Origin of the sequence: Ruminococcus sp. NK3A76, from assembly GCF_000686125.1 — a bacterium.
Classification (GTDB): domain Bacteria; phylum Bacillota; class Clostridia; order Oscillospirales; family Ruminococcaceae; genus NK3A76.
Map to the genome: position 1 here is coordinate 230686 of NZ_JMMA01000002.1, position 230686 is coordinate 461371.

The following is a 230686-nucleotide window of genomic DNA, read 5'->3' on the forward strand; positions in this document are numbered from 1 at the left end:
CGTGCGGCCTTTTTTGATATTTCCAACGTGATAGAACAGATATCGATTTTATAACGTTTTATAAAATCAAATAACACCTCTTGCTTTTCAATGTTTTCTGTTCTGTATGGCATTACAAGATATTCCATACAGCTTATAGTAGAAAAGATAATTTCCTTTTTATCTGATATAAGTTCTTCAAAAATATGAAGTGTCTTTTCTCCGAAATTTTCGTCATTATCAAAAAAGTATATGAGCGGTGCTGTATCCATAAATACTTTTTTAAATTCTGTCATTATCTCTTAACTCCATTACATATTTATCTATTGCCGTCGTATCGTCAAACAGTTTTTTCCCTCTTCCCATAAAGCTTTTTATATCGCCTTTATCAGCACGAACATCACTTTGAAAAGGGTCAAGAACAGTAATTATGACTCTCTGCCCGTTTTTGAGCGTTATTTGCTCATCCATCACAATATGGTCTCCATTAAAGTAACCGCCTGTCGCTGTCATCATATAAATACACTCCTTCCTAATATAATATTCGCTCTTATTGACAACATTATACTACAAACCAACCTGATTGTCAATGCCGCTGCGTTTTTGTTATTCTGCTACATAGTCGTCTTCTACGAGACCGCCGTAATAATATATGTCCCTTTCCTGACCCTCAGGAATGAGTGAGACAAGGTCTGCCTCGTCGATAGTCTCAAATGTCTTTGAGTTTACCGATACAACGCCGTTGTCGTGGAAGAGGTAGTAAACATCGCCGATGTAGATAGCTCTTTCAAAGTCGATGTAGGGGTTCTTGCCCTCGTTTGCCCTGTCGTTCCAGAACTTGGTTACGTCTACTTCGTACTTGTACTCACCAACGAGCTCAAAGCCCTTGCCCTCGGTGTATCTGTAGAACTTGTAGCCTGCCATGTAGATGTCGGAGTCTTCCTTGGCTGTCGTGTCGTCTTCTTCTGTGTCTACAGCATATTCATAGCCGTCCTCATCAATGAAGGTGCTGTATGTTTGCTTTTCAGCGTAGTAGGGGAATGCTATGATGTTTCTCTCAGCATCTATGAGCAGAGCCTTCTCGTCGTATGTTGCAATGCTGCCGACGTAGGAATCCACGTCATCGCCGAACATACTCTTAAGCTCTACCTTGTCAAGCTCCTTGACATTGTTCGGGTCAGAGTTGTCGTATATCGAGAGCTTAAGGCCTGTTACACGGCCTGTATCCTCGTTTGCTGTGTTGCCGAAGCCTACTAATCTGCCTTCTGTGAATGCTCTCATGTGAGTCGAGAAGCCGGGCATCTTGAGCTCGCTTATTATAGTGGGCTTTGCAGGGTCTGATACGTCTATAGCGAATAACGGGTCAGTCTGCATGAATGTTACGATGTATGCGAGCTTGTCCTGGAAGGTAACGCTCTTTATCACCTCGCCGTCGCCGAAGCTCTCGCTCTGACCTAACTGTTCGAGCTTGTCGCTGAATGTGTAGAGATAGTTGTTGTAGATCGTCTTGTAGTTTACGTTGTCATACTTGCGGTCGTTTACAACAACGCTGAGCACGCTGTCTCTGTAGCTGAGCGAATACTTGTCCTTTACCTCGCCCTCTATCGATGTGCTTGCCATAGGTGCGAGTGTGCCGTTTGATGTGTCAAACATTGTCAGGCGTGTGAAGCTCTTCCAGGTGCCGTCTGCCTCGTCAGAGTAGCTGCCTAAGAGTATGAGCCTGTCGGCTGACTGGTATATCTCGTGAGTGCAGCCGAGTGATGACTTGATGCTCACGGGGTGGCACATATCCTTGGTGTCGATAAGCGATACTGTGGTGTAGCCGAGGTTTTCTTTTACATCTTCTGTGGGCACGAATATATCGCCCGAGCTTACATAGTGCTTCTCGCCGTTTACCTTGTATACGGGGGCAAATTCGGGCACGCCTGTTTTCTCGTAGCTATCACTTTCGCAGTACTGAATATTCTGTATTACTGTGAGGTAAAGCTTGCCGTCTACCATTCTTGAATTTGAGTATGTGCCCTGTATCGAATACTTGCCTGTTATCTTAATGTCGTCAATGTTGCTTACATCAAGGTCAACAGCATAGCAGGTAGGCTCGTAAATGGGGCGTATTTCCCTTGACTTGTTTTCCTCGTCCTCGTCATAATGCCACGAGTAGTAATAGCCTGCTGTGCTTTGCAGAACAACTGTCAGCGTGCCGCCGTCAAGATACATCTCACGGGCTGTGTAGCCGCCGAGATCCTCGCTGCAAAGCTTTGTAAAGTCTATCAGCTGACCTTTCATGCTGCCGTTGTCGCAGTCTATGGCGAACACACAGCTGCCTGCGAGGTAGAATATGTCCTCGCCGTTGGTCTTTACTATGTCGGCCTCATCGATGCCTGCTTCCTGATTGTAGGTCTGCGAATAATCGTGGCTGCCGCTGCTGCCTGTTACTGCTGCATCGCTGCTCTTGCCCGTTGTGGCTTCGGGCACTGCCTCGTCTTCGGCAACTGCGTCATTTGTTTCAAGCCCGCCGAAATCGTCTCTGAAGTAGTAGCTGCGGTCTTTGAAGTTTTCCTTTATATACTCGTTAAGTTCATCATAGTTCATCGACTTGAGGCCTGTAAGCTCTACAGACTTGCTGTCTTCATACTCAACGCCTGCATCAGAGGTCTTGATAGTACCTGTCTGGCTGTCATCGTCGTTACTGCTGCTGTCAGCCTTGCTGCTCGATGATGAAGAAGATGTCTGTATGCCGCCGTTTTTCTTGTCAAAGAAGCCTGTGCCGTAAAGATAGCCTGCTGTGCCGCCGCACACGATAGCCAGAGCAGCTGCTGCGCTTATCATTCTCTTTCTTAAGGATATCTTGCTGCGCTTTTGCTCGTATATCTTCTTTTCGATGTTCTCGGGGCTTATCCTCTCGGGAACGGGGGTAGTCTCTTTCATTTTCTCTGTAAACTGATTGTTCTGCATAACTATTCCTCCTCGTCTGACATATCACCAAGCAGTGACCGCAGCTTCTGCTTTGCTCTTGCGATGTGTGAACGGACAGTCGCATGACTTATGCCCGTCAGTTTTGTTATCTCCTCACCTTTGTACCCGCCGATGTATTTGAGCGCTATACATTCTCGCTCGGCATCACTCAGCAGCCCGAGTGCGTCCATTATCTCAACGCCTTCAAATTCACTGCTGTATGCCGCTATATCGACTTCATCGGTGCTCTGCATCTGCCTTGAAGCTATGTATTCTTTTTGTCTGAGCTTTATCTTGGTGATGAGTATCTTCATTATCCAGCCCTTAAAGGCTCCCTCGTCACGGAGCTTTTTTATCCCCGTGAAGGCATCGAGCGCTGCGTCCTGTACACAGTCAGCTGCGTCGTCCTCGTTGCCTAAGTTTGCAAGAGCGTAATAGAATATCTCCTCATACACCTGTTTGTAAAGCAAGGCAAAAGCCTTTGTGTCACCCTTGGCCGCCCGGCTCACGAGTGATATGTCAGTTTGTGTTTTCATAGTTTTTTCTCTCCCGGGATTCTATATTAAAACGCCGTTTTCATATAATAGGTAAGCAGAAATCGCCATAATGTTGCACGTTCATAATTCTTTTACAATTCAATCTAAAATTAAGAGGAATACATATTTTACGACGACAAAGACGAAGACGACAATGACGACGACAGGACAGTATATATCTTCTTCTGTGTCTTCTTCTGTGTCTGTGTTTCTTTCTTTTTCTTTTTCTGTCTCTCTTTCTTCTTCTATGTCTGTATCTGTATCTATGTCTTTATCTATATCTATATCTATATCGGCTTTTTTTGCTTTTGTTTGGTTTCGTTTGGTTTTTAGAATAACCATTTGGTTTTTTATGCATACAATATTTAAAAAAGCCGCCCCATAAAGGACGGCTCTTGATTATTCTTCTATGTATATCTTCTTTATTATCTGCGGCTCAACAGGTCTGTCGGTAAAGTCAGTCTTTACTGCGGCTATCCTGTCAACAGCCTCGATGCCCTCTACCACCTTGCCGAATGCAGCATACTGCCCGTCGAGGTGAGGGGAGTCCTGATGCATGATAAAGAACTGCGAGCTTGCCGAGTTAGGCAGCTGAGAGCGTGCCATTGATATTACGCCCCTGACGTGCTTTATGGGGTTGTTGACACCGTTTGCCAAAAACTCGCCCTTTATCTTTTCCTTGGCACCGCCCATGCCTGTGCCCTGCGGGTCACCGCCCTGAATCATAAAGCCGGATATAACCCTGTGGAAAATGAGCCCGTCATAAAAGCCCTGCTTAACGAGCTTTACAAAATTCTCAACTGTTATCGGTGCGGCCTCGGGATAAAGCTCGAGCTTCATCACGTCGCCGTTTTTCATTTCTATAACTACCATATATTTATTATCCTTCCTTGGTCTTGGGCAGGAAATCAGCGTCATACTGGTTCTTCAGGTCGCTGAAATACTTGGCAACGGGAGTATATTCTCCGTTTCTCTTGCCGAATAAGCCCTTGCTCTTTGGCTCAGTGTACATGATAAAGTCATGCTCGCCGCCTTCCTTTATTATGCAGTAGAGCCTGTTTGTGCGCTTGAAGTGGTCGCCGTCATCGAGATTGCGGTCAAAGCAGCAGAAAATATCCTTTGCGACAAGCTCAGCAAGATTCTGTGTCTTGTTGTACTGGTCAAGATTTGCCCAGTTATCGAGGTCTTCCTTGAAGAATTCGAGCACCGGCACGCCGTTTACATACATCTTCTTGAATATCCTTGCAAGACACCTTGCAGCGTCCTCAGGGGTCAGCTTGTCGAGTCTGACATTCTTGAATTCGAGTATATAGCTCTCCAAAGTCTCGTTGAACAGCTTCACGTAAGGGAAAGGCTTTCCCTTGTCAGAATACTTGATAATAGGATTATCAGTGTTAATGTTCATGGTCGCTTATTCTCCTTGCTATTGCTTTTTTATCTTTATAATTCTAAATTGTATTACCTTCTGGGTGCCTGCGGCAGCGTTGCCATGCTCTTTGCAAGCTCCTCATCGCTTACCTGAGATACCTCGTATACCTTGGCAGCCTCCTCAGCCCTGTGAGCGTTGACCTCATTCATCATGCTGTCTACCATGCTCGAAAGAGCGTCCTGATCGCTTACCTCGGTTATCGACTGATAGAGCTCGTCCTTAGTCTCGTCCTTGGGAGCCTGCTGGAGCTCGCTCATGCCCTTTGCAACTTCCTCGTCGCTTACCTGAGATACCTCGTATACCTTTGCAGCCTCCTCGGCTCTGTGAGCGTTGACCTCATTCATCATGCTGTCTACCTTGCTTGAAAGGTCGTCGGTATTTGCAGAGGATATATCCTGAACGTGAGACTTAAGATATCTCTCGTGCTCCTCCTTGTAGATAGCCTCGTACTTCTCCTGAGCATCAGCCACCTCGCTGTCGTCAACAAGGCCGTACTGCGAGTAGTCTATCTTGGGCTGTGCGCTCTTTTCAGCAAGCTCCTGCTCAAGCTCCTGCATCTTCTTCTTGATATCATCAGGATTGATGGAAGCAGGGCCGTCGAGCGGCTCGGAAACGGCAGCAGCCTTTCTCGGTGAAGGTGTACCGAATATATCATCAGCGTTCACAGTCTTCGGCTTGGCCGCAGGTGTGCCGAAAATATCATCAGCATTCACCGTCTTTGGCTTTACGGAAGGCGTTCCGAAAATATCATCGGCATTGACTGTCTTGGCAGGTGCCGAAGGCTTTATCGGCTCGGGTGTTTTCTTACGGTTGAACAGACCCATTGTTTTTCCCCCTTTAGTATATGATTTGATCTATATGTTTAGTATCAAAGCAGTACCGGAATAATATGTTTATTATAAAAACAATTATATCCCATAATATATAATTCTATTATACACTATTTTTTTGCAAATTGCAAATACTTTTTTATATTTTTTCAGAATTTTTTGGGGTAATTTTATTACAAATCAGTGATGTTAAATTTTAGTTAATGATTAGTTCATCGAATGTTGATAAATGAAGCCCGTTTTTTTGTTATAATATTTTATAGGTATAGATTTATGGACGAATATTATTTACTATTTATATTTATATATCAGAAGGGATTGATCTGAAAAATGGCAAACGTAACAATCGGCGTTACCGCAAAGGAGCTTTTTGCGTGCAACCCTTTCCGTGTGCTCGGCGTACCGGTAAATGCGCATTCAAGTGAGATAGAGGCAGCCTACAACAGGCTCTCGTCGCTTGCAGCAGCCGGCCAGCAGGGTTCATACACTACGGGCTTTGACTTTGATTCACTGCCCAAGCTCTCCAGAACTGCTGCTGATGTAAACACAGCTTACGGCAAGCTCTCAAGCAACGGCTACCGCTGCTTTGCTTACAGCGATCCGCAGTTCACAGTGGCTCTGACCATCGACGATGTAGCGCTCAATCTTCAGGATATAAGCTGCTATGACTGCTTCCTGCGCTGCTATATGTGGCTCGTTATCAACGATAAGGACTTTGAATATCCCGAGATGTGGACAGCGCTCGCTAAATACATAGACAAGCTGATAGATTCGACACCGGCTGAGTGGCCGCAGCTTTTTGACAACCGTTTCCCTGACGAGATGATAGGCCAGGGCGGCCAGGCATTTGCTTCCTTCCACCAGACCTTCTGCGAGATAATCCTTCTCCCTATCAAGGAAATGGTAAGAGGCTCGATGAGATGCCAGAAGGCTATTGATATCTTAAGAGTCGCAAAGCTCGATGTCGATACAGTATATCCGCCGATAGAGATCCCCCAGAGGAACAAGCCTGCTCCCGGCCAGCCGCAGCCTAAGCTCAAGCTCGCCGTTATCGAGGAGGAAATGATAGGCGGCTTCTCCGAGAACAATGACTTCGGTGCTGCATCAGGAAGCTCTATCTCGATAGGCGACCTTGCTGCTCCCGCTGCACCTGCTCCGGCTCCTGCACCTGCTCCGGCACCGGTACAGCAGACACCTGTGAGCTTTACTCAGCCTGCAGCTCCTGTTGCTCCGCCACCGGCACCTGTAAGGCCTGCAGCTCCTGTTGCTCCGCCTCCGGCACCTGTAAGGCCTGCAGCTCCTGCACCTGCCCCGGCTCCTGTAAGCCCGGCACCCTCGCTGCAGCCTACCACAGTTCAGCCTGTGAGCCTTTCGTCAGCACCTGCACAGCCTGCTCCTGCACCCGTGCAGCCGTCACCTGTGACACTTAACAGACCTGTTGCCCCTGCTCCGGCTCCTGCTCCAGCACCTGCTCCTGCACCGGCTCCGGCACCCGTGCCGCACTTTGACCCGATACAGAAGCTCGATAACAGCGGCCCGTCTCAGGCAGTATCGCTCGGCGGTTCTGCATCTGTAAGACCCGGCAACGTTATGCAGGCATCGACCCTCATGAGCGAGGCGGACATAGCGGCCGAGAAAGCAGAGCAGAGTATGTATACAGATACTCTTATCCAGCTGCTGCGTTCGAGCAACAACACCTCTATGAAGGCTGTTGATACAAAGCACGCATTCAACAACGGCGACGTTTCAGAGCTCGGCGACGGCCATACAAAGCAGGAGCTTTATATGGACGAGCTGAAGATAAACTCCAAGCTCTACGATGAGAGCAACCTCACAACAGGCAACGAGATGCCCAAGACCTTTGAGCAGAAGTACAAGAAGATAAACATCGACGATATGCTCAATCCCAAGCTCGTGGGCGCTGAAAGATCTCAGACTGTTGACCCGATAGCTGATTACTACAACAAGGAAAAGAACTTCAAGAAGGCAAGCAGCAGATGGCTAAAGCTCTCGCTTATCTTAGGCCTTGTAGTAGGTCTTATAGTTATCCTTTATATCCTTGATATATTCTAAATCATAAATCGTGAGCCCGGAAGCGCTTATCCGGGCTCTGTTTTTTTGTTGACAACTGATGTATTCTGCCGTGTTCAGGGGCGGATTTTGGCTTTTTTTAATAATTGACATTGTATGTGAGATATGGTATAATTCAAGTGGCCTGACAGGATAAACAGATCAAAAAGCATTACAGGCCATAACAGATACCTGTGCCCTTTGCGGCTCAGGCAGTAAATGAAAAGGAGAATCAACTATGAAAAAATTACTGGCGATCGCATTATCATTCGTAATGTCAGCTGCTATGCTCACAGCCTGCGGCGATGACGATTCCTCGTCCTCCAAGAAGAGCAAGGACAGCTCCTCTACATCAAGCTCTGCAGCAGCAGACAGCAGCAGTAAGTCTGATGACGACGCTTCCGACAGCGATGCAGACGCAGACGCAAGCTCTGACGATGCAGGCGATGCAGACGCAAGCTCCGATGATGCAGCAGGCGACGATGCAAGCTCTGACGGCGGCGATGTAAGTGTAGTTGCTGAGGGTGACGGCGCTCTCACAAAGGCTTTCTCTGAGAAGATGAAGGGCGGCAACTATACAATGGGCATGAAGATGAACCTTAAGGGTCTGGATATGAACGCTCTGATGAAGGTTGACGGTGAGGATCTCTACATGACATATGACCTTCTCGGTGATGCTGAGATAATCAAGTCCGGCGACAGAATGGTAGTTCTTTCACAGAGCCGGAAGATGTATTCTGAGGTAGGTGCTGACGAGGTAAATGAGTACAAGAGCCAGCTCGGTTCCTATACACTTGATGATGCTGCACAGTTTGTAAGCACAACAGAGGAAGACGGCATGACAGTTGAGACATTCAACGTTCCGTTAAGCATGAAGCTCGGCGAGGGCGTAACTCTTGATTCCGGCGCTGATTCCATGACAGAGGCAAAGTACTTCTACGATGCTGACGGCAATCTTAAGAAGATCATCACAGACGCTCCCATATTAGGTGAGACAACTATCGAGATCACTATCGAGATCACACAGCTCTCCTTCGGCGATGCTAAGATCGAGATCCCCGATCTCTCCGGCTTCACTCAGGTAGACGAAGAAGGCAAACCGGTTAAGTAACAGCTGACCGTTTCAAAAAAACACAAAGATATGAACAGACCCGGTGCTTTCATAGCGCCGGGTCTTTTGTGTGCGGTCTGGTATTATGTGAATAGTGAATAGTACTCCATAAACGCCCCTTAGGACACTCTTCACTCTTCACTCTTCACTATTCACTATTAACTGAGCCCTTGCTGCCGATGCAGCAAGGGCGTTTCTGGAGCAGATAACGGGAGTCGAACCCGCATCACCAGTTTGGGAAACTGGAGTAATGACCGCTATACTATATCTGCATATTTATGTACATTACTTAAGGCAACACCGCACGAAGATTGTGCGCAAATTGCGTACAAAGCCTTCAGGCGGTCTTTGTGCGGTGTTGCCTTAAATATTATATCATGTATGGCCGCCTTTGTCAAGCGAAAAATGTCGATAGGTAAATATCAGGTGCGCTATTGCCAATATCCTCCGGGTGTGGTATAATTGTCTTGATAAGATGATCTTTTTCGGGGAGGAAAGTGTTATGGTAGATATACTTTTAGTCGAGGATAATAAGGAGCTCAGCTCGCTTCTGTGTGACTTTTTAAGGGCTGAGGGGTATACAGTCAGTGTCAGCCCGGACGGGGAGAACGCTCTGTCGCTCTATGATAAATACGGCGCAAGACTTGTGCTGCTCGATATCAATCTCCCGGGAATGGACGGCTTTGCGGTGTGCAGGAGGATAAGGGAAAAGGAAAACACCCCCATAATCATCCTCACGGCAAGGCTTGATAAGGAGGATAAGCTAAACGGCATAATCTCCGGCGCTGATGACTATATAGAAAAGCCGTATGACATAGACATACTTATCGCAAAGATAAAGGGCATTTTCAAGCGCCGCCTTGCAATAGACACTCTGACCGACGGCGACCTGACGCTTGATATCGCAAACGAGTCGGTGACAAAAAACGGCGAGAGGCTTAATGTGACTGCCAAGGAATTCGAGCTGTTGAAAATGCTTATTGAAAACAAGGGGCAGACACTTTCAAAGGAGCTGCTCTTTGACAGGATATGGGGCGCAGACAGCGAGAGCGAGCCGCAGACGCTCACCGTGCATATAAAATGGCTTCGCCAGAAGATTGAGCGTGACCCTAAAGACCCCGAGCGCATACTCACAGTCTGGGGCAAGGGCTACCGCTATGAGAGCGCAGGAGGGCAGAAGGATTGAAAGGCTTTGATAAGTTCGCAGCGGCGGTCACAGCACTATTTCTGCTGACTGCGGCTGTGGTGAACATAGCTATCCTCAGTGCCGACACAGGCAGCGCTGATATGGCAAGGGTGGATACCGAGCGTGTAAAGTATCAGATACAAAACGGCACCGTGCCTGATGCGGACGATTACGAGCATATCATTGGCATATATAAATACGACGGCAGCGGGGACTTCTACGAGAGCCGCAACAGCTACGTCATATGCGCCCGGGGCGATGAGCTCTACCGCATTGAATACAAAGCAGCCGGCGAGGACGACGAAAAGCGCCGCACGCTGATAACGGTGAACACGGTCATGGGGCTGTCACTTGTAATGCTGGCAGGCGTGTTTGTATATATCAGAAGAAAGATAATCACCCCCTTCAACGAGCTCAGCGAGATGCCGATAGAGCTTGCAAAGGGCAACCTCACCACACCGCTGAAGGAGAGCAGGAGCAGGTTCTTCGGCAGATTTGTGTGGGGCACGAATATGCTCAGGGAGACTATGGAAAAGCAGCGTGAGCGTGAGCTTGTGTCGCAAAAGGACAAGCAGACGCTTATCCTTTCGCTGTCGCACGATATCAAGACACCTCTCTCCGCCATAAAGCTATATGCAAAGGCACTTGAAAAGGGACTGTATGACGACCCCGAAAAGCTCGCCGAGGTATACTCAGGCCTTGAAGAAAGAGCAGATGAGATAGAGGGGTATCTTTCAAAGCTGTCAAGCGCTGCGAGGGAGGATTTCTTAGGGCTTGAAGTACACATGAATGAAGCCTATCTGTCAGAGCTTATGACGGATATAAAGAAGCTGTACACATACAAGCTCGAAAACACCGGCACAAAGTTTATAACAGGCGAGTATTCCGACTGCCTGCTCAAGTGCGATGCCGAGCGTGCTGTCGAGGTGCTGCAAAACCTTATGGAAAACGCCATAAAATACGGCGACGGCGGAGAGATAGCCATTACCTTTTCTGACGAGGAGGACTGTCGCCTTGTCACAGTCTCAAACACCGGCTGCACGCTCTCTGAGGACGAGACTTTGCATATTTTCGAGAGCTTTTACCGTGGCTCGAATGTCGGCAGCAAGCCCGGCAGCGGTCTGGGGCTCTACATCGCAAGGCAGCTGATGCTCAAAATGGGCGGCGATATCTTCGCAGACATAAAAGACGGCAGAATGAACATAACGCTTGTCTTTGCCCGGGCTTAATGAGCGCTTATGCCCGGTTAGTTCGCTTTCTTTTTGTAAAAAATATGTTAAACCTGCATAATATGACAAAATATTCTTGAATTATTTTGGAGAATATGTTATAATATAATGTGACATAGAATAGAATATTACAACCAGAAGCAGGTGAATAATATGAAAATGATGTTTATTGGCGCAAACCATGAGGTAACAGGCAGCTGTACCTATATCGAGGCGTGCGGCAAGAGGTTCCTTGTTGATTTCGGTATGGAGCAGGGGTTTGATGAATTTGAGAATGTAGCTATCCCCTGCAACCCCTCACAGATAGATTTCGTGCTGCTGACCCATGCGCATATCGACCATTCGGGTCTGCTGCCGCTGCTGTTTGCAGGCGGCTTCAAGGGCGAGATACACGCTACCAAGCCCACAGCTCACCTTTGCGATATAATGCTGCGTGATTCGGCGCATATTCAGGAATTTGAAGCCGAGTGGAAAAACAGGCGTGGTATGCGTGAGGGCAAGGAGGAGTATATTCCGCTGTATACTATGGAAGATGCCCTCGGTGCGATACTATTATTCGTTGAGCACGAATACGGTGTCTACAAGGAGATATGCGACGGCATACAGATACGCTTTACCGATGCCGGGCATCTGCTTGGCTCGGCAAGCATCGAGATAAAGCTGTATGAGAACGGTGTCAAGAGAAAGCTCGTCTTCTCGGGCGATATCGGCAACAAGGCACAGCCGCTGATAAAAGACCCGACATATATCGAGAACGCAGATTTTGTCGTAATGGAGTCAACCTACGGCGACAGGCTGCATCACCGCCCGACCGATTATGTCGCAGCGCTCGCACAGGTTCTGAGGGAGACATTTGAAAAGGGCGGCAACGTCGTTATCCCGTCGTTCGCTGTCGGCAGAACGCAGGAGCTTTTATACTTTATCAGGCAGATAAAGGAGAGGGCACTTATCCCTGAGTATGCCGATTTCCCGGTGTTTGTAGATTCGCCGCTCGCAATAGAGGCTACCAACATCTTCATTAAAAACTACGCCTCCTGCTTTGATGACGAGGCTATGGAGTATATCGCAAAGGGCATAAACCCGATAAAGTTCGAGGGGCTCAACATCGCTGTCTCGCCTGATGAATCGAGGGCGATAAACTTTGACTCACGCCCCAAGGTCATCATATCATCAAGCGGTATGTGCGAGGCAGGCAGAATAAAGCACCACTTAAAGCATAACCTCTGGCGGCCTGAGTGTACGGTAATGTTTGTCGGCTATCAGGCGGTGAACACCTTGGGCAGAAAGCTCGCAGACGGTGCAAAGAGCGCCAAGCTGTTCGGTGAGGAGATAGCTGTAAAGGCAAGAGTGCTCACACTTCCGGGTATCAGCGGCCATGCTGACAAGAACGGCCTTGATGAATGGATAAAGGCTATCGACCACCCGAAGAAGGTGTTCGTAAACCACGGCGATGACAGGACATCGACACTGTATGCCGAGCATCTGCAAAACGACTTCGGGCTCGATGCGGTAGCGCCCTACAGCGGTGCTTCATTCGACCTTGTGACCGAGATATACGAAAACGGCTCACCTGTACGCAACGAGCGCAGGTTCAAGGCAGAGCCCAGCACTGTATACGGCAGGCTCGTGGCAGCTGTTGACAACCTCACAGCCCTTGTGCGTGAGAGCTCCGGCAGGACGAACAAGGATCTTGCCAAGCTGACCGACAGCATAAACAACCTTATACTGAAATTCAAATGACCAAGGAGCATCAAAACAATGTTTTTCTCAAATAAAAAGCAGATAGACCTGATAGACTGTATAATAATCGAGGTGTCGGGAATGCGCTTCCGCCATGAGTATTCGATACTTCAGAAGGAAGACACCGCAGAGGTGACACGCTACGAAATAAAGATAAGAGACGGCAGAGATGTAAAGGAGCGTGACGGCAGCGCCGAGGTGAGTGCAGCCGAGATACTGGAGCTTTGCAAAAACTGCGACATAGTCAAGTGGGACGGCTTCCACGGCGCACACCCCAAAAACGTGAGCGACGGCATAATGTTCAGATTCAAAGCCTCCGTCAATAACGGCGAGTTTCAGATACACGCTGACGGCTCTGAGAATTTCCCAAAGCACTACAAGGAGTTTATGAGTGCGCTTGATGAATACATCAGAGGGCAGCAGGCCTGAGCTGTGAACGGGCAAATACTGAGAATTAGGAGAACCGTAAATGAAAAAACTGAGTATAGCATCAATAAACGACCGCTGCAAGAACGATATGGGCGAGTTTATAGATGAGAGCGAGAAGAAATATTCAAGAAGGATACAAAAGGCAGCAGAGATACTTGCGCAGACGCATCAGGATAAGCCTATAATACTGCTTTCGGGGCCTTCGGGTGCCGGCAAGACAACAAGTGCAAAGCGCATAGAGGAGCTGCTCGACAAGCAGGATATCGAGACATACACGATATCTATGGATAACTATTTCCTGCCGGAGTCGGAGACACCCGATGCGGTGGACGAGAACGGCAAGGTAGACTACGAGTCGCCCTACAGAATGGATATCAAGCTGCTTAACGAGCACATGATGAAGATAGCAAACTGCGAGCCTGTCGAGATACCCACATTCAACTTCGCAGAGCAAAAGCGTGAGCCGGGCATAGTTTACAAGAGAAAGCCGGGCGAGCTGGTGCTCTTTGAGGGCATACACGCACTCAACCCCGAGGTGACAGGCATTTCCGATGACATAGCAAACTGCATCTATGTGTCTATCCGTACAAGACTGGAGCTTGACAACGGCGCATTGCTGCACCCGTCGCACATAAGGCTCATGAGGAGGCTTCTGCGTGACAAGCAGTACCGTGGCAGGGGCTTTGAGGCGACTATGGATATGTTTGACAGCGTAGAGCGTGGCGAGAGCCTTTACATAATGCCCTACAAGGACAGAGCAAAGATACACATCGACACATTCATCATGTATGAAGCATCGGTGTATAAGCCTTTCCTGTCAGACGAGCTGCACCAGGTCTTTGAGAAGAACGAGGATCACAAGAACCACGAGCAGATGGAGACATTTTTAAATGCCCTTGATGCGATACCTGCCGAGAGAGTGCCGGATTATTCGCTTGTCAGGGAATTTATCGGCGGCAGCAGATTTGAATAATAACACTCCGCCCCCTGCGCATTACACACAGGGGGCGGAGCTTATTATTTTATAGGGGAGTAAATGTGATGGCGTTTACTGTATCTCAAGCCTTCTTGCGGTCGGCACCTCGGGCTGCTTCTTGGGCAAGGTGAGAGTGAGTATGCCGTTTGTGTATTCGGCGGCTATCTTCTCTGCATCAACGCCTGTGAGGTCAAAGCTGCGCTTGTACGAGCCGTATGTCCTCTCACGCCTGATGTATTTGCCCTTATCGTCTTTGTCCTCGGTCTTTGCCTCGTGCTTTGCTGAGAGGGTGAGCACATCGCCGTTTATGTCGATGTTTATATCCTTCTTTTCAAAGCCCGGCAGCTCTGTTTCCATAACGAACCTGTCGCCCTCGTCCTTGATGTCTGTCCTTGCAGGTGCAAAGCCGCCTCTGCGGAAGTCCTCATCAAACCCTGCGAACGGGTCGAATATATCAAAGCCTCTGTTATCAAACGGTGTAAGTCCAAACATAATGATTCCTCCTTTAATTTGTATCTGTTGTTTTTATCTGTCAGAGCTCTCTTTATGTTCCATTGGTACCAGCCTCTTTCCTTTGGGGTATCGCCCTTGTCATTGTCTATATGATAGACCTGCAATATGATAATTGTGTGAACATTTAGTGGCTGTTTTCTGAAAATTAGCACTCGTGACAAGAGAGTGCTAAAAATGACAAATTACGGCAGATTGTCAGAAAAACTGCCGCCGGCATAGTATATATCAAAACGCAAAAGGAACATGATACTATGCTTGAAGTAGTTTTGATATGTATAGCCGTGTGCGCCGATGCCTTTGCCGCAGCCTACGCCTACGGGTTAAAGGGCGTGCAGATAGGGCTTCTCAGCTCGGCGGTGATAGGGTTTACGGGGGCGCTGTTTTTAGGGGTGTCGCTGTCGGCGGCAAGTGCTGTGAGCGCTTTGCTGTCGCCCTCGGTCTGCACGACGTTCTCAGCGGCGGTGCTGATACTCATCGCCATGAAAAACCTTGCCGATGTGCAGCCTGCCTCTCGGCCTGAGGGGGAGAGCACGCCTGACGATATATCCGCAAAGGGGTCGTTTGTGCTTGCGGCAGCACTGTCTGTTGACTCGCTCGGTGTAGGCTTCGGCGCAGGGGTGACTATGACCACGGCGCACAAGCTCTCTGCCGTGCTGCTCTGCCTGCTGCTCGGTGTTATCGGTGTCAGGCTCGGGCATTTCTTAGGCAGCATATTCTCCTGCAGGGCGAGCAGATACAAAACAGCCCTGCTCTCATCAGCGATACTGTTTCTTATCGCTGTAATGAAACTGGTTTAGCGCAGGCGCAAAAAAAGACCGCTCTTTTTACGGAGCGGTCTATCTGTCTGAGCGTTATCAGAGCTTTGAATAGCCGAAGCTGTTTACAAGCGCATCTACCTTCTTGCCTGCTTTGCACATCGGGCAATCAGCAGGAGCGTAGTTCTTGTAATCAGGCATATCCTTCTCACTGAAGAGAGCGTGTACTTCGATGCCGTTTATATCCTTGATAGCCGAGAATATAGCAGCCACAGCAGCGAGGTTGCCGCTGTAATACTTTAAGCACTCAACTGCTCTGTTGATAGTCTTGCCTGTTGATGCAGAGGATATGAGCAGCAGCACCTGCTTGCCCCAAATAGCCTTCTGCGTGTTGTCTCTGAATATCATCTGATTAACTGCGTTGAGCTCGGGCGTTACAACGCATATGTCCTCGCCCTTGTTGATGCCGCTCGCAGAGAGCTCCTGAGCGAGGAATGCGCCGAGTATCTCAGTGCCTTCCATGCAGATGATAGTCTCGATATGTGTGTTTGCGTATGTGAGTGCGAGCTCGCTTGCGGCTTCCTTAGCCATTTTGAAGCTCGACTTTATCTCGGTCATAGCAACGTAGTAGTTGATGTGTGAGTGGTTTGTTGCATAGTGGCCGGGTATAACACCTATCTTGACCTTTTTATTCTTTGCGGATTCAATGGTCTGCATACGTTCTTCCATTATCTTAGCCTCCCTGATAATAATTTCTTACCCTATTATTATAACACATAATATATGATTTTGCAAGAGGGAAAATGTGCAATATGACCTAAGAACCCAAAAAATCACACAAATACACACAAAAAACCGGCGCCGCCCTGACTGACGGTGCCGGTATATGCTTTACTTTTTGAAAAGGCTCTTTTTCTTTGCCTTTTTGTTCTGCTTGATGATCTCGAGCGGGTCGCCGAAGCGTGCCTTGTTGTCAAGCACAGGTGCCGGAGCCTGCTGAGTCATAAGGTTTGACATTTCCTTCATGAGCAGCTGCTGCTCGTAGATAGCCACAGCGTCTTCTATAGTCTCAGCCTCGCCGCTTTCAAGGTAGCCCTTTATCTGTGCGGCATTAGCCATATACTCAAGCGGTATAGCGCAAAGCTGTTTTTCCTGAAGACCCTTGTAGTATTCGTCCTTCTGCTTGATGAGCAGCTCTTCACGGGACTTAAGAGCGTCTATCTGCTCCTTGATGCCCTCGTTGACCTCTACCTGATTTTTCTCAGCCTCGGTGAGCTTGAACTTATTGAGCGATATAAGGAAAGCTGCCATAGCCACGAAAATGACAACAAAAGCGATAGCCGGAATGAACCACAGCGAAAAGCCGCAGAGCCCGAGCAGCATAAGCCCCATAATAACAGCACAGCCGCCTGATATCAGCAGCGAGCGCCTTATCTTATAGCCCATGTTGAAGTTTTCGACTACATAGTTGTTATCGTGTATATATGTTTTAAGATATTCTATATTCTCCTTGTTGACTGTTACAGCGTCTTCAAACTCAAAGTAACGCTCACAGTAGGTGACAGTCTGTTGCATTCTTTCAAGCTCTGTCAAAGAAGATCATCCCTTTTCTCTAAAAATGCTTTCGGCAGATATTGGTACGCCTTATATATTATAGCACGTTATAACAGTCTTGTCAATAATTAATTCATTATTATAATAAAGTTAGGCATTATTGACATATTGCAAATATCGTAGATAAGCACTTTAACGATGTTGTTACAATTCGGTGACAAGCGCAGGCGAGTTGTCTGCACATTTTGTGCTGATGTACTGTACTTTTGCGCTGAGGTTGAAAAAAGGAATGATATGTGGTATAATAGTAGGCGGTTAGATAACAGGTAACAGGTAACAGGTAACAGGTAACAGGTAAGGTGTCCTGCTTCGCAGGACGTATCAAAAAAGCTGTTATCCCATATTGCCCGAATGGGCATAAGCGGCTTTTCCGCACCTCAATTATGCATTATGCATTCTTAATTCTGCATTATAATCGTGCATTGATATGGTGATACTATGGAAAAAATAGACGGCATATGGTATATGAGCGGCCTGTCACGCAATGACAGCAGCCGTATAAAGAATACTGACGAGCTCACGGCGTTTGTTGATGCTATGGGCTTTGTTCCGCTTTTTAAAAACGACATCGAGGGCTTTTCGGTCGAGGAGCACACCGCAGCGCAGAGCTGGTGGACGGGGGCAGCTGATGACCCGTGGGAGATGCGTGAGCAGGCAGCGCCGCAGCATAAGATAGCCTACGGCAAGTTTTTCGGCGGCAAGGCAGGCTTTATCTCGCTGTCGCTGCTGCCCGACTTTGTAAACTACAGGCGTGACGGGTATGACTTTGACTCGCTGTGGGAGGAAGGCAAGGGCAAGCTACGGCAGAAAAAGCTCATGGATCTTTTTGAGCTTAAAAACGAGTGGTTCTCGTATGAAATGAAAAAGGCCGCAGGCTTCGGCAAGGGCGGAGAAAAGAACTTTGACGGCACTATAAACCTGCTGATGCAGCAGATGTATGTCGTGATAGGCGACTTTAAAAAGAAGGTAAACAAGCGCGGCGAGGAATACGGCCTTATGAAGTGCTCAAAATACTGCACCCCCGAGAGCATATGGGGGTATGACACAGTGTGCTCGGCATACAGCCGTGAGCCGGAGGAGAGCAGGCAGCTGATATACGAGCAGCTCTACAGGCTTTTCCCGGGTGCTGATGAAAAAGCAGCGAATAAGCTGATAGGATAGAAAGGAAGAATAAAAATGACAAAAAAGCTGTTTGACAACGGTGAGCTTTATGAATTCGAGGCAACAGTCCTCTCCTGCGAGCAGGGCAAGAAGTGCTGTGAGGTAACGCTTGATGAGACAGCGTTTTTCCCCGAGGGCGGCGGCCAGCCGGGCGATGTGGGAACCTTAGGCGGCGTTAAGGTGCTCGACACTCAGGAAAAGGACGGAGTCGTTATCCACAAGATAGACAAGCCCCTTGAAGTGGGTGCAAAGGTAACAGGCATCATTGACAAGTCAGTGCGCCTGCGCCGTATGCAGAACCACTCGGGCGAGCATCTTATCATGGGCTTTATACATAAGCGCTTTGGCTATGAAAATGTAGGCTTTCATCTTGGCAGGGACGAGGTGACGCTTGACCTGAATGGCCCTATCACCTACGAGGAACTTCTTGAATGCGAGCGCCGGGCAAACGAAGCGATAGCAGAAGATGTGAAGATAACCATATCCTACCCCGATGACAAGACGCTTGAAACGCTCCAGTACAGAAGCAAGCTCGAAAACATGGAGAATGTGAGGATAGTGACTATCGAGGGGATAGATGTCTGCGCCTGCTGTGCGCCGCACCTCTCATCTACCGGCAAGATAGGCATTGTAAAGGTGCTCACATCTGAAAGCTACAAGGGCGGTACGAGAGTGCATATCCTCTGCGGCCTTGATGCAGTCGAGGAGCTTGAAAAGAAGCAGGCATCAGTCAGGGAGATATCAAAGCTGCTCTCTGCCAAGCCTGACAAGACGGCTGATGCTGTAAAGCGCCTGCTCGATGAGAATATGGAGCTCAAGAAAAAGCTCACAGACATAGCAAACGCACAGGCCGACAGCATTATCGCATCGCTTTCAAATGACGGCAGGGGAGACTTCTGCGTGTTCACAGACGGCCTTGATGCAAACGCCATGCGCCGCATAGCAAACGAGGGCGTGAAGCTCACAGACGGAATGTTCGGAGTTTTCAGCAAGAACGCCGGCGGCTACAGCTATATCATCGCCTCCGAAAAGGTCGCTTTGCGTGCCAAGTCTAAAGAGATAAACGCAGCGCTTTCCGGCAAGGGCGGCGGCAGTGATGCCATGATACAGGGCAGCATCACAGCAGACGAGCAGACGGTGAGGGATTATTTCAGTTAACAGTTAACAGGTAACAGGTAACAGTTAAGGAGTCCGCCTTTGGCGGACGGATGCCCATTCGGGCGATATGGGGCAAACCGAAGGGGCTTGGGGGCGCATAAGCCGACACGGTCGGCTCGAAAGCCCCCAACCTGTAGCGCAGGAAAGCGAGAGCGTACCCTTGAAGGTGAAGCATTTGCTAAAAGAATAAAAGAGGTATCGTCTTCGGCGATGATTTAAAATATCATCGACCGTAGGTCGATACCTCTATTTTTATTTACTCAACTATTCACTATTCACTGAGCGTAAGCGCTTCACCATCCCATCTCCATGAGCCAGTTACTGAGGCTACGCTCACGGTCACGCAGGGGAGCTGAGCGGTCGAGTGTGAATTCGCCCTTGATGTTGCCGTCGTCTATGAAAAGCACCCTTGTACACCTTGCGGCGACCTTTGAATCGTGGGTCACGCACATTATCGTCGTGCCCTCGGAGTTTAGCTTGCACAGCTCGTCCATGACTTCCTCTGACGAGGTGCGGTTGAGAGCGCCGGTGGGCTCGTCTGCAAATATCATGTCGGGGTCGTTTATCATGCTGCGGCATATGCAGGCTCTTTGCAGCTGGCCGCCGGAGACTTCGTTGATGTCGTTGTCGGCTATATCAGCTATGCCGAGCTTTTTCATGAGCTCTCTTGCACGCTTGGCTGTCTGTGAGCGGCTCTCGGTGTTCTTTTTGCTCTTTACTGCCGGGAGGATAATGTTATCAAGCACTGAAAGGTTCTTCATCATGTACATCTGCTGGAATATAAATCCCATATCATCAAGCCTCATCTTTGCAAGCTCGTTTTCACTAAGGCCTTCCATGTCCCTGCCGCAGAATTTCACATTTCCGGCGGTCATTCTGTCCATTCCCGAAACGGTGTAGAGAAGCGTTGACTTGCCTGAGCCCGAAGGCCCCATAACAGCCACCATTTCCCCCTTGTCTATCCTGAAGCTGATGTTTTTGAGCACGTTGTTCTGCCTTTTGTTTACTATGTATGTCTTGCAGAGGTCATTTACTTCGAGTATTTTTTCCATGTTCAGTCTCTCCTTTTTTATTCTATGTTTGCCGTGTCAGATGCCTTTATCTTCCCTGTGTAAAGTGATGTGAAGAATACACCTGCGACTGTTGCGGCTATCACTGTGAGAGGTATTATTATAAATGCCTCGGGAATGTTCATTACATAAGGCACCTTTGTTATGCCGAATACGCCTTTGTATATAGGTGTCATCGTTATCCCGGTAAGAGGAACGCTGAGAGCTATTGCAAGTGCTGCCGAAAGCAGCCCTACTATTATAAAGCGTAATGTGTGGGTGAGTATTATCGTCCTGCCGGAGATGCCTAACGCCTTTTGCAGAGCTATCTCGCTTGTTTCCTTTGATATGAACGAACGCTCCATGAGCACGCTTATCATTATGATAACTATTATCGAGATTATCAGCATGAGGTTTTTTACATCGCCGAGAACTGATGACACGCCTGTGCAGTCATTTAAAAAGCCTACCGAGTCAAATGCCTGACATTCAAATATGTCTGCGAGCTTGTCGATGCGGCGTGCTGTCTCCTCATCGTCGGGGTGGTCGTCAAAGTCTATCTGGAAGGCGTAAGCTCCGCCGAACTGCTGGTATGGCACCGGGACGTCCTGGTGCAGCCTGCCGCTCTCGCCGCCCTGTGTAAAGCTGCCGTAAAGAGCTGTCAGCAGGTATTCTTCCTTTTTGCCGTTTATATCGAGCATCACCTTGTCGCCTATCTTAACGCCTAACTTTTCTGCTGCGACCTCGGTGAGGGCTATCTCGTGTGCATTCTGCGGTGCTGTGCCTTCGGTGTAGTCATAGTCTGTCGTCTTTGTCTTTTCACAATACTGGAAGGTGAGGCTTTTTACCTTGTCGCCGACTGAGATGTTTACCATGCACATAAGCTCTATGCGCACATCGCCGGGCATATCGTTTTCTCTGAGCACCTGTGCTATCTCGTCCTCTGCCTGCTGCACGGTCTTTCTGCCGTTAAGCAGATCAAACTGTGCCGTTGTGTATGCAAGGTATGCGTCGCTTTTCTTTACGCCGAGAAGCGTTACCATTTCCTCGCTGTTCATTGAGTTCGCCGTCGTCGAGAGTATCATGACGAGCAGCATACAGAGTGTGAATATCACGGTGATAATGCTGTATCTTCTTGGCGCTGAGAGAATGTCATTCGTTGCTAAGAAGGGTGCTGTGCCGAGCCTGCTCTTTGAAAGGCTCATGATGCCTCTTTTTCTGAAACGCTCGCCTGTCTGGCCGTTTCTTACAGCGTCTATGGGAGAGAGCTTCTTTATCTTTCTTGTGCATCTCCAGCCAAAGAGCATTATTATCACTACGACTGTCATCGAGTAGATAAAGCTCATGACCGTGCGGTTTTGGGTTTCAAGCACCATGTTGTCGCTTACCGACTTTATGAGCATATCGCCAAAGGGTGCGCTCAGTACAAAGCCTATCATTGCACCGATGAACGCTATGCCGAAATACTTTACAAGATAGAGTGCCCTGATAGAGCCGTTCTTGATGCCTATAGCCTTCATAACGCCTATCTCACGGAATTCCTCAGCTATCGTGAAGCCGATAGTGAACCTGAGCACCACGAATGATATGACAAGAAGGAAAATGCTCAGTACAAGTATCATCGCAGCGACCGATAAGTCCATAAAGTATGTCATCTTAAGCAGATCCTTGTCGCCCTTGAAGTAGATGCCGTCGACTTCTGCCGTTTCCTTTTCGAGAGCGTCTGCGTCTGTGGTGTCTATGTAGTAAAGCGAGCCCATGTTCTTTGAGGTTATCTGCTCGTTTGAGAGGAGCGTCTTGTAATCCTCCTCATTTATCAGAAAGCGCTTGACAGCCATCATGTCAGAGCCTAAGGGTGCGTCCTTGAAGCTGCCTGCGACTTCAAGCTCAAGCACTGTGCCGTCCATTTCCACGTTTATCCTCTGGCCGACGCTGAGTCCTGCCTTTTTGAAAAATCCGACGTTTGTGAGCACCTTGCCTCTTTCGACGCTCTCTATGACGTTGTTGTCGCTGTCAAAGTAATTGAGCTTTATCCTGTCGATGCTGTTGATGTCTGATGCGTTGCTGTATTCGAGCACCTTTTTGCCGTCGGGGTATCTTATGTTCGAGTCGTTGACGTAGATGCATTCCTCACGCTCTACATCTGTCACGACGCTGCTGTTTTTGAGTATCGTGTACAGCTTGCTGTCCTGGCCGGGGGTCTCGCCTCTTGCTATGATGAAGTAATCCTTCACCCCTGCCTTGTCAAAGTAGCTGTCACGCCCTGTGAGCACTGCCATGATGTTGTTTACACTCGATGCTGCGAACATCGCCGAGAGTATAACGAACAAAAGCAGTATGCAGTTCATTGTCTTTTTGCGTTTTAAGTCTTTCTTTAGTATCTGAAAAAACATCTTGCTGTCTCCTTTCCGTTGTCCTTTCCTTTGCTGTGTCTAAAGTATAACACGGCATTTATTAAATAATCCTTAAATGCCTTTTTGCGCTTGTTTTTGCCGGTGTTGTCAAAAAGAGAGGTGTGAGTTTGTGCAGATTTTACGAATCACAAAGCCCCTGCATTAATTTCGCACCCGTATCTTCTTAATAAAGGTATTATAAGTGAAGGGGCCGCAAAAGGCCGCCCAAAATACTAATACCGGGAGGTAAATATTATGGCAAATGAATTACTTGAAAAGGACACAGAACTGACCGAAGAAGCACTCGAAGCAGTATCAGGCGGCAGAGAGATGTATCCCGAGGAAAAGGAGCGCTTTGATAAGCTGGTCGAGAATTTTGACAGGCGTATGCGCTCAAGAGATGATAAAAAAGGTATGTCAAGGGTAGCGGACTTTGACAGAATGGTGGAAAAGTACAAAAGACGCATATGCTCATTGAGGGACGGCTCAGACCCGGTCATGTTTGATGATTTTCTCAGGGAGTACGGCTTTGATGAGCTGATATTCAGAAGCTGATGTTAATGATAAGAATTAAAGCCTGCGCTTTGGCGTGGGCTTTTCTTATGCCTTTATTCGTCAAAGTTCATAGTATGTTAACAGACTGTCTAATATATATAGATATATATAGATTATAATTGTTAACATATGGAATATGACAGGAGGAATAATAATGAAAGTCTTGGCAAAGATAAAGGTGCTGTTTCTGATATTCGCAATACTGTTTATACTCTTTGGCATAGCCTGTGTCGGCTCAAAGGGCTATATCGAGGATTTCAGAGACGATGTAAAGAAAAAGGGTGTGAGCGGTTTCACAAGGGTCGAGTATCTCGGCCAGAAGCTCAGCTATGATGAGTTTATGGACAAGTCTGAAAAGGACATCGACACTATGGCAGGCGCTATACCTGTATGCTTTGTAATGGGCGGCGTGAATGTTGTGCTTTTCGTGCTTGGCGAAGTAAAGGCAAAGCAGCTAAAAAAGAACGGATAATACACTTGTGCGGTGTTACCCTTGACTATAATAAGGAGAAATAGATATGAAAAAAATGTTAGCTTGCGCTCTTGCTATCTGCATGGCTGTGTCTATGGCTTCGTGCAGTGACAGCGACAGCAGCAGTAAAAAGGATAAGAATGAGAGCAGCAGCTCATCGTCAGCTGCCGACAAGCAGGATAAGACAGATGCGGCAGACGCTGAGGCGGCCGGCAACACCACCTCAGCCCCCGAGGAGAGCACTCCTGAGGAGACAACTACCACAGCCGAGCCTGAGCCTGAGGAGGACGGCACAAAGTATGCCTACTACGACGACCTTGCAGCTGAGTATGAAAAGTCAGGCAACACCACCTGCTATGGCGCAAAGCAGAGCTATTCGGGAACTGCCTATGGCAACGACCTGAAGACCCCCGTCGTGTCAAACGGCGAGGTATACGGCTTTAACGTCCGCAAGCAGATACTCTGGCATATCGACAAAAACGGCAATAGCAACGTTGTTGCAGCAGAGGTCAGCCGTGATAATACACCCGTTTTCTGCGCGGGGTATTTCTACTACAAAAAGGACGAGACTATCCACAAGGTAGGCGCAGACGGCAAGGAAGCCGGCTCGCTTAAGATAGACACCGACAAATATGGCTGGGGCTTGGAGATACAGTATGTAACACCTGCCGGACAGGTCATCGTCGGCGACTATTCAGGCCACTACTATGTGGCAGACAGCTCGCTCAAAGGCCTTAAGGAGATGCCCCTGCCTGACGGTGTGTCTGACTATTCCGGATTAGGCTTCGGCCCTGCATACGGCAGCAAGGTATTCATGGAAAAGGTAAACTACGCCTTTGACTGCGACAGCCTGACCTATACAGAATCAAGCTACAACACAAACGTCGGCGACAACGGCTACAGAGTCGTAGGCAAGTATATGCTCGGCAGAAACAATAAGGGCACAGCGCTCGGCGACTATATCTACGACCTTGAAGCTGACAGCGTGGTCATCCAGGGCATAAAGATAGAGGTCAATACGCCCTTCTGGCGTTCCTACTTCGGCGGTAACTATAACATAGACCAGTCAACAAGCTGGAGAGTTATCAGATACTCGACCACCCAGGGCGACGAGGAGCTTGTGAACACCTACGCCACAGTTGACAGCGAGATAGCAACGCCCATTGACGACAAGAGCTATGTGATAGTCAAGGACGACGGCGTTTACATCAAGCCCTTTGAAGGCGGCGAAGAAAAGCAGGCGTTAAAGTTTTAAATAGCTAAGGATACCTCCGGGATCTCCGGGGGTATTATTTGTAAACGTTGACAAATGCTTAAAAACGTGATATTATAGTTATGATACATATAGGCAACACCGCACGACCCCTGTGCATCAGATGCGCCGTCCAGATTTTCGTCAGATTGCCTATATTCGACGCAGGCTTGCTGACGCAAGTCAAGGAGAATTTGGGTAATATGACGGAAAGCTGGCAAGCAGATGATGTGCAGAGGCGTTAGCTGCGGGTTGTGCGGTGTTGCCTATAATAAAATAAGGAGATAAAACCTATGAGCGTAACTATAAAGGACGTAGCCCGTGAGGCCGGCGTGTCGGTCGCAACTGTGTCAAGGGTATTAAACGGCAGCGCAAATGTCAGCGAGGCATCGTCAAAGCTCGTCCATGAGACGGTGCAGAGACTTGGCTATTCGCCGAACTTCCTCGGCCGTAACCTCAGAAAGCGTGAGACAAATGTCATACTCGTGATAATGCCCACCTCAGAGCACTCGCTCTACGGCAGCATAATCTCGGGTATGCAGGAGTATGCTTCTACGCTTGGCTATGATATAATATCCTCGGCATATAATAATGTGTCGGCTAACGAGATAAGGCAGATGAATATGCTCTTTAACAGAACGGTTGACGGCGCAGTGCTGCTCGGAACATCGCTCTCTGCCGAAAAGCTCAATGAGATAGCAAGGAATTACGATATAGCTCTCTGCTGCGAGGGCGTTGAGGGCGCAGATGTGCTCACCGTCGCAGTCGATGACGAGCAGGCAGGCTATGACGCTGCAAAGGTGCTCGTAGGCCTTGGCCATAAGAGGATAGGGCTTATCTGCGTTGACTCGGCAAGCGTCTCCTCCCGCAAGCGTGAGAACGGCTATCTGCGTGCGCTCGCCGATTCGGGGATAGAGGTAAAGAACGAGTATATCTGGCGTGGCACATACGAAGCCCACAACGGCGCAGATGCTATGGAGCATTTTATGAGCCTTGACGAAAAGCCTACAGCCTTGTTCGCCGTTTCCGACCTGCTTGCTGTGGCTGCCTGCAAAAAGGCACAGAATATGGGGCTCACAGTCGGTAAGGATATCTCTGTCATGGGCTTTGATAATATCTCGATGTGCGAGATGTTCACCCCCACCCTTTCGACAGTCTCTCAGCCCTGCCGTAAAATGGGCGAGTTCGTTGCAAGAAAGCTCATCGAGAATTTCGGCACAGCCAATAAGGACAAGAAATTCTACCACCTGGGGCATGATGTCATCATCAGGGAATCGACAGGGAAGATATAACACCAGCGTTGCACGCTAAAAGAATAAAGAAGAAAGAATAAATAAGAAATAATAAAAGAGGTATCGACCTATGGACGATGATCCAAAAAATCATCGGCGCAGGAAATGTTTTGCAAAGCAAAACTTTCTTCTTATCGACTTTCGCCGATAAGATACGATACCTTTATTATTCGTTATTCTTTCTTCTTTTTTATTTCTTATTTTAGCAGTGGCGGCGAAGACGTTGTATTGTAAAACACATTTACCGCCACTGCGCCTCCGGGCGGCTCGCTTTTTTATGCTCATATTTAGTAAGAATATGAAAAATACCGAAAATATGAAACTGACGAGGGCGTATCATAATGTGCAGCTCTTGTATTTTTGTGTAACGGCGGCACTTGCTGCCGATGTGCCGCCATGCCGGCTGCCGGTGCTATTTCAGGGCAATTTCAGAAAACGTTTGCGTAATGATATGACACCTCTCAGGTGAATTTTTGTGCAAGGCGATTAACAAACGGTAACGGCGGGGTGTGCTATATTCACAAAACGAAACCTTCAAAATTGTGCAACCCACCAAATCTTATGACAAATAATATACATAGGCAGTAGATTTCTTGACAGGGGATTTATTATTTGCTATACTTAAATTCGGGTAAGAGGGTATTGCGCCCATTTTCCCGAAAATATGAAAGCTCTATTTTCAGATACACTGATTTCAAGTGAAACGGAGGAAATGCATTATGAAGAATATCAAAAAGATCCTTGCGGGCTCTATGGCTCTTCTTATGGCATTCGGCGTTGTCGGCTGCGGCAAGAGCGACGGCAGCAGCGAGGAAAGCTACGAGCAGAAGGTCGAAGTTGATACTGAGGCTGTAAAGGATACTATCGAGGCTATCCCTGACGGCGCAGAGAAGGAGATCACATGGATGTCCTACTTCGATATCAACCCCGGCAAGGCAGTAAAGGAAAAGAGAACTGACCTTACACTTTTCGAGTCTCTCGGCGGTTCTATCAAGTATTCAAGAACGACATCACTCAACAAGTTTGAAAAGCTCGCTACAGCAGTTATGTCAGACCAGGTGCCTGATATATTCTGGTATGAGCAGGGCATGACATTCCCTTACAGCGTTATCGCAGGAATGTTCCAGCCTGTCGACGAGATAGTTGACTTTGACAAGCCGCTGTGGAAGGACGTTAAGTCCACTGCTGACCAGTTCGTTCTCAACGGCCAGCACTTCGTTGCACCTATCAATATGCTCCCGCTGTCTGTTATGACATACGACAAGCATATCCTTGAGGCTGCAAACCTTGACGATCCCTATGAGTACTACCAGAACGGTGAGTGGACATGGGATAAGTGGTATGAGATGATGGAAGAATACTGCGCTCAGTCTACTGAGGAAGAGCCGCTTTACGGTGTAAACGGCTGGTTCGCACCTTTCTTCTACCACTCCACAGGCTCTACTCTCGTTAAGTATGATGCTGACAAGAATGAGTATGTAAACAACCTCAACGACGGCAACCTTGAAAGAGCTGCAAACTTCCTTTCTGAGGTAAAGAAGAACGGCTTCTATAACCCCGAGTGGATAGGCGGCGCTCCCGAGGCATTCCAGAAGAAGACTCTGTTCTACGCTATGGGCCCGTGGGCATCGTTTGATGACCATACACCGGCTGACGGCGAAGAGTGGGGCATGGTTCCGATCCCGAGAGATCCTGACACAGACACACTTTACCAGTCGATAGACGTTAACGCTTATATGTGGGTAAAGGGCTCCAAGAAGAAGGAAGCTGTTAAGTGCTGGCAGGAGTGCGCAAGAATAGTATACGTTGACGATCAGTACAAGCAGACTGAGAAGGAGAAGTTCGACGCAGTTAACCCCAACTGGTCTGATGAGATGTATAACCTCGTTTATGAAGAGCTTATCGACGAATCCAAGTATACTCAGGTATTCGACCCCGGCTACGGTATCTCCACCAAGCTGTCTGATAACGATGCAGCTACAAACGAAACCAAGGAAGCAGTTGTTGCTCTCGTTTACAGAGGCGTTATGACCGATGACGAAAACGGCAACCAGCTCACATGGACACAGCTCAAGGAGACATATACAAACGTATTCGACTCCGAGCTTGCAGAGTTCAACAAGAAGCTCCACGAGTACACAGGCAAGTAATTGCATATCACAAGCGGCAGGTGACCCCTGCCGCTTTTTTTGTGTCGTACTGCTGTGCTTGCTATTTGTCATCAGGTGTGGTAAAATAGAAAAGTGGTTTTACCTTAAGAAATATTTAAGAAAAATCTCCGCACCTTCTTAAGAAAAGTGTGCTATTATATATTCAAAGGAGAAGTGAAGCAAATGGATAAGCAAACGGTTCTTGTAGTGGACGATGACAGGGATATAGTGTCGGCGATAGCCAGGCTGCTCAATGATGAGGGCATATCGGTGCTCAAAGCATACGACGGGCTCGAAGCACTCGATGTCATAGCCACCCGACAGGTTGACCTGCTGGTGATAGATGTTATGATGCCCAGGCTCGACGGCCTTTCGGCTCTTATGCGCATAAGGCAGAACAACAATATCCCGGTCATAGTGCTCTCTGCAAAGAGCGAGGACACCGACAAGATACTCGGGCTTTCCATGGGGGCTGACGATTACATAACCAAACCCTATAACCCCCTTGAGCTGATAGCGAGAGTAAAGGCCAATTTGAGAAGATATCTCACTCTCGGTTCGGCGGCTGCATCTTCTCCTGCGAAAAGCGTCATAACCGTCGGCGGCCTGGAGCTTGACAAGGAGACAAAGAGCATCACCGCAGACGGCAGAAAAAGCACGCTGACCGCTACTGAGTATAAGATACTCGAACTGCTCATGGAAAACGCAGGCAGGGTGTTCTCGGCAGAGGAGATATATCAGCGTGTATGGCGTGAAGATGCATATGCGGTGGAAAACACCGTAATGGTACACATTCGGCACATAAGGGAGAAAATAGAGATAGACCCTAAGGAGCCGAGATACTTGAAGGTGGTGTGGGGCGTTGGATACAAAATTGAAAAAAGATGAAGACAACAAAACGGATGAGATGATCTCAGACAGCCTGGAGGTGACAGCTCCGCCTGATGATAAAGAGGGCTTTTTACCTCCTCCTGCAAAGGGGACGGTCGCCTATAAGCTGCGTGCAAGGTGGATAAGGATGCTGATGTTTATACTGTCGGCGTTTTTGGTGGCATACGGGCTCACGGCGGTAATGGCGCTTTCCTGTATCGAATATGCGTGGGATATCGAAGCGGCCGTCATGGGCGACAAGCAGATAAACGAGACCTACAGCGATAAGGCAGAGCACCGTGTGGGTGCAGACGAGATAGAAAACCTCTACAGCAGCCTGTGTATAGTGTCGTCGCAGGTGCTCAGATATGACGATATGCCGTTTGATTACCTGAGCTCTGTGAGCAATGAGATACGGGCGGTAACGGACAAGGTGTTTCTTGACGAAGGCGAGGGCTTTACAAGGCTTGCGGGCGTTGATGACAGGTTTGAATACTTTGTGTCATACGGCGGCAGATATATGACAAATATCGAAGGCCTGTCGGCAAATTCCGGCTATGACGAGATAGTAAAAAAGCTCGGCAGCGATGATGCTTACTATCTAAGGCTCGGCGACAAGACCTACTCGGGCGGTGTCAACAAGCAGCGTGTAGGCCGCACCGACTATGAGAGCGGCGACTTAAAGGCAGCAGAGCCTTATCTTCCTCTTGGTTCGGCCTATTATGATGAGGATTACAAGGCGCATATTTTCAGCTACTATAAATACGCATATGACACGACAGTGTTTGAAAACGAGGAGCTGCCGTCAGCAGACAGCAGCGGTGACTACCCTTATTACAAGGGCGGTGTGAGATATAAGTATAACGAAAAGCTCGACGAGCTGATAGCTGACAAGACGCTGAAAAAGCTCGATGACAGCGGCATAAAGGTGGCATTAGGCCTTAAGCCATACACCGACAAGGCAGCAGGTGCGCTTGATAAGGACGAGCAGGTGTCGCTCTCAAAGGGGCTTGTTATAAGCCTTATGCCTGTGGGGGCAGTGCTGTTTGTGATAGTCATTCTTCTTATGGTGCGCTGCGGCTATGACCGTGACACGGGCAGGTTTGTGGCATCATACTGGCTTGATAAGAGGTTCTCGGCCGAGGTTTTCCTGTTCTCGGCAATAGCAGCGCTTGCCGGCGAGGGTGCGCTTTTTGACTCGCTCAGCGGTGAGATAAAGTTGGCGCTCGACCGCAAGGATATCGTGTTTTTCAGCTCGTTTGCGCTCGGTACACTGCTGCTTTGGATAATAGGCTTCGGCAGCGTGCTCGTGATGCTCAGAAAGCTCAAAACAAGGACGTTTTTCTCGACCTCGCTGCTCGTTAAGCTGATAGGCTTCGTTTCTAAGGGCTTATCTGATGTGTATGAGAGGAGCAGCCGCAGACTTATGCGCACCTCCTACCACAAGCTCAGCGTCAGCAAGCGGGTCTTTGTCAGGAGCATCATCTTCGCAGTGCTCACGGGCTTTGCGATACTGCTGCCTGCTGTGATATATCTTGACGGCGGCTGGTCGCCTGATGATATGTCGGTGGTGTTTGTGTTCTTAACTGTGTATGCAGTGTACTTTGTATGGTATGTGCTCACAAGCCTTGACTATTTCCACAATTCCGAGCTGCTTTGCAAAAAGCTTGAAACTATCAGCAGCGGCGAAAAGTACGAGGGCGATAAACCGCAGCCCACCTCGCCTTTCTATGAGCCGTTCATGGGGCTTGACAAGCTCGATGAGAGGATAAAGTTCCAGGCTCAGGAAATGGTAAGGAGCGAGCGCACAAAGGTCGAGCTGGTTACTAATGTCTCGCACGACCTGAAAACTCCGCTCACGTCGATAATCAGCTATACCTACCTTCTCTCAAAGGAGGAGATGAGCGACGAAGCAAGAGACTATGTGAAGATACTCTCTCAGAAATCCGAAAAGCTCAAAGCTATAGTGAATGACGTGTTCACTCTTGCAAAGGCAGCAAGCGGTGCAGAGATAAAGCACGAGCGCCTTGACCTTGCGATGCTCATAAACCAGACAATAGCCAGCAATCAGGATATCATCGAGCAGAGCGGCTTTGCAGTCAAGACGACTGTGCCGGACGAGGCTGTGTTTATCATGGGTGACGGCGACAAGCTGTCAAGGGTGCTGCAAAACCTTCTTGACAATGCGCTGAAATACTCGCTCAGAGGGACAAGGGTGTATATCGAGCTTAGTGTATCAGAGCGCAGGGCACAGGCAATATTCAAGAACACCGCCGCTGAGGAGATGCAGTTTACCGCCGAGGAGATAACCGAGCGCTTTACAAGGGGCGATAAATCCCGTACTGACGGCGGCAGCGGTCTTGGGCTGTCTATTGCCAAGACCTTCACCGAAGCCTGCGGAGGAGCTTTCCGCATAGAGCTTGACGGCGATGTGTTCAAGGCGATAGCTGAGTTTGATACGCTTTACGACCAGTGATGAAGTTCTCGTATTTAAGGCAACACCGCACAAAGACCGCCTGAAGGCTTTGTACGCAACTTACTTGCATCTTTTCCGTCATATTACACATTTTTTCCTTGAAATACGGTAGTATTCCTTCGGAAAATCTGTGCGATCTGACGAAAAAGCTGACTGCGCAATTTGCGCACAATCTTCGTGCGGTGTTGCCTTAGCAGGATAACGCAGTATAGTTAAAGGCACTTGGGTCAGTCGGTATTCTGACAAAGGTGCCTTTTTGCTGTCAGAAGACGACGAAGACAAGGACGAAGAAGACAGTATGTCCTTTTCCTTGTCCTTTTCTTTTTCATTATCCTTGTCTTCTTCCTTAACATTATCATTATCTTTATCATTATCTTTATCCTTATCCTTATCAGCATAGGTTTGCATTGCAAATAAATGCATTTGCATACATTTGTAAGCATATGCATAGTATAGCACAGGCTTTGGGATATTTGCCTTTTGAAAATCATTACAAATTGAAAACATTTGCAGATAAACTATTGAAAAATAAAATAAAGCATTGTATAATAGTTATGATTGGATAATTATGCAAGGGAGATAGTAAGTATGAAAGCAACAGTAAAAACAGCTTCACTTGAAATATCTGCAAACACCTCGGGCGCTGAGCTTTGCTCGGTGAAAAAGGACGGTGTGGAGTATATCTGGCAGGCAGGCGATGCCTGGAAAAGATATGCACCGATACTGTTCCCGTTCATCTGCTCGCCCAAGGGCAAGAAATATAAGGCAAACGGTGTCGAATACACCATGCCCACAAACCACGGCTTTGCAAGGGATAAGGAGTTTGCGCTCAAAGAGCAGACTGATAACAGCCTGAGCTTTGTCCTCACATCAGATGAGGAAACGCTTAAGGTATACCCCTATGATTTCGAGCTGACTGTCAGCTTTACTGTAGACGGCGACAGCGTCGAGGTGCTTAATTCTGTAAAGAATACCGGCAAGGGAGATATGTATTTCTACCTCGGCGGCCACCCGGCTTTCAACTGTCCGCTTGAAGAAGGGCTTTCGTTTGATGATTATGAGATAAGATATGAAAAGACTGAAACGATAATCCAGCCGCTGCTCACCGGCGGTGAGAGGACTGTTATTGATAACGCCCAGGGCTATAAGCTCACCCGTGCGCTCTTTGACCACGATGTTATCATGAAGGATAAGCCGAATTCCAAGAGCATAACCCTTATGTCAGACAAGGGCAGCAGGAGCGTGACTCTGCGCTTCCCGGAGAGCGAGTGCATAGCTGTGTGGTCGTCTACCGGCAACGATGAGGCGAGATTTGTCTGCCTTGAGCCCTGGACGAGCGTGCCTGTATATGCTGACGACGAGTTTGAGGACATCGAGAAAAAGCCCCACGCTGTAAAGCTCGCAGCAGGCGGTAAGTTTGACTACCGCTACTATATAGAGGTGAAGTGATGAAGGCCGTCATACAGCGTGTAAACTATGCGGATGTAAAGGTCGGCGGTGAGACGGTCGGCGAGACAGGCAAGGGCTATCTCATACTTTTCGGCGCCGCTGTGGGCGATACCGAGGAGGACGCTGACAGGCTCGCTGCAAAGATATCCACCCTGCGTATCTTTTCTGATGAGAACGATAAGATAAACCTCTCGATAAAAGATGTGGGAGGAGATATACTCTGCGTGTCGCAGTTCACCCTGTGTGCTGACTGCCGCAAGGGCAACAGGCCGAGCTTTACTGATGCAATGCCGCCCGAAGAAGCAAACAGGCTTTATGAGTATTTCTGCGATAAGTGCGCAGAGCTTGCAGAATGTAAGGTCGGCAGGGGAGTTTTCGGGGCTGATATGAAAGTCACCCTGCAAAACGACGGCCCGTTCACTGTTATGCTCGAATGTAAGGAAGGTAAGATCATCTGATGAATATACAGTTATTCGGAAAGAATAAATGCTTCGACACCAAGAAGGCACAGCGCTTTTTCAAGGAGAGGGGCATTAAGTTCCAGTATATAGACCTTAAGCAGAAGCCTATGAGCCGCGGCGAGCTTGAAAGCGTTATAAAGGCTGTCGGCGGCCTTGACAAGGTCATTGATGAAAACAACAAGTCGCAGACTGCCACGCTTATAAAGTATCTCGCAGACGATGAGGCGAAAAAGGAAAAGCTGCTCGAAGACGGCACGCTTATGAAAACGCCTGTCGTGCGAAACGGCAAAGAGGCGGCTGTGGGATTTGCCCCCGATGTGTGGGAAAAATGGATAAAGGGATAGATTGGAGAATAAAATGAAAAGACCGATTTGTTTTCTGATTGCGGCAGTGATGAGCTCAGCACTGCTTGCAGCGTGCGGCGAGAGCGATTCAAGCTCAAAGCACCCCTCGCTGCTCGATGAGATAAATAATTCCTCGCAGACGGAGGACACGGGCGGCGGAACGAGCGGGCGCTCGACAAGCTATGAGTGGGTGCTCTCACCGACCATAGAGGCCGAGAATATCATAGCCCCCGACGGCGCACAGGTCAACACCGAGGGCATCGAGAACAATGCCTATATGCGTGTTGCTATACTTAAGCGTGACGGTATGTACGGCTTTATCGACTACAACGGCGTTATAATGGTAAAGCCTGAGTATTCCGGCTACTATATCGACTATGACGGCAAAATGACCCTTTCCCGTGTGACATCTGAGGGTACTGAATACTGCGCTATCGACGAGTCGGGCTATATCACCCACGTCGGCACTGACAGAGCGATAAAGGACAGGTTCTTCTTCTACGACGACGCAAAGCATCAGTGCTACTACCAGAACTACAAGGATAAGTTCGCAAAGCCCTATAACGGCAAGAAAATGGTCGCTGTTCAGAGCATAAACGCCACCGACAAGGGCAACGATAAGTTTGAAGTCGAGATAACAGATGAGAGGTTCGCTCTCTGCCAGAACAATGAGCTGCTGACCGAATATGAATATGACGATGCGTATCTTCCTATATATAAAGGAACAGGCTCGACCTGTATCGCACTTTGCAAGGACGGCAAGTGGGGCTATGTAAACGGCAAGGGCGAGCAGATAATAGACTTCATCTGCGATGCCATACCCCAGTCGTCACTTGCGAGCGACCTTCAGGTATCAGAGGGCTTACACCCGTATCTTTTCGCAGGAAAGTATATCGCAGTATCGGTAAACAGCCGCTTCGGCTACTATAATAAGAAGGGCGAGGTCATCGTTACCCCCGGCGAGTTCGAGCAGGCAAGACCTGTGCTCAACGGCCTTGCGTGGGTAAGAAAGGACGGCAAGTGGGGCGTTGTGCAGATAGGCGAGATAGACGAGTCGCTCGTTATCACCACGACGACCACGACGACCACCAAGAAGGTCGAGACTACCAAGTACACCGGCACATGGGCGACGACGACTACAACGGCCGCCGAAACGACCACAGAGACCGAGAAGACCAAGAAGACCAAAAAGACCAAAAAGACCAAGGAAACAGAGCCCCCGGCTCCTACCGAGACCGAGACGCCTGCACCTACAGAGACTGAGCCCCCGGCACCCACCGAGACCGAGCCTCCGCAGACCGAGGCACCTGCGACAGACCCTCCTGCCACTGACCCTCCTGCGACCGACCCTCCGGCCGAGCAGCCGGCAGAGCAGGGTGCGGAACAGTAAATAACAAAACCGCTGCTTACACATAGCAGCGGTTTTTATACTTGACATTTTTATAATAATGTGCTATAATTATAGCAGTAAATGAGAACTAAGCCCCCGAGGGACGCTGGTAACGCCCTCAGGTTGATCGGCAGTTCTCCTTTGTGATTTAGTGATTAGAAAACACCGCCATCATTTCAGGAGTTGGCGGTGCTTTCCTTTTTTTGTTGCCTTTTTCAGGTCTACATTAAGTACTTGCTTATCTCTTCTTGTTTATCTTGAAGAGGACGATCAGAACTGCTATCACATTTATAATACCTATGATAGTGTTAACAAACAGAAAAAGATCTGAATATGTCACATAGCTCATCACGCACACCTCCCTTTCGGGAGAACCGCCGTTTCTGCTTTGCTTAGCCCCTCGCCTTCCGGCTCAGTCTGCCTTTTGGCATTGAATGTATTATAGCACATAAATTCACACTTGTCAAACTGAAGATCATTGCGTTTTCACACATCTGTCACATTCCGCAAAAGCCACGAAAACACCTGCGAAAACCGCTGTGATTGTATACATACAATACAGCATTTATATCAGAAATATGACATAAAAGAAACACCGCTGAGAACTTCAATGTTTTAACAAATAATTTATTAGCTAAACCGCATATACTTGTAAATGCCCGATTTTAAACGATTTCGTAATAATAGACAGGCTATCATCTATTAATATGATGTTCATTTTCACTAAACACACACATTCAAACTGAGCACATTGTACAAAATTATAAAACTTGCGAAAAACCTATTGACAAACCTGATGAAAGGTGCTATACTGTCTATAGTGAAAGGGAAAGCAAAGGGCTTTACCCGAGATCACAAAAGCAAGCATGTGCCCCTATACACAGGCTGCTTAAAAAATAATTTATATTATGGAGGGATTTCTTATGAAGAAGTCAAACAAAGGTTTTACACTCGTTGAGCTGATCGTTGTTATCGCAATCATCGGCGTACTCGCTGCAATCCTCGTACCTTCCCTTATGGGTTATGTAAAGGATTCCAAGATCTCTACAGCTAACGCTAACGCTAAGCAGGTTTACACATCTGCAGCTACAGTAGCTACAAAGCAGGAGACAGCTGGTTATCCTATCGATGATTCTGCCAAGTCTGGTACTTGCTTCCTCGGCACAAAGAGCGGTGTTACAACAGCTACAGTTGCTGGTGGCCCTTACTCTGCAGACCTTGAGCAGGGTGTTAAGGACAACCTCGGTTCCGGTGATGACATTTCTTGGATCGTAAAATTTGTTGACGGTGCTCCCGAGTGCTGCTATGCTGGTAAGACAGGTGCTGATAAGTATGTAGGTTCTTATCCTGCAGAGGCTGATGACAAGTGCTCTAACGGTGTTGACAGCGCTACAGGTGCTAACATGAGCAAGACAACAAAGGCTAACGATGACGCTAATCTTAAGTAATCAGTAAAACCTTTAGTCAACCAAATCAAATCTTTAAAAGGACTGCTTCGGCAGTCCTTTTTCTTTTGCGTATTTTCAGACCGCCGGGATATAATAATATTAACTTTTCGTAAACCCCCTTGACAAATACTTGTTTGTACTGTATAATATAAATATAGATTTGATAAAACATAATCTCATAAAATAGAAAGGAATGGTAACTATGGCAGCAACAGTTGTAACAAAGGCAAATTTCGAGGCAGAGGTATTAAAGTCTGACAAGCCGGTCATCGTTGATTTCTGGGCTTCGTGGTGCGGCCCCTGCAGAATGCTCTCGCCCGTTATCGAGGAAATATCTGAAACTGAGCCCGGCATCAAGGTCTGCTCGGTCAATGTCGATGAGCAAATGGAGCTGGCTGCACAGTTCCAGATAAGCTCTATACCCACGCTCCTCGCATTCAAGGGAGGGCAGCTTGTCAATCAGTCGCTCGGCGTTATACCAAAAGCGCAGATCCTCGGCCTTGTTAAGTGAGGTGAGCTATGTTTGATATCATAATCGTTGGTGCAGGGCCGGCAGGGCTCACGGCGGCTATCTATGCGCAGCGTGCCGGCAGAAAGGCGCTTGTCTTTGAGGCAGGCAGCTACGGCGGCCAGATAATCAAGGCGGCAAAGGTTGAGAATTATCCGGGGCTTAAGTCTGTTTCGGGATTTGAGTTTGCGCAGACGCTCTATGACCAGGCGACGGCTCTCGGTGCTGAGATAAGGCTTGAGCGTGTCATCCGTGTTGCCGACGGCGGAAGTGTCAAGACGGTGACGACCGACAGCGGTGAATATCAGGCAAAGGCCGTTATCCTTGCTACCGGTGCTAAAAACCGTCCCCTCGGCCTTGAAAATGAAAAAGCCCTTACAGGCAAGGGCGTTTCCTACTGTGCGACCTGCGACGGAATGTTTTTCCGGGGCAAGAGCGTCGTTGTGGCAGGCGGCGAGAGAACAGCCGTGCTCGATGCGCTGTTTTTGGCCGACATCTGCGAGAAGGTGTATGTTGTCTACAAGGGCAGCGAGCTTGGCGTGCAGGGCGTTGATGCTGACAGGCTCTCGCAGAAGTCAAATGTCGAGCTGATGCTTGGCAGCCGTGTCACTAAGCTCATTGACGAGGGAGGCAGGCTCTCGGGTATTGAAGTCACATCACAGGACGGTGTCAGGACTCTCGATGTGCAGGGGCTTTTCGTGGCAGTGGGCAATGCGCCTGACAATTCAGGCTACGCCGATGTCGCAAAGCTCGATGATAAGGGGTATTTTTGCTCTGATGAGAGCTGCCTGACCGTTACACCCGGAATATTTGTAGCAGGTGACTGCCGTGCAAAGAAGATACGCCAGCTCACCACAGCAGCCGCCGACGGCACCACAGCCGCCCTCGCAGCTTGCAGCTATCTGAGAACTATAGAATGAAAAAAGGACTGCGTCATGCAGTCCTTTTTAGTATGCCGTTATTCAAGTGCGATGTACTTTTCCTCAAACTCGCTTACCGGGATAGCCTTGTCAAAAAGCCAGCCCTGAGCCATTTTGTAGCCTATGTCGCTGAGGAAATTCGCCTGCTCCTCAGTCTCAACGCCCTCGAACAAGACCTCCTTGTGGGTCGTGGCGATGAGCCTGCATATCTGCTTGACGTATTCACGTTCGAGCAGGTTGGTGGCGATGTTGTCGATGAACACCTTGTCTACCTTGACGATGTCAACAGGCGCATTGAGCAGCACGCTCAGCGATGAATAGCCAATGCCGAAGTCGTCAATGTCTATCTTGAAGCCGTATTCACGCAGCTTGCTCATGTATCTTATCATGATGTTCACGTCTTCGACAAAGGCGCTCTCAGTTATCTCGACCTCGATAAGGCTCTTGTCAACGCCGTATTTGTCGGCAAGGTCGTTTACCCTGTTTACGAAATTCTCCTTGCTCGAATGTACCCGTGAGAAGTTGACGCTTATCGGAACAAGCCTCCTGCCCTCGTTTTTCCACTTGACATATGCTTTGAGCACCTGCTCGTACATATAGAAATCGAACTCGATTATAAGCCCGACCCTTTCAAGCACGGGTATGAACTCATACGGCATCTTGTAGCTGCCGTCTTGGTTTCTCCAGCGTGCCAGAGCCTCGGCACCGATTATCTGCCTTGTCACAAGGTCAAATTTCGGCTGTAGGAAAAGCTCTATCATGCCCTGATCCATAGCGTTCTTTACCTCGCTCGCTATCGACTGGTCACGCAGACGTTCCTTTCTCATACGCTCGCTGTATATTCCGCAAAGCACATCGTCCGAGCCCTTGACACTTCGCCTTGCAAGGTTTGCATTGTCCATTGCTATGGTTATGTCTATGCTCTTGTCGGTGATGAAATACATTCCGCTTGAAATGTTTATGTCGCTTGCCGGGTAGTGTATCTTCTGGAGCTCGGCAAACGCCTGGTTTCGGGCATTTATCTCTTTTATCAGCTTGTCTCTCGACTCAGCAACATAAAGCCCTGTATAAAAGTCTGAGTAGATACGGCAGGCAAATACCGTTGCCTCGCTGCCGGTTATCACGTTTGCAAAGTCGTTGAGCATACTGTTTCCGGCGTCGTATCCGAAGTTCTCGTTGACATAGGAAAAGTCGTTTATATCCGAGTAAACTATCGCATAGCAGCGCTTGTCGTTTATGTTTTCGATATATTTCTGCGCCTTCTCCTTGAAGGTGTGCCTGTTGTAAAGGCCGGTTATGTAGTCACGCTCGGTGAGCCTCTCGATGAGCTTTTTATCAGAGTCGATGCGGCGCTTGAGCATCTGCTCTGTCTCGATAGATGATATACGGCCGTACACATTGGTGATCTTGCCGTCTTTATCTGCGACGGTGGTGTAGCTCATCTTATACCATGTGTAGTCATCATCGAACGCTATCGTTCTGTATTCGACAGAGCCTGACATGAGCGTCGTTCTTGCCTGCTCTATCTTCTGCTCGATTTCGGGGATATCCTCCTCCTTCAAAAAGCGCGAGAATTTCTTTTGTGAAAAGAAGTTTTCCACCACATTGTCATATCTGCTGATATAGTTGTCGTTGTTCGGCAGATAGAATGTGTCGTGTATTATGTCATAGTCGTAGTATATATCGTTGGTGGACTGAGCGATTATCTCAAAACGCCTGTTCTGGCGCTTTATCTCCTCCTCCTGCTCCTTCGACTTTGTGATGTCTGTCATTATAACGAAGAAATACTGCTTGTTGTCCTTCTGTGTAAAGGGCTTCATTCTTGCGTCGAACCAGCGCTTTACGCCGTCAGGGCAGGGAACACAGAATTCCCCCGAAACTGTCTTGTTCTCAGACACGCATTCATCCATTTTGCCGAACATTCCCTTGTATGCGTCCTTTGAGAAGCTGTTGCCCAGTATCTTGTTGTACTCGTCCACGTCCTTGTATCCGAGCTTCTTGTAGTAGTTGTCTGATGCCTTGAATACCTTTACGGTCTCTCCGTCTGATTCGTATATGGCAACAGCCCCCGGTATACCGGAGATAATAGTATCAAACACCTTGAGCGAGGTTATCTCATATATATCAAGATTTCTGATAAGCGCACCCTTCGGCTTGTTGACATAGAGGATAGCTTTTCTGCTTTCACCCTCTCTGTTTACACATACAAAATCAGTCACAGCAACACTCTCGCCGTTTTTGGGGCTCATGTAATGCTCAAAGCACATGACATCGCTTCCGCTGTTTCCCTGAGCCGCAAGAGCCTTGACAGCCGCTGCTGTATCGCTGTCGCACAAAGCATCAACAGGCAGACCGCCCTCGATCTCCTCAGATGAATACCCCGAAAGGGCGCAAAAACCCTCGTCGCACTTGATAGTCCTGAAATTTTCAAGGTCTATATGAAGCACGCCGTATTCAATACTGTACAGGCTTTCTGTTCTTTTCTCTGCTTCCATATCTTGCACCGCCAAATCCTTTTATTGCTGCAAACGGGTACAAATACCCAAATATATTATACCACATTAAATAATTATTGGCAATGTAATAGATTAATTTTCGTCATTTTGGATAGTGGTATTGTGTAAAATTCACAAAAAAGCAAAAAAGTCAAATGTTCAATGATTTATCTTATCTCAGCAGACTTTTTGACGGTTTTTTTAAGGATAATAAGCAGTGCCGCCATAACTGCCGACGCCACAGGCAGCACGAATATCGCTTTGCCGTAGCCGACACCCTCGACCAGCGAGCCGAAAAATGCGTTGAAGCCTATGTCAAAAAGCGTTGCTATGCTGAGAATGAAGCCTGTTGCAGTGCCGGCGCAGGAGGGGTCAAAAAAGCTGCCGATGAGCATTACGAGCAGCGGATATAGCACCGAGTAAGCCGCACCCGATATGCCGAGCAGAATAAGCCCCTGCCTGCCGAGAATGATGCCTGCCGTGTAGAGCACAGCGCCGACTGACGATGTGATGATAAGGCAGCGGAAAATGCCTATCTTCTCGATAAAGGGGGCAAGTATCAGCCTGCCGACGGTCATGCAGCCGTAGAACATCGAAAGATACATAGCCGATTTGCTGACCGTTAGCCCAAGATGCTCGCCGCCGTAAGAGGTAAGCCAGTTCTGCAAGCCGTGCTCGGATATGAAATACCCGCCGCATATGAGTATGAGCAGCACGCTCTGAGGTGTTTTGAGTATCGCTGCAGGGTCGGGCTTTTGCTGCTTTTGCTCGGGGTCGGGGAGCTTAAGGGTCATAAGCAGTGCAAAGCTGATAACTGCAAGAGCGACTATGATAGCATTAGCGCCGTGCCAGCCCTTTAAGCTGTCAGCGAACCGACCGCCGATATTCTGCGAAGCCGTGATGCCGATGCCCTGAAGGAAGTTGAATATGCTCACATACATAGCAGGGGAAGCAAACATCAGCGGTGTTACGACATTGACAGAGGTGGATATCATAGTTGAGCCGCCCATTGAGAATATCATGCAGACAAGCAGCACATAGTAATTCTCGGTGAGCACATACATAGTCAGCGCCGCAGTCCATATACACAGCACGCCGCCGATAAAGCGCTTTCTCGGCATTCTGTCAGAGAGCGTGCCGCCGACTGAGAGGAAAAGCAGGTTGCCTATGTAGCTTATCATGATTATGCGCCCTGCCTGCGGCTCGGAAAGCGAGAAGCTGCTGCGAAACTGCGGCAAAAACACCCCTCGCAGAGCGTCCGACCCGGCTGTTATCAGCATTACAAGACAGCAAAACAAAATTGCAGTCAGCTTTTTGCTATTTTTTCGAGTATTATTGATATTTTCCATTATATCACCATATTAAAAAAGCTCTTTCACACAAATACCGAGCTGTTGCGAATTTCGCAACAACCCGGTACTGGATACATTGTTCTGTTTCTAAGGCAACACCGCACAAAGACCGCCTGAAGGCTTTGTACGCAACTTACTTGCATCTTTTCCGTCATATTACACATTTTTTCCTTGAAATACGGTAGTATTCCTTCGGAAAATCTGTGCAATCTGACGAAAAAGCTGACTGCGCAATTTGCGCACAATCTTCGTGCGGTGTTGCCTTAAAGAAATTACTTAAGGATAACTCTGCCGTCGAGAACGTAAGCTACATTTTCCTCAGCATCGTCATCGTCGTCATCTTCATCGTCTTCATCTTCGTCATCGTCTTCATCGTCGTCAGACTTTGAGGACTTGCTGCTGCTGCTTTCATCATCATCGTCCTTCGAGCCGAATATCTTGTCGGGGAAAAGCACGAATATATCCACAGCGATAACTGCAAGAATAAGTATTATAAGGATTATCGGGGCTACCATGCTGCCCTTCTTCTCAGCACCCTGTATCGGCACACCGTTAGGTATGGGGTTCTGGTCATATGCTGCCTGGGGAACGGGGTTGGGGTTGAACGCAGGCTGCTGTATCGGAGGCTCTGTGAATGCAGGCTTAGGCTGCTCAAACACAGGCTGAGTCTGCTCTATTACAGGCTCGGGAGCAGGCATCGGAACAGGTGCCGGTGCAGGAGCCGGTGCTGCTGCAACTCTTGTGCCGCAGCCGTTGCAGAATTTAGCAGTAGGTGAGAGCTCTTTTCCGCAGCTCGGGCAGAAAACAGGTGCTGCCGCAGCAGGAGCTTCTTCTACCTTAGCGCCGCAGCCGCCGCAGAATTTTGTTCCGTCCTGGAGCTCTGCGCCGCAGTTTTTACAAATAATAGCCATAACTATCTGTCCTTTCTTAAACTATTAGTCACTTTCATTTTTGCCTGATGCAGTTCTGACTATCTCAGAGAAAATGCCCTCTTCCGAGATAAAGTCGAAATCGTCCAGCACGCTGCCGTAGATATACCATGTGTTGTTGACTCTTACAACGATCAGCTCCTTGGTGTCTGAGCGTTTGAGGTTTTTCTGATACAGCTTGAAGTGAACTTCCAGCCTTTCGGCCTTGGTTATCTTTATCCTGCGTGAGAAGTTCTTCACATAGTCCTTTTCAAGCGCCTCTATCTCCTTGCTGTCAAGCTCCTTATGGCTCACTATTGATACGGTGAGCTTCTGGCCGCTTGAAGATTCGGGGTAAAGAAGCTGGATAAAATCCTCATTATAATCCTTCCGGCTTTGAAATTCCTGTTTTGCTGCCGCCGTGAAGCAATCAAGATATCCTCTTTCGTCATATGCCTGCATGGTCTGTGCAAGTGTTCTTACGGGCTGCTCATAGTTTACCGACTGCTCTTTTTCCTTGCCGCAGCCCGACAGCATCATCACAAGTGCCAATGCAGCCGATAAGCAGATCGCTCTGTTTTGCTTTTTCATAATACTCTTGTTATTCAAAAACAGACGGGAATCACACCCGTCCGTTTTATCCTTTTAAACTATTTGGTCTTTAAGATCAGATCTCAGTGTCAACTATGCACCACTGACCGTCTACCTTAGCGCAAGTAAATGTGAGAGTCTTTGTATCCTCATCATCATCGCCCTTGATCTTAGCCTTGATCTTAACTTCGTAAGCAGCTGTTACGCTTACGCCCTTAGCATCGTATCTGTCCTTAAGGTCGTCCTCGATATCGTCGACCTTCTTGTCAGAGAGCTTCTTTTCCTTCTTGATGTCATAAGTGATCTTAGCACCGTCGCCGTAATCGTCTTCAAGAGAATCCTGCATATCCTCTGCGAGATCGCTGAAGTAATCATCAGCATCGAAATCATCATCGTTATCCTCAAGATACTCGATCCTGCACTCAGGAACAGTCTTCTTGTAAAGATCACCGTCGCCCTTTGTGATAGCCTTGAAGTAGTTGTCGATAGCGCCCTTGTAGGGGTGAGCGAAGATGAGGTTGAAAAGAACGATTATAACTATTATAGCCACGATAACAATACCGCCGAGAACTATAAGAGTAGTCTTGTTGGGGTTAGTCTTAAGGTTCTTGATGTTCTCCATCGAAAGGGATTCCTTAGCCTTGTTGAAGCCTTCCTTTACAGCACCGCCTGCCTGAGCAGCAGCGTTCTGGAAAGAAGCGCCTGCGTTGCCCTGAGGAGCAGCACCGCCCTGAGGAGCAGCCGAAGGAGCAGAACCTAACTGTGCGCCGCAGGATGTGCAGAATGTAGCGTTATCATCGAGCTGTGCGCCGCATGATGTACAGAATTTAGCCATATTGTTTTCCTCCATATAATCAATAGTATTCAAAGCTTTGCTTTGTTATAAATATTACTACATTTATAATAATATAATATAAAAATGCTTTTGTCAATAGGTTTTACGTTTTTTGGCTATGCCCAAATCAAATTTTAGCGATTTTAAGCAAATAAGTCTCTCAGAACACTGCAATTTCAGCATTATTGCTCATAATCACTCTCGGCACTCTTGACGATATGCCGCACACTATCTCGTAGCCGATAGTCCCCGTCATATCGGCGATATCATCGGCTGTTATCTGCTCGCTGCCGCTTTTGCCGATAAGTATCGCATAGCCGCCCACCTGAGCGTCTTCTATATCTGTCACATCGCACATGAACTGGTCCATGCACACCCTGCCGGTTATGGGGGCTTTTTTGCCGTTTATGAGCACATAGCCCTTGTTTGACAGAGCTCTCGGATAGCCGTCTGCATAGCCGCAGGTTATCGTTGCAAGGCGTGTAGGCTTGTCTGCCGTGTATGTCCTGCCGTAGCTGACCTGAGTTCCGGGCTCGACTGTCTTTATCATGGATATCGTTGCTCTGAGCGTCATTACAGGTGCAAGCTCAAACGGCACCGGCTTTGCGGTGTTAGGCATCAGCCCGTAGAGGATGATACCGAGCCTTGCGAGACTGCTGCGTGGGTCGTTTCTGTATACGCCTGCCGCCGAGTTCATAAAGTGCGAGTGCTTAAGTGTCAGCCCACGCTTTTTAAGCTCCTCGGTGACATCGAGTATCTTCTGCTGCTGCATATCAGAGTATGCATAGTTGTCCTCACCGTCCGAGTCGGCAACGGCGAAGTGTGTGAACACGCCCTCCAAGGCTATATTCTCAAGCCCACTTATCTTTTCTATCTCGTCAGCACATTCGCTCACACTGCCACGAACGCCTATCCTTGTCATGCCGGTGTCTATGGCACAGTGGCACCTTATCTTTTTGCCGCCGGACTTTTCATCAAGTGCCCTGGCGTAGGAGTATTCGGTGAGCGCCTGTATTATATCGTACTTTGCAAGGTTCTTGGCTTCGTCGGGGCAGGTGTAGCCGAGAATGAGTATATCACCCTTTATGCCGCAGTCACGCAGCCTTATCGCCTCGGTGATGTTTGACACGGCAAAGTATCTTATCCCGTGCTTTTGCTGTAGGTAGGGAACTATCGCCCTGTCACAGTGGCCGTAGCATGAAGCCTTCACGACACACATCAGCTCTGTGCCTTCTTTTAAGTATGTCCGGTAGTTTTCTAAGTTGCGGCTCACAGCATCAAGGTCGATGACTGCTTCGCAGCGTTTTAAATAATCCATTTTGCTTTCACTCTTTTCGATTTATTTTAGGCAATACCGCACAAAGACCGCCTGAAGGCTTTGTACGCAACTTACTTGCATCTTTTCCGTCATATTACACATTTTTTCCTTGAAATACGGTAGTATTCCTTCGGAAAATCTGTGCAATCTGACGAAAAAGCTGACTGCGCAATTTGCGCACAATCTTCGTGCGGTGTTGCCTTTATTGCCGCAAATATCTGCGGCAAAAAAGTGCTTTTTTGGGAGATTTGCTATTGAAATGAATAAAAAAATGTGATATAATAACATTGTATGCAGTTTTTGTGCTTGTCGCTGGAGGTGTATCTAAGATGAATGATGTTTTTCCGACACTCACTCTTTCAGACCTCGATATCAGCAGGACCTGCTGCTTTTCCGGACACCGCAGCATCAAGCTGCCCGGCGAGGGCGACAGGGACAATGCAGGCATGAAGCGCCTTGAAAGCACCCTTGAAATGGAGATATACAAGCTCATTCAGGAAAAGGGCATCAGGTATTTCATATCCGGCATGGCGAACGGTGTTGACCTTATCTGCGCCGAAGCCGTGGTAAGGCTCGCAAGCACCTCCTGCCCGGGGGCAAAGCTCATCTGCGCTATACCTTATCTCGGCCAGATGTCTGAGATGCGCAGCCCGAGAGATAAATATATCTATTCCATGATAGAGCAGAGCAGCTACAGGTCGGTCATCCTTGCCGAAGGCTATCACAAGGAATGCTACAAGGAACGCAACAGGTTCATGGTGGATAACTCCTCCTGCCTGCTCGCAGTATATAAGCCCTCATTAAAGGGCTCAGGCACTTTTCAGACTATGAATTATGCAAAGACTCAGGGGCTCGATATCCGGGCCATAGACCTTGACAAGAACCCGCAGTTTTATTCATGATTATATTTTACAACTTTTTTCATAAAATTTCAAGCCTTGAACGGTCTGTTTGAAATTTTTTTTACTGATACCGCCAGAAAGGGGAATACTATATAAAATGTCCAAAAAAACAACCAAGAAGAAAAAGAAAAGATCTCAGGCGCCGATAGCGCTGGTATACTTTGCAGCACTTTGTGCCTGCCTTGTAGTTGTGGGCGCACTGGTGATATCCGTCTTCCAGAAGTTTGATATTCTCTCTTTCGGAAAGAATGACTCCGAGACGTATGAGGGCTATACCTCAGACGACTGCACGACGATACTCTTTGCAAGGATAAATTCAAAGAACGTGCTGCACGATATGCTCGTCTACAGGCTCGACCCCACAAAGGATAAGATCTATATCGTGCCTGTTACGCCGTATATGCTCGATGAGACTACCGGCAAGACGCTCAAGCAGACGCTTGACGGCGGCGATATGCACCAGCTCGCAGCGGCAGTCGGCAGATGCTTAGGTGTTGAGATACCTTACTATATGACAGTGAGCAACGGCTCGTTTGACAGCATATGCGACCAGTTCGGCGGATATACCTACACAGCACAGGAGGATCTGTATTACCTCTCGGGCGACAAGGACACCGAAAAGAACGATGTCACCATAAAGAAGGGCAGCACGCTCAACCTTATGGGCAGGCAGATAAGGCTCGTTATGACCTACCCTGTGTTCTCAGAGGGCAGGCAGGGCAATGTCAGGTTCATGGCATCTGCTTTCGAGACTATGATAGCAAGTGCATTCGCACTGCCGGATTCGACAAAGGGCGATATAGACATCATCTATAACTTCGCCAAGAAGAAATCCGACACAAACTATACGGACGATGATTTCAGAAAGATGAAGACAGTGCTCATAGAGATGCTCGGCAGGGGCGTATCGCCTGCAATGAGCTTAACACCTACAGGCACATGGAATGATGACGAATCGCAGTTCGTTGTCGATCAGTCCTTCAAGGATGAGCTGGAAAAGCAGTTCACCCCTGAGGTAATGGCAAAGAAGAAAGACGACAGCAGCGAAAAGCGCTGATAAGAATACTCGCCCTACAGGAGGCACGTTATGAAGCTGATGGTAATAATCCTTAACAGAATAGATGCGCTCGAATCACTGCTCGAGGGGCTCTCCTCGGTCGGTGTCGGCGGTGCTACCATAATCGAATCCTCCGGTATGGCAATGACACTGTCAAGGCTTGAGAGCAGCGTGCTCTCGGCATCTATCAGGAGCCTTTTCAGCGGCGACGAGGATAACCGCACGATATTCTCGGTAATAAGAGACGACCAGCTCGACACAGTCAGAAAAGTCGTCTATAAGACGGTCGGCGACCTTTCAAAGCCGAACACCGGTATCCTCTTTACCATACCTCTCGATTTCGTAGAGGGCACCAAGAAGGGCAGGAAAAAGCCGGGGGACAAGCCCGAGGCCGAGGCAAAGCCCGAGCCTGACAAGCAGGCAGGCGAGGCAGATAAGGCGGAGGAAAAACCGGAAAAAACAAGCTGATATAAGAATGTTTACTTTGCGTTAAATAAAAATTCAAAAACCAGCTTGAAAAATACGATTATTCGCTTGCAAATGCCGGGCAGTTGTGGTATAATATTTATGATATCTTTAGTAGAAAGGCTGGAACTTGACTTCCGGTCTTTTGATTTTGTATGGGTTATTTTTGCGGTGCTTAAGTCATGTGCCGCCGGAGAGAAATGGGGAATTCAATGGAAAAGAAGAATACGGCAGCTCTTGTCAGAGAGCTCGCACAGCCGATATGCGACGAGCTGGGGCTGTTTTTGTGGGACGTAAGGTATGAAAAGGAAGGCTCGAGCTTTTACCTTCGTGTGTTTATCGACAGCGACGACGGCATCTCGATAGAAGACTGCGAGAATGTCACAAGGCCGCTGAGCAAGGCGCTCGATGAGGCTGACCCGATAAAGGAGCAGTATGTGCTCGAAGTCGGCTCGCCGGGGCTCGGCAGAGAACTCAGGCGCCCTGAGCATTTTGAAGCCTGCATAGGCGATGCGCTCAAAGTCAAGCTCATACGCCCTGCGGCGGACGGAAGAAAGGAATTCATAGTCGGGCTTGATTCGTATGACAAGGAAAAGATATACGGCCATGAGACTGACGATGACGGCAATGTGCTCGACCCTATAGAGATAAAGATAAGCGACTGCGCTTATATAAAACTGTATGACGACAATGACCTGTTCTGACGGGTGATAAAGATATAATCAATTAGGAGGAATTTGGAAAAATGAACAACGATTTTTTTGACGCTCTGTCAACACTCGAAACGGATAACCACATTGATGCCGAGGTGCTTATCGAAAAGATACAGGCCGGTATTATAATGGCAATAAAGAAGGATTATCCCGGCAGTGAGAATATCAATGTGACTATCGACCCGGCAGCAGGCAAGTTTGAGATGAAGATACTTAAGGAAGTGGTCGAGGGTGAGCCTGAGGATCCTGCAAACCAGATATCTCTTGACGAGGCGCTGACGATAAGCAAGCGTGCAAGAGTGGGCGGCACGGTCGAGATAAAGCTCAACTCCGCTAAATTCGGCAGAGTTGCTGCTATGGCTGCAAAGCAGTCGATAAGAAACGACATCAAGAGAATTGAAAAGGAAAGACTGATAGCTCAGTATTCCGACAAGGCCAAGGAGTGTATCTCGGCAACAGTCGAGAAGGTCGAGCCTGAGACACTCAATGCTATACTCGTTATCGACAAGAACGATGCAAACAACAGAAATGAGATATTCCTCTCACGCAGAGAGCAGATACCCGGCGAGGTGCTTCGCCCGGGCGATATCATAAAGGTATATGTAGTCGGCGTTTCCGACCCTGACAAGAGATTTACCGTAAAGATATCAAGAACACACAAGGACCTTGTAAAGAGACTTTTCGAGCTTGAGGTTCCTGAGATATATGACGGAACAGTTGAGATAAAGGCTATATCAAGAGTAGCCGGCTCACGCTCGAAGATGGCAGTATGGAGCAATGACCCGAACGTAGATGCAGTAGGTGCCTGCATAGGCCCGAGACGTTCGAGGATACAGAATGTAGTAAACGAGCTCAAGGGCGAGAAGATAGACATCATCGGCTACAGCGAGAACGATGAGGAATTCATCGCAATGGCACTTGCCCCCGCAGAGGTCACAAAGGTAGAGATACTTGATGATGACCCCGAGGTAAAGGCTTGCAGAGTAACAGTCCCCAACAGGCAGCTCTCGCTTGCTATAGGCAATAAGGGACAGAATGCTAAGCTTGCTAACCTTCTTACGGGCTATAAGATAGATATAGTTCCCGAGGAGCCTGACCTTGCGGATATGAAGCCCCGTGAGGAAAAGGTGACTGACGAGGAGCCGGAGGAGGACGAGGAGTAAGCCCGTATCTGAATCTGAGGAGTGACCGCTATGAAAGTTAAAAAGATACCTATGAGAATGTGCCTCGGCTGCGGTGAGATGAAGCCGAAAAGAGAGCTTATAAGGATAGTAAAGCCGGCCGAGGGCGAGATAAGCCTTGACCTGACAGGCAAGAAAAACGGCAGAGGCGCATATATATGCAGGAGTGCAGATTGCTTAAGGCTCGCAAGGAAAGCAAGGAAGCTCGAAAAGAGCTTTCAGTGCAGGATAGACGATGCGGTGTACGACAGCATGGAAAGTGAGCTGACGGAGAATGAGTAAAAACATTATGGGGCTCGTGACCATGTGCCGCAGGGCAGGAAAGCTGAGCCTCGGCCTTGATATGGCAAAGGAGGCCTGCAAAAACGGCACGGCCTTCGGGTGCGCCGCAGCAAGCGACCTGTCGCCAAAGTCGCTTAAGGAGCTGAAATACGTCTGCTATAAGAATGAAGTTCCCCTTTATTCACTGGGGCTCACGATGGACGAGGTCTGGCAGGAGCTCGGAAAGCGTGCAGGTATCATGGCGGTAAACGACAAGGGCTTCTGGAAGGCGCTCACAAAGAGCCTTCAGCCCATAGAAATAGATGAAAATGAATTCTACAGCATATAAGATTTGAGGAGGACACAGTGCCTATGAAAAATTCAGCGATAAAGTTAAACCAGCTTGCAAAGGATATGAAGCTGACGAACAATGACCTTTTTGAGTGCCTTGCACAGCTCGGCGGCGAGCCGAAGAAGGCTATGAGCGCTCTTACACCTGAGGAGGTCAGCTTTGTATTCGAGTATTTCACACAGAAGACCGCAGTGACGGATCTGAGCGCATATTTTGCTAATAATGTAGCGCCCGAGAAGCCCAGGAAGGAAACCAAGAAGGCTGCGGACAAGACAGAGAAGCCTGCAAAGGCTGCAAAGGCAGAAAAGCCCGAAAAGGCAGAAAAGGCTGCCGAGAAGCCTGCAAAGGCAGAAAAGCCGGCTGCAAAGGCAGAGAAAAAGGCTGAGCCTGCAAAGGAAGAAGCTGCCCCCAAGGCAGAGAAGAAGCCTGAGCCCGAAAAGTCCAAGGCTGACAAGTTCGACACTGCAAAGGCAATGGGCGGCTCTAAGAAAAAGGAAGAAAAGAAAAAGGAAAAGAAGCACGACCACGGCAAGCAGACTATACTCGGCGGCGGCTCGTCTTCGCAGAGCAGCACAGGATATACCGTATCTGAGGAGCAGAGCAGCAGCGGCAGACGTATAGTTGATACAAGAGGCAGCTATACCGAGCTTGACAAGTACAACGAGAAGTATGACAACATGGCAAGCTCCAAGCAGGGCGGCAAGGACAACTACTCGAAGAAGCAGAAGCTCACTCAGAAGTCCCAGCAGTATAAAAAGCAGAAGGGCAACCACGGCAAGAGAGAGAACGAGTCTGAGAAGGATAAGCTGCGCAGGCTTGAGCTTGAGCGTGCAAGAAAGCAGCAGCTCAAGGTGCTTATCCCTGATGAGATAGTTGTTTCCGAGCTCGCATCACGCCTTAAGGTAACAGCTACCGAGGTAATAAAGAAGCTCATGGGTCTTGGCGTTATGGCATCAATAAACGAAGTGATAGACTTTGATACGGCATCGCTCGTTGCTGATGAGCTGGGCGCTAAGGTAGAGAAGGAAGTTATCGTAACTATCGAGGAAAGACTTATCGAGGACGAGGCTGACAAGGAAGAAGACCTCGTTGAGAGATGCCCTGTAGTAGTTGTTATGGGTCACGTTGACCACGGTAAGACATCTATCCTCGACAGGATAAGAAATGCAAACGTAGCCGCAGGCGAGGCAGGCGGTATCACACAGCATATCGGTGCATATCAGGTGCGCTACAACGGCAAGAAGATAACCTTCCTCGACACCCCCGGCCATGAGGCGTTCACATCAATGAGAGCAAGAGGTGCAAATATCACAGATATCGCTATCCTCGTTGTTGCGGCTGATGACGGTATCATGCCGCAGACTATCGAGTCTATAAATCACGCAAAGGCAGCAGGCGTTTCCGTTATCGTTGCTATAAACAAGATGGATAAAGAGGGTGCAGACCCCGACAGAGTAAAGCAGCAGCTCACCGAGCACGAGCTCGTAGTTGAGGAATGGGGCGGCGACGTTATCGCAGTTCCCGTGTCTGCAAAGACCGGTATGGGTATTGACGAGCTTCTTGAAAACGTTCTGCTCGTAGCTGAGGTCAAGGAGCTTAAGGCTAACCCCAACAGGCTCGCTAAGGGTACTGTTATAGAAGCAAGACTTGACAAGGGCAAGGGCCCTGTTGCAACACTTCTTGTTGAGAACGGTACACTCAACGCAGGCGATGTCATCATCGCAGGCCAGTCTGTCGGCAGAGTAAGAACAATGACAGACTACCACGGCAAGAGCATAACCAAGGCAGGCCCCTCGACACCTGTAGAGATAACAGGTCTTGCAGAGGTGCCTTCGGCAGGCGATACATTCAACGCAGTTGAGGACGAGAAGCTCGCAAGAGAGCTCGTTGAGCAGCGTAAGTTCGACGCTAAAGAGGAGCAGTTCAAGCAGTACCAGAAGGTAACTCTTGAAAACCTGTTCAGCCAGATATCCGAGGGCGAGATGAAGGAGCTTCCTATCATCGTAAAGGCTGACGTTCAGGGCTCGGTAGAAGCAGTTAAGCAGAGCTTAGAAAAGCTCTCAAACGACGAAGTAAGAGTAAAGGTGATCCACGGCGGCGTCGGAGCTGTTTCCGAGAGCGATGTAATGCTCGCTACAGCTTCCAATGCTATCATCGTAGGCTTCAATGTTCGTCCTGACCCCGTTGCCAAGGAGAACGCAAAGCGTGACGGCGTTGATATAAGACTTTACAGGATAATCTATGATGCTATAGAGGAGATAACCGATGCTATGAAGGGTATGCTCGCACCTAAGTTCAGAGAGGTCGAGACTGCACGCATCGAGGTCAGACAGGTATACAAGATCACAGGTGTCGGCAATGTTGCAGGTGCTTATGTTCTTGAAGGCAAGATAGGCCGCAACGACGAGATAAGAGTTGTCCGTGACGGTATTGTTATCGCCGAGGACAAGATGAGCACACTCAAGCGCTTCAAGGACGATGTCAAGGAAGTTGCTTCCGGCTTTGAGTGCGGTATCACACTTGAAAAGTTCAGCGATATCAAGGAAGGCGATATATTCGAGGCCTTCGTAATGGAGGAGTACAGAGAGTAATATCTCGAAGACATTAATAAGGGAAGATGAGCTTGTGGACCGTAAGAGGATAGTTTCGGCATTTCTCGCTTTTGCCGTTTGCTTTGCAATGGCAGGCTGCGACAGGGACGACAGCAGCAAGAGCGATGAAAGCAGCACAGACAAAAAGCAAAGTGTCAGCGAAAGCGCTTCTGACAGCGACGTTTCGGGAATATACGTCCCCTTTGAGGGCATACGCAGACTTGGCAATGATCCCAAGCAGCTAATGACAAACTTTGACTCGGCAATAGATCAGTCGCAGTCATATTTCAGCGGCGGCAGCGACGGTGACACCGACAAGCTCGACAAGATAGCAGCCGTGTCTGTGCTCGAGCTTGATGAAGACGGCGGCTTTACGGCCTATTATCAGCCTACATCGTCGGGCACCGATATGGAGTTTACAGGCAGCTATAAGACCGACGGCGGCAAGCTCAGCTTTGAGTATAAGCATGAAAAGCGCACTGTTACTTCGGATAAGTTCGGCGAAAAGCTCGACACCCCCGAGGTAAGTGAGGCCGATGCCGGCAGCGGTGAGCTTTTCGGCAAGAATATGGAGCTTATGAACACGGTAGGCGAGGGAACTTATCTGCAATACGCAGCGCCCATGTGGTTTGCTGCTGACTATCTTAAATTCGATATGTGCGTGATGCCTATGCCTATGGGTATGAGAAGCTTTAGCCAGTGTCCGATCCATATGGACGAAAAGGTGCTCAAAGACGCTAAGAGGCAGTATTTCACCGTGCATAACGGCGTGCTCTGTGCCGACACAGCCGGCTGGGAGCTTGACGGAAGCTACTCAAAGGGCGGGAGCTTCAGCGTGAAGTTTGACCCTATGGCGGCGGCTGACGACTGGTATTTCTACGCTAATGAGACTCCCGATGACATAAAGGATATGCTTAAAGCAAGCCTTAAAACTGAGGATATGACCACGATAGAGTTTTCATCAAACAAGTGGGAGTGGAAAAACGCCGAGGGTGATACCCTGAACTCCGGCAGCTACACCGAGAGCGACAAGATAGACGGGCTGTTCTGTATGTATATAGATGAAAACTCATCGCACGGCACGCCTGAAAACAACATCTATCAGTTTATGTATATAAACGGCTCACAGATATACTACCCCTACGCATTCAAGGCATAACATGATTACAGGAGAATAATTTATGGGACATAAAGCAGGAAGAATGAGCGAGGATATCAAGCGCATAATCTCGGGCAAGATGAGAGACTTGAAAGACCCGAGGATAAGTAAAAACGGTATGCTCACCATAGTCAGATGCGACGTTGCAGGCGACGGGTCGTTTTGCAAGGTGTATGTTTCCTCTTTTGAGGGCTATGACAAGGCAAAGGAGGCCGTTAAGGGCTTTGAGAGCGCAAGCGGCTTTTTAAAGCGTGAGATATCAAATGTTCTGGGCTTAAGAAAATGCCCCGAGCTTAAATTCATAGCAGATGATTCTATGGAGCATTCTGCACAGATAAATGAAAAGCTCAAAAGCATCGCTGCAAAGACTGCGGCAGATGACAGCGAAAATGATGATAATGATGAGGTTTAGAAAGGACAGCATCACATGAATAAATCTGATTACCTCGAGCTGAAGGACATACTTGAAGGGTGCGACAACGTGCTCATACTCACCCATAAGAGCCCCGACGGGGACACCTTAGGGTGCGGCTTTGCGCTCTGTGCGTATCTGCGTGACCTCGGCAAAAAGGCAAACGTCATAAACAACGAGAATTTCCCGGTAAGGTATAATTTCCTTTATGACGGGTATTATGTTCAGGATTTTGAGCCGCAGTTTATTATTGCGGTGGATGTTGCCGACAAGTCGCTTTTCGGCTCGCACCTTAAGGCGTATATGGAGGAGGGCGCAGTCGATGTCTGCATCGACCACCATATCTCAAACAGGGGCTTTGCCAAAAAGACATTCCTTGACGGCAGGGCATCTGCGGCAGCACTGATACTCTATGAGTATTTCAAGACGGTGGGTTATAAGATATCTGACTTTATAGCTATGTGCCTTTATACGGCAATAGCCACGGATACAGGGTGCTTCAAGTATCAGAACACCACCCCCGAGACGCATATCGCAGCAGCCGAGCTTATGCAGTATGATATAGGCTTTGAGCATATAAACAGAAAAATGTTTGACGTAAAGTCAAAGGGCAGGATAAAGGTCGAGCAGAGCGTTATCAACCATATGGAGTATTATTTCAATGACAGGTGTACCATGATAGTTCTGACCACCGAGCTTATGAAAAACTGCGGCGCTGAGCCGGCTGAGTTTGAGGGGCTTGCTTCCATACCGCTCGAGATAGAGGGCGTTGTTATCGGTATCACGGTAAAGCAGAGGCATGAGAATGTCTTCAAGCTCTCAGTGCGCACCACCGAGGAGGTAGATGCTTCGGCATTCTGCCGTAAATTCGGCGGCGGCGGTCATATAAGGGCTGCCGGCTGTGAGATACAGGGCTCGCTCCAGGAGGTCAGGGAAACAGTCATAAAGGCTGTTGCTGAGGCTATCGGAGAGGAATACGATGACTGAGCGCAATAACGAGCCGGCAGGGATACTGCTGATAAACAAGCCCGAGGGCTGGACGTCTTTTGATGTCTGCGGAAAGCTGCGTGGCATACTTCATACAAAGCGCATAGGCCATACCGGAACGCTTGACCCGCTTGCTACAGGTGTGCTGCCTGTGCTGATAGGCAAGGCCGCAAGGGCTGCCGATATACTGCCTGAGAGCGGGAAGGAATACAAAGCGCATTTTAAGCTCGGCATCGACACCGACACGCAGGATATCACAGGCAAGACTCTCAGTGAAGACGACACCCGTGTGACACGAGAGCAGCTGAAAGCGGCTTTTGACAGCTTTGTGGGCGAGTATATGCAGATACCGCCTATGTATTCGGCAGTCAAGGTCGGCGGCAAAAAGCTCTACGAATATGCAAGAGAGGGCGTTGAGATAAAGCGTGAGCCGAAGAGAAGATATGTTGACTTCATAACGCTTGATGAGTATGACGAGCAGACAAGAGAGGGCGTTATCACCCTGTCTGTCAGCAAGGGAACTTATATAAGGACGCTTATCTGCGACGCAGCAAGGAGCGTGGGCACAGTCGGTGTTATGACAGCGCTTGAAAGAACATCTGCCTGCGGCTTTAAGGTGTCTGAGTGCATGACCATAGAGCAGGCACAGCAGCTTGCAGACAGCGGTCAGATAAACGAACGTATCTTAAGCCTTGAAAGGGTGTTCTCGCAGTACCCGAAAATAAGGCTTGACGAAAAAAGAACGACACTTTACAAAAACGGCGTCAAGCTCCGCCCGGAGCAGCTGGGTATAAAGAGCTTTGACAAGGACAGCCGCTTTTGCATTATTTCAGATAAGGGCGGGCTTATCTCGGTGGCATATGTCGATGTGCAAAAAAACGAGGTAAGGGCGCTCAGGAATTTTTACTGAGGGGGAAGATCCCTTGAAGGATATTACACAAACAGGTATAGTCACCAATGATAATACCGCAGTGGCACTCGGTATCTTTGACGGGGTACACAGAGGGCACAGACAGGTGCTTGAAAAGGCTTTTTCGCACAGCGAGCTGAAAAAGGCTGTCTTCACCTTCAACACACAGACGGTAGACTCAAAGGGCAGCGACTATAAGATGCTCATAACCAACAGCTTCAAGAAAAAGCTGTTAGACAGGGCAGGTGCGGAATATATTTATTCGCCCGATTTCTATAAGCTCAAAATGATGCCGGCGGAGGACTTCGCAAGGGATATACTCAAAGGCGCTCTGCACGCAGAGGCGGCAGTGTGCGGCGAGAAGTTCCGCTTCGGGCATATGGCCGAGGGCGACAGTGATGCGCTTGTAAGATACGGCCGGAAATTCGGCTTCTCGGTCGAGATAGTCGAGCGCCTTGACGATAACGGCACAAGGATAAGCTCCTCGCTTATAAGAAAGCTCGTAAGCAAGGGCGAGATAGAAAAGGCAAACAAGCTGCTCGGCTATAACTACGGCTACTGCCTCGATGTCATACACGGCAACGAGATAGGCAGAACGTGGGATTTCCCGACGATAAACCAGCTTATCCCCGACGGGCTCGTGCTGCCGAGGTTCGGCGTGTATGTGTCGAACGTCCATGTTGACGGCAGACAGTATACGGGTGTCACCAATATCGGTGTCAAGCCGACAGTCGAGCATGATATCAAACCGCTTGCCGAGACGTTTATCGTGGGTTATGACGGTGACCTCTACGGCCGTGAGATAGAGATAGAGCTTTATGAGTTCATAAGGCCTGAGCGAAAGTTTGACAGCTTCGACGAGCTCAGGGCAGAGATAAAAAGGAACACCGAGTATGCCTGCAAGGCGTATTTGAAATATACAGGAAAGGACTTTTGAAGATGAAAAAGGTTAGAACGAGATTTGCGCCCTCACCGACAGGGTATATGCATATAGGTAATCTCCGTACTGCTTTGTTTACATATCTTATCGCAAAGCAGAACGACGGCGATTTTATCCTGAGAATAGAGGATACCGACCGTGAGCGCTATGTCGAAGGCGCAGTTGACGTTATATACAACACACTCAGACAGTGCGGCCTTAACTGGGACGAGGGTCCTGATGTCGGCGGCCCTGTAGGCCCTTATATCCAAAGCGAGAGAATGGGTATGTTCAAGAAATATGCCGAGGAGCTCGTTGAAAAGGGCGAGGCTTACTACTGCTTCTGCGACAAGGAAAGACTTGACGGCCTGAAGGCTGAGTGCGAGGCACAGGGCAAGACCTACAGCTATGACAGACACTGCCGTGACCTCTCAAAAGACGAAATAAAGGCCAGACTCGATGCCGGCACACCCTATGTTATCAGACAGAAGATGCCGCTTGAGGGCAGTGTTACCTTCCACGATGAGCTTTACGGCGATATCACTGTTGAGTGCTCTGAGCTTGAAGACCAGATACTTATCAAGACAGACGGTATGCCTACATATAACTTCGCAAACGTAGTCGATGACCACCTCATGGGCATCACACACGTTGTAAGAGGCAACGAGTATCTTTCCTCAGCGCCCAAGTACGAGCTGCTCTATAAGGCATTCGGCTGGGAAGTCCCTACATATATCCACGTTGAGCATATCATGAAGGACAAGCAGCACAAGCTCTCAAAGCGTGACGGAGATGCTTCTTTTGAAGACCTGATAAACAAGGGCTACCTCACCGAGGCTGTTGTCAACTACATAGCACTTCTCGGCTGGGCACCCAAGGGCGAGGAGGAGATATTCACCCTCGATGAGCTCATAAAGGAATTCGATATACAGGGTCTTTCAAAGTCGCCTGCTATCTTCGACCCGTTAAAGCTCAAGGCGATAAATGCAAAGTATATAAAGAAGCTCACACCTGAGGAGTTTGAAAAGTACGCAACACCCTACATCAGACAGACTGTTAAGAGAGACACCGACATATCACGCATATGCTCGCTGCTCCAGGACAGAACAGAGGTGTTCACTGATATCCCCGAGAAGGTAGACTTCTTAGACGAGCTCAGAGAGTATGACAAGGCTCTTTACTTCAACAAGAAAAACAAGATAGACGAGGAGAAGTCGCTTAAGTCGCTTAAGGATATACTCCCTGTAATGGAGGGCATAGATGAAGCGGACTGGACTGAGGAGAATATCCACGACAGGCTCTTTGAGCTGATAGCTGCCAAAGAGGTAAAGAACGCACTGATACTCCTGCCGCTTCGTGTGGCAGTGTCCGGCAAGGCATCTACCCCCGGCGGCGGTATCGAGATATCATACCTGATAGGCAGGCAGGATACCCTTGACAGGATAGCAAAGGGCATCGAGCTTTTATCAAAGTAATATACAGCTGTCACTAATCAAACACATTTGCGGTATATAATATCATAGGCAATTATGTGATATGTGACATTACAATAAACGGAGGAACTACAAAATGATAGAGGTCAGCAACCTATCAAAGCATTACGGCGATAAAAAGGCCGTGGATAATATATCCTTCAAGGCTGAAGACGGCGAGATACTTGGCTTTCTGGGACCTAACGGTGCCGGAAAATCCACCACGATGAATATCCTCACAGGCTATATCTCCGCCACCTCGGGCAAGGCGCTCATAAACGGCATAGATATACTCGAAGACCCCATAAAGGCAAAGCGAGAGCTTGGCTATCTGCCTGAGCTGCCGCCGCTTTATATGGATATGACGGTCAAGGAGTACTTAAACTTTGTCTATGACCTGAAAAAATGCAAGCTGCCGAGAAATTCCCACCTTAAGGATATATGCTCGCTCGTCAAGATAGACAATGTCTATAAGCGTGTTATCAAGAACCTTTCAAAGGGCTATAAGCAGCGTGTGGGTCTTGCTCAGGCGCTTATCGGCAACCCGAAGGTGCTCATTCTCGATGAGCCGACCGTCGGCCTTGACCCGAAGCAGATAATCGAGATAAGAACGCTTATCAAAAAGCTCGGCAAGAACAGAACAGTCATACTCTCCTCGCATATACTCTCTGAGGTGCAGGCAGTGTGTGATAAGATAGTAGTCATCAACGAAGGCAAGGTCGTGGCAGACGATACCGAGGACAACCTCTCACGCAAGCTCATAAACGAGCACCTGCTCACAGCCCGTATCGAGGGCAGGAGCGATGCAGTAGAGCCGCTTATAAGCTCTATCAAGGGCGTTATCAAGGTAGAGGTCGGCTCGGAGCGTGAAAAGGGCGTATGGGAATACCGCATCGAGGCCAAGGAGGGCGTTGATATAAGGCGTGAGCTCTTTAAGCGTATGGCAGAGCGCAATATGCCTATACTCGACCTGCGTGCAAGCGAGCTGTCGCTTGAGGATATCTTCCTTAAGCTCACAATGGGCGAGGCAGTGCCCGGGCTCACAAATGACGATGATGACGATACAGCAGATAAAGAATAAAGAAAGGAAAGATGTTATCACATGGGCGCAATATTCAGACGAGAGGTCTCGTCTTACTTCATCTCCCCGATAGGATATATTTTCCTTGCAGGCTTTTATTGCTGTACGGGAGTTATTTTCTCACAGAATTCACTGCAGTACGGCTCGACTAAGCTCGATGCTGTGTTCGCAGACCTCATACTCGTGCTTATAGTTCTGATACCTATACTCACGATGAAAACTATCTCGGAAGAGAAAAAGCAGAAAACTGACCAGTGCCTGCTCACATCTCCTGTGTCGCTCGGCGGCATAGTAGTCGGCAAGTTTTTAGCGAGCTTTCTTATCTATGCGCTCGGCGTTGCTATAACGTTTGTTTATGCTATCGTCGTTTCCGCATACGCAAAGCCCGACTGGAACGTTATCATGGGCAATATAGTGGGACTTCTGCTGCTCGGGTCTGCTTATATAGCAGTCGGCATCTTCTGCTCGTCGCTCACAGAGAATCAGATAGTAGCGGCTGTAATATCATTCTTTGCAATGGTGGGGCTCTACCTTCTCTCGACTCTTGGAAGCCTTATCCCTGTTGAATTCATAGGCAAGGTGTTCAATTCGCTCTGCTTCTGGAACAGGTATTATGACTTCACGCTCGGGCTTTTCAATATGTCAAACGTTCTGTTCTTTATCTCGGCGGCTGTGGCATTCCTTTTCCTTACGGTAAGAGTGCTTGAAAAGCGCCGCTGGAGCTAAGGGAAGGGGGCGTTTGTAAATGGCAAAGTTAGACGAAAACAAGGTATCGACCGACAGCAAGGATCTCCTCGCCGGCGTGCTGGCTGAGGAAAAGAAGAAAAAGGCTGAAACAGGCGGCAAAAAGGAAGACAAGCCTGAAAAGACAAAGAAGAATAAGGGTGAGTCGGGCAGCGTCAAGAAATTAAAGCACGGCGCTATGGCAACGACTCTCACGGTAGTGTTCTTTGTATTCCTGGTGCTTGTGAATATCGTGGCAACAAAGCTCTTTGAGAGATATCCTATAACCATCGACCTTACAAAGGAGAAGATATACTCTATCTCCGAGGACAGTGAGGATTATATCAAGAGCATAGACATGGACGTAATGATCACCGTCTGCGCTGATGAAAAGGCTTTCTCAGGCCTTTCGACCTATACACAGCAGGCAAACGAGGTCATGAAGTCATACTCAAAGTATAACAGCAAAATAAAGTATCAGTATAAGGATATAAACGCAAACCCTGACTTCTATAAGGATTACACCGACGAGGTGGCTCAGTACGATATCATCGTCGAGACAAACCCTAAGGGCGATGACGGCAAGGAGATAAAGAGAACAAGAGTTATAGGCCTTATCGACCTTGTGCAGTTCAATGATGAGCTCACACAAATGTTCTCGCAGTACGGCGTTTCCGTTGAGGAGTATGCAAAGCAGGTCGGCAATGACCTGACATTTATCAGCTACTACGGCAACTATATCGAGAGCTCGTCGGCAGAGCAGGCTTTCACATCTGCTATCATGGCAGTTACTGACCCGTCGCCTGTCACAGTCACCTTCCTTGAAGGCAGAAATGAGCTCAGCGAGTTCAGCTATTTCCGTACACTTCTCACAGCAAACGGCTATACGGTAAAGAGCATCAATATCACAACGGACGATATCCCCGAGGACAGCAACGTGCTCGTAATGGGCGCACCTAAGGTAGACTATCTCCCCGAGGAGCTCGATAAGGTGGATAAGTTCCTGCTCAATGACGGTATACTCGGCAGACAGCTCATATATGTCTCCGACTACGGCCAGTCGGATACACCGAATATCGACGAGTTCCTTAAGGAATACGGTCTCGAGATAGGCAAGGGCGTTGTCTGCGAGACATATCAGTCAAACTACTATCAGAAGAATTACTATACGATAGCAAACGAGATATCCGATGATTTCAGACAGGATATGACAAATTCCAACCCTGAGCTTCTCGTGCTCAGCTCACGCCCTGTCAACCCCCTCTATGAGGAGGACGGCATGATAAAGACCTTCAAGTATGTTTCTTCAAGCAAGGACGCATACACTATGGACACCCAGACAGAGGAAACTCTCACCAAGGGTCAGCAGAACTATATCGTGCTCGCATCAAAGGCAGCCTTCGGCGTTGATAATGACGATACCTACTACAGCAATATCCTGGCTATCGGAGGTGCTTCCATAATCTCCGACCAGGTGCTCGCATATGACCAGTATCAGAACAGAGAGTATATCTTAAGTGTAATAAACGGCCTTACAGGCAAGACCAAGGGCATCACCGTTACACCCAAGGTAATAAGCGGCAATATCTTCGATATCAACGAAGGACAAAAGACCAAGCTCAAATGGACATTCATCGTGATAATACCTGTTATAGTGCTTATCACAGGGCTTGTTATCTGGATAAGGAGAAAGAACAAGTAATGAACAGTAAACTGACAGGCATAATCGTCACAGGTGTTCTTGCAGCCTCTCTGGGCGGCGTGCTCCTGTTTCTGGAGAAGACAGGCGGCCCTGAGGAAAGCTCCTCGCAGGACGAGAGCAGCAACAGCGTTGTTCTCAACAAGCGTGAGAACACCAAGACGCAGATAGTTGACCGTACAGCAGATGATGTCGAGAGCATCGCTGTAGAGAATAAGTCCGGCAGCTTTACAATGTCAAAGAACGCCTCCGGCAAGAGCAAGTGGGAGATACCCGAGCTCGAAGGGCTGACACTCGGCCTTTCCGAGTGCAACTCCCTTGCAGACTGCGCAGCGACGCTCAAATCCTTCGATACTGTCGAGGAGGACTCAAAGGATCTGTCAAAGTACGGCTTTGATGACCCTAACGGCAAGTTCACCGTGACCTTCAACGACGGCGAAAAAAGGACGTTCATCATAGGCGATTATCTGCCCAAGAGCGACAGATACCTCTATCTCTATGAGGAAGGCACAACGACCGTCTATGAGGTGCTCCAGACCTATGTTTCCTATATGACAGAGGCTAAGGAGGCCTATGTGAACCGTGTGTTCATATCACAGCCGAGCGAGAATGACTACCCCGAGTACGGCAAGCTCACTGTAAAGAGAAAAGACGCAGACTATGACGTAGTTATTGTAAACGATGATAAGGAGGAGGGCTCTGTTTCGGCGCAGGTAATGACATCGCCTGTGTACGGCTACCTCAATATCACTTCATCGACAGACTATTCTCACGGTATGTGGGGGCTTACAGCTTCTATGGCAGAGGTGCTCCACCCCGATGATAAAGCACTTAAGGAATACGGCCTTAAAGACCCGGCAGCAGTCGTTACTCTCGTGGGCGAGAGCTATGACTATAAGCTCACTATCGGCAACGCAGTTCACGTCAAGGACGAGGACGGCAACGATATGGACGAGATAGCTTCCTACTACTGCACTATCGAGGGCGTAAACGGCATGGACTGCATATTCTCGGTAAGCGCATCTTCGCTGCCCTGGGTATCCCAGACACCGTCAGATATCCTTTCAAGCCTTATGACCTTCAACTATATCAAGGACGTAGGCGAGATAGTGATAACCAAGAAGAACGGCACTGACGATATCAAGCTCACATATGACAGCGAAGCCGAAGACCTTAAGTCGGCTGAGATGAACGGAAAAGCTCTTGATACCGAGAGCCTTAAGACATTCTATGAGTTCCTGCTGACCTGCCCGACCTCCGAGCTCTGTTTTGATGACCCGGACGAGAGCGCATTTGTAATGAAGATAGAGATAAAGCGCTATGACGGCGGCGGAGATACCATAGAGCTTTATACCGACACCGGCAGAAGAATGATAGTCAAGCTGAACGGTGTCACAAGCTACAGGATAGAGTCGAAGTGGATAACTCAGTTCGAGGAGAACATCAAGGCTCTTGAAGAAGGCAAGAAGATAGGGGAGTCTTACTGATGATATGCCCCATTTCGGGCATATTCTCAGACAACACAGTATATAATAGACCTAAGGCGATCTGCGCACGATCCTTGTGCGGTATTGCCTAACACCAAATATGGAAAGGAATGGTTCTGAATGGCAGATGCTAATTTTTTCACCTATAAGGGGCTTCCGCTCGTAAGAATGGGCAAGCAGCTTTATTTCGGCAATATGTATGATGAGTATGTCATCTGGATGGAGATACTCGAAACTGCAAAGCAGGCAGATATCGACGTAGCTACAAAGGTAAGGATAAGAAAAATGGCTACCGACAGCTCGCTGCCGCCTACAGAGGCTATCGTCAAGACCAAGGAAGTTGACAGCCTTTATACCGCACTTGACTATGCTTGTGCATGGCTCAAGGTAAGCTGATAAAGAAATGACCAGGCATTAAGTGAATAGTGAATAACGAATAGTGGATAGTCAAGGGATCACCTTCGGTGATGATTTTAAAAATCGCTCGTAAAGCGGGCTCCTTTTCTATTCACTATTCTCTTTTTATTATTCACTATACATTGTATAAGGGGCTAATAGGTTAAAAGTAACAATAAAATAATATTAAATCTGTGATAACCTACAAATATTAATTTTTTATTGTCGAATTTTAAAAAATGCTTGACAATGAATAATAAAAATGCTATTATAAATATGCACATTTATATTATCAGACGGGCTGCTGTATGCGGTATGGCGGCGGTTTGTGCGTAGGAACGCATAGGGGGAGCTATGGCAGTAGAGCTTAGTGATGAAGAGCTTGCCGTTCTTTCAAGGACGGATAATAATGCTATGAACGAGCTGCTCTCTCGCTATACCTTCGTGGCGTATGCAAAGGCGTGGGCTATCTCTCCTGAGTATTATGAAGACCTTTTTCAGGAGGGGCTTATAGGCTGCCTGACAGCTGCCAAGACCTATGACCCGGACAAGGGCGCAGGCTTTGCGACATACGCTAACAGATGTATGAAAAACCGTATGATAAACGCCGTCAAGAAGCTCGATAACATTAAGGAAGAGCCGCTTGATGAGGAAAAGGAGAATATGTGCGCCGACAAGAGCGAGCTGATACCCTATAATATAGTGGAGCAGAAGGAACGTGTGCAGGAGATAAATAAAAAGGCCGCCACGGTGCTCTCGGATAAGGAATGGCGTGTATTCAGGCTTTTCTCGGTGGGGCTCAGCTATGAGGCGATAGGCTATGAGCTGGGTATGACCCCGAAACAGGTGAACAATGCTATGCAGCGTGCAAGAAAGAAGCTACGGGCAGAGCTTGGCAATATTTAAAAGCGAGGTAAAACGATTATGTACGAAGACAAGACATTGGTATGTAAGGACTGTGGAAAGGAATTCATTTTCACAGCAGGTGAGCAGGAATTCTTTGCAGAGAAAGGCTTTGAGAACGAGCCCCAGAGATGCAAGGAGTGCCGTGATGCAAGAAAAGGCGCTAACAGAGGCGGAAGACAGCTCTATACAGCAGTTTGTGCTGCTTGCGGCGGCGAGGCTAAGGTTCCCTTCCAGCCGAGGGAGGACAGGCCTGTATATTGCAGCGAGTGCTTCGCTAAGATGAAGGAAGAAGCATAAGCCCGTTAATAATGACAGTTTTCACAGCCGGATAAAGCATATCGCTTGTCCGGCTGTATCTATCGCTTAAAAATTGTTTAAAGTATTGACATTTAGGGTGCTATATGCTATTATAATTATGGCAGGAGAAAGCAATGCTCCTGAGATATTATGGAAATAAGGAGAGTAGTATTATGAAAAGAATGAAGAAGGTTTTAGCACTCGTTTTCTGTGCGGTTGTTGCCTGCGTTGTACTTACGGGCTGTGCAAGCCAGTTCCACGGCACATGGAAGAGCGTTGCAGTTGAGTCAGACGGCAAGAAGATCACTAAGGACGACAAAGATGGCGGCGAAATGGTAAAGGACTTCATGACCGTAGAGATCGAAAAGGGCGGCGACGCTACAGTTTCTTTCAGTGGCACTAAGAAGAGCGTTGAGTGGGAAGCAGACGGCGACAATATCACCCTCACAGCTGACGGTGATGACCTCGACGGCAAGCTCGACGGCGATCAGCTCGTTTTCGATCTTGAGGGCGAAAAGATCTACCTCGAAAAGGAAGACTGATGATCGTCTTTAAGACTGCATAATGCATTTGCTGGCACTTCTGGTAATTGTTTATCAGAAGTGCTTTTTGTGTATTTTTGCAGGGGTATCACTGATGTCCGGATAAGAAAATTAACATTATATCCTATTGACTTTTTTGAAAAAAGCGTGTATAATTAAAACGATAGCATAGACCCCGTAAAATGCCTCGGGGTAGCTGTTGAGAGCTGGTATGTTTTGCGAAGATCGGCGCAGAAACTATCGGCTTTATTTATGGATTTCCAAAAACGAAAGGAGTTTTTTGTAATGATCTATTCGCACGAAGTAGAAACGATGTGTCCTATCGCACAGGGCGCAGCTCACGGTGCTGCTCCGATCCCGGAAGAAGCAAAGTGGGTCAAGGCTAAGGAGATCAAGGATATCTCCGGTTTTACACATGGTATTGGCTGGTGTGCTCCCCAGCAGGGTACCTGCAAGCTCACACTTAATGTTAAGGAGGGCGTTATACAGGAGGCACTCGTTGAGACTATCGGCTGCTCGGGTATGACACATTCGGCTGCTATGGCTTCCGAGATACTCCCCGGCAGAACAATTCTTGAAGCACTCAATACAGACCTTGTATGTGATGCTATCAATACAGCTATGAGAGAGCTCTTCCTCCAGATCGTGTACGGCCGTTCACAGTCTGCATTCTCCGAGGGCGGCCTTGTAGTAGGCGCAGGCCTTGAGGATCTCGGTAAGGGTCTCCGTTCCCAGGTAGGTACAATGTACGGTACACTCGCTAAGGGTCCCCGCTACCTCGAGATGACAGACGGCTATGTTACAAAGCTCGCTCTTAATGAGGATAACGAGATCATCGGCTATAAGTTCGTAAACTTCGGCAAGATGATGGACTTCATCAAGGCTGGCGACGATGCAAATACTGCATTTGAGAAGGCTCAGGGTCAGTACGGCAGAGTCGGCGATGCTGTTAAGCTCGTTGACCCGAGAAAGGAATAAGGAGGGCTTAGAAAATGGCATTATTTGAATCTTACGAGAGAAGAGAAAAGCAGATACTTGCTGTTATAAAGGAATACGGCATCAACTCTATCGAAGAGTGCGCTGAGGTTTGCAAGGCTAAGGGTCTTGACATCTATAAGCTCGTTGAGGGCATTCAGCCTATCTGCTTCGAGAACGCTAAGTGGGCTTACACAGTAGGCTGCGCTATCGCTATAAAGAAGGGCTGCACAAAGGCTTCTGAGGCTGCTGCTGCAATTGGCGAGGGTCTTCAGGCATTCTGCATCCCCGGCTCTGTTGCTGACCAGCGTAAGGTCGGCCTTGGCCACGGTAACCTCGGCAAGATGCTCCTCGAGGAGGAGACAGAGTGCTTCGCATTCCTTGCAGGCCACGAGTCATTCGCTGCTGCTGAGGGCGCTATAGGTATCGCTGAGAAGGCTAACAAGGTTCGTCAGAAGCCCCTTAGAGTTATCCTTAACGGTCTTGGTAAGGACGCAGCTCAGATAATCGCTCGTATCAACGGCTTTACATATGTTGAGACAGAGATGGATTACCACACAGGCGAGGTAAAGGAAGTATTCCGCAAGGCTTACTCTGACGGCCTCCGCGCCAAGGTTAACTGCTACGGCGCTAACGATGTTACAGAGGGCGTTGCTATCATGTGGAAGGAGAACGTTGACGTTTCTATCACAGGTAACTCCACAAACCCGACACGTTTCCAGCACCCCGTTGCAGGTACATATAAGAAGGAGAGAACAGACGCTGGCAAGAAGTACTTCTCAGTTGCTTCCGGCGGCGGTACAGGCAGAACTCTCCACCCCGATAACATGGCAGCAGGCCCTGCTTCCTACGGTATGACAGATACTATGGGCAGAATGCACTCCGATGCACAGTTCGCAGGTTCTTCCTCCGTTCCGGCTCACGTTGAGATGATGGGTCTTATCGGTATGGGCAACAACCCCATGGTCGGTGCAACAGTTGCTTGCGCAGTTGCTGTTGAAGAGGCTATGAAGGGCTAATTCCTGATAATGATTATTCCAGAGCGTATGGCGAAAGCTGTGCGCTCTGTTGCTTTTTGTTATGTCTTGTGGTATAATACATAAAAAAGGAGTGATAGCCATGCCTGAGAAGAATTATCCGACTATAGAAGAGCTTAATGAAAAGACTGTGCCACACGGCAATCTTGTCGGCTGCTCCTACAGCGCAAGCTCCAGTGGGATGATGTATAACTCAAACGCCCTCTACTATATCAGCGTCGATGCAGATGATGAGGGGCAGCTCATCACCCTTCGCCGTAAACAGTCGCTTCAAAACGAAACACAGAGCACCTACAGGGCGGCTGCGGATATCCTGGCTTTGATAAACTCTCTCGCAGAGCGTGAGAATATGCCTGCCTGGGGCGAGCTTGAATACAGGCAGGAGTATGTGGTGTTTGATTATTCTCAGAGCGAGGGGCTCACACTTTATTATGACGACACACCCACAGGCGGCTATAAAAAGACCCCCGTCAATATAAACGCTCAGGCTGTCAGGCAGCAGGGCAGAGGCGATGTGATAAAGGAGTTTGTCGATATCCTCGAAAAGGGGATAGACAATGCCGAGGTCATCGAGGAAGCTGCCCCCACGCCCCCTGCGCCGGATATGCGAGGCCTTATGCTGTTCAAAGACATAGACAACACCCCCAAAGCCGAGCCCAAAGAGCCTGCCCCCGGCTGCTGGTGCTGCCGCTGCTGCGGCTGTGTGACCAATACAGGCCGTTTCTGCTGCGAGTGCGGCTCGAAAAGGCCGCAGGAATGACAGGATATGGGAATCTATTATAACCACCTTATAGTTTTGATATAGGCAATATTGCACAATTTTTGTGTGATATTGCTATATTTTTTACAATGCGATTGACAATTATTAATTTTTCTGTTATAATTTATATAATAGTATTGTTGTGTAAAAATTTTTGAATATCACATTCATGTGAGGTGAAGAGTAATGGAAAATTTCAGGTTTACCGATGCAGAGATAATAATGATGGAATCATCGGGAATACCTTTTGCATTTTATCAGTTCGTTGATAAGAGGGTGGTGACGCTTCTCCTGTCAAGGGGCTTCCGTGATATGTTCGGTTATGAAGATAAGGCGCAGGCGTACTATGATATGGATAACGATATGTACAAGGACGTTCACCCTGATGACGCTGCCCGTATAGCTGATGCTGCCGTGAGATTTGCGACAGAGGGCGGAAAGTATGACGTTATCTACCGCTCGAAATCACCTGACGGCGACGGCTATAATATTATCCACGCACAGGGCGAGCATTTCTATACAAATACAGGTGTTAAGCTCGCACAGGTGTGGTATATAAACGAGGGCAAGCATAACGAGAACGAGTCCTCTGACGGCCAGCTCAGCCGCAGTCTTAATAAAGCCCTGCATGACGACAGCTTTCAGCGTGCAACTGTGTATGACCACCTTACCGGCCTTCCGAGCATGACGTATTTCTTTGAGCTCGCAACATCTAAAAAGACCGAGATGCTTAGCCGTGACGGCCACCCGGCGCTGCTTTATATGGACTTTGCCGGAATGAAGTATTTCAACCATAAACACGGCTTCACCGAGGGCGACAAGCTGCTCCAGGCGTTTGCAAGAACGATAGCAGCTGAATTCGGCAACGAGAACTGCTGCCGCTTGGGGCAGGACCATTTTGCTGTAATAACCACAGGCGATGACCTTGAAGCTACGCTCGAAAGGCTCTTTGAGAAGTGCAAGACCATAAACGAGGGGCGCTCTCTGCCTGTCCATGTTGGTGTGTTTCTGCACTGGTATGAAGGCATAGTTGCAAGTACAGCGTGCGACAGGGCGAAGTTTGCCTGCGATACGCTCACAAACAACCTGTCAAGCGGCTACGGCTTTTATAATATGTCTATGATGGACGCTGAGGAAAAGCAGCAGTATATCATAGCAAACCTCGACCGTGCGATATCCGAGGGCTGGATAAAGGTGTACTACCAGCCGATAGTGCGTGCGGTAAACGGCAGGGTCTGCGATGAGGAGGCTCTTGCAAGGTGGATAGACCCGCTTAAGGGCTTTATGTCGCCTGCTGATTTTATACCCGTGCTGGAGGAGCATAATCTTATATACAAGCTCGACCTCTATGTGGTCGACTGTGTGCTCAAAAAGATAAGAGTTATTGAGGAGGCTGGGCTCAACCTGATGCCCCAGTCTGTCAACCTCTCACGCTCGGATTTCGACTGCTGCGATATGGTGGAGGAGATACGCCGCCGTGTCGATGACGCAGGCATCAGCCGCAGCCTTCTGACCATTGAGATAACCGAGAGCACTCTCGGGCAGGATTTTGAATTTATAAAGGCTCAGGTCGAGCGTTTCAGAGAGCTTGGCTTCGCTGTGTGGATGGACGACTTCGGAAGCGGCTATTCATCGCTCGATGTTTTGCAAAGTGTCAGGTTTGACCTTATCAAGTTCGATATGCACTTTATGCGCCAGTTTGACGAGGGCAATAACGCCAAGGTCATTCTTACAGAGCTTCTCAAAATGGCCACCTCGCTCGGCATAGACACTATATGCGAGGGCGTTGAGACGGCAGAGCAGGTGCAGTTCTTGCAGGAAACAGGCTGCCTTAAGCTGCAGGGCTTCTATTTTGACAGGCCTATACCAGTTGAAAAGATAATTGAAAAATACGCAAAGGGTATGCAGATAGGCTTCGAGAACCCCGATGAGTCGTCATATTACGAGGCCATAGGCCGTGTTAATCTTCACGACCTTGCTGTTATAACGCAGGAGAACCTGGGCGAATTCGACAATATATTTAATACCCTGCCTATGGGTATAATAGAGACACATAATGGCCAGGTGCGCTTTGCACGCACCAACCAGACCTACAGAGACTTTATGCTGCGCAATTTCGGGCTTAAGGTCACAGACAAGCCGGAGCCGTTTTTCAACACCCCCGGTGCGCTCGCTTCACCCTTTATGAAAGGGCTTTTGCAGAGCAGCCAGTATGACGGGCTTTTGTATATTGATGAGACTATGCCTGACGGCTCGCTCGCTCACTCGTGTATGCGCCGCCTTGCTGTAAACCCCGTCACCGGCACGACAGCGACGGCTGTGGTAGTTCTGTCTGTATCAAACGCAGAGCAGGGCATCACATATGCAAATATCGCAAGAGCTCTCGCAGCCGATTACTTTAACCTTTTCTATGTGAATATCGAGACTGAGAGATTTATAGAATATACCTCGGCAGCAGGCTATGATGAGCTCGCAGTTGAAAGACACGGCGAGAACTTCTTCGAGCAGAGCCGTATCGACGCCGTGAAGTATATCCACAGTGAGGACAGCGAGAGCTTTGTAAACGCCTTTACAAAGGAAAACGTTCTGCGCATGATAGACGAGCAGGGGCAGTTTATGACGACCTACAGGCTCGTTTCGACCGCCGACCCCTTATATGTGCAGATGAAGGGTATGCGTATGCCGCATGACCCGAAGCATATAATAATAGGTGTCAGCAATATCGACATGCAGATGAAGCAGAAGCTCAAGCTCGAACACGCACACCGCAACGAGATGGTATTCTCACGCATAATGGCGCTCTCGGGCGACTATATATGCATATACTTTGTTGATATCGTCAGCGGAGATTACATCGAGTACAACGCTGCGAATGCCTACAGCTCGCTCGGCTTTGCCAAGGAGGGCAAGGATTTCTTCGAGCAGTCAAGGACAGACGGTAAAACAGTTATGCTGCCCGATGAATACGAGAGGTTTTTCAGCAGCTTCAGCAAGGAAAAGATATTTGAAGCGATAAGAAAGAACGGCCAGTTCGTACTGAGCTATCACCTTCTGATAGACGGTGAGCAGATACCGGTCGAGCTGAAGGCCGCACTCGTTCGTGAGGGAAATGCTGACAAGCTCATAGTGGGAGTATACAAGCAAAGATAAAAGACACTTCAGAGGAGAATTGAGATAATGGGAAAAAAGCGTTTTTTCTCTATAAGAATAAAGATGTATATATTCGTTTTCCTTGCAACGTTCACAGTCGTTTTCGGAGTGTCGATGATAGCATACAAAACAAGTGCGAAAAGCATAGACGACTACTACAAGCAGGCAGCTTCCAACAATGCAAAGAATGTCGCTTCCTTTGTTGACGGCGATTTCCTTGCGGAGTTTGGCAAAGTGTTGGCAACTGATGAATACCAGCAGCTCCGTGAAAAGGCGGAGGAGGAAGATGACGAACAGGCTATAGAGGACTATCTCAAAGAAAAAGGCGTTTGGGATAAGTTTTCCGAGATACGAGGCTATATCTCCAAGTATCTCAGGAACATATCCGATATGAAGTATATATACATAGTTGCCGACACAGACAAGGACGCAACAGAGGATATGTACCTTATAACCGACGACACAGGAGAGATCTATGAGACCGGTTACATCGAGGAGCGTGAGGCAGAGCTCTGCGGATATGACATTGAAGATATGCCCGAGCCGACTATATCCAACGGCGTGTGGGGCTGGCTGTGCTCTGATTTCAAGCCTGTTCATGACAAAAACGGCGACTGCGTGGCCATTGTCGGCTGTGACTACGACATGGACGATGTGATGAATGAAAGATACACCATGCTCATAAGCATCATCATCGGGTCGCTGTTGTTTTCCGTGACGGTGCTTGCAGGGTCGGTGCTGTTTATCAATTTAGTTGTCGTAGGGCCGCTTGACAAGATAACAGCCGAGATGAAGCACTTCACCCCCTCAGAGCACATGAGCTACGAGGAAGCAGGTGTTATCGAGCTTAAGATAAAGAGCCACGACGAGATAAACGAGATATACCAGGGCATACGCTCCATGCAGATAAACATAATCGACTACTTAAACGATATGTCGGTGCTCATGGAAGACAAGCAGAAGGCCGAGCGTGACATCGAGGACAAGGATAGGCAGATAGGCCGCTTAAGCGAGCAGACCTACAAGGACGCACTGACAAGTGTCGGCAACAAGAGCGCATACATCAAGAAGGTAGACGAGCTCAATGCTGCGATAAATGACGGCAGTGCGGAATTTGCACTTGTCATGATAGACCTTAATCACTTAAAACAGGTAAACGACGACTACGGCCACAAGGCAGGCGACCAGTACATCATCGGCAGCTGCCGCATGGCCTGCGAGGCTTTCAAGCATTCGCCCGTATACAGGATAGGCGGCGATGAGTTCGTGGTGATACTCCAGGGCGCAGACTATAACGACCGCAGGGAGATATTTGACAAGCTCAAAGCCGGCTTTGCAGAGAGCTACAGCCGCACAGATGCCGACCCGTGGTGCAGATACTCAGCCGCACTCGGCATGGCAGAAAAGGCCTCTGACGATTCGACCGCAGAACTGGTCTTCAGGCGTGCCGACAAGGCGATGTACAACGACAAAATGGCTTTCAAGAACAAATACGGAAGCTACAGATAGAAGAATTCAAGGCACTTTTGTCAGAAAAAGACATGAGTGCCTTTTTGCATCACATCTATTGACTGCTGCAGCCTGTGTGTGGTATAATATAACAGTACTTAAAGATAACAGAAAGGGGCTTTTTGATATGAGCTTTTTAGGTGATCTGCTGTGGCTTGTCTGCGGCGGCTTATTAAGCGGGCTGGGCTGGCTTTGCGCCGGGCTGTTCTGGTGCATAACTATAGTCGGCATACCCATTGGCATACAGTGCATCAAGCTATCCGGAATGTCGTTCGCTCCATTTGGCAAGGAGGTCAGATACGAGGGCGGTGCAGGGTCGTTTCTTGTAAACATACTGTGGTTCTTTTTCTCAGGCTTAGAGCTTGCGCTCGGCAACTTTTTCCTCGGCTGTCTGCTGTGCATAACTGTCGTTGGCATACCCTTCGGAATGCAGTTTTTCAAGCTCGCCAAGCTCTCCCTTGCGCCGTTCGGTGCGGTGGTAGAAAACGCATGATATGAGGTACATAACAGTCACAAGGCACTCGCTTATTGCGGGTGCTTTTTGTGGCAATAAAAAAATAGTGAATAATGCTCAGTCTCTCCACAAGGAGCACTTTTGATCATTTCACTATTCGCTATTCACTATTAACTAAACCCTTACAGCATATGACGGATACCCATATTGAAGTTTTGCCCCGAAGCACTTTATCGTGATTCGGGGCATTTTTTATTCGGGTGTTAAGATAAATCATAATTTTGACAATTCAGCTAATTCGTCTTTAGAGTATTCCTTATAATATTTTGAGGTAGGAGACAGCATTGAATCTGTTGTATCCGGAATAATTTTCATTAGTTTTTGTAAGTTGATCTCAGCAGGCATAGAAAGAAAATTTCCATCCTCATCTTCAAATTTTATTGCGCAGAAAATAAAATGTCCATTCTCATAATCAATATCAAAATAATTTGATACTTCAGTCTTATCAACATCTAAATACTCATCTTGTTTTGCAATAAAATTTTCATAAATAAATTCAAACAGCGCTTCTTTACTTATTTTAATGACTCTCACTTTATCTTTATCCATAGAATACTCCTTTTAATTCCGATTTTTGTCAGTAACAATTATAACACAGTATTGAAGGTCTGTCAATAGAAACGCCATAGTACTTCTGACTTTGGATCAGAAGTACTATGGCATAAAACTTCTATATCAGCGCAGCCCATAAGCTGTAAGGGCGTTTCTGGTCGAGGTGACAGGACTTGAACCTGCGGCCTCTGCGTCCCGAACGCAGCGCTCTACCAAACTGAGCCACACCTCGATGTGCTGTTAGATTTCATCACCAAATTATTATATCATATTTTTCCGCGCTTGTCAATGTTTTTTTGAAAAAAAGATATAGAGGAAAATTATGGCTGTTGCAAAATGCTACAAAAATCAGATATAATATTGTCATATTATTACGAAATATACAAAATGGTATTGACTTTGTGATGGATTGGTGATATTATTATATCATAATAGCATAGTTGTATGCTGTTAATATATTATACAATAGGAAGTGTTGTTATGAAAAAGACAAGCAGATGCAAGAGGATCGTTGCTATGTTTATGGTAATGGCTTCTGTTGTAAGCAGTGCTGCTGTTTTGCCAACAGACAGTAATATCTCATTATTCTCTGATTCGGCAATAACAGCCGAGGCAAAGGTGGCAAAGTATACTTCATGGAGACAAACAGATGATAAGTGGAAGTCAAGGCTCATCACACCGAGTGATAAGAACAGTACACTTGCAGGCTATGGCTGTGCTGTTACTTCTATCGCTATGAATGTTGTTAAGGCCGGTCTGCGCACAGAGGATAATTTTGACCCTGGAAAGTGCCTTACAGACCTTCAGAAGGCAGGCGCTTTTGATAAAAACAGCTGCATTTCATGGAATAAGGTGACAAAGGCTTATCCTAAGCTCGTTTATAAGAATACTGTAAATGTAGCAAGCAAGAAAAAGGCTGATGCTATCAAAGCTGTCGGTAATTATCTTGATAAGGGTTATTATCTCTTGGTAGGTGTATCTTGCAGGAAAGACGGCAAGTGCAATCACTATGTTTGCCCGATAAGCAAAACCAAAGACGGCGATATCAAGATCGCTGATCCGGGCGGAACAGGTCAGACAAAGCTCTCGGGTTATAAGGTTTGCAATATTGTAGGCTTTAAAAAGACCGGAGATGTTGGTACTAAAAACCTTAAAGGCATTGCTGATATTATGGACGACTTCATAAAAACTACCATCCACAGCACAGTTCTTAAGGACGGCGGTACTTATAGAATACGCACAGCAGCTTCCAATAGTAAGCTATATATAGGTACTAAGAGCAACGGTACTTCCAAGAAGACAAATGTTCAGTTTGTTAAAAAGAACGCTTCTTCAAGCCTGTGGGTAGCACACTATAATGCAAAAACCAATGCATGGTATTTCACACTTAAGGATAATAAGAAGGTAGTTCTTAATCTGTATGCTGATGATATAGTTTCCAAGACAAATGCTAACCTTTATACATTTGTTGCTAATGATAAAACTCAGGAGTTTATGATCGAAGCTCAGAAGGATAACAAGTTCTATATCAGAAATGCAGCTAATACTAAGGTGGTTCTTGATGCATATGGCAGCGCTGGTTCTCAGAAGGTCGGCTCAAATATATGGAGCTACACATTCACAAAGAATGAAAAGACTCAGCTCTGGATATTTGAAAAGGTATCATGATCTGCTGACAGAGAATAAAACATGATAAAAGCATATATCCCCCTGCACTCCGCAGGGGGACTTTTTTATGCCCAAATTCAATTCACGCCGAAACCTTCGCCCTATACTTCAAACTTATCTTATCCGTAATAAGCGCTATGAACTCGCTGTTTGTCGGCTTGCCCTTGCCCGTGTTTACGGTGTAGCCGAAGAAAGAATTCAGCGTGTCGATGTCGCCTCTGTCCCACGCTATCTCGATAGCATGACGGATAGCACGCTCAACACGGGAGCTGGTGGTCGAGAATTTCTTTGCAACGGTCGGGTAGAGTATCTTTGTGACACTTTCAAGCATCTCCCTGTCGTTGACCGAGCTGATTATCGCCTCACGCAGATAGTGATAACCCTTGATGTGCGCAGGCACGCCTATCTGATGTATTATGTCAGTGACGATTATTTCAAGCGAGGTCTGGTCGAGCGGCCTGTGTGAGGTCGCACTCATGCCTGTGGATATGTCCGAATCTATCTCTAAAAGCGCCTTTATCCTCTCGCCTAAGATGTTCACATCAAAGGGGCGCAGCATGAAGTACGCTGCCCCGGCATTCATCACCTGCTGCTCGATAAAGGCATTCTCGTAGCTGCTCGTGATGATGAACAGCGGCTTTTTGTCAAGCGCCTGAGAGCGCCTTATCATTTCAATAGCATCTACCGACGGCAGTACGGCATCGCATATCACAGCGTCCGGCTGCTCGTTTTTTATCGCATCGAATATCTTGCCGCCGTCCTTGCTTCTCGTTATCACGAAAAATCCCATGCTCCTGAGCGCCGAGGCAGTTGCCACCCCGTACTGAGCCGAATCGTCACCTATGAGTATCTTTATCTTACCTGTCATTGTGTTTTCCTCCGTTGTCAATTGTATTGTAATGTGTGCGCACGTTTTTTCCTTACAATAACTATCATATCATACCACAAATCAAAAATCAATAACTTTTCGGGATTTTTCACAACAAAATTATCCTATATTTATGCATAATACACCATAATAATGCTAATAATATAACAAACTGAGATAATTCTCAAATATATGACTATAGTCCGTCGTTTTCGACAACAGAAGACCTTTTATCTGCCGTCTGCTGCCTGCTCTCCGATGTCTGCGCTCTGCTTCATTGTTATATACATCTTCTCTGCAAATACCGCATAGCCCCTCGTGGGGTCTTCTGTGAAGACGTGCGTCACAGCGCCTATCAGCCTGCCGTCCTGTATTATCGGGCTGCCGCTCATGCCCTGAACTATGCCGCCGGTCTTGTCTGTCAGCTCGTCGTCGGTTATCTTTATTATCATCGAGTGCTCGGCATCGTCTGACAGATCAACGCTTTCTATCTCGATGCCGTATTTCTGCGGCTCGCCGTTGTCAAGAGTGGTGTAGATATATGCTTCCCCTTCGTGCGCCTCCTGCTTGTAGCCAAGCGGCACCGCCCCATGCTCAGACGGCGATGAGAAAAGCCTGCCGAATACCCCACACCCTGTGTTCAGCGAAAGCGTGCCTGCCGCCGCCGATGAGCAGAAATGCCCTTTGAGCTCGCCGGGGTCGCCTTCAACGCTCTTTTCATAGCCGGTTATCTCGACCTCGCCTACATTTCCCTCGGAAAGCGGCAGCGGCTGCCTTGTGTCGGCATCGCATATCGGGTGGCCTAACCCTCCGAAGCCGCCGCACTGCTCATCGTAAAAGGTCAGTGTGCCTATGCCTGCCGATGAGTCACGCACCCACATTCCTGCACGGTACTTTCCGCCTGCCAGCTCCGGGGTGAGCGTCATGTTCATGACCTTGCCCATGCGCTTTACCGTTACGCTTACAGGCTCGCCGCCGCTTTGCTCGACTATGCCTGAGATGTCGTCGTTAGAAGAAACGCACTGCCCGTCAACGCTTGTGATAATGTCGCCTATGCGTATGCCGCACCTCGCCGCCGGGCAGGACATATCCCCGTCAAAGCCGCCGTCTGCCTGCAGGTCTATCACCAGCACTCCGTCAGTGATGAGCCTTATCCCGAACGGCTCACCGCAGGGTACGAGCATAGGCCTGGCTTTCGTGCTTGCCTGAATGTCCTTTATCGGCACCGTGCCAAAGAGCTTTAGCGTATAGGTGCGTGAGGAGTCAGCCCCGGTTATTGCCTGATAGCTGCCCTGACCGTCGGCTGTTATGTCAAAAAACGTCTGTAACGCCGGCGGCCCTGATGTGTATATGCTGTCAGGCAGCGCAGAGGAATAATACCCCGTCAGCCCCAGCACCGAAAGTGCCGCAGCCCCTAAGAAAACAGCCGAGCGTTTGAAAAATCTCTTCATTTTTGATTACGTCCTTTCTGAATTGAACTCATTTTTATTTTTGGCTTTTTTGAAGATTTAATACAGACGGCAATGCAAGTATTATTTTCTTTGGTTTGAATGAAATATATTTCTATTCAAAGAAAATATTTGTGTTGCAAAAAGAATAATATTATGATATAATAAGCATTGGCATTGTTTTATTTAAAAAGAAAGCAGCATATACGGCGTGCTTGTGACAGAATACATTAAAGGTAAAGGTGAAAACGGCTTTGAAATCAAAAAAAGAACGCCTTAAGGAACGATCACTTAAGCAGATAGAGCAGAAAAAAGAGATAGAAAAAGAAGAACAGGAGCTTAAAGAAAAAGTCAGGGAAAAAGATACTCTCAGCCTTTCATCAGTAAGGCTGCTCAAAAAAGAGCCGATATACTGCCTTTTGCTCAAACTCATAGCGGTGGGCGTTTATATCTATTCCTGCTTCTACTACGGCGGTGTGACTATTATAGGTATATTCACCGGGCAGGTGCATGAGGTGCCTAAGAAATATGCTGTGTATATGCTCATAGGCGTTGTGCTGCTGCTTGCGGCGCTGCTGCTGATGTTCTTTAAAAAGTATATAGTTTCCTTCGTGCTCAATGCCGCTGGAACTATATTATATATGAAGACTTCCGTATTTCTTGTAGAAACAGTGCGAAGAATGCTTAACGATAACTACATAAGTGACCCTGATATACAAAACCTTGATAAGATCTATGTGCGCCGCCATTATCCCGAGATAGCTTTTCTTGTTCTGGGGCTGGTGCTGCTGCTTATCAGTATCATCAGGCGCTATCTCAGATACCGCAAGCTAAGAAACGAGCGTGACAACGCACCTGTCAAGAGCATCATCGACGACTGAGAAAGTGTGTTTTTGACTGTGTAATATTGTTATAAAACTTAAGGCAACACCGCCGGGCCACCGGCGGATACCTTTGCACGCCATCCACTTGCAAATTTTCCGTCATATTACCCAAATTTACCTTGAAATACGTTAGTATTCCTGCGGTAAATTTAGCCAATCTGACGAAAAATTTGACTGCGTGTCTGACGTACAATGGCCCAGCGGTGTTGCCTTAATAAAAGTATAAAAAGCGCACCTGCCGGGTGCGTTTTTTGTTGTATTTTCGGGTTGACAAGGGGAGCTTTTGTGTGATATAATAATTAATGTATGTCGATATGTGTGGTTTTTTGTACACATAAAGGCGATTTGATGATAAAGGGGATTTTGTTTTTGGTTTTTGCAGATCTTTTCTTTATATACTTCTTTCTGCCCGTCTGTTTGATATTCTATTTCATGACGAGGAACCTGCATATCAGAAACGCCGTGCTGATAGTTTTCTCACTGGTGTTCTATGCGTGGGGCGAGCCTGTGTGGGTCTGCCTGCTGGTGTTCTCGGCGGTGGTCGATTACATAAACGGCCTTGTGATAGAAAAAAACCGGGGCAAAACGCCGGCGAGGCTTGCAGTCGTCTGCTCGCTCGTGATAAACTTAGGGCTTCTCGTGGCGTTCAAGTATTCAGGCTTTATAGTCGAGAATGTCAATAACCTTGTCGGCACAGAGTTCACCGTGCCGAATATAAGGCTGCCGATAGGCATATCCTTCTATACCTTCCAGACGATATCCTATACTATCGACTGCTATAGAGATAAGGTGCCCACACAGCATAATTTCTTCAAGTTCCTTATGTATGTGTCGCTTTTCCCGCAGCTCGTCGCAGGGCCTATAGTGCGCTATTCGACGATAGGCAAGGAGATAGAATACCGCACCTCGGATATGCAGATGGTGTCAGAGGGCATCTCACGCATAATCTTAGGCCTTGGCAAAAAGGTCATCATCGCAAACGCTATCAGCAAGATAGTTTCCACCTGCTTCGGCGAGGCATCAGACGGCTATGCGGCTGTAAGCACAGTGTCTGTGACAGGTGCATGGTTCGGCGGAATAATGGTCGCACTGTGGTATTACTACGATTTCTCGGGATATTCCGATATAGCCATAGGTCTTGGCAGGATATTCGGCTTCCACTTTGATGAGAACTTCAAGTATCCGCTCATATCCAAGTCTATTTCTGAATTCTGGCGCAGATGGCATATATCCCTCTCGTCGTGGTTCCGTGATTATGTGTATATCCCCCTCGGCGGCAACAGGGTCAGCAAGGGCAGGCATCTGCTCAATATAATGATAGTCTGGTCGCTCACAGGCCTTTGGCACGGTGCGAGCTGGAACTTCCCGATATGGGGCATATACTTCGGCATCTTCCTGCTTATCGAGATAGGCATAGGCAAGGAGAGGCTTCAAAAGATCCCTGCCGTGCTGCTGCATATCTATACCGTGCTCGTGGTAGGCTTCGGCTTCGGTATATTCTACTTTGACAAGACAGGGCCGCTTTTGAAGTTCTTCAAGGCGACAGTCGGCGCTAACGGCAACCCGTTAACTGATACTATAACCAAGACAGTTATCAGGAACAACGCATATATACTTGTGGCAGTCGTGCTGTTTACCATGCCTATCGTTCCCAAGATAAAGGAGCGCTGCATGAAAAACAGAACGAGCGCTGTCGTGATACAGTCAGCAGGCGTTGTGTGCAACCTTGCCATACTGCTTATTTGCAGCATACTGCTCGTTAATACTACAAATAATCCGTTCTTGTATTTCAGATTCTGACAGGTGAGTTATTATGAAGAATAAAGACAAAAAGCCGCTTGACGGCAGCTTTGACCCCTCAAAGCAGCTTGAAAAGCTCGATAAGCTCTTTGCCGAGAGCATAAGCCGGCTCGACAGCTTCGACGCTCTGACCGGCAATGACGAGTGGGAAAAGGTCGATGAGGAGGCCGCCGCTAAAACAAAGGCGGATATCGACGAGCAGTTCATGGCTCTTGAGGTTATAAAAAAGGCTAAAAAGGAAAAGAAGCACAAGGAAACCAAAGAGAAAAAAGAACCCGAAGTGGTCACAGAGACTAAAGAAGAAACTGAGGTCAGCGAGACTGAGGACAGTGTACCTGAGACCAAGGAGCCTGAGGACAGCGAGCCTTCGGAGGAAAGCGAAAAGGCACAGGAGACAGAGGAGGAGCAGGAGCCCCCGGCAGAGCTTGATAACCCCTATGTGCCCGATGACCTTAATGAGAAGAAAAAGAAAAAGTACGAGCCTGTTCTCCCTGTAGTTTTTGAGGGGGAGGACGCTGTGATAAAGATGACTGTCTCTGACGATGAGGAGGAGGCTATCGAGCAGGAAAGGCTGCTTGCCAAGGAGGAGTACGACAAGCTGTTTGAGGAGCTCTATCATGTTGAGCCGCCCAAAAAGCGTGAGCCCAACCTCTTCCGCTCGGAGTTCCGCTTTATAAACGCTGCCTGCTGCCTGCTGTGCATATTCGGCATATTTGCATATCTGCTATTTGCCGACCGAGAGAGCGGCTTTATAAACTCGGAAAACAGAATGCTCGCTACAATGCCGAGCTTTTCAAAGGACAGCTACTTTGACGGCAGCTTTGCAAAGAAAGTGACCGAGTATTTTACAGACACAGTTCCCGGCAGAGAGGAGCTCAAAAGAATGAGCGCTGATATAACCTCTCACTACGGCCCCAAGGACGACGTAAAGATATCCTCAAACGTCAAGGTCGTCAAGAAAGAGGTGCTCGAAGAGCCCTCAAAGATAGTGACTACTGCTACTGCCAATGTCAATATAGCTGCTGTGGTAGACGACGACAGCTCTGAAGAGGACGGCGGCGACGGCGGCGAGCCCAAGGAGACAGAGCCTGAGGAAAAGATAACCACCATGCAGGAGCAGGTAAAGCAGGTGGAGACAAACTTTGATGAGGGCACTGTCTACGGCAGCGTTATCGTCGAGGGCTCGGGCAACAATGTTAGAGCAGTCTCGGCTTTCTACGGTACTTTTGAAAACTCTGAGCTTTATGCAAAGACGATAAACAAGTACAAGCAGGAGCTCGGCAGCAAGGTGAATGTCTATAATATGCCTATACCGATATCCTCGGCATACTATATCCCCAAGAACTTTGAGGACACGGTTGCGAGCCAGCCTGACAATATCGAGGTCATGAGGCGAAACGTCAAGGACATCATCACGGTTGATGTTTACCCTGAGCTTGAAAAGCACACCGAGGAGTATATCTATTCCCGTACAGACCACCACTGGCAGCCGCTTGGCGCATACTACGCAGGCAAGATATTTGCAGAAGCAGCAGGCGTAAACTACCCTGAGCTCTCGGAATACGGCAGATACTTCAAGGAAGACTTCTGCGGCACTATGTATATGTACAGCGACTACAACGAGGAGATAAAGAACCACCCCGACACCTTCACATACTTCAAGCCGAAGAATGAATACAAGACCTACTACTACAACACCGACTTCACAAACAAGAGGGAAGACGTGCTGTTCTATGACTACGCAGAGGGTGTCAACACCTACTCTGTATTCATGGGCGGCGACGAGCTCATCTGCCAGATAGACACCGACGTCAAGAACGGCCGTACACTCGTTATCTTCAAGGACAGCTTCGGCAATGCTCTTGTTCCGTTCATGGTAGGCGGCTTTGAGCATATCTATGTTGTCGATTTCAGATACTTCAACGTAAATGCTATAGACTTCCTGAAGCAAGTCAAGTGTACCGACCTGCTGTTTGCGATGTCGATATCCTCTATGGACACCCCCTCGCACATCACAACTCTTGATAACGACAGGATACAGTACAGGAAATAATCAGGTAACAGGTAACAGTTGAGGTATCGGCTACGCCGATGTATTTAAGGCAACACCGCACAAAGACCGCCTGACGGCTTTGTACGCATCTTACTTGCAGCTTTTCCGTCATATCGCCCAAATCCACCTTGAAATACGGTAGTATTCCTGCGGCAGATCTGGGTGATCTGACGAAAAATCTGACTGCGTGATCTGCGCACAATCTTCGTGCGGTATTGCCTTAAAAGATCAGCCCCCGAGGTTTTCATAACTTCGGGGGCTTTGCTGTTGGGGGAGGAACCGCCCGAACGTGCATACGTCCGCCTTTGGCGGAAACCTTACCTGTTACCTGTTACCTGTAACCTGTTACCTGAAAAAGCCCCCTGTTTACAAAAAGCGTAAAGTGTGGTATAATGTCATAAAGACCACTTTGGGGGTGAAGGATATGGAAAATGAAAAGTTTCAGCTTATCAATGGCGTCGATGTTGAGCTCGACGATAGCGTGATAAGCGCATATACAGAGAATGATTCCGGCTTTGAGGCGGTGGTGAGCGCTGAGAAGATTCCTCAGCTCGTGGGCAGCTTTATAGGTCTGCTCGATGAGCCTGTTTTCTTCTTTCTTGAACTGCCTAAAAACGCCGACGAAGAAGACACGGGGTATGATATCTACTACCTCGACAACTGCACCATACCCGTTGCAAAGGCTATCATGAAGCGCTACGGCGAGCTGCTCGTGCAGGACGGTATATCACGCTTCGGCTTCGGGTCGCATTCTTCAAACGACGAGATATATGTTATGGACTATCAGCAGATATCCATTTACTGCCCCGAAAAGCGAAAGACCGCAGCCCTGCTCTCAGACCTTAGCATAAAGAAGGTCAACAAGCTCAGAACAATGTGGGAGGGCTTCTCTGAGGAGACCCCCGGCATCAGCCTGAGAGTAGACGTAAACGGCGAGAATGTTTTTGATATAGTCGAAAACCTTAAAAGCGAAGGAATGTATAAAGCAGAAGACAAGTAACAGAAAGGAAAGTGAAGTTTATGAACATCTGGCACGATATTTCACCCAAGGCGATAAGCAAAAAGAAATTCACCTCAGTTATCGAGATACCCAAGGGCTCAAAGGTCAAGTATGAGCTTGACAAGACGACAGGCCTTCTCAAAATGGACAGAATTCTTTATACCTCGACCCACTACCCGGCAAATTACGGCTTTATACCGAGGACATATGCCGAGGACGGCGACCCTCTCGATGTGCTCGTGCTCTGTTCTGAGACGCTCGTGCCGCTGTCGCTCGTTGACTGCTACCCGATAGGCGTTATATCCATGCTCGATAACGGCGCTGCTGACGAGAAGATAATCGCTATACCCTTCAATGACCCTACATACAATATGTATACCGATATATCCCAGCTGCCTGCGCATATCTTTGATGAGATGAGCCATTTCTTCACGGTGTATAAGCAGCTTGAAGGCAAGGACACCGTGATAGACGATGTAAAGGGCGAACAGGAGGCAGTTGAGATAGTTCAGTCCTGCATGGACAGATATATCGAGTACTACTGTAAATGACACCGTTTGAAAAGAGCTTCAGGGAGCTTAGGTTTAAGATGACACTGCGTGGCGTTGTCTTCGCAGTGCTTATGATAAGCATGGTCGTTTCGATGTTTGTCGGGGCTGTGCGTATCCCGTCAAGGACAGCAAATGAAACGGCTATCTCTGCGGTGAAAGAGTCACTCTACACGATAGCCGTGTGTGACCTGATGGCGGCTTTCTGCCTGCTGGGGGCTGTGTATCTTATCCTTGATGCTTTTGCTATGCTCATACGAAACAAGACCTCGTCTGTTAAGGTCTATAAAATGCTCAAAGACCCCGGCAACCCGCACCTTAAGCCTGACAACAGGCCTGCGAAGCTGTTTGTAAAGAGCATCATAGGATATATCATCGCTCTCGGTGCGGCAGGGTTCATTTCAGTGTTTTGCTTTTGCAGGTCGCATTCGTTTCTCTGTACGGCGGAGGGCGATTTCGGCATAAAGCATCTGCGCAACACTATCTATAACGTCACGCTTGACGAAAAGCTTGAAAGTATATCCACAGGCTATATCGACGTTATGACATTTGAGACCTGCGGAGTGCCGTATATCGACAAGCTCGGCTCGGATGACAACTGCTGCTGGGTCAAGACTGCCGACGGCGTGAGCCTGCCGATAACAGCGCTCGATAAAGCAGTCATGCAAAAGCTATGGGAGCGCAACGAAAAGCGCCGTGAGAATATCATTAAGGTGAGATACTTTAAGCGCTCGGGGCTTATCGAGTCGTATGAGTTCGTGTCTGACCACAGGGATATCGAGAGGTTTGACCTGCCGAAGGTGGGGCTGGAGCTTGATGACAGCTTTGTCGTTACAAGGCCTGAGGACATGAAGGAGTACGGCGATATCGCATGGCTTGTCGAGCGAAACGGCGAGCTTATGCACCCAAAGAGCGAGAGCGGCAGCCTGCCGTATTCTCTCCCGGCACTGACAAAGACGCTGGATATACCGGCTGTCGAGTGGGATGGCAGGGAGGATATCACAGGCGAGTATACTGTGACGCTCGTCAAGGTGTTCACATACCCTGACCCTGAGGGGTACTCAGACCCTGAGACAGAGGTATTGCCGGTGAGCGACACTGTCAGCTTCACTGTCGCAGGCGGAAGCGATATCATAAAAGCTCTCGGCGATGAAAAGCTAAATATAACTGTCGATGAAAAGGCGTTTACCGTGACTATGCCAAAGCTGCCCGACGGCTTTGCGAGGTATGTCGATATCTACCTTGCGCAGGAGATGACAGGCAGGCTGGTCGGCACAGAGTTCGGCTATAACCCCTATACGATAAACTATGACTACGCCGAGGGGCAGACTATCAACCTGCGCAGTATATCCGCACATCACAGGATATATGCCTATGCCCTTGACGATGAGGGGAACGCTGTGCCTATAAGCAACATAGTCGAGTTTGACTATATGACCGATGAAGACCGGAGCGATGAGGACGAGCGGCAGAAAAAGCTCGAATTCTTCGAGCCTGTGCTTCAGGCGCTCGAAAACCACGACTCGGCGGCGATAAAGGCATTGTTTTCAAAGAACGTGATAGACAACAACGCCGATATCGACAAGAGCATAGAGAAGATATTTAAGATATACAAGGGCGGAAGGATAGACCGTGATGCGCTCTATCCCTATACCGAGGAATACACCTCCTACGACGGCAAGACGCAGGAATGCTACGGCAATCTGTGGATAACCACCGTTGAGGGCACCTCCTGCCGCATAGATATCACCAGGTGCTATAAAAACGGCGATATCAAGGACAACGTCGGCATGACGTATTTCAGTATATCAGACGGCGAGACTTACGATTCGTTCACTATAAGATGATGTTTACCCTGTGAGGGCTGTGCTGCCCTTGCAGGGTGTCTTTTTTGGCGCTTGTAATAATTATCTCATTTAACATAAAATGCGTAACCCTTTTGAAATAATTGCCGCCCACAATATGTAGTGTCTGCGCCGTTTGCTTTTAAAAAGTAAAAAAATTAGTCAAAATACGAGAAAATGATGAAAAACCTATTGACGAATACAAGATATTGTGGTATAGTTATATATGTAAGAGTAAATTGACAATATACTGATATATGAACTGCCGACACAATATGTAGATGTGCGGCAAATATGCTGCCGGCTGTGCTGAAAATCGCAGTCGGGTGTTTTTGCAGCGCTGGGCGTTCATAAAAATTTTACATATTACAGGCTGGTTACTACATATCGTGCAATTGTAACATCACTCGCCCATAAATGCAGTATTGCGACGGCGGTTTTCCCTTGTTTACACCCCATATGAAGGAAAATGAAATAAATGTTCGGTTGCAATTTATAAAATAATAGTGTATAATATGTGTATCGGCGGTAAAAAGTGCGAAAAAGTGGTATTGAGTGCCTAAATCGCATAAATCCAGACGCCGTAAGGGGTGGATCCGTTGCAGGACAGGCTTAAAGGTAACTTCTCTCAGACTATGGACGTCAAGGGAAGAATGAGCTTTCCGCAGAAGCTCAGAGATGAGATAGGCGACAGATTCATCGTTACCAAGGGCATCGACGGCTGCCTTTTCGTCTACTCGAATGAGAATTTCGAGGCAATATGCGAAAAGCTGCGTGCTATCCCGATGATAAGAGGCAGGGCTATACAGCGCAATATCATGTCATGGGCGATAGAGGTCGAGGCGGACAAGCAGGGGAGGATACTTATTCCCCAGAACCTGCGTGAGCAGGCAGGGCTTGTAAAGGATGTCATCGTTTCCGGCGTTTTTGACAGATGCGAGATATGGGATAAGCAGCGCTTTGACGAGATGAACGCATCAGTCGATGAGGAGGAGCTCATGAAGGCTCTTGAAGGGACAGAATTTTAATGGAATTTAAGCATTTTTCGGTAATGCTTGATGAGTGTATAGAAGGGCTTGCGATAAAGCCCGACGGGGTATATGTAGACGGTACCGCAGGCGGTGCCGGGCATTCAAGGGAGATAGCAAAGCGCCTTGAAAACGGGCTGCTGATAGCTATAGACCGTGACCCCGAGGCTGTGAAAACAGCGTCGCAGAGGCTTGAGGGCTATAACGCAAAGGTAGTGCTCTCAAACTATGACGAGATAAGACAGGTGCTCGACCGGTCAGGCATAGAGGGAGTTGACGGCATACTCCTTGACCTGGGCGTTTCGTCATACCAGCTCGATAACGCAGAGAGGGGCTTTAGCTACCATAACGATGCGCCGCTCGATATGAGAATGAGCAGCAGCGGTATGAGCGCCCGTGACGTTGTAAACGATTATGCAGAGAGCCAGCTTGCCGATATCATTTTCAGATACGGCGAGGAGAAATACGCAAAAAGCATTGCCAGAGGCATAGCTAAGGCAAGAGAGCAGGGAGCTATCGAAACTACCGCTCAGCTTGCGGAGATAGTAAAAAATAACGTGCCGCAGAAGGCACGCAGAGAAAAGAACCCCTGTAAAAAGACCTTCCAGGCGATAAGGATAGAGGTCAACGGGGAGCTTGAACACCTTTCAAACGCACTCGATGCTGCGTTTGACTGCCTGAATGTCGGCGGAAGAATGTGTATAATCACATTCCACTCGCTTGAAGACAGGCTCGTAAAGCAGAGATTTGCAGAGTATTGCAGGGGCTGCGAGTGCCCGCCGGATTTCCCGGTGTGCGTCTGCGGAAAGACCCCGAGCGGCAGGCTCGTCAACAGAAAGCCAATTACCGCATCAGAGCAGGAGCTTGAAGTCAATAACCGCTCACGCTCGGCAAAGCTCAGAATAATTGAAAAACTAAAAGACAGAGAAGTTGTGTAAATGTATACGGGGCAGAGAAATAAGCCCCTGAGGGATCGGTGAGGAAATATGTCAAAGCAGAATTTAGCTTATAATTACGACCTTGAAGAACTGCGTGAGCAGGAAACTGACCGTAAAAGGAAGATCGCCCACGAAAGCGGCACCTTTACCTTTGACAGGGTGATAGTTGCAAGGTTCGTTGCGATATTTATTCTCGCAGGTGTGCTGCTGGCAGCTATAATGTACGGCAGGGTCGAGCTCAGCTCGCTCTACAGCAGGCAGGCACAGCTCCAGGCAGAGCTTGAGCAGTATGAGAACGAGAACAAGAGCCTGGAATCAGAGCTCGCTCAGAAAACAGGCCTTACAAAGGTCGAGTCATACGCAGAGGACGAGCTTGGGCTGCAAAAGCTCAACAAGAGCCAGATAGAATACATAAGAGTTAAAAAGGACGCAGTCTCTGAGCCTGTTAAGCAGGAGGACGACAATGTATTCATGAGGATAAAGAAGACCATAGGAGGGATTCTGGAATATCTCGGGCTCAAATAAAATAATAATTATTTAAGAAAGTTAAGGACTTTATGTGCTTAGCTTTCTTGTCTTATATAAAATTAAGAGGCAAATTGTAAGATAGGGCAAAATGCTGTCGAAAAAACGACTTTAGCCCGTTAAAATGCACAAACTGATGATGAAAGGAACCGAGCATACCAATGACCGATAAACCAACGTTTTCGATGAAAAAAAGGCTTAATATCGTGATACTTGCGGCGTTTGCTGCGGTGGTCGCATACCTGATATACAGCATCTTCAAGGTGACCGTCAAGGACGCAAAGATGTGGCAGGAGCTTGCAAACTCACAGCAGCTGCAAAGCACCGTGGTGAAGGCATCAAGAGGTGCGATATACGACGCAAAATCACAGGTGCTCGCACAGAGCTCGACTGTGTATAACGTCTACGCAGACCCCGTGATGCTCAAAGAGCAGCTCAAAGCCAAGGACGACAAGATAGAAAAGATAAAACAGGACATCTCGGAGGAGGACGACTCGAAAAAGCGTGCTGAGTATCAGAAGACCCTTGATGAATGCAAGAGCGCTGACAAGCTGTATGACGAGCTCGTGGCACTGCTCTCGGAGGAGCTTATGGTCGAGGCTAAGACCGTAAAGGAAAAGTGCGAGGCCGACACGATGTACGAGATAATCAAGAAGGAGGTCGAAAAGACCACCTGCGATAAGATAAACAAGTTCCTCTCGGACAATGAGCTCGACGGTATAAGATGCGAGCCGACGACAAAGCGCTTCTATCCGCAGAACGAGCTTGCTGGTGCGGTGCTCGGCTATATCAATGCAGACGGCGACGGCGTTTACGGTATCGAGGCTTACTACAACGACTACCTCTCGGGCGTTGACGGCAGAAGCGTTATCGCAAAGGACAGAGACGGCGAGGCTATACCCTACAAGTACAAGCAGAGCTTCGATGCGCAGGACGGCGACTCGCTCTACCTCAATATCGACACGACTATTCAGCTCTACCTCGAAAGCGCTCTCAAAAAGTCGGTCGATGAATTCAACCCCAAGGAGCGTGCCTGCGGCATAATCATGAACCCCAAGACCGGTCAGGTGTACGCTATGGCGACTATCAGGGGCTGTGACCCTAACCACCCGAACGATGTTTTCGACGAGAACTACGCCCAGATACTTGCAGGCATGGACGAGGACAGCAAGGAATACCAGAAGGAGCATATAAGATACCTCACAAAGCAGTGGACGAACAAGGCTATCTCGGAGCTTTACAACCCCGGCTCGGTATTCAAGGTAATAACCGGTTCGTCAGCACTTGAAGAAAAGGCTATAACCCTCGACGGCCCCTTCAACTGCGGCGGCAGCCTTACCGTTCAGGGGCAGGAGATACACTGCTGGTCGTACCCTCAGGGACACGGCGGCCAGAGCTTTGCTCAGGCGATAATCAACTCCTGTAACCCGGCGTTTATGGAGATAGGCGCAAAGCTCGGCGTTAAGGGCTTCTGCAATTACTTCAGGGCATACGGCCTTACCGAAAAGACAGGCATCGACCTGCCTAACGAAGCCGACAGCTTCTATTACACAGAAGATACTATGTCTGACGTTGACCTTGCAGTTTCGAGCTTCGGTCAGGCAAACAAGATAACACCCATTCAGATGATAACCTCATATTCTGCGGCAATAAACGGCGGATATCTCGTCACACCGCAGATAGTCAACAAGATAGTTGACTCAAACGGCAAGATAGTCAAGGAATTTGACCCCGTTATCAAGAGACAGGTAATATCCGAGGAGACTTCCAAGGATATGCGTGACGTGCTCGAATACAACGTAACTACCGAGCATTCGGGCAACTGCTATATCCAGGGCTACAAGATAGGCGGTAAGTCGGGTACATCGCAGAAGATGGACGTTGACCCGACAGGTAACACGCACGTCGGCTCTTACTGTGCTTTCGCACCGGCTGACGACCCGCAGGTGATAATCCTTGTCATGGTAGACGAGCCGCAGGGCGAGAAATACTACGGCGCACAGGTCGCAACGCCTGTCTGCGTCGAGGCTATGACACAGGTGCTCCCTTACCTCGGCTTCTTCCCTGAGTATACCGAGGAGGAGCTTGCAGAGATACAGGTGTCTGTTCCCAACGAGCAGTATCTGCCGGTAAGCGAAGCCAAGAGCGCTATCGAAGCACTCGGCCTGAACGTCAAGGTAGTCGGCAGCGGTGACTCGGTGCTCAAACAGTCGCCGGCAGGCGGCACGCTCGTCAAGAGCGGTACTGTCGTGCTCTACACAGACGACACGCCCGAGCAGATGTACACTGTTCCGCCGCTTACAGGCCTTAACAAGGAAAACGCTATCGAGACAGTCGAGCAGAGCGGCCTTAATATCTGCGTAAAGGGCAACGACTCAGACGCAGAAAAGGCAGTAGCCCTCAACGACCAGAGCATAGAGGCCGGCAAGCAGGTGCCGGAGGGTACTATCGTGTCAGTAACTATAACAGCAGTCGATGCACTGCATGAATAAGGAGCAGAATAAATGGGATTTTTAAATGCACTTTTTGGCAGGGAGAAAGAGGAAAAGCTGACAGTCGAGCATGAGCAGGCGGAAAAAACCGTGTACTTCCCTCTCGGGGAGTTCCATTTTGTTGATGCTGCAAACTGTGTGCCGCCCGAGTTTGGCTATGAGGGCGAGATAGAGTGGTTTGAGACGGCGGATGCCGATGACCCGTATGAAAGAATGCTCGGAGTTTATATCGACAGAGATACCGTGGATTCGCAGGGGGCTGACCTTTGCTACAGAAGGCTTGAGGAGTATGCCGCTGACAAGAGGGGTACCGAGAGAACGGTCAAGCAGGCAGCGGCGGAGTATTTTTTAAACGAGCGCAGCGATTTGTTTTTTGACAAAAGGCCAAATGATGCGGCAGAGCTTGCTGATGGCTTTGAGCTAAGATATATAAGCATATACAGAAACGGCGACACTGTTTTTTCATTGGAGCAGTATTCCTCCCTTGCGATAGAAGGAGATGTGTATGTAACATTCAGGGCTGACGGCAGCGTAGAATTTAGGTATACAGAAGGGTAAGGAGAAATTGATATGAAACTTTCACAGCTTTTGGAGGGGGTAGCGCAGACCTCCCTTCCCGATATCGACATCACGGATATAACAAGTGACACCAGAAAGGAAATGCGCCCGGGCTTTGCATTTGTGTGCATAAAGGGCAATACCTTTGACGGGCACGACAGCGCAGAGGAAATGATAAAGCGTGGCGCAAAGGTCATAATAGCTGAGCGTGACTTAGGGCTTGAAAACCAGGTCATCGTTGAAAACACAAGGGCTGCATATCCTGTGCTCTGCCTTAACTTCTTCGGCAGCCCGCAGAAGAAGATAAAGCTCATAGGCGTAACAGGCACAAACGGCAAGACTACTATCACGACTGTGACAAAGCGCATATTTGACAAGCTCGGCATAAAGGCAGGGCTTATAGGCACTGTCAGCAACGAGATAAACGACCGTGTGATACACACCGAGCGCACCACCCCCGAGCCGTATGACCTTGCAGAGCTTTTCGGCGAAATGGTCAAGGAGGGCTGCGAATACTGCATCATGGAGGTGTCGTCTCAGGGTCTTGAGCAGAAAAGGCTTGAGGGCTGCCATTTCACGGTAGGTGCATTCACGAACCTCACGCAGGACCATCTCGATGTCCACGGAACTATGGAAAATTACTATAACGCCAAGAAGATACTCTTTTCGATATCAGACAAGGCTATAATAAACATAGACGATGATTACGGCAAGAGATATTTTAACGAGATAAGCATTCCCAAGAAGACGCTCTCGGTAAAGGGCGAGGGCGATTACAATGCCGAGAACATCAGACTCACAGCACACGGGCTTGAATATGACTTCAACGACGGCAGCGCAAAATATCCTGTGAGATTTGCAATGCCGGGAATGTTCAACGCATCGAACTCGCTGACTGTTATTGCGATATTTGAAGCACTCGGCTTTGACGCTGCGAAGATAGTTCCGCTCCTGGGCGAGATAGAGGGCGTCAGGGGCAGAGTCGAGGTAGTGCCTACCGGCAGGGACTTTACGGTGATATGCGACTATGCGCACACGCCTGATGCTCTTGTCAACGTGCTCTCGACTATCAAGGAGTGCTCGGACGGCACGCTCAGATGCCTTTTCGGCTGCGGCGGCAACAGAGATGCCAAGAAGCGTCCGCTCATGGCAAAGGCTGCGGCGGAGTATGCTGATTTTCTTATCGTTACATCTGATAACCCGAGGAACGAAGACCCCGAGCTTATCATAAAGGATATACTCCCCGGCTTGGAGGGTACTGACAAGCCCTACATCACGATAACCGACAGGCGTGAGGCTATTCACTGGGCTGTAAAGAACGCAAAGAGCGGTGACATCATCGTGCTCGCAGGAAAAGGGCACGAGGATTATCAGATACTTGCAGGCATGAAGAAGATACACTTTGACGAGCGTGAGGTAGTAGCCGAGGCGCTTGCAGAGCTTGACGGCTGACCTGCAAAGGGTACACTTTGGTATCCGGGAAAGCAATAAAAAAGAGAGGACGGTAAAGACCGATGGTAAATATGACATTAAAAGAAATAGTTGAGGTGGTTGACGGCAGCTTTGGTTTTCCGTCCGACATCGAGGTGTCGAGCGTATGCACCGACACAAGAGCCATAAAGGCAGGGTGCGTTTTCATAGCACTCAAAGGCGAGAACTTTGACGGCCACGACTTTGCAGCGCAGGCTACCGAGCTCGGTGCTGAGGCCGTTATCACCGAGCGCCCGATAGAGAACGCAAAGTGCATAGTCGTTGATTCGACAAGGCGTGCGCTTTTAAACCTCGCCTGCCATTACAGGAATAAGTTTGAGATACCGCTTATAGGCGTTACAGGCAGCGTCGGCAAGACATCTACCAAGGAAATGATAGCAAGCGTGCTGTCGCAGGGATATAAGACCCTTAAGACAGAGGGCAACCACAACAACGAGATAGGCCTGCCGCTCACACTTTTCGAGATAGAGAAGGACACACAGGCGGCCGTAATAGAGATGGGCATGAACCACTTCGGCGAGATATCACGCCTTTCCCTCTGCGCCTGCCCGACTATCGCTGTGATAACCAACATAGGATTCTCGCACATCGAGAACCTTGGCACGCAGGAGGGCATACTCAAAGCCAAAATGGAGATACTCGACGGCTGCTCATACGACGCACCGCTTGTTATTAACGGCGACGACAAGCTGCTTGCAAATGTCACCCCCCGTGGCGGCAGAAGGACTGTAAGCTACTCGATGTCAAAGAAAAGCTGCGATGTATACGCTTCAAACATAAAGACAGACGGCGGCGTGATAACACTTGATATAAACAGCAAGGCAGGCGTGACACCTGTTACGATAAACTGCTACGGCGAGCATAATATAAAGAACGCTCTTGCGGCATTTGCCGTTGGTCTGGAGCTCGGCATGAGCACTGAGGACATGGCAAAGGGCATAGCAGCCTTCAAGCCCGACGGCATGAGGCAGAATATTCAGCAGCGTAACGGCATAACCATGATAATAGACTGCTACAACGCAGCACCCGACTCGATGAAGGCCGGCATATCCGTGCTCTCGCAGGTCAATGTGGCTGAGGGCGGCAGAAGGATAGCCGTTATCGCCGATATGCTCGAAATGGGCAAGATGGCGCCCAAGCTGCACAAAATGGTAGGCGAGGCACTTGGTGTCAGCACGACTGATATGATATTCTGCTACGGCGAGAACGCTAAGTATTTCATAGAGGGCGCTGTAAAGAAAGGCTTTGACAAGGATAAGTGCTTCCACTTCGAGACGAGGGAGGAGCTTACAGAAGCAGTCAAGGCAGAAGTCAAGCCCGGCGATGCAGTATGGTTCAAGGGCAGCCGTGGCATGAAGCTCGAAGAAGTTGTAGATGCATTATAACGAGCTGACGCCCTACGGGGGCGTGCTTATGGCACTGAGCTTTATTCTGAGCCTCAGCTCCGGGATAATGCTCATACCGATATTCCGGTTTTACAAGACAGGCATATACAAGCCGCACATCGGCGACAGGCTCAGGGGTGACGATTCATCGCCACGATTTGGCGGAGCGCTGATGATGCTTGGCATAGCGGCAGGCGGTGTGGGAAGCATCGCCGTGCTGCAGGCAGGCGGAGGCTTTGACAGCACACCGCAGAAAAGGTGTGCAGCGGCGCTTTTGTATATATTCATGGCCTTTGCAGCAGGCTTTATGCAGGACTACGTCAAGCAGAAGCTCAACCGCCCGGCAGGGCTAAAGGGCGGCTTGCTGTTTTTGTACCTCTGGGGGCTCTCCTGCGGCTTCCTGATAGCGCTTAAGCTGATATGCGGAAGCACAGGCGAGGTGCTGCTGCCTTTCAGGCTCGGCTTTCTGAGCTTCGGGGCATTCTATTACCCGGTCACAGGGCTTGTGATGACGCTGTGCATATACGCATTCAGGGTACACGACAGCTACGGCGGCGAGGAGGAATACTGCTGCGAGGGGCTCATGGGCACGGGAACGGTGCTGATATCGCTTTTCTTTGCGGTGATGACACAAAGCGACTGCTCGCTTATCGGCTATATCACCGCCGGCTCGGCAGCAGGACTGATGATATGGAGTATGTATCCTGCCAAGATATACTTCGGCGAGAGCGGACAGATAATTTGCGGTGCTGCTTTTTGTGCAATGTGTATAGTATCAAATAACGAAATACTATTGATATTTCTCCCGATTTCTGCTATAATAGATATGTTAAGCACTTGTATACGTTTTCTGCACTACAGAAGGACGAAAAATGTGCTGCTCCTGGGTGGGAGCCTTCATGCTCACCTTAAGGCAAAGGGCATGAGTGATACAAAGATAATACTATGGTCATTGCCTCTGACCCTCGGAGGGATAGCAGCAGGCGTGATGTTTATTATCTACAGTAATAATGTGATGAGTGCTTAGATGATGTGACACCGTAAAAAGACAGATAAGCGGTGTTGTGTGGCAAATGTGTAAAAGACAATGAAGAAGGGTGGTGTGTTTTCTGGCGCCAAAGGAAATAAAGCGTATGCGTGACGGGAGCCTTGTTTATGAGCGCAAGGGCTTCAGCGTCAAGAAACATACCGAGATAGAGCTTGGCTCGTCTAAGGACGTGGCCACAGAGAGAAACGTTTTCTCGATAAAACCGGTATTCTCCAGGATAGACCGTTCGTTTCTGATACTTGTGCTGGTGCTGCTCGGGTTCGGACTTATAATGATGTTCTCGGCGAGCTATGCGTGGGGTCTTGAACAGGGCGACGGCTACTTTTACATAAAAAAACAGGCGATATTCGCAGTCATAGGCCTTGCGGTCATGTGGGTGGCGTCGATCATAGATTACCATAACTACTTAAATACCAAGGTGGCGTTCGGTTTCTTCGGGCTTATGTGCCTGCTGACACTGTATACGGCGATAGCCGGTACTGCGACGGCGGACGCTTCAAGGTGGATAGTTGTGGGCTCGTTCCGCTTCCAGCCGTCTGAGCTTCTGAAAATATCGCTGATAATAGTTTTTGCATACACAGGTGCGGTAAATTTCCCGAAATATGCAAGCTGGAAGTATTCGACGATACCCTTTGCGGTGTATCTCGGCACAGCGGCAGGTCTGCTCGCACTCCAGAGACATATCTCGGCTGTACTGCTTATTTCGATACTTGGTCTTTCGCTTATGTTTGTAAGCGGTGTGCCGCTAAAGACATTTCTTAAATTCCTGGCTGTGCTGCTCGCAGCAGGCGTTGCGCTTGCATTCGTGCTGTACTTCGTAAAGGGAGATTTCTCCTACATATCAGACAGGATAAAGGGGTGGAAAGACCCCATGTCGGACGTTCAGGGCAGCACGCACCAGACCTATAACGCACTTTTAGCTATAGGCTCGGGCGGTGTGTTCGGGCTCGGCTTCGGTGAGTCAAGGCAGAAATACCTCTACCTCTCCGAGTCGCAGAACGACTTCGTTTTCGCCATAGTCTGCGAGGAATTCGGGCTTATCGGTGCGATAGTCGTTATACTGCTCTTTTCACTGCTGATAGTTCACGGCTTCTATATAGCTTCCCGTGCCAAGGACAGGTTCGGTATGCTGATAGCGTCGGGAATAACCATACAGATAGGCTCACAGGCACTTCTTAACATGATGGTCGCCTGCAACGCCTTCCCGAATACGGGTATATCGCTGCCGTTTTTCAGCTACGGCGGAACGGCGCTTATAATAACTCTTGCCGAGATAGGGATTATACTCAACGTTTCCCGTCAGGCCAAGACAAAGAAAAAGAGATAGTCTGGTTCACATTTGAATGTATCGCTCCTTAGGGCGAGTACGGTAAAGCGGCCAGACCGCAAATTGATAATTGCCCGAATGGGCATAACGTGCGCCGTCGGCGCACACCATAATTATGCATTATGCATTGTGCATTTTGCATTTAAGAAGGTGTAATTATGTTAAAGGTACTGCTTGCAGGCGGAGGAACGGCAGGTCATATAAATCCTGCGCTCGCCATTGCGGAGATAATAAAGGAGCATCGCCCCGATGCGGAGTTTGCCTTTGCCGGCAACCCCAAAAAGCTCGAAGCGACGATAATACCCAAGGCAGGCTACAGGTTTGAGGGTATAAATGTCGAGGGCATACAGAGAAAGCCGAGCTTTGAGAATATAAAGAAAAATATCCACGCAATGGGCTGCCTTATGAAGACAGGCCCCCGTGCAAAGCAGATAATAAATGACTTCAAGCCTGACCTTGTGGTGGGTACAGGCGGCTATGTGTCGGGTCCTGTGCTCAGAAAAGCACAGCAGATGGGCATTCCTACCGCCCTGCACGAAGCAAATGCCTTTGCAGGCGTCACCACAAAGCTGCTCTCTAAAAAGGCAGATGCTATAATGCTCACCGTCAAGGACACAAAGAACCTTGACCCCAAGGTGATGTCAAAGGTCACAGTGACCGGCCTGCCTGTAAGAAAGGCATTCGATTCGATGTCTAAGGAGCAGGCAAAGGAAAAGCTGGGCTTTGCTAAAGACGAGGTGTGCGTGCTCTCATGCGGCGGCAGCCTCGGTGCAATGACGATAAACGAGAGCGTATTAAAGCTCCTGAAATGGTATCAGGATAAGGGGATAGTGGTAAACCACATCCATTCCTACGGCACATATGCCGGCTATAAGGATTACCCCGACAGGCTAAAAGCGCTCGGGATCGACTTTGAAAACGACAGCAGAAGACTTATAAGCGATTATATAAATATGCCTGTGTGCATGGCGGCGGCTGACCTTGTGATAACACGCTGCGGTGCGTCAACGCTCATAGAGCTTGAAGCTATAGGCAGAGGGGCTGTGCTGATACCCTCACCGCACGTTGCGGAAAATCATCAGTACCACAACGGCATGGTGCTCGAAAGAGCAGGCGCAGGCAAGGTCATCGAGGAGAAGGACCTTACGGACGAGCTGTTCATCAGCACGGTCGAGAGCCTTATCAAGGACATAGACAAACTTGATGAGCTCGGTAAAAACTGTGCGTCACTATATATAAAAGATACAAATGACAGGATATGGGGAGTGCTTGAAAAGCTGATCAAATAAGGCGGCAGGCAAATGGAAGCAAATAGAAGTGTTCGGATCTAAGGAGAAGTAGTTTTATGTCAAAAATAAACCCATCAATGGGCGGGCTTGAGATGCCCGAGGGTATGGATGTTAATCAGGAGCTCGGAAAACAGCTCTTAAATGACAATCTCGGCAGGCATGGAAAGCAGATGGCCAGCCAGCTGAATATGCTTGAGAGCGCCGACTTTGCCAACGCATCGACAAAGTATGACGGCATCGAGAAGATAGAGAACCTCTCTAACGCAAAGGCAAAGGCCAAGAGGGAGGAAGAGCTCGACTTTATGAAGAGCATCGCCAAAAAGCCCGTGCCTACGAGGAAGACTATCGACAACGATACAAGAAAGAAGATAAAGATCGGCAGCGGATATGTCTCGCTCAGGAAGTTCGTTATCGTATGCTCTGTCATTCTTGCTGTGTTTGTGGCTTTTGCGCTGTTTATACCGCCGGTGTTCGTGACTAATGTTATCGACTCGCAGGTCGGCGATGAGAATATTTTCGCATCAAAGAACATAAACGAGCTCAGAGTAGAGTATGCGGACAAGTATTCAATGGAGGATAACCAGGCTCTTAAGTCGGAAAAGGCTGAGAACTACAGAGAGGTCTACATTAAGTTCTATGTGGTCAATATGTCGATATTCCAGACAAGGATACCGCAGTTTGAGCTGATGACCAGCCGCTCAAAGAGTCCCGACAGGATAGTATATGTAGGAAACGAGAACCCCCACACCACAATACAGCCCTTCTCCAAGGCAGAGGTCACTGTAAAGGTGCTGGTGAATGTAGAGAATATGACAAACGGCGATTTTGCCGACCTTATAAAGGGTATGGTGTTCTGCACCGTTGATATGGACAGAATGGTCGCAAGATCGACCTACTGCCCGTCTATACCGGCTGTAATATTCGTGTCAGATGAGCTGACGCTCTCTATGAACTGATATTTTCACAAAACACTCAGAATGTGCATATTATGACTTCGTACCGAGCTTTTTGGGAAAGAAGGAAATGATATGCAGGGTTTTATTATCGAGGGCGGAACGCCTTTAAAGGGAGAGATACGCACCTCCGGCTCTAAAAATGCGGCGCTGCCGATAATTGCCGGGTGCCTGCTCGTAAACGGCGAGGTGAGGATAAACGACTGCCCATGCCTGAGCGATGTGTATTCCTCAGTGAGGATACTGTCATGCCTCGGGTGCAAAAGCTGTATGAGCGGCGGTGTGCTGACTGTCAGCTGCAAGGATATCTCAAACGACCACATACCCGACAAGCTGATGAGGCTCATGCGGTCGTCGGCGCTCTATCTCGGGGCGTGTATAGGCAGGCTCGGGAGCTGTACGCTTTCCTATCCGGGAGGGTGCGAGCTGGGGGCAAGACCTATCGACCTGCACCTTTCGGCACTTGAAAAAATGGGTGTGTGCATAAACGAAAAACACGGCGTAATAGAGTGCAGCTGCCCAAACGGCCTGCACGGGGCGCATATCTCGCTCTCGTTCCCGTCGGTGGGGGCGACTGAGAATATAATGCTTGCGGCATCTCTCGCAAGGGGCGAGACTGTGATATACAACAGCGCCCGTGAGCCTGAGATAGCCGACCTTGCAAGGTTTCTGCGTGCGTGCGGAGCTGATATCGCCGGCGAGGGGACTTCTGTTGTAAGGATAAACGGCGTAAAAGAGCTCCACGGCTGCGAATACACCGTGATGCCCGACAGGATAGTGACTGCTACATATCTGTGTGCGGCAGCGCTGGCAGGCGGAGAGCTCATGATAACAAATGCAAGAGCCTGCGAGCTCAGGCCTGTTATAGATGTGCTCTGCGAGGCAGGGTGCGATGTCTACGGATATGATGACAGGATCTATATAAGCAGAAAACGGCCTCTGAAGGCTGTGGGAACTGTAAGAACAATGCCCTACCCGGGCTTTCCGACAGATGCGCAGCCGCTTATAACGGCAGTGCTTTCAAGGGCGGCAGGTGTCAGCGTGGTGGCAGAAAATATATTTGAGAACCGCTTCCGTGCAAACCCCGAGCTCGTGCGTATGGGCGCACAGATCAAAACAGAGGGCAGGATAGCGGTGATAGAGGGTACTCAAAGCCTTTACGGTGCCCGTGTCATGGCGGCAGACCTGAGAGCAGGTGCGGCACTGACAGCGGCAGCGATATCGGCTCAGGGTATAACAGAGCTTGGGAATATAGAGTATATCGACAGGGGCTATGAAAGGTTAGAAAAGGCTCTTTCCTCTGTCGGGGCAAGGATAATGAGAACGCAGATATAAGAAATAACAAGGGAAGATAGAATGAAAAAGAAAAGGATAGACCGCTCATCTGCTGATGCGATAGCATCACATGGCGGCAGAAGGCTTCATAAGAAGCGAAAACGAATAAAACTGAATATCCCGCCGAGCATAGTGGTCACATTCGGTATCACGGCATCGCTCGTGATAGTCGTTATAATGTCCTTTACGCTGTTTTTTAACGTAAAGCAGGCTGAGATAAACGGCTGCGAGCTTTATACCTACGACCAGGTGCTCGTGATAAGCGGTGTCAGTGACAGCACAAATCTTTTGAGAATGAATACAGATGTCGTGGAAAAGCGCCTTGTGAGCGGCCTGCCTTACATAGAGGAGGCAAAGGTGACAAAGCGCTTCCCGGATTCGATTGATATCGAGATAACCGAGGCAAAGCAAAAGGCGAACCTCGACGACGACGGGCGCTATATAGTGATATCCTCGCAGGGGATAGTGCTCGAAACTGACAGAAAGGCTCCCGTAGCAGGGCTGCCGACAGTCAAGGGTTTTGAGCCGGAGAGCGACCTTAAGCCCGGAGATGAGATGAAGTCCAAGGACAATCTCAAAGCAAAGATAGTCAAAACGCTGCTCGAATCTATCGACAAGCTGGAATTCGACGGCATAAGCGAGATAGACCTGACCGACAGAACGGATATCGTGCTCAGATATGACGACAGGCTGGATATATATATCGGGTCTTCATACGATATGGAGTATAAGCTCGAGGATATGAAGCTCGTTATAGACCAGGGATTGATAAAGTCGTTCAGGGGTATGCTCAGATACACCGGCGCTGAGAGCGGCATCATGGCAAGAAGCGAAAGCGCAGTCAACAGCCGTGATGAAGCAAGGAAAAAGCGCAAGGACAACGAAAAGGCCGAGGAGAAGGAAACTAACGCTGACGGTGAGCAGCAGACAGGCGGCGATGAACAGCCGGCAGATATCGCAGGCGGCGAAGACCAGTATTACGAAGGTGACTGGGGCGGCGAAGGCGGCGATACCGGCGCTCTGACCGAAGCACCTGCTGTGACGACTGCTCCGCCCGAGACTGAGCCTCCTCCGCCGGAGACTACGACCTGGGCAGGCTGGTAATATGATACCGGCGGCAGGATATGATGACTGCCAGTTGTCCGAAAAATTGTTATTATATACAATTTTGTACGAAAATAGGGATAGTTAATTGACAATTAACTAAAAATTTAAAATGATTTAATAAAAGCACTTGAAACTTTTGTGATTTTATGCTAATATAATAATGTATCATTTTATGTTAAAAAGTAAAACTGCCGTTTTTCTAAACCCTTAAAACGGCTGAAACGGAGGATGTATAATATGTCATACGAGTATGTTGAGGCACCTGTTGAGGGCGCAAGGATCAAGGTCATCGGTGTCGGCGGCGGCGGCGGAAACGCCCTTAACTGTATAGCCGGCGAGGGTATCGTAGGTAATGTTGAATACATAGCTATCAATACCGATATTCAGGCGCTCAAGGCTTCAAAGGCTACTGAGAAGATAGCTATAGGCCAGAAGCTCACACACGGTCTCGGCGCAGGCGCTAAGCCCGAGGTAGGCGAGGCATCCGCTCAGGAGAGCAAGGAAGAGATATCCAAGGTCATCGAGGATGCTGATATGGTATTCATCACAGCAGGCATGGGCGGCGGTACAGGTACCGGTGCGGCACCTGTTGTTGCACAGATCTCTCAGGAACTCGGAAAGCTCACAGTTGCTGTTGTTACAAAGCCCTTCAAGTTCGAGGGCCCCAAGAAGATGGAAAAGGCAGAGCAGGGTATCGCTAACCTTTTAGAGCACGTTGATGCACTTATCGTTATACCTAACCAGAATCTCCTTTCCGGCGCACAGAAGCTCACTATGAGAGAGTCTTATTCTCTTGCTGATAACGTACTTAAGACAGATGTTATCTCCATAGCTGAGATAATCACAAGACACGACGAGATCAACGTTGACTTTGCTGACGTTACTACAATAATCAAGAACGCAGGCTACGCTCACATGGCTATCGGCCACGGCGCAGGCAAGGATAAGGTGCAGGAGGCTGTATCGCAGGTAATATCCAGCGAGCTGCTTGAAACATCTATCGCAGGCGCTAAGAGACTTCTTGTAAACATCACAATGAGCGAGGATATCGTAACAGACGAGATCGACGAGCTCACAGATGCTCTTACAAAGGCTGCTGACGAGAACGCTGAGATAATCTTCGGCAACGGCTATGATGCTGACGCTAAGGACGAGATCTTCGTAACAGTTATCGCTGCTGATTTCGACGGCGCTGCTGCAAAGAGAGCTGAGACTATAGCCAAGGCTCCCGAGGCTGTAAAGAAAGCGAGCTTTTCGACAAATTTTAAGCAGACCCCCAAGGACGTGAAGGCTGATGCTGATGCACGTTTCAAGGCTGGGGTAAAGGCTGCTGACAATACAGATTACTATAACGATATATTCAACATTTTCAAGAACAAATAATATAAAAAGGACTTGAAAAATACTGCGAAATATTGTATAATATTATAGGTATAAAAATTAAGGGAGGAAAGTTCAATGTCAAGCAACGGTTATTTAAAAACTGTCCGAATGGGCGGCTTTGATAAGCAGGACGTTCTTGCTTATGTAGATGAGCTCAATTCAAAGATCTATAAGCTCGAGGGGCAGGTAAAGGACCTGACTGAGACTAATGAAAGGCTTGAAGCAGAGGCCGGCGGCGCTGCTCATGCTGAGTTTGAGGAGAAGGCAGAGTATGAGAAGAAGATAGAGGAGAGCAAGTCCAAGATAGCTGAGCTCCAGTCTTCCGCTGATACAATGAAGCTCCAGATAGCTGACTACGAACAGCAGATACAGGAAAAGGAAGCTGAGATAGAGAGAATGAAGGGCGAGGCTGAGGAGCTTCAGGAGAAGCTCGAGCAGGCTGAGCAGAACGCTGCAAACAGCACTGCTACAGTTGCACCGCAGTTCGACCTTGGCTCGGTATTTATCGAGGCTCAGAATACAGCTAACAAGATCGTAACTGAGGCTAAGAAGGCTGCTAAGCAGGCTGAGGACGAGGCACAGGCTCTCGCAGCTCAGATAGTTGACGATGCTAACGCACAGGCTGAGAAGACTGTTGCTGATGCACAGGCAGAGGCTGAGGCTACACTTGAAACAGCTAAGAGCTCCTCTGAAGCTATGGTTTCCACAGCACAGGCTGAGGCTGAGGCTATGACAAGCCAGGCAAGAGGCGAGGCTGACAGAACAGTCGGCGAGGCTAAGGTAAAGGCTGAAAAGATGATAACAGATGCTCATAACGAGGCGACTATCATCAGAGAGAAGTCCTCCGGCTTAAGAGAGAGCGTTAAGACTGAGTATACAAAGCTCAGCGAGAACGTTCAGCAGCTCATCACTACACTTAATGACCTCTACGGCGCAAGCATAGGCTCCGTAAATCAGGCAAGAGACTACATTGACGAAGGTCTTGAGCTGGTAGAAGGTAACTCGGATTTTAACGATAGTCAGAAAGGAAGTGATGTAAGCGCCGAAACAGCCAACACAGCAGAAGCAGTCAGCGAAGAAGATGCAGGCAACAATGACGACCTGCTCGCACAGCTCGCTGATATGGCAAACGAGGCAATGGGAAAGATTTAAGAGATGAACGAGATCATTGTAATAAAAACTGAGGAGCTCAAAGCAAGAAGCGCAGAATTCCGTGCAGGAGATAAGCTCTTGCTGACAGGCACCGTTTATACCGCAAGAGATGCAGCTCATAAACGCTTTATGGCGCTGCTCGATGAGGGGAAAGAGCTTCCCTTTGATATAAACAATGCGGTGATATATTACGCAGGCCCTACCCCTGCACCCGAAGGAAGACCTATAGGCTCATGCGGGCCGACGACCTCGGGAAGAATGGACAGGTTTGCACCGAGACTGCTCGATCTGGGGCTTGGTGCTATGGTCGGGAAAGGTGAACGCTCGCAGGAGGTAAGAGACGCTATCGTGAGAAACAAGGCGCTTTACCTTTGTGCAGTCGGCGGCGCTGGTGCGCTTGCCTGCAACTGCATCAAGTCGTGCGAGGTCATAGCCTTTGAAGATCTTGGCTGCGAGAGCGTAAAAAGGCTCTGTGTAGAGCGTTTTCCTCTCATAGTCGCAGATGACTGCTTCGGCGGAGATATCTTCTCCGAGGGCAGGGCAAAGTATAAAAGATAACTTTTACAGCGCTTCCTGAAAACGGGGGCGCTGTTTTGTGTGGGCGCTGTTTTGGGGAGCAATATTTAGCTTTTTGTAAAAAGAAATTATAATAAAAATAAAAGCTATTGCTTTTTTGGGCGGATTATGATATAATTAATATGCTGATTTGTGATGCTTAATAAAGGCAATACCGCACAAAGACCGCCTGTCGGCTTTGTACGGTATTGCCTATCGAAACGGAGGGCTTTATGGACGGCGAAACGGTTACTGTGCTGATAAAATTCGCTGTCAAGGCGCTTATCATAATGGCGGCGATAGGGCTTATGGCTGTTATCACACCAAAGCTCGCAAGGATAATAGAAAAGCGCCACCCCGAGCTTACTGAGGAAAAGAAAGAGCCCGGTGAAGACGACTGTGTCAGGGGCATCTACGACAAGCAGAGCGAAAAATATGATCTTAACTACAAGATCTACAACAAAGATATATATGGAGTTGATTTTAAACATGGCAAAAAAAGGAAACAAGATGGTAAATGATATTACCGCTATGGACGAAGATTTTGCAAAATGGTATACCGACATCTGCAAGAAAGCAGAGCTCGTTGAGTATACAAGCGTAAAGGGCTGCATGGTTATCCGCCCCTACGGCTATGCTATCTGGGAGAATATACAGCATATCCTTGATACTATGTTCAAGGAGACAGGGCATGAAAATGTTTGTATGCCTATGTTTATCCCCGAGAGCCTGCTCCAGAAGGAGAAGGATCATGTTGAGGGCTTTGCACCCGAGGTCGCATGGGTAACACACGGCGGCAACGAGAAGCTCGAAGACAGGCTTTGCGTTCGTCCTACATCTGAGACACTTTTCTGCGAGCACTATGCTAATATCGTTCACTCCTACAGAGACCTGCCCAAGCTCTATAACCAGTGGGTGTCTGTTGTAAGATGGGAAAAGACAACAAGACCTTTCCTGCGTTCGAGAGAGTTCTTATGGCAGGAAGGCCACACGATCCACGAGACAGCTCAGGAAGCAATAGATGAGACAGAGAGAATGCTCGATCTTTACGAGAAGTTCTGTCAGGAAAGTCTTGCTATGCCTGTGGTAAAGGGCAGAAAGACTGACTCTGACAAGTTTGCCGGTGCTGAGGCTACATACGCTATCGAAGCTATGATGCACGACGGCAAGGCTCTCCAGGCCGGCACATCGCACTATTTCGGCGACGGCTTTGCAAGGGCATTCGATATACAGTTCACAGGCAAGGACAACAAGCTCGCATACCCTCACCAGACATCGTGGGGCGTAACTACAAGACTTATCGGCGCTATCATAATGACACACGGCGACGACAACGGCCTTGTGCTGCCGCCTGCTGTAGCTCCTGTCCAGGCTGTTGTTATCCCGATACAGCAGTTCAAGGAAGGCGTGCTCGACAAGGCTAACGAGATAGCTGACAAGCTCAAAGCTCTCGGTATCAGAGTCAAGGTCGATGACAGCGACAACTCGCCCGGCTGGAAGTTTGCTGAGTACGAGATGCGTGGCGTGCCTGTAAGAATTGAGATAGGCCCCAAGGATATAGAGAATAATCAGTGCGTGCTCGGTATCCGTTACAGCGGCGAAAAGGTGACTGTTTCGCTTGATGAGATGGCTGACAAGGTCAAGGCTCTGCTCGATAGCGAGATAACCAAGGGTATGTTTGACAAGGCTCTTGAGAATCGCAAGAACAGAACTCACGCCTGCAAGACGATAGCTGAGATGAACGAGGCTCTTGCTAAGGAAGACTGCTTTATCCACGCTATGTGGTGCGGCGATGAGGCTTGTGAGGACAAGGTCAAGGAAGAGACCGGCGCCGGCTCACGCTGCATTCCCTTCGAGCAGGAGAAGATAAGCGACGTATGCGTTTGCTGCGGCAAGCCTGCAAAGCACATGGTGCTCTGGGGCAAGGCATACTGATAAAACATAATAAATATTCAAGCCCCAAAGCGGTTTACAACGACCGCTTTGGGGCTTTTGTCATATGCCTATTATATTTCGTGCGACAGTCCACACAACGAGCACTGCGAGGAAGACCCACAAGATGCGCTCGTGCGGCATGGTGACGCTGTATTTGCCGGTTTTTATATACCTGACAGTCACGACTGACGCCACATACCCGGCAAACAAAAGCTCCGGGAATATGAATGCGTTATACTTAAATGCGCCTGAAAAATCCAAATGCAGCAGCGATATGAGCGCCCTTGAATTGCCGCAGCCGGGGCAGGAGAGGCCGGTTATCTTATGGAACACGCAGGGTATGCCGAGCCCTGTAAGGCGCACGAACAGATAATATAAAAACAGCACGCCGAATATCACTGCATACACAACAGCAGCCCTTGCTGCACGCTTTTTCATCTGCTCACCTGCCTGTCTTAAAGAATACCGAAAATAAAAAGCCGCCCACAAGGACGGCCTTTTGTTTGCTTACATAATTAACCGAGCTGGTTCATCTCGTTCTGTACGAGAGCTAAAAGAGCGATCGGGAATATAACAGCAAGAAGAATGTAGATGATCTTGTTGTCAGCAGCTGTAAGACCTCTCTGCTGTTTAACAGCGTTGATGTTATCATCAGCATTGATTGCAAATACTACGCCGCCGACATAGAGGAACATCAGAACGAACTGTATTGCAGGTGAAAGGTTGCCGAGGCTCTTGCCACCAGCGTTGTACATCTCGTTCATAGTCTTCCAGTACCAGTAAAGGCTGTAAAGGCCGCAGGTAACGATTGTAAGAACGATAACAACAACTACGCTTCTGTTAGTAAACATGGTTTTCTCCTCCTATACAAATTATTATATATACATTATATACTAAAACAATTGATTTGTCAATAGTTTATGTAAAAAATTATCACAATACTATCACTTTTTTGTGCTTATCAGCTTTGAGAGGTTTATATTTTCCACACTTTTAAAAATATTCTCCTTCACGTTCGGTATCTCGCCTTCAAGGCTCTCTATAAAGCGTTTTACAACCAGCCGCTTTGAGTCGCTCTCGTGCGCCTGCGATGCTGTGTGCTCTGTGAACTTGCAGGCGCAGGCCAAGAATTTGAGCTCATTATTATCACGCCATGAGATTATATCCTTTTCATTTACAAGATACAGCGGACGGATAAGCTGCATACCCTCGAAGTTCTCAGACCTCAGCCTTGGCATCATCGTTCTTGTCTGGCCGCTCATAAGGCTGCTCATGAGAATAGTTTCGCACACGTCGTCAAAGTGGTGGCCGAGGGCTATTTTGTTGCACCCTCTGTCCTGAGCGTTCTTGTAGAGGTGGCCACGCCTCATTCTGGCGCAGAGGTAGCAGGGGCTTTTCTCTATCGTGAACACGCTCTCGAAGATGTCGCTCTCAAATATTTCTATAGGTATCCCGAGAAGTCTGGCGTTATGCTCTATCATCTGCCTGTTGGGCGCTGTATAGCCGGGGTCCATGCACAGGTATGTGATGCCTATATCATATAGCCCTTTTTCCTTTAGCATCTTAAAGAGCAGTGCGAGCAGCATTGAGTCCTTGCCGCCTGAGATGCACACGGCGATATTATCCTTATCCTGCACGAGCTTGTATTTTTCCAAAGCCTTCAGAAACGGCTGCCAGATGCTTATCCGGTAGTCATTCTCGATGCTTTTTAGATATCTGTCTGTCATAATAACACCCCTTGATAATAGTGGCAGCTTTGCAAAAAGCAAGCCCCTGCACATAGCAGGGACTTGGTATTTCTTATCAGATCATTCCGTAATACTGAGCTATTGCTTTAGCCTCAGCAGCTGCGAGCTTTTTAAGGTTGCTGTCCTTAAGCAGCCACTCTCTGCTGTATGCGTTGGTATGATAGCTGTGCTCTACCATAACGCCCGAAACGCCTACCTTTGCAGCGTTTCTCAGAACGCAGTAGTAATCTGTCTTTCCGTCGTCAGAATAGAGGTTGATAACGCCGCCGTCAGGCACGCCCATTGTAGAAGCAACTGCTGCCGAGAGCATTCTGCCTATCTTGTTTGACTTGCCGTCAACGCTGCAATAGGAGTAAACTGCCTGTGCGCTTGCGCCTGCTGCGTTTGAATGGAGCGAGAGGAAGAAATCTGCGCCCTTTGCCATAAGACCTCTGTCTTCAAGGCTTAAGTCGTATGCCTTGTCTGTTGTTCTTGTAAGCGTTACCTCAAAGCCGTAGCCTTCAAGGTATGTCTTCATATACTTGGCAAGTGTAAGGCTCATAGTAGCCTCGCTGTAGCCGTACCATACGTTGTCGTAGTCGTTGCCGGCTCTGTTGCCGCCCTTGAGGTGGCCGGGGTCAAGAACTATCTTTATCGTTCTTTCCTCGGGCACATCGCCTGTGGTTATCTCGCATACCTTAGACCAGGGGGAGTATACCCACACGCCGTTTATCTTCTGGTAAGCTCTCATTCTGAGCTTGATGTCTGTTTTAGCAGGGATATTCTCGCTTATAAATGCTGTGAGCTTCTTGGGCGATACGTTGCAGAGCTTTACATACTTTGCAGCGCCGCTTGCCTTCATCCATATCTGATAGCCGTTTATGCTGCTGTCAGATGCCGACCATGAGATACTGAAGTTGGGGCCTGATGTCGCAGCCGAGGTTATCTCAGGTGTCTTAATGCCTGTGTATGTGCTCTTTACTGCCGACCATGCGGAGTATACCCAGCTGCCGTTTACCTTCTTGTAGCTTCTGAGCTTGAAGCTGTAGTTCTTGTTGAGCTCTGTAGTTACTGTCTTTTCTGTCTTCTTGGCTGACACGTTGCACAGCTTCTTGTACTTGCCCTGTGCATCGTCGTTGTCCTTAGCCCATATCTGATAGCCTGCAACATCGCCGGAGGTCTTCCACTTGAAGTTTACTGTGTTTGCCTCGTTTGAAAGCGATGAGAAGACAGGTGTTATGCAGCTTGTCACTGCCGACTGAACGGGAGCTATCTTCACATCGAGCTTGTTCTTGCCGGAAGCGTTGCTAACAGCTCTAACAACGTAGCTGTAGCTTGTTGCCGGGGTAAGGTTCTTGACAGTGTATGATCTTGTTGTTGCATAAGATGTATGTATCTTTGTGTACTTCTTTGTGGCAGGGTCATAGCTGTAGATCCTGTAGCTCGTAGCGCCGTAGGACTGCTTCCAGCTTATCTTTATACTCTGAGAATACGCTGTGAGCGAGAACTCGGGAGCATAGAGCGGCTGCTCTACTTCGGTCTCAAACCATTCGCAGTTGTAAGCGACATCCTTGTTTGTATCTATAACAGCAACGACCGCATATATGTGAGTAACACCGCCCGTTACGTTTTTTAAGGTGCAGCTCAGGCTGCCGTCCTTGACAGTTGCTAAAAGCTCCTGCTTGCCGTCGTCGGTCATCTCATAGACACAGTATTTTTTGGCGCCCTCTGCCGCATTCCAGCCGAGGGTCACAGTTCCGTTTGCCTGAGCCGTTACCTTGGCATCAACAGAAACATTTTCAGTCACCTCGTCTGCTGCCTGCACGACAGCATCTTTTGCGGCATGAGCCGTTACGGGCTTAAAGTCGTTTGCACCTGACACTACCGCTGCCGCCGCTATGAGCGAGAGGGCAAATGCCGTAAGTTTCCTGAATCTCATTTTATCCTCCAATCATTTATGAGCCACGGGTTCAGACGTTTATCTCAACGTCCTCTCCCTCAGTTATGCCGTTTGCATCGAGCACGGGTCTTACGCACTCAGCGATGAACTCATCGACCTGCTCGGGGCTTCTGCCGATGAAGTTTGCAGGCTTCATTATGCTGTCCATTTTCTCCTTGTTTATCTTGAACTCAGGGTCAGCAAGGATAAGCTCGCAGAGGTTGTTGTCAAGACCCTTGTCCTTGACATTTGCGCCTGCCTGCATAGAATACTGTCTTATCTTTTCGTGCAGCTCCTGTCTGTTGCCGCCGAGCTTTACAGCGTCCATCATGATGTTCTCGGTTGCCATAAAGGGAAGCTCTGCCATAACACGTCTCTCGATTATCTTCTCGTGAACGACAAGCCCCTTTGTAACATTTAGCATGATGTTGAGTATAGCATCAGTGCCTAAGAATGCCTCAGCTATGGATATTCTCTTGTTTGCAGAGTCATCAAGCGTCCTCTCAAACCACTGTGTGCCTGCTGTGAAGTAGGGGTTGAGCACATCTACCATGACGTATCTTGCAAGCGATGTGATACGCTCAGACCTCATCGGGTTGCGCTTGTAAGCCATAGCAGACGAGCCTATCTGGTTCTTCTCAAACGGCTCCTCTACCTCCTTGAAGGACTGGAGAAGTCTTATATCGTTCGAGAACTTGGAAGCTGACTGTGCTATACCGGCAAGTGTCTGAACTACGAATGAATCTATCTTTCTTGAATATGTCTGGCCGGAAACCGGAACAACGCCGTCAAAGCCCATCTCCTCAGCGATAAGTCTCTCAAGCTCCTTTATCTTGGCGCTGTCGCCCTCAAAGAGCTCAACGAAGGAAGCCTGTGTGCCTGTTGTGCCCTTTGAGCCGAGCATCTTAAGTTTGCCGAGCTCGAAATCTATTCTTTCAAGGTCATATAAAAGCTCGTTGCACCAGAGAGTTGCTCTCTTGCCGACAGTGGTCAGCTGTGCAGGCTGGCAGTGTGTGTAAGCAAGGCAGGGGAGGCTCTTGTACTCAACTGCGAACTCGCTTAAGTTCTTTATAACGCCCAAGAGCTTTCTCTTGACTATCTTTAAAGCATCACGCATGATGATGATGTCTGTGTTGTCGCCGACATAGCAGCTTGTAGCGCCTAAGTGTATGATACCTGCTGCATCGGGGCAGACCTTGCCGTATGCATAAACGTGGCTCATTACATCGTGGCGAACGAGCTTTTCACGCTCTTTTGCAACCTCGTAGTCGATGTTCTCTATGTTTGCTTCGAGCTGGTCTACCTGTGCCTGTGTAACAGGGAGGCCTAACTTCATCTCAGCTCTTGCAAGTGCCACCCAGAGTCTTCTCCATGTGGTGAATTTCTTGTCAGCGGAAAAGACGAACTGCATTTCCTCGCTTGCGTATCTTGTGCAAAACGGGCTCTCGTATGAATTTGTCATAGATAATTTCTCCTTCCTGCGTCAAGCGCAGTATCTTAAGCATTTACCAGTTTATATACTATTATAAAACCTACGATTATCACTATCGGGATAAACACGGTCATCCCCAATATCCTTATAGCTCTGTGTGATTGGCAAGAACAGTGCCTGTCACTATCGCCGCAAATGCCGCAAACAGCAGCGCCCCAGCGGCTATCACCAGCACGAGCAGTATCCCTGCCAGTCCTATAAACGCCATTTATCTACCTCGGATAGATAAGTTTTTAACTCTTTATCTGCTGCTCGACTAAGCTCTCGCCGCAGTAGATCTTTCTGAGCTTCGGCTTTTCTATCTTGCCGGTGGGGTTTCTCGGAACGTCAGCAAAGATTATCTTATGCGGTCTCTTGTATCTCGGCAGCTTTGCGCAGAAGGAATTTATCTCCTCCTCCGAGCACTCCATGCCGTCCTTTATCGAGATTATAGCGGCAGCTATCTCGCCCAGTCTCTTGTCGGGAAGGCCTATAACAGCCACGTCCTTAACAGCCGGGTGAGCACGCAGGAAGTCTTCTATCTGCACGGGGTAGAGGTTTTCACCGCCGGAGATGATAACGTCCTTCTTGCGGTCAACGAGGTATATAAAGCCGTCCTCGTCCTCCTGAGCCATGTCGCCTGTTAACAGCCAGCCGTCCCTTAAAGTCTCGTTAGTAGCCTTTTCATCTCTGTAATAGCAGGTCATAACTCCCGGGCCCTTTACGCAGAGCTCGCCTACCTCGCCGCGCTTTACTGTGACAAAGTTCTCGTCTGTTATCTTGACTTCCCAGCCGAAGCCTGCCTTGCCGATAGCGCCTACCTTGTGAATGTTCTCAACGCCTAAGTGTACGCAGCCGGGGCCTATCGACTCGGAAAGGCCGTAGTTGGTGTCATACTGGTGGTTCGGGAACACCTTCTTCCACCTTGCGATAAGCGAAGGCGGAACAGGCTGTGCGCCTATGTGCATGAGCCTCCACTGAGAGAGCTCGTATTTTGAAAGGTCGATGTCGCCCCTGTCGATAGCATCAAGTATATCCTGAGCCCACGGAACGAGCAGCCATACGATAGTGCATTTTTCCTTAGAGACCGTGTCGATTATGAATTCAGGCTTTGCACCCTTTAAAAGCACTGCCTTTGAGCAGGAATAGAGCGAGCCGAACCAGTGCATCTTTGCACCTGTGTGATAAAGGGGAGGGATGCATAAGAACACATCACTCTTGCCCTGGCCGTGGTGAGCCTGCTCGACCTTTGCCGAGTGCATAAGGCTCTGATGCTTGTGAAGTATAGCCTTCGGGAAGCCCGTAGTACCTGACGAGAAGTATATAGCCGCATAGTCCTCATCAGTCAGCTTGACATCGGGGGAAACGCTTGAGCAGTTTGCAGCGAGCCTGTCATAGTGCTCTGCAAAGCTCGGGCAGCCCTCGCCGACGTAGAAAAGCAGCCTGTTTTTGGATACTTCGTCGCATATCTCCTCTATTCTTCCGATAAACTCGGGGCCGAACATCAGCACATCGACCTCTGCAAGGTCAAGGCAGTATTTTATCTCGTCTGCTGTATAGCGGAAGTTGAGCGGAACAGCGAGCGCACCCATTTTGAGAGCACCGAAGTATATCGGCAGCCATTCAAGGCAGTTCATCAGCAGTATGCCGACCTTGTCGCCTTTCTGCACCCCACGGGACACGAGGAGATTAGCAAAACGGTTAGCCTTTTCGTTGAAGACGCTCCAGGTTATCTCACGTCTGTAGTGGCTCTCCCTGTCGGTCTCGATAAGCTCATATTCCTTCCATGTTACTCTTCTGTTTTCCTTTATTTCGGGGTTGACCTCGACAAGAGCTATCTCATCAGGGCACTCCCTTGCATTTCTTTCCAGAAGCTCGGTAATAGGCATTGTTTTTCATTCCCTTTCAAATATATGTTATTTTTCTGTATAGTAAGACATATTACAACAATAGTAATACTATTATAGCACATTTTCGCAAAAAAGTAAAGGCAATACCGCACAAAGATCGTGCGTAAATTGCGAAGTCGGCTTTTTCGTCAGATTGCACAGATTTTCTGAATGAATACTGTCGTATTTCAAGGAAAAGATGTGTAATATGACGGAAAAGATGCAAGCAAGTTGCATACAAAGCCGGCAGGCGGTCTTTGTGCGGTGCTGCCTGAGGTGAAATATACGGTAAAATGTCATTTTTCACGCAATATCAGAAGTGAAGCACGCTTTAAAAAGGTCAAAAGCCGCTCATCACCCCGCAGGGGAGTGATAAACAGCTTTTGAGGGTCGTATATGGGAGAAAACTCTTATTCTACATTTTTGAGCGCTTCGTCAAGAGGTATGCGCTTTACCTTGCGGCTCAGTATCAGTGCAACGAGCGCATAGGTGATAACGCCAAGGCCTATCGTTTCAATAACCACCGACAGTGCGAGCTTATACTCAAACCAGCCCGAATAGCTCTTGAATGCCTCGAACATCAGAACTGCAAGCAGCCTGTCGCTTATGATGAGCCCGATTATCAGCGAGAGCACTGTGACAAAGCTCGTCGTGTGGATATAGAGAGAATTTATCTCGCTGTTGTTGTAGCCGAGTATCTTTGTCATCGAGATAGACTGCGTGTTTTTCTCGATGATTATCTTGGCGAGCAGGAATATAACGAGCACGAATATCACCGTTCCGAAGAACGTGAATATAAACATCATGTTGCCCATTGAGCGTATCAGCTGGCGTGATGTCTTGGTAAGCTCGGTCACGGTTATGCGTGTGGCGATGTATTTTTCGTCAATGTCCTTTATCTCGTCGTCTGAGAAATAGCAGTTGAAGTAGCCGTCCTCATAGCCGAGCGTTTCGTTTAACATATCCTTGTCCATAAATACAGCGATTATAGCAGGGTAGTCATATAGTCCGCCGACCTCGAATTTATAGGTCTTGTCGGAGTATTTGTCTTTAAGCTCTAACGTGTCGCCTACATCTATGCGGTATTTTTTATGATATGCAGTCGAGATATCGACCTTGCCCTTTTCTGAATTCAGCCTGACATACTTGCTGTTTTTCTCAACGCCGTAGATAGATACGTCCTCGTCGATGCTTGCATCTGTCTTTTCGCCTATGTTCTGTAAGCTCGCAGTCGTGCAGGATTCAGCACCCTCTGTCTCGGTAGGCACAGGTGCTTTGAGCACATACTGGTAGTTTGCGAGCAGGTTTTCGGTGGTGTTCTTTTCAAAGTCATTCAGCATCGGCTTGAAGACAAGGCTGAACATTAAAATGAGCTCTGCAAACAGCACACCTGCAAATATCACCACGAAGTTGGGCATATTCTGGAATATCACCCTGAGCCTGAAACGTGTCATTATCGGTATCTTGGTGTTTAGCCTGAATGCCTTCTTGCGGCCGTTCTTCTTAAGGTCGTGTCTGAGGAAGCGCAGGGGAGAGAGGCGGAGTTTTACACTCAGCATGATAAGGTTGATCAAAAACATCAGCACAAAGGGTATCACAGTCGTGAGTATGAATGCCTTTGGTGTGAAGACTATATCGTAGTGCGTGAGCGAGTAGCTTGCAGTGTAGCTGTGAGCAAATGTATCATTGAGCACCGTGTAGCCCAAGATGTTGCCGACTACAGCGCCTGCTGCGAGTGTGAGCATAGGCACTATCATATAGTGGCGAAGCATCTCGCCCCTTGTGTAGCCTGACGCTCTGAGAACGCCTATTACCGAGGCTTCCTTGGTTATCGTGTTGGAGATGGTTATCGAGAAAACAAATGCGAGGATCACTATAACTATATAAAGGAATATGGTTATCATGACCTCGTCGCCGCCGAAATCATCAGGTGCGAAGACTATTGCCTGATTTGTGAACGCAGGTATGAACTCATCAAGCTCGCCGTAGGCGGAGAGAGTCTTTATAAGCTCCTCGGCCTTTTCCTTGCCCTCGATGTCGTCATCTCTGTCCGGGCGGTCGTTGTAGAAATAGCTGTAGCGGTAGTGTATGTGGTCATCTCTTATAGACTTGAAGCCCTCTTTTGTGACGATGCCGACACCGAATTTGTCGTTGTCAAACATCATATCAGACGGGCTCTGGAACAGGCAGGAGTAATCGGAAAGTGCGACTATGCCGGTTATCGTAAACTCCTTGTCGGCAAACTTTATTGCAGAGCCTATTTTGAGGTCATGGTTTTCTGCGAAGAGTCTGTCGATGCCGAGCTCGTTGTCGCTTTTTGGCATATCGCCGTCAAGCAGGTCAACAAGGTCTATCTGCGTTCTGTCCGCAAATACACGGAAGGTCGAAGATTCAAAGCTCTGCACCGCTTCTTCCTTGTAGAAGTTGGGGTAGGCATCAATTTCGCCCTTTTCGGCTATCTCTTTGAGCGTTTCGTCTGTCAGCTTCTCGCTGTATTCAAAGCAGCCGTCCTCGACCTTGTATTTTTCAAAGCCCTCGTCCGAGGCTTTTTTCAAGCTGTTTTCCGACACAAGGAAGCCCGACACGGCCGATATCATAAGCACAAAAAACAGGAATATGACAAAGTATTTCGGCCACTCGCTCTTAAGCTCCCTCGGCAGTCTTCTGTTAAGCGGATCTCTCATACTACCACCTCGTTTTCTTACCAGTCAAGCTCTTGCGCTGTCAGCTTGCTCTCGTTAAGGTAGTTCTTTCTTATCACGCCGTCACGCAGCTTTATCACTCTATCTGCCATGTTCTTTATGGCGTCGTTGTGTGTTACCATTATGACTGTCGAGCCGTATTTCTGATTGAGGTCGCTTATAACGCCGAGTATCTCCTTCGAGGTCTTGAAATCGAGCGCACCTGTCGGCTCATCGCAGAGGAGTATGTCGGGGTTCTTGATAACTGCTCTGCCGATAGCAGTTCTCTGCTGCTGGCCGCCTGAGAGTTGGTTTGGCAGCTTGTGCCTGTGCTCGTAAAGCCCGAGCGCTTTGAGCAGCTCGTCTACATCGAGCGGCGAGTCGGAAAGATAAGCACCGACCTCTATATTCTCCTTGATATTTAAGTTCGGGATAAGGTTGTACATCTGGAATATGTAGCCTAAGTGCTTGCGCCTGTAGAAGGTGAGCGCTTTCTCGTTCATATCCTTGGTCTTTTCGCCGTTAATGGATATATACCCGTTATCAGCAGAGTCGATGCCGCCGATGATGTTAAGAAGCGTCGATTTGCCAGACCCGGAAGGACCGAGCAGCACGCAGAATTCGCCTTTTTCTATCTCGGCGTTTATTCCCTTAAGCACCTCGACACGGCTCTCACCGTCACCAAAGCTCTTTTTTACGTCACTTATCTCCAGAAACATAGTATTCTCCTCCTTTTGAGTTAGTGCTCGCTAACTGTATTTATATTATAGCTTACATAACATTATTTGTCAATGGTGCATTTCACAAATTTTTCTGCCCGTTAGCCAAGGCAAATTGTTATATATCACCTATGAGCAAGTGAACAATTATTCATATATTAAACAAAGTAACACCTTACCGTATTTTATGTTCGCCGGGTTATCATCTGCGTTACATAGATTATACCATAAGTTCATATGAACCGCAAGTGGAGATTTATGACACTTTGGCACGGTTGCTTGAATTATCCGGAGATAGCTGCGTTTTTCTCAATAATTCTCAATATTCCTTGAAATCTCATTTTTGCCGCATCAGGCTTGTCTGTGTAGTATCAGCCCCAAAAACATCAAAACGCCCTGCGTGATGCAAGGCGCTCTGACGAAAATATATGGTGGGGTCATCTCGGAGTATACCGAGATATGGCGTTATCTGTAATATAAAAAGCGGCCGCAGGCCGGAGGGTATGGTATGCCCCCGGTGTGCAGTCCGCCTCATTGCAAACTATAGTTTTGATTATTTTACATAGAAGAGCAGCTGACCGTATGTCGGGTAAGGCCAGTACTTCTCGCCTACGGATACCTCTATCTCATCTGCGGTAGCTCTGAGCTCGCCCATAGCTGCGAATACTACATCGTGGTAGTAGTTTGCTGCTTGCGCAACATCTGTGATGTCGTGAGCCTTGACGATAGCATCTTCAAGTGCGCCGAGCTTCTTATACATATCAGCCATGAGCACTGAGAGCTTCTTTACAAGCTCTGTCTCGAACTCAGCAGGTGCGCCGATGTTCTTGGAAAGGTTTGCAGTCTCAGCAAGATCCTTTACATAGCTTGCAGCAGCAGGAAGGATATCCTTCTTAGCCATGTCTACCATTGTAAGAGCCTCGATGTTGAGTGTCTTTACATACTCGTCAAGGAGTATCTCAACTCTTGAATGGAGCTCTGTTGCTGTGTATACACCGTACTTCTCAAAGAGTGCGATGTTCTCAGGTGTTGCGAATGTAGGAACAGCCTCAGGAGTGGACTTAAGGTTAAGTAATCCTCTTTTTTCAGCCTCAACAGGCCACTCGTCGGAATAACCGTTGCCGTTGAAGATGATAGGCTCGCATTCCTTGATAGTTGTTCTGATGAGCTCATTGAGTGCTGCCTTGAAGTCGGAAGCGCTTTCGAGCTTTTCGGAGAAGTCGTCAAGTGTTTCTGCGATGATCGTGTTAATAACTGTGTTCGGGCCAGCGCAGGAAAGTCTTGAACCGGGCATTCTGAACTCGAACTTGTTGCCTGTGAATGCGAAAGGTGAAGTTCTGTTTCTGTCTGTTGTATCCTTCGGGAAGTTGGGGAGAACGTCTACGCCGATCTCCATGTCAACGTGCTCGCCCTCGTACTTCTTGCCATTTACGATAGCGTCGAGGATAGCTGTGAGCTCATCGCCAAGGAAGATGGAGATGATAGCCGGAGGTGCTTCGTTAGCGCCGAGACGGTGGTCATTGCCGGCCGATGCAACGGAAGCTCTGAGCACGTCCTGATGCTTGTAAACTGCCTTGATAACTGCTGTTAAGAAGAGCAAAAACTGTGCGTTCTCAGCAGGTGTCTTACCGGGGTCAAGGAGGTTTACGCCTGTGTTTGTAGAGATAGACCAGTTGTTGTGCTTACCGGAGCCGTTGATGCCTGCGAAAGGCTTTTCATGGAGCAGGCACTTGAAGCCGTGCTTTCTTGCTGTACGCTTCATGATCTCCATTGTGAGCTGGTTGTGGTCTGTTGCGATATTTGTTGTACCGAAGATAGGTGCGAGCTCGTGCTGTGCGGGAGCAACTTCGTTATGCTTTGTCTTTGCATAAACGCCGAGCTTCCAGAGCTGCTCGTCAAGATCCTTCATGTAAGCTGCAACTCTTGTCTTGATAGTACCGAAGTAGTGGTCTTCAAGCTCCTGACCCTTCGGAGCAGGTGCGCCGTAGAGCGAGCGGCCTGTATAGATAAGGTCTTTTCTGTGAGAATACATCTCTCTGTCGATGAGGAAGTATTCCTGCTCGGGGCCGACATTTGAGATAACTCTTGTAGCGTCAGAACCGAAGAGCTTTAATACTCTGAGAGCTGACTTATTGATAGCTTCCATAGAACGCAGGAGAGGAGTTTTCTTATCAAGTGCTTCACCGTTATAGGAGCAGAATGCTGTAGGGATGCAAAGTGTATTCTCCTTGATGAATGCGAATGATGTAGGATCCCATGCTGTATAGCCTCTTGCCTCGAAAGTAGCTCTTAAGCCGCCGGAGGGGAACGAGGAAGCATCAGGCTCACCCTTGATGAGCTCCTTGCCCGAGAATTCCATAATAACGTGGCCTTCCTCTGTAGGGGAGATAAAGCTGTCGAGCTTCTCTGCTGTAAGGCCTGTCATCGGCTGGAACCAGTGAGTATAGTGTGTGCAGCCCTTTTCACAAGCCCAGTCCTTCATAGCGTTTGCAACAACGTTTGCAACATCAAGTCCTAAAGGTGTGCCGTCGTTGATAGTCTTCTTAAGTGCCTTGTATGTCTGCTTGGGAAGGCGCTCCTTCATGACTGCTTCATTGAATACATCGCTGCCAAATAACTCGGGTACGTTCATAATGATTACTCCTTTTCGATAAGTATAAAAAAATAAAAACGCTGCGGACAAATAACATCGTCCACAGCGCCTTTGCTGTTTACAGTTATGAGTATATACCTTTTTGCCCGATTTGTCAAGAGGTAATTGCCGTCTTTTGACACTTTCGTAAATTAAGCACCAAGAAATACCCCATTGTTGAAAGATATTTGGTGCAGTTTTCACAAATCTATATCTGCGTAATTCCGGCTTAATTATGCGTTAATAATTTTAACCAACGGGTCAAAATATGTCAAAAAGTATTACTTTTAGTAAACATAAACCAGTAATTCCTCGATTGTTGAAAGATATTTGGTGCAGATTTCACAAAGAAACAGTTAAATAATTTGGCGTTAATAGGGGGTTAATAGTTTTAACAGAGGGGTCATTATTATGGGCTGTCATTGACTTATGTCGGAATACTAACGGGGGAGTAAAATCACTTCGGTTTATTATCCGGCAAAGAACAAAACATAATAAACAAACCAAGCAACAATACCTGCAATAAGAGCAGTAGTACCCGCTGTTTTCTTTCCTTTTGACAGATATACAATGCCGATTATTACGCCAACGATAGGCAATAATATAGATGCAAGTATTTCGGCAGCGGTTGCTTTTCTATCTTCGTTATCGTTGTTAGTGTTGCTCTGAATATCCTCTTGTGGAACACCACAATGAATACATATAACAGCTTTATCGTCAATTTCTTTTCCACAGTTTCTGCAAAATGCCATTTTAGTTCCTCCGATTTTATATTTGCATAGCATTATATATAATAATATATCCTAATACTGATAGATTGCCAATAACAAATAATGTCTTACCTGCACGTTGCTTTCCAAGCAGATAGTATACTATTCCAAGAATAGAACCAAGTCCCGGCATAATTACTGCACCAATAATTTCAAGCAATGAAGCCTTTCTATCTTCATTCTCCTTATCTCTTTGCATTGAATGTTTTTCGAGTGACACACCGCAATGTATACAAACTACAGCATTTTCATCAATCTCTCCGCCACAGTTTCTGCAATAAATCTTATTGCTTTGTGTAGTTGATGAGTATGCCGAAGTTTCGTTTGATATAGTTTGTTTCAATATCTCAAAATCATTTTTCTCATTAAAAATAAGTCTTGAAATAACTATTATTGCGCCCCCTAAAAATGCAAGTATGATGTAAGAAATAAGTACTATTCTATATTGATAAGAAAATTTGTCGATACCGAATAAAACTTTTAATTTAAAACTAAATGCGACCTTGTGATAGCTACCATTAAAATTAATACCTTCTGTAATAAAAAAAACAATTCCGGCTATTAATGTAATACAGCCCACTATCATTATAATGATTTTTACAATACTAACTTTTACGTCCTTTTTATCCATAATTGCTTTTCTTGATAAATATACTGCAGTACCAACAGATAACAATACTATAAAGCCAATAAACGCTACTATGAATGCTGTTTTATATCCTGTTTTTTTCAATTCAAAAGACTTTGCCCAACAGAGAATAAATGTGATCAATATCCCCACAGCACCCAAAACGATTAAAACAGCCCCAATACTTTGTGTCTTTTTAAAAAGCTTTTCGTTAACCATACTTTTTACCTGATTATTATTTCTGTTTGATAATGGCACACCGCAATGCACGCAAATAACAGCCTTATCATCAATTTCCTTTCCGCAGTTTCTGCAAAATGCCATGGTTTATTACCTCGCTTTCATAAGTATTATTTTGTGGATTGGTTATCATACATTTGCTTAACGATCTTTAGTTGGTCATCAAGCTTAGATTTATCGGTGTCGCCTAATGGCACATCTGCGATGTGGGTGTAGTCATTAGCTTTTATCATTCCGTCAACACGAATAACTATTATTGCGCCGCTGTTGATCGTAGAACTCATAACAGTTGATGATGTTTCAACATAGAAATAATATATATTTCCCGTGCTGTCAAGCAATTTGGGCTGCGAATTTGAAAATTTCATAGCGCTGCCTTTGTTTTTCTCCTTCACATTTTTAAGATAGTCTTCACAGCAATTTGTTGCATACCTTTCCGGATCTGATACATGATAAATGACTGTTATTCCTATCAAGCCTGCAAGTATTACCACAAAAGCTATGACGATGATTTTAAAGCTCTTGCTTGTTTGAGGTCTTACAAGTTCGCCACCTGCTTTGCTTTGTGGGGCAGCTTTTGGCGACAGCGCACAGCCACACGATAAGCAGACTATTGCGTTATTGGGCTGCTCAGCACCGCAGTTTCTGCAAAATGCCATAGAATCTACCTCCAATTCATCTTTGATACATACATTATATCATATCCTGTACTGTATGTCAATATTATGACTGCCAGTATATTTACAAATTATTTGTGCATAATGTATAATAAAAGGTGGTGATGAATATATGAAAGATAGCAAAACAAACGTAAATTTTTTAGCAATAGGTGAAAAAGTTAAGAATAAGAGAGCTGCTATGGGGCTTAGTCAGGAGAAGCTGGCGGAGCTTTGCGGTGTCACGCCGTCGTATATAGGGCATATTGAACGTGGCTCACGAAACCTGTCGCTCAATACGGCGATAAGCATATCAGATGTATTGGGTATGTCGCTTGACTATCTTCTGCTCGATGTGAAAAATGACAAAATGAGCGTGTTTGAGGGCATCTCGGCAGACCTGAAAAACCATGACCCGATAAAGGTCGAGAATTTCCTTAACACTGTAAAAATTCTTGCTGCGAATATAGATAATATGTAAAAACGCTGACAAAGCCTGTGCTCTGTCAGCGTTATTTGTTCACGTCACCGCCCACCCGAGTATCTGAAACGCCTTGTCCTCGTCTCCTGCTATCGGGCTGACTGTAATCTCGTATGTCTGCTCTGTCTCCGAGTTTGCTATCTGCGCCACCTGAGGATTTCCCCAGCCGCCCTTGGCAACGCCCTTGACGAGCTTGCTGTCCTCAGTGCCGGAGTCGGTCTTGTATACCGCCTCGACGGTCGCATAGTTGCCCGAGCCGACCTCCTTGTAGATGATGAAGACGTTTCTGCCTTTGAGCGTGAATTTTATCGGCTCGCTCTCGCCGGCACGGTGCGTCCAGCCGTTTGTAAATGAAGCAACATCAGTCTCGCCCTGATACCAGCCGCCGAGCTCATCTGCTTCAAGGGCATCGCCCTCGTACATCTTTGCACCGTAGCTCAGCAGCAGGGTGTTGGGCTCGTCGGGGAGCTTGTATTCTCCGCTGTCGGGCTGCTCGGTCACAGTCTTGAAGTAGTGTTCTATCATCGAAGCCACCAGCTTGTGACCCTCGGCGTTTGGGTGCGATTCGTCGTTTGAGAACTCCTTCCATGTCAGCCTGTCATTCTTAAACAAGAATCTGAGCGCATCGCAGTAGGATATCATCGGCAGGTCGTAGTATGCGCCTATCTCTTTCATGTAGTCCTGCGCCGAGTAGTCGTCCTTCGTCACCGAGAAAAGCAGTATCACGGCGATGTCCTGCTCCAGCAGCGTTCTTACTATGCTCTCGTATGCCTCCTGATAGGTGAAGTCTGAGCCGTCATTCACGGCATATTCCAAAAACACGATATCAGGCTTGCTGACCAGCAGGTCACGCTCCATTCTCAGCACGCCGAGCTTTGAGGGCGTGCCGCTTAAGCCTGCGTTGCAGTACTGCACATTGTCGCCCGTGCCGAACATATCCTTGAAGATGTTGTAGGAAAGAGAAGCATAGCACTCGTCCTTTTTGACCTTGTAGCCCTCGGTTATCGAGCCGCCGAGGTAGCCGAGAGTTATCTTTTCCCCGGCCTGAGCCTTGGCTATCTTATCCTTGATAAGCGTTGTGTTGCCGTAGCTCACAAGCGAGGTGTCAAGCATTGCCGCCTGCCATTCCTCGTCAGTCTCGGGGAGCTTTTCGGGCTCTGACGAGCTTTCTTCCACAGAAGATGCGCTGCTTTCAGTACCGGACGATGATGACGGGCTGCTCTCACCGCAGGCGCATAAGGCAGATGTGCTGATAAGCAGTGATAGTATAAAGGTGAGTGTTCTCTTAAGCATAGTATTCTCCTTGTAATCGTTTCAAATACCCATATACGAAAGTAACCCCCCACATAAGTGGGAGGTCACATATATTTCGTGTATTATTATCAGTTGATAACAGTCTTCTCTGTCTCCTTATCGAAGATGTGGATCTTGTTAGCTTCAAGAACAACTTCGATATCGTCGCCGGGACGAGCTGTCGAACGGGGAGCAACTCTTGCTGTGAGCGGGATGCCCTCGCAGGTGAGGTAGAGGTATGTCTCAGCACCCATCATTTCGGTAACTTCAACAGTAGCTGTGACCTTACCTGTTGTAGCGGATGCGATGACCATATCCTCATCAGAGATAGCCTCAGGACGGATACCAAGGATAACTTCCTGATCTACGAGCTCTTCGAGTGCTTCACGGTTTGTAGCAGCCTTGCTCTCAGGGATCTCGATGGTGTACTTCTTGCCCTGTGTTGTCTTTGTATCTTCAGAGCCGAACTCTACGAGGAAGCTGTCGCCTGCCTTTAAGAGCTTAGCGTCGATGAAGTTCATCTGAGGTGAACCTATAAAGCCTGCAACGAACTGGTTAACAGGGCTGTTATAGAGGTTTGTAGGAGTATCTATCTGCTGGATGTAGCCGTCCTTCATAACAACGATCCTATCACCCATCGTCATAGCCTCTGTCTGGTCATGTGTAACGTAGATGAATGTTGTACCCAGTCTCTTGTGGAGCTTGGAGATCTCGGTTCTCATCTGTGCTCTCAGCTTAGCATCGAGGTTGGAAAGAGGCTCGTCGAGAAGGAATACCTGAGGCTCACGAACTATAGCACGGCCGAGCGCAACACGCTGTCTCTGACCACCGGAGAGAGCCTTCGGCTTTCTGTCGAGGAGGTGAGCTATATCAAGGATCCTTGCAGCTTCCTCAACCTTTCTTGCTATCTCATCCTTCGGAACCTTTCTGAGCTTAAGGCCGAATGCCATGTTCTCGAAAACTGTCATATGAGGATAAAGAGCGTAGTTCTGGAAAACCATTGCGATATCTCTGTCCTTAGGAGCTATATCGTTAACGAGTCTGTCGCCGATATAAAGCTCGCCTTCGCTGATCTCCTCAAGACCTGCGATCATACGGAGAGTTGTTGACTTACCGCAGCCTGAAGGGCCTACGAGAATAATAAACTCCTTGTCCTTGATCTCAATGTTGAAGTCGGATACGGCGATTACACCGCCTGCGTACTTTTTGTAGATCTCTCTAAGTGATACACTTGCCATCTAAAAAGGACCTCCCTATTTTAAATAAATTTTGATTTACTAATTGATGTAAGCAGCCATGCAGTCTCTCTGACCGCAGCCGTCTGAGACATAGCCCACCTATATTAGCTATGTTAATATCATAACAAATTTTTCATACATAAACAAGAGTTTTTTTAACTAAACTTTATTCTGTGTCTTTATAAATATTGACTAAAAATATACATACACTGGGAAAATATCCCAAATGCCTTCATCATTGTGTATGTTTTCTTTCAACATCTTTGTGCATTATCCCAAATACAGGGGCAAAACGGCGTTTTTTCACAAGATATTGTGCCGTGTGTATGATTACACAAAGTGTAGCAGCTGCGGCTTGGATTTGTATTGCATTATGCACAATTTTGCATATTTTACATTTTCAGCGCTGCTCCAAAGGTGTGATATCGGCTATCTCCTTCACCTCACCGAGGGCGAGAGCTTCGTCAAGGGGGAGTGCGCCTATCATTATTCTTTTAAGGTATATGACCTTGTTTCCAAGCGCTTCAAACATTCTCTTTACCTGGTGGAATTTCCCCTCGTGCAGCACGACCTCGCACTCGTTCTCCTTATCAAGAGGAATAAACTCAGCCGGCAGACATTTTTCACCGCCGTCTATCGTCATGCCGCTCTCAAAGGCTTCAGCATAGCCCTGCTCATACGGCTTTTCGAGCCTTACAAAATAGCGCTTTGGAACGTGCGACTTTGGCGAGAGCATTCTGTGGGCAAGCTGGCCGTCATCAGTCAGCAGCACAAAGCCCTCGGTGTCCTTGTCGAGCCGCCCAGCCGGGAACAGCCCCTCACGTCTGTATTTTTCGGGGATAATGTCTATAACTGTAGGGCAGGCGCCTTCCTTAGTAGAGCATACAACACCCTGCGGTTTATTGAGCATAAGGTATATAAACTTTCTGTATGATATCTCCTCGCCGCTTACCTGCACGCAGGCGGTGTTCTCATCTATCTGCATATCGCTTTTCTTGGCCTTTTTGCCGTCAACGGTTACAAGACCCTTTTTCACGAGCGCCTTTACGTCGTTTCGTGACAGGTCGGTGCGCTGAGATGAGATGAATTTATCAAGCCGCATTTTTATTGCCCCCTTTTTTTTATCAGATCGGCGCAAGATAGCCCCACAGCGTATCAAGCAGTCCGCTGCCTGTTTTGCCGTTATTCTTTTTGAGCTGTCGGGGCGTTTTTGGTATGATCTTCTTATATAGTATAAAAAGACCTATGATGATGATAAGCCATGCTATGCTGATGATGCCTGCGTATTTTTCCATAGTATCTCCGAAATGTTTATTGCATTTATGATAATATAGTTTTATAATGCTGCTTTTGGCGAGTTGCCTAATGTATTATACCATATATTATATAAAAAAGCAAATCGCATCGAAAACGATTGACAAAAGTCGGGGCATATGGTATAATCATCAAAAAGAAAGCCGGCCGTAAGCTATTGCCGGTATTAAGGAGGAAGAAAATATGAGATGTCCTTACTGCGGACAGGAAAACCCCGACGGCGCTGTTTTCTGCCAGTGCGGCAGGCCTCTTTCGCTCAGCGGAGGGTATGGTAACAGCAATCAGATGGGCGGACAAATGGGCGGTCAGATGGGTGCTCCTATGGGCGGTCAGATGGGCGGCCAGATGAACCCCTTCCCGAGGCAGACGCTCGATCAGGTCAAGCACAAAAAAGCATTCAACCCGACACCTATCATAGTTATTCTTGCACTGCTGCTCGGCGCAGGCATTTTCTTCGGTGTTCAGTGGTACAACAAGAAATCCATTACCAATGAGAGCACATGGAAATCCTACAGCGGCGAGGGCTATTCGATGAAGGCCCCGAGAAATCTGAAAAAGGGCAAGATGCTCACTCCGCTGAACGATGATGAGGAGCTGCTCGATTTCTACACATCAGAAGATATAGGCTTTGACGTGAGCGTTTATCACTACACAAACAGCGAGAAGACAGAGCTTGGCTCACTTTCGGCAAAGGAATATCTTGCACTTGTAACGAACGGCGGCAGGAGGACAACGAAGATAGACGGCCAGGAGATAAACTACCAGGTGCGTGAGGGCAAGGAATACATCTACGCAGGATATAACAGGCACGCTGCAAATCATGTCAGCAAGAGCGATGATGTTTACTATGTAGAGGCACTGTTCCCACGAGGCGACTGCTATTATCAGGTGAACGTATACTGCACAAAGTCAGAAAAGAGCAAGTATGAGGAATATCTGCTCAAAATGCTTGATTCGTTCAATGCATGATCAAACATAAAAACCACAGAGGTACCGGAGATTATCCGATACCTCTGTTTTTTATATCAGGCCTTTCTGAGCCCCTGCATGAAGCCGTCGAGCCTTGTGCAGCAGACATCGCCGCCAATGAGCACGCCGTCGCATATGTAGAGGTCTATGTATACGTCCTCGCTGTCTTCATAGCCCTCGTAGTTGTGAATGTGGTAGGAGTATATCTCGCAGGTGCGGCCTTTATATTTTTCAAGGTCAAAGCCCTGCTCCTTTTGCAGCTCGTTGTATTTGGTGTATACATCGTTCCAGTTCTCAGGTATCAGCACGACCTTGCATTCCTCGTACTCCTCGTCGGCCTCCCAGCCCATTTCGGCAATGAACGCCTGCCTGTCTTCCTCGGTCTTCAAAGTGTAGATATCCGCCTTGCCGGAGCTTGCCCTTGCTATGAGCACTGCCGCTGCTATCAGTGCGGCAAGCAGTATGCCGAGCACGGCAGCGCCGGCTTTCTTTTTTACCTTGAATGTTTTGATAAACATAACAGCACCTCTTTCGATATGAGTTTGTAAATATTATGCGCCTGTCCGTCAGAATATGCCTGCGGCGGGGATAATCACTTCTGTCGGGGACATAATAATGAGGTAACAGGTGACAGTTAACAGTTAACAGGTAACAGGTAACAGGTGAGGTATCGGCTGCGCCGATTTATGCCCATTCGGGCTTGCAGGCTAACATTACTGTACGTATACAATAATAGCGTAATGCCAAAAGCCCGAATGGGCATCTCGTCCGCCAAAGGCGGACACAATACCTGTTACCTGTTACTTATTACCTGTTACCTGAAGAAAAGGGGGGGCTTATCTTGTCTTGCAGACGTTCAAGGACGCTTGCGTTCATAGCAGGGGCGATGATGACGGCGATGCCGTTTGTGGGGCTTTATACGGCGGCATCTGCTGAGTTTGATGAGGGGAATATCGTGACAGTCAACATACCGCTGAGTGCAAAGTCGGGCGCTTTGCTCGACCGCAAGGGCAGACCGCTCTCGTATGACAGCGAGAGCAAGACGCTCTGCTTATTGCCGCAGCTTTTCTATTCCGATGAGGCGGTGGATAATGCACTTTTTTGCCTTATAGAGAGCGATGAAAGTATCGCCGAGAGCTTTTCTCTGCCAGTGTCGGCTGAGGGAGAGCAGACGGGCAGCGATGATGAGATAAAGCTCATGCAGACGGTGACAGGGCTTGACGGAGCTAAGCCTTCCGAGCTGCTTGACAGGCTGTATGATGTGTTCCGTATTGATAAAAAGGCCGAAAATGCCTTTGCTGTGCTGTGTATACGCTATGCGGCACTTTTGTGCAGTGATGATATGCTTGTGCTTTGCGATGCCCCGTCAGAAAAGCTCTCGAAGCAGGCGCAGATGATATCACAAAGCGAGCCGTTTGTTACGGTCAGCAGCCGCTTTATCAGAAAGTATAAAAAAATCTCCGGCCAGGCAGCAGCACCGCATATCGTCACGGAATACGAGCAGCAGCACGGAACGCAGGGCAGCGACGGCTATCAAAAGACAAGCTACCGCCTGTATAACGGCGGCATAGCCAAGCATGAGCAGTCGGGGATAGATGCGCAGGACGGGCAGGATATCCGTCTTACGATAGACCGTGATATGCAGCTTAAAGCGCAGTCGCTTATAAAGGATATGATATCGCAGGGCAGGTGTACGGCAGGCTCAGTCTGCGTTGTCAGCTGCAAGACAGGCGGCGTACTAAGTGCAGCGTCAGCGCCCGACTTTGACCCCGGCAGGCTTGCAAAGGACTATGATGCACTTTCCGAAGATGCCGCAGCACCGCTTTTTGACAGGGCGCTCATGGGGCTCTACCGCCCCGGCTCTGCCATGAAGACGATAACCGCTATAGCTGCCCTCGATGCAAAGGCGATAGACAAGGACACCTACCTCTGGTGCGGGAAATGGTATCCTCTCGGAGATACGATGTTTTCCTGCCTTGGATATCACGGCTACGAGAGCGTGCAGACAGCGCTCAGAGACTCCTGCAATGTCTTTTTCTATAAGTCTTCGCAGATGATAGGTGTTGACAAGCTGAGTGCCATGCAGCAGGCGTTCGGGCTCGGCAAGAGCATAGATATCCCCCTCGAAAACGCCCGGGGCAGGGTAGTTACGCCCGGCAGTGTGGCCGAGCTTGGCATAGCGTGGAGCGAGGGGCTGCTCTTGCAGTCGGCGATAGGCCAGTCAGAGACAGCTGTGACCCCTCTGCAAATGGCTCAGTGGGCGCAGATAATAGCAAACGACGGCTGCTTAAAACCGCTCACCCTGACAGACGGCGAGACAAAGGACAAAAAGCGCATACTCAAAAACGACTACGCCTTTACGCAGGTAAAAGAGGGCATGATAATGGCGGCTGACAACATTTGGGGCGAGGCAAGCCTGTCAGCGCTCCCTTACAAGGCAGCAATAAAAACAGGCACCCCCGAGACAGGCAGCGGCTACAACAGCACGGTGATAGGCTTCTACCCGGCAGACAAGCCTGAGATAGCATTTTCTATAGTGCTTGAAAACAGCGAGTGCTCATATGAGCTGGTAAGGCCTTTGCTGGAGGAGTGGGAGAGTCTGAGATAACAGGTAACAGGTAACAGGTAACAGGTGACAGGTAACAGGTGTGGTGTCCGCCTCCGGCGGACTGATGCTCATTCGGGCAATATGAGCTTAAAAAGCGGCTTTGAAGCAACACACATTTGAAAGAATCAGGCCGAACGGCCATAATGCGCCGCAGGCGCACCTTAACTGTTACCTATTACCTGTTACCTGTTACCTGAAAAAAAGCATGGCTTTTACGGCTATTGGGCATTTATAACATAATTAAACAAAAACTTCTGTATAATATACCATATTGTAATATTATGCCACTGACTTGGCATTGTGCAAAATATACAAGAAAAGTTTGCTATTTCAATGCAATGCTACGAAATTGCTTTTTTGGCATTTTTTTGCTTTGACTTTTTATAGAAATGTGGTAAAATAGAATAGTAATCTATACTTATTATCATCTCCCCTTGCGCCCTATGGGGGCAGGGCAGGTGGTCTCATATCGAAAGGAGAGCATAAGTCTATGCCAAATAAGTCAACCATTATTGCAGTCACCTCCGGTAAGGGAGGTACGGGCAAATCCTCGATCAGCGCCTGCCTGGGCTATGCACTTGCAAAGCAGGGCAACAGAACTCTTATAATCGAGCTCGACTTCGGGTTAAGATGTATGGATATCATGCTCGGTATGCAGGGAAATATCCCATACGACCTCGGTGATGTTATAGAAGGGACCTGCGACGTATACAAGGCTACAACGACTGTAAAGCTCGCATCTAACCTGAGCGTTCTATGTGCTCCGTCTGATCCGTTCGTTCAGCTCAAGGCTGAGGATATCGAGAAGATAACCACAGAAATGAGAAAGTATTTTGAATACATAATCATCGACACCTCGGCAGGTATCAACGGTTCTGTATTTGATATAGTTACCAACTCCGACCTTATCCTTATAGTAACTACTCCTGACCCTGTGTGCGTCCGTGACGCTCAGATGATGAGTGACGAGTTCTATGAGAGAGGCAACCAGAAGCAGAGGCTTATTATCAACAAGGCAAGCAAGAGGATATTCGAGTTTGATAATATCGACGACCTTGATGCTATCATCGACACTGTAGGCGTTCAGCTCTTAGGCGTTATCCCTGAGGACAGCGCTATACCGATAGCAACAGGCAAGGGCGCACCGCTCTCGTCAAGCTCTATGGGCTTCCTTGCATTCTCGGCTATATCGAGAAGAATAAAGGGCGAGCATATCCCGCTTTCGATCAAGGCTTAACATGACAAAATATTCATATAATTGGGGGGAATACAGATGAACATTGCTTTGATAGCTCACGACTCGAAGAAGGAGCTTATGGTGCAGTTCTGTATCGCATACTGCGGCGTGCTGAGCAGACACAATCTTTGTGCTACAGGCTCAACAGGCAAGCTCGTCGGCGAGGCGACAGGGCTTAAAATACAGCGCTATCTCAGCGGCTCTCAGGGCGGCGACCAGCAGATAGCTTCAAGGATATCCTGCAATGAGATCGACCTTCTGCTATTTTTCAGGGATCCTATCTCGGCAGGCATACATGAACCGAACGACATGAATCTTTTAAGACTGTGCGATGTTCACAACATTCCCGTTGCGACAAATATCGCTACAGCAGAGGCTCTTATCCACGCTCTCGAACGTGGCGACCTCGACTGGAGAGACATCGTTAATCCTACAAGATGATGCTATAGTACATACCCTCCGTAAAGCGGAGGGTATTTTTGGCTTTGCAAGCAAATGAATAAATAATAAAGAATAATGAAATAATGAATGAGGTATCGCCCTACGGGCGATGATATGCCCATTAGGGCGGTGGCGGGCTTGCGCCCGGGTCACTTTTGTTGACAAAAGGCGTAAATTGGCGTATAATAGAAGTTAACAGTTGACCGATAAAGGAGAATGATCATGGACACAGCACTTATCAAAAAACTACTGCTCGAACGGCTTTCGCATTGCTCCAAGGGGGCGTTTGAAGCGCAGGTCGAGCCGAATATACCGACAAAACACCTTGAAAAGGTCAAAAAGAGCTTTGGCATAACCGATGAAAGGGTGCTGGGGGTCATAGATACCTCGCTTTTCGGGCGGGGGAAGAACGGGATAGTCTTCACCGAAAAGGGCGTTTATTTCAAGGACGTGCTTTGTGATCTTAAGATACGCCACTACACTGACGACTGGCAGCCGGGGGAGGACACGGCGTTTGATTCGCTCGGCATAAAGCCCGACAATGCGCTTATCGACACCTTTGCGGTGACGGGGCTTATGGATGCGATAGTTTACGGGCTTTCGGAGCAGCTGGATACGGTGCCCTTACCGCAGACGGTAAAGCCTGCGGCGGACGCACCTGCACCCGAGGGCATAGCTGAGCACACGCCCCCTGACAGCACACAAAAGGCTGACGCAGAGGACGAGGACGATGATGACAATGACGACGATGACGACGTCGGGCTGCTTGACCTGTTCGGCGTGATACTTGATGTGACATCTGACCCAAGTGAAGAATAAAGAATAAGGAGACACAAAAATGATAAAACTGCAAATACCCGCAACAAGTGCAAATTTAGGCGCCGGCTTTGATGCGCTGGGGCTTGCTCTTTCATTCTACAACACGGCTGAGATGGAGGAGAATGATGTTATCGACATCAGGAGCCTTGACGACACGCCCGTGCCCGAAGATGAAAAAAACCTTATCTACATATCCGCAAAGGACTTGTATGAAGTCTGCGGCAAGCAGCTAAAAGGCCTTACCCTGCGCCAGACAAATTCCATACCTATGGCAAGGGGCTTGGGCTCATCGTCTGCCTGCATTATCGCAGGACTTGTGGGGGCTAACAAGATGCTCGGCGAGCCTCTCTCAAAGGACGACCTTGTAGACCTCGCCGCACAGATAGAGGGGCACCCCGACAACACAGCACCTGCACTGCTCGGCGGCATAGTCACGGCTGTGTTTGACGGCAGGAAGGTACACTGGGTAAAGCAGGAGGTCTACACAAGGCTGAAATTCGCAGCTATAATACCCGATTTCGAGCTCAAGACCGAAAAGGCAAGAGCCTGCCTGCCAAAAGAAGTATCGCACAGAGACGCTGTTTATAATCTCTCCCGTGCGGCACTTTTCTCGGCATCTCTGCTGACAGGCAAGTTTGAGAATTTAAAGACTGCCGTTGACGACAGGCTGCACCAGCCCTACCGCATGGAGCTTATCCCCAACGTCAAGGAAGTCTTTGACATAGCCTACACCCACGGCGCATATGCCGCCTACATCTCAGGCGCAGGCCCGACAGTTATGGCTATAGCAGACGAGAGCAACACCTTCTTTGCAGGCAAGCTGCAATTCTCGCTCGAAAACGCAGGGCTCGGCAGCTGGAGAGTACACGAGCTGACGATAGACAACGAGGGAACGAAGCTGCTGTGACAGTTGACAGTTAAGGCAACACCGCACAAAGACCGCCTGAAGGCTTTGTACGCAACTTACTTGCATCTTTTCCGTCATATTACACATTTTTTCCTTGAAATACGGTAGTATTCCTTCGGAAAATCTGTGCGATCTGACGAAAAAGCTGACTGCGCAATTTGCGCACAATCTTCGTGCGGTGTTGCCTTAATGTGTCGGCTGCGCCGACTGATTTTAAAAGCCTATCCCCGACGCAAAACCGTGTGTGCGAAGGGGTATGAGGGGGCAAGCCTGCACGGCAGGACACAATAATTATGCATTGAAAAAGCGGGGTTTTCAACATGACTATCTACTTCACCCGTCACGGTGAGACGGAAATGAATCTGCTTGACCATATAAGCGGTGTCACCGACTGCGAGCTTACAAAAAAGGGCAGGCAGCAGGCGGCAGAGCTTGCAAAAAAATGCGCCGGGGCAGGGGATATAGACGTGATAATAGCTTCCCCCTTGAAGCGTGCGCAGGACACGGCAGCGGCAGTATCTGAGTGCATCGGCGTGCCTGTGGTGACTGATGAGCGCCTTACCGAGTGGGATTACGGCGAGTATGAGGATATGCACCGCACCGCCGAGGGCTTTGCGCAGGCCAAGCGTGAGTTCGGCGTGAGAATGAAAGGCGGCGGCGAGTCGCTTTTGCAGCTGGCGCACAGGGTCTATTCCTGCATCGACGACATAAGGGCGAATTACCCCGGCAAGACGGTGCTCTGCGTATGCCACGGCGGAGTTTGCCGCATAGCTGAGACATATTTCAACGACATGACCACCGAGCAGTTCTCAAATTTCTTCATGGGGAACTGTGAGCTGAGGAAATATGATATTAGGTAACAGGTAACAGGTAACAGGTAACAGGTGAGGTGTCGGCTTGCGCCGACGGATGCCCATACGGGCTGTTTGGGAAGCACTTATGTTATATTATGGCGATTTCGTTTAGGTATAAGTCCGAATGGACATAATGCGCCGAAGGCGCACATTACCTGTTACCTGTTACCTGTAACCTGTTACCTGAAAAAAAGGGGGAGTTTTGTGCAGGGCTACAACTGTATCGCCGTGATACACAAAAACAAGACCGACTGGCTTATGTGCAGGCGGCTAAAAGACCCCTACAAGGGCAAGCTGAACCTCGTCGGCGGCAAGATAGAGCCGGGTGAAGACCACCTTGAAGCCGCTTACCGTGAGCTTTTTGAGGAGACGGGGCTTACAAAGAATGACATCACACTCACACGCTTTCTGACATTTGACTATCCGCTTGATAACTGCTATGTCGAGGTCTACGGCGGAGCTTTGATTGATGAGACAGAGGTCAGCGGTGATGAGAACAAGCTGCTATGGGTGAGCATGAGCGAAAATTTCTTTGATACCGAAAATTTCGCAGGAGAGGGAAATATCGGGCATATGCTCGAAATCATGAAGCTCCATTACGAAATTGATATATAAATCTGCACATAAATACTTGACAAATCAACGAAAATGTAGTAGAATGATATTGTAAAAGTTTTATCCAAAAAAAGTCAGGAGGGGTCATAATGGAAGATCTGCAGGAGCTGTTTGAAAGAGCAAAGGAAAAGCTCACAAATCTCACTATGGAGGATGTTTTTCCTCTCACAAAGAAATACAACACTGACGATGTCAAGCAGCTGTGCATCATGGTCGGCATCTATCTTGGTGCGATAATCATAGCTGTTATAATGATCTTCGGCCTTGGCTGGATCCCGGTGCTTGGTATCATAATGAAGATACTCGCAGCAGTTATCATCATATATTCGACTGTCGGCATCTTCTCAAGCCTTCTCACTTATCTTAAATACAATTAACGATAATTTTAAGCCGCAGGTTTAGTGCCTGCGGCTTTTTTGTCTTATGCCTGCAATTCGTTATTGCTGATATCGCCCGAAACGGCATCAACGGCAAGTGTTCCGTATTCTCCGCTGCTTTTTTTGTAGTAAAAGCACCAGAAGGGGCGTGCAGTCATAACGCCGTCCTTTTCATCAGTGGGGCGGTATTCGAGCTGTGCGTGGCATAGGGTGATGTCCTTTGGGCTGAAGGGGCAGTTCTCGTTTAGCTTGCTAAGTGCTGCCTCGGCATCGAGCCCGTCAAGCCGCTTGCCTTCCTTTATCTCGTCAAGCTGTGCATTCTGTATCCACACGCCCTGTATATCATCGGGAGTATAGTAATAGGCGTGTATGCGTGGCAATGCAAACGCCGCAAAGCTGCCTGAAAAGCTGTCGTCGCCGTTTGGCAAATACTCTGTGGAAAAGCAGCCGGTGCCGAATTTGGCGGCATAGTCAAGGCTTACATATATGAGCTTTCCGCTCTCGTCTGAGTATTCTCTTGCACAGATCGGCGTAAACTCCGTGCTGCTGCCTGTTGCATCGAGGCAGTCCTTTATCTTTTCCTGCGCATCGAGCGTAAGGGTGCTGTAGGAGACAGTCTTTCCGTCAAGAGTTATGCTCTTGTCAAACTCCTCGGCAAAGACCATATCCGACATTATGAGCTTTGTCTCCTCATTGTCGTTGTATTTTTGCGAGTATTTACCCTTGAAATAGGACATACTGCCCAGCTCGTCAAGGTAGGCGCTTATCTGCTCTGTCTCGTCATACCAGTTGTATACAGGATAGTCGCCCGATGTGCTGTATGATATTCCCTTGTCACTCTTGCCCCTGCCGAATGACCCCTGTCCGAAGGCCGTTTCAACAAGGTCGTTTATCCGGTCAATATCGGCGGAAAAGAATTTATAGGTGTATTCGCACATGGGCGGTGTGGTCGGCAGGAAAAAGCTATCGTTGAAATTAAAATCTGTGTTGTAGGTAACAGTCTTCTGGCTGCTCTCGCTGTCGCTCTCTTTGCAGGAAGCAGCACTTAGCCCGAGCGTTAAAGCACTCAGCAGGCAAATGATTTTTTTGAACATAATATCACCCCTTATATAATACATTCGCTTGAAAGGGCGCAGATGTGACATATTAAGGAGAAATTTGTAGGGCTGCACAGAAGTGCAGGCTCCGGTTTATGCAAAAAGCTGCCGCTGCCCTGTTGTCATTCCACAAGCGCCATATCCTTTGCACCTGACTGCCAAACTCACCGGGGAGCGTATCGGCATATTCTTTCCAGCAAAGTGCATTTTCAAGCACCTCGTCTGTTTCATCGCTCGGGCAGAATGTCTCAAACATACAGTACCCGGAAGGATATTCCGTATAGTCAAGGTGCTTTGCAGCCACCTTTGCTGTCATGCTCCATATATCCTTATGGCAGCTTGCAAAGAGAGCGCTGCCCCTGTCACTGTCACCCTGCTCTCTTTCCTCTATCGGGGCATACTTTGAGTATTCCTCGGCATATGCCACGCAGCTGTGCCCTTTGTATTCTATGGCAGGGAAAGTGCCTGTCTTGTCGCATAATATCTTAGGGCAGTAATAGCCGAGGTCAAGATACTCCTGCACAGTCCTCTGCCATACCTTTATCCTTTCGGGGAATGTAAAATCATTGTCAGCGAGCTTTATCACCCACCTGCTGCCTGAGGCGGTCTTTGCAATGACAGTCTCCCTGAGATCGCTGTCATTTATGCTTGTATTTATCAGCCGGCAGGATATAATAGTCTCATCAAAGAACAGGCTGAAAATATCCTGTATCTCCTGTGTCGCTTGTTGCCATTTATCCATTGATATCACCTACTGCCTTTATATGTAGTATTATAGCATGATGCTCACAGATCTGTCAATACAAAAAAGCCATAGTACCTCTGACCTTGCATCAGAAATACTATGGCATAAACTCTCGGGATATATTATAAAAGTCTTATCTTGCTTGCTATCTCTGCCGAGTGGGAGAGGATAGTGAGGTTAGCGTCGATGTCAGCTTCCTTCATAGCAGGTGTTATGAATGCAAGCTCGTCGCTCGGGCGGGAAGCTCTTTCAAGATATATAAGAGAACCGAACATCTCGGAAAGTGCAGGCTTTAAGCTCTCGGCGTCAGCAGCCTTTATCCTTACATACATCGAAGTCTCTACCTGCTTGTAGGGCTCGATGAAGTCTGAGTTCTCGCTGTCCTCCCATGTGAGCTTCAAGACTGTGTGCTGGTGCTTTAAGCAGTCGATTATATCGCCTACAACAGCCGAAGCAGTCGGCAGCTTGCCGGCACCTCTGCCGTAGAACAGCACGTCGCCTACGCCGTCGCCTGTAACTGCGATAGCGTTGTAAACATCGTCAACGTTTGAAAGCAGGTTTGTCTTGGGAACAAGTCTCGGGCATACGATAACTGCGAGCTTGCCGTTGTCGAGCTTCTTTACAGAGCCTATGAGCTTGATGCCGTAGCCTGCGTTCTCAGCGTACTCAACATCGTCGAGTGTGATGCCGGAGATACCTGAATGATGCACCATTTCGGGATATATATGTCTGCCGTAAACGAGCGAGCCCAATATGCAGATCTTTCTCTGAGCGTCTATGCCCTCGATGTCTGCTGTCGGGTCAGCCTCGGCATAGCCGTTCTGCTGAGCGAGCTTAAGAGCCTCCTCAAAGGGCATCTGCTCTCTTATCATCTTTGTGAGTATGAAGTTTGTAGTGCCGTTCAGGATACCGCAGACATTGAGGATATCGTTACCTGCGAGGCACTTGTTGAGAGGTCTGATTATCGGTATACCGCCGCCTACAGATGCTTCAAAGAGGTAGTTGCACTCATGCTCCTTAGCTATCTTCAGAAGCTCTGCGCCCTTGCAGGCAACGAGCTCCTTGTTAGATGTGACAACGCTTTTTCCTGCCTCTAAAAGTCTCTTTGTATAGTCATAAGCAAAGGTCTTTCCGCCTACTACCTCAGCTACTACCTCGATGTCGGGGTCGCCCAGTATAGTCTCAAAATCCTTCACCATTCTGTCAGCATAGGGTGAATCGGGGAAGTCACGCAGGTCGAGGATATATTTTATATCGCACTCTCTGCCTATCTTTTTCTGTATCGAGTCGAGATTCTTCTCAAAAAGCTCTACCGTACCCGAGCCGACCACACCGTATCCTATTACCGCTACATTTCCCTTTGCCATTTGTTAAAACCCTTTCTATTCTCCTGATATTATTTTCACGTCTACCACACCGTCGATGTCTTTGAGCGCCGCTTTGAGAGCGCCTGCTTCTACAGTGCCCTTTTCAAATCTGCACGACACCGTCACCGAAGCAACCGAATCGACCGGGATATTCTGATTTATCGTGAGTATGTTCATCCCAAGCTCGTAGAGCCCCTTGATGATAGATGACAGCACGCCCTTCTCGTCTCTCAGCACAAGGTAGAGAGAGATTATCGAGTTTGTCAGCTGCTCCTCATAGCCCCACACGCAATCCTTATATTTATAATATGCGCTTCTTGAAATGCCCACAGCCCTGCACGCCTCAGCGGACGAGCCTGCTTCGCCTCTTGCCCTCATGCTCTTTGCTTCGAGCACTTTGAGCACTATATCGGGCAGGACCTCTGTGCTTACCACAACAAGCCTTCCGCCGCCGTCTTTTGCCGCCATTAGTCCACCTCCCGAAAACAGATGTATTTATGACACATACAACTATACCACGTTTTGCGAAATTTGTCAAGGGCGGCGGACGGGTAAGAATAGGTAAACTTTTAGTAAAAAGCCTATTGTTTTTAGGCATAATCACACAAAAATCATACAAATATTTATGCATTCTGCAATGTTCCGAAAATAAACTATCTATGTTCATAGGGCGTTAATATTATTGCTCTATATTATATATAATTATTTGCCATAGCGAGGTGAAGGATATGGAGCTTATCAGTGAGCTGATAGCTATAGACGACGAGGCCAAGAAGCTCGTTTCGCAGGCCAAGGAGAAGGCGGAAGCCCTCAAAGAGCAGGCGAGGGAGCAGGTAAAGAGCACAAAGGAAGAAAACGCAGAAAAGCTCTCGCAGCTTAAAGAATACAGCATCAGGCAGATAGACGACTCGGGGCAGGACGCAAAGGCCTCGTGTGAAAGCTATGAAAGGGAAAAGAAAGCACAGTTCGATGAGTATTTCAGTTCTCACGAGAGTGAAATGATAGCCGGCATAGTAGACGGCATTTACAGCACGGCGGACTAAGCGGCGCTGTGGACATACTTAAACAGAAGGGCGGTGCTGTATGGGCTTTGATGCTACAGTAGCTAAAATAAGAACGGTCTTCGGCTCGGCTCTTACAGAGGCCGATTACCACGAGATGACCAACAGGGCAACTATTGCCGAGCTGTGCGATTACCTCAAGGGTCTTGAACGCTTCCACGGGCTTCTGACTGACGTTGAGCCTTCGACGGTACACAGAGGTTATCTCGAACAGCTTATCAGAAAAGAGAGCTTTATGACCTACCAGAGACTGTTAAGATTCCAGCAGCTCGGCAGGCTGGAGTTTTTCAGGTTCTATACCAAAAAGGCCGAGACGGTGCAGATAATCAGCTTTCTGCATATGTATGAGGCCGGAATGAATGAGGAATACCTCGCATCTGTTCCGGGGTATATCACAGAGTATTCGAGAGTTGATCTTTTGGCGCTCGCAGGGTGTCACAGCTTTGACGAGATACTGAAGGTGCTCAGAAAGACCGAATACTACAAGCCTCTTAAGCGCATAATGCCGTCTGACGGCAGCGAGCCTGAGCTTGCAAAGGCCGAGAGGGCGCTGAGGGTGCATTATTACAATAGTATCCTTGAAAGTGCGAAGAAGGAGCTTTCGGAGGGTGAGTACAAGGAGATAGAAAGGCTCGTCGGAACGGACGCTGACCTTATCAACTACACCAACGCTCACCGTATGAAGAAATACTTCGCCCTGAGCAAGGAGGAGATAGAGAACCGCAGCCTTCCTTTTTCAAGGATAGGGCTTCGGAAGATGCGTGAGCTCTATTCCTGCGACGAGATAGATGATATGGAAAGGCTCATGGACAGGTCGGTCTACCGCAATAATGACCCCGACCAGACTATAGAGTCACGAAACGCCCGTGCAAGGATAAAGGCAGTAAGGCACGTTATCGAGATAACGACATCTGCGGCGGCTGCGCTGTTTGCATTCATGATGATATGCGACATCGAGACTGCGAACCTTACACACATCATAGAGGGTATACGCTACCACGCCGATCTTGCAGAGATAGAGGCACAGCTGGCGATATAGTCAGTTAAGGCAACAGTTAACAGCTGAGGTATCCTGCTTTGCAGGATAATTAAAATACTGCGCCGACAGGCGCACACATCAATTATGCATTATGCGTTTTGGCATTCTGCATTGAACAAGGAGGGGTGTTTTTGGCCACCGAAAAAATGGAGCTTGTGAATATAAACGGCAGGCTGCCGCAGCTCGATGAAGCGATAGAGGCTCTGCTTCTAAGCAAGAGCTTTCATATCGAGGAGGGCTTTTCACATTCGTCGGGAGGCTACAAGCCGCTTAACGAGAAAAACCCGTATTCGCCGATACTGAAAAAATTCACGAGCCTTTGCACAGGGCTTGACTGCGAACACGAGAGCGGTGACAAGGAGCGTTGCAAGCTCACCACCGCAGAGGAGTTCGAGGAGCTCTACAAGAAAATATACGAGCACTACCACAAGCTCGACACAAGAAGGTCTGAGCTCGAAGGGCACATAGCTGAGCGAAGCGAGGCAAGCGTGCAGACAGCTCACCTTAAGGGCATGGAGGAGGATCTTTCAAGGCTCTTCAATCTCGAATACATCAGCATCCGCTTCGGACGGCTGCCGAGCGACAACACAAAGAAGCTAAGCTACTTCGAGAGGAATTTCTTCTTCTTCGAGTTCGACCAGGATCTGACATATACCTACGGTATGTATGTCTGCCCAAAGGCCGAAAAAGAGGAGATAGACGAGATATTCAAGACGCTTTTCTTTGAGCGCACGATGATACCCGACTTTGTAAAGGGCAGTGCTGCCGAGGCTCACAGCGAGCTGCAAAAGCAGATAGAGCAGGGAAAGAAAGACCTGGAGCTCACCGAGGAGGAGATAAGACAGCTCTCCGAGGAATACAAGCACGAGCTTGCCGATGCCTGCGAAAAGCTAAGATACTTAAAGGGCGCTTTCACACTCAGGCGCAAGGCCGGCGTTTTGAAGGACAAGTTCCTTATCAAGGGCTTTATCCCGGCGAAGGACAAGGCGCAGCTGCAGCAGGCATTTGAGTGCTGCGGTGATGTTGAGCTTACATTCCTGCCGCCTGACAGCGACTCGGGGTGCAGGCCGCCTACGATACTCAAAAACGGCTTCCTCACAAGGCCTTTCAGAATGCTTGTGGGAATGTACGGTCTGCCGACCTACGGCGGGTTTGACCCGACAGCGTTCGTGGCAGTTACATACTCGCTGCTGTTCGGTATAATGTTCGGCGATCTTGGCCAGGGCTTTCTGATAGCTCTGCTCTCGATACCGGTAGGAAAGAAACTGAGCAAGGATATGGGCGGCATAATGCTTCGCTGCGGTATCTGCTCGATGATATTCGGCACACTCTACGGCTCGGTGTTCGGTCTGGAAGAACTGCTCGATCCGGTATATGAGGAGGCAGGCATAGACTTCCTGCCGCTAAAGGCGTTTGAGAGTACTAATTTCATACTTTTTACCGCTGTCGGCATCGGTATCTTCCTGATAGTCGTTTCGATGCTGATAAATATATTCACCTCGTTTGCGAGAAAGGATATCGAAAGTGCTGTCTTCGGCTGCAACGGCATCTGCGGTCTTGTCTTCTACGGCTCGATAGTTTTCGGCGTAGTTGCTACAATGATGCTCGATATGGAGGTCATGAGCGGTGCATTCGTGCTGTTTCTGATCGTGATACCTTTCCTGTGCATATTCTGCCGTGTGCCTTTTGCGATGTTCGTAAAGTACAGACAGTGGAAGCTCTCCGAGCATGACGACAAGATGACAGTCGGCGGATTTATAGTTGAGAATTTCTTCGAGATGTTCGAGTTTGTGCTCTCATACATCTCAAACACCATGTCCTTCCTTCGTGTGGGCGGCTTCGTAATGAGCCACGCCGGCATGATGCTCGTGGTAATGACCCTTATGGAGGGCATGAGCAAGGTAGGCCAGCCGATAGTTTTCGTGATAGGAAACCTTTTTGTTATGGCTATGGAGGGCATGATAGTTGCCATTCAGATAATCAGGCTCGAATTCTACGAGATATTCTCCCGCTTCTATCTTAGCGGCGGCAAGGAATATGTCCCGATAACTTCTGAGCTTTTGAAAGACGATATTTGATTTTTTGGAGGAATTAGTTATGTTGATATTCATTTTACCGCTTATCGTAGTAGTGCTGCTGATGGTGCCCTTTATCCTTATGGCTAAGAGGATCAGAAACGGCGGCAGCCCCAAGAAGGCATTCATAGGCAACCTTTGCACATTCTTCGGCGTTATGGGTCTTGCACTTCTTTTACCTATCGGCAAGCTCGTTTTCGCAGCTGAGGAGAGCGGCAGCGTTACAGCAGCCCTCTCAACAGGTGCCGGCATGGGCTACCTCGGCGCAGCGCTTGCAGTAGGTCTTGCCTGCGTAGGCTCGGGTATCGCTGTTTCGGCAGGCGCTTCTGCAGCTATCGGTGCTACGAGCGAGAACCCTGATGCATTCGTTAAGTCACTTATCTTCGTTGTTCTTGGTGAAGGTATCGCTCTTTACGGCCTTCTTATCGCTATCCTTATCATCTCCAACGTTGGTAAGGCAATAGGCATCTGATAAAGCTATGAAGCTCTACCTTATAAGTGACAATCTCGATACACAGATGGGTATGCGCCTTGCCGGGATAGACGGTGTGGTGGTACACGGCGAGCAGGAAACTGCCGAGGCTCTCGATGCGGCTATGGAGCGCAGCGATGTGGGCATAATACTTATGACCCCCGAGGCTGTGAAGTGCTGCAGCGAGCGTGTGGCAAAATACAAGCTCGAGCGTGCAACCCCCCTTATAACCGAAATACCCGACAGACACGCACAGAGCGATGTTACTGCGGCTATCAGCAGATATCTGAGAGAAGCAGTCGGCGTCTGATGTGAGAGACAGTAAGTGATATCTAAGATCTGGAGTATAATATGACTGAGAATAAAAGACTTGAAGCCTTCCGTGAGGCGGTGCTCGGTGCAGGCAGGGCTGAGGCTCAAAGGATAACCGACAGCGCCCAGAGCGAGGCAGATAAATACCAAAAAAAGCTCACCGATGAGGAAACTGTCAGCTTTGCAAGACAAAAAAGCGAGATAGAGCGTGAGGTGAGCATAAAGGTGCAGCGTGAGAGCGCAGGTGCCGAGCTTTCGGCAAAGCGTTCGGTGCTGCTCTACCGTGAAAAGCTCATTGAGGGCGTGTTTGAAAAGGCAAGGGAGGAGCTTGTTAAAAAAGCTGCCTCGCCCGAGCACGAGAAATACGTCTTTGCCTGCCTTGAAAAGATAAAGGCTGAGTTTGGCGGTATGCAGGGCGTGTGTATGCTCTCGCCGGCGCATATGTCTATGGCCGGAAAGATAAAAAGCAGATTCGGCTACGAGTGCAGGGAGGACGCAAGACTCATACTCGGCGGTGTTATGGTAAGGTTCGAGGAGGAGGGTCTTCTTATAGACCGCTCGGTAGACTCGGCACTTGCTAAGCAGAGGGCTGATTTTGCAAAGAACAATAACAGCATAAGTGTCTGATGCCACGGCTGATATACCGGCCGGAAAGCATGGGCTATGCATTGTTTTAGGAGAATAATATGGACGTTATATATTCGGTAAACGGCCCTGTCGTAAAGGTCAAGGGCACAAAGAGCTTTTCTATGCAGGAAATGGTGTATGTCGGCAGCAAGCGCCTTATCGCTGAGGTAATAGGCGTTGCGAGCGACTTTACTACCATTCAGGTATACGAAGGCACAACAGGTCTGCTCCCGGGTGAGCCTGTTGAGGGAACGGGCAGCCCTATGTCGGTAATGCTCGCCCCCGGTATAATAACCAATATCTTTGACGGTATCGAGCGCCCCCTTAACAGACTTGAGGAGATAAGCGGCGCTTTCCTTTCCGACGGCGCAAACGTCGAGCTGCTCGACACCGAAAAGGAATATGACACTACCCTTACCGTAAAGGTCGGCGACAGTATAGAGCCCGGTATGTGCTACTGCACCTGCCCTGAATCAGCTGTTGTTACGCATAAATGTATGCTTCCCCCTCTTGAAAAGGGCGGCGAGGTAGTGTGGGTCGCTGAGAACGGCAGGCACAAGATAACAGATGAGATGATAAAGGTGCGTGACAGCTTCGGCAAGGAGACTGCATACACCATGATACAGAAGTGGCCTATCAGAGTGCCGCGCCCCTGTAAGGAAAGACTGCCTATCTCAAAGCCTCTTATCACCGGCCAGAGAGTCATAGACACCATATCGCCTATAGCAAAGGGCGGTACGGCGGCTATACCTGGCGGCTTCGGTACAGGCAAGACCATGACACAGCACCAGCTCGCAAAATGGTGCGATGCTGATATAATCATATACATAGGCTGCGGCGAGCGTGGCAATGAGATGACACAGGTGCTCACAGAGTTCTCAGAGCTTATCGACCCGAGAACAGACAAGCCCCTTACCGACAGGACGATGCTCATAGCTAACACCTCGAATATGCCTGTTGCTGCCCGTGAAGCGAGCATATACACAGGTATCACCATAGCTGAGTATTACAGAGACATGGGCTATCATATAGCTATCATGGCTGACTCTACATCACGTTGGGCTGAGGCGCTTCGTGAGATATCCGGCCGTCTTGAAGAAATGCCGGCAGAGGAGGGCTTCCCTGCATACCTGCCGTCAAGAATAGCTGACTTCTACGAGCGTGCAGGCTATGTAAATACGCTCGGCGGCGACGAGGGCTCGGTAACTATCATAGGTGCCGTTTCTCCTCAGGGCTCTGACTTCTCTGAGCCTGTAACCCAGAACACAAAGCGTTTTGTAAGATGCTTCCTGGCACTTGATAAGAACCTCGCATATGCAAGACACTACCCGGCTATAAACTGGAACGATTCCTACTCGGAATACCTTGATGATATAGCACAGTATTTCACTGACAACGTGGCTGCTGACTATATGGAGACAAGGCAGCGCATAAGCTCTATACTCTCAAAGGAGAACGAGCTTATGGAGATAGTAAAGCTCATGGGCTCGGACGTTCTGCCTGATGACCAGAAGATACTCATAGAGACTGCAAGAGTAATAAGAGTAGGCTTCTTGCAGCAGAACGCATTCCATAAGGACGACACATATGTTGACCTTGACAAGCAGTATAGAATGATGAAGATAATACTCCTGCTATTTGACAAGGCTAACGAGGCCGCAGGCAGGGGCGCAGATGTCGCAGCTATCAAGGCGACAGGCTGGTTTGAAAAGCTCATCAAGATGAAATACGATATACCCAACGACAAGCCGCAGATGTTTGATGAATATTCAGAGCAGCTCACGGCTGATCTTGACGGATTGGAGGCGCAGGCGAATTGAGCCTTAAATACATAGGTCTTAATGAGATAAACGGCCCGCTCGTGGCGCTTGAAGGCGTCAAGGGCATAGGCTATGACGAAATGGCACAGATAAACCTTGCAGACGGCACAAAGCGCCTTGCGAGAGTTGTTGAGGTGTCTAAGGACAAGGCTATACTTCAGGTATTCGAGGGCACAAGAGGCCTTTCGCTCGAAAACACTGTAACAGAGTTCGAGGGCAGGCCGATGGAGCTGCCGTTGGCACCTGAGATGGTAGGCCGTATATTCAACGGCGCAGGCCGCCCGATAGACGGTCTGGGCGAGATATTCCCCGAAAAGTCTGCCGACATAAACGGCAGGCCTATAAACCCTGTTTCAAGAATATATCCGCAGAACTATATAAACACAGGCATTTCCTCGATAGATGCGCTGACTACCCTTATCAGAGGGCAGAAACTGCCTATCTTCTCGGGCTCGGGCCTTTCGCACAACAAGCTCGCCGTGCAGATAGTAAGGCAGGCTAAGATCGCTGACGAATCGGGCAAGGGCTTTGCGGTGGTCTTCGGTGCAATGGGCGTTAAAAACGACGTTGCCGACTACTTCAAGCGCTGCTTTGAGGAAACAGGCGTTCTGTCAAGAGTCGTAATGTTCATTAACCTCTCAAACGACCCTATCATCGAGCGTATCTTAACACCGAGATGTGCGCTCACCTGTGCTGAGTATCTTGCATTTGAGAAGAATATGCACATTCTCTGCATACTTACTGATATGACCTCCTACGCCGAGGCTGTCCGTGAGTTTTCCTCGTCAAAGGGCGAGATACCGGGCAGAAAGGGCTTCCCGGGTTATCTTTATTCCGACCTTGCCTCGATGTATGAAAGAGCAGGTATCGTCAAGGGCTCTGAGGGGTCTGTTACGCAGATACCGATACTTACGATGCCTAATGACGATATAACACACCCTGTACCTGACCTTACAGGCTATATCACCGAGGGTCAGATAGTTTTGGACAGAACACTCGAGCAGGAGGGCGTATACCCGGCTGTTTCGATACTTCCGTCGCTTTCACGTCTTATGAAGGACGGCATAGGCGAGGGCTTTACAAGAGAGGATCACCAGACCTGCGCAAACCAGCTCTTTGCGGCATACGCAAGAGTTCAGGACGCAAAGGCTCTTGCTTCAGTTATCGGTGAGGAGGAGCTTTCCGACAGCGACAAGGCGTTCCTGCACTTTGGCAGACTGTTTGAAAAGCACTTCTTAGGTCAGGATTTCAACGAGAACCGATCTATCGAGCAGACGCTCGACCTCGGCTGGGCGCTGCTGTCACAGCTGCCGAGAGAGGAGCTTGACCGTGTTGACGAGGAGCACTTAAACAAGTTCTATGACCCCGAGGCTCTTACAGCACTCGGATACGACTGATACAGTTAACAGTTAAGAGTTAACAGTTAACAGTTGAGGTGTGCGGCTGCGCCGCACGAATCGTAAAATATTTAGCAATAAACAGTTACAAAGAGGTGCCCGATCTGGGGCTCGTCTGCGTAAGCCGATACAATAACTGTTAACTATTCACTGTAAACTGTTAACTAAAAAAGGGGGGTGCATACCGGTTGGCACAGCAGGTATTTCCGACAAAAGGTAATCTTATAGCATCAAAGAAAAGCTTAGCACTTGCAAAGCTCGGGTATGATCTTCTTGACAGAAAAAGAAATATACTTATCCGTGAGATAATGCTGCTGACTAATGAAGCAAACGAGCTCAAGGGCAGTATAGATGCCGCCTACAGGGAGGCATATTCGGCACTGAGGTCTGCGAACATCTCGCTCGGCATCGTCTCGAAGTATGCAAAATGCGTGCCTATCGACAAGGGGCTGTCTATGACGACAAGGAGCGTCATGGGCACAGAGCTCGTAAAATGCGAGCTGCCACGCAGAGAGAACAAGCTCTGGTACGGGCTGTCGCAGACCGATTCAAAGCTTGATGAAGCGTTTATCAGGTTTGGCATGGTCAAGGAACTGACAGTAAGGCTCGCAGAAACGGAAAACAACATTTACCGCTTGTCTGTCGGCATAAGAAAGACCGGCAGGCGTGCAAATGCTCTTAAAAACATAATGATACCCAAATACGAGGAGCAGGTGCGCTTCATTTCCTCGGCACTTGAGGAAAAGGAGAGAGAGGAATTCTCCAGAATGAAGGTAATAAAATCGGTAAAGCTGAGAAAAGGTGCGGCAGCCGGGCAGCAAAGCTGACAACACAGTCAAAGGAGGGCAGAAGGTATGTTTGAAACGATTAAAAGAGTGTTTAGCAATTATCTTTTGCTGTGTCTGCTGAGTATCGTACTCGGCATAGCGCTCGTTATCGAGCCGACATTCCTCACAAAGCTGGTAAGCTATATCCTGGGCGGCATATCGCTCGGCTTTGGCGTATACAGCATAGTCATGTATTTCCTCAAAGAGCAGGAGGGCATGGTCTTTCTGATGATAAGGGGTCTGATACTGGCTTTCATAGGCGTATTTCTGATAGTGCGCCCTGATTTCATACCGAGAATGATATCCACAGCCTTCGGCATATATATGCTTGTAAACGGCGTTATCGGCCTTACAAATGCCACCGAGATAAAGCGCTCGGGCGATGCTGAATGGCAGTTCCCGATGATATCGGCAGGCATCACGTTCGTGCTGGGCTTTGTGATATGCATAAACCCCATGCTGCCGGTCAAGGCCGCAATGACAGTGCTTGGCATATGCCTGATAATCTCAGGTGCGAGCAATCTGTTTTCTTCTTTCACCTCACGCTCGAAGCTCAGAAAGCTCGACCGCCAGGACGATGACAAGGACGACAGGCACGACATTATCGACATCTGACATTCTGTCAGATGTCAGTTAAGAGTTAACAGTTAACAGTTAAGGTGCGGCTGACGGCGGTTATTGCAAGTTTCGCTTTGCGAAACTTGCGTCCTTTAAGCCAAAGGCTTAAAGACAATACACATCAACTATTCACTCTTCACTTTTCACTATTCACTGAGCGCAGCGCTTTTGCATATTCTTACCAAACGCCGCATACACATTTTACTATCACATAGTATTGGAGTGATAGTAAATGTTGGACAGCGACGATAAAAGACCGGTAATGTTAGGGGAGTATTTAGCAGCAAACAATGTGACCGTCAGACAGACTGCGGCGCATTTCGGAATAAGCAAATCTACAGTACATAAGGATATAACAGTCCGCCTGAAAGAGCTTGATGAGGAGCTTTTTGAGCGTGTGAGGCAAGTTCTTGACCGAAACAAGGCGCTCAGGCACATCAGGGGCGGTCAGGCGACGAGGAACAAGTACAAAGCGCAGACAAAGGAGTGAGCACCATGTCGGTCTTTCACCGCAGCTTCAAGCCTAAGCCTATCCCCAAGGAATGCGAGGGGTTAGAGGTTAAAGTCCAGTCGAGCACCTGCACAGGCGAGCGCACGATAGGCTTTTTTGACCGGGTCACAGGCAGGCTGCTTTACAGCGAGCTTGTAAGGAGCGATGATGACATCGAATGGTTCTACAAAAAATACGGCTTAAAAAGATAAGAGAGGGCGAGAGTCCTCTCTTTTTTGGTAACAGGCAACCAGTGACAGGTTACAGGTAACAGGTAACAGGTAACAGTTATGGTGCGGCTTACGCCGCTTATGCCCATTCGGGCGTTCCTTTCCGACAGCATAGCGTAGGGCGTGCTACCGAAGGGTCGAGGGGCTGCAAGTCATACGATTTGCTAAAATCGTCCGACCGACTGCCCGAATGGGCATCATATCGGCGCAGCCGATACCTCAATTATGCATTATGCATTCTTAATTCTGCATTTGCGAAGCACCGTGCATTCTTAATTCTGCATTATAAAAAAAACACAGCACCCGCCAAAAGCGAGTGCTGTGAAAAAATGCTTGCTGTTTATTATGCCATGCCGGCTGTGATGATAGCCATCTTGTATACCTCGTCGGCATTGCAGCCACGGGAGAGGTCGTTTATGGGAGCGTTAAGACCCTGGAGAATCGGGCCGTAAGCCTCGTAACCGCCAAGACGCTGTGCTATCTTGTAGCCGATGTTGCCTGCTTCGATGAGCGGGAAGATGAATGTGTTTGCCTGGCCTGCTACCTTTGAGTCAGGGCACTTTGTCTTTGCAACTTCAGCAGATACTGCTGCGTCAAACTGGAACTCGCCGTCTATTGTGAGCTCGGGGTCTATCTTTCTTGCTTCTATTACAGCATCGTGTGAGAGCTGAACTGTGCCGCCCTTGCCGGAGCCGTATGTCGAGAAGGAAAGAACTGCTACCTTGGGGTCGATGCCGAAGTAATCAGCTGTTCTTGCTGTCTCAACTGCTACCTCAGCGAGCTGCTGTGCAGCGGAGAGAACAACGTTGCCGTCCTTGTCGAGCCTGTCTGTGTAGCCTAGGTTGATAGCGCAGTCGCCCATAGCTATCTTCTCTTCCTTGCCGTCCTTTTCTCTGAAAAGAATGAACGAGGAGCTTACAAGGTTCGAGCCCTTCTTTGTCTTGATTATCTGTAAAGCAGGACGTACTGTGTCAGCAGTAGAATATGTAGCACCGCCGAGCAGAGCGTCAGCCTTGCCTGCCTTAACGAGCATAGTGCCGAAGTAGTTGCTCTTTGCAAGTGCTGCTCTTACTTCTTCCTCTGTCATCTTGCCCTTTCTGAGCTCTACCATCTGAGCTACTAAAGCGTCCATCTCGGGGTAGGTGGCAGGGTCAAGTATCTCAGCCTTGGAGATATCAAAGCCGCCCTTTGAAGCAGCAGCATTGACCTCATCGACATTGCCGCAGAGAACAACGCCCATAAGGTCTTCCTTTAAGAGCCTGTCAGCTGCTGAGAGTATTCTCTCATCAGTGCCCTCTGTGAACACGATAGTCTTCTTGCTTGCCTTAAGATTTGCTATCAGCTTGTCAAACATTCCCATTGTATTATGACCTCCGTCTTATTATTTTTTGCACTACTATTATACCACATCTGCCGGGAAAATGCAAGAGCCTTTGATCCGGGTAACAGGTCACAATGCACAATGCACAATTGTGGTGCGCTTGCGGCGATCAGCCTGAATATGGCTTTGTAAAAAGACTTAAGGCAACACCGCACGACCACCGGCTCTGGCCTTTGTGTGCCATCTGCTTGCCGAATTTCCGTCATAATACCCAATTTCACCTTGTTTTACGCCAGTAAAACTGCGGCAAAAATGGGCATTCTGACGAAAATTCGGCGTGTTCAGCAAAGCTGAACAACCGCATACTGACACACAATGGTCGTGCGGTGTTGCCTTAACTTGCGTTGGCTGTGCAGTGGATGCTCTTTCTCAGATTTGAAGCTAATATATTTATAAAACATCATATATTTGCATATAAAAATATGATACTGCTATTGCCAAAAAGCTAAAAAAGTGTTATAATATTAATGACTGTAAACTTATTTAAGGCGAAGGCCACGGTCACTTATTTTTGATGAAGGAGCACTGCTATGGCAAAGAGTAAAAAGAGCAGGAACAATATTACTCATATACGGCATATACAGGGCATGATGATAGCCTGCTATGCGCTGCTCGTCATTGTGACAGTGGCTATAGTGACAAGGCTCGCACTCAAAAAGACCGACGAAGTGCTCAAAAATGAGGTCATATCGCTTACCTCGTCGCTCGGCGTGCAGATGAAGCTGAATATGGACAGCTATATCTCCCGTATGGAGACGATAGGCACGCTCGCTTTCGGTGAGGAGAACGCCTACACCTACGACGCCACCGACCCTGACAACGATGAATACGAAGCTATAAACAAGGAAAAGCTGATAACAGACAAGCTGTTCAGCCTTTGTATAATGGAAAACTTTGTTGACTACGGTATCGTCTACCGAAATAACCGTACAGTCGGCAAGATATCCAATGCCACCGCAGCACTTTTCGGCGATGAGCTGTTTAACGACCTTTCGGGAATGATAACACGCTCCCGCACAAACGACGGTTGGGCGACAGGGTATAAGAATGATTTCAGGCGCATCTACTACGTCAAGAAAGTGCATGACAACGCCGTGCTGGTCATATCCTTCTATTCAAACGAGCTCGACACGGTGTTTGATAACCCCGAAACACTCAGCGATATGGAGATAAGGCTCGTAAATCAGGACTATAATATCCTCTATTCAAAGAACCGTGACGAGGTGGGCAAGAGCCTGCCCTCGGATATAAAGGACAGAGTTGAAAATCAGTCGTCAGCGTCGATGATGGATAATGAGTACCTCGTGTCTGTCAACAGCTGTGATGAATGGTATGTCATCTGCTCGATACCTACAGAGATAATACTCAACGAAAAAAACGAGATGAAGCGCTATATCTACCTTACAGGTGCAGCTGCGGCAGTTGCGGCAGCGCTCGTCGGGCTTTATCTGTCATACCTGCTGACAAGGCCTGTCAAGAGGATAGTCTCGACCCTTGATGACAAGGCAAGGATAGACCTGCTCACGGGTATGCTCAACAAGCTCACCTTTGAGGATTACGCCGAGAATATACTCTCGGCATCTGTCGAGAACGAAAAGCGTGCGATGATAATACTTGACATCGACGACTTCAAGATAGTAAACGACACCCTCGGCCACGCTGCCGGCGACAGGGTATTGCAGAATATGGGCAGGATACTCAAGGAGAATTTCACCGATGATGACTACCTCGGGCGTATAGGCGGCGATGAATTCTGCGTGCTCGTAAATGCACGAATGAGCGAGAACGAGGGCTTCAGGGAGCATATCGAGAGCAAGTGCGAGAGCCTGTGCGAAGCGCTCAGAAACGGCCTTTCGGGCGACGAGGGCATAGAGATATCGGCAAGCGTCGGTGCAGCTATCTTCCCGGAAAGCGGAAAGAGCTTTGCTGAGCTGTATTCTGCCTGCGACAAGGCGCTCTACTTCGCCAAGAGGTCGGGCAAGAACAGGTACAGCATCTTTGATAGCAAGGCTGAAAAGGAGGGCGCAGTATGATAAAACGCATAGCGGCGGTCCTCACAGCAGCAGTTACGCTGGCACTCGGCTCGTGCGGCGAAGCACCTGTGGTGCGTGAGCAGAACGAGACAATAGAGATAACCCTTTCCTGGTGGGGCAACGATGCAAGAAATGAATACACCCTGGAGGCCGTGTCACGCTTTGAGGAGAAGTTCCCGAATATCAAGGTAAAGTGCAGCTACTCCGAATGGTCGGGCTACGAGGCAAGAAGCAAGGTGCAGATGATGTCGGCCACCGAGGCAGACGTGATGCAGATAAATGTCGGCTGGCTGCCGCAGTATTCTCCCGGGGGCGAGGGGTATTACGATATCGAAAAGCTCTCGGACTATGTTGACCTTTCAAACTTCACGCCCGAGATACTTGAATACGGCCGCCGTGGCGGTGTTTTAAACGCCATACCGATAGCCATGAACGCCGAGACGGTGTATGTAAATAAGACAGTCTACGAAAAATACGGCCTTGATGTCCCGAAAACGTGGGACGACCTGTTTGCCGCAGCAAAGCTGATGAGCAGGGACGGCGTATACCCCATGTCGGGCGCTAATAAGAGTATATGGCTCTACGTCATAGCCTACGCCGAGCAGCAGACAGGCAAGCATTTCTTTGATGAAAACAGCAACATAACCTTCACTGAGGACGACCTTAAGCTGATGATAGAGTTCTACGCCAGACTCGTAAATGAAAAGGTGATACCCAAGATAGAAGACTATCAGCGCCTTAATATCGAAAACGGCCTGTATGCCGGAACTATTGCGTGGGTGAGCGATGCGATAAACTACAATCAGGCAGCAATGGACGCAGGCTACGAGATAGTCACAGCCCCTTACACGACCGACAGCAGCCACCAGAGCGGCGAGGGCTGGTATGCAAAGCCTGCAACGCTGTATGCGATAAGCCGCAACACCGAGCACCCCAAGGAATCGGCAATGCTGCTTGATTTCATGCTCAATTCGCCCGACTGGGCAGAGCTTCAGGGCGTTGAAAAGGGCATACCGCTGAGTACGGCTGTAAGAGAATACCTTGACAACATCGGCCAGCTCTCGGGTCTTCAGTACGAAGCCTCGCTCGTCATGGAGGAAAATGAGATAATAAGCCCTATGGACTCAACGATAGAAAACACCACGCTTATCGACGAATTCATAGCAAGCTGCGACCTTGTGCTGTTTGACAAGGCGGATTCACAACAAGCGGCAAAGCAGCTGTATGAAAAATACAAAGAGAGCTTTAATGTCAGCTCATAAAAAAAGACCCACTTAAGCGCAGGCGCAATAAAGAAGTTTAATGGGGAGAGCTTTGTTCAGCGCCTGCTAAAAGAAGAAAGAATAAAGAAAAAAGAATAATGAATAATAAAGGTATCGACCTGCGGTCGATGATCAAAAATATCATCGCCGAAGGCGATACCTCTATTTTTATTTCTTATTTATTCTTTCTTCTTTATTCTTTTAGCAGTGGCGCATTATAGCCTGATATGCAAATACTTCTTTACCGCCACTGCGCACAGCGTGGGTCTTTTTTAGGTAACAGGCAACAGGTGACAGGGAAGGCTGTTGGCAGCAAACCGCAGGATCTGCACAGCGAAGGTTCTTAACCGGCAGGAGATATTTTGTAAACTTTTTTAAGAATTAGGAGTTTTTGTCTTTTCGTCTTGCAATTTTCGTCAGAATATGTTATGATATTTGGTAAGGGATTTTTTTAGGAAACAGTACCCGGATCAATATGAAATATATGAAAAGGAGTATTTTTATGCCAAAGAAACAGGATATCAACAAGATAATGATAATCGGCTCAGGCCCTATCATCATAGGCCAGGCGTGCGAGTTTGACTATTCGGGAACACAGGCGTGCAAGGCGCTCAGAAGCCTCGGCTACGAGATAGTCTTAGTAAACTCAAACCCTGCAACTATCATGACAGACCCCGATGTTGCTGATATAACCTATATCGAGCCTCTTAACCTTGACAGGCTCACTCAGATAATCGACAAGGAGCGCCCTGACGCACTTCTGCCGAACCTTGGCGGCCAGTCAGGCCTTAACCTCTGCTCTGAGCTCGACAAGGCAGGCGTTTTAAAGAAGTACGGCGTGCAGGTAATAGGCGTTCAGGTAGACGCTATCGAGCGTGGCGAGGACAGAATAGAATTCAAGAACGCCATGAGCGCTCTCGGCATAGATATGCCCAAGAGCAAGGTGGCATACAGCGTAGATGAGGCTGTGAAGATAGCTGAGGAGCTCAAATATCCTGTAGTTCTGCGTCCTGCATATACTATGGGCGGCGCAGGCGGCGGCATGGTATATAACGTTGACGAGCTTAAGGTAGTCTGCGCAAGAGGCTTGCAGGCTTCTCTCGTAGGCCAGGTGCTCGTTGAGGAGTGCATCTTCGGCTGGGAAGAGCTTGAGCTCGAGGTCGTAAGAGACGCTGCAAACAACAAGATAACAGTTTGCTTTATAGAGAATATCGACCCGATAGGCGTTCATACAGGTGACAGCTTCTGCTCTGCACCTATGCTCACTATCCCTGAGGACGTTCAGAAAGAGCTTCAGGATATGTCCTACCGCATAATCGAGTCTATCGAAGTCATCGGCGGCTGCAACTGCCAGTTTGCCCGTGACCCCGAGACAGGCAGGATAGTTGTAATTGAGATAAACCCCCGTACATCACGTTCTTCCGCACTTGCATCGAAGGCTACAGGCTTCCCGATAGCCCTCGTTTCTGCAATGCTTGCCTGCGGCCTTACACTTGATGAGATACCCTGCGGCAAGTACGGCACACTTGATAAGTACGTTCCTGACGGCGACTATGTCGTTATCAAGTTCGCTCGCTGGGCATTTGAAAAGTTCAAGGGCGCAGAAGACCACTTAGGCACTCAGATGCGTGCAGTAGGTGAGGTAATGAGCATCGGCAAGACCTACAAGGAGGCTTTCCAGAAGGCTATCCGCTCGCTCGAAATAGGCAGATACGGCTTAGGCTTTGCAAAGAATTTCAACGAGCTTTCAAAGGAGCAGCTTTTAGATATGCTCAGATTCCCGACAAGCGAGAGACAGTTCGTTATCTACGAAGCACTCCGCAAGGGCGCAACAATTGATGAGATATGGGAGCTCACAAAGATAAAGCACTGGTTCCTCACACAGATGAAGGAGCTTGTAGACGAGGAGAACGCACTTATCGCAAAGAAGGGCGCTGTGCCTGATAAGGACACATTAAAGCAGGCTAAGCTCGACGGCTTCTCTGACAGATATTTAAGCTCGCTGCTTGAAGTTACCGAGCAGGAGATAAGAGATGCACGCATAGGCTTCGGCATCAAGGAAGCATGGGAAGGCATTCACGTTTCCGGCACAAAGGATGCTGCATACTACTACTCGACATACCACCTTGACGAGGACAAGAGCCCCTGCAACACCGACAAGCCCAAGATAATGATACTCGGCGGCGGCCCCAACAGAATAGGCCAGGGCATAGAGTTCGACTACTGCTGCGTTCATGCAGCCCTTGCTCTTAAGAAGCTCGGCTTTGAGTCGATAATAGTAAACTGCAACCCTGAGACAGTCTCCACCGACTATGACACATCTGACAAGCTCTATTTCGAGCCGCTCACTCTTGAAGACGTGCTCGCTATACACGACAAGGAAAAGCCGGTAGGCGTTATCGCACAGTTCGGCGGCCAGACACCGCTCAACCTCGCTAACGACCTTAAGAAGTACGGCGTAAATATCTTGGGTACTACTCCCGAGACTATCGACCTTGCTGAGGACAGAGACCACTTCCGTGCTATGATGGACAAGCTCGGTATCCCGATGCCTGAGGCAGGCATGGCTGTAAATGTTGACGAGGCACTTGAGATAGCAAACAGGATAGGCTACCCTGTAATGGTTCGTCCTTCATACGTTCTCGGCGGCAGAGGCATGGAGATAGTTCACGATGACGATATGATGAGAGTTTATATGTCGGCAGCAGTAGGCGTAACTCCTGACAGGCCGATACTTATAGACCGCTTCTTAAATCACGCAACAGAGTGCGAGGCAGACGCTATATCCGACGGCGAGAACTGCTTTGTTCCGGCTGTTATGGAGCACATCGAGCTTGCAGGCGTTCACTCGGGCGACTCGGCTTGCATACTCCCCTCAAAGAACCTCTCTGAAAAGACAGTTGCTACTATCAAGGAATACACCAGGAAGATAGCAGTAGAAATGAACGTTAAGGGTCTTATGAATATGCAGTATGCTATCGAGGGCGACACGGTATATGTGCTCGAAGCAAACCCGAGAGCTTCCCGTACTGTTCCGCTCGTATCAAAGGTATGCGACATCAACATGGTTAGAATTGCGACCGAGATAGTTACTTCTCCCATAACCGGCAACCCCAGCCCCGTGCCTGCTCTTAAGGACAAGAAGATAGGCCACTACGGTGTCAAGGAAGCTGTGTTCCCGTTCAATATGTTCCAGGAGGTTGACCCTGTGCTCGGGCCTGAGATGAGGTCTACAGGCGAGGTGCTCGGTATATCACCGTCCTTCGGCGAGGCTTACTACAAGGCTCAGGAAGCTACACAGACAAGGCTCCCGTCTGAGGGAACAGTCCTTCTCTCGGTAAACGACAGAGACAAGCCTGAGCTGCTTGACATAGCCCGCTCGTTCAATGAGCTCGGCTTCAATATCCTTGCAACAGGCGGCACATACACGATGATAAAGGAAGCAGGCATACCCGTAAAGAAGATCTTCAAGATCTACGAGGGCAGGCCGAACATCGCCGACGAGATAGCAAACGGCGAGATACAGCTCATCATCAACACACCTGCCGGCAAGACGAGCGTTTACGACGACAGCTACATCAGAAAGGCAGCTATCAAGCACAGAGTTCCCTACATCACCACCATGGCAGCAGCCAAGGCAAGTGCTGAGGGCATCAAGGCTATCAAGAGCAAGACACACTTCGGCGTAAAGAGCTTACAGGCTCATCATGCTGACATAACTGAATGATCTTAAGGCGGCTGTTCCTTCGGGGTGGCCGCTTTTTTTTAGGTAACAAGTTACAGGTAACAGGTAACAGTTAAGGTGCGCCTGACGGCGCAGATGCCCATTCGGGCAATATGTGACCGAGGAAAGGCAAGTCCGAAGGGGGTGGCGGCAGCTTTGCTGACGCAGGGGGGCGACCGGAAAGCCCCCCTAAACCGTAGCGTAGGGATAGGGAGAGCGTCCCCTTGAAAGCAAGCCCCTAAAAACCCACAAAAACCCACCGGTTTTTCCGGGATACCAAAACAAGCAAAGGTTAGCAATGCTAAGCAATGCTAAGTAATGCTAAGCAATGCTAAGCAATGCTAAGCAAACTATAGCAAAACTAGCTGTTAATGTAAATGTTAATGTAAATGTCAATGTAAATGTTACTGTAAATGAAGACGACAATGACCCTCGGTCTTCGTCTTCGTCCTTGTCGTTGTGTGTCAGTATTATTTTTCTGAAAACCCACAAAAACCTAATGAAACCAAATGGTTTTTCCGAAAACCAAACAAAAGCAAAAAAACCTGATATAGATATAGATAAAGAGACAGACATAGTAATAGATAAAGACACAGACATAGACACAGAAAAAGAGAAAGAAATAGACACAGTAATGGTAGAAGAAAAAGAAGAAGATAATGACAGTCGTCTTCCATGTCGTCTTCGTCGTCTTGTCGTCGAGTGTCGGGAGTATTTTTCTTTCAGATAGTCGTCGGGGGGGCATATCCGGCGGTATAGCTTCAAGGGTAGTCTCTCGCTATGCTCACGCTACGGGGTAGGGGGGCTTTCCGGTCGCCCCCCTGCTCCGGCTGCGCCTACGCCACCCCCTTCGGGTATGCACGCCCAACGGTTTAGCTGAAACCGTCCGACCGACAGCCCGAATGGGCATCTCGTCGGCGCAAGCCGACACCTCAACTGTTACCTGTTACCTGTTACCTGTTAACTGTTATTGACATCCCCGGCGTGTTGTGATATAATTATATAGTATTTATTATTATAAAGGAAAGTGAGAAAAAATGGGTAAGAATAAGGATATGGGCGGTAAGCCCTTTGAGATACCACGCCCGGAATTCCCTAAGCGTGCGGTCATCACAGGCGGTATGCCATACGGCAATAAAGAGCTTCATTTCGGCCATGTGGGCGGTATGCTCGTGTTTGCTGACACATATGCAAGATTTATGCGTGACAGGATAGGCAAGGAGAATGTCATATTCGTTTCCGGTACTGACTGCTACGGCTCGCCTATAGCTGAGGGCTGGAGAAAGAAGGTAGAGAGCGGTGAGTTTGAAGGCACGCTTGAACAATTCGTGCAGGCAAACCACGATAAGCAGAAGGCTACCCTCGACAGCTACGGCATATCCCCGAACCTTTTCGGTGCATCGGGTCTTGGGCGTACCAAGGAAGTCCACGCAAAGGTCACAGAGCGCTTTATCCGCTCGCTGTACGAGAAGGGTCAGCTTGAAAAGATAACCACCATGCAGTTCTTTGACGAGAAGGCAGGGGTGTTTCTGAACGGCAGACAGGTAGTCGGCAAGTGCCCGGTAGAGGGGTGTACTTCCGAGAAGGGCTATGCTGACGAGTGCGACCTCGGCCACCAGTATATGCCTGAGAACCTTATCGACCCTGTGAGCACACTGACAGGCGAAAAGCCCTCGATGAAGCCGGTGACAAACTGGTATTTCAAGCTGCCTGAGTATGAGGGGCTTATGAAAAACTGGGTAGAGGAGCTCAAAAAGCGCAAGGATATCCGCCCTGTAGTGTGGAAGACGATAGACGAGTTCCTTAAAGCACCGGTGATATACATAAAGCGTGAGTTCGAGGAGAAATACCTTGCAATAAAGGACACGCTGCCCTCGCATGAGTATTTAGAGGAGCCAAAGAAGCCCTCGTTTACCATACAGTTTGAAAAACTCGCAGACAGCGACGCTGCACACCGTATACTCACAGAGAACGGTATCAGATGCCGTACAGGCAAGACGCTCGTGCCGTTCAGACTTACAGGTAATATCGAATGGGGCGTGCCTTCGCCTGTTCTGGAGGACGAGGAGCCGCTTACCGTGTGGGTATGGCCTGAATCGCTGTGGGCACCTATATCCTTTACGCAGGCGTATTTAGAGAGCAAGGGCGCACCCGATGACGAGTGGAAGAACTACTGGTGCAGCAAGGACGCACAGGTGATACAGTTCATAGGACAGGACAATATATACTTCTACGGCATAGCCGAGCCTGCAATGTGGATGGCTCAGCAGGCAGCCGCAGACAAGAGCGCTGACCCTGCCGAGGGCGAGCTGACGCTTCCTGTTATCTGCGCAAACCACCACATACTTTTCCTTGACAAGAAGGCTTCGAGCTCCGGCTCTGTAAAGCCGCCTATGGCAGACGAGCTGCTTGACTACTACACGCCTGAGCAGCTGAGAATGCACTGGCTGGGTCTTGGCCTGGGTCAGAGGTCTGTCAGCTTTATGCCGAAGCCCATGAACCCCGAAGCAAAGCCCGAAGACGCAGACCCCGTTGTAAAGGACGGCCTGCTGCTCTCAAATGTTTACAACAGAATGATAAGAACAGCATTCTACACCAATCAGAAGCGCTTTGGCAGCGTTCTGCCGGGTGTGACACCGGGTGAGGAGATACTTGCGCAGGGCAGGAAGGCAGTGCTCGATTTTGAGAGGCATATGTCACGCTTTGCATTCCACCAGTGTACCTATGTGCTTGACAGCTACATCAGAAACGGCAGCAAGTACATGGCAAAGACCTTAGGCAACCCTGACGGCATGAGCGATGACGAGCTTAAGCAGGCACTTGCAGACCTTTTCTACATGATAAGGATAGCCGGCATACTGCTCCACCCGCTTGCCCCCTTCGGCACAGAGAAGCTGCGTGAGTATTTACAGCTTGATGAGCGCATCTGGAGCTGGGAGACTGTTTTCGAGCCGTTTGAATTCTTTGCACCGCAGGGTCACGAGCTTAAGTTCCTGCCCCCGAGAACAGACTTCTTTACACGTCACGAGAGCCAGTTCGGCGACAATGCATAATTATAATGCATAATTAAGAATGCATAATGCATAATTGAAGAGTCCGCCGTTGGCGGACTGATGCCAATATCGGGCGTTATAGAATAAGAATTACCCCCGGGTTTTTAAAACCGCGGGGGTATAATACTTTAAGATATTCGCCGTAAGGAAATGTTTTGCAGAGCAAAACTTTCGTCTTGTCGGCTTCGCCGATAAGACATTGTACCTTAACTGTTACCTGTTACCTGTAACTTGTTACCTGATATAGGCCTGTTACCTGATTACTTGACATAGGCCTTTACTATCTCAGCGATGTATGCATGATGATAGTCACCTGCTGCGTAGTTTGCACCGTCAAGGTCACGCTCGGTGAAGCAGTCGCTTGAAAGCTGCTGTACATAGAGCTTTTTGCACACGAGCACCAGCTCTGCCTGCTCAAAGGTCACTGTGCCGTCTGTGAACACAGGGGTAAGGGAAGTCTGTGCGAGCTTGTCTTCATCTCTGCCGCTTATCCTGCCGCAGACAGCTAAGTCCTTGCGGTTAGTCTCCGGGAAAAAGCTGAGTGTGAAGTATTCGCTCTTGTCTAAAAACTCCTTGGTGTAGCGCTGAGGCCTTATCACTGTCTCTACGCAGGGCTTGCCCCACATAACGCCTGCAAAGCCCCACGATGCGGTCATAGTGTTAAAGCCGCTCTCATCGCCTGCCGTGACGAGCATCCACTGTGCGCCTATCCTTACAAACGGGTCAAAGCCTATCTTGTCGGGCGCTGTCTGTTTAAACCTAAGTTGTGTCATATCTGCCATAACTGTACCTCCTGTATATTATGTAGTTTATTCTGCTTATGGTAGAATCATTATTAGTTCTCTTTCTATTATATCAGAGATCCGGGCGGATTTCAAGTGCTCTGCCCGTGCAGATTTTTGAATGTCAGCAGACCGAACACCATGAACCCTGCACCGAACATGATGATGATATACAGATACCATGTGCTCCCGTAGTCGGGAAGGTAATAGTCTCCCGGGTGGTCAGGGTCTATCATGACTGTTATTTCCTGCCCCTGCGTGAAGTAGTTGTTCTTTTCAAAGTAGCCAGTCACGCTGTAGCTGGCACCGTTATACTCATAGACGATGACCGGGCGGTAGTGGGGAACAGGGCGTGTGGAGGAGCGGCTGCTGTATTTCTTTTCTTCTATGCTCTCGACAATGCCTGTTACTTCTTTGGTGCAGTCCATGTGCGTTATATGCGTGGATACGAGCATATACACAGCAGTGCCTATCAGCAGGAAGCCCAATAAAGTCCTGAGCACTGCGGTGAAGGTGGTGGGTCTTCTCGTTGTTCTTCCAAAGGTGTTTAGTTTCATTTATTCACTGTCTCCATTAATTGTTTCATCGTACAAGTCGTTATCTTCAATTATCATACCTGTTTCGGGTGTTGAAAGCTCTAAGCCCTCTATCAGAGCAAGCGTCTCTTTTGATGCCGAGGCGGCATTCGGGTCTTTGTCTAACTCTACCCTTATCAACGAACGGCAGCCCTTCTGATACAGCCAGTAGACCTCACGGTCAACATACTTGCCCTTGCGCTTTAACTTATAATCTATCCTCAGCCCGAATTTGCCGTCATTAAATTCGACAGGCTCGTATCTCATATCGGTCGTTTCGCTGTCTTTAGCTTCTTTTCTGTTTCCCGATACGCCTGCAAGCACCAGGGTCTGATAATTGCTTGTGTTTTTTTCCTTCTGTTCTCTGTACACATCGCCCTCATACTGAGTTTTTACGCCGACGTAATCAAATGTGTCGGTGTTTTCATACATCATTATAGTTTCGGCATAGTAGTCGATATCATTTTTTATATAGTCGATATAATCGGTATAAGTGAGCGAGTGATAGTTTTGATCCTTCATGCTCTCATAGCTCATGACACCTATCATAAGCTCACCCTCAGAGCTTATCCTCATATATTCCCTGACATCGGGGAAATACGGGCTTGTGATAAACAAAGCATGATCGCAGGTGAAATTGTGCGTTCCACGCTCGCCGTCTCTGTTGTCATAATCATACACTCTGTACTGCGAGGGCAGGATAAACTTAACGCCGTATTTGGGGCTGTTTATCACACCCGAGCTGTCGGGAAGAAGCTCTGTCGCCTTATCGCTGTCAAGCCTTACCCCATCCGGGAAGGTCGCATATATATCATCATCTGCCTCAGATGCTTCGCCTGCTATGCTTATAAGCTCATCGGTAGGCTTTGATGACTGATCACTTTCAGCGCAGCCGCACAAAAGCAGTGCTGCAGTGAGTGCGCATATGACTTTTGCTGTTATACCTTTCATTTTTCTTTCTTACCTCTGACTTCTAAAAGAAGCCGCCCATAAAGCGCGGTGGCGATAAAGAAGTATTTGACAATTACAGCTTTGTATGTGCCACCGCTAAAAGAATAAATAATAAAGAAGAAAGAATAAAGAATAAACAATGTGTCCGCTTTGCGGACATATTTCAAAATATATCGCCGCAGGGAAATGTTTTGCAGAGCAAAACTTTCTTCTTATCGGCTTTTGCCGATAAGACACGATACCTTGATTATTATTTCTTATTTATTCTTTCTTCTTTTTTCTTTTAGCAGGCGCTGCACTAAGTAACGCAAAGACACTTCTGCCGTGATACAGCAGAAGTGTCGGAATAAAAACTTCTTTATTGCGCCTGCGCTAACGGACGGCTTTTTGTATGCTTTTTCTTTATTATTCTTCCTCATCGGTGTCAGGCATATCCCAGTTGTGGTATACGTTCTGAACATCGTCGTTGTCCTCAAGGTGCTCAAGCAGGAGGTTCATCTTTCTGATAGCGTCCTCGTCCTCAAGGGTGGTGTAGTTTGCAGGCACCTGTGCAGCCTCAGCTGAAATGAGCTTGTAGCCCTTTGCGGTGAGAGCCTCGCTTACAGCAGATACGCTGTTGGGGTCGCAGGTTATCTCTATTACGTCCTCGTCGATGTTGAAATCGTCTGCGCCTGCGTCCATTACGTCTTCCATTACAGCGTCCTCGTCCTTGCTGCCGTCGTACTCAGCAACGATGCTGCCCTGGCGTGAGAACATGAATGATACGCAGCCCGATGTACCTAAGTTGCCGCCGAACTTGTCGAAGTAGTGGCGGATATCGCCTGCTGTTCTGTTCTTGTTGTCTGTAAGGCACTCAACGATAACGGCAACGCCGCTCGGACCGTAGCCCTCGTATACCATTGACTCGTAGTTGTTCTTGTCACCGTCGCCGGCTGCCTTCTTGATTATTCTCTCGATATTCTCGTTAGGAACGTTGTTAGCCTTGGCCTTAGAGATAAGGTCTCTCAGCTTTGCATTGTTGTTAGGGTCGGGGCCGCCCTCTTTAACTACAACGGCCATTTCTCTGCCTATTTTTGTGAAGATCTTTGCTCTTGCGCCGTCGGTTGCTTCCTTCTTGCGCTTGATGTTAGCCCATTTTGAATGTCCTGACATATTATCTCACTCCTTAATATATTGCCTTAACCTATATATTATACTATATTTTTCAAAAGAAGTCAATAGTTACTGCCTCTGTGCCGTCACTCAGCGCTGTCCGGCAGCAGCTCACGGATATTTTTGTAAAGCTCCTCTATCCTGCCTGTCTCACCTATCAGATGCAGGTAGCCGAAAAGACATTCAAGCCCTGTTGCCGCACGGTAGTCAGCGACTGTTGAATGCTTGGGCGCTGATACACCGCCTGCGTTCCTGCCACGGCGGAATATGTCCTGCTCCTCCTCGGAGAGCACACCTTTGTCGATAAGAGTCCTTACAGCGGCCGCCTGATACTCGGCACAGACCTTCTGCACGGTGAGTGAATGGAGCTTTCGCACAGGCATATTTGCCGAGAGTATAAGCTCATCACGCACCAGCTGCTCGTAGACCGCATCGCCCACAAAGGCGAGTGCCAAAGGCGAATACTGCCTTGCCTCAGCTTTAGTCAAAGCCTTTCGCCCCCTTACTCGACAAACTCAAAGCGGAAGCCGAAGATATCAACGGTGTCGCCCTCGTTGATGCCCTGCTCCTCGAGCTTGTCAATTATGCCTGACGAGCGCAGTACACGCTGGAAATACTGGAGCGACGAGTAGTCGTCCATATTGACCGAGCGCAGGATATCCCACAGCCAGTCTGCCTCGACGTAGTAGATGCCGTCCTCGACTGTGACATCGAATTCCTTCTTTGAGAGCAGCTTTTCATCAAGCTCTAACTGCGTAAGCGGCTGAGCTTCAAACACCTTGACAGGCGGCAGGTCTTTGAGCGCCTGCGCTGCTGCGTACACAAGCTCCTGAGTGCCTTTCTTTGTGGCAGCCGATATCTCGAAGAACTGATAGCCCTTGCTCTCGATGTACTCCTTGAATTCTGCGACCTGCTCGGGAGCTGCTATGTCGCTCTTGTTTGCTGCGACTATCTGAGGTGCGTCTGCAAGCTCTTTTGAAAAGTTTGCAAGCTCTGTGTTTATCGCCTCGAAGTCCTCCTTCGGGTCACGCCCCTCGATGCCGGAAACGTCAACGACGTGGATAATGAGCCTGCACCTTTCAACGTGCCTCAGAAACTCGTGACCGAGCCCCACGCCCTCGCTTGCGCCCTCGATAAGTCCGGGGATATCAGCCATAACGAACGACTGCTCCTCGACCTTTACAACGCCGAGCACAGGGGTAAGGGTGGTGAAGTGATAGTTTGCTATCTTTGGCTTTGCAGCCGACACAACGGATATGAGCGTGCTCTTGCCGACATTCGGAAAGCCCACAAGCCCTACGTCTGCTATGAGCTTCAGCTCTAATGTGATGTCGTATTCATCGCCCTTGAAGCCGGGCTTTGCAAATTTTGGTATCTGCCTTGTCGAGGTGGCGAAGTGAGCATTGCCCCTGCCGCCCTTGCCGCCCTTTGCCACAGTCACAGGCTCAGGGGAGGAGATATCAGCAAGTATCCTGCCGGTCTTTGTCTCCTTGACGAGCGTGCCGAAGGGGACTTTTATCACAAGGTCGTCAGCCGAGCGTCCCGAGCAGTTCTTTGACGAGCCGTCCTGCCCTTTTTCGGCGATGTATTTTCTCTTGTAGCGGAAGTCGATGAGGTTTGAGAGGTTGGTGTCTGCAACAAAGACGATATCTCCGCCCTTGCCGCCGTCGCCGCCGTCAGGGCCGCCTGCTGCGATATACTTTTCCCTGTGGAACGACACGCACCCGTCGCCGCCGTCACCGGCTTTTATGTGTATTTTAGCTTCATCAACGAACATAGCTTTTCTCCTTGTTTATTTGAATATATCGTCATAATCCGGCTGTTTTATAGCCATTGCTTCGCTGTCCTCGGGTATCTCCATAGGCAGGAAAACGTGCCTGCCTGCCTTTGCTGTCTCCTCGATACCGCCGCCGATACAGCCGACAACAGCAGTGATTAGCAGCATTATGGAATACATATAAATCTTCATCGCCATAGTGGGGTGGCTGTCATAGTATTCCTTCTTTGCTTCCTTTTCATCGGTATTGTTTTCAAGTGAGAGGAATTTCTTCCCACTGTCGCCTATCGAATAAACAGGCAGAGAGACTGTCTGGCCTTCCGTGTAGCTATTGAGGACCGATTCCTTTACATACCATTCATGCTCCTTGCCTGTCTCGTCATCGCGAAGGGTCAGCCAGTATCTGTATTTATTGGAGCTTCCACGGGAGCTCCCTGTTCTTTTTACTGTATAGGTCTTTACCACAGTATAGCTTCGGTTTTCAACATAGGTAAGCGGCGGCGGGGAATAAATAAAAATATATGATAGTATAACCAGTATCAGTAATGCCGCGAGCGACACGCCGACCCTTATCAGCATAACGCCCTTGTTGTATTCCTTAGGCATAGAGGGGTCTATTTTTAGATAGTTCTTCATAAGCTTCTCCGTATGTGTCTGTGATGATCGGTAAAACTCTTGATATATTGTTTGTTGATGCTCTTATGATCGGTTTATTGCAAAAAAGCCGCCTATGTTAGGCGGCTTTTACGATTATGCCTGTGTGTAAACAGAAACCTTTTTCCTGTCCTTGCCGAGGCGCTCAAATCTTACAACGCCGTCAGCTACAGCAAAGAGAGTATCGTCAGAACCCTTCTTTACGTTCTCACCGGGGTGAATGTGTGTGCCCCTCTGTCTTACAAGAATGTTTCCAGCTGTTACGAACTGACCGTCAGCTCTCTTAACGCCAAGTCTCTTAGCCTCGGAATCACGGCCGTTCTTTGTGGAACCCATACCTTTCTTATGTGCAAAAAACTGCATGGAAATTCTTATCATCTTAAATTACACCTCCGTCATGTAATTTTGCAGGGCGTGCTTGCCCTATCTGTCATTCACGCTTATTTTGACAGCACTCGGATATTCCTGACTTATCATATCGAGCTGGAGCATAAGGCCTAAAAGCAGCCTGTCTCCGTTGCCCTCAGAGTCGTTGCCGAGTTTAAGCAGAATATCATTTTCATCTACATCTACCTTTGCGTCTATCTTGAACACATCGGTAACAGTGTTACAGGTCATCATCACCGCTGAGGATACTGCGGCACACGCCACGTCATACCCTTCCTCGGCGAGCCCTGCATGGCCGCTTATGTGAAAGCCCAACAGCTTGTTCTCACGGCTTCTGTAGAAATCTGCCCTTATCATAAATTATGCGTTGATTGCTTCGATCTTTACCTGTGTGTACGGCTGTCTGTGGCCCATTTTTCTCTTCTCGCCCTTCTTAGGCTTGTAAGTGAAAACTGTTACCTTCTTGGACTTGCCGTTCTTGATGACCTTAGCTGCTACGCTTGCGCCGTCTACATAGGGAGCGCCAACTGCAAGACCGTCGTCCTTGCCTACAGCTATTACCTTGTCAAAAGTAACGTTTGCGTCTGCTTCTGCGTCGAGCTTCTCGATAAAGAGGATGTCACCTACATTTACCTGATACTGCTTTCCGCCTGTTTCGATAACTGCGTACATTTCAGAATGCACCTGCCTTTTCAATAAAACTCGCTGCGTTACGGCGTACAGGCATAGCCCATAACTTCCATAAAGCCGTACACAAGCGGCTTATATATTATAATATATCCCGCCCATCAAGTCAATGGAATTTACAGAAAGTTTACATTCTTGTTCCTTATTGCCAAAACGGATAATATGTGGTATAATGGTGTAATGCACAATGCATAATGCACAATGCATAATTGAGGTGTGCGGCAAAGCCGCACGATATGCCCATTCGGGCGTTTCTGCCCGGCAGCTGCAGCGTAGGGCGGCACCCGAAGGGGGTGGCGGCAGCTCCGCTGCCGCAGGGGGGCGACCGGAAAGCCCCCCTACCGTAGCGTGAGAAGAATGAGAGACTACCCTCGAAGCTATTATGTAGGGGTTGCTTACCTTCAAGGGGGCTCTCTCAATTATTCATTCTTCACTGAGCGCAGCGTTACCGGCCGAATGGCCATACGTCGGCGCAGGGAAATGTTTTGCATAGCAAAACTTTCTTCTTGTCGGCTTTGCCGATAAGACACGATACCTCAATTATGCATTATGCATTATAAATTATGCATTATTAAAAGAAAGGGGGGTCGCTGCGATGCGGGGGCTCATAGACAAGCTGGCACTGTTTTTTGTGTCGCTTTTGCTGATACCGCCGGAGAAGGTGAGCTTTGAGACAGCAGCACTTTCGGTGTCTGTGTTCGTGATATGCTGTGTCACGACCGTTATCGACAGGAGATGGGCAAGGATAGCCGCTGCTGAGGTTTTTCTGGTCATGTGCATATTCTACCCTCAGACGGCGCTGCTCGTGGCACCCATTGCATATACGCTGGCTGAGAGCCGGGATAAAAAGCAGATGCTATGTATCCTGCCGGCAGTCGTATTATCCTACATCGGCAGTGGCCTGCGCATGGGGCTTTGCGTGACGGCGTATGTTATGCTTGCCGATGTGCTCTGCAACAGGCGGCTGAACTTTGAGGACAAGGACAGCGAGCTGAAATTCACCCGTGACAGCGGCGTTGAGAACAGCCTTGTGCTCATGGAGCGAAACAAGCGCCTTATCGAGCAGCAGAATAACGAGATAAACATGGCGACCCTCAAAGAGCGAAACCGCATAGCAAGGGAGATACACGACAACGTAGGCCACGTTCTGTCACGGTCGCTGCTGCAGCTGGGCGCTGTAATGGCTGTCACCAAAAACGACGAGAAGATGACTGCTCTGCTCCGGCCGGTGCGTGAGAGCATGGATCTTGCACTTGACAGCATAAGAAACAGCGTTCACGACCTCAGAGACGATTCTATTGACCTTAAGACCACCGCCGAGGAGATACTAAAGCCCCTCGAAGGCAGCTACAAGATATACCGACAGTACGATTTTTCGTACAATGTGGATAAGGATATCAAGCTCTGCTTCATAGCCGTGCTCAAAGAGGCTGTCACCAACATCATACGCCACTCGGACGCAGACACGGTGAGCGTCACCATGACAGAGCACCCGACGTTCATGCAGCTGGTGGTGGACGACAACGGCAAGTCTTCAAAGCGCCCCGACAGCGAGGGCATGGGACTTTCAAACATCAGAGAGCGTGTCAAGATGCTCGACGGCATCATAAATATCACGACAACGGGCGGCTTTCGCATATTCATAACTATCCCTAAGCAAAACGACAAGGAGAATGAGCATGAAGATAATAGCAGTCGATGACGATAAGCTCGTGGCGATATCGCTTAAAACGATTCTTGAAGCGACAGGCAAGGTCGAGGTCGCAGCGCTCGGCTCTAACGCCGAAGATGCGGTCAGGCTCTACAAGGAGCACAGGCCTGATGTGGCGCTGCTCGATATACGCATGGGCGAGGTGACAGGGCTCGATGCCGCCAAGGAGATACTGGCGCTTGACAAAGATGCGAGAGTGCTTTTCCTGACGACATTCTCTGATGATGAATACATAGTCGAGTCGCTCAAAATAGGTGCAAAGGGCTATATCCTGAAGCAGGATTTTGACGACATAGTTCCGGCACTCGAAGCTGTTATGAGCGGAGCAAACGTCTTCGGCAGCGAGGTCACGAGCCGTATTCCTGAGCTTATGAACAGCCGCACGAACACAGGCTTTGACTTTGAGAAATACGACATCAGCGAGCGTGAGCAGGAGATAATAACTCTCGTAGCAGAGGGTCTTAGCAACAAGGAGATATCCTCAAAGCTGTTTTTAAGCGAGGGAACGGTGCGAAATTATCTGAGCACCATTCTTGAAAAGCTCGGCCTGCGTGACAGGACACAGCTGGCGGTGTTCTACTATAAAGAGGTAAGAGGTTAAATATAATGGCAAAGGTAAAAAGCGTTTTCATCTGCCGTGAGTGTGGAGCGGAAACATCAAAATGGAACGGCCGCTGCCCTTCCTGCGGCGAGTGGAACACCTTGGAGGAAACTGAGAGCGTGGTGAGCTCTGCCGTTCCCAAATCAAAAAGGAGCGCTGTTAAGGATATATCCGACAGCATCTACGGTATAAACGATGTCGAGATGGACAAGGACGAGGTGCGCTACAAAACAGGCCTTAACGAGCTTGACAGAGTGCTCGGCGGAGGGCTTGTCAAGGGCTCGCTCGTGCTGCTCGGCGGTGAGCCGGGTATCGGCAAGTCAACACTTCTCTTGCAGATATGCCAGCACCTGGGAGATGACCATACCATATTATATGTATCGGGCGAGGAGAGCGCAAGGCAGATAAAGCTGCGTGCGCACAGGCTGGGCGTTGACTCGGAAAACCTCTACCTGCTCGCTCAGACCGACTGCGAGGCAATATGTGCAGCCATAGTCAAGGAAAAGCCTGAGATAGTCATGATAGACTCTATCCAGACGATGAGCATAAACGGCCTTACCGGCACGCAGGGCAGCATCACCCAGGTGAGAGAGTGTACCAATATGCTCATGCACACCGCCAAGAATGAAGAGATACCCATGATAATAGTCGGCCACGTCAACAAGGACGGCAACATCGCAGGCCCTAAGGTCATGGAGCATATAGTCGATGCCGTCACCGTGTTCGAGGGGCAGAGAAACCTGCCGTACCGCATACTGCGTGCTGTTAAGAACCGCTTCGGCTCGACGAATGAGATAGGCGTGTTTGAAATGGCCGGCAGCGGCCTGCGTGAGGTCGAGAACCCCTCGGCTATGCTGCTTGAGGGCAGGCCTGTGGGCGTTTCGGGGTGCTGCGCTATGTGCGTTATGGAGGGCTCTCGCCCGATAATGGCAGAGGTGCAGGCGCTCGTCACAAAGTCCGGCTTCTCTTCGCCGAGAAGGACATCGACGGGGCTTGACCTTAACAGACTGTACATGATAATAGCCGTGCTCGAAAAGCGCCTCGGTTTCTTTTTCGGGGGGCTCGATGCTTACCTGAACGTCATCGGCGGTATGCGCATAGACGAGCCTGCCTGTGACCTTCCTGCTGCCGCTGCTCTCTGGTCGGGGCTTACTGACAAGCCGATAGGGGAGGATATTATCCTGCTCGGCGAGATAGGCCTGGGCGGCGAGGTCAGGGGCATACCCTTTGCAGAGCAGCGTATCCATGAAGCAGTCCGCATGGGATTTGGCAGGATAATACTGCCACGTTCTTCCCTGAAGGGTGTCAGGACGGACAATTTACCCATAAAAGTCGTAGGTGTCAGCAGTATAAGACAGGCTTTTGATGCAATATAGGCAACACCGCACGACCACCAGCTGGCGCCTATGGCGTATATAAAAATATGAATATTTATGTAAATGTTACCATTTTTGGACAGTTGGGCAAAAAATATTAAGATTTTTGTTAAATATGACAAAAAGATTACAGACATTTTCGGCTAATCTGCTGATTGAATAAATGTGATAATTGTGTTAAAATATGTGTATAGTTTATGTTGAGGAGATATCGCTCAATATGGATTAAATAAAGATTTGGAGGAAAATCAAATGAAAATTTCTAAGATTTTCGCAGGAATGTCTGCAGCTGCTATAGCTGCTTCTCTCATGGCTGCAATTCCTGCAAGCGCTGAGTTCCCGACAGAGGTCGTTGAGTCTGAGATCACAGACTTCACAGGCTTCGGTGCTCAGGGCTATGTAATGGGCAATGCTACATGGAACTGGAAGTCTACAGTTACAGATGCAAACGCTGACGGTACACTCACAGCTGAGTACAGCTACAAGGAGCTTGCTGAGCAGTCCAAGGGTGAAGGTGATACAGCAGTAGGTAATGCTGGTGTTCAGATCTTCGCTAACGGCGATATCGCTAAGGGCTCTTGGATCACCTGCGATGTTGACTACAAGGTAGTTACATCTGACGGCCAGGAGAAGACAGGCACAGGCAAGATCGATACTTCTAATCCAGACACTGCAAATGTAGGCGTTGAGCTCTGGGGCTACGGCGCAGAGTGGGAAGTTCTCGACACAGCTACAGCTACAGTTGAGGTAACATTCTCTAACGCAGTTCTCCACGAGAAGGCTCCTGAGCCCGAGTGGAACACAAAGAATGAAGTTGCTAACGATACATACGCAGGCGACTGGGCTGGCGACGGCTTCTTGTATGACGATTTCACAAAGATCGACACATCCAAGGACATGAAGGTAACTATCGAGTATACACTTAATGACGGTTTTGATTACTATCTCGCAGCTCCCATAGACGCTCACGGCTGGGGCAAGCTCTACAACGAGAAGGACGACGTTAAGAAGGATTGGATCCAGGGCGTAACTCTCAAGTCTTCACTTACAGATGAGGAGCTTGAGGCTACAGAGGAGCCTACACTCCAGAACGACGGTTTCTTCGTACTTAAGAAGTCCGGCACACTCACATTCAAGGTAGCAGGCGCTGCTATCGAGGCTATGAAGGAGAACGCTGCAACTGATCCTGATAAGGATACAGGCGAGATCTGGTACGGTATGGGCTTCCAGGTTTACGGTGTAACTATCAACAAGGCTACATATGAGTATGTTGGCGAGGAAGAGGAGAGCGAAGCTGATACTATCGAGTTCAACGAGGAGATCACTCCTGATACAAACCTCTCTCTCAAGAGCAGCGACTACGAGGCTACATATACAAAGGCCGGCGTAAACCTCCACTTCTCCAAGGATAACTGGAACGACTGGTGCACAGCTGCTATCAAGGTAACAGCTGGCGGCAAGGACAAGTACTACCTCCTTAAGGGCAAGCAGGTCGGCTGGGATACAACAGCTGAGATCCTCACTGTTGATGAAGACGGCGATCCTGACAAGGTAGTTATCCTTCCTCTTGACAAGGCAGCGTTCATGGAGAGCAAGGACTATACAAAGGATCCTGATGCATACGTTATCCCTGATTATGAGATGATCGACGTTGCAGCAGGCGAGGACATAACAGTTAGTATCCCTGAGATCGGCACAGCTGATGACTGGGAGATCAAGTTCCTCTGCTATGCTTGGAGCGCTGATAAATCCATCACAATGGAAGATCCCGACGGTACAGCTAAGCTCGAAGGTAATGACAGCATTACTCTCGATAAGGACGGCAATGCTAAGGAAGAGCCTTATGTATTCAAGCTCGTTTCTGTTGACTTCACAAAGGGCGAGGTAGCTCCTGTTGATGAAGAACCCGGCGACGAAGAGCCTGGTGACGAAGAGCCCGGCGATGAAGAGCCCGGTGATGAAGAGCCCGGTGAAGAAGGCGGCACAGAAGGCGACGGCAACAAGAACCCTGGTAATAAGGGTACTGGCGGCAGCAACACTTCTAACCCGAAGACAGCAGCTGCAGCTCTCGGCCTCGGCGCTATCGCACTCGCTGGTGCAGCAGTAGTAGTTTCCAAGAAGAAGGACTAATACTGAAATACCAAAAAGTGAATAGAAATTGACTTTTATGAGCCCGGTTTTACGCCGGGCTTATTTTTGTACAAAAATGATAACGTTTTCTGTGGATAATACACAAAAAGGAAATAATAAAATTGTGATATATTTGATTACAAATTTGGTGCTTACTACTTGATTTTTTGTAATAATTCTGTTATAATATAAGGGAATTGAAGGCCAATTCAACAAAGTAAATATGTTTGGAGGAAAATATTATGAAACTTTCTAAGATCTTTGCTGGTATGTCCGCACTTGCAATGGCAGCTACACTTTCTATCGCTGCAAGCGCAAGCACAACTATCGACTGTGACGATCCCGATCCGATAGACTGCGCTGACGCTTCATGGGGCAGCATCTGGGCTGACGGTAAGTACGCTTCTGCTGAGACATTCAGCGACGGTGAGGTTACTGTAACAGTTAACTTTGAGTGGACAGATCTCGCTAAGGATGAAGAGTACTGTGCATTCAAGCCTGCATTTGCAAACGGCTGGGAGGGTATCTACAAGGCTCACCCTGAGTATGTAAGCGGCTTTGTATGCGCTAAGGAAGATGCTATACAGAACGACGACGGCAAGTATGAGACTGCTGACGGCACTATCCTTGACTGGGCTCCCCAGAAGGACGGTTTCTTCCAGGTTTATAACACAGATGTTACATCTGTCACATTTACACTCTCTGCTGACTGCGTTGCAGATATGAAGGATTATTCCACATACTACGGCAATGGCAAGGCTACAGCTAACGATGACGGCACAACAACTGACTGGGACGGTTTCCTCATTCAGAAGGGTAACAACGGTATCGCTATCACTTCTGTAGAGTTCTCTCAGGACGGCGTAAAGCTCAACACAGAGCTCGAGGCTGAGGGTGACGATGGTTCTTCTGATGACGGCACAACAGATGACGGCACAACAGATGACGGCACAACAGATGACGGCTCCGCTGATGACGGCACAACAGATGACGGCACAACAGATGACGGCGAGACAGGTTCTGATGACGGCTCTGCAGGCGGCACAACAGGCGGTACAACAGGCGGCACAACAGGCGGCAGCACAGCAGGCGCTGGCACAACAGCAGGCGGCAGCACAGGTACAGGCACAGGCACAGCTACAGGCAACACAACAACAGGTTCCACAGCTGGTCTTGCTCTTGCAGGTCTCGCTCTTGCTGGTGCAGCAGTAGTAGTTTCCAAGAAGAGATGATCTTTTCATTCATAATTAAAAAGATAGAACTCCGCAAGGGGTTCTTTCTTTTTTGTGTGTTTTTTACAAAAAGAAAACGATTACCTGTGCAATCCGTCTAAATGCCGTATAGTAAATTGTGAAAAAAGTATATTGAAAAACGGACGTAAATATGATAAACTATTAACTGTAAAACTGTATTTTTACAACATGGAAATATCGAAAGGAATGGTAGATAATGAAAAAGTTTTTTGCAGCTGCTCTTGCTCTTACTATGACGGCAGCTATGTTCACAGCCTGCGGCGATGACAGCTCGTCAAGCAGCAAGGCAAGCTCCTCGTCGGCAGCTTCTTCCGCAGCTGAGTCTTCAAGCGCAGCTGAGGCTTCGAGCGCAGACGACGCTTCCTCGGCAGCTGATGATGCTTCTTCCACAGCTGATGACGCTTCTTCCGCAGCTGATGACGCTTCCTCTGAGGGCGGCGATGCTTCCTCTGAGGGCGGCGCAGCAGAAGGTGCTCCCGTTGACGAGAACGGCAAATTTGATGTAACTAAGATGCCCGGCTATGATGCAAACGCTAAAGAGACAGTTCTTACTGTTGCTGAGCCCGGCACAGACCCCTGGGTAAACGGCCTTGGCGCTGATGTTGACTACGGCGATATCTATATCGACGGCAGAACATTCACAAGAGACCAGGATCTTACTGTTAAGGTAGAGTTTGAAGTTGCAGCTGATGCTAAGGAAGAGTTTGAGCTCGGTATCAAGAAGCTCGAATCTCTTGACGACTCCGGCACTATCAAGAAGGGTACAACTCAGATCCTTATAGGACCTGCAAGAGCTAACGGCTGGGCTAAGTTCGTAGGCGCTGACAACCACGACGGCCTTATCGTTGACTTCCCGACATACTACAATATGCCCGAGGGCGATACTCACGGCAAAACAAAGACCGGTAAGGACGGCTCTGAGGACGTATTCAAGGCAGACGGCACACTTGAAGATGTATTCGTCAAGAACGACGGCTTCATCAAGTTCGGCAGCCCTGACGCTACAACTGTCGAATTCACTATCCCGAAGGAGACAGTAAACGCTATCATTGATAACGCTACAGCAACTCCTGCTGACGAGAACGACACAACAACAGGCTGGGACGGCCTCCTCTTCCAGATGGGTGACTGCCCGACAGCTATCAAGACTGTAACTCTCAACATGGGTAACGTATACTTCAGCACCGATATCTCCAAAGCAATGGACGGCGCACAGTAATACAGTAAAATATTAAACTTAGAAGACCACCCTCAGCGGTGGTCTTTTTTGCTGTCTGAGATGGTCTGCGGGTTTTGGGTAAAATACACAATATGATAACGATTACTTATGCAACATTGATAAAACACCATTTTTTAATTGTGCAAATAAGATATTGAAAAAAGAGCGGCATTATGCTATAATTTGAATGTAGATCAAACCAGTAACTAAGGTAAATTGGAGGTAATTTATTATGAAGAGATTTTTTGCGGCTGCTCTGGCGCTCACATTAACTGCTGCTATGTTCACAGCCTGCGGCGATGACAGCTCATCGAGCAGCAAGGCAGCAAGCTCTGCTGCATCTTCTGCTGCTGAGTCTTCAAGCGCTGCTGAGGCTTCAAGTGCTGCTGAGGCTTCAAGTGCAGACGATGCTTCTTCCGCAGCTGATACATCGAGCGTGGCAGATGCTTCGAGCGAGGGCGGCGACGCTTCATCTGAAGGCGGCGACGACGAGGCACCTCAGCCTGTTGATATATCAGAGGCTGCAAAGAGCCTGAAAAACCTTGAAAACGCTCAGGTAACATTTACAGCTGATACTGATGTTACAGCTATCGTTAATGATCTTGCAGAATGTTTCTCTTCTATAAAGCAGGACGTAGAGTATGTAAAGGCCGGCAAGAACGACAAGGACAAGGACTTCACTGTTGAGGATTTTGACAAGAAATGGGGCAAGAGAGGCGAGAAGTACGGCATCGACGCTACATACGAGAGCGACTATGTAAAGAAGGTGCTCGAAGGCGATACAGATGATCTTATCTATATATACGGCGACGAATCAAGATGCAAATACTCTGTCGAAGAGGTTGCAGGCGTGCCTATGCTCAAGGTGGAGATACTTGATAAGTACCCTGACGGTGTAAACTACGAAATGCCTAAGATACAGTTCAATGTTGCTGAGATATTCAAGGGTCACGAGGAGCTTCTCCCGACAGTAAACACCGTTAAGGTCGATATGATACAGAGAGCAGTAGGTGACTATGTAAATGACGAGGGTGTAGCTTCTCATGTTCCGAATTACTGTATGGGTAAATTTGTTGTACAGGCACAGAAGAATGGCAAGATGACATGGGACGAGACTGATGAGTTTAGCTTTAGTGAATATACCTCCGAATGGTTATATGGTGAGCTTGTATCAAATGAGCTTCTTATCTGGAAAAACAGTGAGTTTGCCAACACAACAGAGGAACAACACGTAACTATTATGAGATGGGCACTCCCCAATGATGCTTGCTTATATATCGCAGACATCGCATTCTACGATATCGACGGCAATCCTATCAAGTTCTGATAATAAGCATAATAAAGGCCGGAGAAAAGTGAACTGACCCCAAAAAGTTAGACAAACTTTTCAAAGAAAACTTGTGCAAAGCGACTAAGAGAGATCGAGCCTCTGAAAAAAAGTCTGTAAAAAGTCAGCAAACTGTGATAAAATAGAATTAATATCACAGGAGGCTGATTTTTTATGGCAAGAAGAAAAAGAGAACCGATGAGCGAGGGCAAGAAGAACATAATAGGAATGCTGCTTGAGGAATACGACATCAAGTCGGCTAAGGATATTGAGGATGCTCTCAAAGACCTTCTCGGAGGAACGATCCAGGAAATGCTTGAGTCCGAAATGGACGAGCATCTTGGATATCAGGAATATGAGCGTTCCGACAATCCTGACTCTCGTAATGGTAAGAAAACCAAGAAGATCCGCGGAAACTTCGGAGAAACCGAAATAGAAGTGCCGCAGGATCGTGACGGCAGTTTTGAGCCAAAGGTCGTAAAGAAGCGTCAGAAGGACATCTCAGGTATTGAGCAGAAGATAATTGCTCTGTATGCCAAAGGAATGACCACACGCCAGATAAGCGAAACTATCGAAGATATCTACGGATTTGAAGTCAGCGACGGTATGGTATCAGATATCACAGACCGCCTTCTGCCACAGATAGAGGACTGGCAGAAACGTCCATTGGACGAAGTATATCCGATAGTATTCATCGATGCTGTACACTTCTCAGTGCGTGATAACGGACAGATCAGGAAGCTTGCCGCATATGTGATCCTTGCTGTCAGCATGACAGGTCACAAGGAAGTTCTTTCAATACATATCGGTGAAAACGAGAGCGCCAAGTACTGGCTCGGCGTACTGAACGAGCTGAAGAATCGAGGCGTAAAGGATATTCTGGTCATCTGTGCAGACGGTCTTACAGGCATGAAAGAAGCTGTATCAGCTGCATTTCCGCAAACTGAGCTACAGCGCTGCATCGTTCATCAGGTAAGAAACACGCTGAAATACGTCGGAGAGAAGAACAAGAAGGAGTTGGCAAATGACCTTAAAACGATCTATCATGCGCCTTCCGAGGACGCTGCTCTGGAAGCTCTTGATCGCATTACTGAGAAATGGGAGGACGATTATCCTAACGCTATGAAGAGCTGGTACAAGAACTGGGACGTAATATCGCCGATCTTCAAGTTCTCAGCTGATGTCAGAAAGGTGATTTATACCACCAACGCAATAGAGAGTCTTAACAGCGGTTATCGCCGCTTGAATAAGCAGAGGAGTGTATTTCCGAGCGATACAGCGCTCCTGAAGGCTCTGTATCTGGCGACGCATGAGATAGCTAAGAAATGGACCATGCCGCTGCGAAACTGGGGCAAAGTTCTGGGCGAGCTTGAGATCATGTACCCCGACAGGATCGGCTGATATCCAAAGAACCTTGACAAATTACAGTATCTATTGTATACTGTAAAAAAATTGGAGCGGCTATTTTCAAGCCGCTCACAACTTAACGTTTTTATCACAGTTTTTGAATTTACAGAGTTTTTTTCGCAGAGCCGAGAGATCTTGGTCGCTTTTGTCATGCAGCGTTGAGCCTGTATTCAACAGGTGACATTCCATCAAGCTTAAGCTTGATGCGCTTTGTGTTGTACCAAACGATGTATGAATGTAGTTCTGAAATGAAGTGCTCAACAGATGAGAATTCCTGTAAGTAGAGAAGTTCTGTTTTCAGCAATCCAAAGAAGTTTTCTGCGCAGGCGTTATCAAGACAGTTTCCCTTTCGTGACATACTTTGTCTTATGCCTTTATCTTTGAGCATTTTCTGGTACTGCTTGTGCTGATACTGCCAGCCCTGATCTGAATGCAAAATGAGTCCGGTGTTTTCCGGTATCTTTGCAAATGCTTTATTCAACATATCGGTCACTTGACTCAAATTAGGGTGGTAACTCAGGTTGTAGGACACAACCTCTCCGTTGAAAAGATCGATGATGGGCGACAGATACAGCTTGACACCAAACAGAGCAAACTCTGTCACATCTGTGACCCATTTCTGATTTGGCTTATCCGCTTTAAAATCACGTTCCAGAAGATTTGGTGCTATTCTGCCGACTTCACCCCTGAATGAGTTGTATTTCTTCATTCTCACACGGCAGAATATTCCCATTTGACGCATTAAGCGCTGAACTGTCTTGTGGTTTATCCTATGCGTTTTTCTCAGTTCTTTCGTTATCCTGCGATAGCCATAGCGTCCTTTGCTTTCATCATATATCCTGCGTATATCCTCCTTGATCGCTGCATACTTATCAGGTTTCGGATCATTAAATTGCTTGCTGTAATAGTAATAGGTACTGCGGGGGATTCCGGCAACATCAATGAGCAGACCTATCTTGTGTTCATGCCTCAGTTCCCAGATCACTTGTGCTTTTTCTCTTGCCGTACCCTTTCGGAAACCAAGGCATTCAATTTTTTTAAGTATGCATTCTCCGCACGAAGACGCTGTACCTCTGCAATGAGATCTTCTTCGTCTTCTTTCTTTAACTTTGGCGGACGACCTGTTGATTTACGTCCTCGACGTTCAACATATAAGCCATCCTTACCTTCTTCAAGATAGATGCGCTCCCACTTCGCAACTGTCTTATCTCCTTGTGGAATGTCAAATTGTCTTGCAGTTTCCATATAACTTAATTTCTCGTTCTGCATTGTTTCAACCACTTTGATCTTAAATTCGGGTGTGTATCTCTTATTGGGTATTCCTTTAGGCATAAAAATGCCCCCCTTTCGTTAGATCCCTAATTGGTATGTTTCTATTATACCACATTGTCTAACAAAAGGGGAGCATTTCAAAGCTCTCCGGTCTTTTTTTGCGCTATTCTGCACGGAAGTCGTGGAAGGTCACGGCTATCTCGCCGCCTATCTCCATAGAGCAGGGGAGCGAATCGTCAAAGGTCACGGTGAAGTCAGCACCGCCCACAACGCCCTTGTTGACAGTCTTGCCGTCTTTTATCTCGGCAGTTATGCCCTTGCCGCTGCGGCACATATCAAGAGCATCTGCGATAAGCCTTGCAGGCGAGCTCTCGCTTAAGTTTTGCAGCTCGTCTGTCAGCTGGAGCTTTTCTATCTCGGCGGTAAAGCTGTCTGTATTTTTGGATAGCTTTAGTCCATTGACACTCTCTGGCGCTGAAAACTCATACTCCCAGCCCTCCTCGCTTTTGTGCATCGTGGCGGAATACTCCCGGCCGCCAGCAGTGATCTCGATGTCGGTGGTGTAGCACTCCGGCACAGTGTCGGGCTGGGTGGACTTTGCAGCGCAGGAGCATAACATCACTGCCGGCAGCGCCATCAAAACAAGATATCTCCTCATAAAAAACACCTTTCATATAATAAGACTTGTACTCCTATTATATGAAAGGTGATGTTCGTTAATGCATAGCTGTCGGCAGACTTTCGAGCTCTTTCAGCGTCTTTGGTATCTGAGCGAGAATGTCTCTTGCAAGCACGCTCCTCTCTGACATATCCATACAAAGCAGCTCTGCCGAGCGGCCGAGAAGATAACAGCCGAGCGCTGCGGCCTCCTTGCCTGTCATGTGCTGTGCGACAAACGATGCCGTCATTCCTGCGAGCATATCGCCGCTGCCGCCCTTTGAAAGCGCCGTGTTGCCGTAGCCTGAGACTATGACGCTGCCGGTGCTGACTATTAGCGTGCCGGCGCTCTTTGAAACGACTGTCGTGCGGTAGGGGCACTTATTTGCAAGCCCCATAGCAAGCGGCAGGCGCTCAGAGAGTGCTGTCTTTGTGTCGGTGCCGCAAAGCCTTGCAAGCTCGCCTATGTGTGGGGTGAGAATCGTTTCATTCTGCCTGTTGCAGATAAGGCCTGTGTCTTCGGAGAGGCAGTTCAGCCCGTCTGCATCTATGATCACAGGGCAGCTGTCGCCTGCTAAAACGGCTCGCAGCGTCTGCCTTGTGTGGCCACTTACGCCCATGCCGCAGCCTATGAGCACGGCTGATGCGCTATTTATCGCATCGTTCAGCTTCTCCGGGCTGTCGTCAGGCTCGTAGGGCAGGAAGGTGCATTCATACATACTGCCTGCAAGCGCCGATATCACGCTTTTGGGGGCTGCGAGCTGCACTATGCCCACACCGCACCTGAGCGCCGCCGTGGCAGCCATTGCCGCTGCACCGTAGTAATCCTCACTGCCGGCTATTATCAGCAGCCTGCCGAATGTCCCCTTGTGCGCACCGACCGGGCGGCGGGGGAGCAGCTTTGCAAGCTGCTGTGTGTCCGGCTCGAATATTATAGAGTCCGTATTTTCGTACTTTTTATCTATCCCGATATCGCATACCTCGATCCTGCCGCAGTATTCCTTTGCCGGCATCAGCGCCATGCCGATCTTACCCTTGTGGAAGGTCACAGTCATGTCAGCCCTTACCGATAGCTCATCGCAAAGCCCTGTGTCTGCGTTGCAGCCGGAGGGTATGTCGCAGGCTATCCTGTATGCAGGAGATTGGTTCATGCAGGAAAAGAGCGACCGCATATCATCACGCAGCGCCCCCTTGAAGCCTGTGCCGAATATGCAGTCAACTATTATGTCGGCCGAGGAGAGCTCCTTTACCGCAGCTTCCTCCATGTCGTCTGTTATCCTGACACCGCCGAGCTTTTCAAATGCGGCCTTTGAGAGGTCTGTCGCAGGCTTGCCCTGAACGAGCAGCACGCATACATCGAACCCCGACTCATGCAACAGCCTTGCGCAAACAAGCCCGTCGCCGCCGTTGTTGCCCTTGCCTGCGGCTATGCACACACGGCGCACGCTCTCCGAGCGCTGTGCGGACAGCTCTGCTGCGGCCTTTAAAACAGCCCTGTAAAGCCCCTGTGCTGCATTGTCCATGAGCGCTGACAGCGAGAGCCCTTCCTTGTCAGAGCGCTGCTCGCAGTTTACCATTTGTGAGACTGTGAGGTATCTTTTCATGGCTTACCCCTGTCTTCTGAGCTCTGCCTGAAGCTGACGAGGGAAGAATTTTATCATCAGCTCTCTCATGTCCTCATTCGGTGTGAAAAGCACATAAGTATCTCCCAGCTCCTTGTGGTCAACTCTTAAATACCACACGTTCTCGCCTGTGTTGTCGTCAGCCGAGACGATAGATGCGCTTGTGTCGAGCTCTGTGTTCTCTGTAAACTCTGCAAACTCCTTTGCTGTGTCGAGCTTGACCGTGATAAGGCGCTTTCTTGAACGCTGTGCGATTATCTTGTCAAAATCCATCTCGCCGTTGGTGAGAAGGTATTCGTATTCGTTGTCAAAGCCTGTCGTCACACGGTAGGATGCATAAAGCACACCGCCTGAGAGCAGCAGCCCGAGCCCTGCAACGCCGAACTGCGCTGTCAGGAAAAATACTGCAAAGCAGACTATGAAGCCTATCACGAATATCGCCGCCTTTGCGAAGCGGTCGTTGGCTGTCTGAGCCCTTACTACATTCTGTTCCTTGTATACGTCCATTTTGGTTCCTCCGTCTTGTAATATGTCTTGTAATACTTCTTGTGATGCACTGATAGTTATTATACCACATATTGTATCCTTTTTCAATAGATTTTTCACAATATCGGTGCAAATTTCCTATTGAAAAGCCGCAGATTATGTGGTATAATTAATAGTTGTAAGATTTTTTGTACTGTAAAGGTGATAATTCTTGCTGATAGATGTTCATGTTCATGCGTTCAATGAGAAGATCGCTGCCAAAGCGCTCGATGCTCTTGCAGGCTATTCGGGGCTTACACCTCTGACAGACGGCACGGTGGGGGATACTTTTGCTAAGCTCGATGAATGGGGCGTTGATAAGGCGGCAATACTATCTATAGCTACCAAGCCGACCCAGCAGAGGATAATAAACGGCTGGGCGGAAACAATAAAAAGCGACAGGCTGCTGCCCTTTGGCAGTATACACCCCGACGCTCCGGACTGCCTGGAGGAGCTTGAAAGGATAAAGGCCGCAGGGCTCTACGGCATAAAGCTGCACCCCGACTATCAGGGCTTCAGGATAGACGAGGAAAGGCTTTTCCCGATATATGAGCAGTGCGCAAGGCTCTCGCTGCCGGTGATACTGCATTCGGGGTTTGATTACTATTCGCCTGATGAGATACACTGCACACCCGAGCGTGCGCTCAGGGTGATAGGCAGGGTAAAGGGCTTAAAGCTCATTCTGGCGCACCTCGGTGCAAACAGAATGTGGCAGCAGGTCTTTGATACCATCGCAGGGGCAGACGGTGAGGTGTATTTTGACACATCATTTACTGAGGAATGCCCCGACGAGCTTATGGAAAAGATAATACTTAAGCACGGCGCTGACAGAGTGCTCTTTGCAAGCGACTGCCCGTGGGCGAGGTCTTGCGATATTGCAGAGAAGATAGAGCGCCTTGCTCTTACTGACGATATGAAAGAAAAGATATTCCATTTGAATGCCGAGAGGCTTCTCGGCTTGTGACAGGAGGAGATATCTGTGAAAAGAAGACTGATGATGATAGCTTCTGCTGCTGCGGCAGCTGTTGTGCTCTCGGGGTGCAGCCTTTTCCTGTATGACGATGAGAGCAGCTCGACAAGCTATCAGACGACCGTGAAAACCGAGAAAAACAGAGCCACCACCACGAACAAGATATACATCGTGGAGGAGGACGAGGAGTACACCACCACCTCGAAAAAGAACGGCAGCGAGGATATCGACCCGGATTCCCTTGAAAGAGTGTCTGTAGGCACTACCAAGAAGAAGGATACCGACAAGGATATCGTGCTAACGACTACTACCACGGCAAAGCTCTCGGAGTATAATACGCTCCAGCTGCCTAAAAACAACGAGTATTTCGATATAACCAAGCAGTACCGCATATCAAAGGACACAGAGCTCAGATACGGGCCGTCTGATGAATATACCTCACAGGTGAGCCTGCGTCAGGGCGATTCGCTGTCCTGCTACGGCAAGAGCGGCAAGTGGTATTATGCTTTGTATGATAATAACACTTATGGCTGGGTGCATGAGTCTGCACTTGAAGGAATTGCCAAAAAAACCACCAAGAAGAAAAATTAAACGTTTGAGCTATTGACATTGTACCTTGTAGGTGGTATAATAATTGGGTATGGTGTTTTTATTGACAATATAATAGTAAGGAGACAAAAATAAATGGATGAGTCAACCAAGGAAATTGACCTTGCCGAGCTTTTAGGGGAATTGCTTAAAAGGATAAAGTTCATTATCCTTATCTCCGTAATTATCGGCGCACTGGCTTTTGCCTATGCAAAGTTCGTTCTTCCGCTTCAGTACAGTTCAAGTATCTCGATGTATGTCAAGAACTCTGACAACGCTTCAGAGCAGGTCGCGCTGGGTGATATCAATGCATCTAAGAGCCTTGTTTCAACATATATAGTTATTCTTCAGAATGATGCAGTTATTGATAAGATAGGCGATGCTATACTTAAAGAATACGGCGCAGATGACCTTTCTGATTATCTTTCCATAGCATATGACGACAACGATAAGCCCTATGTGGTGACATCTTCCCTGAGAAACTGCATAAAGCTCACAGCAGAGCAGGATACTGAGGTGCTCCTCATATCTGTTACTACAAAGAGCGCAGCGCTCAGCGTTTCGATATGCAACGCTATGGAGCAGATAGGCCCTGAGGAGATAAAGCGTGTCACACAGGCAGGCTCTGTACAGGTAATAGGCACTGCCAAGTACCCCAACAGCCCCTCCGGCCCGAATGTAAGAAGATATACACTTATAGGCATAGTTTTAGGCTTTATACTTTCCGCAGGCATCGTTATCGTTAGAAAGATGCTCGATACAACGATCCGTACAGGTGACGATATCAAGACGAGGTTCGATTATCCTATCCTCGCTGAGATACCCGATATCGAGGCAAAGGAGACCAAGGGAGGGTATTATAAGTAATGGCATTGTTTAAGAAAAAGCAGAATAATAACTCTAAAAAGAGATTTACACTTTTTGAAGAAAATGTTCCCTTCCAGGTAACTGAGGCTTATAAGACCTTAAGAACAAATATAGTCATGGCTCTCGCAACACAGCGCAGCAAGGTGTTCGCTGTTTCGAGCGCTAATGCAGGTGAGGGCAAGTCAACAACTGCTGCCAACCTTGCGATAGTTTTCTCGCAGGCAGGCAAGAAGGTGCTGCTGATAGATGCCGATATGAGAAAGCCTGTTCAGCACAGAGCTTTCAAGTTCAAAAACGATAAGGGTCTTTCGACTCTCCTCGGCGGTATCGACTCGTTCAAGCAGGTGCTCAAATCAAAGACACCTAACCTTGATGTTATCACAAGCGGCCCTATACCGCCCAACCCCTCTGAGATGCTCGCATCTGAGAATATGAAGATACTTCTCGACGAGCTGGTAAAGTATTATGACTACGTTATCATAGATACTCCGCCTATAAACGTCGTTACCGATACGCTCACACTCAGCCCGAATATCGGCGGTATAGCAATGGTAACACGTTCCGGTGTCGCTACCTACGATGAGGTGAGCCGTGCAGCTACTTCCATAGAGTTTGCAAACGGCAAGCTGCTGGGCGTTATAGTAACAGCTATTAACGAGGACACAGCTACCTACAAGAGAGGCTACTATAAGAAGTACTACAGGCGTGACTACGCTTACAGAGCAAGCAGCTATGACCCGGCTGTCAATAATGCTAACGAAGACTAAAAGAAACATATCCGCAGATACCACATCTGCGGATATTTTGCAACACTGCGCAAAGACCGCCTAACGGCTTCGTGCGGAATTGCTTTAAAATGAAAGGACGGTAGTTATGACTTACAAGGAAGAATTTATCAAGTTCATGGTAGACAGCGGCGTGCTGACGTTCGGCGAGTTCACACTCAAAAGCGGCAGAAAGGCACCTTACTTCATCAACTGCGGCAATTACAAGACAGGCGCACAGCTCTCACGCTTAGGCGGCTTCTATGCTGACTGCATAAAGGAGAACGGCATCGAGGCTGAGACACTTTTCGGCCCTGCATACAAGGGCATACCGCTCGCTGTTGCAGCTGTTACATCGCTTGCTGACAAGTACGGCATCGACTGCTGCTACTGCTTCGACAGAAAGGAAGCAAAGGATCACGGCGAGGGCGGAATGTTTGTAGGCAAGAAGCTTGAAGACGGTGAGAAGGTAGTTATCATAGATGACGTTATGACCTCCGGCAAGGCGCTCAGAGAGAGCCTTCCCAAGCTCAAGAGTGCAGCTGATGTGAATGTTACGGCTATGGTCATCACAGTTGACAGAATGGAGAAGTCGCTCGACGGCGAGCTCTCGGCTGTAGAGCAGGCTTATAAGGACTTCGGCGTGAAGGTATACTCTATAGTAAACATTAATGACATAATCAAGGCCATCGAGGACGGCATCGTGCCCGGTACAGAGTATCTCGAAAGCATGAAGGAGTACAGAAAAATGTACGGCGTTGGCTGATATCGGAGAGGAAACAAAAAACTCGCCGCAAAAACACAAGCGATTGTGGTCGGTGTGTGATAGAATACGGCATATTTTGCGGTCGGGGGTTTTTTGTAACTAAATTGTAGTAAAATGTAATTTCTTTGTTGTTGTTATTTACAAAGTAATGGTATATAATATTATATGTAGAGCAAAGAAAGAAAAGAATGAAAAACTAAGTGACAAACTCCTTAGCTCATTTCATCCTCTCCAAAATTTTTACACAAACAAAGGGCAGCTGATAAGGCTGCCCTTTCGTTTTGCCTTTCTCCCTCTTGATAAATGCATCAAAATAGTGTATAATATACATATCGTATTTACAGAAAGGACGATACTGAATATGTCAGAGCAGAGAATACCCAAAAGAAGTGAAGTTGATAAGGCCTATACATGGGCGATAGAGGATATATACCCCTCCGACAAGGCGTGGGCGGCAGACCTTGCAAAGCTAAAAGCCGTGCCGGCAAAACTCATGACCTACAAGGGCAGGCTCTCCGAGAGCGGAGATACGCTGCTTGGATTTTTGCAGCTTTCAGATGAGATATCGGTGCTCGTTGACAGCCTTGCAAACTACGCACAGCGCAAGAGCGACGAGGACACGGCAGTTGCAGTATATCAGGCCATGACAGGCCAGCTTATGAGCACCTATGTTGAGATAAACTCAGCAGGCAGCTTTGAAACGCCTGAGCTTATTGCAATAAGTGACGAGAGAATGGCAGAGCTTTACAAGGAGCAGCCGGCTCTCGAGCTTTACAGGCTCAATTTAGACCGCATAAGGCGCAAGAAGGCGCACGTTCTCACAGAGGCCGAGGAAAAGATAATGGCGCTCGCAGGGGACGCTATGAGCACGCCTGAGAATATCTTCTCGATGTTCTCTGATGCTGACCTTAAGTTCCCGGACGCTGTAGATAAAGACGGCAGCGCTCATCAGGTGACACACGGCAGCTATTCGCCGCTGATGATGCAGTCTGACAGAGAGCTTAGAAAGTCTGCCTTTGAGTCGATGTACCACACATATGATAAGTTCCGCAACACTATGGCTGCGACCCTTTCGGCGCAGATAAAGAGCGTGCAGTTCTATGCAAAGGCAAGGAAGTACGACTCCTCGCTCCAGGCAGCGCTTGATGCGAACGAGGTGCCTGTCGAGGTGTACACAAACCTCATTCAGGCGGTGCATGACAATATGCACTATATGTATGACTATGTGGCACTCCGCAAGAAGCTGCTGGGCGTTGACGAGCTGCATTTTTACGACCTCTATGCGCACATGGTATCAGATGTCGAGATGAAGATAACCTTTGAAGAGGCCAAGGAGACTGTTCTCAAAGCACTTGCTCCTATGGGCGAGGATTACCTTAAGATAATGCGTGAGGGCTTTGAAAACCGCTGGATAGACGTATATGAGAACGAGGGCAAGGCAAGCGGCGCATACTCGGCAGGCGCAAGGGTTCACCCCTTTGTAATGCTCAACCACAAGGACACGCTCAACTGTATGTTCACCCTTGCTCATGAAATGGGTCATGCTATCCATTCTTATCTCTCAAACAAGAACCAGCCGGTAGCCTACAGCGACTATGTGATATTCGTAGCAGAGGTGGCTTCTACCTGCAACGAGGCGCTGCTTATGCAGTATCTTCTCAAGACCACCGAGGACAAGAAGCAGAAGGCATACCTTATAAACTACTTCTTAGAGCAGTTCCGCACGACACTTTACAGGCAGACGATGTTTGCAGAGTTCGAGCTTAAGATAAACGAGCTTGTTTCGCAGGGCGAGAGCCTGACAGCGGACGGATTGTGCGAGATATACAGAGAGCTCAACAAGCTCTACTTCGGCGACGGCATAGTGCTCGATGACGAGATAGCTCTTGAATGGGCGAGGATACCGCATTTCTACTACAACTACTATGTTTACCAGTACGCCACGGGCTACAGCGCAGCGATAGCACTCTCGACAAGGATACTCAGAGAGGGCGAGGGCGCTGTGAAGGACTACATCGGCTTCCTCTCGGGCGGCTGCTCGAAAACGCCCATAGAGCTTTTAAAGGACGCAGGCGTTGACATGGCGACCGCACAGCCGATAAACGATGCCCTTAAGCTCTTCGGCGAGCTGATAGGCCAGATGGACGAGCTGATGAAATAATAAAAACAGGCGCTTCTCTGCTAAGAGAGCGCCTTTGTCAGTTAATAGTTAATAGTTAACAGTTAACAGTTAAGGTGTGCGGCGCAGCCGCACGGTATGCCCATTCGGGCGGAGCCGCTGCGCTTAGTGAATAATGAATAGTGAAGAATGAATAGTGAATAGTTGAGGTGCGGCGAAGCCGCATTTCCGAAGGGTCGAGGTGGCGCATGAGCCGACACGGTCGGCTCGAAAGCCCCTCGTGTACCCCCCTGAGGACGAGAGAGCCGCCTTGAAGGTAAGCTGCCGTTGCGAAGGGGTGTGGGGGCGACCGCAAAGCCCCCACAATGTACCCTATGGGAGCGAGAGAGCCGCCTTGAAGGAAAGCTGACCCCACTAATTAGCTAAAGGACAACGGTTGGCTTATCCTACGCTACGGTAGGGGGGCTTTCGAGCTGTCGCAGACAGCTCATGCGCCACCCCTGCTTCGGCTTCGCCTTCGCCACCCCCTTCGGGTTCACCCCCCACACGCTGAGTTGAAGACGAATACAGCCCGAATGGGCATCTCGTCGGCGTAAGCCGACACCACAACTGTTACCTGTTACCTGTTAACTGTTAACTGACCAAGCGGCGCACCTCAATTATGCATTATGCATTGAAAAAGCACCATACCTATTGCCTGTTACCTGAAAAAAGCGCCTCCGCCGGAGACGCTTTTTTAGCTTACTTGACTTTGACGCTCAATACCTTTGAATAAGCGCCGTAGACGTATTTGCCGCTGACCTTCTTGAAGGCTCTTACCTTGACGTAGTAGGTGCTGCCCTTGGTGAGCGAGCTTATCGTCGCAGAAGCGGTCTTGTTGCTGTTTATGACCTTCTTCTTGGCTGATGAGAAATTGCTCGATGTCGAATATATCACCTGATAGCCCTCGCCGGAGGTGTTCTTAGACCATGTGGCCTTCATGCTGCCGCTTGAAGGCGATGTCAGCGTCTTTAGCGTGGTGGCCTTGGGAACTATCGTGAAGGTCTTTGTTACCGAGCCGCTGTAGTTGCCTGTGCCGGTTATCTTGACAGAGGCTATGCCGATGTTTATGTTGTTGGTGTAGCTAAGCGTGTAGTCCTTGCCGAGAGTAAGGGTGTTGCTGCCTACCTTGACAGTCGGGGTGGGCTTTATCTTGCTTCCTGTGTAGGGGAATGTAAGGCTTGAAAATGCCACGTTCGCATTCGCTACAGATGCACGCTTTACCGTGAAGCTGCCCGAAACGGTGCCCTTGTATTTGCCTTTGCCTGTGGCTGTCACAGTCGCAGTGCCGGTGTTTGTGTTGTTTTTGTAGGAGAGAGTGTAGTCTGTGCCTTCTTTTAAGGTCTTGCTGCCGTATGTTACCTTTGCAGCCGGCTTGCAGGCCTTGCCTGTGTAGGTGACGCTCTTTTGTGCAGGCTCTATCTTTGCGCTCTTAAGGTCTCTTACTATCTTGCTGTCGTCAAACGAGAGCACAACGCCTGTTAAGGTGATGCTGTAGTCGTCGCTGTTGCAGTCAAACCATATCCTTGCATACTTGTCATCGTCCTTGAAAAAGCCTGTGGGTTCTTCAAGCGTCACGCAGTAGTAGCCGTCGGTTATCTTCTCCATTGTCAGCTCTTTGTGAGAAACAGGCTTTAAGTCGTCGCTGTAGACCACCTCGCCGTTGCTGTCGAGCTGATAGGGAACGAATGACCACTCGTGAGCCACTCTGCCGAAGGTGCTGCTCTCGGTGCCAAGAGAACCTGTGAAGTCTATCTCACCGTTTATGGCCTTTTTAGCCACGCTCTCATCCACCCTGAATGTAAATGTCACAGCAGAAACGCCTGTGATATCCGTAACGTTCGGGAAGCCGCCCTTTTCGCCGTCCTCGCCGGTGCCGTAGATAACAGCGCTTGTGTAATATTTCGAGCGGCTCTGTGTATCTGCCGCAGCGACATCAAAGCAGCCAAGCGTCACAGCCGCAGCCGTTGCAGCCCATACTGCCGATAGCTTTTTAAACATCTGTATCTGTCCTTCCTGTATATACTATACTATATTATAATATATTATAGCACAGACCCCACAGATTGTAAATAGGCAATTTGACCTATATTTCAGGCAAATTGTGTGTATATCTCCTTTTGCGAGCCCTTGACTGAATAGTCCCACCTGCCGAGCCTGCCCGAGCGTGTGAAGTATTCTATCTCCGGTGTCCCGGCAGGGGAGTCGAACACATCTACCACGATGAGCTTTATCTTCATCTTTTCGGGGATAATGGCCTTTATGTAGACGCTCGCACTCATGCCTGCCTTTGCGCCCTCAAACGGCTCGGCAAGGCCTGCGAGGTTGGGGGCAAGCTCTATGAACACGCCGTAGCTCTCGACCGAGCGTATTATGCCGCTTACAGTCTCGCCCTGTGTGAAGCGCTCGGCGTTCTGCTCCCATGTGCCTAACAGCTCCTTGTGCGAAAGGCATATCCTGCCGCCCTCTCGCCCCTTGACGACGGCCTTTATCGGCATACCGTTGTAGAACCTGTCGGCAGGGTGTGCTATGCGTGAGACGGATATCGCATCAATGGGTATCAGCGAACATATGCCGCAGCCTATGTCGGCAAATGCCCCGAACGGCTCTAAATGCGTCACGCAGGCATCTATTATGTCGCCGGCAGAAAGCAGAGACAGATATTCCTGCGTGCAGCGCTGCTGGGCTGCCCTGCGTGAGAGCACGGCATGAGCCCCTCCCGCACCTACAGACAGTGGCACAAAGCAGACAGGCTTGCCTACACGGGAGAGGATAGCTATGTCACGCACCGAGCCGTCGCTTATGCCTAAAGCGCCCTCCTCTCTCGGTATCACAGCCCTGCAAAACGGCAGCTCGACGTATAAGTCGTGCTCCTTAGAGCATACAGCCGCCCTCGCTTCGAGGATAAGCCCCTTTGCTGCGGCTTCTGCGAGCCTTTCGGGCGTTTTGAGATAATACTCGCTTTCCGAGCGGTCTTTGATGTATCCTTCCGGGTAAAACCTTTCCATGCTTGTATCAATTCCTTTCCTTGAATATTTCATGCTATTAGGGCAACACCGCCGGGCCACCGGCGGATACCTTTGCACGCCATCCACTTGCAAATTTTCCGTCATATCACCCAAATTTACCTTGAAATACGTTAGTATTCCTGCGGTAAATTTAGCCAATCTGACGAAAAATTTGACTGCGTGTCTGACGTACAATGGCCCAGCGGTGTTGCCTTAGTCTAAGTCTATGCAGCCTTTATCTATTATATTACTCAAAGGGGGATTTTTATGCTGAAAAAATGGTTCTGAAAGGTCATTTCAGGGGCAGGATAAAAGGTTACAAATTGTCACAAAAAACGGACACTAATTTGAAACCATTTCTTGTGTCTGCTGACATATTGTTACACAAATTGTTGGGATATGTCGTTTTTTTAATCGTTTAAGTATGCATAAAACCGTTGTCGATTTTAATAAAGATATATTACTCATAAGTAAATTTTTGTACATATTGGGTCAGAAAATGTAAATAAACTGTAAAAACACTTGACAAATGGGGTGGGCAGTGTTACAATAACGAAGTAATTTGTAACTCTTTTGTAATTATTGATTGCAAGGAGAATTTTATTGTGACAGTGCTTCTTGCACCTGTTGCCGAAAGGAGATGAAAGGCGGGGTTTCGGAACACCACAGCCGAAATATCTTTCGCCAACTAATTTATGGGTATTATTTCTAACACATCAAGTGAGGGCGTCACGTCTAAGCTGAATAAGGCAATAACAGCGATATTAGCAATTTCTATATTATTTGTATCCTGCATCGGTGAGACTAAGGCTTATGCCGCAGAGACCGAGACAGCTGCAACAGCAGTAACAGCTCAGGCAGAGGAGAAGGCCGAGACAAAGCAGGAGACAGCAGCATCAACAGCTGCAACCACCACAGCGACAAAAACAGCAGCTACAACAACTGCCGCAAAGACAACAGCTGCCAAGAAGGTAACACTCAAGACTCCTGTGTTCGTTGGCGAGGCTAAGTATGACAGCGGTGCTACACACCCCTACAATGCGCAGACTTCACAGCTCATCGTAAGATATAAGGCTGTAAAGAACGCCGAGAAGTATCAGCTCTACATCAAGGGCGGCAAGTATAAGAAGTGGACAAAGATAAAGACCACTGCTGACACAAAGGTAAAGGTCAAGAAGCTCCAGAGAGGCACGACTTACAAGTTCAAGGTAAGAGCAGTAAGCGGCAGCTCCAAGAGCGAGTTCTCAAAGACACAGAAGCTCTCCACCGCAGTTATGGACTACGATGTATACGGCTATCAGGCAATATGCAGGATAGTGTTCCATGAGGTAGGCGGCATGGCAGGCGAGATGTGGGATAAGCCTATCGTTTACGTTTCTGACTGCGTGGTAAACAGATTCGTTGCTGCAAAGTACACAGGCAAGGGCGTATGGGCAAGCTACTACAAGAGATACAACACCGTTCAGGATATGATATACTTAAGCGGCAACTTCATGTCGTCATACGGTCTTGCTGCTGACGGTGCGATATACAGCAGAGTTCCCAAGAGAGTAAAGGTCGCAGCATACGGCGCACTTTACAACAAGACAGCACTCAACGGCATCAAGAACGACAGCACAGTATACTACTGGTGCAACCGTCCCTACTATTCTTCTGACAGCAGGATAGCGTACTCCTTCAAGATACCGTGGGGCTACTTCAACGTATGGAGAGAATACTGGGGCTAAAGTCCATTAAAAAAGAGACCTTATGACAGGTCTCTTTTTTGTTTATCAGAGGTAAAATGAGTAGGAGGCAGGAGCTTTTCCTACATCTTTGTATTTTTCGTATAGATAGCGAAAAAGCAGTCCCTATTGGGACCGCCCTTCATGAAAAGTATTTATTCAACATAATCATTATAGCACTCACAGGGGGATATTTAAAGTAAATTCTTGGGCTTTTTTGTAAATATATTGTAAAGCGACATAAATCGACGGAAAGCCCGTAGATACGCCATTTTAAAAATGTTAAACGATTTAAGCAACCGCTTTTGTTGATTTAGGCAAACATTTAACTAATTATAAACACCCATTTTTACCCATAGATACTACACGAAACCGATTACTCTTGACATACCCCGTGCAATGTGTTATAATTTTAAAAAAATAGGCGAAAAAACGCCGGCTTTAGAATAAGGGAGAAGAGAATAATGATGAGTAAGAGAAACCCGATAGTGGTAATAATACTGCTCGTGCTGGCACTTGTCTTTGCGGCATATGGGTCTATCAGGTATTTCACCGGCAAGGCGAAGTATGATGACCTTATAGCTTCCTGCACGGCTCAGGCAGACGCAGAGGTGATAAGCTGCGATTCGCACATCGTCAAGGAAACAAAGCGTGTGTCAAAGCACTCGACCAAGACTGTCTCGCACACCTACTACCTCACAAAGGCTCAGTTTACAGTAGACGGCAAGCAGTATGTCTGCGAGGAAGACAGCACGGTGGAATTCCCCGTAGGTGCTCTGACGACTATACAGTATGACCCGTCAGACCCCGAGAGGAACTTTATCGGCTCTGCCCCCATGAATGATTACCAGAAATATCTGCGCCCGATGATAATCGGCGGTGTACTGGCTCTTGCAGGCGTGGGCACGCTGCTTAAAATGAGAAGCGCTGCCTGATAAGCCAAAGTGATACGGCAAAATAGTAACCCCCGAAAGGAAGTAATAAATATGACTGTTTATGAAGCAAAGCAGAAGATACTGGAGCTTAAGAAGGAAAAGGATATCTGTATCCTCGCACACAGCTATGAGTCAAGAGACATTGTAGAGGTGGCAGACTACACAGGCGATTCCTACAAGCTCAGCGTCGATGCATCAAAGGTCACAAATAAGAACATCGTCTTTGCAGGCGTGCATTTTATGGCGCAGACAGCCAAGATGCTCTCGCCCGACAAGCACGTTTATATGCCCAACACCGCTGCCGGCTGCGAAATGGCCGAGCAGATGGACGTAGAGCTGCTTGCCGGCATGAAGGCCAAGGAGCCTGACAGGACGGTCGTAGCTTACATAAACACCACAGCCGAGCTCAAGACGCTGTGCGACATATGCGTTACATCATCGAGCGCTGTCAAGATAGTAAGCTCTATACCCGACAAGAAGATACTCTTTATCCCTGACTGCAACCTGGGTGCTTTCGTGCAGAAGGCCTGCCCGGACAAGGATATAATGCTGTTTAACGGCGGCTGCCCTGCACATCAGCGTGCAACAAGGCAGGACGCAGTCGATGCCAAGGCTGCACACCCCGATGCGCTGCTGCTCGTTCACCCCGAGTGCCGCCCGGCAGTCACAGAGCTTGCCGACTATGTAGGCTCGACAAGCGGCATCATGAATTTCGCAAAGAACAGCGACAACAAGGAGTTCATCATAGGCACAGAGCTTTCGATAGCCGAGCATCTTCAGTACGAGTGCCCCGACAAGCGCTTCTGGCTGCTCACAAAGAACATCATCTGCCCCAACATGAGAATGACCACCCTTATGGACGTCTTTAACATCTGCAACGAGATAGGCACAGACGCAGCAGCTGACAGAGAGATACTCATGAGCGACGAGCTCATCGCCAAGGCAAAGGTCTGCATAGATCGCATGATAGAGCTTGGCGGCTGATACACGCAATACAAGCCCCCTGACAAGCGTTTGATGTCAGGGGGCTATCTTATATCCTGTAGATACAAAAACGCCGCAGCGACGCTGTGAGAGGCCTCACAGAAGCTGCGGCGTATTTTATTATACTTTGAGGTGCTTGCCGGTGCTTATTGATGTACCGACAGCGCCGATAAGAGCGCCTGCGACGGCATAGGAAACAGCAACTATCTTGAACAGGCTGTCGAAGGAGTAGAGGTTCTGCATACCGAGAACTGCCCAGAGCGAGAAGTCGGTGCTGAATATCTTATAAACGCCCTCGTAAGCAAACTGTGTCAGGAAGAGCGCACAGGCTGCTGCTATGATACCCACTATCATACCCTCGATGAAGAAGGGTATCTTGATAAAGGTGTTAGTAGCGCCGACGTACTTCATGATGTTTATTTCCTTACGTCTTGTGAAAACGCTTGCCCTTGTGGTGTTTGATATGATGATAAGGCAGACGAGCACGAGTGCTATGATTATCGCTGCCGAGATCACTGTTACAACTCTCTGGATGGATATGAGCATATCCGTAAAAGATGTAGGAGACTTCACCGAGTCAACGTTCTTGATAGAGCTTATCTGAGCGGTAGTCTCGCTCATCTTCTTGATGTCTACAACAGTCATCTTGAATGTGTCGGGGAGGGGGTTGTCGTCGGCGTACTTAAAGAGGTCCTGCTCGTCCTTGGGCATATCCTCTACCATTGACTTCCACGCTTCCTCCTTCGAGTAGAACTTAAGCTCGTTGACGTTCGGTATGCGTGTTATCTCCTTGGTGAGCTCGTCCTTTTCCTCCTGGGTGATATCGTCCTTGATAACGACTATCGCCTCGCTCTTGTCCTCGATGCCGTTTATTATCTTCGAGAGGTTTATCGAAGCCAGAGCCGAGAGCCCTACCATAAGAAGTGATACAAGTATTATACAAAACGATGCAAAGGACATCATTCTGTTTTTCCAGATGCTTTTAAAACCCTGACCAACAAGGTATCTCATACTACTGAATCTCATTTGCCCTTACCTCCAACTACTTCATCGAAGGATATGACACCCTTGTTGATATTTATTATTCTTCCGCCGAAGTGACGTACTATGTCGTGCTCGTGGGTAACCATGAGAATGGTAGTGCCGCACTCGTTTATGCCCTTAAGAAGCTCAACTATCTCATAAGAGAGCGCCGGGTCGATATTACCGGTAGGCTCGTCAGCGATTATGAGCTTGGGGTCATTTACCAGAGCTCTTGCAAGAGCCACACGCTGCTGCTCACCGCCCGAAAGCTCGGTGGGGTAGGCCTTTGACTTTTCGGTAAGGCCAACGAGCGAGATAACGTAGGGAACTCTCGTTCTTATGTACTTTGCAGGTGCATCTATAACTCTCAGAACGAAGGCTATATTCTCATACACCGTCATTGTGGGTATAAGTCTGAAATCCTGGAAAACAACGCCTATCGTGCGTCTGAGCTTGGGCACCCTGCTGCGCCTGAGCTTTGAAAGGTTGAAGCCGTTTACCGTTACAACGCCGGAGGTTGCATTGATCTCCTTAAGTATCAGCTTTATAAGCGTTGACTTGCCTGCGCCCGAGGGGCCGACAACGAACGCAAAGTCGCCGTCGTTGATCTTGAGGTTTACTTTGTTAAGCGCATCCACACCGCTTGTGTAGGTGACGGACACGTCCTTGAACTCTACCAAAATATTACACTCCTAACTTAATAATTGCAAATGCCTGCCGTATTTTTATGTATGGCAGGCATAAATATGTGCATAACCTTAGAACTTAACGGGGTTTGCCGATAAGTATTTCTTTACCATAAGAGCTATCTTGAAGATGATAGCATGGTCGAACTCTCTCAGGTCAAGGCCTGTGAGCTTCTTGATCTTTTCAAGTCTGTATACGAGAGTATTTCTGTGAACGAACAGCTTTCTCGATGTCTCGGAAACGTTGAGGTTGTTCTCGAAGAACTTCTGTATAGTAAACAGTGTCTCATGGTCGAGCGACTCGATAGAGCCCTTCTTGAATACCTCTCTTAAGAATGTCTCACAGAGAGTTGTCGGGAGGTGATAGATAAGTCTTGCAATACCGAGGTTATCGTAGGAAACGATTATCTTGTCAGTATCGAACACCTTGCCGACTTCAAGAGCTATCTGAGCTTCCTTGAAGGATCTTGCAAGATCTCTTACACCCTCAACGACTGTACCTATACCCACGTTTACTCTTGTATAGAACTCGCTTGAAAGTGTATCTGAAATGCTTCTTGCGAGCTTTTCAAGGTCTCTTGAATCAATGCCCGAGGAGACCTCCTTGACGAGCACGATATCGCTCTCAGTGATGTTGAAAACGAAATCCTTATTCTTGTCGGGGAAAAGGTTCTGTATAACATCGTAAGCAGAAACGTCGTTAGACGAGATTATTCTTATGAGCAGAACGACTCTCGGAGTATCCGAGCTGAAGTGCAGCTCTCTTGCCTTTACATGGACATCGCCGGGAAGCACGTTATCGAGCACAACGTTCTTGATGAAGTTGTTCCTGTCATACTTCTCGTCGTAATACTGCTTGATGCTCGAAAGTGTGATAGCGAGGATGCTTGCATACTTTGCAGCCACCTCGTCTGTGCCCTCTACGAATACTGCGTAGTCAGGCTTCATGTGTGCGCCGAAGGGCTTGTATGTGTAGCCGTCCCTCACAAAGATATCATGTGAATCGCTCAGATCAAGGGAAACGAACTCATTTGTAGTGCCCACCTGCGAAAGCTCCGAGCAGGCAATGATCGAGGCATTCTCGTCGATAACGCCTATGGTGCAGTCGATAGTGTCACGCATCTGATGAACAACGCTCTGAAATAATCTGTTTGACATAAGTTTTACTCCTCTGCTTACATATTTTTACTTGAGGACATGACAGACCGTTTTATCTGCCATTATCATTCATAAACCATTATACCAAAAATAAAGAAATTTTGCAAGTGGTTTATAGTAAAAATGTTCAAAACCGTCGAAGCGGGCATTTTGAAATCCCTGTTTATTACAAATTGTAACATATTTTGCCCCCGAATGTGTTAACGCATTATTAAGACACACCTGAGAAAGCCTTGCATCTAAAGGCACAAACAAATTCGCAGCCCGAAAACAAGGTAGTTTTTGTTACTCTTTTGTAAATTCTAAACTTTTTATGAACGGTATACAAATTGCACAAAAACGGGGTACTTTTTACATTAAACTCAATGAGCAAGCGGTTTTATATGACCCTTGCATTTGGGGCTGATTCGTGATACAATAAGTAGTGAACAGTTAATAGTTAACAGTTAACAGTTGTGGAGTCCTGCTGCGCAGGACAGATGCCCATTCGGGCAGTTCTTGCGGTTTTATCCTATATTCAAACGATAATGCATGGGTGAAAGGCCGAATGGCCATACGTCCGCCGCAGGGAAATGTTTTGCAAAGCAAAACTTTCTTCTTATCGGCTTTGCCGATAAGACACGACACCTCACCAAAACTATTAACTGTTAACTCTTAACTAAACACCTGACGGGAGGAACCAAATATGACGCCTTATGAGAAGCTGAAAAAATGCTATGAATGTGTAAGAGAAAAGACTGATTTCGTGCCGCAGATAGCGCTCGTGCTCGGGTCGGGGCTGGGGGCATTTGCTGACAGTATGAAAAAGGTCTGCGAGATAGACTACCGTGAGATAGAGGATTTCCCGATATCCACCGTTGAAGGCCACAAGGGCAGGTTCGTGTTCGGCTATGTTGACAGCGTGCCTGTTGTGTGTATGCAGGGCAGGATCCACTACTACGAGGGATATGATATCTCAAACGTTGTCCTCCCGGCAAGGCTCATGGGTATGATGGGCGCAAAGGTGCTTTTCCTGACGAATGCTTCGGGCGGAATCAACAAGAAGTTCTCGGCAGGAGATTTTATGCTGCTGACCGACCATATAGCAACATTCGTGCCTAATCCGCTTATCGGCCCCAACATCGACGAGCTCGGCACACGCTTCCCGGATATGAGCGAGGTGTATGACAAAAAGCTCGTAAACATTATTAAAGAGACTGCAAAGGAAAACAACATAAAGCTGCAGGAGGGCGTGTATGCAATGCTCACAGGGCCTTCGTTCGAGACACCGGCTGAGATAAGGATGCTCGCAAAGCTCGGCGCTGACGCAGTAGGCATGAGCACGGCAGTAGAAGCGATAGCTGCAAGGCACGCAGGCATGAGGGTGTGTGCTGTGTCATGCGTGTGCAATATGGCTGCAGGCATTAACCCCACACCGCTCACTCACGCAGAGGTGCAGGAGGCAGCCGACAAGGCAGCCCCGAAGTTCAGAAAGCTCATAGCACGCTCTATAGAGGAGATATCTGATGCACTTCTCACAGGGGCGGTATAAGGAGAGCTTTTTTCTGTTGTAATGAAAAAATGATAAATCAGGATTTATTGGTGCTTTGTGCCGATAGGCAGTGAATAGTGAAGAATGAATAGTGAATAGCAGAGGTGTTCGCTTCGCTCACATTATTTTTTAAATATATCGCCGCAGGCGATACCTTAACTATTCACTGTTAGCGCCATAAGCGCAAAACTCCGATCTATCGTAAAAAGGGGGTAAGATAATATGCAGTATTTCGACACCGACCCCGTAAGGCTCTCAGCTGACGGCAGGAGCATTATCATCATCGACCAGCGCAGTCTGCCGAATGAGGTGGTTTACACCGGGCTGACAGAAGCCAAAGCCATGTATGATGCCATAAAGACCCTTGCTGTAAGGGGTGCGCCGTGCATAGGCATATTTGCGGCATACTGCGTGTATGTGCGCTCACTCTATACGCCTGATGAACAGCTTGACAAGGCACTGGGGGAGTTTTGTGAGTATCTTGACTCATCACGCCCTACAGCAGTCAATCTTTCCTGGGCGCTCGGCATTATGAGAGAGCAGCTTGGAGCATCACAGGCTCTCCCGGCAGACAGCCGCAGGGAGCTGCTTAAGCAAAAAGCCATTCAGATACACCAGAGCGACATCGACACCTGCCGCAGAATTGCCGAATACGGCCTTTCGCTTGTAAAAGAGGGCGACGGCATAATCACCCACTGCAACGCAGGAGCGCTCGCTACATCACGCCTTGGCACAGGGCTCGGGCCGCTGCTGCTTGCGGCAGAGCGTGGGATAAAGCTGCGCCCGTATGTTGACGAGACAAGGCCGCTTTTGCAGGGGGCAAGGCTGACAGCCTTTGAGCTTGAAAGGGCAGGGCTTGCGCCGACGCTGATATGCGACAACATGGCGGCGTATGTCATGAGCCGCGGGCTTGCGCAGGCGGTCTTCATAGGCGCTGACAGGATAGCCGCAAACGGCGACATCGCAAACAAGATAGGCTCGCTCAGCTTAGCGGTAAATGCAAAACACTTCGGCGTGCCGTTCTATGTTTTTGCGCCCGGCTCAACGATAGACCGCAGCTGTAAGTGCGGTGCGGACATCGAGATAGAGCAGCGTGACGGCAACGAGATAAAAAGCCTTTACTTTGCCCGACCCATAGCCCCTGAGGGAGTTGCGTGCTTAAACCCTGCCTTTGACGTTGTGCCGGCAGAGCTTATCACGGCGATGATCACCGAAGACGGGATATTCAGGGCACCGTTTGAGTTTTAGCAATGCATCGTGCATTGTTACAGAAAGGAAAGCATACATGAAAAAATATCTTGAAATAGGAAAAATAGTCTCGGTGTTCGGGATAAAGGGCGAGGTCAAGGTCGAGCCTTGGTGCGACAGCCCGGAGTTTATCTGCGAATTCGACACGCTCTACTACAAAAGCGGCACACCTGTCGAGGTCGAGCGCTCACGGGTGCATAAAAACCAGGTGCTCCTGAAAATAAAGGGCATCGACACCCCCGAGGAGGGCGTAAAGCTCAGGGGGCGTGTGCTTTATATGGACAGGGACGATGTTGAGCTTGACGAGGGCGCATACTTCCAGCAGGATCTTTACGGGCTTATAGTCAGGGACAGCGGCACAGGCGAAGAATACGGCGAAGTGACCGATGTCTTAGAAACAGGTGCTAATGATGTGTACGAAATAACGGACAGAGAGAAGAATAAAAAGTATATCCCTGCGATACCCGATGTCATAGACCGGGTAGACCTTGAAAAGGGCGAGATGCTCATAACGCCGCTTGAGGGGCTTTTTGACTGATATGAGGATAGATATTGCAACGCTTTTCCCGGAGCTTATGGAGAGCTACCTGAGTGCGAGCATTATAGGCCGTGCGAGAGACAAGGGGATATTCACCGCCGAATGTCACAACATAAGAGACTACGCCTTCAACAAGCACAGGCGTGTCGATGATACGCCCTATTCCGAGCGGCAGGGTATGCTCATGCAGGCAGAGCCTATCTACCGCTGCTGGCAGGCTGTGTGCGATATGCAAAGGCGCCAGCCGCACGTTATCTATATGTCGCCGCAGGGGGCGACGCTTACCCAGAAAAAGTGCATAGAGCTCTCGAAGATGGACAGCTTATTCATTCTCTGCGGCCACTACGAGGGCGTTGACAACAGGATAATAGAAAAGATAGTCGATGAGGAGATATCCATAGGCGACTATGTGCTCACCGGCGGTGAGCTGCCGGCACTCGTGCTCGTTGACAGCGTTGCCCGTATGCTTGACGGCGTACTCAAAGAGGAGGACGGTTACATGGACGAGAGCCATTTTAACGGCCTTCTTGAATATCCGCAGTACACCCGACCCGAAGTCTGGGAGGGCATGGCTGTGCCGCCGCTGCTGCTTTCGGGGCATCACGCAAACATCGAAAAATGGCGCCACGAGCAGCGTCTGATAACTACTTACAAAAAGCGCCCCGAGATGCTTGATAAGCTGTCTCTGAGCGATGAAGATTTGGCTATAATTCACAAGGTCGATGAGGGGTAAAATGCCCCTTTTTCGTAAATTTAGAACAAACAACTAATAATGTTAACTTATTTTGTATAAACTGTTTAAGTGAATTTAAACTTGCTGTGCATAGTGCATAAGATTGTTGAAAACTTTTAGGCGATATATGAGCATTTCTACAAAAAATCGTCAAAAGCGGTTTGTTTGTTCAAAATTTGCGTTGACTGTCAGAAAAATGTTTTGTATAATATATTATAGCAGAGAGGAAAGCACCTATAGGCTTAAGGGGCTCTGCAAAAGATCGGCGTATTCGGCGCTGAGATCTTATGTTTAATTATGTATGAATGGAGAGATCAAACATGACTTTAAAGGAAGTAGTAGTTCAGAATCAGGTAGGCCTTCACGCTCGTCCGGCAACATTCTTCATCCAGAAGGCTAACGAGTTCAAGTCCTCGATCTGGATCGAAAAGGAAGAGAGAAGAGTTAACGCTAAGTCCCTTCTCGGCATTCTTTCGCTTGGCATCGTTGGCGGCACAACAATAAGAGTTATTGCTGACGGCTCTGACGAAGAGGCTGCTGTTGAAGGTCTTGTTGAGCTCGTTGAGAGCGGCTTCGCTGAGGACGCAAGATAATTCTCTTTACTTAAAGAGCAAAGTTTACCCGACATCTCGTTTTGAGGTGCCGGGTTTTTGTTTTAGGCAACACCGCACGACCACCGGCTAATGCCTTTATATCACAAGTCGATACTTTTTATAAACCTCTCCTTGAACCCCTCGTCCTCCGAGAGGGGGAGTATCTTTGCAATACCGGCAAGCCTTTCAAGGCGCTTTACAAAGCCCTCATCAAACAGCGAGAGCTGTGCGCCTTTAAGCGACGTGTTGCCGGGGGTGACGGCCTTTTCTCTGAGCTTTTGGGGGATAAGCCCTATGGTGCAGGCGCTTTTTACGTCAAGAAAATGCCCGAAGCCGCCTGCTATTACAAGCCTGTCGATAGCTTCGTAGTCTGTGTGCGAGCGCTCAAGCAGCGTGTCAAGACAAGCCCTTATCGCCGCCTTGGCAAGCTGTAACTCCCTTACGTCCTGCTGGGTAAGGGATATCTTGTCGGTGAGCATCAGGCCTGTGTCTGCCAAACTGTCCGAAAATACACCCCGTTTGTCAATAAGCCCACTGTCGGCGCAGTAAGCAAGCGCATCAACAGCACCCGAGCCGCATATGCCTTTGGGGGGAGCGTTATCGACCGTGTCGAATGCAAGCCTTCCGTCTTTGCTGTAGACCCGGCACACCGCACCGCTGACACCGCCCATTCCGCAGCTTAGCTCGCCGCCTTCAAGGGCAGGGCCTGCCGCCGCCGAGGCGCACAAAAGCTCGCTCCATGTGAAAAGTGCCGCCTCGCCGTTGGTGCCGAGGTCTAAAAAGAGGGTGCAGCGCTCATCATCAAGCGTCGCAGCAAGGCCTGAGGCTATGTCGCCGCCTATAAATGCGCCGAAGCCCTTTATAAGAGCTGCCGGGATATCGGGCAGGCAGGCGTTTTTAAAGCTCTCGCCTAAAAGCTCTGACAGAGGCATTACCTCTCCGCCCAGCGTCGCAGGCGAAAAAGGCGCTTTGCCGAGCCCCGAGCAGTCAAGCCCGAGCAGCATATGATACATCGCCGTGTTGGCAGCGATGCTTACCCTTTGTATGTCAAGCCCCTCTGCGCCGAGCCTTGCAGCGGCTGATGCTATGTCCTGCTGCATGGCGGCCTTTATAGCGTCTCTGTTCCCGGCAAGCGATGAGCCTATCCTTGTTATAACATCAGCGCCGAATGCGGCGGCGCTGTTGGCTGCTGCGACTGTTCTTACCGCACGCCTGTCGGTGATATCCACAAGCGAGAGGGCGATAGTTGTCGTGCCTATGTCGGCGGCTATGCCGAAGGTGTGGGTGCGCTCGGGCGTTTCCCACATTTTATCAGGGGTGTTGAAGCTGCTGTCGTTATCAGGTATCTCGATGCGCACAGGGGCTTTTGTTACGGCCTTGCAGGCAAGGCGCACGCCGTCTTCAAGCTGCTCACGGGAAAGCAGCTGCCTGTCAGCAGGCGTTATGTCAAGGCTGCCTGCAATGAGCTTTACTGAACACTTGCCGCACGCCCCTGCGCCCTGGCAGTGAGCAGGCAGGGATATCCCCTTGCTGCGAAGGTATTTCAGTATGTTCACTCTGCCCGGAATGACCGTCTGCATCACATTCACCGCCCCTTCATTAAGATAACATATATTGTATCATATTTGCCGTTTAAAATCAATAGTATTAATGAAATTGCGGTTGATTTTTCGGGGCAATTGTGATATAATATTATAGATATTATTCTGAAAACCGAAACGGAGATACTTAATGAAGAAATGGAGCATATTAAAGCCCGATGAGGCAAAGGCTGCCGACATAGCATCACGCTGTGATATCGACAGGCTGGCGGTCGATGTGATGGTCGCAAGGGGCTTTGATGATATGGACAGCTTTGCGCAGTTTTTCAGGGGCGAGGAGCTTGAAGACCCCTTTATGATAAAGGACATGAAAAAAGCCGCCGACGCTGTGACGGCTGCTGTTGATGATTATGAGCTGATATGCGTTTACGGCGACTATGACTGCGACGGTGTCACGAGCACAGCTATTTTGTATGACTACCTGCTGAGCATCGGCGGAAACGTCATATACTATATCCCCGAGCGCTCTGACGGCTACGGCATCAACTCAAATGCGATAAAATACCTGCACGACCAGGGCGTAAAGCTCATAATAACAGTAGACAACGGCATCTCGGCTATCGCTGAGGCCGAGGAGATATACTCACTCGGCATGAAGCTCGTCGTTACCGACCACCACCAGCCGGGAAGCTCACTGCCCCGTGCTGAGGCAGTCGTAGACCCTCACAGGGAGGACTGCCCGTCGAGCTTCAAGCACCTGGCAGGCTGCGGCGTGGCACTTAAGCTGTGCGCTGCGATAGACGGCGGAGATTATTCCACCGTGACCGACCAGTATCTTGACCTGTGTGCAATAGGCACTGTAGCCGATGTAGTCTCGCTGACAGGGGAGAACAGATACATAGTCAAGCAGGGGCTGAAAAGTGTATTAAACACTGACAATTACGGCCTGCGTGCTCTTAAAAAGGCAGCAGGGTGCCGTGAGAATATGAGGGCGACTGACATAGCCTTCACATTGGCGCCGAGAATAAACGCCGCAGGGCGCTTCGGATCGCCGATAACTGCTGTCAAGGCACTGCTCAGCGAGCCTGAGGACGCTGATGTTTATGCAGCAATGCTCGTTGACTTAAACGACAAGCGCAAGGAAACGGAAGCGGCTATCTCAAAGGAGATATTTAGCTTTATTAACGACCACCCGGAGATATTAAATGAGCGTGTGCTCATTCTCTCAGGCAAGGGCTGGGCACACGGTGTCATAGGCATCGTCGCTGCAAGGATAATGGAATACTACGGCAAGCCGACCGTGCTCATATCCGAGGAGGGCGGCGTTGCAAGAGGCTCGGCAAGGAGCATGAGCGGATTCAGCATCTTCAAGTGCTTCCAGTCGGCCGAAGACCTGCTGGTCAAATACGGCGGCCACGAGTGCGCAGGGGGGCTGACTATCCTCCCTGAGAACATTGATAGGTTCAAGGCAAGGGTACTTGAATTCGCATCGCAGTTTGACGAGATGCCGGCTATCACCATAACCGCCGACAAGCTGCTCGCCCCGTCGGATATAAACATCGACAGGATAAGGGGCTTATGCAAGCTCGAGCCCTTCGGTGAGGGCAACTCTCTGCCGCAGTTCGCCATTTTAGGCGCACAGGTGAGAGACATAAGGCCGCTGTCAAACGGCAAGCATTCAAAGATAGCGATAAACTACGGCGGCGCACAGGCAGAGCTGGTGCTTTTCGGCACAGCCCCCTCAGCGCTCACCGTAAGACCCGGCAGCAGGGCTGACTTTATCGTGACACTTGACATAAACGAATACAACGGGCGTGAATACACGAGCATCAGGATAATCGACTACCGCCCCTCGGGCTTCAACCAGAACGCATATTTCTCAGCGAAGGACTGCTACGAGAGATACAAGCGTGGCGAGAAGCTGGCAGAGAGCTTTTTAAAGAAAGTCACCCCTGCGAGGGAGGAGCTTATAAAGGTGTTCAAGGCAGTGCAGGCATCGGGCAGCATAACTGCCGACAAGCTGTATTACCTCTTTGACCCGAAGGTGATGAACTACTGCAAGCTGCGCCTTTGCATAGATATTTTTGAGGAGCTGGGGCTTGTCAGCTTCAAGGCAGGCAGCGGCACTGTGAGCGTTCTGCCGGTAAACGGCAAGGCAGACCTTGAAAGCTCGCAGATACTTAAAAGGCTGAGAGAGAACGGCAACTGATCCATGCGGCAAAGCCGCTCTTTGGATCCGCCGCAGGCGCACCTCAATTGTGCATTGTGCATTGTAATGAAGGAAAGGGTGATATATATGGAGAATAAGGATATGATACCTGCCGCTGAGCCGGCTCCTGCTGCGGGGGCAGAGGAGACTGCAAAAGAGGCTGATAAAAAAGAAGAGATAACCGTTGCCACATCGAGCTCGAAGTTTATCCCCGAGCCGAAGGCATACACGATAGATGTTCTGATACAGAAGATACTTGATACAGACAAGCAGTACGACCTGTCAAAGATAGTCTCGGCGTATGAGCTTGCCGAGAGCTACCACCACGACCAGAAGCGTGAGTCGGGCGAGCCGTATATAGTCCACCCGGTGGCTGTTGCTTATATACTCTTAGAGCTCGGCATGGACACCGACACTATCTGCGCAGCACTTCTGCATGACGTGGTTGAGGACACGCCGTGTACGCTGGAGGAGCTTCACAGGCAGTTCGGCTCGGATGTGGCGATGCTCGTCAACGGCGTCACAAAGCTCGGCAAAGTCGAGATCTTCACAAAAGAGGAGCAGAAGGCTGAGAACATCAGAAAGATACTCCTTGCGATGAGCGACGATATAAGAGTAATAATCATCAAGCTCTCGGACAGGCTGCATAATATGCGCACGCTGGGCTTCTGCTCGGAGAACAAGAGACGAACGATAGCCCATGAGACAATGAATATCTACTCTCCTATCGCTCACAGGCTCGGTATCAGCTCTATACAGAACGAGCTTGAAGACCTTGCTTTCCGCTATCTCGACCCGTTTGCATACGAGGAGATAGAGCGTCAGATGGCGCTCAGAAAAGACGCAAGAGAAAAGCTCGTGCGTGACCTTGTAACTGCCATAAAAGACCGCCTTGCCAAGGACTTTGACCCTGTGCCGTGCGTTGAGGGACGAGTAAAGAGCAACTACGGCATCTATAAAAAGGTCTACCGTGACGGCAAGGAGATAGACCAGATATATGACCGCTATGCAGTAAGAGTAATAGTCAACACAGTGACCGAGTGCTACAGCGTGCTCGGTATCATACACGATATGTTCAGACCTATCCCTGCAAGGTTCAAGGACTACATATCGACCCCGAAGCCTAATATGTACCAGTCGCTCCACACGACGGTCATCGGCAGGCAGGCAATACCGTTTGAGGTGCAGATAAGAACGTGGGAGATGCACCAGATGGCTGAATACGGTATCGCATCTCACTGGAAATACAAAGAGGGCATCAAGACCTCTGAAAAGGACGACAAGCGCTTAGCATGGATAAGGCGCATAATCGAGAGCCAGCAGGAATCAAACGACGTCGAGGAGATAGTAAGGGCGATAAAGAACGACCTTGCCCCCGAGGACGTATTTGCATTCACACCCAAGGGCGATATGATATCGCTGCCGGTGGGCTCGACTGTTATCGACTTTGCATACGCTATACACACCGAGGTAGGCCACAAGATGTGCGGCGCCAAGGTAGATAAGAAAATGGTCTCCTACGACTACGAGATAAAGACCGGCGAGATAATCGAGATACTCACCTCAAACATCGAGGGTCACGGGCCGTCAAGGTCGTGGCTGAATATCTGCAAGACCAACGAAGCCAAGTCAAAGATACGCTCGTGGTTTAAAAAGGAGAGGCGTGAGGAGAACATCTTCGAGGGCAGAATGGCGCTCGAGAGAGAATTCAGGCGCAATATGATACACGTCCCCGAGGAAGACCTTGAGGAGTTCTTATCACTTGATATGAAGCGCCACAACTGCGACACGGTGGATGATTTCTTTGCGGCTATCGGTTACGGCGGCGTACAGCTTTCAAAGGTCATTCAGCGCCTGAAGAATGAATACAACAAGCGCTATGCCGAGAAGATAAAGGACGACAACGAGGAGATAATACAAAAGCCAAAGCGCTCATCAAGCAATTCGGGCGTTATCGTTGACGGCGTTGAGGACTGCTCGGTCAAGTTTGCCCGCTGCTGCAACCCGATACCGGGCGACGATATCGTGGGCTTTATAACCCGTGGCCACGGCATAAGCATACACAAGAAGGACTGCCAGAACTACCTTACTCAGCGCAACTCAGAGGCCGCTAAGGACAGGTGGATAAAGGCTTCATGGGAGACAGCCGACCAGAGCAAGCAGTCATCATACTTCAAGGTGACGCTCGACATAATAGCAGTAGACAGAATAGGCCTTTTAGCAGACGTATCTACTGCACTTGCTATGATAAACGTATACATCTACGAGTCAACATCAAGAGAGCTCAAAAACGGCAACGCTATACTGTCAGTCACTCTCTCGATAGCAGGCATGGATATGCTAAACACAATTATCGCCAAGCTCAAAAAGATACGCAACGTAATATCTGTTGAGAGAAGCGGAAAATAAGGAGATGTAATTATGAGAGTTCTCAGATTGAAGCCACTCAGCTTTTGTGATACGAATTGTTATATAGTCGCTTCCGACGAGGGAAATGCAGCGCTTATTGATGCGCCCGATGATGCGGCGTATATCCTCGAACAACTCGATATTTTCAACTTAACACTTAAAATGATACTGCTCACACACGGGCATTTTGACCACATAGGCGCAGCAGCCGACCTTCAGGACGAAACAGGCTGCGAGGTGTATGTACACACTGATGATATGTACATGGTCAAGGACGGCGAGGCCTCAAAGGGCGGCTTCCCGGGTATAGGATACATAAGAAGCGTCGAGAACGTGACCCCCGTTACCGAGGACACTGTGATTAAGCTCGACGAGATAGAGTTTGACGTGCTGCACACCCCCGGCCACACCCCCGGCTCGGTATGCTACATAACAGGCAGCACGATGTTCTCAGGTGACACGCTCTTTGCACGCTCGATAGGCAGGACAGATTTGCCGGGCGGCGACATGGCAAAAATGGAGCAGAGCTTGGAGAAGATAAAGGACTTAGGCGGTGACCTGACCGTCTACCCCGGACACATGAGCATGACTACTCTTGACACGGAAAAGAGAGTTAACCCGTACCTCAGATAAAGCAAAGCTTTATCAATGCATAATGCATAATGATTGTGTCGGCTTGCGCCGACGGATGCCCATTCGGGCTATGGTGGGGAGCGATCGAGCTTTATGGGTAAGCTCTCACTCCCAATGGGGTACAACGTTGGACTTTAGTGCCTCCACATTCCTTCGAGGACGCATATCCTACGATATGACCGAAACCGTCAGGCTAACAGGCCGAATGGCCATATCATCGCCGCAGGCGGCGATCCCTCAGTTTTGCATTATGCATTATGCATTCTGCATTGACTTTAAGCCGTCTTATGGCGGCTTGATTTTTTAGGTGAGTATATGAAACTGATATTTTGTGGTAATGATTTTAAATACGAGTGCGAGGGCGTGATGAAGCTCTTTATCCCGGCGCAGCGCTTTGAGATGGTGTATGAAGACCCCTCGCAGGCGCAGGGCGACTATGCGCTGATATCCCGTGAGGTCAATGGAGATACTGTTTTCCTTGCGGTGAGATGCTCATACAAGGGTTCTGAAAGCGAGCAGCAGGATACGCTGCCTGTAAGCACTCCTGACTATGATGACGAGTGCGAGATGACCCTTTGCAGGCTGCTTTACAGGGCAATGAGCGCTCTTACAGGCATGAGCCCCGAGTGGGGGATAATCACAGGCATTCGCCCGGTAAAGCGTGTAAACCTCCTGCTTTCAAGGGGCATGAGCGAGAGTGAGATAAGAGCGCATATGCGCTCACGCTACCTCTGCTCTGATAAAAAGACGGATATCGCTCTTAAGACTGCCTGCACGCAGGAGAAGATCCTCTCGACCCTTGACAGCCGCAGCTTCGGGCTTTATGTGTCGATACCATTTTGCCCGACAAGGTGCTCTTACTGCTCGTTTGTATCAACGGCGATAGAAGGCTGTGCAAAGATGATACCCGAGTATGTCAGGCAGCTCTGCGAGGAGATAGAATATACCGCCAAGATATGCAAAAATATAGGCATCTACCCCGACAGCGTCTATTTCGGGGGCGGCACGCCGACGACGCTTTCGGCTTCTCAGCTTGAAGCGGTCATGGGCAGGATAGAGAGCTGCTTTGACCTTGGCCGTGTGCGTGAATACACGGTAGAAGCAGGCAGGCCTGACACGGTGACACTTGACAAGCTCGAAACGATAAAGCGCATGGGGGCAGGCAGAGTGTCGATAAACCCCCAGTCGCTAAATGACAATGTGCTCAGAGCCATAGGCCGCAGGCATACCGCAGAGCAGTTTTTTGAAGCGTTTGACCTTGCAAAGAGTGTGGGCTTTGATGTGATAAACACCGACATAATAGCAGGCCTTCCCGAAGACACGCAGGAGAGCTTTGAAAATACAGTAGATACTTTAATATCCAAAAAAGCGGACAATATAACCGTGCATACGCTGTCTATCAAGCGTGCGGCAAGGCTCAATCACGAGGGGGCAGACGAGGTGCTGCACAGCCCTGCCGGGAAAATGGTCGATTATGCGACAGGCAGGCTGCTTGAGAGCGGCTACAGCCCATACTACCTTTACAGGCAGAAGAACATGAGCGACAATCAGGAAAACATCGGCTGGGCGAAGCCCGGCAAGGAGAGCCTTTATAATATCTACATCATGGAAGAAGTGCAGACGATAATCGCAGTAGGCGCAGGCGGCTCGACAAAGCTGGTGGATACGCAAGGCAAGCGCCTTGAAAGGGTGTTTAATTACAAATACCCGAACGAGTATCTTAAAGGCTTTGATGAGATGATAAGGCGAAAGAGCGAGATAGAGGAATTTTATGAAAAAAAATGATACAGTACGCCTTGAAATAACAGGCATGACCAACGAGGGCAACGGCGTCGGCAGATATGAGGGCATGGCGGTTTTCGTGCCGCTGACGGCTGTCGGCGATGTTATCGACTGCAAGATAGTCAAGGTAAACAAAAGCTACTGCTACGGAATAATCGATAACATAGTCACCCCCTCGGCGAGCAGGTGTGATGCAGGCTGCGGCGTGTTTTCAAAATGCGGCGGCTGTGCGTTTCGGCACTTTACATACGAGGAGGAGCTAAGGGTAAAGCTTGACTTCGTGCGCTCGTCATTTGAGAGGATAGGCAAGCTGCCCCTGCTGCCGGATAAGATAATAGGCAGCGAGAATACCTCACACTACCGCAACAAGGCGCAGTATCCTGTCGCAATGCAGGACGGCAAGGCTGTGTGCGGCTTTTATTCAAGGCGCTCGCACAGGGTAGTGCCGCAGTATGGGTGCGACTTGCAGCCCGAGGTCTTTGAGGGCATAATCGGGCAGATAATGGAGTATGTTGACAGCAAAAATATCCCTGCATACGACGAGCTGACAGGAAAGGGTCTGCTTCGGCACATATATCTGCGGCGTGGTGAGAACACTCATGAGATAATGCTCTGCCTGGTCGTTACATCAAAGAGCGCTGAGAGGGCGTTTGAGGGGCTGTATAGGGGGCTTTGTGAGCGCTTTACTGACATTAAGAGCATAGTTTTAAACATCAACTCAAAGAACACAAACTCTATCCTCGGGCGTGAGTTTATCACCGTCTACGGCAAGGACACGATTGACGACATAATGTGCGGCAGGCGCATAACCCTCTCGCCGGCGTCATTCTATCAGGTGAACACCCCGCAGGCGCAGCGGTTATATCAGCTCGCAGGGGAGTATGCCGATATCAAAGAGGGAGAGATACTTCTTGACCTCTACTGCGGCACGGGAACTATCGGGCTTTCGCTTTACAAAGAGGGGTGCAGGCTGATAGGTGCTGACATAGTGCCGTCGTCTATCGAGAACGCCAAGAAAAACGCTTTGCAAAACGGCATTGATGCGGAGTTTATCTGCGCTGATGCTGCAAAGGCGGCGGAGCTTTTCTACCAGAGAGGAGAGCGGCCTGATGTGATAATCGCCGACCCTGCACGCAAGGGCTGCGACAGGCAAACACTTGAATACATGGCAAAGATGGCTCGTAAGCGCATCGTCATGATATCATGCGACCACTCGACGGCGGCGAGGGACATAGCTATACTCAGGGAGCTTGGCTTTGAAATGACCGACTGTGCAGCGGTGGATATGTTCCCGAGGACTGCGCATGTTGAGTGTGTATGTCTTTTGTCAAAGCTTTCTGAGGCATAGCGTCATATCAAAGGCAAACCTAAATAAGGAGTACTACACATGATAATAGCAACATACAACGTATGGAACAGTGACGCAGGAATGCCTGATAGGTTTGGGCAGCTTGTTGATGAAATTACCGGGATAGGGGCAGATATTATCTGTTTACAGGAAGTGTCGGATCATCGGATGCACGACGAATTTGCGGCGATTTGCGGATACGGCAATTCTCATTGGCAGGAGCAGGCAGGGCTTTCTATCTTAAGCAGATATCCCATTGAAAAAACGATGGATCATAAATTTGCTGCATCGGCTTATATACGATATGAAAGCAAGAGCATACTTATCGTAAACGTTCATTTACCGTGGGAAAGTGCGTCTTTAAGGGAAAAGGCGATAGTGGATATCTTAGAGGGCATTTCAGATATACAGGCTGACTACACGCTTATAACGGGAGACTTTAACTGCTCTGAAAGTTCGGCTGTCTATCGTTTCCTTACCAATGAGCAGTCGCTTTTGGGTGCGGACGCATATTATTTCGATTTGGCAAAAGCCTATGCCGAAATAAAGGGGACAAAAGCACCGGCAACTTTGAATTTTCGTGAAAACCCTCGCTGGGGCACAGTGCAGGCTAAAAATACAATAGAAGTAAACCAAAGGGTCGACTGGATATTATTAAAGAACCCATACCCCAATGAACTGCCTGAATTAAAGAACTGTACGTTGTTTGGCAGAAAGATATCAGAGCAAACACATCTTGCGGCAAGTGATCATTACGGCATAGCGGCTGAGATAGAATTCTGAGGATAATGAAAAATGACAACAAGAAAAATACAGGTCTGCCCTTACGATGAGCGGTGGGGGAAGGTGTGCTGTAAAGAATAAACATAGCGAGGTAACAAATGCAGATAACAAACTACTTTGACAGCGATGACAAGGCGCACTGGCTTGATGAGATAGGGCGCTGTGAGTGGGCAGGCGGAAAGTATCTTCACGAGCTTTTAGAGAACGGCAGCTTCTTTGACTTAGCGGGCGAGGGGGCAAGGGTGCTGATGCTTGTCGAGGGCGGCGAGCTGCTCTCATTTTGCACCTATGCGCCCAAGGACGACATACAGCCCACCGATTTAACGCCGTGGGTGGGGTTTGTATACACCTACCCCGAGCACAGGGGCAGGCGGCTTTTCGGGCTTTTGCTTGACGAGGCGGTAAGGTTAGCGGCATCGGAGGGCAGGGAGGCACTCTACATATCCACCGACCATGTGGGGCTTTACGAGAAATACGGCTGCGAATTTTTACGCACCATGACGGACGTTCATGGGGGAGAGAGCAGGGTATACATAAAGCGCATCGCTGATACAGAAACAGTGAACGGCGGAGGTGTGCAGACATGACACCTCCGGGCGCTAGATTCCAATCTATCGCAGGACACATTGTGAAAAAAGGAGTTGACAATATGAGATCACCTAAAACAGCTTTTGTGCTTTCGGGACTTATTATGTTAGTCGGTGTGACACTGACGGCGGCAGGGTTAATTCTGCTTGATGAAGCGGCGCTGTATACAGCACTGTATACAGCACTTCTCATCATCGGGATAATACTCTTTATATCCGGGCTGTATCTGGACAACAGATATGTGCGCTGCCCCCACTGCGACAGCCACCTCGGAAGGGTACAGGGAAGCAAATGCCCTTACTGCGGCAGAGAGCTTTGAATATGCCCCTGAAATAAATCATTTACAATATCTTCTTGCATTATACTTGAATAAAATCAAACTATGTGCTATAATGTTGCTTGTGATGTTAAACCGACCACCGGTCAGATATATACTCGTAATAAGGAGATAATATATAATGGGTGATGAAAAAACAGTCAAGAGAAATTCCTTTTCAAGCTCGATAGGCTTTGTGCTCGCAGCGGCAGGAAGTGCGATAGGGCTTGGCAACATATGGCGCTTTCCCTACCTTGCGGCTAAGGACGGCGGCGGTGTTTTCTTAGTTACATACATAGTACTTGCGGTGACATTCGGCTTTACGCTGATAGTTACCGAGGTGGCAATTGGCCGAAAGACAAAGCAGAGCTGCCTGACAGCCTACGGCAAGCTCAATAAAAACTGGGGCTGGGTCGGCGTGTTCTCGTCACTCGTGCCGTTTATGATACTGCCGTATTACAGCATAATCGGCGGCTGGGTGCTCAAATACATGACCGTCTACTGCACAGGCAATGGCAGCAGCGCATCGCAAAACGGCTTTTTCGGCAGCTTTATAACAAGCTACGCACAGCCGCTCATATTCAATGCTATCTTCCTGCTCGCAACGGCCTTTGTCATATATAAGGGCGTTAACGGCGGCATCGAGAAGCTCTCAAAGGTGCTCATGCCGATACTGCTCGTGGTCGTTGTGGGTATTGCGGTATTCTCGCTCACCATAGAGGGCGAGGACGGCAGGACAGGCCTTGACGGGCTGAAGGTCTTCGTGGTGCCTGACTTCTCAGGCATGGGCGCTAAGGATTTCTTTATCGTGCTGCTCGATGCTATGGGTCAGCTTTTCTACAGCATAAGTGTTGCTATGGGTATCATGGTAACATACGGCTCGTATTTCAAGGACGATTCAAACCTCTTAAAGAGCGTCAACAGCATAGAGATATTCGACACGCTCGTGGCTTTCCTCGCAGGTGTTATGATAATACCGCCTGTTGTGGCATTCATGGGCACAGAGAGCATGAAAAACACAGCCGGCCCCTCGCTTATGTTCGTAGCCCTGCCGAAGGTCTTCGAGCAGATGGGCACAGTCGGCTCGGTGGTAGGTGCTGTGTTCTTTGTAATGGTGCTTTTCGCAGCGCTAACCAGCTGCATATCTATCATGGAAGCGGTAGTATCGGGTCTTATGGATAAGTTCGGCTGGTCAAGAAAAAAGGCCGTTATCATAGAAACAAGTGTCGCTATGGCAATAAGCGTTGTGATATGCCTTGGCTACAACGCATTCTATTTCGAGGCAAGGCTGCCGAACACCGCACCCGGCGGCTCGGCACAGATACTTGATATCTTCGACTATCTCTCAAACAACATTTTCATGCCGATAGTCGCAATAAGCACCTGCATACTCATAGGCTGGGTAGTGGGGCCTAAGACGGTGGTGGACGAGGCAACAAAGAACGGCGAGCGCTTTGGCAGAAAGCATCTCTACATCGTGATGATAAAGTTTATCACACCTGTGCTGCTTGCAGTGCTGCTGCTTGGGTCATTCGGCGTGTTCAGCTGATTTAAAAAAGCAATATTGATCCCCGGACAGCTTATCCGGGGATTTTTTTGCAAAAATGTCACTTTTTCAATGCCTTTTACGACTGTATTATATGAAACGTTTCAAAGTGAGGTATTCATACATGGATGATAAACAGCTGGTATCGCTGCTTGCAGCCGACCCTGAGGAGGGGCTTAAGCAGGCGGTAAGGATATATTCAGCCTATGTCTACAGGATAGCCTACAGCAAGCTCGGCGATGTCTGCACAAAAGAGGACATCGAGGAAGCCGTGAGCGATGTGTTTGTGAGCTTTTATTCCTATGTGACAGAACACGGCAGCTCTCTGCACTCGGCTGCGGCCATGCTCTCGGTGATAGCAAAGCGCCGCTGCACGGATGTTTTCAGGGAGCGATGCCGACAGGCTGAGACTCTGCCGCTTGAATATGCCGACGATCACCCGGGCGATGATATCTTTGCCGAGAAAAGCGAGCTTATCTCGGCTATAAAAGCCCTCGGCAGGCCTGACAGCGAGATATTTCTAAGGCGCTACTATCTCGGCGAGAGTGCTAAAGAGATAGGCTCAGCCCTTGATATGAAGCCTAACACAGTCAACAAACGGATATCCCGGGGGCTTGAAAAACTCCGGGAGATGCTAAAGGAGGGAGAAAAATGAAAACAGGGCTTAGCAGGCTTTATGACTGCGATGATATCACTCTGGCAGAGGATCTCTCAGAGCTGCTTGAAGACATCGCAAAGGCCGACAAACTGCCCCGTAAAACACAAGACAGGATATTCTCCCGTGTTTTGAGAAAGGCAGGGATAGCAATGGATAAAAAGCAAAGCAGCATAAGGAAAAAGATAGCCGTAACAGCAGCAATACTCGCAGCGGCAGCCGTTTCGGTGACGGCAGGGGCTAAGATATACAACACAGCCATGACCAAGGAGGAGCACGCCGAGATAATTGATGCAGCCTACGGCGAGAGCGCTGCAAGCAAGCTCGATGAAAAGGGTCTTATCCCCGACAATGAGGTGATATGCGATCATCTGAAGCTCACGCAGGAGCTGGGCGCATCTACAGGCAAGGATTCGCAGTTTATCATCACCATTGAAGCCATAGACGACATTGGCTTGGAGAAGATGAGGAATATGCCCAACTACGACTTTGAGCTGATAGCCTATGACCCCAACGGGGGGCAGTATGACAGCCTGAATGATGTACTGGACGAGAGGGGCTGGGGGCGCTTCAAGAGGATAGCAGACGAGCGCTATGAATCATTCCGGTTTGATGTGAGCACTAAGACCGCCGAGCCGTTAAAGCTCAAGGTCATAGCTTATGAGTATATTGTTCCCGAAGAGGGTAATGCTGAGCGTGGCGAATATTTAGGCGAGATAGAGGTAGAGCTCAACAAGAATATCGAAAGCTACGAATTTGTAAGCGATGACGGCGTTACGGCAAGGCTTACCGATATGAGCTATGAGATAGACGACATGGTAGACATAACCGCAGAAACGTCTGACGGAACGTCCGACAGCTTCACTCAGGAGGACTGGGATAACTGGCATAATGAAGTCATATTCACAGTCACAATGAAGGACGGCAGCACTCAGGAATACACAAGAAACCAGATATTGGGCAGCGGTTCAGCCAGCGAGGGCAAAACACGGCAGTTCTTTGGCGAGGTGATACTTGATGCAAAGGACGTTGAGAGCTTTACACTAATGGGTAAAACATATAAGAAAGTGAAATAGATACAGCAAAGCCCCCGGGAAATCCCGGGGGCTTGGTGCTTTACAGCATATCTTTGACAGTTATGCTTATCTCGCCGTTATACAGCGAAACGGGGATAGGCTTGTCAAAGGTGTAGATATTAACCTCTACCCTATCGCCGAAAAGATAAACGACTGTCTTTTCGACCTTCGGGTCGATTATCCAGTATTCACGCACGCCGCTGTTTTTGTAAAGCTCGAGCTTTGTTGAATAGTCATCTGTCAGATTTGATGACACGATCTCGATAACGAGGTCGGGTGCACCGTTGAATTTCTGCTTGTCAAACCTCTCGGGGTCACAGCCTATGAAAATATCAGGCTGAACGACTGTGTATTCATCAAGCTTGACATCTGTCGGTGCGCTGAAGACCTCGCATTTGCCGCCCTTGCTTTTAACATAGCTGACAAGCTGAAAGCTCACCTCTCTTGAAATGCGCTGATGCTGTATACTCGGTGCAGCCTGCGCCACTATCTCGCCGTAGATAAGCTCGCTTTTCTCGTTTGTTTCGGGGGTGAGAGCGAGGTATTCCTCTGCGGTGTATTTTCTGTTTTCTTTTAATGGCATTGTTGCTTCTCCTTGTGTTCTGTGTGGGGCTGATTAATCACCAAACGATATACCCAGCGCTCTTGCTGCGAGCACCATCTGGTCGTCCTGCGGCACGAACTTTGTCTTGCCGGCAACGTCCTTCAGGAGATTTGAGCCGACACGGGAATCTATCATCGCAACAGCCCTGCCGTAGTTTTCATCTGCTATCAGCTTTGCAGCGTATGTGCCGAACTGTGTTGCAAGTATCCTGTCGTAAGCCGAGGGGCTGCCGCCACGCAGCATATGGCCTGGCACGCATACTCTTGTCTCGTAGCCTGTCATGTTCTGAATGTTTGCGGCTATTCTCGTGGTGGCGGTGGTTATGCCTGCCTCTGCACGCTTTGCAGCACGCTCTTTTTTCTTCATCTTGGCTTCCTTCTTGTCAAAGGCACCCTCTGCAACGGCTATGATAGAGAACTTCTTGCCGGCCTCGTTTCGCTTTACGCAGGTCTCGGCGAGCTTTTCTATGTCGTAGGGTATCTCCGGCAGAACGATAATGTCAGCGCCGCCTGCAACGCCTGCATAAAGTGTCAGCCAGCCTGCCTTGTTGCCCATTATCTCGGCGCAGAGTATACGCCCGTGGGAGTTTGCCGTGGTGTGCAGTCTGTCTATAACATCAGTCGCTGTGCCTACAGCCGTGTGGAAGCCGAAGGTAACGCTCGTTCCCCAGATGTCGTTGTCGATAGTCTTTGGCAGACCAATAACATTCAGGCCTTCCTCGGAGAGGAGGTTTGCAGTCTTGTGAGTGCCGTTGCCGCCTAAGGTGAGCAGACAGTCAAGCTTCTGCTTTTTGTAGGTGGCTTTCATTTCTTTTACCTTGTCCACCTTGTCGTCCTCAACGACCTGCATCATCTTGAAGGGGGTTCTCTTTGTGCCGAAGATAGTGCCGCCTGTAGTAAGTATGCCCGAAAAATCGGCCGGAGTCATCTCCTTGCACATATTGTTGATAAGGCCGTAGTAGCCGTCGTTTATGCCGACTATCTGCACATCGTCACCGAACTGGTGATACACAGCCTTTGCAACGCCACGAATGGTCGCATTAAGTCCCGGACAGTCTCCGCCGCTTGTGAGTATGCCTATGCGTCTTTTCATTTTTATCAAATCCTTTCGGTAAAATTGTATTCTTTATCATATAGGCAACACCGCACAAAGACCGCCTGAAGGCTTTGTACGCAACTTACTTGCATCTTTTCCGTCATATTACACATTTTTTCCTTGAAATACGGTAGTATTCCTTCGGAAAATCTGTGCAATCTGACGAAAAAGCTGACTGCGCAATTTGCGCACAATCTTCGTGCGGTGTTGCCTATATCACATCAAGCTCTCCCTCTGAGAAGCTTGTGTAGTATCTTTTGTCGGCAGCTCCTGCCATATTGAAAGCAAGCGCAAAGGGGTATGCGTTTATCTGCCCCGTGCTTTTGTATCCCTCATATGAAACAGTCTCCCGGCATATCTCGGGCTCTGTCTTTAAATTCAGCCCCTGCCGAGATAAGCGCATTATAAAACTTTGTGACCGAGCTGTGCGTAAGTGTTTTTCTGTCGTATGTAAAAACAAGACTGTAATATGTGCTCATTGTCTCTCCGTGCTTTGAAATACAAGAGGCAAGAGGCAATCAAACCTCTCACCTCTTAAAGCATCAATATTTATCGTCCTCGTCATCAAGGTCTATCCTGATGTCTTCTTCATCATCAGAGCCGAAGTCCTCATCGTCGGGGTATACAAAGCTCGTGCCGGGGGAGGTTGCAGGCTCGTCATCATCGTCCGGATAGTCAAACTTGGATACCGGCTTCGGAGCAGGCTCGTCGTCGTCATCGTCCGGATAATCGAACTTGGATACCGGCCTTGGAGCAGGCTCGTCGTCATCATCGTCCGGATAATCAAACTTGGATACAGGGCTTGCAGTCGGCTCGTCGTCATCATCGTCAGGGTAGCTGAACTTGGATATCGTAGATGCGTGTACAGGGGCTTCCATGTCGTCGTCATCGTAATCGAACTTGCTCCTTGAAGGTGCTGCGTGGTCCGAAACGCCTTCGCCTGCGCCCTCTGAGAGTTTGAAGCGTGCTATCATGTTCTTGAGCACGAGCGACTGGCCCGAGAGCTCCTCGGAAGCAGAAGCTATGCCAACTGCCGCTGCCGTGTTGTTTGCAACGACTGCGCTTATCTGGTCAACGCCTGTGTTTATCTGAACGATAGCCTCGGCCTGTGCTTCAGATGCGTCTGTGATGTTCTTGACAAGACCCTTGATGTTGTCAGAGCCTTCAACTATCTCCTCGAGCGACTTAGCTGTTTCCTTGGCTATCTCAGAGCCACGGTCAACGGCATTGGCTGAGTTTTCGATAAGCTGTGAGGTCTGCTTTGCGGCCTCTGCCGAGCGTGAAGCAAGTCGTCTTACTTCGTCCGCTACGACGCCGAAGCCCTTGGAGCCTTCTCTTGCCGCCTCAACTGCTGCGTTGAGAGCGAGGATATTCGTCTGGAACGAGATCTCGTCAATTACCTTGATGATCTTTGAGATCTCCTCGGTAGCTTCTGTTATCTGCTCCATAGCCGAGAGCATATTGGTCATATCGTCGTTGCAGTTGTTGATAGCTGCGGTATTGTCGGATACGATGTTGTATGCGTTCTTAGCGTCGTCGGAGTTCTGTCTTATCTGCTTGGATACGCCGTTAAGTGTAGCAGAGAGCTCCTCGACCGAGCTTGCCTGCCTTGTCGAGCCCTGCGAGAGCACCTGTGCCGAATCTGACACTGACGATGCACCGGTGTTCACCTGCTCGGCAGCAGTATTGATAGATACGAATGTCTCGGAAAGCGCTTCCAAGATGTAGTTGAAGGTGTTCTTTATCTTCACGAAGTCGCCCTTGAAGTTGCCCTCCATGCGGTGACAGAGGTTGCCCTCGGAGATCTGTGTAAGGCCTGCCGTGATAAGGCTGATGTACTGTCTCAGCGAGAGGATAGTTTCTTCAAGTGAGTTGGTAAGGATACCCAGCTCGTCCTTTGAATCCCAAACATCAACAGGCTCGGCAAGGTTGCCCTGTGCGAGCTTTCTGATACGGTCGGTAGTCGTAACGATAGGCTTTGATATGCTGCGTGAGAAAAGAAGTGCCGTTACAAGTGTGGCTGCAATAAGAACCACTGCTACCACTACTATAATAATGTATGTCGATGTTTCAATGCCCATGAAAACGTCTGTCGTGGTGTAGCATATCACATTTGCGTCAACGTTTTTGAGCTTGTATGCTGCGGCTATCCTCTGCTTGCCGTCTAACTTGCAGCTCTCAGCGCCTTCGGATTCAAGGGCAGCTGTGTATGCATCCTTAAATTTGCCAAGGCTGTCATCAGAGGCTATGTCAGTACCGGGTGCGACAACAGCATCATCTGATGCGAGCATTACCTTGTCCTCACTATCAACTACCAGGATATTGGTCTTTGACTTGTCGGAAACATCGTTTATGTCTGTGAGTATACCGTCAAGAGTGGCAATTACCGCTATCCTGTCGTTACTGTAGCTGTCGGCTTTACCTACGCCGCAGACGTAGCCTATATAATACTTGCCATCAAATTCCTTAAGGCCTGTGTTGCAGCAGTAGCTCGAAACGCTCAGCGCCTTTCTTAAGGTGGGCTCGTCGATTATCTTGCTGACTATCTCTTCCGAGTTGCTATCAAGAGTTCCCGCTGCGCTGTAAACGCCCACGCCGACAAACAGATCCTTGTCAAACATAGGCTTTATCTCCGCAGGAGAGGTGTTCGAGGTTATCTTCGCAGCAACCTTAGACACGGCAAGCCCGTAGCTGTCGATAGATTTGTCAACGCTTCTTGAAACGTCGAACGACACCGCCGGCACAAAGCTCTCAACGGCGCTCTTGCCTGATGCCTGAACGTACATCATAAATATCAGTATTATAATGAAGCTGGTGATCACTGTAACACCCAGCATAGTAACAAGTATTTTGGAACGAATTGATTTCACGGCTGAAAACCTCCCTATAAATATGTTTACCCAATTTGATTATATCACAATTGCACAATTATTTCAAGCCCTTTTATGATATTTTTTTGTAATTGCACAAGCCAAAGGGACATATAATGTATAATATAAACAAAGTATTAAATCATTTTAGAAGAATGAGAGGAATGACAGAGATGTTTATGAGCATCAGGATAAAGCGCCTGCCGGCTGTTTTGGCACTTGTGGCTGTGTTGACAGCGGCGGCGATGATACTTCGCCCGTCTGCCAGAGCAAGCGGGGACAAAGAGCAGGGGCTTGATGTACCTATTATAATGTATCACAGCATATCCCGTGACGAAGGGCGGCTCGGTGAATACGTCGTGTCGCCGCAGGTGTTTGAGGAGGATATCATGTGGCTTTCACAGCACGGCTACACGGCAATATTTGTCAACGACCTTGTCATGCACCTGCGATACAATACACCTTTGCCGGAAAAGCCTGTCATAATAACCCTTGACGACGGACATCTTAACGCCCTGACCCGTGCTCTGCCTATCATCAAAAAGCACGGCTATAAAATGACCGTATCCTGCGTCGGCAAATGGAGCATGGCGGCAGGCGAGGAGGCAAGCCCTGATGAGAACTACTCCTACCTCGATGCTGACGGCATAAAAGCCCTGAGAGACTCAGGCTGCGCCGAGATAGCCTGCCACAGCTTTGATATGCATTCACTTGACAGCAGGCGAGGGGCGCTGATAGCAGACGGCGAGAGCGAATACGAATACCGCTCGCACCTTTTGGGCGACATATACAAGGCGCAGAGCTTTTTCAAAGACAGCTGCGGCTTCGAGCCGAATGTCTTCACCTATCCCTTCGGGCTTTGCAGCGGCGGTGCGGAGGATATTGTCAAGAGTGCAGGCTTTGATGCGACCCTTGGCTGCGAGGAGGGGATAAACGTCATCACAGGTGAGTCTTCGTTATACGGGCTTAAGCGCTTCAACCGCCCCTACGGCGAGACAAGCGAGGAATTCTTCACCGCCCGTGGCATAGCTTGACAATAGGGCAAAAAGCGTGATATAATATCAATGCATAATGCAGAATCAAGGTATGCGGCGCAAGCCGCACCGCAACTGTTCACTGTTCACTGATAAATGGGGGCTCATCTATGGATATCCGTTTCAGAAAAGCAGAGCTTAACGATGCGCAGCTGCTTATTGATATTTATGATGCAGCCTTTTACAGCGACTATGTAAAATACGGCGAGTGCCCGGCTTTTGGCAAGACTTTGGAAATGATGCAGCGCTCTATTGCCGAATACCCGAAATTCCTGATACTGTGCGGCCAAACGCCTGTCGGGTGTGTTTCATGTAAACAGCTGCGGCAGGGTGAGTATGAGGTCGGGTGCCTGTGCGTGATACCTGAGTTTCAGGGCAAAGGCATCGGAACGGCGGCGTTTTCCTTTGTTAAGTCGTATTACACTGACTGGTGCAGCTTTACGCTGGTAACGCCGGCGGATAAAAGCGAGAATGTCTCATTCTACACGAAAAAATGCGGATTTGATATACAGTCATACGAAATGGACGGAAATGTCAAAGTCGCCAGATTTGTTCTGGAAAGATAAAGGCAGTTATTCAGTGCTCTTGCAGCAAGCCTTTAATGACAAGGGTGTAAGGGTCTTAAAACACATCTCCGCAGGAGATACCTTAAGGCAACACCGCACAAAGACCGCCTGAAGGCTTTGTACGCAACTTACTTGCATCTTTTCCGTCATATTACACATTTTTTCCTTGAAATACGGTAGTATTCCTTCGGAAAATCTGTGCAATCTGACGAAAAAGCTGACTGCGCAATTTGCGCACAATCTTCGTGCGGTGTTGCCTTAACTAAAGTTGAAAGCGAGGGCTTGTTATGAGCGAGGAAAATACAAACTGGGGGCAGAGCGTGGCAGGTGTCGTCATAAAGGACGGCAAGGTGCTGCTCGCAAGGCATACCTACGGCAACGGCAAGGGTATGCTCATTATCCCGGGGGGATATGTTCAGTACGGCGAGAGCCCTCAGGATGCGCTCAGGCGTGAATATATGGAAGAAACAGGCATCAGGGTAGAGCCTGTGAGCCTGATAGGTGTAAGGTTCAATGCCAAGGACTGGTATATGGTGTTCCTCGCTGAGTATGTCTCAGGAGAGGCCGTGTCAGACGGTGATGAGAACAGCGAGGTGCTGTGGCTCTCTCCCTCTGATGCCATTTCAAGAGAGGACGTGCCTGACCTTACCAAGAAGATGATAGAAAGTGCGACCGCAAACAGCAAAGGGCTAATGCCGACACAGTTTGTCAGCCGCAGCAGCACACCGAGCACGCTTTACAGCGTGAGATGACTAAAAAGACTCCGGAGGTTTAAAATATGACAAGAGAACAGTTCAGAGCCCTGTGCGCAGAGCGATTTGTGATACTTGACGGTGCGACAGGCACCAATCTGCAAAATGCCGGTATGCCGGTGGGCGTATGCCCTGAGCAGTGGGTGCTCGAACACCCCGAGGCGCTTATCGACATACAGCGAGCTTTCATAGATGCAGGTGCTGACATAGTCTATGCCCCGACATTCACCGCCAACCGCATAAAGCTCGAAGAATACGGCCTTGCTGACAAGCTGTGTGAAATGAACACCGAGCTTGTCAGGCTCTCAAAGAAGGCGGCCGACGGCAAAGCATTCGTTGCAGGCGACCTTACTATGACCGGCAGGCAGCTTTACCCGATAGGGGATATGCAGTTTGAGGAGCTTTTTGAGGTCTACAAGCAGCAGGCAAAGGCCATAGCCGATGCAGGCGCAGACCTTTTCGTAATAGAAACTATGATGAGCTTACAGGAGACAAGAGCAGCAGTTCTCGCAGTCCGTGAGGTGTCTGACCTGCCGATAATGGCGACACTTACCTTCGAGCCGGACGGCAGGACGCTTTTCGGCACGCCGCCTGAGTGCGTTCCTACTGTGCTTCAGGGGCTTGGTGCTGATGCTGTGGGTGTCAACTGCGGCGCAGGACCTGACACAATGCAGGATATTGTTCAGACGCTGCTTGAATACTCGGATATCCCGGTGATAGTCAAGGCAAACGCCGGCCTGCCCGAGCTTGAAAACGGCGTGACGGTATACAAGATGACGCCCGAGGTGTTTGCAGAGAATTCAGCAAAGCTCGCATCAATGGGCGCAAGCATTATAGGCGGCTGCTGCGGAACTACTCCGGAGCACATCAGAGCTTTAAAAGCCGCCATCGACAAGACAGAGCGCAGGCTTGTTAAAAAGGCAGGGCAGCGTGTTATCTGCTCTGAGCGCAAGGCTGTAAAGATAATGCCAGGCGAGCGTTTCTTAGTCATAGGCGAAAGGATAAACCCCACCGGCAAGAAAACGCTCCAGGCAGAGCTTAAAGAGGGCAAGCTCGATATCGTTCGCAGGTTTGCCCGTGAGCAGCAGAAGGCAGGCGCATCAATACTCGATGTAAACTGCGGCATGGGCGGCATTGATGAAAAGCAGACGATGATAAACGTCGTAAACGAGCTGTCGCAGATAAGCGACCTGCCGCTGTGCATAGATTCAAGCTACCCTGAGGTGATCGAGGCAGCACTTCGCATCTACCCCGGCAGAGCGCTCATAAATTCTATTAACTACGAGGAAGCAAAGTTTGAGACTATGCTTGCCACAGCAAAGAAATACGGTGCTATGTTTATCTTCCTGCCGATAGACGATGTGGGCATACCGAAGACTATAGAGCTTAAGCACGAGATAGTTGACAAGGCGATAGACCGTGCGCTCGAGGTGGGCTTTAAGGAGACTGACATCGTGGTGGACGCTCTGGTAGGCACTGTCGGTGCTGACAAGGCATCGGCGCTTAACTGCTTTGCGACCTTTGAGCATTGCAGGCAGAGGGGATTGGCTACCGTATGCGGCCTTTCTAACATATCATTCGGCCTGCCTGAGAGGAGCTTTGTGAACACGGCTTTCCTTGCTATGAGCATAGCATCAGGCCTTACAATGGCTATAGCCAATCCCTCGCAGGATCTTCTGATGAACACTGCGGCGGCTTCGGATATGCTTCTGAACCGTGAGGGCAGCGACATTCGTTACATAGAGCGCATAAGCTACTACACCGAGAAAATGGCTAACGAACCCACAGCCGCTCCAAAGGCTTCATCAGCCGCCCCCACAGCTCCGGCAGAGCCAAAGGACGAGAAGGAGAGCGATCCGATATTCGCAGCTGTCATGAACGGCGAGAAGGACAGCATAGTGCCTCTTACAAAAGAGCGTGTAGAGGGCGGAGCAACTCCTTCCGAGATAATAAACGACCTGCTTATCCCGGCGATAAACAAGGTCGGCAAGCTGTTTGAGCAAAAGCGCTACTTCCTGCCGCAGCTGATAGCATCAGCAGGCGCTATGGAGCAGTCGATAGCATATCTTGAACCGATGCTCGTTTCCGACGGTCAGGACGATGATGCGCCGGTAGTCGTGATAGCCACCGTTGAGGGCGACGTTCACGACATCGGCAAGAACCTCGTCGCTCTGATGCTCAAAAACTATGGCTACAGGGTTATCGACCTTGGCAAGAACGTCGAGAGCGAGCTGATAGTTGACACAGCGATAAAAGAAAACGCCGCTGTCATAGCACTTTCGGCGCTGATGACAACGACCATGATGAACATGAAGACTGTTATAGGCATAGCCCATGAAAAGGGCTGCAAGGCAAAGGTGATAGTCGGCGGTGCGGCCGTGACCGAGAGCTTTGCCGAGGAGATAGGTGCCGACGGCTACTCCGGCGATGCAGCCGACTGCGTAAGGCTGGTGGAGAGGCTGGTCAAAACCGGTTAAGAGCTGACAGTTAAGAGTCATGGTGTGCCCCCTGCCCCTTCGGGGATACCGCACCTACAGCTTATCTATATAAATAACAAAGGTATCGTCTATATGCGCAGTGGCGGTAAAGAAGTATTTGCATATCAGGCTATATATGCGCCACTGCTAAAAGAATAAAGAAGAAAGAATAAATAAGAAATAAAAATAAAGGTATCGCCTTCGGCGATGATATTTTTGATCATCGACCGCAGGTCGATACCTTTATTATTCATTATTCTTTTTTCTTTATTCTTTCTTCTTTTAGCAGGCGCTGAACAAAGCTCTGCCCATTAAACTTCTTTATTGCGCCTGCGCTTATACGGCGATACCTTTTTGCTTGGTTATTTTCTTTTCGAGTGCTTTATCTTCTTTCTCTTCTTGCCGGAGCTGCGGCTGGAAAGAATGGCTACTATCACTACAAGTATCACTACAACGACTATGCCGGCAGCTGCTATCATCTTTTTGAAGGAGCTGCTCTCTTTGTCGAGTGACAGCTTGCGTGTGGTCGTCACGGTCGTTTCAGGCGTGCTCTCGGGAGCCTGCGTCTCGGACGAGGTCATGAAGCTCTCCTCCTCCTCGGCGGTCATGCGGCTTATGTGGAAGGTATATACCGTCTCAGCACCGAGCGAGTCTCTTACGGCGATAGTTCTTGTGATAACGCCGTCGTAGACGTTCTCGTCGCCTGTGTACCATATGTAACCGCCCTCAAGCGACGGCACGCCCTCTAAATCGAGCCATGTGCAGTCGTGCGGCACCTTGATGTCATATTCAAGCACGTCATACGAGAAGGCAGGGGAGATGTAGCCTGTTGATATCTTAAGCTCAGCGAGCCTGCCCTCGGGTATCTCGCTGTTGTCGGTCTTTTGGGCTGTCGTCGTGGTCGCTGTCTCTGCTGTTGTCACAGTAGTCGTTGTCGTTTCATTTGACGAGTCGGAGTCTTCCGAAGCTGTGGTCGTTGTCGTGCTGTCAGGCTCCTCTGTCTTGGCGGCGGTAGTCTCCTTTGGCTTCTCTGTAGTCTCAGCACTGCCCTGAACCTCAATGCTCGCCTGAGCCGACGGACTTCTGACACCGTTCTGGCCGCTGTCGGTTATCTGGCAGTTTACGAGCTTGATAAACCCGTCACCCTCGCCGATGGTCTTAAACACAACGGTCATGGTATACACGCCCTCAGCGCCCGTGTCGGTGAAAGCCCTCACAGCCAGCGTGCCACGCCCTGCAAAGCTGACATCATCGCAGCTGACGTATTCGAGGACTTTGTCGTTATAGCTTATGCTGCCCTGTATATCGGCGATGTCGTTTTTGTCGCTTCTGAAGGTAACAGTCGCCGTCACCTCGTCGCCAAGGAATGTATGCTGCTTTGAGAGCGATATATCAGCAGTATCCTCCGCCAGCACCGCAGGCGCAGCAATAACCGCCAGCACCGTCAACAGAAACACTGCTATCATACGTTTTATCATGATGTCATCTCTTTTCTTTTTTGTCCGTCCCGTTCTCCGGGCATTGCCTATACTATTATATATCAATAATCGTCGTTAGTCAAGAGCTTTTTCAGTTAACAGTTATCAGTTAACTGTTAACAGTTACGGTGTCGGCTTACGCCGACCTATGCCCATTCGGGCGATTTGGTCTGACGATTTCAGCGAAGCCTCATGCTATGCGCGGCGGTGCAGGCACTGCTACTTGGCAGAGATCGCACGACTGACAGGCTGATATGGCGCTCGTCTGCTTGCGCAGACAGCCAAGTTTCGCAAAGCGAAACTTGCAATAATCGCCGCTCCTCACCTGTTACCTCAATGACTGCATCTTCCACTCCAAAACAATTGACTTTTCTTTAAAAATATAGTATAATAATTACAGATAATGTCTGCACAGGAAAGGGGGCGGGGATAGTTATGGCGGATATTTATTACGCCGTGTGCCTGTCAGCGTCAGTTGTGCTGATGCTTATATATTGCTTTATCTACCATAAACACTTTGATGTCCATATATCTATGATATTTGTGCTGATACCAATTAATAATCTCGGCCACTTCCTGATGAACAGGGCTGTCAATCTCGAAGAAGCTATGATAGCGAATAAGATCA

At 48.7% G+C, this 230686-nt stretch carries 214 protein-coding genes and 2 tRNA genes (2 of these 216 running past the window's edge); 142 read left to right on the forward strand and 74 right to left on the reverse strand.

The window, feature by feature from the left end; translation table 11 throughout:
- The 8 genes from CD05_RS16960 to CD05_RS16965 form a co-directional block, all read right to left on the reverse strand.
- A protein-coding gene (locus tag CD05_RS16960) for a PIN domain-containing protein (RefSeq protein ID WP_051588751.1) crosses the window boundary here: on the reverse strand, nucleotides 1–275 show its 5' portion. The gene continues 190 nt to the left of window position 1, outside the view; the window shows 275 of its 465 coding nt (coding positions 1–275); it begins with the start codon at nucleotides 273–275; its stop codon lies beyond the left edge, outside the window.
- Nucleotides 262–495: a hypothetical protein gene (locus CD05_RS0101255; protein ID WP_028508958.1), complete on the reverse strand. Its 234-nt coding sequence runs from the start codon at nucleotides 493–495 to the stop codon at nucleotides 262–264. Before CD05_RS0101255 ends, CD05_RS16960 begins: the two co-directional genes overlap by 14 nt.
- A 90-nt stretch (nucleotides 496–585) precedes the next feature.
- Entirely contained in the window at nucleotides 586–2934 is a 2349-nt protein-coding gene (locus tag CD05_RS0101260) for a beta-propeller domain-containing protein (protein WP_028508959.1), read from the reverse strand.
- Between the two features lie 2 nt (nucleotides 2935–2936).
- Complete coding sequence (locus CD05_RS0101265; protein ID WP_028508960.1) at nucleotides 2937–3470, reverse strand: RNA polymerase sigma factor; 534 nt, start codon at nucleotides 3468–3470, stop codon at nucleotides 2937–2939.
- A 99-nt stretch (nucleotides 3471–3569) separates the two neighbouring features.
- Entirely contained in the window at nucleotides 3570–3812 is a 243-nt protein-coding gene (locus CD05_RS0101270; RefSeq protein ID WP_028508961.1) for a hypothetical protein, read from the reverse strand.
- A 57-nt stretch (nucleotides 3813–3869) separates the two neighbouring features.
- On the reverse strand, nucleotides 3870–4343 hold the full coding sequence (locus tag CD05_RS0101275) for a peptidylprolyl isomerase (RefSeq protein ID WP_028508962.1): 474 nt from the start codon (nucleotides 4341–4343) through the stop codon (nucleotides 3870–3872).
- Between the two features lie 7 nt (nucleotides 4344–4350).
- A complete protein-coding gene (locus CD05_RS0101280) occupies nucleotides 4351–4875 on the reverse strand; it encodes a hypothetical protein (RefSeq protein ID WP_028508963.1) in 525 nt (174 codons plus the stop codon).
- Nucleotides 4876–4928: 53 nt separating this feature from the next.
- On the reverse strand, nucleotides 4929–5723 hold the full coding sequence (locus CD05_RS16965; RefSeq protein ID WP_028508964.1) for a hypothetical protein: 795 nt from the start codon (nucleotides 5721–5723) through the stop codon (nucleotides 4929–4931).
- A 336-nt stretch (nucleotides 5724–6059) separates the two neighbouring features.
- Between CD05_RS16965 and CD05_RS21260 the strand changes: the two genes are divergently transcribed.
- Complete coding sequence (locus tag CD05_RS21260) at nucleotides 6060–7802, forward strand: hypothetical protein (protein WP_028508965.1); 1743 nt, start codon at nucleotides 6060–6062, stop codon at nucleotides 7800–7802.
- 235 nt (nucleotides 7803–8037) lie between these two features.
- Complete coding sequence (locus CD05_RS19345) at nucleotides 8038–8910, forward strand: hypothetical protein (RefSeq protein WP_028508966.1); 873 nt, start codon at nucleotides 8038–8040, stop codon at nucleotides 8908–8910.
- A 197-nt stretch (nucleotides 8911–9107) separates the two neighbouring features.
- On the opposite strand, the gene CD05_RS0101300 is transcribed toward CD05_RS19345, so the two are convergent.
- Nucleotides 9108–9182 (reverse strand) — tRNA-Gly (locus CD05_RS0101300).
- Nucleotides 9183–9412: 230 nt separating this feature from the next.
- Between CD05_RS0101300 and CD05_RS0101305 the strand changes: the two genes are divergently transcribed.
- From CD05_RS0101305 to CD05_RS0101325, 5 genes are all read left to right on the forward strand, one after another.
- Nucleotides 9413–10096, forward strand: a complete 684-nt coding sequence (locus tag CD05_RS0101305) for a response regulator transcription factor (RefSeq protein ID WP_028508967.1) — start codon at nucleotides 9413–9415, stop codon at nucleotides 10094–10096.
- Nucleotides 10093–11325, forward strand: coding sequence for a HAMP domain-containing sensor histidine kinase (locus CD05_RS0101310; RefSeq protein ID WP_028508968.1), 1233 nt, complete (start codon nucleotides 10093–10095; stop codon nucleotides 11323–11325). Before CD05_RS0101305 ends, CD05_RS0101310 begins: the two co-directional genes overlap by 4 nt.
- Before the next feature lie 153 nt (nucleotides 11326–11478).
- Complete coding sequence (locus CD05_RS0101315; protein ID WP_028508969.1) at nucleotides 11479–13065, forward strand: MBL fold metallo-hydrolase; 1587 nt, start codon at nucleotides 11479–11481, stop codon at nucleotides 13063–13065.
- An 18-nt stretch (nucleotides 13066–13083) separates the two neighbouring features.
- The gene (locus CD05_RS0101320) at nucleotides 13084–13494 is read left to right on the forward strand and encodes a hypothetical protein (protein ID WP_028508970.1); all 411 of its coding nucleotides are present in this window, start codon (nucleotides 13084–13086) and stop codon (nucleotides 13492–13494) included.
- A gap of 40 nt (nucleotides 13495–13534) precedes the next feature.
- Nucleotides 13535–14467 (forward strand): nucleoside kinase, encoded by a 933-nt coding sequence (locus CD05_RS0101325; RefSeq protein WP_028508971.1) that lies wholly within the window; start codon nucleotides 13535–13537, stop codon nucleotides 14465–14467.
- A gap of 75 nt (nucleotides 14468–14542) precedes the next feature.
- Here the strand turns inward: CD05_RS0101325 and CD05_RS0101330 are convergent, their stop codons facing one another.
- Nucleotides 14543–14962, reverse strand: coding sequence for an Hsp20/alpha crystallin family protein (locus CD05_RS0101330; protein WP_028508972.1), 420 nt, complete (start codon nucleotides 14960–14962; stop codon nucleotides 14543–14545).
- Between the two features lie 272 nt (nucleotides 14963–15234).
- Between CD05_RS0101330 and CD05_RS0101335 the strand changes: the two genes are divergently transcribed.
- Nucleotides 15235–15780, forward strand: a complete 546-nt coding sequence (locus tag CD05_RS0101335) for a hypothetical protein (RefSeq protein ID WP_028508973.1) — start codon at nucleotides 15235–15237, stop codon at nucleotides 15778–15780.
- A 57-nt stretch (nucleotides 15781–15837) separates the two neighbouring features.
- Here CD05_RS0101335 and CD05_RS0101340 read toward each other — a convergent pair whose 3' ends face one another.
- Nucleotides 15838–16467, reverse strand: coding sequence for an orotate phosphoribosyltransferase (locus tag CD05_RS0101340; RefSeq protein ID WP_028508974.1), 630 nt, complete (start codon nucleotides 16465–16467; stop codon nucleotides 15838–15840).
- A 162-nt stretch (nucleotides 16468–16629) separates the two neighbouring features.
- A complete protein-coding gene (locus tag CD05_RS0101345; protein WP_028508975.1) occupies nucleotides 16630–17331 on the reverse strand; it encodes a hypothetical protein in 702 nt (233 codons plus the stop codon).
- Nucleotides 17332–17790: 459 nt separating this feature from the next.
- Here CD05_RS0101345 and CD05_RS0101350 point away from each other — a divergent pair, with 459 nt between their 5' ends.
- Together CD05_RS0101350 and CD05_RS0101355 are read left to right on the forward strand one after the other, a co-directional pair.
- Entirely contained in the window at nucleotides 17791–18513 is a 723-nt protein-coding gene (locus CD05_RS0101350; protein WP_028508976.1) for a hypothetical protein, read from the forward strand.
- Nucleotides 18514–18528: 15 nt separating this feature from the next.
- A complete protein-coding gene (locus CD05_RS0101355; RefSeq protein WP_028508977.1) occupies nucleotides 18529–19671 on the forward strand; it encodes a serine-tRNA(Ala) deacylase AlaX in 1143 nt (380 codons plus the stop codon).
- A gap of 293 nt (nucleotides 19672–19964) precedes the next feature.
- On the opposite strand, the gene CD05_RS0101360 is transcribed toward CD05_RS0101355, so the two are convergent.
- Both CD05_RS0101360 and CD05_RS0101365 read right to left on the reverse strand, forming a co-directional pair.
- Entirely contained in the window at nucleotides 19965–20723 is a 759-nt protein-coding gene (locus CD05_RS0101360; protein ID WP_028508978.1) for an ABC transporter ATP-binding protein, read from the reverse strand.
- A gap of 17 nt (nucleotides 20724–20740) precedes the next feature.
- Nucleotides 20741–23113: an ABC transporter permease gene (locus tag CD05_RS0101365; RefSeq protein ID WP_028508979.1), complete on the reverse strand. Its 2373-nt coding sequence runs from the start codon at nucleotides 23111–23113 to the stop codon at nucleotides 20741–20743.
- A gap of 255 nt (nucleotides 23114–23368) precedes the next feature.
- Between CD05_RS0101365 and CD05_RS0101370 the strand changes: the two genes are divergently transcribed.
- The 7 genes from CD05_RS0101370 to CD05_RS19350 all read left to right on the forward strand — a co-directional run bounded on the left by CD05_RS0101370 (nucleotide 23369) and on the right by CD05_RS19350 (nucleotide 32180).
- On the forward strand, nucleotides 23369–23668 hold the full coding sequence (locus CD05_RS0101370) for a hypothetical protein (RefSeq protein ID WP_028508980.1): 300 nt from the start codon (nucleotides 23369–23371) through the stop codon (nucleotides 23666–23668).
- Nucleotides 23669–23822: 154 nt separating this feature from the next.
- Nucleotides 23823–24140 (forward strand): hypothetical protein, encoded by a 318-nt coding sequence (locus CD05_RS0101375; RefSeq protein WP_028508981.1) that lies wholly within the window; start codon nucleotides 23823–23825, stop codon nucleotides 24138–24140.
- Between the two features lie 46 nt (nucleotides 24141–24186).
- The gene (locus CD05_RS0101380; protein WP_028508982.1) at nucleotides 24187–25395 is read left to right on the forward strand and encodes a hypothetical protein; all 1209 of its coding nucleotides are present in this window, start codon (nucleotides 24187–24189) and stop codon (nucleotides 25393–25395) included.
- 290 nt (nucleotides 25396–25685) lie between these two features.
- Entirely contained in the window at nucleotides 25686–26684 is a 999-nt protein-coding gene (locus tag CD05_RS0101385; RefSeq protein WP_028508983.1) for a LacI family DNA-binding transcriptional regulator, read from the forward strand.
- 719 nt (nucleotides 26685–27403) lie between these two features.
- Complete coding sequence (locus tag CD05_RS0101390; protein WP_028508984.1) at nucleotides 27404–28834, forward strand: extracellular solute-binding protein; 1431 nt, start codon at nucleotides 27404–27406, stop codon at nucleotides 28832–28834.
- Between the two features lie 183 nt (nucleotides 28835–29017).
- Nucleotides 29018–29722: a response regulator transcription factor gene (locus CD05_RS0101395; protein ID WP_028508985.1), complete on the forward strand. Its 705-nt coding sequence runs from the start codon at nucleotides 29018–29020 to the stop codon at nucleotides 29720–29722.
- Nucleotides 29697–32180 carry a HAMP domain-containing sensor histidine kinase gene (locus CD05_RS19350; RefSeq protein ID WP_051588752.1) on the forward strand — a complete coding sequence of 828 codons (2484 nt, stop codon included), beginning with the start codon at nucleotides 29697–29699 and terminating at the stop codon, nucleotides 32178–32180. The genes CD05_RS0101395 and CD05_RS19350 overlap by 26 nt, the downstream gene beginning before the upstream one ends.
- Before the next feature lie 78 nt (nucleotides 32181–32258).
- Here the strand turns inward: CD05_RS19350 and CD05_RS0101405 are convergent, their stop codons facing one another.
- Nucleotides 32259–32588, reverse strand: coding sequence for a hypothetical protein (locus CD05_RS0101405; RefSeq protein WP_156947255.1), 330 nt, complete (start codon nucleotides 32586–32588; stop codon nucleotides 32259–32261).
- A gap of 180 nt (nucleotides 32589–32768) precedes the next feature.
- Here CD05_RS0101405 and CD05_RS16990 point away from each other — a divergent pair, with 180 nt between their 5' ends.
- The 7 genes from CD05_RS16990 to CD05_RS0101445 all read left to right on the forward strand — a co-directional run bounded on the left by CD05_RS16990 (nucleotide 32769) and on the right by CD05_RS0101445 (nucleotide 38700).
- On the forward strand, nucleotides 32769–33629 hold the full coding sequence (locus CD05_RS16990) for an aldose 1-epimerase family protein (RefSeq protein ID WP_037322734.1): 861 nt from the start codon (nucleotides 32769–32771) through the stop codon (nucleotides 33627–33629).
- A complete protein-coding gene (gene dtd / locus CD05_RS0101415; protein ID WP_028508987.1) occupies nucleotides 33629–34087 on the forward strand; it encodes a D-aminoacyl-tRNA deacylase in 459 nt (152 codons plus the stop codon). The genes CD05_RS16990 and dtd overlap by 1 nt, the downstream gene beginning before the upstream one ends.
- The gene (locus tag CD05_RS0101420; protein ID WP_028508988.1) at nucleotides 34087–34434 is read left to right on the forward strand and encodes a glutaredoxin domain-containing protein; all 348 of its coding nucleotides are present in this window, start codon (nucleotides 34087–34089) and stop codon (nucleotides 34432–34434) included. The genes dtd and CD05_RS0101420 overlap by 1 nt, the downstream gene beginning before the upstream one ends.
- 13 nt (nucleotides 34435–34447) lie before the next feature.
- A complete protein-coding gene (locus CD05_RS0101425) occupies nucleotides 34448–35824 on the forward strand; it encodes a WG repeat-containing protein (protein WP_028508989.1) in 1377 nt (458 codons plus the stop codon).
- 923 nt (nucleotides 35825–36747) lie between these two features.
- Nucleotides 36748–37272, forward strand: coding sequence for a type II secretion system protein (locus CD05_RS19355; RefSeq protein WP_051588753.1), 525 nt, complete (start codon nucleotides 36748–36750; stop codon nucleotides 37270–37272).
- 202 nt (nucleotides 37273–37474) lie between these two features.
- Nucleotides 37475–37783 (forward strand): thioredoxin, encoded by a 309-nt coding sequence (gene trxA, locus CD05_RS0101440; RefSeq protein ID WP_028508990.1) that lies wholly within the window; start codon nucleotides 37475–37477, stop codon nucleotides 37781–37783.
- A gap of 8 nt (nucleotides 37784–37791) precedes the next feature.
- Nucleotides 37792–38700 (forward strand): FAD-dependent oxidoreductase, encoded by a 909-nt coding sequence (locus CD05_RS0101445; RefSeq protein WP_028508991.1) that lies wholly within the window; start codon nucleotides 37792–37794, stop codon nucleotides 38698–38700.
- Between the two features lie 38 nt (nucleotides 38701–38738).
- Here the strand turns inward: CD05_RS0101445 and CD05_RS17000 are convergent, their stop codons facing one another.
- The 6 genes from CD05_RS17000 to alr all read right to left on the reverse strand — a co-directional run bounded on the left by CD05_RS17000 (nucleotide 38739) and on the right by alr (nucleotide 46199).
- The gene (locus CD05_RS17000; RefSeq protein WP_051588754.1) at nucleotides 38739–41195 is read right to left on the reverse strand and encodes an EAL domain-containing protein; all 2457 of its coding nucleotides are present in this window, start codon (nucleotides 41193–41195) and stop codon (nucleotides 38739–38741) included.
- Nucleotides 41196–41362: 167 nt separating this feature from the next.
- A complete protein-coding gene (locus tag CD05_RS0101455) occupies nucleotides 41363–42475 on the reverse strand; it encodes an MFS transporter (RefSeq protein ID WP_242841216.1) in 1113 nt (370 codons plus the stop codon).
- A 344-nt stretch (nucleotides 42476–42819) separates the two neighbouring features.
- Nucleotides 42820–43458, reverse strand: a complete 639-nt coding sequence (locus CD05_RS0101460; RefSeq protein ID WP_028508993.1) for a zinc ribbon domain-containing protein — start codon at nucleotides 43456–43458, stop codon at nucleotides 42820–42822.
- 24 nt (nucleotides 43459–43482) lie between these two features.
- The gene (locus CD05_RS0101465) at nucleotides 43483–44046 is read right to left on the reverse strand and encodes a hypothetical protein (protein WP_028508994.1); all 564 of its coding nucleotides are present in this window, start codon (nucleotides 44044–44046) and stop codon (nucleotides 43483–43485) included.
- Between the two features lie 76 nt (nucleotides 44047–44122).
- On the reverse strand, nucleotides 44123–44881 hold the full coding sequence (locus CD05_RS0101470; protein ID WP_028508995.1) for a zinc ribbon domain-containing protein: 759 nt from the start codon (nucleotides 44879–44881) through the stop codon (nucleotides 44123–44125).
- 160 nt (nucleotides 44882–45041) lie between these two features.
- Nucleotides 45042–46199 carry an alanine racemase gene (gene alr / locus CD05_RS0101475; protein ID WP_028508996.1) on the reverse strand — a complete coding sequence of 386 codons (1158 nt, stop codon included), beginning with the start codon at nucleotides 46197–46199 and terminating at the stop codon, nucleotides 45042–45044.
- Nucleotides 46200–46528: 329 nt separating this feature from the next.
- Between alr and CD05_RS17005 the strand changes: the two genes are divergently transcribed.
- The 28 genes from CD05_RS17005 to CD05_RS0101615 all read left to right on the forward strand — a co-directional run bounded on the left by CD05_RS17005 (nucleotide 46529) and on the right by CD05_RS0101615 (nucleotide 74635).
- The gene (locus CD05_RS17005) at nucleotides 46529–47101 is read left to right on the forward strand and encodes an SLOG family protein (protein WP_051588756.1); all 573 of its coding nucleotides are present in this window, start codon (nucleotides 46529–46531) and stop codon (nucleotides 47099–47101) included.
- A gap of 97 nt (nucleotides 47102–47198) precedes the next feature.
- On the forward strand, nucleotides 47199–48158 hold the full coding sequence (locus CD05_RS0101485) for a hypothetical protein (RefSeq protein ID WP_028508997.1): 960 nt from the start codon (nucleotides 47199–47201) through the stop codon (nucleotides 48156–48158).
- Between the two features lie 30 nt (nucleotides 48159–48188).
- On the forward strand, nucleotides 48189–48626 hold the full coding sequence (locus CD05_RS17010) for a hypothetical protein (RefSeq protein WP_242841217.1): 438 nt from the start codon (nucleotides 48189–48191) through the stop codon (nucleotides 48624–48626).
- Nucleotides 48627–48835: 209 nt separating this feature from the next.
- Entirely contained in the window at nucleotides 48836–49327 is a 492-nt protein-coding gene (locus tag CD05_RS0101495) for a ribosome assembly cofactor RimP (protein WP_028508998.1), read from the forward strand.
- Nucleotides 49328–49368: 41 nt separating this feature from the next.
- Complete coding sequence (gene nusA / locus CD05_RS0101500; protein WP_028508999.1) at nucleotides 49369–50499, forward strand: transcription termination factor NusA; 1131 nt, start codon at nucleotides 49369–49371, stop codon at nucleotides 50497–50499.
- 30 nt (nucleotides 50500–50529) lie between these two features.
- The gene (locus tag CD05_RS0101505; RefSeq protein WP_028509000.1) at nucleotides 50530–50799 is read left to right on the forward strand and encodes a YlxR family protein; all 270 of its coding nucleotides are present in this window, start codon (nucleotides 50530–50532) and stop codon (nucleotides 50797–50799) included.
- Entirely contained in the window at nucleotides 50792–51127 is a 336-nt protein-coding gene (locus CD05_RS0101510) for a ribosomal L7Ae/L30e/S12e/Gadd45 family protein (protein ID WP_028509001.1), read from the forward strand. The genes CD05_RS0101505 and CD05_RS0101510 overlap by 8 nt, the downstream gene beginning before the upstream one ends.
- A 23-nt stretch (nucleotides 51128–51150) precedes the next feature.
- Nucleotides 51151–53721, forward strand: a complete 2571-nt coding sequence (gene infB, locus CD05_RS20225; protein WP_084262065.1) for a translation initiation factor IF-2 — start codon at nucleotides 51151–51153, stop codon at nucleotides 53719–53721.
- A 34-nt stretch (nucleotides 53722–53755) separates the two neighbouring features.
- Nucleotides 53756–54880 carry a hypothetical protein gene (locus tag CD05_RS0101520; RefSeq protein ID WP_028509003.1) on the forward strand — a complete coding sequence of 375 codons (1125 nt, stop codon included), beginning with the start codon at nucleotides 53756–53758 and terminating at the stop codon, nucleotides 54878–54880.
- Between the two features lie 22 nt (nucleotides 54881–54902).
- Nucleotides 54903–55292, forward strand: a complete 390-nt coding sequence (gene rbfA, locus CD05_RS0101525; protein ID WP_028509004.1) for a 30S ribosome-binding factor RbfA — start codon at nucleotides 54903–54905, stop codon at nucleotides 55290–55292.
- A gap of 15 nt (nucleotides 55293–55307) precedes the next feature.
- A complete protein-coding gene (locus CD05_RS0101530) occupies nucleotides 55308–56279 on the forward strand; it encodes a bifunctional oligoribonuclease/PAP phosphatase NrnA (protein WP_037322737.1) in 972 nt (323 codons plus the stop codon).
- Nucleotides 56272–57189: a tRNA pseudouridine(55) synthase TruB gene (gene truB, locus CD05_RS0101535; RefSeq protein ID WP_028509006.1), complete on the forward strand. Its 918-nt coding sequence runs from the start codon at nucleotides 56272–56274 to the stop codon at nucleotides 57187–57189. The genes CD05_RS0101530 and truB overlap by 8 nt, the downstream gene beginning before the upstream one ends.
- A 13-nt stretch (nucleotides 57190–57202) precedes the next feature.
- Nucleotides 57203–58126: a riboflavin biosynthesis protein RibF gene (gene ribF, locus CD05_RS0101540; protein ID WP_051588758.1), complete on the forward strand. Its 924-nt coding sequence runs from the start codon at nucleotides 57203–57205 to the stop codon at nucleotides 58124–58126.
- 2 nt (nucleotides 58127–58128) lie between these two features.
- Entirely contained in the window at nucleotides 58129–59583 is a 1455-nt protein-coding gene (gene gltX, locus CD05_RS0101545) for a glutamate--tRNA ligase (protein ID WP_028509008.1), read from the forward strand.
- Between the two features lie 94 nt (nucleotides 59584–59677).
- A complete protein-coding gene (locus CD05_RS17020; protein ID WP_037322738.1) occupies nucleotides 59678–60661 on the forward strand; it encodes an ATP-binding cassette domain-containing protein in 984 nt (327 codons plus the stop codon).
- A gap of 21 nt (nucleotides 60662–60682) precedes the next feature.
- Nucleotides 60683–61387 carry an ABC transporter permease subunit gene (locus tag CD05_RS0101555; RefSeq protein WP_028509009.1) on the forward strand — a complete coding sequence of 235 codons (705 nt, stop codon included), beginning with the start codon at nucleotides 60683–60685 and terminating at the stop codon, nucleotides 61385–61387.
- A 19-nt stretch (nucleotides 61388–61406) separates the two neighbouring features.
- Complete coding sequence (locus CD05_RS0101560) at nucleotides 61407–63086, forward strand: GldG family protein (protein WP_028509010.1); 1680 nt, start codon at nucleotides 61407–61409, stop codon at nucleotides 63084–63086.
- Entirely contained in the window at nucleotides 63086–64570 is a 1485-nt protein-coding gene (locus CD05_RS0101565) for a DUF4340 domain-containing protein (protein ID WP_028509011.1), read from the forward strand. Before CD05_RS0101560 ends, CD05_RS0101565 begins: the two co-directional genes overlap by 1 nt.
- 120 nt (nucleotides 64571–64690) lie before the next feature.
- On the forward strand, nucleotides 64691–64966 hold the full coding sequence (locus CD05_RS0101570) for a hypothetical protein (RefSeq protein ID WP_028509012.1): 276 nt from the start codon (nucleotides 64691–64693) through the stop codon (nucleotides 64964–64966).
- Nucleotides 64967–65320: 354 nt separating this feature from the next.
- On the forward strand, nucleotides 65321–65872 hold the full coding sequence (locus CD05_RS0101575) for a sigma-70 family RNA polymerase sigma factor (RefSeq protein WP_037322740.1): 552 nt from the start codon (nucleotides 65321–65323) through the stop codon (nucleotides 65870–65872).
- An 18-nt stretch (nucleotides 65873–65890) separates the two neighbouring features.
- A complete protein-coding gene (locus CD05_RS0101580; protein WP_028509014.1) occupies nucleotides 65891–66169 on the forward strand; it encodes a zinc-ribbon domain containing protein in 279 nt (92 codons plus the stop codon).
- A gap of 173 nt (nucleotides 66170–66342) precedes the next feature.
- Nucleotides 66343–66711, forward strand: a complete 369-nt coding sequence (locus tag CD05_RS0101585) for a hypothetical protein (RefSeq protein WP_028509015.1) — start codon at nucleotides 66343–66345, stop codon at nucleotides 66709–66711.
- Between the two features lie 285 nt (nucleotides 66712–66996).
- Nucleotides 66997–67689 carry a nitrogen fixation protein NifU gene (locus CD05_RS0101590; protein ID WP_028509016.1) on the forward strand — a complete coding sequence of 231 codons (693 nt, stop codon included), beginning with the start codon at nucleotides 66997–66999 and terminating at the stop codon, nucleotides 67687–67689.
- Between the two features lie 14 nt (nucleotides 67690–67703).
- The gene (locus tag CD05_RS0101595; RefSeq protein ID WP_028509017.1) at nucleotides 67704–68705 is read left to right on the forward strand and encodes a GGGtGRT protein; all 1002 of its coding nucleotides are present in this window, start codon (nucleotides 67704–67706) and stop codon (nucleotides 68703–68705) included.
- Between the two features lie 100 nt (nucleotides 68706–68805).
- Entirely contained in the window at nucleotides 68806–69483 is a 678-nt protein-coding gene (locus CD05_RS0101600; RefSeq protein ID WP_028509018.1) for a hypothetical protein, read from the forward strand.
- A 186-nt stretch (nucleotides 69484–69669) separates the two neighbouring features.
- The gene (locus CD05_RS19360; protein ID WP_051588759.1) at nucleotides 69670–72633 is read left to right on the forward strand and encodes a GGDEF domain-containing phosphodiesterase; all 2964 of its coding nucleotides are present in this window, start codon (nucleotides 69670–69672) and stop codon (nucleotides 72631–72633) included.
- A 27-nt stretch (nucleotides 72634–72660) separates the two neighbouring features.
- Nucleotides 72661–74142 (forward strand): GGDEF domain-containing protein, encoded by a 1482-nt coding sequence (locus CD05_RS0101610; protein ID WP_028509019.1) that lies wholly within the window; start codon nucleotides 72661–72663, stop codon nucleotides 74140–74142.
- A 127-nt stretch (nucleotides 74143–74269) separates the two neighbouring features.
- Entirely contained in the window at nucleotides 74270–74635 is a 366-nt protein-coding gene (locus tag CD05_RS0101615) for a YccF domain-containing protein (protein ID WP_028509020.1), read from the forward strand.
- Between the two features lie 234 nt (nucleotides 74636–74869).
- Here CD05_RS0101615 and CD05_RS0101620 read toward each other — a convergent pair whose 3' ends face one another.
- Both CD05_RS0101620 and CD05_RS0101625 read right to left on the reverse strand, forming a co-directional pair.
- Entirely contained in the window at nucleotides 74870–75205 is a 336-nt protein-coding gene (locus CD05_RS0101620) for a hypothetical protein (RefSeq protein ID WP_028509021.1), read from the reverse strand.
- Between the two features lie 158 nt (nucleotides 75206–75363).
- Nucleotides 75364–75440, reverse strand: a tRNA-Pro gene (locus CD05_RS0101625).
- Nucleotides 75441–75688: 248 nt separating this feature from the next.
- Here CD05_RS0101625 and CD05_RS0101630 point away from each other — a divergent pair.
- The gene (locus CD05_RS0101630) at nucleotides 75689–76876 is read left to right on the forward strand and encodes a hypothetical protein (RefSeq protein WP_028509022.1); all 1188 of its coding nucleotides are present in this window, start codon (nucleotides 75689–75691) and stop codon (nucleotides 76874–76876) included.
- A gap of 82 nt (nucleotides 76877–76958) precedes the next feature.
- Here CD05_RS0101630 and spo0A read toward each other — a convergent pair whose 3' ends face one another.
- On the reverse strand, nucleotides 76959–77744 hold the full coding sequence (spo0A, locus tag CD05_RS0101635) for a sporulation transcription factor Spo0A (protein ID WP_028509023.1): 786 nt from the start codon (nucleotides 77742–77744) through the stop codon (nucleotides 76959–76961).
- 230 nt (nucleotides 77745–77974) lie between these two features.
- On the reverse strand, nucleotides 77975–79195 hold the full coding sequence (gene spoIVB / locus CD05_RS17030) for a SpoIVB peptidase (RefSeq protein WP_051588760.1): 1221 nt from the start codon (nucleotides 79193–79195) through the stop codon (nucleotides 77975–77977).
- A gap of 251 nt (nucleotides 79196–79446) precedes the next feature.
- Between spoIVB and CD05_RS0101645 the strand changes: the two genes are divergently transcribed.
- The 24 genes from CD05_RS0101645 to proS all read left to right on the forward strand — a co-directional run bounded on the left by CD05_RS0101645 (nucleotide 79447) and on the right by proS (nucleotide 107822).
- Entirely contained in the window at nucleotides 79447–80073 is a 627-nt protein-coding gene (locus CD05_RS0101645; RefSeq protein ID WP_028509024.1) for a hypothetical protein, read from the forward strand.
- A gap of 372 nt (nucleotides 80074–80445) precedes the next feature.
- Entirely contained in the window at nucleotides 80446–81876 is a 1431-nt protein-coding gene (locus tag CD05_RS0101650; RefSeq protein WP_028509025.1) for an MBOAT family O-acyltransferase, read from the forward strand.
- Between the two features lie 13 nt (nucleotides 81877–81889).
- On the forward strand, nucleotides 81890–83929 hold the full coding sequence (locus CD05_RS19365) for a DHHW family protein (RefSeq protein WP_051588761.1): 2040 nt from the start codon (nucleotides 81890–81892) through the stop codon (nucleotides 83927–83929).
- A gap of 424 nt (nucleotides 83930–84353) precedes the next feature.
- Nucleotides 84354–84929 carry a hypothetical protein gene (locus CD05_RS0101660; protein ID WP_028509026.1) on the forward strand — a complete coding sequence of 192 codons (576 nt, stop codon included), beginning with the start codon at nucleotides 84354–84356 and terminating at the stop codon, nucleotides 84927–84929.
- A gap of 20 nt (nucleotides 84930–84949) precedes the next feature.
- Nucleotides 84950–85480, forward strand: a complete 531-nt coding sequence (locus CD05_RS0101665) for an inorganic diphosphatase (protein WP_028509027.1) — start codon at nucleotides 84950–84952, stop codon at nucleotides 85478–85480.
- On the forward strand, nucleotides 85477–87324 hold the full coding sequence (locus CD05_RS0101670) for a DUF5104 domain-containing protein (RefSeq protein ID WP_028509028.1): 1848 nt from the start codon (nucleotides 85477–85479) through the stop codon (nucleotides 87322–87324). Before CD05_RS0101665 ends, CD05_RS0101670 begins: the two co-directional genes overlap by 4 nt.
- Before the next feature lie 596 nt (nucleotides 87325–87920).
- Complete coding sequence (mraZ, locus tag CD05_RS0101675; RefSeq protein WP_242841218.1) at nucleotides 87921–88349, forward strand: division/cell wall cluster transcriptional repressor MraZ; 429 nt, start codon at nucleotides 87921–87923, stop codon at nucleotides 88347–88349.
- Entirely contained in the window at nucleotides 88349–89287 is a 939-nt protein-coding gene (rsmH, locus tag CD05_RS0101680) for a 16S rRNA (cytosine(1402)-N(4))-methyltransferase RsmH (protein WP_028509030.1), read from the forward strand. Before mraZ ends, rsmH begins: the two co-directional genes overlap by 1 nt.
- A 48-nt stretch (nucleotides 89288–89335) precedes the next feature.
- Complete coding sequence (locus tag CD05_RS17045) at nucleotides 89336–89812, forward strand: cell division protein FtsL (protein WP_051588762.1); 477 nt, start codon at nucleotides 89336–89338, stop codon at nucleotides 89810–89812.
- Nucleotides 89813–89973: 161 nt separating this feature from the next.
- On the forward strand, nucleotides 89974–92304 hold the full coding sequence (locus CD05_RS0101690; RefSeq protein WP_028509031.1) for a penicillin-binding transpeptidase domain-containing protein: 2331 nt from the start codon (nucleotides 89974–89976) through the stop codon (nucleotides 92302–92304).
- Between the two features lie 12 nt (nucleotides 92305–92316).
- Nucleotides 92317–92862 carry a hypothetical protein gene (locus CD05_RS0101695; RefSeq protein ID WP_028509032.1) on the forward strand — a complete coding sequence of 182 codons (546 nt, stop codon included), beginning with the start codon at nucleotides 92317–92319 and terminating at the stop codon, nucleotides 92860–92862.
- Between the two features lie 12 nt (nucleotides 92863–92874).
- Nucleotides 92875–94314, forward strand: a complete 1440-nt coding sequence (locus CD05_RS0101700; protein WP_028509033.1) for a UDP-N-acetylmuramoyl-L-alanyl-D-glutamate--2,6-diaminopimelate ligase — start codon at nucleotides 92875–92877, stop codon at nucleotides 94312–94314.
- Between the two features lie 62 nt (nucleotides 94315–94376).
- Complete coding sequence (gene murF, locus CD05_RS0101705; RefSeq protein WP_028509034.1) at nucleotides 94377–95738, forward strand: UDP-N-acetylmuramoyl-tripeptide--D-alanyl-D-alanine ligase; 1362 nt, start codon at nucleotides 94377–94379, stop codon at nucleotides 95736–95738.
- A gap of 28 nt (nucleotides 95739–95766) precedes the next feature.
- Nucleotides 95767–96765 (forward strand): hypothetical protein, encoded by a 999-nt coding sequence (locus tag CD05_RS0101710; RefSeq protein ID WP_198021560.1) that lies wholly within the window; start codon nucleotides 95767–95769, stop codon nucleotides 96763–96765.
- 106 nt (nucleotides 96766–96871) lie between these two features.
- A complete protein-coding gene (locus CD05_RS17050) occupies nucleotides 96872–98113 on the forward strand; it encodes a putative peptidoglycan glycosyltransferase FtsW (RefSeq protein ID WP_084262067.1) in 1242 nt (413 codons plus the stop codon).
- 158 nt (nucleotides 98114–98271) lie between these two features.
- Entirely contained in the window at nucleotides 98272–99402 is a 1131-nt protein-coding gene (locus tag CD05_RS0101720) for a UDP-N-acetylglucosamine--N-acetylmuramyl-(pentapeptide) pyrophosphoryl-undecaprenol N-acetylglucosamine transferase (protein ID WP_028509036.1), read from the forward strand.
- A gap of 56 nt (nucleotides 99403–99458) precedes the next feature.
- On the forward strand, nucleotides 99459–100358 hold the full coding sequence (locus CD05_RS0101725) for a hypothetical protein (protein WP_028509037.1): 900 nt from the start codon (nucleotides 99459–99461) through the stop codon (nucleotides 100356–100358).
- 72 nt (nucleotides 100359–100430) lie between these two features.
- On the forward strand, nucleotides 100431–101690 hold the full coding sequence (gene murA, locus CD05_RS0101730; RefSeq protein ID WP_028509038.1) for a UDP-N-acetylglucosamine 1-carboxyvinyltransferase: 1260 nt from the start codon (nucleotides 100431–100433) through the stop codon (nucleotides 101688–101690).
- A gap of 21 nt (nucleotides 101691–101711) precedes the next feature.
- A complete protein-coding gene (locus CD05_RS0101735; protein WP_028509039.1) occupies nucleotides 101712–102794 on the forward strand; it encodes an FtsQ-type POTRA domain-containing protein in 1083 nt (360 codons plus the stop codon).
- A gap of 240 nt (nucleotides 102795–103034) precedes the next feature.
- On the forward strand, nucleotides 103035–104180 hold the full coding sequence (gene ftsZ / locus CD05_RS0101740) for a cell division protein FtsZ (RefSeq protein ID WP_028509040.1): 1146 nt from the start codon (nucleotides 103035–103037) through the stop codon (nucleotides 104178–104180).
- Between the two features lie 75 nt (nucleotides 104181–104255).
- Nucleotides 104256–105332, forward strand: coding sequence for a hypothetical protein (locus CD05_RS17055; RefSeq protein ID WP_198021561.1), 1077 nt, complete (start codon nucleotides 104256–104258; stop codon nucleotides 105330–105332).
- A gap of 3 nt (nucleotides 105333–105335) precedes the next feature.
- The gene (locus CD05_RS0101750; protein ID WP_028509041.1) at nucleotides 105336–105890 is read left to right on the forward strand and encodes a FumA C-terminus/TtdB family hydratase beta subunit; all 555 of its coding nucleotides are present in this window, start codon (nucleotides 105336–105338) and stop codon (nucleotides 105888–105890) included.
- A 230-nt stretch (nucleotides 105891–106120) separates the two neighbouring features.
- Entirely contained in the window at nucleotides 106121–106408 is a 288-nt protein-coding gene (locus tag CD05_RS0101755; protein ID WP_028509042.1) for a hypothetical protein, read from the forward strand.
- Nucleotides 106377–107822, forward strand: coding sequence for a proline--tRNA ligase (proS, locus tag CD05_RS0101760; RefSeq protein ID WP_028509043.1), 1446 nt, complete (start codon nucleotides 106377–106379; stop codon nucleotides 107820–107822). The genes CD05_RS0101755 and proS overlap by 32 nt, the downstream gene beginning before the upstream one ends.
- Before the next feature lie 60 nt (nucleotides 107823–107882).
- Here the strand turns inward: proS and CD05_RS17060 are convergent, their stop codons facing one another.
- The 13 genes from CD05_RS17060 to CD05_RS0101830 form a co-directional block, all read right to left on the reverse strand.
- Complete coding sequence (locus CD05_RS17060) at nucleotides 107883–108260, reverse strand: DUF2752 domain-containing protein (protein WP_051588763.1); 378 nt, start codon at nucleotides 108258–108260, stop codon at nucleotides 107883–107885.
- Nucleotides 108261–108337: 77 nt separating this feature from the next.
- Nucleotides 108338–108673, reverse strand: coding sequence for a DUF4234 domain-containing protein (locus CD05_RS0101770; protein ID WP_028509044.1), 336 nt, complete (start codon nucleotides 108671–108673; stop codon nucleotides 108338–108340).
- A gap of 93 nt (nucleotides 108674–108766) precedes the next feature.
- Nucleotides 108767–109549, reverse strand: coding sequence for an ATP-binding protein (locus CD05_RS17065; RefSeq protein WP_051588764.1), 783 nt, complete (start codon nucleotides 109547–109549; stop codon nucleotides 108767–108769).
- Nucleotides 109550–109625: 76 nt separating this feature from the next.
- Nucleotides 109626–111488, reverse strand: a complete 1863-nt coding sequence (locus CD05_RS19370) for an N-acetylmuramoyl-L-alanine amidase (protein WP_051588765.1) — start codon at nucleotides 111486–111488, stop codon at nucleotides 109626–109628.
- Nucleotides 111489–111519: 31 nt separating this feature from the next.
- A complete protein-coding gene (purB, locus tag CD05_RS0101785; protein ID WP_028509045.1) occupies nucleotides 111520–112950 on the reverse strand; it encodes an adenylosuccinate lyase in 1431 nt (476 codons plus the stop codon).
- Between the two features lie 115 nt (nucleotides 112951–113065).
- Nucleotides 113066–113188, reverse strand: a complete 123-nt coding sequence (locus CD05_RS21265) for a hypothetical protein (RefSeq protein WP_278244758.1) — start codon at nucleotides 113186–113188, stop codon at nucleotides 113066–113068.
- Nucleotides 113189–113213: 25 nt separating this feature from the next.
- On the reverse strand, nucleotides 113214–114848 hold the full coding sequence (locus CD05_RS0101795; protein WP_028509046.1) for a class I adenylate-forming enzyme family protein: 1635 nt from the start codon (nucleotides 114846–114848) through the stop codon (nucleotides 113214–113216).
- A gap of 410 nt (nucleotides 114849–115258) precedes the next feature.
- On the reverse strand, nucleotides 115259–117532 hold the full coding sequence (locus tag CD05_RS0101805; RefSeq protein ID WP_028509047.1) for an ABC transporter permease: 2274 nt from the start codon (nucleotides 117530–117532) through the stop codon (nucleotides 115259–115261).
- Nucleotides 117533–117549: 17 nt separating this feature from the next.
- On the reverse strand, nucleotides 117550–118248 hold the full coding sequence (locus tag CD05_RS0101810) for an ABC transporter ATP-binding protein (RefSeq protein WP_028509048.1): 699 nt from the start codon (nucleotides 118246–118248) through the stop codon (nucleotides 117550–117552).
- 553 nt (nucleotides 118249–118801) lie between these two features.
- Nucleotides 118802–120883: a glutamine synthetase III gene (locus tag CD05_RS0101815; protein ID WP_028509049.1), complete on the reverse strand. Its 2082-nt coding sequence runs from the start codon at nucleotides 120881–120883 to the stop codon at nucleotides 118802–118804.
- 467 nt (nucleotides 120884–121350) lie between these two features.
- Nucleotides 121351–121632 (reverse strand): zinc-ribbon domain-containing protein, encoded by a 282-nt coding sequence (locus CD05_RS0101820; protein WP_028509050.1) that lies wholly within the window; start codon nucleotides 121630–121632, stop codon nucleotides 121351–121353.
- Nucleotides 121633–121648: 16 nt separating this feature from the next.
- Complete coding sequence (locus CD05_RS21030) at nucleotides 121649–122602, reverse strand: zinc ribbon domain-containing protein (protein ID WP_028509051.1); 954 nt, start codon at nucleotides 122600–122602, stop codon at nucleotides 121649–121651.
- A gap of 26 nt (nucleotides 122603–122628) precedes the next feature.
- Complete coding sequence (locus CD05_RS0101830; RefSeq protein ID WP_028509052.1) at nucleotides 122629–123177, reverse strand: zinc ribbon domain-containing protein; 549 nt, start codon at nucleotides 123175–123177, stop codon at nucleotides 122629–122631.
- Between the two features lie 130 nt (nucleotides 123178–123307).
- Between CD05_RS0101830 and CD05_RS19375 the strand changes: the two genes are divergently transcribed.
- The gene (locus tag CD05_RS19375; protein ID WP_051588766.1) at nucleotides 123308–123655 is read left to right on the forward strand and encodes a helix-turn-helix transcriptional regulator; all 348 of its coding nucleotides are present in this window, start codon (nucleotides 123308–123310) and stop codon (nucleotides 123653–123655) included.
- Nucleotides 123656–123694: 39 nt separating this feature from the next.
- Here the strand turns inward: CD05_RS19375 and CD05_RS0101840 are convergent, their stop codons facing one another.
- From CD05_RS0101840 to CD05_RS20495, 4 genes are all read right to left on the reverse strand, one after another.
- Entirely contained in the window at nucleotides 123695–124948 is a 1254-nt protein-coding gene (locus tag CD05_RS0101840; RefSeq protein WP_028509053.1) for an SGNH/GDSL hydrolase family protein, read from the reverse strand.
- A gap of 89 nt (nucleotides 124949–125037) precedes the next feature.
- Nucleotides 125038–126186 carry a sn-glycerol-3-phosphate ABC transporter ATP-binding protein UgpC gene (ugpC, locus tag CD05_RS0101845; RefSeq protein WP_028509054.1) on the reverse strand — a complete coding sequence of 383 codons (1149 nt, stop codon included), beginning with the start codon at nucleotides 126184–126186 and terminating at the stop codon, nucleotides 125038–125040.
- A 400-nt stretch (nucleotides 126187–126586) separates the two neighbouring features.
- Nucleotides 126587–127288, reverse strand: a complete 702-nt coding sequence (locus CD05_RS0101850; RefSeq protein WP_037322743.1) for a pseudouridine synthase — start codon at nucleotides 127286–127288, stop codon at nucleotides 126587–126589.
- A 22-nt stretch (nucleotides 127289–127310) separates the two neighbouring features.
- Nucleotides 127311–127481 (reverse strand): hypothetical protein, encoded by a 171-nt coding sequence (locus CD05_RS20495; protein ID WP_156947259.1) that lies wholly within the window; start codon nucleotides 127479–127481, stop codon nucleotides 127311–127313.
- 202 nt (nucleotides 127482–127683) lie between these two features.
- On the opposite strand from CD05_RS20495, the gene CD05_RS0101860 reads away from it, so the two are divergent.
- Nucleotides 127684–128469, forward strand: coding sequence for a zinc ribbon domain-containing protein (locus CD05_RS0101860; RefSeq protein WP_028509056.1), 786 nt, complete (start codon nucleotides 127684–127686; stop codon nucleotides 128467–128469).
- 56 nt (nucleotides 128470–128525) lie between these two features.
- On the opposite strand, the gene CD05_RS0101865 is transcribed toward CD05_RS0101860, so the two are convergent.
- Nucleotides 128526–128987, reverse strand: a complete 462-nt coding sequence (locus CD05_RS0101865; RefSeq protein WP_028509057.1) for a DUF4830 domain-containing protein — start codon at nucleotides 128985–128987, stop codon at nucleotides 128526–128528.
- A gap of 323 nt (nucleotides 128988–129310) precedes the next feature.
- Between CD05_RS0101865 and CD05_RS0101870 the strand changes: the two genes are divergently transcribed.
- The 8 genes from CD05_RS0101870 (at nucleotide 129311) to CD05_RS0101905 (ending at nucleotide 136327) form a co-directional block, all read left to right on the forward strand.
- Nucleotides 129311–131077, forward strand: a complete 1767-nt coding sequence (locus tag CD05_RS0101870; protein WP_028509058.1) for a penicillin-binding transpeptidase domain-containing protein — start codon at nucleotides 129311–129313, stop codon at nucleotides 131075–131077.
- Between the two features lie 490 nt (nucleotides 131078–131567).
- The gene (locus tag CD05_RS0101875) at nucleotides 131568–132314 is read left to right on the forward strand and encodes a P-loop NTPase (RefSeq protein WP_028509059.1); all 747 of its coding nucleotides are present in this window, start codon (nucleotides 131568–131570) and stop codon (nucleotides 132312–132314) included.
- Between the two features lie 36 nt (nucleotides 132315–132350).
- A complete protein-coding gene (mgsA, locus tag CD05_RS0101880) occupies nucleotides 132351–132755 on the forward strand; it encodes a methylglyoxal synthase (RefSeq protein WP_028509060.1) in 405 nt (134 codons plus the stop codon).
- A gap of 222 nt (nucleotides 132756–132977) precedes the next feature.
- Nucleotides 132978–133574 carry a hypothetical protein gene (locus tag CD05_RS0101885; protein ID WP_028509061.1) on the forward strand — a complete coding sequence of 199 codons (597 nt, stop codon included), beginning with the start codon at nucleotides 132978–132980 and terminating at the stop codon, nucleotides 133572–133574.
- A 19-nt stretch (nucleotides 133575–133593) separates the two neighbouring features.
- A complete protein-coding gene (gene thrB / locus CD05_RS0101890) occupies nucleotides 133594–134481 on the forward strand; it encodes a homoserine kinase (protein WP_028509062.1) in 888 nt (295 codons plus the stop codon).
- 320 nt (nucleotides 134482–134801) lie between these two features.
- Nucleotides 134802–135341: a histidine phosphatase family protein gene (locus tag CD05_RS0101895; RefSeq protein WP_028509063.1), complete on the forward strand. Its 540-nt coding sequence runs from the start codon at nucleotides 134802–134804 to the stop codon at nucleotides 135339–135341.
- Nucleotides 135342–135539: 198 nt separating this feature from the next.
- A complete protein-coding gene (locus tag CD05_RS0101900; RefSeq protein ID WP_028509064.1) occupies nucleotides 135540–135950 on the forward strand; it encodes an NUDIX domain-containing protein in 411 nt (136 codons plus the stop codon).
- 89 nt (nucleotides 135951–136039) lie between these two features.
- Nucleotides 136040–136327 carry a hypothetical protein gene (locus CD05_RS0101905; RefSeq protein ID WP_028509065.1) on the forward strand — a complete coding sequence of 96 codons (288 nt, stop codon included), beginning with the start codon at nucleotides 136040–136042 and terminating at the stop codon, nucleotides 136325–136327.
- Nucleotides 136328–136371: 44 nt separating this feature from the next.
- On the opposite strand, the gene CD05_RS0101910 is transcribed toward CD05_RS0101905, so the two are convergent.
- The 4 genes from CD05_RS0101910 to CD05_RS0101925 form a co-directional block, all read right to left on the reverse strand.
- Nucleotides 136372–137421, reverse strand: a complete 1050-nt coding sequence (locus CD05_RS0101910) for a hypothetical protein (protein ID WP_028509066.1) — start codon at nucleotides 137419–137421, stop codon at nucleotides 136372–136374.
- A 52-nt stretch (nucleotides 137422–137473) separates the two neighbouring features.
- On the reverse strand, nucleotides 137474–138166 hold the full coding sequence (locus tag CD05_RS0101915) for a hypothetical protein (RefSeq protein ID WP_028509067.1): 693 nt from the start codon (nucleotides 138164–138166) through the stop codon (nucleotides 137474–137476).
- Nucleotides 138167–138291: 125 nt separating this feature from the next.
- A complete protein-coding gene (locus CD05_RS0101920) occupies nucleotides 138292–139536 on the reverse strand; it encodes a homoserine dehydrogenase (RefSeq protein WP_028509068.1) in 1245 nt (414 codons plus the stop codon).
- Nucleotides 139537–139551: 15 nt separating this feature from the next.
- A complete protein-coding gene (locus CD05_RS0101925; RefSeq protein ID WP_028509069.1) occupies nucleotides 139552–140004 on the reverse strand; it encodes an ACT domain-containing protein in 453 nt (150 codons plus the stop codon).
- Nucleotides 140005–140264: 260 nt separating this feature from the next.
- Here CD05_RS0101925 and CD05_RS0101930 point away from each other — a divergent pair, with 260 nt between their 5' ends.
- From CD05_RS0101930 to CD05_RS0101985, 12 genes are all read left to right on the forward strand, one after another.
- The gene (locus CD05_RS0101930; RefSeq protein WP_028509070.1) at nucleotides 140265–140579 is read left to right on the forward strand and encodes a hypothetical protein; all 315 of its coding nucleotides are present in this window, start codon (nucleotides 140265–140267) and stop codon (nucleotides 140577–140579) included.
- Nucleotides 140580–140619: 40 nt separating this feature from the next.
- Nucleotides 140620–141636: a V-type ATPase subunit gene (locus tag CD05_RS0101935; RefSeq protein WP_028509071.1), complete on the forward strand. Its 1017-nt coding sequence runs from the start codon at nucleotides 140620–140622 to the stop codon at nucleotides 141634–141636.
- A gap of 131 nt (nucleotides 141637–141767) precedes the next feature.
- Complete coding sequence (locus CD05_RS0101940; protein WP_028509072.1) at nucleotides 141768–143714, forward strand: V-type ATPase 116kDa subunit family protein; 1947 nt, start codon at nucleotides 141768–141770, stop codon at nucleotides 143712–143714.
- Nucleotides 143715–143733: 19 nt separating this feature from the next.
- On the forward strand, nucleotides 143734–144183 hold the full coding sequence (locus tag CD05_RS0101945) for an ATP synthase subunit C (RefSeq protein ID WP_028509073.1): 450 nt from the start codon (nucleotides 143734–143736) through the stop codon (nucleotides 144181–144183).
- A gap of 7 nt (nucleotides 144184–144190) precedes the next feature.
- Nucleotides 144191–144493, forward strand: a complete 303-nt coding sequence (locus CD05_RS0101950; protein ID WP_028509074.1) for a V-type ATP synthase subunit F — start codon at nucleotides 144191–144193, stop codon at nucleotides 144491–144493.
- Between the two features lie 41 nt (nucleotides 144494–144534).
- Nucleotides 144535–145122 (forward strand): V-type ATP synthase subunit E family protein, encoded by a 588-nt coding sequence (locus tag CD05_RS0101955; protein WP_028509075.1) that lies wholly within the window; start codon nucleotides 144535–144537, stop codon nucleotides 145120–145122.
- Nucleotides 145123–145181: 59 nt separating this feature from the next.
- Complete coding sequence (locus tag CD05_RS0101960) at nucleotides 145182–146942, forward strand: V-type ATP synthase subunit A (protein ID WP_028509076.1); 1761 nt, start codon at nucleotides 145182–145184, stop codon at nucleotides 146940–146942.
- Nucleotides 146939–148339 (forward strand): V-type ATP synthase subunit B, encoded by a 1401-nt coding sequence (locus CD05_RS0101965; protein WP_028509077.1) that lies wholly within the window; start codon nucleotides 146939–146941, stop codon nucleotides 148337–148339. Before CD05_RS0101960 ends, CD05_RS0101965 begins: the two co-directional genes overlap by 4 nt.
- 188 nt (nucleotides 148340–148527) lie before the next feature.
- Nucleotides 148528–149166 (forward strand): V-type ATP synthase subunit D, encoded by a 639-nt coding sequence (locus CD05_RS0101970; RefSeq protein ID WP_028509078.1) that lies wholly within the window; start codon nucleotides 148528–148530, stop codon nucleotides 149164–149166.
- Between the two features lie 27 nt (nucleotides 149167–149193).
- Nucleotides 149194–149781 carry a DUF308 domain-containing protein gene (locus CD05_RS0101975; RefSeq protein ID WP_028509079.1) on the forward strand — a complete coding sequence of 196 codons (588 nt, stop codon included), beginning with the start codon at nucleotides 149194–149196 and terminating at the stop codon, nucleotides 149779–149781.
- Nucleotides 149782–150016: 235 nt separating this feature from the next.
- Nucleotides 150017–150274, forward strand: coding sequence for a sporulation transcriptional regulator SpoIIID (locus CD05_RS0101980; RefSeq protein WP_028509080.1), 258 nt, complete (start codon nucleotides 150017–150019; stop codon nucleotides 150272–150274).
- Between the two features lie 5 nt (nucleotides 150275–150279).
- Nucleotides 150280–150486, forward strand: coding sequence for a hypothetical protein (locus CD05_RS0101985; protein WP_028509081.1), 207 nt, complete (start codon nucleotides 150280–150282; stop codon nucleotides 150484–150486).
- A gap of 361 nt (nucleotides 150487–150847) precedes the next feature.
- On the opposite strand, the gene pta is transcribed toward CD05_RS0101985, so the two are convergent.
- Complete coding sequence (pta, locus tag CD05_RS0101990; protein WP_028509082.1) at nucleotides 150848–151864, reverse strand: phosphate acetyltransferase; 1017 nt, start codon at nucleotides 151862–151864, stop codon at nucleotides 150848–150850.
- A 551-nt stretch (nucleotides 151865–152415) separates the two neighbouring features.
- Here pta and CD05_RS0101995 point away from each other — a divergent pair.
- From CD05_RS0101995 to CD05_RS0102015, 5 genes are all read left to right on the forward strand, one after another.
- Nucleotides 152416–153918, forward strand: a complete 1503-nt coding sequence (locus CD05_RS0101995) for a diguanylate cyclase (RefSeq protein WP_028509083.1) — start codon at nucleotides 152416–152418, stop codon at nucleotides 153916–153918.
- Nucleotides 153915–155180 carry an ABC transporter substrate-binding protein gene (locus CD05_RS0102000; protein ID WP_028509084.1) on the forward strand — a complete coding sequence of 422 codons (1266 nt, stop codon included), beginning with the start codon at nucleotides 153915–153917 and terminating at the stop codon, nucleotides 155178–155180. Before CD05_RS0101995 ends, CD05_RS0102000 begins: the two co-directional genes overlap by 4 nt.
- A gap of 502 nt (nucleotides 155181–155682) precedes the next feature.
- On the forward strand, nucleotides 155683–158907 hold the full coding sequence (carB, locus tag CD05_RS0102005) for a carbamoyl-phosphate synthase large subunit (RefSeq protein ID WP_028509085.1): 3225 nt from the start codon (nucleotides 155683–155685) through the stop codon (nucleotides 158905–158907).
- A 325-nt stretch (nucleotides 158908–159232) separates the two neighbouring features.
- Nucleotides 159233–159634 carry a hypothetical protein gene (locus CD05_RS0102010; protein ID WP_028509086.1) on the forward strand — a complete coding sequence of 134 codons (402 nt, stop codon included), beginning with the start codon at nucleotides 159233–159235 and terminating at the stop codon, nucleotides 159632–159634.
- A gap of 307 nt (nucleotides 159635–159941) precedes the next feature.
- Nucleotides 159942–161957 (forward strand): class I tRNA ligase family protein, encoded by a 2016-nt coding sequence (locus CD05_RS0102015; RefSeq protein ID WP_028509087.1) that lies wholly within the window; start codon nucleotides 159942–159944, stop codon nucleotides 161955–161957.
- Nucleotides 161958–162217: 260 nt separating this feature from the next.
- On the opposite strand, the gene CD05_RS0102020 is transcribed toward CD05_RS0102015, so the two are convergent.
- From CD05_RS0102020 to rplU, 10 genes are all read right to left on the reverse strand, one after another.
- Nucleotides 162218–162739 carry a flavin reductase gene (locus tag CD05_RS0102020; RefSeq protein ID WP_028509088.1) on the reverse strand — a complete coding sequence of 174 codons (522 nt, stop codon included), beginning with the start codon at nucleotides 162737–162739 and terminating at the stop codon, nucleotides 162218–162220.
- A 92-nt stretch (nucleotides 162740–162831) separates the two neighbouring features.
- Nucleotides 162832–163296, reverse strand: coding sequence for a DUF3592 domain-containing protein (locus CD05_RS0102025; RefSeq protein ID WP_028509089.1), 465 nt, complete (start codon nucleotides 163294–163296; stop codon nucleotides 162832–162834).
- A complete protein-coding gene (locus tag CD05_RS0102030; protein WP_028509090.1) occupies nucleotides 163297–164265 on the reverse strand; it encodes a hypothetical protein in 969 nt (322 codons plus the stop codon). It lies immediately after the preceding gene.
- Between the two features lie 405 nt (nucleotides 164266–164670).
- On the reverse strand, nucleotides 164671–165417 hold the full coding sequence (locus CD05_RS0102040; protein ID WP_028509091.1) for a YebC/PmpR family DNA-binding transcriptional regulator: 747 nt from the start codon (nucleotides 165415–165417) through the stop codon (nucleotides 164671–164673).
- Between the two features lie 86 nt (nucleotides 165418–165503).
- The gene (locus CD05_RS0102045) at nucleotides 165504–165905 is read right to left on the reverse strand and encodes a ribonuclease III domain-containing protein (protein ID WP_028509092.1); all 402 of its coding nucleotides are present in this window, start codon (nucleotides 165903–165905) and stop codon (nucleotides 165504–165506) included.
- 14 nt (nucleotides 165906–165919) lie between these two features.
- Nucleotides 165920–167194, reverse strand: coding sequence for a GTPase ObgE (gene obgE / locus CD05_RS0102050; protein WP_028509093.1), 1275 nt, complete (start codon nucleotides 167192–167194; stop codon nucleotides 165920–165922).
- Between the two features lie 15 nt (nucleotides 167195–167209).
- Nucleotides 167210–167830: a hypothetical protein gene (locus CD05_RS0102055; RefSeq protein ID WP_028509094.1), complete on the reverse strand. Its 621-nt coding sequence runs from the start codon at nucleotides 167828–167830 to the stop codon at nucleotides 167210–167212.
- A 114-nt stretch (nucleotides 167831–167944) separates the two neighbouring features.
- Nucleotides 167945–168226 carry a 50S ribosomal protein L27 gene (gene rpmA, locus CD05_RS0102060; RefSeq protein ID WP_028509095.1) on the reverse strand — a complete coding sequence of 94 codons (282 nt, stop codon included), beginning with the start codon at nucleotides 168224–168226 and terminating at the stop codon, nucleotides 167945–167947.
- 45 nt (nucleotides 168227–168271) lie between these two features.
- Nucleotides 168272–168592, reverse strand: a complete 321-nt coding sequence (locus tag CD05_RS0102065; RefSeq protein WP_028509096.1) for a ribosomal-processing cysteine protease Prp — start codon at nucleotides 168590–168592, stop codon at nucleotides 168272–168274.
- Nucleotides 168593–168595: 3 nt separating this feature from the next.
- Nucleotides 168596–168907, reverse strand: a complete 312-nt coding sequence (rplU, locus tag CD05_RS0102070; protein WP_028509097.1) for a 50S ribosomal protein L21 — start codon at nucleotides 168905–168907, stop codon at nucleotides 168596–168598.
- Nucleotides 168908–169517: 610 nt separating this feature from the next.
- Between rplU and CD05_RS17080 the strand changes: the two genes are divergently transcribed.
- The 8 genes from CD05_RS17080 (at nucleotide 169518) to CD05_RS0102110 (ending at nucleotide 179940) form a co-directional block, all read left to right on the forward strand.
- On the forward strand, nucleotides 169518–170624 hold the full coding sequence (locus tag CD05_RS17080) for a histidine kinase (protein ID WP_051588767.1): 1107 nt from the start codon (nucleotides 169518–169520) through the stop codon (nucleotides 170622–170624).
- The gene (locus CD05_RS0102080) at nucleotides 170602–171234 is read left to right on the forward strand and encodes a response regulator transcription factor (RefSeq protein ID WP_028509098.1); all 633 of its coding nucleotides are present in this window, start codon (nucleotides 170602–170604) and stop codon (nucleotides 171232–171234) included. The genes CD05_RS17080 and CD05_RS0102080 overlap by 23 nt, the downstream gene beginning before the upstream one ends.
- A gap of 5 nt (nucleotides 171235–171239) precedes the next feature.
- A complete protein-coding gene (radA, locus tag CD05_RS0102085; protein WP_028509099.1) occupies nucleotides 171240–172610 on the forward strand; it encodes a DNA repair protein RadA in 1371 nt (456 codons plus the stop codon).
- Nucleotides 172611–172862: 252 nt separating this feature from the next.
- On the forward strand, nucleotides 172863–174740 hold the full coding sequence (locus CD05_RS19380) for a hypothetical protein (RefSeq protein ID WP_051588768.1): 1878 nt from the start codon (nucleotides 172863–172865) through the stop codon (nucleotides 174738–174740).
- A 242-nt stretch (nucleotides 174741–174982) separates the two neighbouring features.
- Entirely contained in the window at nucleotides 174983–175972 is a 990-nt protein-coding gene (locus CD05_RS17090; RefSeq protein ID WP_037322746.1) for an NPXTG-anchored protein, read from the forward strand.
- 217 nt (nucleotides 175973–176189) lie between these two features.
- The gene (locus CD05_RS19385) at nucleotides 176190–177212 is read left to right on the forward strand and encodes a hypothetical protein (protein ID WP_051588769.1); all 1023 of its coding nucleotides are present in this window, start codon (nucleotides 176190–176192) and stop codon (nucleotides 177210–177212) included.
- 232 nt (nucleotides 177213–177444) lie between these two features.
- Entirely contained in the window at nucleotides 177445–178539 is a 1095-nt protein-coding gene (locus tag CD05_RS0102105) for a hypothetical protein (protein ID WP_028509100.1), read from the forward strand.
- A gap of 174 nt (nucleotides 178540–178713) precedes the next feature.
- Nucleotides 178714–179940, forward strand: coding sequence for an IS256 family transposase (locus CD05_RS0102110; protein WP_028509101.1), 1227 nt, complete (start codon nucleotides 178714–178716; stop codon nucleotides 179938–179940).
- 154 nt (nucleotides 179941–180094) lie between these two features.
- Here the strand turns inward: CD05_RS0102110 and CD05_RS0102115 are convergent, their stop codons facing one another.
- From CD05_RS0102115 to CD05_RS0102135, 5 genes are all read right to left on the reverse strand, one after another.
- Nucleotides 180095–180931 carry an IS3 family transposase gene (locus CD05_RS0102115; protein WP_028509102.1) on the reverse strand — a complete coding sequence of 279 codons (837 nt, stop codon included), beginning with the start codon at nucleotides 180929–180931 and terminating at the stop codon, nucleotides 180095–180097.
- The gene (locus CD05_RS0102120) at nucleotides 180928–181278 is read right to left on the reverse strand and encodes a helix-turn-helix domain-containing protein (protein ID WP_028509103.1); all 351 of its coding nucleotides are present in this window, start codon (nucleotides 181276–181278) and stop codon (nucleotides 180928–180930) included. The genes CD05_RS0102115 and CD05_RS0102120 overlap by 4 nt, the downstream gene beginning before the upstream one ends.
- Nucleotides 181279–181381: 103 nt before the next feature.
- Nucleotides 181382–181876, reverse strand: coding sequence for a hypothetical protein (locus tag CD05_RS0102125; protein ID WP_156947263.1), 495 nt, complete (start codon nucleotides 181874–181876; stop codon nucleotides 181382–181384).
- 58 nt (nucleotides 181877–181934) lie between these two features.
- The gene (locus CD05_RS0102130; protein ID WP_028509105.1) at nucleotides 181935–183479 is read right to left on the reverse strand and encodes a bifunctional ADP-dependent NAD(P)H-hydrate dehydratase/NAD(P)H-hydrate epimerase; all 1545 of its coding nucleotides are present in this window, start codon (nucleotides 183477–183479) and stop codon (nucleotides 181935–181937) included.
- Between the two features lie 3 nt (nucleotides 183480–183482).
- A complete protein-coding gene (locus CD05_RS0102135) occupies nucleotides 183483–184004 on the reverse strand; it encodes a hypothetical protein (protein ID WP_028509106.1) in 522 nt (173 codons plus the stop codon).
- A 190-nt stretch (nucleotides 184005–184194) separates the two neighbouring features.
- Here CD05_RS0102135 and CD05_RS0102140 point away from each other — a divergent pair, with 190 nt between their 5' ends.
- The 6 genes from CD05_RS0102140 to pepF all read left to right on the forward strand — a co-directional run bounded on the left by CD05_RS0102140 (nucleotide 184195) and on the right by pepF (nucleotide 190138).
- The gene (locus tag CD05_RS0102140) at nucleotides 184195–184986 is read left to right on the forward strand and encodes an amidohydrolase family protein (RefSeq protein ID WP_028509107.1); all 792 of its coding nucleotides are present in this window, start codon (nucleotides 184195–184197) and stop codon (nucleotides 184984–184986) included.
- 15 nt (nucleotides 184987–185001) lie between these two features.
- A complete protein-coding gene (locus tag CD05_RS0102145; protein ID WP_028509108.1) occupies nucleotides 185002–185583 on the forward strand; it encodes an SH3 domain-containing protein in 582 nt (193 codons plus the stop codon).
- A 93-nt stretch (nucleotides 185584–185676) separates the two neighbouring features.
- A complete protein-coding gene (locus CD05_RS17100) occupies nucleotides 185677–186447 on the forward strand; it encodes a Wzz/FepE/Etk N-terminal domain-containing protein (RefSeq protein ID WP_051588770.1) in 771 nt (256 codons plus the stop codon).
- Nucleotides 186447–187214 (forward strand): CpsD/CapB family tyrosine-protein kinase, encoded by a 768-nt coding sequence (locus tag CD05_RS17105; protein WP_051588771.1) that lies wholly within the window; start codon nucleotides 186447–186449, stop codon nucleotides 187212–187214. Before CD05_RS17100 ends, CD05_RS17105 begins: the two co-directional genes overlap by 1 nt.
- Nucleotides 187215–187320: 106 nt before the next feature.
- A complete protein-coding gene (pyrE, locus tag CD05_RS0102160; protein WP_028509109.1) occupies nucleotides 187321–187977 on the forward strand; it encodes an orotate phosphoribosyltransferase in 657 nt (218 codons plus the stop codon).
- Nucleotides 187978–188338: 361 nt separating this feature from the next.
- The gene (gene pepF, locus CD05_RS0102165) at nucleotides 188339–190138 is read left to right on the forward strand and encodes an oligoendopeptidase F (protein ID WP_028509110.1); all 1800 of its coding nucleotides are present in this window, start codon (nucleotides 188339–188341) and stop codon (nucleotides 190136–190138) included.
- 699 nt (nucleotides 190139–190837) lie between these two features.
- On the opposite strand, the gene CD05_RS0102170 is transcribed toward pepF, so the two are convergent.
- Both CD05_RS0102170 and CD05_RS0102175 read right to left on the reverse strand, forming a co-directional pair.
- On the reverse strand, nucleotides 190838–192136 hold the full coding sequence (locus tag CD05_RS0102170; protein ID WP_028509111.1) for a fibronectin type III domain-containing protein: 1299 nt from the start codon (nucleotides 192134–192136) through the stop codon (nucleotides 190838–190840).
- Nucleotides 192137–192228: 92 nt separating this feature from the next.
- Nucleotides 192229–193143, reverse strand: a complete 915-nt coding sequence (locus CD05_RS0102175; protein WP_028509112.1) for a S1 RNA-binding domain-containing protein — start codon at nucleotides 193141–193143, stop codon at nucleotides 192229–192231.
- Nucleotides 193144–193838: 695 nt separating this feature from the next.
- Between CD05_RS0102175 and CD05_RS17110 the strand changes: the two genes are divergently transcribed.
- From CD05_RS17110 to nadA, 3 genes are all read left to right on the forward strand, one after another.
- The gene (locus CD05_RS17110) at nucleotides 193839–194870 is read left to right on the forward strand and encodes a fibronectin type III domain-containing protein (protein WP_051588772.1); all 1032 of its coding nucleotides are present in this window, start codon (nucleotides 193839–193841) and stop codon (nucleotides 194868–194870) included.
- A 461-nt stretch (nucleotides 194871–195331) separates the two neighbouring features.
- The gene (locus tag CD05_RS0102185) at nucleotides 195332–195802 is read left to right on the forward strand and encodes a DUF3592 domain-containing protein (RefSeq protein WP_028509113.1); all 471 of its coding nucleotides are present in this window, start codon (nucleotides 195332–195334) and stop codon (nucleotides 195800–195802) included.
- A gap of 51 nt (nucleotides 195803–195853) precedes the next feature.
- On the forward strand, nucleotides 195854–196786 hold the full coding sequence (gene nadA / locus CD05_RS0102190; protein ID WP_028509114.1) for a quinolinate synthase NadA: 933 nt from the start codon (nucleotides 195854–195856) through the stop codon (nucleotides 196784–196786).
- 120 nt (nucleotides 196787–196906) lie between these two features.
- On the opposite strand, the gene ftsX is transcribed toward nadA, so the two are convergent.
- The 3 genes from ftsX to CD05_RS0102205 all read right to left on the reverse strand — a co-directional run bounded on the left by ftsX (nucleotide 196907) and on the right by CD05_RS0102205 (nucleotide 199653).
- Complete coding sequence (ftsX, locus tag CD05_RS0102195; RefSeq protein WP_028509115.1) at nucleotides 196907–197812, reverse strand: permease-like cell division protein FtsX; 906 nt, start codon at nucleotides 197810–197812, stop codon at nucleotides 196907–196909.
- Nucleotides 197809–198489, reverse strand: a complete 681-nt coding sequence (gene ftsE, locus CD05_RS0102200; RefSeq protein ID WP_028509116.1) for a cell division ATP-binding protein FtsE — start codon at nucleotides 198487–198489, stop codon at nucleotides 197809–197811. The genes ftsX and ftsE overlap by 4 nt, the downstream gene beginning before the upstream one ends.
- Before the next feature lie 78 nt (nucleotides 198490–198567).
- A complete protein-coding gene (locus CD05_RS0102205; RefSeq protein WP_028509117.1) occupies nucleotides 198568–199653 on the reverse strand; it encodes a helix-turn-helix domain-containing protein in 1086 nt (361 codons plus the stop codon).
- A gap of 685 nt (nucleotides 199654–200338) precedes the next feature.
- Between CD05_RS0102205 and CD05_RS0102215 the strand changes: the two genes are divergently transcribed.
- The 5 genes from CD05_RS0102215 (at nucleotide 200339) to CD05_RS0102235 (ending at nucleotide 204296) form a co-directional block, all read left to right on the forward strand.
- A complete protein-coding gene (locus CD05_RS0102215; protein WP_028509118.1) occupies nucleotides 200339–201184 on the forward strand; it encodes a purine-nucleoside phosphorylase in 846 nt (281 codons plus the stop codon).
- A gap of 222 nt (nucleotides 201185–201406) precedes the next feature.
- The gene (gene mtnA / locus CD05_RS0102220) at nucleotides 201407–202432 is read left to right on the forward strand and encodes an S-methyl-5-thioribose-1-phosphate isomerase (RefSeq protein WP_028509119.1); all 1026 of its coding nucleotides are present in this window, start codon (nucleotides 201407–201409) and stop codon (nucleotides 202430–202432) included.
- 37 nt (nucleotides 202433–202469) lie between these two features.
- A complete protein-coding gene (gene rimM, locus CD05_RS0102225; protein ID WP_028509120.1) occupies nucleotides 202470–202970 on the forward strand; it encodes a ribosome maturation factor RimM in 501 nt (166 codons plus the stop codon).
- Nucleotide 202971: 1 nt separating this feature from the next.
- Nucleotides 202972–203703, forward strand: coding sequence for a tRNA (guanosine(37)-N1)-methyltransferase TrmD (trmD, locus tag CD05_RS0102230; protein ID WP_028509121.1), 732 nt, complete (start codon nucleotides 202972–202974; stop codon nucleotides 203701–203703).
- 320 nt (nucleotides 203704–204023) lie between these two features.
- Nucleotides 204024–204296 (forward strand): HPr family phosphocarrier protein, encoded by a 273-nt coding sequence (locus CD05_RS0102235; RefSeq protein ID WP_028509122.1) that lies wholly within the window; start codon nucleotides 204024–204026, stop codon nucleotides 204294–204296.
- 101 nt (nucleotides 204297–204397) lie between these two features.
- Here CD05_RS0102235 and CD05_RS17115 read toward each other — a convergent pair whose 3' ends face one another.
- The gene (locus tag CD05_RS17115) at nucleotides 204398–205876 is read right to left on the reverse strand and encodes an ASKHA domain-containing protein (protein WP_051588773.1); all 1479 of its coding nucleotides are present in this window, start codon (nucleotides 205874–205876) and stop codon (nucleotides 204398–204400) included.
- Between the two features lie 151 nt (nucleotides 205877–206027).
- Between CD05_RS17115 and recJ the strand changes: the two genes are divergently transcribed.
- The 11 genes from recJ (at nucleotide 206028) to CD05_RS0102295 (ending at nucleotide 219182) form a co-directional block, all read left to right on the forward strand.
- A complete protein-coding gene (gene recJ, locus CD05_RS0102245) occupies nucleotides 206028–208046 on the forward strand; it encodes a single-stranded-DNA-specific exonuclease RecJ (protein ID WP_028509123.1) in 2019 nt (672 codons plus the stop codon).
- Nucleotides 208047–208133: 87 nt separating this feature from the next.
- Nucleotides 208134–210455: a bifunctional (p)ppGpp synthetase/guanosine-3',5'-bis(diphosphate) 3'-pyrophosphohydrolase gene (locus CD05_RS0102250; RefSeq protein WP_242841219.1), complete on the forward strand. Its 2322-nt coding sequence runs from the start codon at nucleotides 208134–208136 to the stop codon at nucleotides 210453–210455.
- Nucleotides 210456–210467: 12 nt separating this feature from the next.
- On the forward strand, nucleotides 210468–211088 hold the full coding sequence (locus tag CD05_RS0102255; protein ID WP_028509125.1) for an MBL fold metallo-hydrolase: 621 nt from the start codon (nucleotides 210468–210470) through the stop codon (nucleotides 211086–211088).
- A gap of 315 nt (nucleotides 211089–211403) precedes the next feature.
- Nucleotides 211404–212873 (forward strand): coproporphyrinogen dehydrogenase HemZ, encoded by a 1470-nt coding sequence (gene hemZ / locus CD05_RS0102260; RefSeq protein ID WP_028509126.1) that lies wholly within the window; start codon nucleotides 211404–211406, stop codon nucleotides 212871–212873.
- Nucleotides 212860–214218, forward strand: a complete 1359-nt coding sequence (rlmD, locus tag CD05_RS0102265; protein ID WP_028509127.1) for a 23S rRNA (uracil(1939)-C(5))-methyltransferase RlmD — start codon at nucleotides 212860–212862, stop codon at nucleotides 214216–214218. The genes hemZ and rlmD overlap by 14 nt, the downstream gene beginning before the upstream one ends.
- A gap of 39 nt (nucleotides 214219–214257) precedes the next feature.
- Entirely contained in the window at nucleotides 214258–215001 is a 744-nt protein-coding gene (locus CD05_RS0102270) for an endonuclease/exonuclease/phosphatase family protein (protein ID WP_028509128.1), read from the forward strand.
- A 98-nt stretch (nucleotides 215002–215099) separates the two neighbouring features.
- The gene (locus CD05_RS0102275) at nucleotides 215100–215588 is read left to right on the forward strand and encodes a GNAT family N-acetyltransferase (protein WP_028509129.1); all 489 of its coding nucleotides are present in this window, start codon (nucleotides 215100–215102) and stop codon (nucleotides 215586–215588) included.
- A gap of 62 nt (nucleotides 215589–215650) precedes the next feature.
- Nucleotides 215651–215908 carry a hypothetical protein gene (locus tag CD05_RS0102280; RefSeq protein ID WP_028509130.1) on the forward strand — a complete coding sequence of 86 codons (258 nt, stop codon included), beginning with the start codon at nucleotides 215651–215653 and terminating at the stop codon, nucleotides 215906–215908.
- Between the two features lie 139 nt (nucleotides 215909–216047).
- Complete coding sequence (locus tag CD05_RS0102285) at nucleotides 216048–217454, forward strand: sodium-dependent transporter (protein ID WP_028509131.1); 1407 nt, start codon at nucleotides 216048–216050, stop codon at nucleotides 217452–217454.
- Nucleotides 217455–217575: 121 nt separating this feature from the next.
- Nucleotides 217576–218106, forward strand: a complete 531-nt coding sequence (locus CD05_RS0102290) for a sigma-70 family RNA polymerase sigma factor (protein ID WP_037322747.1) — start codon at nucleotides 217576–217578, stop codon at nucleotides 218104–218106.
- Nucleotides 218103–219182: a hypothetical protein gene (locus tag CD05_RS0102295; RefSeq protein ID WP_028509133.1), complete on the forward strand. Its 1080-nt coding sequence runs from the start codon at nucleotides 218103–218105 to the stop codon at nucleotides 219180–219182. Before CD05_RS0102290 ends, CD05_RS0102295 begins: the two co-directional genes overlap by 4 nt.
- Nucleotides 219183–219222: 40 nt before the next feature.
- On the opposite strand, the gene CD05_RS0102300 is transcribed toward CD05_RS0102295, so the two are convergent.
- The 4 genes from CD05_RS0102300 to CD05_RS17120 all read right to left on the reverse strand — a co-directional run bounded on the left by CD05_RS0102300 (nucleotide 219223) and on the right by CD05_RS17120 (nucleotide 223751).
- The gene (locus CD05_RS0102300) at nucleotides 219223–219765 is read right to left on the reverse strand and encodes a Uma2 family endonuclease (protein ID WP_028509134.1); all 543 of its coding nucleotides are present in this window, start codon (nucleotides 219763–219765) and stop codon (nucleotides 219223–219225) included.
- 33 nt (nucleotides 219766–219798) lie between these two features.
- Entirely contained in the window at nucleotides 219799–220878 is a 1080-nt protein-coding gene (locus CD05_RS0102305) for an ATP-dependent 6-phosphofructokinase (RefSeq protein WP_028509135.1), read from the reverse strand.
- Between the two features lie 214 nt (nucleotides 220879–221092).
- Nucleotides 221093–221284, reverse strand: coding sequence for a hypothetical protein (locus tag CD05_RS0102310; protein WP_028509136.1), 192 nt, complete (start codon nucleotides 221282–221284; stop codon nucleotides 221093–221095).
- 139 nt (nucleotides 221285–221423) lie between these two features.
- Nucleotides 221424–223751, reverse strand: coding sequence for a methyl-accepting chemotaxis protein (locus CD05_RS17120; protein ID WP_051588774.1), 2328 nt, complete (start codon nucleotides 223749–223751; stop codon nucleotides 221424–221426).
- Between the two features lie 164 nt (nucleotides 223752–223915).
- On the opposite strand from CD05_RS17120, the gene CD05_RS17125 reads away from it, so the two are divergent.
- From CD05_RS17125 to CD05_RS0102335, 4 genes are all read left to right on the forward strand, one after another.
- Entirely contained in the window at nucleotides 223916–224785 is an 870-nt protein-coding gene (locus CD05_RS17125) for a polysaccharide deacetylase family protein (protein WP_198021562.1), read from the forward strand.
- A gap of 110 nt (nucleotides 224786–224895) precedes the next feature.
- Nucleotides 224896–225351: a GNAT family N-acetyltransferase gene (locus CD05_RS0102325; protein ID WP_028509137.1), complete on the forward strand. Its 456-nt coding sequence runs from the start codon at nucleotides 224896–224898 to the stop codon at nucleotides 225349–225351.
- Nucleotides 225352–225638: 287 nt separating this feature from the next.
- Nucleotides 225639–226103 (forward strand): NUDIX hydrolase, encoded by a 465-nt coding sequence (locus tag CD05_RS0102330; RefSeq protein ID WP_028509138.1) that lies wholly within the window; start codon nucleotides 225639–225641, stop codon nucleotides 226101–226103.
- A gap of 26 nt (nucleotides 226104–226129) precedes the next feature.
- On the forward strand, nucleotides 226130–228580 hold the full coding sequence (locus tag CD05_RS0102335; RefSeq protein ID WP_028509139.1) for a homocysteine S-methyltransferase family protein: 2451 nt from the start codon (nucleotides 226130–226132) through the stop codon (nucleotides 228578–228580).
- Nucleotides 228581–228942: 362 nt separating this feature from the next.
- Here the strand turns inward: CD05_RS0102335 and CD05_RS0102340 are convergent, their stop codons facing one another.
- On the reverse strand, nucleotides 228943–230058 hold the full coding sequence (locus tag CD05_RS0102340; RefSeq protein WP_028509140.1) for a hypothetical protein: 1116 nt from the start codon (nucleotides 230056–230058) through the stop codon (nucleotides 228943–228945).
- Between the two features lie 435 nt (nucleotides 230059–230493).
- Here CD05_RS0102340 and CD05_RS19390 point away from each other — a divergent pair, with 435 nt between their 5' ends.
- A protein-coding gene (locus tag CD05_RS19390; RefSeq protein WP_051588776.1) for an HD domain-containing phosphohydrolase crosses the window boundary here: on the forward strand, nucleotides 230494–230686 show its 5' portion. It continues 1520 nt past the right edge of the window; only the first 193 of its 1713 coding nucleotides appear in the window; its start codon is at nucleotides 230494–230496; the stop codon falls past the right edge of the window.

What these genes read in the sequence shown, in the direction of transcription:
- CD05_RS0101255 (WP_028508958.1), bottom strand. Translation starts at nt 495, where the DNA reads ATGATGACAGCGACAGGCGGTTACTTTAATGGAGACCATATTGTGATG.
- CD05_RS0101260 (WP_028508959.1), bottom strand. Translation starts at nt 2,934, where the DNA reads ATGCAGAACAATCAGTTTACAGAGAAAATGAAAGAGACTACCCCCGTT.
- CD05_RS0101265 (WP_028508960.1), bottom strand. Translation starts at nt 3,470, where the DNA reads ATGAAAACACAAACTGACATATCACTCGTGAGCCGGGCGGCCAAGGGT.
- CD05_RS0101270 (WP_028508961.1), bottom strand. Translation starts at nt 3,812, where the DNA reads ATGGTTATTCTAAAAACCAAACGAAACCAAACAAAAGCAAAAAAAGCC.
- CD05_RS0101275 (WP_028508962.1), bottom strand. Translation starts at nt 4,343, where the DNA reads ATGGTAGTTATAGAAATGAAAAACGGCGACGTGATGAAGCTCGAGCTT.
- CD05_RS0101280 (WP_028508963.1), bottom strand. Translation starts at nt 4,875, where the DNA reads ATGAACATTAACACTGATAATCCTATTATCAAGTATTCTGACAAGGGA.
- CD05_RS16965 (WP_028508964.1), bottom strand. Translation starts at nt 5,723, where the DNA reads ATGGGTCTGTTCAACCGTAAGAAAACACCCGAGCCGATAAAGCCTTCG.
- CD05_RS21260 (WP_028508965.1), top strand. Translation starts at nt 6,060, where the DNA reads ATGGCAAACGTAACAATCGGCGTTACCGCAAAGGAGCTTTTTGCGTGC.
- CD05_RS19345 (WP_028508966.1), top strand. Translation starts at nt 8,038, where the DNA reads ATGAAAAAATTACTGGCGATCGCATTATCATTCGTAATGTCAGCTGCT.
- CD05_RS0101305 (WP_028508967.1), top strand. Translation starts at nt 9,413, where the DNA reads ATGGTAGATATACTTTTAGTCGAGGATAATAAGGAGCTCAGCTCGCTT.
- CD05_RS0101315 (WP_028508969.1), top strand. Translation starts at nt 11,479, where the DNA reads ATGAAAATGATGTTTATTGGCGCAAACCATGAGGTAACAGGCAGCTGT.
- CD05_RS0101320 (WP_028508970.1), top strand. Translation starts at nt 13,084, where the DNA reads ATGTTTTTCTCAAATAAAAAGCAGATAGACCTGATAGACTGTATAATA.
- CD05_RS0101325 (WP_028508971.1), top strand. Translation starts at nt 13,535, where the DNA reads ATGAAAAAACTGAGTATAGCATCAATAAACGACCGCTGCAAGAACGAT.
- CD05_RS0101330 (WP_028508972.1), bottom strand. Translation starts at nt 14,962, where the DNA reads ATGTTTGGACTTACACCGTTTGATAACAGAGGCTTTGATATATTCGAC.
- CD05_RS0101335 (WP_028508973.1), top strand. Translation starts at nt 15,235, where the DNA reads ATGCTTGAAGTAGTTTTGATATGTATAGCCGTGTGCGCCGATGCCTTT.
- CD05_RS0101340 (WP_028508974.1), bottom strand. Translation starts at nt 16,467, where the DNA reads ATGGAAGAACGTATGCAGACCATTGAATCCGCAAAGAATAAAAAGGTC.
- CD05_RS0101350 (WP_028508976.1), top strand. Translation starts at nt 17,791, where the DNA reads ATGGAAAAAATAGACGGCATATGGTATATGAGCGGCCTGTCACGCAAT.
- CD05_RS0101355 (WP_028508977.1), top strand. Translation starts at nt 18,529, where the DNA reads ATGACAAAAAAGCTGTTTGACAACGGTGAGCTTTATGAATTCGAGGCA.
- CD05_RS0101360 (WP_028508978.1), bottom strand. Translation starts at nt 20,723, where the DNA reads ATGGAAAAAATACTCGAAGTAAATGACCTCTGCAAGACATACATAGTA.
- CD05_RS0101365 (WP_028508979.1), bottom strand. Translation starts at nt 23,113, where the DNA reads ATGTTTTTTCAGATACTAAAGAAAGACTTAAAACGCAAAAAGACAATG.
- CD05_RS0101370 (WP_028508980.1), top strand. Translation starts at nt 23,369, where the DNA reads ATGGCAAATGAATTACTTGAAAAGGACACAGAACTGACCGAAGAAGCA.
- CD05_RS0101375 (WP_028508981.1), top strand. Translation starts at nt 23,823, where the DNA reads ATGAAAGTCTTGGCAAAGATAAAGGTGCTGTTTCTGATATTCGCAATA.
- CD05_RS0101380 (WP_028508982.1), top strand. Translation starts at nt 24,187, where the DNA reads ATGAAAAAAATGTTAGCTTGCGCTCTTGCTATCTGCATGGCTGTGTCT.
- CD05_RS0101385 (WP_028508983.1), top strand. Translation starts at nt 25,686, where the DNA reads ATGAGCGTAACTATAAAGGACGTAGCCCGTGAGGCCGGCGTGTCGGTC.
- CD05_RS0101390 (WP_028508984.1), top strand. Translation starts at nt 27,404, where the DNA reads ATGAAGAATATCAAAAAGATCCTTGCGGGCTCTATGGCTCTTCTTATG.
- CD05_RS0101395 (WP_028508985.1), top strand. Translation starts at nt 29,018, where the DNA reads ATGGATAAGCAAACGGTTCTTGTAGTGGACGATGACAGGGATATAGTG.
- CD05_RS0101405 (WP_156947255.1), bottom strand. Translation starts at nt 32,588, where the DNA reads ATGCAAACCTATGCTGATAAGGATAAGGATAAAGATAATGATAAAGAT.
- CD05_RS16990 (WP_037322734.1), top strand. Translation starts at nt 32,769, where the DNA reads ATGAAAGCAACAGTAAAAACAGCTTCACTTGAAATATCTGCAAACACC.
- dtd (WP_028508987.1), top strand. Translation starts at nt 33,629, where the DNA reads ATGAAGGCCGTCATACAGCGTGTAAACTATGCGGATGTAAAGGTCGGC.
- CD05_RS0101420 (WP_028508988.1), top strand. Translation starts at nt 34,087, where the DNA reads ATGAATATACAGTTATTCGGAAAGAATAAATGCTTCGACACCAAGAAG.
- CD05_RS0101425 (WP_028508989.1), top strand. Translation starts at nt 34,448, where the DNA reads ATGAAAAGACCGATTTGTTTTCTGATTGCGGCAGTGATGAGCTCAGCA.
- CD05_RS19355 (WP_051588753.1), top strand. Translation starts at nt 36,748, where the DNA reads ATGAAGAAGTCAAACAAAGGTTTTACACTCGTTGAGCTGATCGTTGTT.
- trxA (WP_028508990.1), top strand. Translation starts at nt 37,475, where the DNA reads ATGGCAGCAACAGTTGTAACAAAGGCAAATTTCGAGGCAGAGGTATTA.
- CD05_RS0101445 (WP_028508991.1), top strand. Translation starts at nt 37,792, where the DNA reads ATGTTTGATATCATAATCGTTGGTGCAGGGCCGGCAGGGCTCACGGCG.
- CD05_RS17000 (WP_051588754.1), bottom strand. Translation starts at nt 41,195, where the DNA reads ATGGAAGCAGAGAAAAGAACAGAAAGCCTGTACAGTATTGAATACGGC.
- CD05_RS0101455 (WP_242841216.1), bottom strand. Translation starts at nt 42,475, where the DNA reads ATGCTGATAACAGCCGGGTCGGACGCTCTGCGAGGGGTGTTTTTGCCG.
- CD05_RS0101460 (WP_028508993.1), bottom strand. Translation starts at nt 43,458, where the DNA reads ATGGCTATTATTTGTAAAAACTGCGGCGCAGAGCTCCAGGACGGAACA.
- CD05_RS0101465 (WP_028508994.1), bottom strand. Translation starts at nt 44,046, where the DNA reads ATGAAAAAGCAAAACAGAGCGATCTGCTTATCGGCTGCATTGGCACTT.
- CD05_RS0101470 (WP_028508995.1), bottom strand. Translation starts at nt 44,881, where the DNA reads ATGGCTAAATTCTGTACATCATGCGGCGCACAGCTCGATGATAACGCT.
- alr (WP_028508996.1), bottom strand. Translation starts at nt 46,199, where the DNA reads ATGGATTATTTAAAACGCTGCGAAGCAGTCATCGACCTTGATGCTGTG.
- CD05_RS17005 (WP_051588756.1), top strand. Translation starts at nt 46,529, where the DNA reads ATGAATGATGTTTTTCCGACACTCACTCTTTCAGACCTCGATATCAGC.
- CD05_RS0101485 (WP_028508997.1), top strand. Translation starts at nt 47,199, where the DNA reads ATGTCCAAAAAAACAACCAAGAAGAAAAAGAAAAGATCTCAGGCGCCG.
- CD05_RS17010 (WP_242841217.1), top strand. Translation starts at nt 48,189, where the DNA reads ATGAAGCTGATGGTAATAATCCTTAACAGAATAGATGCGCTCGAATCA.
- CD05_RS0101495 (WP_028508998.1), top strand. Translation starts at nt 48,836, where the DNA reads ATGGAAAAGAAGAATACGGCAGCTCTTGTCAGAGAGCTCGCACAGCCG.
- nusA (WP_028508999.1), top strand. Translation starts at nt 49,369, where the DNA reads ATGAACAACGATTTTTTTGACGCTCTGTCAACACTCGAAACGGATAAC.
- CD05_RS0101505 (WP_028509000.1), top strand. Translation starts at nt 50,530, where the DNA reads ATGAAAGTTAAAAAGATACCTATGAGAATGTGCCTCGGCTGCGGTGAG.
- CD05_RS0101510 (WP_028509001.1), top strand. Translation starts at nt 50,792, where the DNA reads ATGAGTAAAAACATTATGGGGCTCGTGACCATGTGCCGCAGGGCAGGA.
- infB (WP_084262065.1), top strand. Translation starts at nt 51,151, where the DNA reads ATGAAAAATTCAGCGATAAAGTTAAACCAGCTTGCAAAGGATATGAAG.
- rbfA (WP_028509004.1), top strand. Translation starts at nt 54,903, where the DNA reads ATGGGACATAAAGCAGGAAGAATGAGCGAGGATATCAAGCGCATAATC.
- CD05_RS0101530 (WP_037322737.1), top strand. Translation starts at nt 55,308, where the DNA reads ATGAATAAATCTGATTACCTCGAGCTGAAGGACATACTTGAAGGGTGC.
- truB (WP_028509006.1), top strand. Translation starts at nt 56,272, where the DNA reads ATGACTGAGCGCAATAACGAGCCGGCAGGGATACTGCTGATAAACAAG.
- gltX (WP_028509008.1), top strand. Translation starts at nt 58,129, where the DNA reads ATGAAAAAGGTTAGAACGAGATTTGCGCCCTCACCGACAGGGTATATG.
- CD05_RS17020 (WP_037322738.1), top strand. Translation starts at nt 59,678, where the DNA reads ATGATAGAGGTCAGCAACCTATCAAAGCATTACGGCGATAAAAAGGCC.
- CD05_RS0101555 (WP_028509009.1), top strand. Translation starts at nt 60,683, where the DNA reads ATGGGCGCAATATTCAGACGAGAGGTCTCGTCTTACTTCATCTCCCCG.
- CD05_RS0101560 (WP_028509010.1), top strand. Translation starts at nt 61,407, where the DNA reads ATGGCAAAGTTAGACGAAAACAAGGTATCGACCGACAGCAAGGATCTC.
- CD05_RS0101565 (WP_028509011.1), top strand. Translation starts at nt 63,086, where the DNA reads ATGAACAGTAAACTGACAGGCATAATCGTCACAGGTGTTCTTGCAGCC.
- CD05_RS0101570 (WP_028509012.1), top strand. Translation starts at nt 64,691, where the DNA reads ATGGCAGATGCTAATTTTTTCACCTATAAGGGGCTTCCGCTCGTAAGA.
- CD05_RS0101575 (WP_037322740.1), top strand. Translation starts at nt 65,321, where the DNA reads ATGGCAGTAGAGCTTAGTGATGAAGAGCTTGCCGTTCTTTCAAGGACG.
- CD05_RS0101580 (WP_028509014.1), top strand. Translation starts at nt 65,891, where the DNA reads ATGTACGAAGACAAGACATTGGTATGTAAGGACTGTGGAAAGGAATTC.
- CD05_RS0101585 (WP_028509015.1), top strand. Translation starts at nt 66,343, where the DNA reads ATGAAAAGAATGAAGAAGGTTTTAGCACTCGTTTTCTGTGCGGTTGTT.
- CD05_RS0101590 (WP_028509016.1), top strand. Translation starts at nt 66,997, where the DNA reads ATGATCTATTCGCACGAAGTAGAAACGATGTGTCCTATCGCACAGGGC.
- CD05_RS0101595 (WP_028509017.1), top strand. Translation starts at nt 67,704, where the DNA reads ATGGCATTATTTGAATCTTACGAGAGAAGAGAAAAGCAGATACTTGCT.
- CD05_RS0101600 (WP_028509018.1), top strand. Translation starts at nt 68,806, where the DNA reads ATGCCTGAGAAGAATTATCCGACTATAGAAGAGCTTAATGAAAAGACT.
- CD05_RS19360 (WP_051588759.1), top strand. Translation starts at nt 69,670, where the DNA reads ATGGAAAATTTCAGGTTTACCGATGCAGAGATAATAATGATGGAATCA.
- CD05_RS0101610 (WP_028509019.1), top strand. Translation starts at nt 72,661, where the DNA reads ATGGGAAAAAAGCGTTTTTTCTCTATAAGAATAAAGATGTATATATTC.
- CD05_RS0101615 (WP_028509020.1), top strand. Translation starts at nt 74,270, where the DNA reads ATGAGCTTTTTAGGTGATCTGCTGTGGCTTGTCTGCGGCGGCTTATTA.
- CD05_RS0101620 (WP_028509021.1), bottom strand. Translation starts at nt 75,205, where the DNA reads ATGGATAAAGATAAAGTGAGAGTCATTAAAATAAGTAAAGAAGCGCTG.
- CD05_RS0101630 (WP_028509022.1), top strand. Translation starts at nt 75,689, where the DNA reads ATGAAAAAGACAAGCAGATGCAAGAGGATCGTTGCTATGTTTATGGTA.
- spo0A (WP_028509023.1), bottom strand. Translation starts at nt 77,744, where the DNA reads ATGACAGGTAAGATAAAGATACTCATAGGTGACGATTCGGCTCAGTAC.
- spoIVB (WP_051588760.1), bottom strand. Translation starts at nt 79,195, where the DNA reads ATGAAGAGATTTTTCAAACGCTCGGCTGTTTTCTTAGGGGCTGCGGCA.
- CD05_RS19365 (WP_051588761.1), top strand. Translation starts at nt 81,890, where the DNA reads ATGAAGAATAAAGACAAAAAGCCGCTTGACGGCAGCTTTGACCCCTCA.
- CD05_RS0101660 (WP_028509026.1), top strand. Translation starts at nt 84,354, where the DNA reads ATGGAAAATGAAAAGTTTCAGCTTATCAATGGCGTCGATGTTGAGCTC.
- CD05_RS0101665 (WP_028509027.1), top strand. Translation starts at nt 84,950, where the DNA reads ATGAACATCTGGCACGATATTTCACCCAAGGCGATAAGCAAAAAGAAA.
- CD05_RS0101670 (WP_028509028.1), top strand. Translation starts at nt 85,477, where the DNA reads ATGACACCGTTTGAAAAGAGCTTCAGGGAGCTTAGGTTTAAGATGACA.
- rsmH (WP_028509030.1), top strand. Translation starts at nt 88,349, where the DNA reads ATGGAATTTAAGCATTTTTCGGTAATGCTTGATGAGTGTATAGAAGGG.
- CD05_RS17045 (WP_051588762.1), top strand. Translation starts at nt 89,336, where the DNA reads ATGTCAAAGCAGAATTTAGCTTATAATTACGACCTTGAAGAACTGCGT.
- CD05_RS0101690 (WP_028509031.1), top strand. Translation starts at nt 89,974, where the DNA reads ATGACCGATAAACCAACGTTTTCGATGAAAAAAAGGCTTAATATCGTG.
- CD05_RS0101695 (WP_028509032.1), top strand. Translation starts at nt 92,317, where the DNA reads ATGGGATTTTTAAATGCACTTTTTGGCAGGGAGAAAGAGGAAAAGCTG.
- CD05_RS0101700 (WP_028509033.1), top strand. Translation starts at nt 92,875, where the DNA reads ATGAAACTTTCACAGCTTTTGGAGGGGGTAGCGCAGACCTCCCTTCCC.
- murF (WP_028509034.1), top strand. Translation starts at nt 94,377, where the DNA reads ATGGTAAATATGACATTAAAAGAAATAGTTGAGGTGGTTGACGGCAGC.
- CD05_RS0101710 (WP_198021560.1), top strand. Translation starts at nt 95,767, where the DNA reads ATGGCACTGAGCTTTATTCTGAGCCTCAGCTCCGGGATAATGCTCATA.
- CD05_RS17050 (WP_084262067.1), top strand. Translation starts at nt 96,872, where the DNA reads ATGCGTGACGGGAGCCTTGTTTATGAGCGCAAGGGCTTCAGCGTCAAG.
- CD05_RS0101720 (WP_028509036.1), top strand. Translation starts at nt 98,272, where the DNA reads ATGTTAAAGGTACTGCTTGCAGGCGGAGGAACGGCAGGTCATATAAAT.
- CD05_RS0101725 (WP_028509037.1), top strand. Translation starts at nt 99,459, where the DNA reads ATGTCAAAAATAAACCCATCAATGGGCGGGCTTGAGATGCCCGAGGGT.
- murA (WP_028509038.1), top strand. Translation starts at nt 100,431, where the DNA reads ATGCAGGGTTTTATTATCGAGGGCGGAACGCCTTTAAAGGGAGAGATA.
- CD05_RS0101735 (WP_028509039.1), top strand. Translation starts at nt 101,712, where the DNA reads ATGAAAAAGAAAAGGATAGACCGCTCATCTGCTGATGCGATAGCATCA.
- ftsZ (WP_028509040.1), top strand. Translation starts at nt 103,035, where the DNA reads ATGTCATACGAGTATGTTGAGGCACCTGTTGAGGGCGCAAGGATCAAG.
- CD05_RS17055 (WP_198021561.1), top strand. Translation starts at nt 104,256, where the DNA reads ATGTCAAGCAACGGTTATTTAAAAACTGTCCGAATGGGCGGCTTTGAT.
- CD05_RS0101750 (WP_028509041.1), top strand. Translation starts at nt 105,336, where the DNA reads ATGAACGAGATCATTGTAATAAAAACTGAGGAGCTCAAAGCAAGAAGC.
- CD05_RS0101755 (WP_028509042.1), top strand. Translation starts at nt 106,121, where the DNA reads ATGGACGGCGAAACGGTTACTGTGCTGATAAAATTCGCTGTCAAGGCG.
- proS (WP_028509043.1), top strand. Translation starts at nt 106,377, where the DNA reads ATGGCAAAAAAAGGAAACAAGATGGTAAATGATATTACCGCTATGGAC.
- CD05_RS17060 (WP_051588763.1), bottom strand. Translation starts at nt 108,260, where the DNA reads ATGAAAAAGCGTGCAGCAAGGGCTGCTGTTGTGTATGCAGTGATATTC.
- CD05_RS0101770 (WP_028509044.1), bottom strand. Translation starts at nt 108,673, where the DNA reads ATGTTTACTAACAGAAGCGTAGTTGTTGTTATCGTTCTTACAATCGTT.
- CD05_RS17065 (WP_051588764.1), bottom strand. Translation starts at nt 109,549, where the DNA reads ATGACAGACAGATATCTAAAAAGCATCGAGAATGACTACCGGATAAGC.
- CD05_RS19370 (WP_051588765.1), bottom strand. Translation starts at nt 111,488, where the DNA reads ATGAGATTCAGGAAACTTACGGCATTTGCCCTCTCGCTCATAGCGGCG.
- purB (WP_028509045.1), bottom strand. Translation starts at nt 112,950, where the DNA reads ATGACAAATTCATACGAGAGCCCGTTTTGCACAAGATACGCAAGCGAG.
- CD05_RS21265 (WP_278244758.1), bottom strand. Translation starts at nt 113,188, where the DNA reads ATGGCGTTTATAGGACTGGCAGGGATACTGCTCGTGCTGGTGATAGCC.
- CD05_RS0101795 (WP_028509046.1), bottom strand. Translation starts at nt 114,848, where the DNA reads ATGCCTATTACCGAGCTTCTGGAAAGAAATGCAAGGGAGTGCCCTGAT.
- CD05_RS0101805 (WP_028509047.1), bottom strand. Translation starts at nt 117,532, where the DNA reads ATGAGAGATCCGCTTAACAGAAGACTGCCGAGGGAGCTTAAGAGCGAG.
- CD05_RS0101810 (WP_028509048.1), bottom strand. Translation starts at nt 118,248, where the DNA reads ATGTTTCTGGAGATAAGTGACGTAAAAAAGAGCTTTGGTGACGGTGAG.
- CD05_RS0101820 (WP_028509050.1), bottom strand. Translation starts at nt 121,632, where the DNA reads ATGGCATTTTGCAGAAACTGTGGAAAAGAAATTGACGATAAAGCTGTT.
- CD05_RS21030 (WP_028509051.1), bottom strand. Translation starts at nt 122,602, where the DNA reads ATGGCATTTTGCAGAAACTGCGGAAAGGAAATTGATGATAAGGCTGTT.
- CD05_RS0101830 (WP_028509052.1), bottom strand. Translation starts at nt 123,177, where the DNA reads ATGGCATTTTGCAGAAACTGCGGTGCTGAGCAGCCCAATAACGCAATA.
- CD05_RS19375 (WP_051588766.1), top strand. Translation starts at nt 123,308, where the DNA reads ATGAAAGATAGCAAAACAAACGTAAATTTTTTAGCAATAGGTGAAAAA.
- CD05_RS0101840 (WP_028509053.1), bottom strand. Translation starts at nt 124,948, where the DNA reads ATGCTTAAGAGAACACTCACCTTTATACTATCACTGCTTATCAGCACA.
- ugpC (WP_028509054.1), bottom strand. Translation starts at nt 126,186, where the DNA reads ATGGCAAGTGTATCACTTAGAGAGATCTACAAAAAGTACGCAGGCGGT.
- CD05_RS0101850 (WP_037322743.1), bottom strand. Translation starts at nt 127,288, where the DNA reads ATGCGGCTTGATAAATTCATCTCATCTCAGCGCACCGACCTGTCACGA.
- CD05_RS20495 (WP_156947259.1), bottom strand. Translation starts at nt 127,481, where the DNA reads ATGGAAAAATACGCAGGCATCATCAGCATAGCATGGCTTATCATCATC.
- CD05_RS0101860 (WP_028509056.1), top strand. Translation starts at nt 127,684, where the DNA reads ATGAGATGTCCTTACTGCGGACAGGAAAACCCCGACGGCGCTGTTTTC.
- CD05_RS0101865 (WP_028509057.1), bottom strand. Translation starts at nt 128,987, where the DNA reads ATGTTTATCAAAACATTCAAGGTAAAAAAGAAAGCCGGCGCTGCCGTG.
- CD05_RS0101875 (WP_028509059.1), top strand. Translation starts at nt 131,568, where the DNA reads ATGCCAAATAAGTCAACCATTATTGCAGTCACCTCCGGTAAGGGAGGT.
- mgsA (WP_028509060.1), top strand. Translation starts at nt 132,351, where the DNA reads ATGAACATTGCTTTGATAGCTCACGACTCGAAGAAGGAGCTTATGGTG.
- CD05_RS0101885 (WP_028509061.1), top strand. Translation starts at nt 132,978, where the DNA reads ATGGACACAGCACTTATCAAAAAACTACTGCTCGAACGGCTTTCGCAT.
- thrB (WP_028509062.1), top strand. Translation starts at nt 133,594, where the DNA reads ATGATAAAACTGCAAATACCCGCAACAAGTGCAAATTTAGGCGCCGGC.
- CD05_RS0101895 (WP_028509063.1), top strand. Translation starts at nt 134,802, where the DNA reads ATGACTATCTACTTCACCCGTCACGGTGAGACGGAAATGAATCTGCTT.
- CD05_RS0101905 (WP_028509065.1), top strand. Translation starts at nt 136,040, where the DNA reads ATGGAAGATCTGCAGGAGCTGTTTGAAAGAGCAAAGGAAAAGCTCACA.
- CD05_RS0101910 (WP_028509066.1), bottom strand. Translation starts at nt 137,421, where the DNA reads ATGTTCAAAAAAATCATTTGCCTGCTGAGTGCTTTAACGCTCGGGCTA.
- CD05_RS0101915 (WP_028509067.1), bottom strand. Translation starts at nt 138,166, where the DNA reads ATGGATAAATGGCAACAAGCGACACAGGAGATACAGGATATTTTCAGC.
- CD05_RS0101920 (WP_028509068.1), bottom strand. Translation starts at nt 139,536, where the DNA reads ATGGCAAAGGGAAATGTAGCGGTAATAGGATACGGTGTGGTCGGCTCG.
- CD05_RS0101925 (WP_028509069.1), bottom strand. Translation starts at nt 140,004, where the DNA reads ATGGCGGCAAAAGACGGCGGCGGAAGGCTTGTTGTGGTAAGCACAGAG.
- CD05_RS0101930 (WP_028509070.1), top strand. Translation starts at nt 140,265, where the DNA reads ATGGAGCTTATCAGTGAGCTGATAGCTATAGACGACGAGGCCAAGAAG.
- CD05_RS0101935 (WP_028509071.1), top strand. Translation starts at nt 140,620, where the DNA reads ATGGGCTTTGATGCTACAGTAGCTAAAATAAGAACGGTCTTCGGCTCG.
- CD05_RS0101945 (WP_028509073.1), top strand. Translation starts at nt 143,734, where the DNA reads ATGTTGATATTCATTTTACCGCTTATCGTAGTAGTGCTGCTGATGGTG.
- CD05_RS0101950 (WP_028509074.1), top strand. Translation starts at nt 144,191, where the DNA reads ATGAAGCTCTACCTTATAAGTGACAATCTCGATACACAGATGGGTATG.
- CD05_RS0101955 (WP_028509075.1), top strand. Translation starts at nt 144,535, where the DNA reads ATGACTGAGAATAAAAGACTTGAAGCCTTCCGTGAGGCGGTGCTCGGT.
- CD05_RS0101960 (WP_028509076.1), top strand. Translation starts at nt 145,182, where the DNA reads ATGGACGTTATATATTCGGTAAACGGCCCTGTCGTAAAGGTCAAGGGC.
- CD05_RS0101975 (WP_028509079.1), top strand. Translation starts at nt 149,194, where the DNA reads ATGTTTGAAACGATTAAAAGAGTGTTTAGCAATTATCTTTTGCTGTGT.
- CD05_RS0101980 (WP_028509080.1), top strand. Translation starts at nt 150,017, where the DNA reads ATGTTGGACAGCGACGATAAAAGACCGGTAATGTTAGGGGAGTATTTA.
- CD05_RS0101985 (WP_028509081.1), top strand. Translation starts at nt 150,280, where the DNA reads ATGTCGGTCTTTCACCGCAGCTTCAAGCCTAAGCCTATCCCCAAGGAA.
- pta (WP_028509082.1), bottom strand. Translation starts at nt 151,864, where the DNA reads ATGGGAATGTTTGACAAGCTGATAGCAAATCTTAAGGCAAGCAAGAAG.
- CD05_RS0101995 (WP_028509083.1), top strand. Translation starts at nt 152,416, where the DNA reads ATGGCAAAGAGTAAAAAGAGCAGGAACAATATTACTCATATACGGCAT.
- CD05_RS0102000 (WP_028509084.1), top strand. Translation starts at nt 153,915, where the DNA reads ATGATAAAACGCATAGCGGCGGTCCTCACAGCAGCAGTTACGCTGGCA.
- carB (WP_028509085.1), top strand. Translation starts at nt 155,683, where the DNA reads ATGCCAAAGAAACAGGATATCAACAAGATAATGATAATCGGCTCAGGC.
- CD05_RS0102010 (WP_028509086.1), top strand. Translation starts at nt 159,233, where the DNA reads ATGCTAAGCAATGCTAAGCAAACTATAGCAAAACTAGCTGTTAATGTA.
- CD05_RS0102015 (WP_028509087.1), top strand. Translation starts at nt 159,942, where the DNA reads ATGGGTAAGAATAAGGATATGGGCGGTAAGCCCTTTGAGATACCACGC.
- CD05_RS0102020 (WP_028509088.1), bottom strand. Translation starts at nt 162,739, where the DNA reads ATGGCAGATATGACACAACTTAGGTTTAAACAGACAGCGCCCGACAAG.
- CD05_RS0102025 (WP_028509089.1), bottom strand. Translation starts at nt 163,296, where the DNA reads ATGAAACTAAACACCTTTGGAAGAACAACGAGAAGACCCACCACCTTC.
- CD05_RS0102030 (WP_028509090.1), bottom strand. Translation starts at nt 164,265, where the DNA reads ATGAAAGGTATAACAGCAAAAGTCATATGCGCACTCACTGCAGCACTG.
- CD05_RS0102040 (WP_028509091.1), bottom strand. Translation starts at nt 165,417, where the DNA reads ATGTCAGGACATTCAAAATGGGCTAACATCAAGCGCAAGAAGGAAGCA.
- obgE (WP_028509093.1), bottom strand. Translation starts at nt 167,194, where the DNA reads ATGTTCGTTGATGAAGCTAAAATACACATAAAAGCCGGTGACGGCGGC.
- CD05_RS0102055 (WP_028509094.1), bottom strand. Translation starts at nt 167,830, where the DNA reads ATGAAGAACTATCTAAAAATAGACCCCTCTATGCCTAAGGAATACAAC.
- rpmA (WP_028509095.1), bottom strand. Translation starts at nt 168,226, where the DNA reads ATGATAAGAATTTCCATGCAGTTTTTTGCACATAAGAAAGGTATGGGT.
- CD05_RS0102065 (WP_028509096.1), bottom strand. Translation starts at nt 168,592, where the DNA reads ATGATAAGGGCAGATTTCTACAGAAGCCGTGAGAACAAGCTGTTGGGC.
- rplU (WP_028509097.1), bottom strand. Translation starts at nt 168,907, where the DNA reads ATGTACGCAGTTATCGAAACAGGCGGAAAGCAGTATCAGGTAAATGTA.
- CD05_RS17080 (WP_051588767.1), top strand. Translation starts at nt 169,518, where the DNA reads ATGCGGGGGCTCATAGACAAGCTGGCACTGTTTTTTGTGTCGCTTTTG.
- CD05_RS0102080 (WP_028509098.1), top strand. Translation starts at nt 170,602, where the DNA reads ATGAAGATAATAGCAGTCGATGACGATAAGCTCGTGGCGATATCGCTT.
- radA (WP_028509099.1), top strand. Translation starts at nt 171,240, where the DNA reads ATGGCAAAGGTAAAAAGCGTTTTCATCTGCCGTGAGTGTGGAGCGGAA.
- CD05_RS19380 (WP_051588768.1), top strand. Translation starts at nt 172,863, where the DNA reads ATGAAAATTTCTAAGATTTTCGCAGGAATGTCTGCAGCTGCTATAGCT.
- CD05_RS17090 (WP_037322746.1), top strand. Translation starts at nt 174,983, where the DNA reads ATGAAACTTTCTAAGATCTTTGCTGGTATGTCCGCACTTGCAATGGCA.
- CD05_RS19385 (WP_051588769.1), top strand. Translation starts at nt 176,190, where the DNA reads ATGAAAAAGTTTTTTGCAGCTGCTCTTGCTCTTACTATGACGGCAGCT.
- CD05_RS0102105 (WP_028509100.1), top strand. Translation starts at nt 177,445, where the DNA reads ATGAAGAGATTTTTTGCGGCTGCTCTGGCGCTCACATTAACTGCTGCT.
- CD05_RS0102110 (WP_028509101.1), top strand. Translation starts at nt 178,714, where the DNA reads ATGGCAAGAAGAAAAAGAGAACCGATGAGCGAGGGCAAGAAGAACATA.
- CD05_RS0102120 (WP_028509103.1), bottom strand. Translation starts at nt 181,278, where the DNA reads ATGCCTAAAGGAATACCCAATAAGAGATACACACCCGAATTTAAGATC.
- CD05_RS0102125 (WP_156947263.1), bottom strand. Translation starts at nt 181,876, where the DNA reads ATGAGGAGATATCTTGTTTTGATGGCGCTGCCGGCAGTGATGTTATGC.
- CD05_RS0102130 (WP_028509105.1), bottom strand. Translation starts at nt 183,479, where the DNA reads ATGAAAAGATACCTCACAGTCTCACAAATGGTAAACTGCGAGCAGCGC.
- CD05_RS0102135 (WP_028509106.1), bottom strand. Translation starts at nt 184,004, where the DNA reads ATGGACGTATACAAGGAACAGAATGTAGTAAGGGCTCAGACAGCCAAC.
- CD05_RS17100 (WP_051588770.1), top strand. Translation starts at nt 185,677, where the DNA reads ATGGATGAGTCAACCAAGGAAATTGACCTTGCCGAGCTTTTAGGGGAA.
- CD05_RS17105 (WP_051588771.1), top strand. Translation starts at nt 186,447, where the DNA reads ATGGCATTGTTTAAGAAAAAGCAGAATAATAACTCTAAAAAGAGATTT.
- pyrE (WP_028509109.1), top strand. Translation starts at nt 187,321, where the DNA reads ATGACTTACAAGGAAGAATTTATCAAGTTCATGGTAGACAGCGGCGTG.
- pepF (WP_028509110.1), top strand. Translation starts at nt 188,339, where the DNA reads ATGTCAGAGCAGAGAATACCCAAAAGAAGTGAAGTTGATAAGGCCTAT.
- CD05_RS0102170 (WP_028509111.1), bottom strand. Translation starts at nt 192,136, where the DNA reads ATGTTTAAAAAGCTATCGGCAGTATGGGCTGCAACGGCTGCGGCTGTG.
- CD05_RS0102175 (WP_028509112.1), bottom strand. Translation starts at nt 193,143, where the DNA reads ATGGAAAGGTTTTACCCGGAAGGATACATCAAAGACCGCTCGGAAAGC.
- CD05_RS17110 (WP_051588772.1), top strand. Translation starts at nt 193,839, where the DNA reads ATGGGTATTATTTCTAACACATCAAGTGAGGGCGTCACGTCTAAGCTG.
- CD05_RS0102185 (WP_028509113.1), top strand. Translation starts at nt 195,332, where the DNA reads ATGATGAGTAAGAGAAACCCGATAGTGGTAATAATACTGCTCGTGCTG.
- nadA (WP_028509114.1), top strand. Translation starts at nt 195,854, where the DNA reads ATGACTGTTTATGAAGCAAAGCAGAAGATACTGGAGCTTAAGAAGGAA.
- ftsX (WP_028509115.1), bottom strand. Translation starts at nt 197,812, where the DNA reads ATGAGATTCAGTAGTATGAGATACCTTGTTGGTCAGGGTTTTAAAAGC.
- CD05_RS0102205 (WP_028509117.1), bottom strand. Translation starts at nt 199,653, where the DNA reads ATGTCAAACAGATTATTTCAGAGCGTTGTTCATCAGATGCGTGACACT.
- CD05_RS0102215 (WP_028509118.1), top strand. Translation starts at nt 200,339, where the DNA reads ATGACGCCTTATGAGAAGCTGAAAAAATGCTATGAATGTGTAAGAGAA.
- mtnA (WP_028509119.1), top strand. Translation starts at nt 201,407, where the DNA reads ATGCAGTATTTCGACACCGACCCCGTAAGGCTCTCAGCTGACGGCAGG.
- rimM (WP_028509120.1), top strand. Translation starts at nt 202,470, where the DNA reads ATGAAAAAATATCTTGAAATAGGAAAAATAGTCTCGGTGTTCGGGATA.
- trmD (WP_028509121.1), top strand. Translation starts at nt 202,972, where the DNA reads ATGAGGATAGATATTGCAACGCTTTTCCCGGAGCTTATGGAGAGCTAC.
- CD05_RS0102235 (WP_028509122.1), top strand. Translation starts at nt 204,024, where the DNA reads ATGACTTTAAAGGAAGTAGTAGTTCAGAATCAGGTAGGCCTTCACGCT.
- CD05_RS17115 (WP_051588773.1), bottom strand. Translation starts at nt 205,876, where the DNA reads ATGCAGACGGTCATTCCGGGCAGAGTGAACATACTGAAATACCTTCGC.
- recJ (WP_028509123.1), top strand. Translation starts at nt 206,028, where the DNA reads ATGAAGAAATGGAGCATATTAAAGCCCGATGAGGCAAAGGCTGCCGAC.
- CD05_RS0102250 (WP_242841219.1), top strand. Translation starts at nt 208,134, where the DNA reads ATGGAGAATAAGGATATGATACCTGCCGCTGAGCCGGCTCCTGCTGCG.
- CD05_RS0102255 (WP_028509125.1), top strand. Translation starts at nt 210,468, where the DNA reads ATGAGAGTTCTCAGATTGAAGCCACTCAGCTTTTGTGATACGAATTGT.
- hemZ (WP_028509126.1), top strand. Translation starts at nt 211,404, where the DNA reads ATGAAACTGATATTTTGTGGTAATGATTTTAAATACGAGTGCGAGGGC.
- rlmD (WP_028509127.1), top strand. Translation starts at nt 212,860, where the DNA reads ATGAAAAAAAATGATACAGTACGCCTTGAAATAACAGGCATGACCAAC.
- CD05_RS0102270 (WP_028509128.1), top strand. Translation starts at nt 214,258, where the DNA reads ATGATAATAGCAACATACAACGTATGGAACAGTGACGCAGGAATGCCT.
- CD05_RS0102275 (WP_028509129.1), top strand. Translation starts at nt 215,100, where the DNA reads ATGCAGATAACAAACTACTTTGACAGCGATGACAAGGCGCACTGGCTT.
- CD05_RS0102280 (WP_028509130.1), top strand. Translation starts at nt 215,651, where the DNA reads ATGAGATCACCTAAAACAGCTTTTGTGCTTTCGGGACTTATTATGTTA.
- CD05_RS0102285 (WP_028509131.1), top strand. Translation starts at nt 216,048, where the DNA reads ATGGGTGATGAAAAAACAGTCAAGAGAAATTCCTTTTCAAGCTCGATA.
- CD05_RS0102290 (WP_037322747.1), top strand. Translation starts at nt 217,576, where the DNA reads ATGGATGATAAACAGCTGGTATCGCTGCTTGCAGCCGACCCTGAGGAG.
- CD05_RS0102295 (WP_028509133.1), top strand. Translation starts at nt 218,103, where the DNA reads ATGAAAACAGGGCTTAGCAGGCTTTATGACTGCGATGATATCACTCTG.
- CD05_RS0102300 (WP_028509134.1), bottom strand. Translation starts at nt 219,765, where the DNA reads ATGCCATTAAAAGAAAACAGAAAATACACCGCAGAGGAATACCTCGCT.
- CD05_RS0102305 (WP_028509135.1), bottom strand. Translation starts at nt 220,878, where the DNA reads ATGAAAAGACGCATAGGCATACTCACAAGCGGCGGAGACTGTCCGGGA.
- CD05_RS0102310 (WP_028509136.1), bottom strand. Translation starts at nt 221,284, where the DNA reads ATGCGCTTATCTCGGCAGGGGCTGAATTTAAAGACAGAGCCCGAGATA.
- CD05_RS17125 (WP_198021562.1), top strand. Translation starts at nt 223,916, where the DNA reads ATGACAGAGATGTTTATGAGCATCAGGATAAAGCGCCTGCCGGCTGTT.
- CD05_RS0102325 (WP_028509137.1), top strand. Translation starts at nt 224,896, where the DNA reads ATGGATATCCGTTTCAGAAAAGCAGAGCTTAACGATGCGCAGCTGCTT.
- CD05_RS0102330 (WP_028509138.1), top strand. Translation starts at nt 225,639, where the DNA reads ATGAGCGAGGAAAATACAAACTGGGGGCAGAGCGTGGCAGGTGTCGTC.
- CD05_RS0102335 (WP_028509139.1), top strand. Translation starts at nt 226,130, where the DNA reads ATGACAAGAGAACAGTTCAGAGCCCTGTGCGCAGAGCGATTTGTGATA.
- CD05_RS0102340 (WP_028509140.1), bottom strand. Translation starts at nt 230,058, where the DNA reads ATGATAAAACGTATGATAGCAGTGTTTCTGTTGACGGTGCTGGCGGTT.